Raw genomic sequence first — 223,544 nt, 5'->3', positions numbered from 1 at the left:
GGAACCGGCGACGACTTGCGCCGGCTGCAGCGTCGAACGGGTGATGCGATAGGAGGCGCCCGCCGGTGTCGGGCCGCGGGTCAGCAGGCCGGGTTGGGCACGCGCCGGGAAGTCGCGCGAAAGGCCCCCGGCCAATGCCGGCGGCGCGACCGTATCGAGCACCAGTTCGGCGGGCGCGAGGCCGGGTGCGGACGCCTTGAGGTGGACCTTGCCGGCGCGGGTGCCGGCGCGCAGCAGCACGCGGTTGACGCCGGCCTCCACCGGCAGGTCGGGCGAGAGGATATGATTGCCCTCCCCCTGTGCGATGCCGCCGCGCCATTCGGCGGGGCCTTCGAGGGTGAAGCGGATGCGGTCCTGCGCGGCCGGCACGCGGCGGCCGCGATCGTCGACCACCTCGACATCGACCAGCGCGATATCGGCGCCATCCATTACGAAGCCGCGCGGGGAAGTGTGCGGCTTCAGGCGCAGCGCGACGGGCTTGCCGACGGTCTCAACCTGGTGTTCCGATTTTCGCCCGTCGGCGGACGTCGAAACCGCGCGTAACGTGCCGGGATGCCACGCCACATCCGGCCAGCGGAACAGGAAGCCGAGACTCTTATCCCCCTTCCCCAGCGAGCGGCCGTTGAGGAACAGTTCGACCGCATCGCCGTTCGAGACCACCGCGATCGGCTTGCGCGTGCCGGCCGGGTAGTTCCAGTGGCCGATGATGTGCGTGGCCGGCGTCTCGGGATCGACCCAGCCGTTCCACATCACCTGATGCGCGTAGAAGCCCTGCTTGGGCAGCCGCACCGCATCCACCTCACCCGAGCGGCGGTAATTATTGTCGCCGCGATAATGGGTGTTGCTGTCGGAGAAAATGATGTTGACCCCGCCCGAACTCACCCGCCGGCCGGTGCCGGGGCGGATGCGGTAATAATCCCACCAGCGCTCGACATCCTCGATCGCGTGGCTGTCCTGGTTGCGGTTGTAGCTGGGTGAATCCTTGTGGAAGGGCGGCGTCCAGTCGTCCTGAAAGGCGCGCGCGCCCTCGTCGCGGCTATATTCGGTCGCCCATAGCGGCTTGCCGCCGCTCTTGTTGATGTAGAGCATCTCGCCGCCATATTCGGCGATCTTGCTGTCGAGCATCTCGCGCGATCCGATCGCGCGGCCGCCGTGCGGGTCATAGCGATCGCGGATGGCCTTCATCTCGGCCATGTGCGCTTCGCTGATGCTCTCATTGCCGCTCTCGTAGAACAGGATCGAGGGGTTGTTGCGGTGGTAGACGATCGACGCCGCCATCACCTCCTTGCGCTGGTCCCAGCGGCGGCCGGTGACGTCACGCTCCGAATCGCCCGCCGGCATCGCCTGCGGCAGGCCGACGCGATCGGCGGACTCCACATCCTGCTTCGAGGGCGCGAGGTGCATCCAGCGCACCATGTTGCCGCCGCTTTCCACCATCAGCGCGTTGGAGAAGTCGCTGATCCAGGGCGGGATCGAGACGCCGACCGCGGGCCATTCGTTGGAGGTGCGCTGGGCATAGCCATGGACCTGCATGACCCGGCCGTTGAGCCGGATCATGCCATTGGTGAAGGCGGTCTGGCGGAAGCCGGTGACGGTATCGACGCTGTCGATCGCCTTGCCGCCGTCGATCAGGCTGGTGGTGACGGTGTAAAGCGCGCCATAGCCCCAGCTCCAGAAATCGAGCCCCGCCGCCCGCGTTTCGGCGGCGAGCATCCGCGTCTCGCCCGCGGCGATCGTCACCGCGCCGCCATCGACGCGACCGACGCGCTTGCCGGTGCGATCGAAGATCTCCACGCGCAGCCCCAGCCTGCGCGGCCGATCGCCGGCGTTGCGGACCTGGGTTTCGCCATGGATCGTCGCCGCATGGCGGGTAAGGTCGAACGCGTCCGCCCAGACATATTGGCCAGTGGTGCCGAGACCGTTGAGCAGGGGCAAGGTCTGATAGGCGGACCCGGTCAGGTGCAGCTTCACGTTGCGGGTGATGCCGCCATAATTGACGTTGAAGTTGCGATCGTTCCACTGGAAGCCGCTGCCGGTCGCGCGTTCCTTGTAGCGCCAGTCATTGTCGACCCGGACAGCGATGACATTGTCGCCGGCAACCAGCGCGTCGCCGATGTCGGCCCCGAAAGCGGTCACGCCATTTTCGGAAAGTGCGACGGCGCGGCCATTGACCCACACCTCCGCCGCCTGTCGCACGCCTTCGAACTCGAGGAAGACGCGGCCGCCCGCAGCGCGTTTCGGCAGCGTGACGTGCTTGCGATACCAGGTGATGCCGGTGGAGAGTTCCTTGATGTCGCGCGCGAACGCCTGCTTCTCGTTGAAAGCATTGGGCAAGGTGACACCGGTCCAGCCCTTGTCGTCCAACTCCGCCTGCTCGGCACCGGCGGCGTCGCCTGTAAACTGCAGCCAGCCGGCGTTAAGGTTGAAGGTCTCGCGTTCGGACGGGCGGCGGGTGGAGGCGTCATGCGCCTGAGCCGGCATGACTGGCAATGCCAGAGCGGCGAGCGTCGTCACGAGCCGGAAACCGCATATGTACCTGTGCCTTACCGTCACCCCCCGCTCTCCCTGATCCGATCTTCGACGCTCCGGACCACATTCGGCCTGTCCAATTGGCCTTACTTTTACCTCAGCTTTTGTTCGGCGCAACTATTGGGATCACTCTCCACGACGTGGACCAAGTTGCGCCTTGACAGCGCAGGCCGGCAGCTGTCAGTGCTTTCATCAGATAAATATTGTTGTGACTGGTGAAAATCACGGTCGCATCGGAGGGGGGGGCCGGATGGCATCTGACGCACTGCCTTCCGTTTCGCGTCGAGAGACCTTGACCGGCATGCTGGCGCTCAGCCTGTTGCCGACGCTCGCCGCGCGTAGCGCCCATGCCGCGACCCGCGCCGGCACTGCGGGGGCAACCAAATCGCTGTTGTTCGACGCGCCCGCCACGAAATGGCTCGAGGCGCTGCCGGTCGGCAATGGCCGGCTCGGCGCAATGGTATTCGGCGGCATTGGCACCGAGCGGATCCAGTTGAACCATATCGAACTGTGGGCCGGGCGCACGGTGGAGGACAATCCGGCCACGACGCGCGCCGCCTTGCCCGAAGTTCGCCGCCTGCTGTTCGAAGGCGACCGCGCCGCTGCCGATGCGCTGGCGCAGGCGCAGATGATGGCACCGCTCAAGAAGGAGGATTACGGCAGCTACCAGATGCTGGGCGACCTGACCCTGCGCTTCGCGCATGGCGATCAGGCGACCGACTATCGGCGCGAGCTGGACATGGCGACGGCGCAGACGCGCACCAGCTATGCGATCGGCGGCGCCCGCTACACGCGCACCGTGCTCGCCTCCTTCCCGGACAAGGCGCTGCTGATCCGGCTGGAGACGACCGCGAAGGACGGGCTGTCGCTGGAGATCGAGCTGTCGCGCGGTCAGGACGCTACCGTTTCGCGCGATGGCGACATCATCACGCTCGCGGGCAAGCCGGTGCCTTATGGCGCCGCCTTCTGCGCGCGGCTGGCCTGCGCGATCGAAGGCGGGCGGGCCGAGCCGTCCGGAACCGGGTTCAAGGTGAGCAATGCCAAGGTGGTGATCCTGCGGCTGACCGCGGCGACCGACCTCATCCAAGCAGATCCCGCCGGGCAGAGCCTTGCCGCGCTGAACGCCGTCCGCGCTCGATCATGGCAGCAACTGCTGGACACGCAGCAGCGCGATCATCGCGCGCTGTTCGATGCGATCGAACTGGAGCTGGCGACCGAACCCGCGCCGGCGCTCGTCGCACAGCGCCTCGCCGCCACCAAGGGTCCGGCGCAGGCGGCATTGATCGAGACGCATTTCAACTTCGGCCGCTATCTGCTGATCTCGTCGGCACGGCCCGGATCGCTGCCGCCCAACCTGCAGGGGCTGTGGGCGGACGGCTTCTCGCCGCCGTGGAGCGCCGACTATCATATCAACATCAACATCCAGATGAACTTCTGGCCCGCCGAGCCCTGCGGTCTGGGTGCGTTGCATGCCAGCCTGTTCGACTATGCCGAGCGGCTGAAACCATTCGGCGAAAAAACCGCGCGGATCGCCTATGGCGCGCGCGGTGCGGTGGCGCATTACACGACCAACCCGTGGGGCCACACCGCACTCGACGGGCGCATCCAATATGGTCTGTGGCCCGAGGGGCTGGCGTGGCTCTCTCTGCATTATTGGGAGCATTATCTCTTCTCCGGCGACAAGGCGTTTCTGCGCGACCGCGCCCTGCCCTTCCTCAAATCCTGCGCGGAATTCACGCTCGATTATCTCGTCGAGCATCCGCGCACGGGCAAGCTCGTCTCCGGCCCGGCCGGATCGCCCGAGAACAGCTATGTGCTGCCCGAAGGCGAGACCGGCTTCCTCGATATGGGCTGCACGATGGCGCAATCGATGGCGTTCACCGTGCTGCGCTATACCGCCGATGCCGCGCGCATCCTCGGCACGGAACGGGATTTGGCGCAGCGCTGCGAGGCGGCGATCGCTCGCCTCCAGCGGATGCAGATCGGGGCCGACGGTCGCATCCTCGAATGGAGCGAGCCGTTGGTCGAGGCAGAGCCCGGCCATCGGCACATCTCGCACCTGTTCGGGCTGCACCCCGGCATCGAGATCGACCCACTGGAGACCCCCGATCTCGCCGCGGCGGCGCGCAAGGTGATCGCCGGGCGGCTTGCCAATGGTGGTGGCCATACCGGCTGGAGCGCGGCGTGGCTGACAATCTTTCACGCGCGGCTGGCTGATGGCGATGGTGCGCTGGCAATGTTCACCAAGCTGCTCCAGCATTCGACCGCGGAAAATCTGTTCGACACGCACCCGGCGGGTAAGAGCGCGATCTTCCAGATCGACGGCAATCTCGGCGCCACCGCAGCGACCATCGAGATGCTGATGCAGAGCCATGGCGGCCGCCTGCGATTGCTGCCGGCGCTGCCCGCGGCGTGGGCGAAGGGATCGCTGAAGGGCGTGCGGGCGCGTGGCGGGCTGGTCGTGGATCTTGGCTGGGATGCGGGCAGGCTGAGCGCGCTGACGCTGCGGCCGGAGCGGGATGTAGACTATCGCATCGTGTTGCCGGCGGGATCGGCAGTGACTGGGTTGAAGAGCGGTGGAAAGCGCGTGCCGATCGATGGCGTCATTCGGCTCGAGGCAGGAAAAACCTATACGCTCTAACCGCATTTTCCTCGCCGACGCTGCGCGCAGGGGAGGAAAATTGGCCTTATTCCTTCGTCGTCCCGAACGCCTGCGCCATTTCTTCCGATGACAGCCGCCGCACATCGTTCACCAGACAACGCCGATAGTCCCGTCCACTCGCTTCCGGGACCAGCATGTCGACCGGGCGGCCGGGGCAGACGCGCTCGCCGCCGCGCGGGCGCAGGATGATGCTGGTGGCCCAGTCGACGCTGGGACAGCCGGGTGACAGGCTGAGTTCCCACGCTTGCCGGAAACCCACGCGAACGATCGCGCGATCATCCCCCGCCGGCTGGAACCCGCCGATCTGAGAGGGATAGAAGCATTGCTGGCCGCTGCGGGCGGTGGCGACGGGCGCCTGCGCGGTGCCGCAGGCGGATATAGCGGCCGCTGTCGCCATCAGGATCCAGCCGAGCCGCATATCCACTTTCAATTTTCTGGGGGCGGCGGGAAGGGAGCCGCCGCCCCGGTCCAACATGGAGGCTTAACGCATCAGTTGCCGAACTGGACGCGTACACCCGCCATTACGCGGCGGCCGCCATAGGAGAGACGCATGATACGCGGCGATCCATCACCGAAGGGCACATATTCGCCGGTGGAGACCGTCTGCGATTCCCGGTTCACGTTGCGGCCTTCCAAATAGACCTGGAAGTTGCGGGTGACGTTGTAGGAGATCTTCGCATCGATGAAGGTCGTGCTGTCGGTGAAGCGCGGCACGCCGGGGTTGTAGCCCGGCGCGACCAGGCGGACGTTGGTCCACTGCTCACCCGGATAGTTGATATCGATGTTGTTGCCGCCGCAGGGCGTGATGCAATTGAAGGTCGAGCTGCGCTTCTGATAGGCGACGCGCATGTTGAGCTTGCCGTCGTCATACCAGAGCGACGCGTTCAGATAATGCTTCGACTCGTTGGGCGGCAGCATCACGTCGCCCGTCAGCGGATCACGCTGGCCAGTGGTGGTGGCCGACTGCAGGATCGAGAAGTTTGCGTCCGCGCCGGTATATTTCAGGAACCAGGGCAGGAAGGTGAACGCGGTCTTCGCGCTGAATTCCCAGATGTCGCGCTTGTAGCCCGGGCCATTTTCCCAGGTGGGATAGCTGAACTCATATTCGGACAGCGGCTGGCCGGTCCCCGGATCGATCTGGTCGCTGCCCTCGAACGGCCGCGCCGTTACGGTGGCGGCGATCGGGTTGCCGATCTTCACGTCGAGCTTGCCATAGGCGACCGAGAACAAGGTATCCGCGTTGGGATACCATTCCAGCGCCGCGTTGTAGCTCCACGCGGTGAAGGGCTTGAGCCCTGGATTGCCGACGCGGCCGGTGCAGCCGAAGATGTCGTCGCCCGATGTATCGAGCAATGTGCGCTCGTCGATCGTGCAGGTGCCGCCGGCGATCAGGCGGTCCATGCCAGGACGCGCCACCGTCTTGCCGCCATAGCCGCGCAGCACCAGGGTTTCGTTGAACGCCCAAAGGTTGACGTTGAAGCTCGGCAGCCAATCCGACGTGGTCGAGTTGAGCGTGGTGTTCTGCGCGAAGGTCTGGACGATGATGCCGCCGGGATTGTCGGGATCCGCCGGGTTGTAGTTGGGCGTCGCGCGGATCGAACTCAGCGTCAGCAGCGCCGAGCCGCTGACCTTGGCGAACACGCCGCGCACGCCGGCGTTGCCGTTGAGCAGCAGGCCGAGCGGCAGCGGCTGCTCGAAATCGGCCATCGCATAGACGTTCTTGATCTCCTCGCGGACGCGGGTGACCGGCTGGTCATAGGTCTGGCCGTCGCTGCCGACGCAGCTCTTGAGGCAGTCGAAATTCATGAAATCCGACGCGCCGAGCGCGGCGAAGAGCTGGTCGGTGCGGATGCCCTGCCACGCATCGGGCAGGTTGCCGCGGTTGGGCAAGCCGTTGAAATATTGCGAGTCGCTGTCCTCCAGCGTCTTTTCGAACAGCGCGCGCAGTTCCTCGGGCGTCAGCGTGTCGACGCCGGAGCGAACGTTGAGCGGGTTGGTGCTGGGCACGAAGCCATAGTTGCACGAGAGGCCGCCGGGTGCGGACGAGCCCGCGGTCGGCTGGCAGGCGCGCAACGTGCCGCGAACATTGGCGGTGGGCACGATGACCGCGGGGATATAGCCCGGCTGGCCGAAGGTGCCGACCGCCGAGCTGACGGTGTAGCCACCGCCGCCCCAGCGATCGAGCTTGTTGCGGCGATACATGCCGCCCACCTTCACCCGGCTGATGAACGGGATGATCTCGTCGGTGCGATAGGACAGATCGAGCTTGGCGATCCGTTCGGACGATTCACCCAGCGCCGGCGAGTAGGAGACACCGAAGCTCGGCGTCGTCAGCGGCATCTGCCCGACGGTATAGAGCGGCGTCGCCGGGCCATTGGGCCCTGCCACGACCGCAGTCTGCCCGGTGCAGGTGGGCGCGGTGCCGCCGCCGATGCAGGCCGGGGCATTCAACTGGACGAAGTTCGCCGGGTTGGTTTCGTCATAGCCGGCGGGCACGACGATATCCCACAGCCCGTTGGGCTGCAGCACCATATCGGCATTGCCATAGGCATAGGAGCGCGCGGTGCGCATGTCGCCGCGGCTCGACCGCGCCTCGGTGATGCCCGCCATCGCATCGATTTCGAGCCGCTCGCCGCGATATTCGGCGCCGAACTGGCCATATTTGGTCTTGGTGTCGATCGTGTTCTCGATCTGGTCGATATTCACCGAATTGTTGGTGAGCGTCATTGCGGTGACGTTGTGCGCGTCGTCGACGACGACGCTGCCCGGCACGACGTTCAGCACGTTGCCGAAGGTCGCATTGCCGCCGACGTTATTGAGACCGTCATAGAGATAGTAACCGGCCGGTGCATTGGGAGAAACGGTGCGCTGGCGCGGGTAGCCGGTGGTGGTATCGACGAAGGTGCCATTGATGTTCTGGCCGAACAGGGTCACCGGCGTACGGCTGCGGTTCTGATCGTGGACCTTACGGTTTGCCATCGTGCCCTTCACGAACACGGTGAGATCATCGGTCAGCTTGTAATCGAGCCGCGCGTCAAGAGCGTAACGCTCGTCGGTCTGCGTGTTCATGAAGTTGCGGATCAGCGACGGCGTATAGTCGTTCCACTGGTTCAAACAGCTCTGCTGTTCGAGGATCCGCTGGCCGCGCTGCGCTGCATTGCCGGTCGGGTTGTTCGGGAAGAGGTTGAAGCAATCCGCCTTGGTCTGCGCGCCGGCCGCCTTGGTGATCAGGCTCCGGGGCGTTTCGAGGCTGTTGGCGAAGACGACATCGGCATCGGGCGTGCCCAGCGTGTCGGGATTATATTGGAACGTCTTCTCCGGCGACTGGTCGAAATCGAACAGGCGGGCGTAGCCGCGATTGTTGCTGGTCGTGGTTTCATAGCCATGACCATTGTTCTGCAGCTTCGAATAGGTGCCGCTGACGATGACGCCGAGACGATCGTCGAAGAATTTGCGCGACGCGACCGCGTTGAAATCGGGCGTGATATCCTTGCCCAGGCTGTTCTGGCTGCCACCGGCGCGGAACGAGAAATAGGGCTTCTTGAAGTCGAGGCCGGTGCGGGTCTTGATCTGGACGGTGCCGCCCAGCGACCCTTCCGTCATGTCCGCGGTCGAGCCCTTCACGACGTCGACGCTCTTGACCAGTTCGGCGGGAAGTTCGCGCAGATCGGCGCTGCGGCCGCTGCCGGCGGACAGTGCGAGGCCGGTGGTGCTCTGAACGCCGATGCCGTCGAGTTCGACGCGGGTCAGGTCCGGGCCGTTGCCGCGCACCGCGACGCTGTCACCCTCACCGAACTCGTTGCGGCCCAGTGCAACGCCGGGAATGCGCGAGATCGCTTCGTTGACGTTGCGATCGGGGAATGACCCGATGTCATCCGCAACGATCGAGTCAGTCGCTGTCTTGGCCGTCTTCTTGCGGTTGTTGGCGGATTGCTGGCTGGCGCGCGAGCCGACGACAACGATTTCCTGTTCCGAAGAACTCACGCTGCCGGATGATGTCGAGGATTCGCTGTCTGAAGATTGTGCGAAAGCGCCGTTGCAGGCGATGGCCGATATACCAAGAACGGTCCAGGATGCAGTGACCCTCAACAGCCTACGTGACACAGCTCGACTGTGCATCAGCCTTCCTCTCCCTATTCGTCGTCCGTGATACCGCGGACTGATCTTATGCTGCCCCCGCATTCCGCCTTTCCATCCAATGGCTGCGCCGACCTGCGGCACGATCCATTATGTGGAACTGAGGAACGCCATGTAAAACTAACTGCGAGTCGGACACTGTTCAAGCTGTTTGATCATATAAATGTCTTAATCGTAGCTGACTGTTGAACAGCGGCTACAAACCGCCCTGACATCTGATAGACATAGCTGCACTGGTAGCGCTACAACCGGCGCAATACCGGCAAAGTGGACGATGTCGCGAGGATAGGGTTGAGAGCGCGCGCCCAAGCTCAGGGCGTGCCTGTGAAGTGGCAAGGCCAGATACGAGCCAGGTGATACAGGTTCGACCGAACTTAGGACGCAACGGGAGCAGAGCCGATCAATGCATCGGCAACAGGATCAACGGCCGGGTGATTCGCGGCCGGAAAAGCGTGCGAGGGGTGCCGCACGGCACCCCTGCGTTGATCAGATCAGGATAGTCGAAACGCTTAGGGTTCGGCGCGACGCTGTGCTGCTGCTGCCTTCTTTTCCTCACGCGCCTTGCGCATCAGATCGGCATAGCAGCCCGTCCAGCCACCGGCGCCGGAAGGCGAGCAGCTATCCGTGCCGCTGCGTCCGACATATTCAATGCTGGTCGCCCGCGACGCCCAGCTTGCCGATGCGGGGCTGGGGCTGGGCGAACGCAATTCTTCGGGAATGCGATAGCGCTCGGTCTCGGGCTTGCGCGCGCAGACGACGATTTCCTCGCCGGTACCACTGGTCGGGCAGGCATCGTCGCCATAGACGATGATCACCCGCTCTCCGCTCTGCGCGAGCGCCGGCGGCGCCTGGACCAGCGGGATCGCGACCGCCACGGCCAGCAGGGAAACAAACCGCTTCATGCCCGTCATCGCGCCATCCTTCCGTCGCTACGCTCAGCCTGCCTTAGAACAGATAAAAGCCCGGCGCACGATTCCTATCCCAAGGCGATCAGATTCGTCGCGAAAGCCCGATCGCGACGCGGCATCCCAGCCGGATCGCGGCGCTCATCAGCGGATAGGCGGGCGCACGTTCAGCCCCTTCCGCGATCGCGGTTTCGCGATGCTCGACCTCTTCGGCCTGGAACTCCGAGATCCGATCGGCAAGCTCCGGATCGCTGTCGCCGAGTTGCTTGAGTTGCTCGCCATAATGATGATCGATCTCGGTCTCGATCGCGGCGGTGCAGGCCATCGCCGCTTCGGGCCCGATCGCCGCGGTCACCGCGCCGAGCGCAAAGCCGGCGACGTTCCACAGCGGCTGCAGCAGGGTCGGCCGCACGCCGCGTTCGGCGATCATCCGGTCGAACACGGCGCGATGCCGTTCTTCCTGGGCCGCCATCCGCGCGATTACCCGGCCCGCCGGCGCACGATCGCCCATCATCGCAAGCTGGCCGGCATAGATCCGGGTCGCGCCATATTCGCCCGCCTGATCGACGCGCAGCATCGCCGCCGCACTGTCTCCGCCATCACCCGGACGCTTCATGCGAATCCTCCCTGCTTGCGGCCGAGCAGCCACAGCACCAGCCCGCCCCCGAGAATCGAGAAGATCGCGTTGAACCCGGCCAGCGAGATGCCCGCCAGCGTCCACTGCGCCTGATCGCAGCGGATCAAGGGGGCATCCATTATGGCCTGCAGCCCACCGCCGGTCGACACAGTGGAGCAGGTCGTGAGACCTTCCCACCAATGATATTCGACCCCGGCGTGGAACACGCCAATCGCGCCGCTGGACAGGATCGCGATCGCCGCCACCACCGCCAGCGCGGTGCCTGCCGAACGCCGGCCGAGCAGCAACCCCAGGATCGCCGCACCGATCGCCACCTCATGCGGCCAGCGCTGCCAATAGCACATCTCGCATGGATGAAGGCCGAAGCCATATTGCGAGATCAGCGCGCCGCCGAGCAGCGCCGCCGGGATGATGAGGGCCAGAACACGGCCCGTCTGTCGCGCGCTCACCGGCTGCGCGGCTTCGGGGTGGCAGCGGCCGTGCGGGGGGCGGCCGGCTTCAGCCGCGCGATCGTCTGCAACGCATAATGCAACTGGAAATCCTTGATACCCTGCTTTTCGAGCTGTTCCGATGTCAGGATAAACCGCGGATCATCCTTGGTGTCGGTTTCGAACGCGCTATTGTCGACCTTGGCATCGTTGACGAGGTGGCGGCGCAAATCCGCCTCGCGGAAGCGCGGCCGGGTCTTGTAGTCCGGGTCCGAAAGCTGCGGCACAAGGACGTCGGGCTCGATGCCACCTTCCTGCACCGAGCGCCCCGAGGGAGTGTAATAGCGCGCGGTGGTGAGCCTGAGGGCCGTCGTCTCGGACAGCGGGAGCAGCGTTTGCACCGATCCCTTGCCGAAGCTGCGTTCGCCCATCACCAGCCCGCGATGATGATCCTGCAGTGCGCCGGCGACGATCTCGGCGGCGGAAGCCGATCCCGAATCGACCAGCACAATGATCGGCAGCCCGTGCGTGGCATCGCCTGGTGTCGCATCATAGCGATCGAAATCGCTGCGGCGGCGGCCACGCTGCTCGACGATCTCGCCGCGTTCGAGGAACACGTCCGACACGTCGACCGCCTCGTCGAGCAACCCGCCCGGGTTCGAGCGCAGATCGACGACATAGCCGGTGGGCGCATGGCCCAACGATTTTTCGATGCCGACGATCGCGGCGCGCACCGCCTGGCCGGTGTTCTGCGAGAAGGCGTTGATGTTGATGACGCCGATGCCGTCCTTCACTTCCCACTTCACCGGCTTCAGCTCGATGATCTCGCGGGTCAGCGTCACGTCGAACGGCTGGTCGCGGCCGGGGCGGACGACGGTCAAACGAATGCTGGTTCCGGGGCGGCCGCGCATCTGATCGACCGCATCGTCGAGCGTGCCGCCATAGATCAGCTTGCCGTCGAGATGGGTGATGTAGTCGCCGGCCTTGATGCCGGCGCGGTCGGCGGGCGTATCTTCGGTGGGCGTCACCACCTTGACCGCGCCATCCTCCGCCTGGACGGTGAGGCCGAGGCCGCCATAGCTGCCCTCGGTCTGCGTGCGCATCGTCTGGAAGGCGCGCGCGTCGAGATAGGAGCTGTGCGGATCGAGGCTGGCGAGCATGCCGTCGATCGCGCCCTTCATCAGCTTCTCGTCGTCGACCTTCTCGACATAGGTGCTGCGCACACGCTCGAACACCTCGGTGAACAATTCCAGCTCATGCGCGGACTTGCTTTCAACCGGGGCAATCGCAGCGGTGGTCAGCGGCACCAGCGCAAGCGCGGAAACCAGCGCGACGGCGCGCAGCATCGGCTTGCCGCGCAGCGCGGGACGGCGATCGGACATGGGGTTCGCCTCGTTCATCTCAGCGCCTCCGGCTCGCGGCCGGCGCGGCGCCTGCGGGCGCGCCCAGCCGCTCGAGCGTGCGCAGCGCGTAGCTCATCTGAAAATCGGTGATGCCCTGCTTCTTCAACTCTTCGGGCGTCGCCTTGAAGCGGGGATCGGGATCGGCATCGGATTCGAGAATGTCCTGGTCGACCTTGGCTTCGCGGACGATCTGGCGCCGCAGATCGGCGAAGCGCCCGCCATCCGCCTTTGGCCGATCCGGGTCGGAAAGCTGCGGCACTTCAAGGTCGGGCTCGATCCCTTTCTCGTCCACCGAACGGCCTGAAGGCGTATAGTAGCGCGCGGTGGTGATCCGGATCGATCCGCCCGCATTGAGCGGCACCACGGTCTGGACGCTGCCGAGGCCATAGCTCTGATCGCCCATCACCAGCGCGCGGCCATTATCCTGCAGCGCGCCAGCGACGATCTCCGCCGCGGCGGCGCTGCCCTTATCGATCAGCACGACCAGCGGCAGCCCGTCGGCGACGTCGCCCTTCTTCGCGGCGGAACGGATGACGTCAGTCGGCTCGCGTCCGCGGCGTTCAACGATCTCGCCCTTGTCGAGGAAGGCATCCGCCACCTGCATCGCGACATTCACGTCGCCGCCCGCGGTCGACCGCAGATCGACGACATAGCCGAGCGGCTTGCCGCCCGACTGGCGCTCGATCGCCGCGACCGCGCCCTTCAATTCCGCAGCGGTGCCGGCCGCGAAACCGTTGAGGTCGATCACGCCGACGCCATGTTCGATGCGCCACGCCACCGTGGTGCCGCTGGGCAGCGCCCGCGTCATCGTCACGTCGAAGGGCTTGGTGCGGCCGCGCCGGGCGATGGTGAGCGACACCGAAGACCCTTCGATGCCGCGCAACTTGTCGATCGATTCGGCCAGCGACAGGCCGAAGGCGAGCTCGCCATTGATATGGCTGATGAAATCGCCGGGCTTGAGCCCGGCGCGCTCCGCCGGCGACCCCGAACCGGGCGCGACGACGCGCAGCGCGCCATCCTCCATCGTCACCGTCAGGCCGATGCCGGCAGGGCCGGCGGCGGAACGCGAACCGCTGTCTGCCGCGGTATAGCCGCTCTCCGCATCGAGGCTGGACAGCATGCCGTCGATCGCGCCCTTGATCAGCTGCCTGTCATCGACGGGCACGACATAATCGCCCTTCACCCGTTCGAACACGCTGATGAACCGGTCGATGTCGCGATAGGTATCGGCCCCGACGCTTGCGAGCGCGGCCGCGGCAGGCACCAGCACCGCGGCGCCGATCAGCGCCATTGTACGCGTGGAGGGTTTCTTCATCGCAATCGGGAATCCTGTCGACATGCACGTTGACCTTAGCCCCGCGCGCCACCCTACCACAAGGACGCGCGCGGCTTAACCTCCGCTGACCAACGGCGCGATGTCCACCGGTGCGCCGTCGCGCCGCAATTCCACCGTCACCAGCGCCTGGCCGCCGCCCCCGCGGCCGACCGGCGCGCCGGCCACGAGGTTGTCGCCCACACGCGCGCGCAGCGTTGCGAGATTGGCGAGCAATGTCATCCAGCCGCCGCCATGATCGATGATCAGAATGCCATCGAAGCCGCGATAACGGCCGGCATAGACGACATGGCCCGCCGCCGGCGCCACCACTTGCGCCCCCGGCCGGGTGGCGAAGCTGAGCCCGCGTGACCGCACGCCACCCGCCGACAGATCCCCCAGCCCGGTGACAAGCCGGCCGACCACCGGCAAACGGTAAGCCAGCCGGCCCTGTGCGACGGACGCCGCGGGCGCCGCTGCCGGCAAGGGGACTGCGCCGGGTCGAGCCGGACAGGGCATTGGAGCCGGCAACGCTTCCAGACGTCGCCGTACGAGCGCGTCTTCCTCGATTCGCCGCATGAGATCGACGAGGTCGCGCGCCTTCTCTCCCAGCGCCATCGCACGATCCTGCTCGAGCATCGCGCCGGTTGCGAGCATGCGCGAGCGCAGGCGATGCTGATCGGCGAGCCTGGCAAGCGTGCGCTGCTCTTCTGCGATCCGGGCATGCCCTGCGCGGCGATCGACGGCGGCGCGATCGGCGGCGAGACGGAGGCGCCGCCCGGCGGCGACCTCGGCGCGCAGTCCGCCGGTGCGCTGGCGGACGACCGGCAGCAACGACCCGAGCAGCATCCGGACATGGACGAGATCCGCGGCGGCGCCGGGCTGCGCGAGGGCAAGCGCGGGCGGACGGCGCGCCATCGTCTGCAGCGCCGCGGTCAGTCGCGCGATCGGCGCCTCACGCGCAGCAAGGCGTGTGCGCTGGCGCGCCTGGAGCGTGGCGACGATCGCGATGCGGGCATCGGCCGCGGCGACATCGGCCTCTGCCGCCTGCGCACGCGCAGCCGCGGCGGCTGCCTCCGCATCCGCCTTTGTGGCGGCATCGCTCTCGCCTGCCGCCTGCTGCTGCAGCGATCGTGCGCGCGCAGTCGCCAGCGCCGACTGGCGCTTGGCCTCGGCGACCGCACGCCGCTGTTCGGCGAGATCGGGATTGGCGGCGGCCAGCGCGAAGCCGCAGCCGAGCAGAGCGAACACCACGAACAATGGGACGTGGCGGCGGCCCATGCTCAGCCTTCGCGGTGATAGGGGTGGTTGGCCAATATGCTGGTGGCGCGCCACAACTGCTCGGCGAGCATCGCGCGCGCCATCATGTGCGGCCAGGTCATCCGCCCGAAGGCGATGCTGAATGTCGCCAACCCGCGCTCGGCCTCGGTCAGCCCATCGGCGGCGCCGATCAGGAAGCGCGCCTCGCGCCGGCCGGCATCGCGCCAGCCGCCCAGCTTGTCGGCAAAGGCGCGCGAGCCGAGTTGGTCGCCGGTCTCGTCGAGCGTGACGATCACGCTGTCGCTGTCGATCGGCGGCGCCTTGCCGCCGGTGTCGGGCAGTTCAGTGACGCGCGTCGGCCAGGCGATCCGCTTGAGGTAGCGATCGACGAGCTCGGCCTCGGCCGTGCGGCCGATGCGGCCGCGCGCCACGATGTGGAGCAGCAAGGTGCGCCGGTGCCGGTCGTCAGGCGGCAGGCGTGGGCGGCGTCGGCGCCTCGCCGAAAGCCCACATCCGTTCCAGATTGTAGAAGCTGCGCACTTCCGGGCGGAACAGGTGGACGATCACGTCCCCGGCGTCGATCAGCACCCAGTCGGCGGTCGGCAAGCCTTCGATGCGCGGGTTGCGGCCGAAATCGCTCTTGATCCGATCGGCCAGCTTCTGCGCCATCGAGGCCACCTGACGCGTCGAGCGGCCGCTGGCTATGACCATATGGTCAGCGATGCTGCTCTTGCCGTGAAGCGGGATCGACACCGTATCGAGCGCCTGATCGTCGTCGAGCGACTGGAGGACCAGGCTGTGAAGGGCGGCCACCCGGTCGTCGGCGGCAGTGGCGTCGTCCCTGGTTGCGGTGGTGGAAGAGGGCAATGGGGTTCCTTGAAAAGGGCGTCAGCCGACAGGTCTGCGCGTCACCGCATCATGCGGTGCCGCTCGACCCGAAAAACGGCGATACCAGTGGGGGTCTGCTTCACGCAGACGGGTTGCTGACCTTGGATCGGGGCGAAAGCGCAGCAGCACGAGCGCCGGCGGTCTCCATTTCGTCCACTGTTCTGCGCGGGTCGCGGGGCGGACGAAACGCCGCAACCATCCCATCGCGGTCACCGCGCGAGACGGGTCATCATAACCCGGACGGACGATTACGGCAATCGGCACAAGTCTCGCGATCTTCCGCCAGTCGCGCCAGCGGGGGAACTGGGCGAGATTATCCTGCCCCATCAGCCATACGAAGCGCCGATTGGGGTAGCGCCGGACGAGCTCGGTAAGCGTATCGATGGTGTAGCGCGTGCCCAGTCGCGCCTCGATCGCGGTCGGCCGGATCGGCCCCGGCCGCGCCATTTTCTGCGCCGACCTCAGCCGCGCAGCAAGCGGCGCCATATCGTCCGCGGACTTCAGCGGATTGCCCGGCGACACCAGCCACCACACCTCGTCCAGCCCCAGTGCATCGCGCGCGAACAGGCTGATCGCGCGATGGCCGCCATGCGCAGGATTGAACGAACCGCCGAGAAGACCGGTGAGAATCAAAAACCGCCGTCCCATTCAATGCCGGCACCGCACAAACTGGTCATTCAGCATTGGTCCTACGTCGCACGGGGGTCACGGCCTACTCATTTCAAAACGGTAACGTTGCCCCCGGCAGCCCTCGAAGCCACCCGATCAAGGCCGCGTCTGCCCCGTACCGCGGACCAGCCATTTGTAGGTGGTGAGCCCCTCCAGCGCCACCGGCCCGCGCGCATGGAGCCGGCCGGTCGAGATGCCGATCTCGGCACCCAGCCCGAACTCGCCGCCATCTGCGAACTGGGTGGAGGCATTGTGCATCACAATCGCGCTGTCGACCTCTCCCAGGAACCGGTCGGCCACCGCTGCGTCCTCCGTGACGATCGCGTCGGTGTGGTGCGATCCATGCGCGTCGATATGCGCCAACGCGCCGTCGAGATTGTCGACCAGCGCCATCGAGACGATCGCCTCGAGATATTCGGTGTCCCAATCCTCGTCGCTGGCGGCCAACACCCGCGCATCGAGCGCGCGAACATCGGCATCGCCACGCACCTCGCAGCCGCCCGCGATCAGCGCATCGACCAGTCCCGCCGCCCCGTCATAAGCACGGTCGACCAGCAGCGTCTCCATCGCGCCGCACACGCCGGTGCGGCGCAGCTTGGCGTTGACGACGATCGCGCGCGCTTTCTCAGGATCGGCGCCGGCATGGACGAAGATATGGTTGATGCCGTCGAGATGGGCGAGCACCGGCACCCGCGCCTCATCCTGCACGCGCGCGACCAGCGACTTGCCGCCGCGTGGCACGACCATGTCGATCAGCCCCTGCGCGCGAAGCATCGCGCCGACCGCGGCACGATCGGTGGAGGGGACGAGTTGCATCGCCTCGGCCGGCACGCCGTGCGCCGCCAGCGCCTCGCTCATCGCCGCGTGGATCGCGCGGTTGCTCTCCACCGCTTCCGATCCGCCGCGCAGAATCACCGCATTGCCCGACTTGAGGCAGAGCGCGCCGGCATCCGCGGTCACGTTCGGACGGCTTTCATAGATGATCGCGATCACGCCGAGCGGTACGCGGACACGCTGCAGCAGCATGCCGTTGGGCCGGCTGCTCTCATCGACGACGTGGCCGACGACATCATCGAGCCCTGCGATCGTCTCCACCGCATCGGCGGTCGAGGCCAACCGCCCCTCATCCAGCCGCAAGCGATCGAGCATCGCCGAGGACAGGCCGCCGGCGGTCGCGCGTTCCATGTCGCGGGCGTTGGCGGCGAGGATGTCCGGTGCGCGGTCGCGAATCGCCTGTGCGGCGGCACGCAGCGCCGCTGCCTTGTCGGCGGCGCTGATCCGCGCCATTGCCGCCGCGGCACGCCGCGCCGCCTTCGCCATCCGCGCGATCAGCTCTTCCGCGGTCTCGATTGCAGTCATTTCACCCATCGCCGCCGCCTAGCAAAGCGTGGGCCATCTCGCATCCGCAAAGTGCTGCTGATAGACTGCCGCGATGACGGGGGAAATCGAAGCAGTCGGCGATCTCGCCACCGGCTCGCTGGCCGCGCGCGCGGTCGAGCCGGCGCATGGTCATGCCGAAGCGGGCCATGCCGCGCACGGCCTTTGCCTCAACTGCGGCACGACCTTGCTTGGCCCCCACTGTCACAATTGTGGCCAGGCGGCGCATATCCATCGTTCGCTCGGCGCAATCGGGCATGAACTGGCGCACGGCGTGTTCCACTTCGAAGGCAAGATCTTCCGTACCCTGCCGCTGCTGACCTGGCGGCCGGGCGAACTGACGCGGCGCTACATCGCCGGCGAGCGGGCGCGCTTCGTCTCCCCACTGGCGCTGTTCCTGTTCTCGGTGTTCCTGATGTTTGCGGTGATCAGCGCACTGGGCGCCGGGTTGCACATGCCGGAGGTCAACGCCGAGACGAAGGCGCGCACCGACACCGAGTTCGCCCGCCAGATCGCGAAGGCGGATGCCGAGATCTTCGCCAACCGGGCGGCACGCGCCGAGGCGGATCGCACCGGCAAGCCCGTTGCACCCATCGATGCGCAAGCAAAGGAATTGCGGGACGTCCGCGCTGCCCTCATCACCTCGCGCGACCGGATGACCGAGGGCGACGACGCCTTGTCGCTCAATATCAGGACGGGGTGGAAGAAGCTCGACAAGGGCATCGCCAAGGCATCGGCCAACCCCAACCTGACGCTCTACAAGATCCAGTCGAGTGCCTATAAATTCTCGTGGGCGCTGATCCCGATCTCGGTGCCGTTCCTGGCGTTGCTCTTTCTGTGGCGGCGCGGCCACCACATCTATGATCATGCGATCTTCGTCACCTATTCGCTGTCGTTCATGACCCTGATGGCGATCACGCTGACGCTTGTGGGATCGGTCGCGACCCGCATCGGCCTGGACACCGATCTGATCGAACTCGCCGCCATGCTGATTCCCCCTATCCACATCTATCGCCAGCTCCGCGGCGCCTATCTCCTCCGCCGCTTCAGCGCGATCTGGCGGACGATGGCGTTGACCATCTTCTGCCTGTTCGCCGCGCTTATCTTCGTGCTGCTGTTGCTCGGAATGGGGCTGCTCGGCTGAGCCCCATCCCTCTTTTCATTGACATTTGACCGGTTTCGCTGCTAGCGGGCCCACTTTCCATCCATTTACGAGTCTGGAGCCGCTGATGGCGCGCGTCACCGTCGAAGATTGCGTCGACAAAGTCCCTAACCGGTTCGACCTCGTTCTGTTCGCAGCGCAGCGCGCGCGGCAGATCTCGGGCGGTGCCGATCTGACCCTGGATCGCGATCGTGACAAAAACCCGGTCGTGGCGCTTCGCGAGATCGCGGAAGAAACCGTTCGTCCCGCCGAACTCTCCGACTCGGTGATCAGCTCGCTACAGCGCGTTCAGGTCGACGATGACGATACGCCGGATGAAGTCGGCTCGCTCTCGGCCTCGGCCGAAGCGCTGCGCCTCACCGCCGCCGCGCCGCCGCGCAACCAGAATCTGGGTGCCGATTACGACGGCTGAGTGCCGGCGCCGGCGCAAGCCGGTCTGACATTTTGACCTATTGCGAAGCCCCCGCACCGCTGCCAGGCACGGCAGCATGCGGGGGCTTTCGCTTTTTCGGGGCAGGCGAAGCGGCGCTTCGGCGCTGCTGCTGGTCGCGTGTGCGCTGTTGCTGCGTATCGCGATTCCCGCCGGCTGGATGCCCGCTACGGGCGTGGACGGCCTCGTTCGCATCACCCTGTGCACCGGCCAGGGGCAGATGGAGGCGTGGGTTGACGGCGATGGCCGGATCCACGATCGCAAGCCCGGCAAATCCGAACCCAAGACCGACCATCCCTGCGCCTTTGCCGGGCTGATCGCTCCGGCGCTCGACGCAGCGCCGATCGAACCGCAGCTGCGTTTCGCCCACGCCAACGACACACCGCCCGCCTTCGCCCGCGACATCGTGACGATCGGCCGCGGCCTCGCAGCACCGCCGCCACCACCAACCGGGCCACCCGCCAACCTCTGATCCGCCTGCTTGCGGGGCTGGACGCCCTGCGTCCGACAATCACGAGGTTCCCATCATGAAATTTTCCTGCCGCGCCCTCACGGGCGCTTCGCTAGGCGCATGCGCGCTCGCCGCCCTGCCCGCGCACGCCGAGGACGGCGCCGACCAGCAACCCATCATCGTTACGGCCCAGCAGACGCTCGACAGCGCGGAGGCGGAGATTCGCCGTCGCCCCGGCGGCGTCGATCTGGTGCCCGCCGAGGATTTCGCCAACCGCAGCGCGGTGTCGCTGCGCGACGCGCTCGCATTCTCCCCCGGCGTCTATGCGCAACCCCGCTTCGGCCAAGAGGTGCGGCTGTCGGTGCGCGGATCCGGCATCAGCCGCGGTTTCCACATGCGTGGGCTGACGCTGTTGCAGGATGGCGTGCCGATCAACCTCGCCGACAATAATGGCGACTTCCAGGAGCTAGACCCCGCCGCCTTCCAGCACATCGAGGTCTATCGCGGCGCCAATGCGCTGCAGTTCGGCGGAGCCACATTGGGCGGCGCGATCAACGCGGTGACGCCGACCGGGCGAACCGCGCCGGGCTATGAGCTCCGCATCGACGGTGGCAGTTTCGACACGATCCGCACCAAGGCCGCCGCCGGCTTCGGCAACGCGCGTGGCGACGCCTGGTTCGCGCTGACCACGGATCGCGGCGATGGCGACCGCATGCATGCCCGCCGCGACGCGCTGCGCTTCAACGGCAATGTCGGGCTGCGGCTGACCGACGACGTCGAGACGCGTTTCTACGCGACGCTCAGCCATATCGACCAGGATCTGCCGGGCGCGCTCACCCGCGCGCAGGCGCTAAGCACGCCACGGCTCACGCTCCCCGGCAACATCGCGATGGATCAGGAACGCGATATCGACTCGATCCGGCTGCAGAACCGGACGACGATCGACCTCGGCGCGACGCGGATCGAAGGCGGTCTGTTCGCCAACGCCAAGCAGCTCTTTCATCCGATCTTCCAGGTCATCGACCAGAAGTCGTTCGACTATGGTGGCTATGCCCGCATCAGCCATGACGGACGGGTCGGCGGCCTACCGGTGGCGCTGACCCTGGGCAGCACCATGCGTTTCGGCCATGTCGACGCGCGCCAGTTCGTCAATGTCGGTGGCGAGCGGGGTGCACCGACGCAGCGCGCGCGGCAGGAAGCGCAGACGATCGACAGCTATGGCGAGCTGCGGGTCACGCCACTTGCCGGGCTGAGCCTGATCGCCGGTGGCATCCATACTCATGGCCAGCGCAGCATCGCCAACCGGACGAACCCTGCCCTGTCCGGATCAGTCAGCTTCGATCGCTTCGCGCCGAAGCTGGGGCTGATCTGGTCGCCGGCCGGCCACGACGTGCAGGTCTTCGCCAATTACAGCCGCTCGATCGAGTTGCCCGGCTATTCGGAACTGGCGCAAACCCAGGTCGGCGGGCTCACCGGCTTCGTCGATCTCGATCCGCAGCGCGCCTGGACGGCGGAGATCGGCACGCGCGGCCGCATCGGCATCGCCGCATGGGACGTTGCACTCTATCGCGCCGACATTCGTGGCGAGATGCTGCAATATACGCCCGATGCGACGATGGTACCGCCAATCCCGGCCGCGACCTTCAACGCCGGCCGCACCCGCCATCAGGGGATCGAGGCCGGACTGACACTCGATCTCGCCCGCTTCGCGCGGCTGCGGCAGGTCTATCAGTTCAACGACTTCCGGTTCCGCAACGATCCCGTCTATGGCGACAACCGCCTGCCGGTGATCCCCCGCCACCTCTACCGCGCAGAGCTCCGCCTCGGCACCGAGCGGATCGCATTGACCCCGAATGTGGAATGGCTGCCGCAGGGCGCGTGGGCGGACTATGTCAATTCCAGCCATACGCCGAGCTATGCGCTGATCGGGCTGGGCGCCGAGGCGGCGATCCGCGACGGCATCCGCCTGTTCGTCGATGCCCGCAACCTCACGGGCAAAAAGGCGATCGGCGATATCTCGGCGGTGGTCGCCGCCACCGACGCCGCGGCGATCTATTATCCGGTCGAACGTCGGGCGATCTACGGGGGTGTCAGCGCGCGGTTCTGATCATCGGCGCCGCAGGATTCAGCCGTTCGCCGCCTTGGGGTGGCGGACGGCGGCATCGCCCTGATCGAGTTCGTCGCGGCCGATCCACATCAGATCGTCGAGTACGAGCGGGCGGCCATCCTCCGCGAACACGCGCACCGGCTGGATCGGCCGGCGGTCGCGCTGGTCGACCAGCACCGCGTGCGGTCGAGTGCCGGCGCTGTAGGTTTCACCCCATTGGCGCAACGCGACCAGCGCCGGCAGCAGCGCGGCACCCTTGTCGGTCAGCCGATATTCCACCTTGCGGCGATCCTGCTCCATCGGCACACGGACGAGGATGCCGTGATCGACGAGGCGCCCGAGCCGGTTGGCGAGGATGTTGCGGGCAATGCCCAGCGTCTGCTGGAACTCCTCGAAATGTTTGAGGCCGTTGAACGAGGCCCGCAGGATCATGAACGACCAGCGTTCGCCCATCGCCTCCAACGCCAGAGGAAGGCTGCAATTCTTGAGGAGCGCCGCGAGCGGCTCGTTCAGCTTGCCCATGCCTCCGGCCTTATCGCCCCCCGCCAGTTGCGACAAAGCGAATCGGCGCATGCGGTGTCGATCCCGGGCGAGGTGTGGCCCGATTGCCGCTTTTGCATCCAAATCGGTTTCGTTTCGCCGCCTTCTGCAAGCGTGTGGGGCGCCTTGCGGCTCAGCGCTGCGCCCAATCCTCCATCGCCCACGCCGCGGTCAGCGCGCGCGCGGCATCGAGGTCGGCAGGATAGTCAACCTCCTGCCAGCGATGCCCATGGATGTCGGTGGTGCCGATGACCGTGCTGGCGGCGAGTGCATCGATGACGCTCAGATACCAGACGCGTACCCCATCGGGCGACGCCATTACCCGCTCGACCGCCTCGACGAAGGCGGCACGGCCCGCCCCACGAAACGCGAGCAGGCCGATCGATTCCGCGTTGCATTCGAGCAGCGCCTTGCCGATGCGCAGCAGTCGCCCATCCTCGCGCAGTACCTTCATGTCGTCCGCGTCATAGGCGTCTTTCCGATCGACGGTGACGGCGATCGGCACTTCATTGGCCAGTACCGCAGCGATCAGTTCGGGCGAAACCAGCGTGTCGCCGTTGAGCAACAGCGTATCGCGATCCCAGCGGCCGCGTGCGAGCCATACCGAACCGGTGTTGTCAGCGACCTGGTAGAAGGGATTGAAGATCAGTTCGACCTCGCCCTTCGCCGTGCCGCGCCGGGCGATCACATCGGCGACATGATCATGGCCGAAGCCGGTGACCACCGCCACATCGCGCACGCCGTTTTCCGCCAGCGCATCGAGCTGCCATTCGAGCAAGGTTCGCCCGGACAGTTCGAGTAGACATTTCGGCCGCTCTTCCGTGTGCGGATAGAGGCGCGAGCCCTTGCCGGCACTGAGGATGACGGCGCGTTCGATGGTCATGATGTGCCCATTCCAGTCTGAGACATGCCTGCCCTAGCCCCGTTCAGGTGGCGAAATGATGGCAACCGCAGGATGGCAGCAATATGTTGGCAACCGCGCCTCAGCCCAGCCAGGATCGCACCGGCACGCCGCGCGCGCTGTCTGCAGCGGCCTGGACGAGACGGACGAGGTGGAACAGGCAGGACAGCCCCGTCCACCATGCCACAAGCACCAGGCCGGTATCGGGTCGGCCCACGAGGGTCGCGAAGAACAGGATGATCATGTTCGGGTTGCGGCGTGCGGTGATCAGGCGGAAGTCGCTGTCGATCTTCTTCCACACATGGATGTGGATGCCGTCATACCATTTGATGAAAGCCCCCTCGATCAGGCGCTGGACGACATAGCCGCCCATGATCACGATCATCACCCAGGCGAAGGTCGCATCGGTCAGCGGCCGGCCATAGGCGGCGAGGCCGACGCCCCATGCATACCACCAGAAGGGCGGATGGATGAGGTCCACGCCATGATCGAGGATGTGGCCCCAGGGCGAGGCGGTGATCGTGCAGCGGGCGAGTTTGCCGTCCACGGTGTCGAGCACCATGAACACCAGTCCGGCAGCCATGCCCGCCCAATAATGCCCATACCAGAACAGCATCGTCGCGACGACACACAGCGTCATTCCGGTGATGGTCACCATGTTGGGGGTGATGCCGACCCGCGCGCAGATCCGCGTCAGCACCAGCGCCCATTCCGGCCACAGATATTTGGTCAGCAGATCGGTGACGCCCTTATAGGCGCCGAAATAGCTCGCCCGCTCGGCCTCGCGTAGCGTCGTCTGCGTCAACCGGAGCGCAAAGGGCTGTTCGCGCTTGCGCAGTTCCTCATTGACCATGCCCGCCGCATCCTCATGCGCGGTGATAGCGAAGCCGGCTTCGGGCACCAGCGGCACCTCGGCCTGCATCGCCGAAGCCGCCAGAGCACATTGCGCGGCATCGCGGCAATGGGCGATCACCGGCACGCCGCCTAGTGTCAGCGCCTCACCCGGCCGCTTCGCCATGATCTTCAGCCACGCCGGATCGAACACATGCGCGGCGTTGACGAGCAACGCCGCGCCGCTGGCCGGCGGCTCGTCCGCGAACGACAATTTGTGCATCGCAGCAATGCGCCGCGTGCGCTCGGGCACGGTCATCCCCCAGATCGGGGTCTGATTGCTACCGACAGGGACCACCGTCGGCGATTCGCTCGTCATGCGGGCAAGCCCCCGCGGCTGTTGATGTAACAATGGTTCCGCGTCATCGCCGCGTCATATTCATGGCCTGCATTGACGGCAATCGTCTAGCGACAGATGGAGCACCGGGTTGAACTTGCAACGCGCGAGGCCACATGCCTGCCGCAATGCGGCAATAGCCGCCTGCGGCATGAGAAATGGCGACAGCGCGGTGAGACTATGCCGATGAAGTGGACGGCGATCCTGCTTGCGGGGCAACGCCCTGGCGTTGATCCGCTGGCGCGCGCCTTTGGCGGCGTCGCGAAGGCCGAAGTGCCGGTGCTCGGCCGGCCGATGATCGCCTATGTCGTCGAGACCTTGCTCGCCAGCCCGTCGATCGGCGACGTGGTCGTGCTGACGCAGGATCCCGAGGGGCTGCGATCGGCGGAGTTCCTGGCGCTGCGGGCGAATCCGCGCGTGCGGATGGCGGAGGGCGGCACCGGCATCTCCGCGAGCATCGATGCGGTTGCGGGCGGCGACGCGGCCCCCTTCCCCATCCTCGTCACCACAGCCGATCATCCGTTGCTGACCCCAGACATCGTCGAGGGCTTCATCGCCGGCGTGACGGGCGCAGATCTTGCCGTCGGCATGGTCGAAAGCCGCACGCTGCTCGCCGCCTATCCCGATTCGAAGCGCACCTGGCTGCGCTTCAACGACGGTGCCTGGTCCGGCGCCAACCTGTTCGCGCTGGGCAGCGACCGCGTCCGCCCTGCGCTGGCGCTGTGGCGCCGGGCGGAGGCCGATCGCAAGCAGGCGGTGAGGCTGTTTCTTCATTTCGGCCCGATGCTGGCGCTGCGGGCGATCACGCGTACGATCGGGCTGGCCGATGCGATTGCACGGGTGGGGCGAAAGATGGGGATGACGGCGCGGCTGGTGCCGCTGCCTCAGCCCGAGGCGGCGATCGATGTCGACAAGCTCAGCGACCATCGTCAGGTGGAAGGCATATTGGCGGCGCGCCAAGGTGGAGATGCGGCTGCTTCAGTCGCTGCGGCGCAGGCGAGGCTGGCGGGCATCTCGGTGTTCGACCTCGACAAGACGCTGACCCGCCACCCCACCTATACGCCGCTGCTGATCCATTTCGCACTGGGGCTGGCGCCGTGGCGGCTGCTCGCCGCGCCGGTGGTGGCGGCGGTGATGATCGGCCATGTGCTGAAACTGGTCTCGCGCCGGCGGACCAAGGAATTCCAGCACCGCATGCTGGTGGGCGGTGCGGTCGCCCGCGCCGACGTTACTCGGCTGGCGGAGAGCTTCGCCGCAAAACTCGACGGTCACGGACTGCTCCCCGCCGGACGCGCACGCATCGCCGAGGAACGCGCCGCCGGGCGCCGCATCGTGCTCGCAACCGCGGCCAACCGTTATTACGCCGAGGCGCTCGGCGCATTGCTGGGCGTCGACGATATCATCGCCACCGGCTCGACCTGGGAAGACGACCGGCTGCTGCCCGGGATCACTGGCGAGAATTGCTACGGCCCCGCCAAACGCGAGATGCTGCAGGCCTATGTCGAGACGCTGGGCCTGCGCCGCGCCGACCTGCACGTGCGCTTCTTCTCCGATCATGCGTCGGACCGGCCGGCCTTCGAATGGGCGGACGAGCAGTTCGCGGTGAATCCGTCGCGCAAGTTGCGGAAGCTGGCGGCGCAGAAGGGCTGGCCGGTTCTGGAGTGGCGGTGAGGTCTTAAGCCGCCCCCCTCGGGGGGAGGGTAAACAATCAATGGAAATCCCGGGATTTTGGCAACAGCCGCACGTCGCGTGGATGCCGGTGCATCGGTCCGCGAGGATATTGCGGATGAAGCACCTCGTCCGCGCGGAGCAGTTGCGGGCGCGGATCCTCGGTCTCCGAAAGCCGGTCCAGTTCGGTGGTGCGATCGACGATGCGGGTCGCCATCAAGTGGACTACCCCTTCGGCGCTACGCTGGACCTGCCCCTCGATCAGCATCAGGCGTGACGCCATGATCGGGCGGCGATAGCGCTCGAACAGCCGCGCCCAGATCAGCGCGTTGGTGATGCCGGTCTCATCCTCCAAGGTCACGAAGATCGCATTGCCCTCCCCCGGCCGCTGGCGGACGAGGACGATGCCGGCGGTGCGCACGCGGCGGCCATCCTTCGTGTCCGACGTCTGCTGGCAGGACAGCACACCCTCGCCGCGGAACAGGTCACGCAGGAAGTGCATCGGATGCTGCTTCAGCGACAGGCGGGTCATCTGATAATCGGCGGCGACCTGCTCACTGAGGGGCATTTCCGGCAGGTGCGCATCGGGTTCCTCGCCCAGTTCATGCGCGTCGGCCGCACCGAACAGGGGAAGCTGGGTGGAGGGGGTGCGCCGCACCTCCCACAATGCCGTGCGCCGATCCGCCCCCAGCGAACGGCAGGCGTCGGCGTCGGCGATCAACCGCAATCCGCGCTCGGGCAGTCCGGCGCGGCGCGCCACATCCTCGATCGACACGAACGGGCCAGCTGCGCGCGCATCCGCGATGCTCGTCGCCCACTCCTCCCGAAAGCCGTCGACCTGGCGAAAGCCGATACGCAGTGCGAGGCGGCCATCGTCGCATCGTTCGAGACTATTGTCCCAGAGGCTGTACGACACGTCGATCGGCCTCACCTCGACATCATGCTCGCGTGCATCGCGAACGAGCTGCGCCGGCGCATAGAAGCCCATCGGCTGCGAGTTGAGCAGCGCGCAGGTGAATACCGCCGGATGGTAATGCTTGATCCATGAGGAGACATAGACGAGCCGCGCGAAGGACAAGGCGTGGCTTTCGGGAAAACCATAGCTGCCGAACCCTTCGATCTGGCGATAGCAGCGCTCGGCGAAGTCACGCTCATACCCGCGGCGGACCATGCCGCCGACCAGCTTCTCGCGGAAATCGTCCATGTTGCCGACATTGCGGAAGGTCGCCATCGCACGGCGGAGCTGGTTGGCCTCGGCCGGAGTGAACTCCGCGGCGGTGATCGCGAGGTTCATCGCCTGTTCCTGAAACAGCGGCACGCCCAGCGTCTTGCCGAGGATCTCCTTCAATTCGTTCTGGTTGTAGCCGGGCCCCGGTGAAGGCAGATCAGCTTCCTCCTGCTTGTTCCGCCGCCGCAGATAGGGATGCACCATATCACCCTGGATGGGCCCTGGCCGGACGATGGCAACCTGGATGACAAGATCGTAGAATTCCTTCGGCCGCAGCCGTGGCAGCATGTTGATCTGCGCGCGACTCTCCACCTGGAACACGCCGATGCTGTCGCCCTTCCGGAGCATGGCATAGACATTGTCGTCCTCGGACATCAGGTCGACCTCAAGCGTGTGATCGCCAAGGCCATTGTCCCTCATCAGGTCGAACGCCTTGCGGATGCAGGTGAGCATGCCGAGTGCGAGCACATCGACCTTCATCAGCTTGAGATCGTCGATATCGTCCTTGTCCCACTCGATGAAGCTGCGGTCGTCCATCGCGGCATTGTGGAGCGGCACCGTCTCGTCGAGCCTGTCCTGCGTCAGCACGAAGCCGCCGACATGCTGCGACAAATGGCGCGGAAACGGTGTGGCGAGGAGCTGGCCGACGATCGCCTGCACCCGCGCAATCTCGGGATTGTGGAGGTCGAAGCCGGCCTCGGTGACGCGCTTTTCTTCGAGCTCGCTCGAGAAACTGCCCCACACCGTGCTCGAAATCCGGGTGATCACATCTTCCGACAGGCCCAGCGCCTTGCCGACATCGCGGACAGCGCTGCGCGGGCGATAATGGATGACGGTGGAGGCGATCGCGGCACGGTGGCGGCCATAGCGCCGATAGATATACTGCATCACCTCTTCACGCCGCTCATGCTCGAAATCGACGTCGATGTCGGGCGGCTCGCCGCGATCGGCGGAAATGAAGCGCGAAAAGAGCAGGTCGTTGTGCAGCGGATCGACCGATGTGACGCCGAGCAGGAAACAGACGGTGGAATTGGCCGCAGAGCCGCGCCCCTGGCACAGGATCGGCGGTTCCTGCGCGCGTGCAAAGGCGACGATGTCGTGCACGGTGAGGAAATAGAAGGCGAACTTGTGCTCATGGATGAAGGCCAATTCATCCAGCAGGTTGCGCCGCACTTTCTCAGGGATGGTACGGCTGCCATAACGCTTGCGTGCCTCCCTCACCGTCAGCCGAGCAAGCCAGCCGATCGGCGTGTAACGCGGCGGCACCGGCTCGTGGGGATATTCATAAGCGAGCTGATCGAGACTGAATTCGATCCGGTCGAGAAAATCGATCGTTTCGGTCACCGCCTGCCGGCAATCGGCGAACAGTCGCAGCATCTCGTCCGGCGGCTTGAGATGCCGTTCGGCATTGGCCTCGAGCCGGCGGCCCGCGTCGACGATCGTCGTGCCCACACGCACGCAGCTCAGCACATCGTGCAGCGGGCGCTGGTCGGGGCCCGCATAGAAGGCCTCGTTGAGCGCGATCAGCGGAACGCCCGCGGCAGCCCCGATCCGCATCAGCCGTGCAAGCCGGCGACGATCGCTGCCCTGCCGCAGCATCGTAGCGCCCAGCCAGACCCGCCCCGGCGCCTCGCGCACCAGCCGGCGCAATATGCCTTCCCATGAGGGCGGCACGGTGGGCGGCACCAGCACCAGCCGCTTTTCCGCCTCTGCTGCGGGCGGCGCGATGCCATCATAATCCACCGTCTTGCGGCGCGGGCGCTGCGGCTCTGCAGTGGAGGCGGGCAGCACGATCAGCAGCAGATCCTGCAGATAGGCGAGCAGGTCGGCGAACTCGAGGATGCAGTCGCCCTTCTCCGCGCGAAGATTGCCGGTGGTGAGCAAGCGGGTGAGCCGCCCCCAGCCATGGCGGTTGCGCGGATAGGCGATGATATCCGGCGTGCCGTCGACAAAGACCAGCCGGGCGCCAACCACCAGCCGGAACATGCCGTCGCATTCGAGGCGCTCCGCCTCGGTGAGTATCGGATCACGCCCCTCGGCCTTCTTCATCGCGCTCATGGCGTCGCGGGCCTGCTGGCGCGGCCGTTCGAGCGAGACGTGCGCGCGGACGACGCCCGCTACGGAGTTGCGATCGGCGATGCCGATGCCCGCCAGTCCCAGTGCCATCGCCTGCGCGACCATCTCTGACGGATGGGATGCACCGCGCAGGAAGGAGAAGTGGGAGGCCGCCGCCAGTTCGGCGTAGGCGGCGGCGGTCATGCGAACAGGCCGTGGACGTACCAGTCCGGATTTTCCCGCTCGCTGCCGGCCAGCCCGTGGCGGAACACCCATAGCCGCCGGCCCCGGGCATCCTCGACGCGGTAATAGTCACGGGTCAGCCCGCCCTTGCCGGGCTCATGCCCATCCTTGCGGCGCCACCATTCGGAAGCGATCCGTTCCGGCCCCTCGAAACGGCGGATCTCATGCAGCGCGCGGCGCCAGCGGAAGCGCATCGGCGGACCATCGGGCACTTCGGACAGCACCGCATCGATCCGCTGCGGAGGATCGAACAGATGGATCGGGCGCAACGGCGGCTCATCCGCCTCACCCTGCGGCCATGAAGCCGACATGTCGGCCTCGGCGGCGGGCAGCGGCAGTTGTGCCTGTTCGGGGATGTGGGTGTCGGACGGCACCAGGCGGACGAGGCGGGTGCGACCATGGCGCACGGTCAACCGGTCGACCAGTGCATCGACCTCCGCCGACGCGGTCTCTCCGCCTTCCAGCTTGAGCTGGCCAGAGGCGAGCGGCTCCACCTCGGGAACCGCGAAAGCGATCATGTCGAAGCCGAAGCCCGGATCGATCGGATCGCTCAGCGAATCGACCCGCTCGTTGAACAGCCGCATGATCGCCGCCGGATCGCGCGTCGGCAGCCCGCTCTGCACGAACAATGAGCGGGTCAGCCCGTCGGAGCGGAAAAAGGTGGCGACGAAGCCGCGGCCGCCCTCGCGTCGTTCCTCCAGTGCCTGCGCCGCTTCTCCGGCAAGCGCGCGCAGCACCGCCAGCGCATGCGCGGTGCTGCCCAGCGGTTCGGCGAAGCGTTTCTCGAAACCGAGCGCCGGCATCGCCCGGCGGGGCTTGAGTGGGTTGGCGGATTCGCCGCTCAACCGACGCAGCGCATCGACCGCATCCGCGCCGAAACGCGCCGCGATCGTCGCCATCGGCCGGCGCAGCACCTCGCCCACCGTCTTGAGGCCGGCGCGCTTGAGCGCGGTGATACTGTCCTCATCGATGCGCAGCGCGGCGACCGGCAGCGCGCGCACAGCTTCCGCCTCGTCGGGCGCGGCGCGGGTCTGCCAGCGCGCCAGCGCCTGCGCGGCATCGGGCGAAGCGGCGTAGCCATGGCGCACGACGATGCCGCTGCGATCGAGCCGACGGACGATATCCCCGGCCAGCGCCGCCTCACCGCCGAACAGATGCGCGCAACCGGTGACGTCGAGCGTCAGCCCGTCATGCTCGTCGAGCGCGACCAGCGGCGTATAGCGCAGGCAGCCATCCGCCAGCCGTTCCAGCCAGTCCTGGTCGGCATGCGGATCATGATCGAAGGCGGCCAGTTCGGGAACGCGCGCGCGCGCATCCGCCAAGGTCATGCCCGGCCCGAGCCCCAGCGACAGCGCCTGCGTGTCGAGCGCGGCCAGCCGCAGGCCACCCTTCACCTTCTCGACGAAAGCGAAGGGCAGCCCAAGCGTACCCGCGCGCTGCTCAGGCCGACACAGGCTGAGCCGGTCGGCGCTCAGAAAGGGAAACCACAGCGCCAGGCAGCGCCTCGGTTCGGGCCGCTTCGCGGAAGACACAGGCATTACGATCCCACTCCATGCACCACCGGATGCCAGCCGGCCCGGACCGGCGACGCAACAATTCGACCTCGAAGCGCGGTGCCCCCGGCGCCTGTGCCTCCAATGCAACGGAGGCCGCGGCAGAGACCGACCAGCGCGTTTCCGCCGCACTCGGCACCGGGTCCGCGTCGCTGCGCACCAACAGCGCCGTCACCCCACTCGCCCGCGCCGCCAGCGCCAGCCTCCGGCTCGCGGTGAGATCCAGCGTGCGCATCTTGCCCGGGCATTCGATCACCACCGCCCCCAGAGCCGCGCAGCGCAACGCGTCGGTCGCCGCGCGCAACAGCGCCACCTCGTCGGGCATGCGGCCGAGAATCAGCCGCGCGGGATCGAGCCCGAGTTCCGCCAGCCCCGGTGCATAGACCTGCCCGGTGCGGCGTTCGGCGGCATCGCTGCGCAGCCATATCAGCCGCCGTTCGCGATGCGCCTGCCAAGCCAGCGCCAGCGCGAAGCCGGCGGCGCTGCCGGCATCCTCTGCGCTGCCCGCGAACAGCTCATGCACCGCCCCTTGCGCGAGGCCGCCACCCAGGCTTTGATCAAGCACCGCATGACCGGTCGCGAAGAGGCCGGCCGTCCCCCGTGGTTGCGCGGGCGCGGCGATACGGGCGATTCGGGCCTCAAGGCTGGAAAGGTGCGAAAGACGACTCACTCACTTTATGTTCCTATTACGTTCTTAAAATCATCCCCGCACGTTCCACTGTCAACCCGATTCACCATCGCCGCTTGCAATCCGCCGCCCCGCACGCGAGCTTCCGATGACATCAGTGGAGAATTGGATGGCAACGCGCGGATGGCCTAAACCCGACGAGCCGGTCGCGCGCATCGAGCTGCGCTTCGGCGACCAGCATCATGATATTTTGACCAACGTCTCCGCCGGCACCCGCGTCGGCGACACGATGTTCGTTGCGTCGGACGAGGATGCAATCCTCAACCGTTTCCTCCTGCGCGACGGTATCTGGCAGGAAGACGGCTCCTGCCATCTCGATACCTTGCTGCCGCTCGAATGGAAGGAGGAGGAAGCCGATCTCGAAGGACTCGCGGTCGATGACGGCTGGCTGTGGCTGGTCGGCAGCCATGCCCGCACGCGGCGCAAGCCCGAGAAAGAGGCGGACGATTGCATCGACCTCGACCGGCTTGCCGACCTCAAGGATACCCGGCCGCGCTGCCTGCTCGCACGCGTGCCGATGGTGGAGCGCGCGGACGGCCATGTCCCGGTGGCACGCGACGGTGGTCGCCGCGCGGGCATGCTGCGCCAATCCAAGCATGGCAATGCGTTGGCCAAGGCGCTGCGCAAGGATCCGCTGATCGCGCCCTTCACCAATGTGCCGGCCAAGGAAGGCGGGGTCGATGTAGAGGGCATCGCGGTGTGCGGCGATCGCATCGCCATCGGCATGCGTGGGCCGGTGATTGCGACCCATGCGCTGCTCGTCGAGTTCCGGTTCACCGTGAAGCCTTCGGGACGGTTGGTGATCGAGGGCGCGCCGTTCAACCGGCTGCTGGCAATGGAGGGGCTGGGCATTCGGGATCTCAAGCGCTGCGACGATGATCTGCTGATCCTCGCCGGGCCCACCACCGGGCTCAGCGGCCCCTGCGCGCTCTATCGCTGGAAGGGCTGGGCGAAGGATCCGCCGCGCGACACACACAAGGTGCGGCTGCACCGGCCTGAGCGCATCGTCGAACTTCCGTTCGGCCGTGGCACCGACCATCCCGAGGGCCTGGCACTTTGGGATGCCGATGCGAACGGCCTGCGCCACATTCTCGTGCTCAACGACAGCCCCGGGCCGGAACGCGTCGATCCCGAGCAACGCAGGATCGTCGCCGACCTGTTCGAACTGCCGCGCTGAACAATGGCCTGCGACGATTGGCGTATCGACCATAGCGGCATCGGCGTGGCCGACATTGGCCAGTCGATCGCGTTCTACGATGCCGCCTTGGCCACACTGGGCATGCGGCCATTGATGCGAATCACACCCCAGCGGATGCCCGCAATCGAGGACGGCGCAGCGATCGGCGGCGTCGGCTACGGCAACACCTATCCTATCTTCTGGATCGACATCTTCCATCCGCACGCCACACGTCAGCACACCGCCTTCCGTGCGGTCAGCCGGAGCGAGGTAGATGATTTCCACGCCGCCGCGATCGCTGCGGGCGGCACAGACAACGGCCCGCCGGGTCTGCGTGAAGGTGGCTATCCGCCAGGATATTATGCCGCATTCGTCCTCGATCCCGACGGCAACAATATCGAGGCTGTGTTCCGCGAAGGTTGAGCAGGCGGTGGCCCTACACCCGCTCCGCCGAGCTGATCACATCCGCCGCGCGCAGTGCCGCGATGATGCGCATCAGATGCTGCACGTCATGCACCTCGATATCCACCTGGTTGGTGTGGAACGCGGTGTCGCGGTGGGTGAGCTGGATGTTGAGGATGTTCGCCTTGTGCGCGCCGAGGATGCCCGCCATCACCGCGAGCGAGCCGGGCTCGTTCTTTACGATCACCGAAAGGCGGGCGGTGCCGCCTTCGGTCTTGCTGCCCCAGGCCAGATCCACCCAGTCCGCGTCGGTGCCGTCCGACAGCCGCGGGCAATCGATCGCATGGACGAGCACCGGCTCATTGGGCCGGCGCAGTCCGACGATGCGGTCGCCCGGCACCGGATGGCAGCATTCGGCCAATGCGAAGGCCACGCCCGGGGTCAGCCCCCTGATCGAGATCGCCTCGCGCTGCGGCGGCGGTGAGGGATTGTCGATGTCGCTGCCGGTGGAACCCGGCATCAGCGCCTCCATCACCTGCGCATCGTTGAGCGACTGGCGCCCGATCGCCTCCATCATCGCCGCCTCGTCGGGCAGCTTGAGGCGCTTCAGCGCCTGCGTCATCCCATCCTGGCTGAGCTGCGCGGGCAATCGTTTGATGAGTTCGTCATAAAATTTGCGGCCGAGAGCGATGGTCTCGCCGCGCTCCTTTTGACGAACATAGCGGCGGATCGCCGCGCGCGCCTTGCCGGTGATGACAAAGTTCAGCCAGCCGGGCTCCGGCTCCTGCGCCTTGGACTTCAGGATTTCAACCTGATCGCCATTCTCGATTACGGTGCGCAACGGCACCACCCGGCCATTGACCTTGGCGCCCACCGCCTGATTGCCGAGATTCGTGTGCACGGCATAGGCGAAGTCGACCGTCGTCGCGCCCTTGGGGAGCTGGTAGAGTTCCCCCTTGGGCGTGAAGGCGAAGATCCGATCCTGATACATCGCCATCCGGGTATGCTCGAGCAGCTCTTCCGGCGTGTCGGCATTGTCGAGAATTTCGACGAGGTCGCGGATCCAGCCGGCCTGCGTGTCCGGCGTCGCCGTGGCGGCGCCCTGCTTGTAGGCCCAGTGCGCGGCAAGACCATATTCGGCCTGCGCGTGCATCTCCTGCGTGCGGATCTGGATCTCGATCCGCATATTCTCATTGTGGATCACGCTGGTGTGCAGCGACTTGTAGCCGTTGCGCTTGGGCGTCGAGATATAATCCTTGAAGCGGCCGGGCACCATCGGCCACCGTCGGTGGATCACGCCGAGCGCGCGGTAGCAATCCTCCACCGTCGGCACGATCGCGCGAAACGCCATCACGTCCGAAAGCTGTTCGAAGCTGATGTGGCGTTCCGCCATCTTCTTCCAGATCGAATAGGGATGCTTTTCGCGGCCGGTGACGTCGACATCGAGCCCGGCGCGTGAGAGCAGCAGCTTCAGCCCCGATCCGATCCGCGCGATGCGATCGCCGCCGCCGGCCTGGAGCTGTTCCAGCCGCTTCGAGATCGATTCATAGGCTTCGGGTTCGAGATGCTGGAAGGAGAGCGTCTGCATCTCCTTCATGAACTCGTACATGCCGATCCGCTCAGCGAGCGGCGCGTAGATGTCCATCGTCTCCTTGGCGATGCGCCGGCGCTTCGCCTCGTTGGAGATGAAATGGAGCGTGCGCATGTTGTGCAGCCGGTCCGCCAGCTTCACCAGCAGCACGCGGATGTCGCCCGACATCGCCAGCAGGAACTTGCGCAGATTCTCCGCGGCGCGCTCGCTCTCGGTCTGCGCTTCGATCTTGGACAGCTTGGTGACGCCATCCACCATCCGCGCAACGTTCGCGCCGAACTTCGCCTCGATCTCCTCCTGCGTGGTCAGCGTATCCTCGATCGTGTCGTGGAGGATCGCGGTCGCGATCGTCTCGTCGTCGAGGTGGAGATCGGTGAGGATGCCCGCCACCTCGATCGGGTGGCTGTAATAGGGATCGCCCGAGGCGCGCTTCTGCGTGCCATGTTTCTGCATCGAGAACACATAGGCGCGATTGATCAACGCCTCGTCGGCGTCGGGGTCATAGGCCTTGACCCGTTCCACAAGTTCATACTGTCTCAGCACGCCCCCAATCTGGGGCTTGGTACCAAGTGTTTGCAACCAATGATTGCAGCCGCAAAAGCCGACAGGCGGCAATTGCCGTTACGACTGTGGTGCGCTTGCATCAGGAAGGGCGCTGAAAGGCGCCCCTGGCGGGGTCAGCCCGCGGCCGGCCAGTGCGGCTTGAGCAGCCCGACCAGCGCAGCGATGCCGGCGGCATCGAGCGACACCGCCTCCCCCAGCGCCGGCGCCTTCGGCCAGCCCCGGTCGGGCACCGCGATCCCCGCCGCGGTACGTTCGCCCTCGTACCGCGGGATCACATGATAATGGACGTGGCGATCGACCATCATCAGCATCAGATAGTTGATCTTCGCATAGCCCACCGCCGCGCCAAGCATGGCTTCGATCCCCCGCGTCGCCACCGCGAGATCGGCGAAGGCGGCATCGGGCAGGTCCGAAAGCGCCTCCGCATCCGATTTGGCGGCGAGCACGAGGCTGCCGAGCGTCGGCTGATCCGGCCGCAGCAGGATCACCCAATGGTTGGTTTCCGCAACCAGCGTCTCGGGATGGCCGAACCGGCGGATGGTGTCGTTCATGGCGTGCCTCGTCTCGCTGTGTGCGCTGTCCGATCCCCAACTCATGCTGCGGGCGCAAGTGCCTTTGCGGGTTCGGGATTGGAGAAATCCATCGCCTCGTCGACCGATCCGAAGCGCATCGTCATCAGGTCGAGCAGATAATTCTGGTGGACCTTCCACGGCCGTCGTGAGCCTTGCGCCGGCATCCGGTCCGCCGCGCGCTGCACATAGCCGGAATTGAGCGGCAGGAAAGGCTCGCGCGAGACATCGGCGGGGCCCCGCGGGGTTGCCTGTCGCAGACCGCGACGGCGCATCGTGCGGAGCAGGCGGCAGATGTAGGCGGCGGAGAGGTCCGCCTTCAGCGTCCAGGAATTGCTGGCATAGCCGAAGATGATCGCCAGGTTGGGGACGCCTGCGAACATCACGCCCTTGTAGGCGACCGCCCCCGCCGGATCGAAACGCTCACCATCGACGCTGATCGCTGCGCCGCCGAGCAGCCTGATCTCCAGCCCGGTCGCCGTCACCACCAGATCGGCATCGACGCGCCCGCCCGATGCGAGCACCAGCCCGCCCTCGTCGAACCGCTCGATGCGGTCAGTGACGACCGAAGCGTTGCCATCGCGGATCGCAGCGAAAAGATCGCCGTCGGGCGCGAGGCACAGGCGTTGCGTCCAAGGATCGTAATTGGGGGTGAAGTGCGTCGCGACATCATAGTCGGTGCCCAATTCCTTGCGCGCCATCTCCACCAGATGCGCGCGCACCTTTTCAGGGTGCAGCCGGGAAAGCCGCACGACATAGATGCGCATCAGCAGGTTGCGCCAACGGATCAGCCGAAAAGCAAGACTGGCCGGCAGCAGGCGCCGTGCCCAGCCCTGCCACGGATCGCGGCTGGGCAACGCTGCGACATAGGTCGGCGAGCGCTGCACCATCGTGACATGCGCGGCCTGCTTCGCCATTTCGGGCACCAAGGTCACCGCAGTGGCGCCGCTGCCGATCACGGCGACGCGCTTGCCGGCATAGTCGATATCGTCGGTCCAGAACTGCGGATGGACGATCCGCCCAGCGAACCGCTCCATCCCCACGAACGTCGGCGCATGACCGCGGGCATAGTCATAATAGCCCGCGCACATCGACAGGAAGTTGCAGGTGAAGCGGACCATTTCGCCGTCGCGCTCGACCACAACCGTCCAGCGCGCCTCCGCGTTCGACCAGTCGGCGGAGATGACGCGGTGGCGATAGCGGATGTGCGCATCGACGCCGTATTCGCTGGCGGTTTCCTCCAGATAGGCAAGGATGGTCTCGCCCGGTGCGATCGCATCCTCATGCGTCCAAGGCCGGAAGCCATAGCCCAGCGTGAACATGTCCGAATCCGATCGGATGCCTGGGTAACGGAACAGATCCCAGGTGCCGCCGATGCGGTCGCGCGCCTCGAGCACAATGAAGCTGTGGTCGGGGCAGAGCATCTTGAGATGGCAGCCCAAGCCGATGCCCGAAAGCCCGGCGCCGACCACGATCATATCGACATGCTCGTTCATGCCGCCGGGCATAATGCGCATGGGCCGTGCAGCAAAGCCCGCTCCGGCTACGACGGCAGTTACAGCAAGGTCAGCCTATCCCGGCATTGCGGCGCACAACCTCGGCAATGCTCGCCCAATCGCGTTCTTCGCCGCCACCGGCGATCACCGACAGCAGATGGTCGCGCACGATTCCGAGCACCGGCATCGGCACCTGCGCGCCGTGCGCCGCCGCGGCAACCAATCCCATATCCTTGAGCCCGAGAGGCGCCGGGAACCCGGCCGGCTGGAAGCGATCATTGACGAGGATGTCGCCATAAATCTGGTAGACGGGCGCGCCGAAGATCGTCGACACCAGCACTTCAAGCAGCGCTTCGCGGCCGATGCCGCCCTTCTCCGCGAGCGTCATCGCTTCGGCAAGCCCTTCCACGACCGACATGATCAGGAAATTGCCACACAATTTGACGAGGTTGGCGGCCTGTGGCGCATCGCCGACGCGGAAAAGGCGCTGGCCGACCGCCGAGAACAGCGGCGCGCAGCGATCGATCAGCGCATCCGGGCCAGCGGCCACGACGAACAGTTTCGCCGCTTCCGCCGCGACCGGGCGGCCGAACACCGGCGCCGAGACATAGGCACCGGGCTGCGCGGCGGCGAGCCGCTCGGCCAGCGCGACGCTGATCGTGCTGTGGCCGACATGCAGCGCGGGCGCGCCGAGGATGCCGCCGTCGCCGAACACCACCGCCTCGACCGCGGCATCATCGGCCAGCATGGTCATCACCACCTCGCCCTGCGCCGCTTCGGCAGGGGTCGCGGCCAGCGTGGCGCCCGCCGCGACCAGCGCATCCGCCTTTGCCGGGGAGCGATTCCACACCGTCACTTCATGCCCGGCCTTCATCAGGTTGGCCGCCATCGCGGCGCCCATCTGGCCGAGGCCGACGAATCCGATCTTCACTGCGCAATCTCCTTGCACGCTGCCCGCCCCGTCGCCGGCGCCGATAGCACGCCGGATCAGGCCGCGTCGTGAAAGATGATCCCCAATGTGTAGCGGCGGCCCGAGCGCACGGTGCCGACGCCATGGCGCAGTGCCACGCGATAGTCGCCGCGATTGCCGCGGCGCGGCCGGGCGTTGACCGCGAAGATCACCGCATCACCTTTTTCCAGCGGCACCACCTCGACGCGGGACTGCATGCGCGGGCGCTGTTCGGTGAGAACGAAGTCACCGCCGGTGAACTCGGCCCGCGGAGCCGAGAGCAGGACCGCGACCTGCAACGGGAACACCGCCTCGCCATAGAGGTCCTGATGCAGGCAATTATGGTCGCCGGGCCCGTAGCGCAGCAGCAGCGGTGTCGGCCGGCGCTGCCCGGCGGCGTGGCACTCGGTGAGAAACCCGGCATGATCGGCCGGGAAGCGCGTTTCCAGGCCCATCCGCGCGTGCCACCCGTTGGCGATCGGCGCGAGCCGGGGGTAGAGACCGGCGCGCAACGCCGCGACCGGATCGGGCAACGGATAGGCGAAATAGCGATATTCGCCTTTGCCGAAGCCGTGCCGCGCCATCATGACATGGCTGCGAAACCCATCCGGCCGATCATAGAGCGCGGCGACGGCATCCGCCTCGTCCGCATCGAACAGTCGGGGAAGCATCGCCCATCCTTCCGCATCCAGCGCTTGGCCGATCGCGTCCCAATCATAGCCCGCGACGCGCGAATCCGCGTTGATCATCATCGGATCCCCGCGTCTCAGGCCGCGACTGCCGCGGGGCGGGCACCTTCGCGCTCCAGCAGCAGCCGCTTGCGATCGATACCCCAGCGATAGCCTGAGAGTGAACCATCCTCGCGCACGACGCGGTGGCACGGAATGGCGACGGCAAGCCGGTTGGCCGCGCAGGCACCGGCGACGGCGCGGGTCGCGCGTGGCGCGCCGATCCGTCGGGCGACCTCGGTGTAGGACAGGGTCTGCCCCGCCGGCACATCGCGCAACGCCTTCCACACACGCTGTTGGAACGCGGTACCCCGCACGTCGAGCGGCAAATCGAGGCCGATGTCGGGCGTCTCCACAAAACCGACCACTTGGGCAACGGTGCGCTCATAATCCGGATCCGCGCCAACCAGTCGTGCGCGCGGGAAGGCATCCTGCAGGTCGCGGACCAGCGCATCGGGATCGTCACCCAGCAGGATCGCGGCGACGCCTCGCGCGCTTGAAGCGACGAGGATCGCGCCGAGCGCACTTTCCCCCACCGCGAAGTGCAAGGTCTCGCCCGCGCCGCCATCTCGGTAGCGGCCTGGGGTCATCCCCAGCATCGCATTGCTTTCGGAATAGAAGCGGCCGTTGGAGCCGAACCCGGCATCGTAGATCGCCGCGGTGACGCTGTCGGCGGTCTTCAGCCCGTCCCGCATGCGGCGGGCGCGGTGCGCCGCGGCATAGGCCTTGGGGGTCAGCCCGGTGACCGAACGGAACAGTCGATGGAAATAGCCCGTGCTGAGTTCGGCCGCGTCGGCCAGTTCCTGCAGCGTCGGCGCACGGTCCGCCGCCTCGATCGTGCGGCAGGCGCGCTCGACGATCGCCGCGATCTCGGCATCGAAGGAACTGCCTTCGGGGTTACAGCGCTTGCACGGCCGCGCCCCGCTGGCGCGCGCCGCCGCCAGACTGTCATGGATCAGCACATTTTCGGGCCGCGCGCCGCGCGACGGGCAGGACGGGCGGCAATAGACGCCGGTGGTCACCACCGAATACCAGAACTGGCCGTCCGCAGCCTTGTCTCGCGCGACGATGCGCGCCCAGCGGGGATCGGCTGCGGTGTCGCTGTGTTGGATGTCCGTCATCGTTCGATATCCTTGCTTGATCGCCTGCCCCGATGTGACAGGCGCCAAGCCGCGACGCGCTCCGATCCTTGCTCTCTAATCCCGCTGCACCATTCTGCTAGGCCGCTTCGACCACCTGCTCGATCGTCCCGAAGATCGGGTGGTGACGCTCATCCTCCATCCAGATCCGCACCGTATCGCCATGCTTGAGGAAGGCGGTGGTCGGCATGCCCGCTTCGATCGTCTCCACCGTCCGCACCTCGGCGATGCAACTATAGCCAACACCGCCCGCCGCGATCGGCTTGCCCGGGCCGCCATCGGCGCCGCGGTTCGAAACCGTGCCCGATCCGATGATCGAACCGGCGACGATCGCGCGCGTCTTGGCGAGATGCGCGATCAACGTGCCGAAATCGAAGGTCATGTCGATGCCCGCGTCGGCGCGGCCGAAGGGGGTGCCGTTGAGGTCGACCATCAAGGGCCCGAGCAGCTTGCCGTCCGCCCAGCGATCACCCAGCGAGTCGGGGGTGACGAACACCGGCGAAAAGGCGGAGGCGGGCTTGGACTGGACGAAGCCGAACCCCTTGGCGAGTTCGGCCGGGATCAGGTTGCGCAGCGACACATCATTGGCGAGACCGACCAGCCGGATCGCCGCCAGTGCTTCCTCCCGGCTGGCGCCTTGCGGCACATCCCCCGTCACCACCACCACCTCGGCCTCGAGGTCACAGCCCCATGCCTCGTCGGCGAGCGGAATCGGGTCACGGGGAGCAAGGAATCCGTCCGAGCCGCCCTGGTACATCAGCGGATCCGACCAGAAGCTTTCGGGCATTTCCGCGCCCCGCGCCTGCCGCACCAGCGCGACATGGTTCACATAGGCGGAGCCATCCGCCCACTGATAGGCGCGCGGCAGCGGCGAGGTCGCGTTGCGCTCATGGAAGCGCATCATCGGGATAACTTCGTGCTGAAGATCGGTCGCGAGATTCGCCAGCAACGATTCGGCATGCTCCCAATCGTCGAGCGCGGCCTGCAATGTCGGCGCAATATGGCCCGCGTCCGCGCACCAGGCGAGATCGTCCGACACCACCACCAGCCGTCCATCGCGACCGCCCTTCAGGCTTGCGAGCTTCATGCCGTTCTCTCCTCGTGCTTGTTCTGGGACGCGAGCCTAGCGGGGAAGGCGCGCCTTGGGAAACCCGCCCCATGCCGCATCATAATCGGCCTGCCGCTCCGCGCAGTCGAGCGTGAAGCGTGTCGGGCGATAGGGCCAGCAAGTTTCGATCATGAACGCCATCGTGCCATCGATCCGGTGCGGCGCCAGGTCGGCAGTGCTGGCGGCTTCCCAGCTCGCCACATCCGGCCCGTGGCCTGCCATCAGATTGTGCAGGCTGAGGCCGCCGGGCGCGAAGCCCTCCGCCTTGGCATCATAGGCACCGTGGATCAGCCCCATCGCCTCGCTCATCACGTTGCGGTGGAACCAGGGGGGACGGAACGTGTCTTCCGCCACCATCCAGCGCGGCGGGAACAGCACGAAATCGGCATTGGCGCGGCCCGGCACGTCCGAGGGGCTGGTCAGCATGGTGAAGATCGACGGATCGGGATGATCGAAGCTGATCGTGCCGATCGTATTGAACCGCGCGAGATCATAGCGCCACGGCGCGAGATTGCCGTGCCACGCGACGACGTCGAGCGGGCTATGATCAAGCGCGACCGTCCACAACGATCCGAGATATTTCTGGACGAGTTCCCAGTCGCCCTCCTCATCCTCGAACCAGGCGACCGGCGTTTCAAAATCGCGGGGATTGGCGAGGCCGTTGGCGCCGATCGGTCCGAGATCGGGCAGGCGGAACAGGCTGCCGTGATTCTCGGCGACATAGCCCCGCGCTGCGCCATCTGGCAGCAATGCGCGGAAGCGCACGCCGCGTGGTACCAGCGCGACCTGACCAGGTGCGACGTCGATGCGGCCGAATTCGGTCAGCAAGGTCAGACGGCCCTGCTGCGGGATGAACAGCAATTCGCCGTCGGCATCGACGAAGCAGCGCCGCGCCATATCGGCATTGGCGCGGTAGATGTGGACCGCGACGCCTTCCAGATCGGCCGGATCGCGATTGGCCAGCATCGTCGCCATGCCGTCGATCAGGTCGGTCGGCTCGGTCGGCATCGCCAGCGGATCCCAGCGCAGCCGGTTGGGCGGCAGCGGCTCGTCGACCGTGCCCGGCGCGAACAGCGGCGCGCCCTCATAACGCCGGTAGGGGCCGTGCGCGGCGGAGGGGCGGATGCGGTAGAGCCAGCTCCGGCGATTCTCGTGGCGGGGTGCGGTGAAGGCGGTGCCGGAGAATTGCTCGGCATAGAGGCCGAAGGCCGGCCGCTGGGGCGAGTTGCGCCCCACCGGCAGCGCGCCGGGGATGGCCTCGGTGACGATGTGGTTGGCGAAACCCGGGATGTAGCTCATGGATTGCTGTTCCGCTGCGAGAGCCCCTCCCCTTCAGGGGGGGGGAAAGGGGTGGGGAAGCGGCGGCGGGGGCTCAATGCCCCCGTTGGCGCTGTTTCCGGCGTTGCCGTAAGCTCGCTTCGCTCGCCTCCCCCCAACCCCTGTTCTGAAGAGGAGGAGCTTAGTTTATTCCGCCGGAATCACGCCGCGGCGGATCTGGTCCAGTTCGATGCTCTCGAACAGGGCCTTGAAATTGCCTTCGCCGAAGCCCTGATTGCCCTTACGCTGGATGATCTCGAAGAAGATCGGGCCGACCATATTCTCGGTGAAGATCTGCAGCAGCAGGCCCTCGCCGGTCTCGGGAGAACCGTCGATCAGAATCTTGCGCGCGCGCATTTCGCCGATCGAGTGGCCATGGCCGGGCACGCGCTTGTCGATCGCCTCATAATAGGTGTCCGGCGTGTCCTGGAAGCGGACGCCGTTTGCCTTGAGCGCATCGACGGTCGCGAAGATATCGTCGGTGGTCAGCGCCAGATGCTGGATGCCCTCGCCGCGATAATCCTTGATGAATTCCTCGATCTGGCTGTGCTCGTCCTGGCTCTCGTTGAGCGGAATGCGGATCTTGTCGTCGGGCGCTGTCATCGCGCGGGAGAACAGGCCGGTCGACTTGCCCTCGATGTCGAAGTGGCGAATCTCGCGGAAGTTGAAGATCCGCTCATAATAATTGGCCCAATAGTCCATCCGGCCGCGGCGCAGATTGTGGGTCAGATGGTCGAGCGCGTGCAGGCCGACGCTGTTGTCGTTGGGCGTGGCACCGGGCACCGGCTCGAAATCGATGTCGTAGATCGTCGCCGCTCCTCGCCGGTCGACCAGATAGAGATTGGCGCCGCCGATCCCCTCTATCGCCGGGATGTTGAGTTCGGCGGGGCCGACCCGCCCCTCGACCGGCACCGCGCCGCGCTCCACCGCGATCTTCAGCGCCTGCGCGGCATCGCGCACGCGGAACGCCATCGCATTGGCCGAAGGGCCATGCGCCTCGCGGAAATCCGCGACCTGGCCAAGCGGCTCCATGTTGAGGATGAAGTTGATGTCGCCCTGCGCATAGCGGCGCACCGCTTTGGAACGGTGGGTGCCGACATGGGTGAACCCCATCGTTTCGAACAATCGGGCGAGCGCTTGGGGATCGGGACCGGTGAACTCGACGAACTCGAATCCGTCGAGCCCCATCGGGTTGTCGCGCACGTCCGACATGGCATCCTGCTCCATTGGTTTCATGTGAAACTATATACGCCCAGCAGGTTAAAACGACAAGCAGGCCGGAAAGGATTTCGACGAGCGATGTGCGGATCACGGCGAGGGGTGTCGTCAACCGCTCACGAGGAGGGTGACGCACGGCCGGCGACGCTCCCCCAACCGGATCGACATTTCAGGAATCTTCATGCGCAACCTGCTTGCCTGCACCTGCCTGACGCCGTTGGCGCTGGCCGTCGTGCCCGCCGCGGTCCAGGCCGAGACCGTCGTCGGCACCGCCCGCACCACGCCCATTTCCACCTCGACTGCCAACAACGGCGCGGCGGACAGCATCCGCATCAGCAACCAGGGTTCGGTGAAGCCGACCGGCGGGACCGCCGTCACCGCGGATTCGACGCATGCGGTGACCAACGAGGGCACCATCCAGATCACGGGCGCAAATGATGCCACCGGCATCGGCGCCGCCAACGGCGCCTCGGGCGGCATCACCAATGCCACGGGCGGCAGGATCATCATCGACGAAACCTACAGCGCGCCCGACAGCGATAGCGATGGCGACGCCGATGGTCCGTTCGCGCAGGGCAGCAACCGCGCCGGCATCGGGACCTCTGGTGCGTACACCGGCAACATCGTCAATGCCGGTGAGATCACGATCAAGGGCAACCAGTCGGCCGGCATCGCGCTGGGCGGCAGGCTGACGGGCAATCTCACCAACAGCGGCACCATCTCCGTCGTCGGCAATGACAGCGCCGGCGTCCGCGCCGGCGAGGTGAGCGGTGACGTTCGCTTTACCGGCACGATCACCGCGCAGGGCGCCAACGCGGTCGGTGTCGATCTGGCGGGCGACATCGGCGGCGCGCTGAGCTTCCAGGGCGCGATCACCGCGACCGGCTATCGCTTCCCCACCCCGCCGGCCGATCCGAGCAAGCTGGATGCGGACGATCTGTTGCAGGGCGGCGGCGCGGTGCGCATCGCCGGCAATGTCGGCGGCGGCATCCTGTTCGACGCGGCGCCGAAGGACACCAATCCCAATGATGCCGACGAGGACAAGGATGGCGTTCCTGACGCGTCCGAGGGTTCGGCCAACATCATCTCGGTCGGCTATGCGCCGGCGGTGACGATCGGTGCCACCGATCGCGACATCAGCATCGGCGCGATCGCGGGCAAGGGCGGCCACGGCCTGATCGTAAACGGCACGATCACCGGCAACGGCGCCTATGGCGGCGTCAGCGGCACCGGCATGATGATCGGCGGCAAGGGCGGCCAGGTGAACATCGCCGGCGGCATGACCGTGAATGGAGCGGTCAACGCCAATGCGGTGGGCGCGGAAGCGAACGCGATCCGCATCGCGGCGGGCGCGACCGTGCCAGTGGTCAATGTCACCGGATCGGTCGTCGCCACCGGCGGCGGCTCAGCCCAATCCTTCTCGGGCGCGATCGTGATCGATGCGGGCGCACATGTCTTCACCATCCGCAACAGCGGCCAGATCCGCGCGACGCAGAGCGGCACGGGTTATGCGGGTGCGATCATCGACCGCTCGGGCGAGGTCGACCTCGTCGAGAACAGCGGCCTGATCTCCGCCACCGGCCCGTCGCTGCCCGGCGGCCATGCGATCGCGATCGACCTCAGCAAGAATGATCGCGGCGCGATCGTCCGCCAGACCGTGGCGGCGGCGAACAGCGCAGCGGGCGGAATCGTCGGCGACATCCTGTTCGGTTCGGGCAACGACCTGCTCGACGTTGCGGACGGCACCGTCGTCGGCAATGTCCGCTTCGGCGCGGGCGCCAACCTGATGCAGCTCAGCGGTGATGCCGCCTATGCCGGCTCGGCCGTGTTCGGCAGCGGCAACGACACATTGACGCTTTCGGGCACCAGCCTGTTCGTCGGCAGCGCTGACTTCGGCGGCGGCACGGATACGCTGACGCTGAACGGCACATCGCGCTTCGCCGGCACGCTCATCGGCGGCCAGGGGCTGTCGGTGGCGATCAACGGCGCCACGTTGGCGCTGTCCAACAGCGGCAATGTCGCGCTCGCCGCGCTCACCGTCACCGGCGGCGGCACGATCGGCGTCGATATCGGCGAAAACGGCGTGAAGACGGTCTATCAGGTTGCCGGCACCGCGAACTTCGGGACGGGATCCAAGCTGGCCGTCCGCTTCGACGACATCGCCGACGCCGAGGGCCGCCACGTCTTCCTGCGCGCCGGCACGGTCCAGGGGCTGGGCAATCTCTCGACCACCGAGAACTCCCTCCCCTTCCTGTTCAAGGGCAGCCTCGCCACCACCAACACCGCCGGTGAAGTGGCGCTCGACGTCAGCCGCAAGAACGCGACCGAACTCGGCCTCAACCGGTCGCAGGCGAGCGCCTACAACGCGGTCTATGCCGCACTCTCCGACGATGACGACATCGCCGCATCCTATCTGGGCATCACCGATGGCGACCAGTTCCGGCAGACGCTGTCTCAGATGCTGCCCAACCATGCCGGCGGGCTGTTCGAATCGGTCACGCAGGGGTCTCGCGCCACCGCGCGTTTCCTCGCGGATCCCAACGCCCCTTATGCGGACATGGGCGGGTGGGGTTTCTGGCTGCAGCAGGTCGGCTGGGGCACCTCCAAGAATCTGGGCGACACCGCGGCCTATGACATCACCGGCTGGGGCGCCTCCGCCGGGGCGGACGCCAAGCTGGGCGATGCCGGCAATCTTGGCTTCTCGCTCGCCTATCTCCACGGCAAGGACAGCGACGGCCAGGTCGATAATGAGGTCAATGCCAACCAGTATGAGCTCGCGGTCTACTGGCGCCTTTCGACCGGCCGGCTGCGCGCGCACGCCCGCGGATCCTATGCCTTCATCAAGTTCGACGGCTCACGCAACTTCCTCGGCCAGGCCGACGGCAAGCCGATCGAGCGCCTCGCCGAAGCCGACTGGAACGGCAGCCTGTGGTCCGCTTCGGGCGGCGCATCCTATGAGGTCGGCTCGGGCCGCTTCACGTTGCGGCCCGCCGCGCTCGTCGAATATTATCGGCTGAGCGAGGATGGCTATACCGAAACCGGTGGCGGCAAGGCGTTCGACCTGATCGTCGACGACCGCAAGAGCGATGAACTCGCCATCTCCGGCACAATCGCCGCCGGCCTGAAGTTCGGCGGCAGCGAGGAGGATGAAGGCTGGTTCCGCGCCGAGATCGAAGGCGGCCGTCGCCAGATCGTCGGCGGATCGCTGGGCACGACCACCGCACGCTTCGCTTCGGGCGGCGACGCCTTCACCCTTACCCCCGATGAACGCACCGACGGCTGGCTTGGCCGCGTGCGCCTGATCGGCGGCAACCCCGGCTTCACCATCGGCGGCGACTTCGGCGCCGAGGAGCAGCAGGGCAAGGCTGCCATTTCCATCCGCGCGAGCCTCGGCATCAGGCTCTAGCGGACGGCGGCGCTTTCTCGTCGACCCCCACCCCCCCACACGAGGAAGCGCCGCCACCCCAATCCGGCCCCGTTCCCGGCGAAAGGCCGGAACGGGGCCGCTTTCGTGTAATTTCACGGAAGCCGCTGTTTCCTTCCGGGGCCAATTCGCTCTAAGCGCAGGTGATGCTCAGCGTTTCCGAGGCCCAGTCCCGCGTCACCGATCTCGTCTCCGCCGCGCGCCGTGCGGGCGCGGATGCCGCCGACGCGCTCTATATCTGCGACGCATCCACCGACGTGCGCATACGCCTCGGCCAGCTTGAGGATGTCGGCCGCGCGGAGGGCGAGGAGATCGGGCTCAGGCTGTTCGTCGGCCGCCGTTCCGCCAGCGTATCCTCGTCAGACCTGTCTTCCGCGGCGCTCGCCGCGCTGGTCGACCAGGCCCATGCGATGGCGCGCGAAACCCCCGAAGATCGCTATGCCGGGCTCGCCCCCGAAGAGCGGCTGATGACGGGTCCGATCGCCGACCTCGACCTCGACGATCATGCCGAACCCGAGCCCGCCTCGCTGCGCGAGGCCGCGCTGGCTGCGGAAGATGCGGCGCGCGCGGTAGCGGGCGTCACCAACAGCGAGGGTGCTGGCGCCAGCGCCAGCCGCACGCGCATCGCGCTCGCTACCTCGCACGGTTTCGCCGGCGCCTATGGCGCCAGCGGCTATGGCCTGTCGGCGAGCGTACTGGCGGGCACCGGCGGCGGCATGCAGCGCGATTATGCCTATCATTCGACGCGCCATTTGGCGGATCTCGACGCACCGGCATCGATCGGGACGCTGGCTGGCGAGCGGGCGGTGCGGCGGCTCGATCCCGGCAAGCTGGCCAGCGCGCCGATGCCGGTGGTGTTCGACCCGCGCGTGGCGCCGGGGATGATTGGGCACCTGATCGGCGCGATCACCGGATCCGCGATCAGCCGCAAGACCAGCTTCCTGCTCGACGCGCTCGACACCCAGATATTCGACAGCGCGATCACGATCGTCGACGATCCGCATCGCCGCCGCGGGCTGCGCTCCCGCGCGTTCGATGGCGAGGGGCTGCCGACCGGCGCGCGATCGCTGATTGACCGCGGCGTGCTGACCGGCTGGCTGATGGACAGCGCCTCCGCCCGCCAGCTTGGCCTGGAGCCCACCGGCCATGCGATGCGTGGCACCAGCGGCCCACCGGGGGTCGGCACCAGCAACGTCCACATGCTGGCCGGGTCGCTGACACCGCAGGCGCTGATCGCGGATATCAAGCTGGGCGTCTATGTGACCGAACTGATCGGCATGGGCGTGAACGGGGTGACGGGCGACTATAGCCGCGGCGCTTCGGGCTATCTGATCGAGGATGGTGAGATCACCGGCCCGGTCGCCGAGATCACCATCGCCGGCAATCTGCGCGACATGTTCCGCGCGCTGACTCCGGCCAACGACCTCGTCTTTCGCTACGCGACTAACACGCCCACGCTGCGCATCGACGGGATGACCGTCGCCGGTGGCTGAGACGCTGGCCGATGCCGTAGCCGCGGCCACGGCGGAAGCCGGCCGCATGGTGCATGGCCTTTGGCGCACCGAATTCCGGCGCTGGGAAAAGTCGCCCGGCCATCCGGTCTGCGACGTCGACCTTGCCGCCGATGCGCTGCTGCGGGAACGGCTCACTGCGATCGATCCGGCGGCCGGCTGGCTTTCCGAAGAGACCGTCGACGATCCCGCGCGCCTCGCGCGACGGCGGCTGTGGGTAGTCGATCCGATCGACGGCACCCGCGACTTCCTGCGCGGCCGTCCCGGCTGGGCGGTGTCGGTTGCGCTGATCGAGGATGGCCGGCCGGTGATCGGCGTGCTCGACGCGCCGGCGCGTGACGAACATTGGCGCGCCGAGTATGGTAAAGGCGCGACGCTCAACGGCGAGGCGTTGCGCGCGAGCGCGCGCGAGGTGCTGGTCGGCGCGCGCGTGCCCACGGATGCGTTGCCCAAGGTGGACAGCGATCTGATCGCGGTCGCCAAGCCCAATTCGATCGCGCTGCGCATGGCGATGGTCGCGTCGGGCGAGGCGGATCTGCTCGCCTCGCTGCGCTGGGGCGCCGAGTGGGATATCGCAGCGGCGACGCTGATCGTTGCCGAAGCCGGCGGGATCGTGACCGACGCGCTCGGCGCGCCGTTGTGCTTCAACACCCCCGGCGCGGACATGTTCGGCGTGCTGGCGACCGCGGCAGGCATCCATCACGCGGCAGTGGCGCGACTGGCCGATCGCGCCCGTGTCGCATCCGTGCGCTGATCAGGCGGGTTCGCGCAGCCGCAACCCCTCAAGCGCGGATCGCAGTTCGGGGCTGATCGCGCGATTATGCTCGGCGCCGCTGATCACCAGCGTCGCATCGCATGTGGCGACGCAACTGCCATTCTGGAATGCCGCCGCCAGCAACGACCAACTGCGCTGACCGACCGTACCGACGCCGGTGGATACGATGACATCCGCCGGAAAATGCGCTTCCTCGACATAGTTGATCGCGACCGCCGCGACGAGCCAGCGCTGTCCCGTCACCTTGTGGTGAACGAAGTTGCGGTTGAAGCGGACGCGGCCATTCTCGAAGATCGCGGCCATCGCCACATTGTTGATATGGCCGTGCGGATCGAGATCCTGAAATCGCGTCGTCACCCGCTCGGCAAACGGATAGGTCTCCACGTCCAGCCGCCAGGCTGCGGGCTTCGGCATCCTCTCGCTCCGTTCCTCTCTTACCGGAGGCACTTCGTCTTCGGTTGTCTTGTGTTGCGCAGCATTTGCGGCGGAGCAAGCTGGGAAATATGCCAAGGCCCGGCACGGTTGACGTGCCGGGCCTTTCGATAGGCAATTTGTTTTCGCGCGAGATTCGCGCCGGGGAACGGGGGAGGCGATCAGGCCGTCGCGCGGTCATTCGCGGGCGGCGGCAGGCGACGTCGGAAGCGCAGCGGTATCGATTCCATGTGGATCGGCCGTGCGACTTGCCGGGCGACGACACGCGGCCGCTCCTCACGGGCGGCGAACACGCCGTGCCGTGCGAACCAGTCCCCCATGTCCTGCCGGGAGGTGATCGCGACTACGACCGGCGCCAGAACCAGGCTGACCGCGACTGGGAGAAGCCACATCAACACGGCGCTGTCGGCCATGACCATCATCGTGGTAAAGACCGCACCCAGCACGATCTGCGGGAAATAATCGATGATCGCGCGCCAGATCGAGATGCCATCGGCTTCGCGACGCTGCGGGCGCCAGCCGCTGGCATTGCCGCGCAGGATGTCGATCACCGCCATCGTCTGCGCCAGCATGGTGATCGGCGCCATGATGACCGACAGCGGGATCTCGACCAGCATCGAGCGGACGATGCCGCCGACTCCGCCCAGCGCGGCCTGCCGGCGCGGATCCATCATCAGCCAGGCGAAGGCCATGAACTTCGGTACGAACAGCAGCACCGCGGCGAGCACCAGCGGCCAGCCCGAAGGCGTGAAGGTGGGCGAAGAAAGCCAGCCCATGCCCTGAGCGACCGTCATCAGCAGCAGCACCAGCCACATCGGCGAGGTGAGATAGGCCGAAGCGCCCATGAAGAGGTGCAAGCGGTTGATCCAGTGAAAGCCCTTGGCGTTCAGCAGGCGCATATGCTGCAGGTTGCCCTGCGCCCAGCGCCGGTCGCGGACCGAGAAGTCGCTAAGCGTCGGCGGAAATTCCTCATAGCTGCCCTCGGGCAGCATCGCCATGTGGACGGCCCAGCCCCGCCGGCGCAGCATCGCCGCCTCGACCATGTCGTGGCTCTGGATCGCGCCGCCCAGCGGCTCGCGACCCGGCAACGAGGGCAGGCCGCAGCTTTCGGCGAAGGCGCGGGTGCGGATGATCGCGTTATGGCCCCAGAAGGTCGCTTCCGATCCAGACCACCACATCAGGCCGGCGCTGGCGATCGGGCTGTAGGCAGCGGCGGCAAACTGCTGCCAGCGCGCGAACAATGTACGGCTGTTGATCACCGCCGGTATCGTCTGGATCAGGCCAACGCTGGGGTTGCGCTCCATTGCAGTCGCCAGCCGGATCATCGCCTCGCCCGTCATCAGGCTGTCGGCGTCGAGCACCAGCATATGTTCATAGGCACCGCCGAACCGCCGGATCCATTCGGCGATGTTGCCCGGCTTGCGCGCGATGTTCTTTTCGCGGCGGCGATAATAGATCGGCACCGCGCTGTCGCGCGCCAGACCGCGCCACAGCGCTTCCTCACGCTCGCCCGCGGTGGCGTTGGAGTCGCTCAGCACGAACAGATCGAACTTGTCCGTCGCTCCGGCGCGGTCGAGCATCATCGCCATCTTGCGGATGCGGCCGCCGACCTGCTCGAAATCCTCGTTATAGACCGGCAGCAGGATCGCGGTGCGGCTCTGCGGCAATTCCAGCGCGTGGCCGGCGAAGGGGGAAATCACCCCCTGGCGCCGCGACATCAGCACGACGAAGCCGAACAGCGCGTTGACGAAGCCGAAGGCGATCCAGCAGAACAGGCTGAAGATCAGCACAAACAGCACCACATCGACAGCAGTCGCGCCATCGGGGCCGATCGGACGGACCATCTCGGTAGCGGCGAGCAGGCCGATGATCAATGTGGCGAGAACCACCAGCAGGCGGCGGCCGAGCATACCGCGCTGCGACACGATGCGGCCGCCGGTAGAGGGCCGCTCCGCGAAAGACTGCGTCGGCATGTCCAGCGAGGATTCGGGCGGAAGTGGGCGCGGGCCGAGCGCGCTGACGCGGTCGTGGGCTTCGGCGCCAGTCATGGCTTTTTCGGTCATGGCTTCACTCAAGGCTCGATCCGATCGACTGTTCTCGGGCTGCCCCCGAAGGCATCCTTCCCTAAGATATTGTCGCTATTGGCCATCATGAGATGGCGGCCTACCTAACTGCCGGCGCCGCTGGACCGTTCCACAGCGCTGCTTGCAAATATCGAAACCTTACGCCAGCGTGTAAAGCCAAGTCTCGGTGATCGGCCGGTTTCCGAGGTTCAGGCAGGCGCGGACTTCCACCGCATCGTCGCCGGAACGTTGTATATCCAAGACGAAGCGCCAGATTTTCGTGCGGCCGTCCACCTTGTAGCTGCCGATGTTGACCGCCCTGCCGCCCTTGATCGCCACATCCGGCTTGACCGGCGAGCGATAGGTGAGCCCCGCAATCGCATCGCCCTCGAAATCGACGACGAACTTGTGGATGCCAGGCTCCGGCGGCTTGCCAGGTATATTGCCCTGCCCCCGCCAGAATTCAACCGCACGGGCCACATCCAGCCGTTCGGGCTCGCCGCCGATCCAGCGCAGACGATAATCATAGGAAAGGCGCTGGCCGGCTGTGGGCGCCGCCGCCGGCGTCCAGAACGCGGCGACATTGTCATTATATTCACTGTCGGTTGGGAACTGGAACAGCGTCACCGCGCCACGGCCCCATTTACCGCGCGGTTCGATCCATAGGCTGGGCCGCTTTTCGTAGAACACCGCGTCGTCCTGATAATGGTCGAACGCGCGGTCACGCTGCAGCAGCCCGAAGCCGCGCGGATCCTCGTCGGCGAAGCTGTTGGTCAACGGTCGATCGGGGTTGGCGAGTGGCCGCCACAGCCGCTCGCCCTTTCCGGTGCGGATTGCCAGCCCATCCGAATCATGCACCTCGGGCCGCCAGTCGAGCGCCTTGGCGCGATCGCCCTCTCCGTACCAGAACATGCTGGTCAACGGTGCCACCCCCAACTGGGCGACGCCCCGGCGCATGAACAGCACCGAGCTGACATCCTGCACCATCGCGTCGCTCTCCTTCGCGTTCACGAAGCGATAGGCGCCGGTGACGCTGGGGCTGTCGAGCAGCGCATAGACGGTGAGATGTTCCGGATCGGCGCCGCGTTCAAGCCAGAAGTCGGTGAATTCGGGGAATTCCTCCGGCCGCGATGTGCCGGTATCGATCGCCAGCCCGCGCGCGGACAGGCCATATTGGTGCAGCGGGCCCGCAGTACGGAAGTAGGAGGCGCCCTGGAAAGCGAGCCAGTCTCCGCGACCGCCGGGATTCATCACGCGAAACCCCGAAAAGCCGCCGCGATCGCCGATCGCGGTGAGCGGGTGGCCGCGCGGCACGGTGTAGAGGGAGGGACTATAGGCTATCTTCCGCGCCCGGCCCTTCTCGACCACCGCCATGCCGATCCGCCGCCGCGCGCCGCCGGTGTTGGGGAAGAAGCGAACCCCGGCATCCCCCCACAATGTCTTTTCAGGCCGGTACTGGACCTGGTTGGCGACGTCGTAGACGATCTTTTCAAGCTCGGCCGGCCCCCGCGGCGGCGCCTGCCACGGGCGGCGCGCCAGCGCCTGGGCGCGCTGCTGCAGCAGGTCCCAACTGAACGGTTCTCCACCACCCTGCATTACGGGTTGCGCGCTGGAGCGCCCCGCCATGAGCAGCCCCGCCAGCCCGGCCATCGTCTCGCGTCGTGTCGGCACGCACTCACCTCGTTCTTCACCCGGAACGGGCCTTAAACAATGGGGACGCGGCTTTGCTCCCGCAAGCGTGGTGGTGCGTTGCACGCCGAGCGATTAGGAGAAGCGCATGACCGACGTCCGCCTCGCCCTCGATGCCCGCGCCACCCTCGGTGAAGGCCCCCGCTGGCACGCCGCCGAGCAGCGCCTCTATTGGGTCGACATTGCCCGCAACGAGCTTCACCGCTTCGATCCCGCGACGGGTATCGACGAGATGCGCCGTTTCGACGCACCTGTCGGCTGCTTCGCGTTCCGCCGGGGCGGCGGACTGGTGCTGGCGATGGCCGATGGTTGTGCGACGATCGCCGATTTCGACGCGCCGCCGGTGCCGTTCGGTGATCAGGTACTGAAGGATCTGCCCGACTATCGCTTCAACGACGGGCGCACCGACGCCGCCGGCCGTTTCTGGGCGGGCAGCGTCGACTCCGCCAAGGCAAGCCATGATGCGACGCTCTACCGCATCGATCCGGACGGTCGCATCACCGCGATCGAAGGCGGGATGCTGACCTGCAATGCCGCCGCATTCAGCGCGGATGGGCGGTTGTTCATGCATGCCGACACCCCGACACATGCGCTGCGCGCCTATGATGTGGTCGACGGCGCGCTTACCAACCGCCGGCTCTTCCACCAGTTTCCGATGGGCCAGGGCCGGCCGGACGGCGGCTCTTTCGATGCAGCGGGCTATTATTGGAGCGCTTTGTTCGATGGCGGCCGCGTGGTGCGGCTGTCACCCGCAGGAGAGATTGTCGCTGAGGTGGTGCTGACCGTCAGCCGGCCGACGATGATCGTTTTCGGCGGGCCGGCGTTGAAGACCGCCTATGTCACGACCGCGAGCAGCGGGCTGAGCAACACCGAGCGCGTTGCCCAGCCGGCCGCCGGCGGCATTTTCGCATTCGACGTTGAGGTTCCGGGGTTGCCGGAGCATCCGTTCGGCTGAGATGAGGTCCTCCCCGGCGCAACGCCGGGGAGGACAGGTCGTCAGAACCGGCTGCGCAGCGTCACGCCATAGGTGCGCGGCTCCGCCAGGAAGCTTGAGAAGAGCTGGTTCGCGGTGGTGCCGAAAGCGGCGGTTTGCGCGATCGTGCCGGCGCCCTGGAACGGCGTGTTGAACGCGACCTGCTGATACTTCTCGCTGAAGATGTTCTGGCCCCAGAACTCCAGCGCCCAGATCTCGTCGCGACCGCGCAGACCGATGCGGGCGTTGACCACCACGAAGCCGTCCTGCGCCTTTTCGGGGAACAGGTCCGATCCGGTGTTGTAGCGCGAGCTGTAGCGCCCATCGACATAGACGAGACCGCTGAGGCCGCTGCTGCCGATATCCGGCGTCCAGGCGATCGAGCCGGTCGCGACATGCTTGGGCGCGTTCGAAAGCTGCGCATCGGGCAGCAGGAACAGCGCGTTGCTGAGCGCCTCGCCATCCGAGCTGCCGACCAGGTTCCTGCGATAATGCGTGTCGGAATAGGTGTAGCCTGCCGTCAGCGCGAGACCGCGCATGGGATAGACCGAGGCTTCGAGTTCGACGCCTTGCGAGATCACGCCGGCCTTGGTCTTGCCGGGGCAGGCCCCGGTGGTCGAACTGTTGTCCATGTCGGCGCCGCCCAGATCGTCGTCGCACGACGCGATGTTCTGGACGATGAAGATCGATCCGTTGAACGTGTTGAGCTGGAAGGTCTTGAATTCCTGACGGAAGGCCGCTGCATTCAGGTTGAAGACCCGACCGTTATATTTGAAGCCGATTTCATAGGCATCGACCTTTTCCGGCTCGAAGCGCAGACCCACCGCATCGGCATTGCTGCGCGGGGAGAACACGCCGTTGATCCCGCCCAGGTCGGATCGGTCCAGGTTGTAGCCGCCCGCCTTGTAGCCCTTCGAATAGCTGGCGTAGGTCAGCAGTTGCGGAGTGGGTTTCCACGAGAGTACGGCGGTGCCGGTCCATTCGCTGTCGCTGAAACCGTCTTCGAGATCGAGGCCGTTCAGCGTCACGCTCGAATTGCCGGTGCAGCTCAACGTCACGATGCCGCCCGCGATGGCGCCGAGCTGGGGGTTGGTAAGCAGCGGGCCGAGCGCCGCCTGCTGCGCCGGACAGACCGTGTTGTTGTTGTCGAACGACGCGTCCAGCTCCTTCTTCTCGTGCGTGTAGCGCGCGCCGATCGTGATGCTGACGGTGTCGGTGATGTCGAAGATATTGTGGGTGAAGAATGCGTAATTCTCGCTGAGCTGGTCATAGACCGCGCGCCGGTCACCCATGTCGTTGATCGTGCTGAGACGATCGATACTCCCGAGGATCAGCGGGGCGGCGGGGCCCAGCGCCGCGCCGAGTGCGCCGCGGCCGGTGGGGCTGAGGCAGCCCGGTGCCGCCGGATTGCGCAATGCTGCCAGCGGGTTGATCGTCGCAACGATGCGGCAGGCGGCGAAGGCGCCATATTGCGTGCCGAACTTGAAATTGTCGACGAGCTGCAATTTCTCATGGCCGTAATAGCCTCCGACCAGCCAGTCGAGCTTGTCGTCGAACGCGGTGCCCTGCAGCCGCAATTCCTGCGTGAAGGTGCGGAAGCGGCGATAAGCGTTGCCGTCATCGGCGCGGTAGGCGATGTCGACGTTCGAATAATCGACGTCGCCCGCACCGCCCGACTTGTAGTAGCGGTAGGCGGTGATCGAGGTCAGCGAGGCGCCGCCGAAATCATAGTTCAGTTCGCCCGACAGGCCATAATCGCGGGTGACATTCGAAAACGTCCGCCCCGGCGTCACCGCGACGTCGCGGTCATAGGGATCCTGCGGCGGATAGGTGACGATGCCGCCCAGACTGCGCAGCACGTCGACGATGCGGTTGTTCGGGCTGAGCTGTACCGCGCCATCGGTGTTGAAGCCCGGCGTCGTCGGATTGGCGGTCGGATCGATGCTTTCCTTGGTCGCGACATAGACCGCGCCGCAGCAGCTCTCGTCACGATAGGTATAGTCGCCGATCAGCCGGAAACTCAGCGCATCGGTCGGCTCGAACAGCAATTGGCCGCGCACGAAGATGCGATCGCGATCGTTGACGCGACCTTCGCTACCGCCGCCCTGCGTCACATTCTCGTAGAAGCCGTCGCGCTTGACATAGACCATGTCGAACCGGCCCGCGATGGTTTCGCTCAGCGCGCCGGTAACGCCGGCGGCGAGGCGCAGGAAATCATAGTTGCCGTAGGTCGCCTCGGCCATGCCGCTGGTTTCGAACGACGGCTTCTTGCTGACGATGTTGATGAGACCGGCGGACGCGTTGCGACCGAACAAGGTGCCCTGCGGGCCACGCAGCACCTCGACACGTTCGATCTCGCCCAGTTCGTTGAGGCCGGAACCGGTGCGCGAGCGATAGACGCCGTCGATGAACACCGCGACCGAGCTTTCGAGGCCGGGATTGTCACCCACCGTGCCGATGCCGCGGATTCGTGCCGAGCCATTGGCTTCCGAGCCGGTCGACGACACCAGCAACGAGGGGGCCAACTGATTGAGCGAGCGGATGTCCGACGCGCCCGAATTCTGCAGCGCTTCCGCGGTAACCGCGGAAACCGCGATCGGCACGTCGGCCAGCGCCTCGCTGCGGCGGGTGGCGGTGACGATGATGTCGTTGCCGAATTCCGGCGCTGGCTGGTCGGCCGCAGACGGCTGGGCGGAGCCGGTTTCTTGAGCCAGGGCGGGGGACGCTAGGGCGCACAGGGCTGCTGACAGCAGCCATGCTGTTTTCGGCATCTCTCTCTCCTCACTGTCAACGTCGGTTCATGTCCGATCGTCTGATTTTGTGCGCCGATCATATGGGTTTCCGTTCACGTCATCTAGTCAGGTGAACAGAAAAACTTGAGCATTTCTGCGGGTTCGCGGCATTTCTGCAACAGCCATCCGTCGAACATCGTATCCGCCTTGCGAACGACGTTACGGAAAGCTGTAGTTGCTGCATCGCACATCGAAACGTCATCGGGAGGATCAAGGCAATGGGCGTCACCGGCATTGGCGGGCTGTTCTTCCGATCGCGCAATCCGGACGCGCTCAGCGCCTGGTATCGCACGCATCTTGGCATCGGTGCTGGCTGCGATTCGAGCGGCTTGGGCGAATCATCCCAATGGTATTGGCAGCAGGCGGGTGGCCCCACCGTGTTCGCGCCGTTCAAGGCTGATACGGACTATTTCGCCGCCGACCGCCAGTTCATGATCAACCTGCGTGTCGACGGGCTGGATGCATTGCTCGAAACGCTACGCGGCGCTGACATCGCGATCATCACCAAGCCGGAGTGGGACGATCCTTCGGTCGGTCGCTTCGCGCGGATCCATGATCCCGAAGGCAATGCCATCGAATTGTGGGAGCCGCCGGCCGGGTGACCGATCTCACTGATCCAGCGCGCCGAAACGGGCAAAGCATCGTTGTGATCCTGAAGGAGCCGGGAATGATCGACGACCACCGCCGGATGCGTGCAGCGCTCGACGCGATGCGGATCGAACCGGAAGGCGCACGCATGCGCTTCACCGATCGGCTGGCCCGCGAAAATGGCTGGTCGCGGACATTCGCGGCGGCGGTGATGACCGAATACCGCCGTTTCCTGTTCCTGGCCGCCACCGCCGACCATGCGGTGACCCCGTCCGACGCGGTCGACCAGGCCTGGCATCTCCACCTCGCCTATAGCCGCCACTATTGGAACGAACTGTGCGGGCAGATTTTGGGCAAGCCGCTGCACCATGGGCCCACCGCAGGGGGCAGCGACGAGGATCGTCGCTATCGCGACCAGTACCAGGCAACACTCGATGCCTATCGCACAGCGTTCGGTGACACGCCGCCGCGAGAAATCTGGCCGCCGGTCGAGGAGCGTTTCCGCCCCGCCCGCTTCGAGCGTGTCGATCGATCGCGCCACTGGCTGCTGCCCCGTCGCCCGGCGCAGGCCGCGTTGCTGGTGCCACTGGTCGCGGGTTGCACGCTGATCTCTACCGGTTCAGGCGGACCGGGCCCGTCGATCACCATCAGCCCCTTCCTGTTCGTCATGCTGATCATCGTCGCCGTGTTCATCGCCATCCGCCGATCGGATCGGCACGGACGCCGGCGCCGCCGGGGCGGCTCGGACGATGGCTGCGGATCCGACAGCAGCAGTGACTCGAGCAGCGATGGCGATTCCGGATGCAGCAGCGGCTGCGGCGGCGGAGGGTGCGGCGGCGGCGGGGACTGATCCCGCTCTCGCCTGATCGCCCGCGAGCGGCTATGGCGCCCGCCATGCAGCGCCTCGCCATCTACGACATGGACAAGACGATCACGCGCAAGCCGACGTGGCAACCTTTCCTCAACCACGCTGTCGCGCGCAGCGCGCCGTGGCGTTTCCTGCTCTATCCGCTGCTGCTGGCGCCGCTCGTCGCTTATGCCGCCAAACGGATCGACCGCGGCCGGCTGAAGGAAATATCGCAACGCCTGTTGCTCGGCCCGCACATCAGCGCCGCGCGCGTTGCGCCGTTGGTCGAGGGTTTCGCGCAACGCACCGTCGCAGCGAACATCCACCCGGGCGCGCTGGCGCAGATCGCGGCGGACAAGGCGGCCGGCCATCGGCTGGTACTCGCGACTGCATCCTACCGACTCTATGCCGAACCGATCGCCCGTGAACTGGGCTTCGACGACGTCATCGCAACGGGCACGCTCGCCGGTCTCGACGCGCGCGTCCACGCCCGGATCGACGGCGAGAATTGCTACGGCCCCGCCAAGCTGCGCATGATCGAGGCATGGATGGATGCGGAGAGCATCGCCCGCGCCGACTGCCATGTCCGCTTCTATTCGGATCATGCCTCGGACGCGCCGGTGCTCGAATGGGCCGACGAGCCGTTCGCTGTCAACGCCCATGCCCCGCTGCGCCGGCTCGCCGAGACGCGCGGATGGCCGCTGCTCGCCTGGCACTGAGCCCGCTCAGCGTCTTCGGGCACCCCGTCGCAGCAGGCCGGGCGCCCAGCGCGCCACGAAGCCGAGGCGACGGGCGGTCTTGCCGACCAGCAGATGCACCCTGTTGCCCGCCGCCACGCGCCAAACCGCTTCCGCGACCTGCTGCACAGGGGTGAATTCCAGCCCCTGTGCGCGTACCCTGTCGCGCGCGGTGGCGTTCGAGCCGGCGATGCCGGCATCGAGCAATGGCGTATCGATGAAGCTCGGCATGATCGATCGCACCCTTATGCCGCGCGGCGCCCATTCGAGTTCGAGCGCCTCGGTCAGCCCCCGCACCGCGAATTTGGACGCGGCATAGACCGCCAGCCCCGGCATTCCATAGATGCCCGCTGCCGATCCGGTGTTAACCAGCGCCGAGCCCGGGGTCCCGGCGAGCAACGGCAAACCCGCGCGTGCACCGTAGATCACCCCCAATATGTTGATCTGCACCAGCCGCTCGATCGCCTCCGGGCTGGTCGCGTCTAGCGCGCCACCGAGCGCTAGACCCGCATTGTTGAACAGCAGGTCGAGCCGGCCGCCGGAGGTTGATGCGAAGGTACCGAGCGCTCGGTCCCATTGCCGGGGATCCCGCACGTCCATCGCATGGCAGCTATATGATCCTTCGGGCAGCAGCGCGGCGGTTTCCGCCATGCCCCGTTCGTCGATATCGCCCAGCCCCACCAGCCAGCCACGCGCGGCGAAAAGACGTGCGGTCGCACGGCCGATGCCCGATCCGCCACCGCTGATGAAGATCGCCCTGCGCTCGGTCATTGCCTGCACCCTCCTGACGAAGCCGTTCGATTGCGGCTTTCATGATCGCTGCGGAGCGGGAATAAGGCGCCGATGGCAGAGGCTGCAACCCATGGGCCCGAGGTCGCATTCGATAGCGTCAGCAAGACGTTCGGCGCGACCGTCGCGGTCGACGCCGTCAGCCTGACCATCGCGGCGGGCAGCTTCGTCGCACTGGTTGGCGCTTCCGGATCCGGCAAGTCGACGCTGCTCAAGACGATCAACCGCCTCGCCGAACCCGATCGCGGCACTGTGACGATCGACGGCCGGCCGGTGAACGCCGAACCGACGCACCGGCTGCGGCGGCGGATCGGCTACGTCTTCCAGAATATCGGCCTGTTCCCCCACATGAACGTGGCAGAGAATATCGTGATCGGGCTGCGTATCGAGGGACAAACGGCATCCGACGCGGCGATCGCCGCCGCGCTCGAGCGGGTCGGGCTCGATCCGGCGATGGCCACGCGGATGCCCGATCAGCTCTCGGGCGGCCAGCGCCAACGCGTCGGCGTCGCCCGCGCGCTCGCCATCGAACCTGGGCTGATGCTGATGGACGAGCCGTTCGGCGCACTCGATCCGGTGACGCGCGACCAGCTCGGCACCGTCTATCGCGCGCTGCACGATCGGCTTCGCCTCACCACCATCCTCGTCACGCATGACATGGCGGAAGCATTGCTGCTTGCCGACCGCGTGCTGGTGATGGCTCGCGGACGGATCGTCGCCGATGCGCGGCCGGCCGACCTGCTCGCCGGCCGCGCGGGGGCTGAGGCGGATGCGCTGGTCGCGGTGCCGCGCGCGCAGGCGGAGCGGCTGCACGCGTTACAGGATGAGGGAGCGGGTGCGCGTGGATAGCCAGATGGCGCTTGCACTCAGCCGGTTGCCGCCCTTGCTGGCGGATCATGTGCTGCTGTGCGCGGCCGCGCTCGGGCTCGCCTTGCTGGTCAGCGTGCCGCTCGGCCTTGCCGCCGCAAGCCGGCCGCGCTTCGCCGCCATCCTGCTCGGCATCGCCTCCGTGATCCAGACGATCCCCGGGCTGGCGCTGCTCGCGCTCTTCTATCCGATCCTGCTCGCGCTCTCCTCGGCGGTGGGAGGCGGCATCCCCGCGCTGGGCTTCCTGCCATCGCTGCTCGCACTGTCGCTCTATGCGGTGCTGCCGATGCTGCGCAACATCGTCGCCGGCATCAACGGCATCGATCCCGCGCTGGTCGAGGCGGCCGACGGCGTCGGCATGACCGAACGGCAGAAATTGCTGATCGTCCAGGCCCCGCTCGCGGCGCCGGTGGTGATGGCGGGCATCCGCGTCGCCGCGGTGTGGACGATCGGCGCGGCGACTCTCTCCACCACCGTCGGCCAGCCGAGCCTCGGTGACCTGATCTTTAGCGGGTTGCAGACGCAGGACTGGTCGACCGTCGTCGTCGGCTGCATCGCCGCGGCGCTGCTTGCGCTGCTGGTCGATACGCTGCTCGGGCTGGTCGAACATGCGATCGCGCGGCGGAAGCGCGGCCGGGCGCTGGTCGCGGCAGCTTTGATCCTGGCCGGCATTGCCGGCGCCGCCGCGCCGCTGCTGGTGCCGCGGCAGGACAGTATCGTCGTCGGCGCCAAGAATTTCTCCGAACAGTTCATCCTCGCGCGCCTCATCGGGCAACGGCTGGAGCGCGCGGGTTACCACGTCACCTATCGCGAGGGGCTGGGCTCGGCCGTGGCATTCAGCGCGCTCGCGGCGGGCGATATCGACGTTTATGTCGATTATGGCGGCACGATCTGGACCGGCCCGATGAAGCGCCGCGACAATCCGCCGCGCGCAGCGATGCTGAAGGAGATTGGCCGCTGGAGCCGCGCCGAACATGGCGTCGGCCTCGCCGGCCCGCTGGGGTTCGAAAACGCCTATGCGCTGGCGATGCGGAGCGCCGACGCCCGGCGTCTGGGTCTGGCCAGCATCGTCGATCTTGCCCGCGCCGCGCCCAACCTGACCTTGGGTGCCGATCTCGAATTTCTCGATCGCACCGAATGGCATGCGATCGAGCGCGCCTATGGCCTGCGTTTTCGCGCCCGTCGCGCCTATGCCCCCAGCTTCATGTATCGCGCGTTGGCGAGCCGTCAGGCGGACGTGATCTCAGCCTTCTCGTCGGACGGCCGCATCGCCGCCGACCGTCTCATCGTGCTGACCGACCCGCGCCGCGCGATCCCCAATTACGACGCGGTCATGCTGGTCTCCCCTGCTCATGCCGACGACGCTCGCTTCCTCGCCGCGCTCCGCCCGCTGGTCGGCGCAGTGCCGGTGACGGCGATGCGCGAGGCCAATTATCGCGTCGACCGCGATGCCGGCAAGCAGACGCCAGAGGCCGCGGCGCGGTGGCTGGACGGGGAGATCGGCGGCAAGAAATAGTGATCGGCGCGGGAGGCTCAGGCCCGCCGCAACAGCATCGTCATCCGTGCCGTCGCGATCGGCGCGGCGGGATCATCCTGCCAGGCGCTGACGTCGATATTGGCAATGCGCCGGCCGAGGCGCGAGACACGGCCGAGCGCGTAGGTGATCTTCTCGCGGCCGCCGCGCAGATAATCGACGGTGACATTCACTGGCTTCGCCGTCACCTCCGCCTCGTCCGCGAGCGCTGCATGCAGCGCCGCGAACGCCGCCATCTCCAGCAAGCCGGCGATCGCGCCGCCATGAACGAAGCCGGGCCGGCCGAGCACCGCCTCTCCGAAGGGCATCGCCAGCAGCGGCATGCCATCCCGCAGTTCGGCGATGCTGAGACCCAGCAGGTCGGCATAGGGTGGCAGCGCCTTCATCCCTGATCCTCCAGGAACATGAACGTGCCCACGACATTGGCGATCGGATCGGCGGGATCGCCATCATGCGCCTGGCCGCGCACGAAGGCGATCGAACGGGTGATGCGATAGCATTGGCCGCGGCCGATCACGGTGCAATGCGGCACCGCGGGACGGAGATAATCGACACGCAGGTCGAGCGTCGCCTGCGGAATGAAGCGATCCAGCTTCGCCCAGATCGCCATGCTTGTGGCGGTGTCCATCAAGGTGAGGATCGGCCCCGACGCGATGATCCCCGTGGCCGGATCGCCGACCAGTTCGGGCTTCCAGTCGAAGGCGAGCTGCACCCAATCCGCACCATGCGCGTCGTAGCGGATGCCCACCGTTGCGCCATGACCGTAGCGCCGCGTCATGCGCATGAAGGCCGCCGGATCGAAAGCGGATGGCAACACGCCGCCGGCAGCGGCCTCGGAAGGGTCGGTCATGCCTTCGCCTTAGGCAGAGCCGACCGAAGCTCGCAAGCCTCTCAGCGCATCGCGGCGCTCGATGCATAGCCGGCATCGGCGGCGCGTGCGCCTCGCACGCAGAAGGCGAATTGGGACTTGCCGCGCGCCTTTGCCTGGTAGAGCGCCTCGTCTGCGCAGACCGACAACCCCTCCCAGGCGCTGCCGTGCAACGGAGCGATGGCGATGCCCACGCTGACGCCGATCAGCACCTGCTTCCCCTCGATATCGTAGGGCGCGCTGAGCTGGCGCAGCACGCGGCGCGCGAGTACCTCCGCTTCGTCGACATGATGAATGCGGCTCTGCACGATCACGAACTCGTCGCCCCCGAGCCGGGCCACCGTGTCCGTATCGCGAACCAGCAGACTCAACCGCTCCGCCACCTGCCGCAACAGCGCGTCGCCCGCGGGATGGCCAAACCGGTCGTTGACCGCCTTGAACCCATCCAGATCGAGGAAGTGCAGCGCCAGCAGGCATTTGTGCACAACCACCGCGCGCAGCTCCTCACGGAACCGGTTGCGCAGCAGAAGGCGATTGGGAAGGCCGGTCAAGGCATCCTGCAGCGCCAGCAGCGAGAGTTCGTGCTTTGTGGTGAGGTGTTCGATGGTCGACCGATAGATGTGGGCGATCGACTGCAAGCTGAGCCCCGTGACGATCAGCACCAGCAGGCTTTCGATCGCGAACAGTTCGGGATGCAGCGCGTCGGAATCGGGCAATGTGGCGTGCACGCCGAGTGCAATCGCGATGGGCAGCGTCGCCAGCACCATGCTGGGCACGCAGATCGCCGGCCGGATCGCGATCCGGGAGACGATGCCGGCACCGAAGGTGAACATCAGGCTCACGATGATCATGTGGACGATCGGCGTGTGGAACTGCAGCGCCCACACGCCGAGTGTGCTCAGCAGGGCGGCTGTGATGTGGCTGCCCAGCGCGTAACGCCATTCCCAACGGCGCATCTCCACGATCGGCAGATCGTCGACGGCGTGGCGGTGAAACCGTGCGATCAGCCACAGCCGCCATAGCGTGACCAGCGCGATCGTCACGCCGATCGCGCTGAGGACCGGATCCCGCCAGCTCCATGCCAGCAGCCCGGATACAAGCAGCAGCAACACGCCCAGGCCGGCGATCGGCAGCGCCATTGTGAACAGCATGACGACGAGATCGCGATAAACGGGCTCGGGCAGCGGCGTGGTCGCACGCCACCCGCGCGCGACGAGGTTGCGCCGAAGCCCGGCCTTGGCCCGCCTGATGAGTCCGACCATTGGCTGTGCGTTCTGCCTCACCTTGATCACAACTTTGCAGTGACCGTTCTGCTCCGTGCCGGCGTCTCCGGCAACGCCCGATAGATCCATTTGGGAGCGGGACCGTTACAGCGATGTAACTCACGCCATCCGCCAGACCGCCCATAACTTTGCGATGCCCAGCAAAGGGAGGCAAGCATGAGTGAAACGGTGCAGATCGACCCCGCCGATATCGCTGATCTCGACAGCCGTATCGGTATCCACGGATCGCTGGTGAAGGCGGACGTGATCGACCCGATCTTCAACATCATCGTCGCGACCGGCCACGGCTGCGGCGACGGCAACGACTGATCGGGAGACCGGCGATGGCGGCGTCGACCCAGCCGGCGATCTTCGATGATCGGGTGGCGCTGCTGCAGGCGCGGGAGAGGGCGGCAGACTTCTCCCGCGCCTGGCGCCGGCGGGACGATGTGGGGGCGATCGAGGCGCGGCTGGAGGCCGCCGCAGCATCGGGAGGTGCCGCAGTGCAGGATGTGCTGGTCGCACTGTTCGATGAGGGGGGAGCAAGCGGCGGCTGGCTGCGGCCGATGCTCGGCGCGCTGGTCGGGGGGCTGCGTGCCGATCCGCTGTTCGCGCCTCCGCTGCTGGCGCTGGGCGACGAGATCCAGCGCGGGCTCCTGCTGATCCAGACTCCGGCGGCCTCGATCGCAGTCGCGCGAATCTCCGCGGCAGCACTGGCGCGGCGTGATGACGACGCCTCCCGCGCGGTGGTGTTGTCAGGCGCGCTCGGCGCGCTCCACATCGTCGAGCCCGGTGGAGCGCGGCTACGCTGGTGGCGGGCCGAGGCAACCGGCGCAGGCTTTTCTCAAGCCGCGCCTACATGCCTGCAGAACATGGGCCTCATGCCGCTCAGCGCGGGCCAGACGGTGCGCGTCGACGGCCGCACCCAGGGCTATACGATCGAGCCCCCGGCGCGCGACATGCTTGTCCTGCGCGCCGCGGTGCATCTCGATCGCGCGCCGTTCCAGCGGGAATATGGCACCGTCGACGGCCGGCTGATCGCGGCGAGTGAGACGCGCGACGAAGCCTCACGGATGCGCATGCTCCTGACGATGTTGCGCAGCATCGGCTGCAGCACGGCAAATGCCGCTTTCGAAGCCGCGCTCGACGAGCCCGAATTCGAATTGCGCTGGCATGCCATGCGCGAATGGTTGGTGATCGATCCGGAAGCGGCGTTGCCGCGGCTGGCGCAACTTGCCGCCAACGATCCGCATCCCGAAGTGCGCGCGGCGGCATCGTCTACATTGGGACGGATCAAGCGAAGGAGGGCCGCCTGATGCCTCTCGCCATCGACCCTGGCACCTTGGCTTCCATCACCCTCGAGGATCTGATCGATCGGCTTGAGCAGCCCGATTTCGATCCCCGCGACGAGGATGGATTTGCCAGCTTCGGCCCCTGGCTTGCCGCGCTTGCGCGCAACCGCGGTTTCCTCGGGCAGATGGCGGTCGACGAGATCAAGTCTCGGCTGACCCGCCAGCAGGCGATCAACCGCTATTCCTCGCAGGTGATGATGCTGCACCGGCCCCGCAGCGGCTACTTCATCCGCGCCAATTTCTGGCCTTCCGCCAGCGATGCAGTGGTGCGCGACAGCGGCATCGCGCCTTTCTTCTACGGCGTACCGCACGATCATAATTTCAGCTTCCTGACCGTCGGCTATGCCGGCCCCGGCTATTGGAGCGACTATTACGACTATGATCCGGATAGCGTGATTGGACGCGCCGGGGAGAGCGTGACGTTGCGTTTCGTCGAGCGCTCCCGCCTCGCCGAGGGACGGGTGCTGTTCTATCGCGCGCATCGCGACGTTCACAACCAGGCGCCAGCCGATGCCTTCTCGGTCTCGATCAATATAATGGAGTTGAACGAACGGCAGGTATGGCGGGACCAGTTCCGTTTCGACGTGGTCAACGGCCGGATAGACGGTATCCTGAACACCGCGCCCGCTTCGGCACTGCTCGCACTTGCCGCACATCTCGGCGGCGATGGCCGCGACCTGCTCGATCATGTCGCCGCAACGCATCCGAGTTGCCGAATGCGCGTTGCCGCGATCGAGGCTGTCGCCGCCACCGATGGCGACGCGGTCTGGCAAGGATGGACCGGCGATGCCTCCCGTCTCGTGCGCGAAACCAGCCGTGCGCGTTGCGAGCGGATTGATCCGATACGGTGATAACGCGACTTCGCTCTTTCGGGGGTCGCACCCACCCTGCGCCCGTACAGCGATGGGTGGAGCGCCGCCGGCATGCAGCTTGTGGGTTGGATCGACGGGAGGGTGAGCGCCGATCGCGCCCCCGCCCCGTCGATTCTCCCGGGCGTGCGGCTCGCCCCGTTCGAGGCGGGGGCAGCCGCGCATGCGACGGGGGCGGCGGCGATCCTGCTCGCGGTTGATTCCGCAATGGCGCCGGCGCGCGCTGTGCTCGCCGCGACCATGGGTGACGCGCCACACTGCCCGATCCTGGTGCTGACCCCAACCGAACACGCCGATCTGGAGATCGCCATGCTGCGGAGCGGCGCAGATTGCTGCGCACCGATCACGGCGCCGCCAGACCTGCTCGCGGCCCGCCTCGAAGCCATGTGGCGGCGCTGCACCGATCCCGACCGCGAATTGGTCTGTGCCGACCTGCGCATCGATCTGCTGGCCCGCACTGCGCGGCGCGGTGGCACTGCGATCGAGTTGCTGCCGCGCGAATATGCCTTGCTCGTTCACCTCGCCCGGCTGCGCGGCGCGCCGGCGAACCGGCGGCAATTGCTGTCGGCGGTATGGCATCGCCATTTCGACCCCGGCACCAACGTTGTGGCGGTGCACATGTCGCGTCTTCGCGCCAAGGTGGATCGCGGCTTCGCGCGGCCGCTGATTCGCTGGAGCCGCGGCAAGGGCTATCGACTGTCGCCCGATCCGGACTGAGGCACAGATCCGCCAGTCGACGCGCGATCGATTCGATCGACGCATGGCGGCGCTGCAGCTCAATCGGGACATGATCAGTGACGACGCGGCGCTGCACCGATGGACTCACCGCTGCAGACCGATCCGATCCGGAGGGAATCCCGCTTGCCGCCCCCCTCACTTCATCCGTAAACCATAAGCCAATCAGGCCTGCTTCACCCCACCATCGCCAACCACCAGCCGTGTCGATTCCCCCTCGATCTCGGCGAACAGTGACGCTTCCGTCCCCGTCATCCACACCTGGCCGCCGCCCTCGGCCAGCCGCGCGAACAGTGCGGCCCGGCGGCGCGGATCGAGATGCGCGGCAACTTCGTCAAGCAACAGCAGCGGCCGGCGGCCGACATCCGCGGCGACGAGATCGGCATGCGCCAGCACGATGCCCAGCAGCAATGCCTTCTGCTCGCCGGTGGAACAGAGCGCCGCAGGCTGATCCTTGCCGCGATGGGTAACGACAAGATCGGTGCGGTGCGGGCCTTCGAGCGTGCGGCCTGCAGCGGCATCACGCGCGCGGCCGGCGGCGAGCATTGCGGCCAAATTGCCGACGGGCGCCCATCCTTCAAGTGCCAGCCCTGCCCGCGCGAACGGCCCTTCGGGTTGCGCATCGAGCGTCGCCGCGAGCGCATCGACCAGCGCGGCGCGGGCCTCGGCGATTTCGGCGCCATGCTCCGCCATCTGCGCCTCGAGCGCGTCGAGCCAGGCAGGATCCGCCGGGCGCTCGTCGGCGAGCAGCTTGTTGCGCGATCGCATCGCCGCTTCGTAGCGGCTGGCATGATGCGCGTGGCGCGGACGCAGTGCGAGCACCAGCCGATCAAGGAAGCGCCGTCGCCCGCTCGCCGATTCGACGAACAGGCGGTCCATCGCCGGTGTCAACCATACGATCGACAACCATTCGGAAAGGCTCGTGGCAGCGGCCGCAGCGCCATTGACGCGCACTGCGCGCCGCTCCGGCGACTGCGGATTCGTGCCCGTGCCGATGACGATGCCGTCCCCGGCGGCACCGCCCGCATCGAGCAGCACCGCCGATAGTGCGAACCCACCCGCCCCGTCACGCCGCGCCATCTCCCCCAGCGGCGCCTGACGCAATCCGCGGCCGGGCGCCAACAGCGAAACGGCTTCCAGGATATTGGTCTTACCCGCGCCATTCTCTCCTGTAAGCACGACGAATCCATCACCGGCCTCGATCGAGGCACCGGCATGGTTGCGAAAGTCGGTAAGCGTCAGGCGCGCGAGCGGCATCGGCCCCGCATAGGCGATTGCCGTGCCGACATAAAGAAAGGCCCGCCGCTCCATGTCGGAGCGGCGGGCCCAATCTTCAGATCGAGGTCAGGTCGATCAGTAAGCGACGACCAGCGAACCCATGAAAGTGCGCGGCGCGCCGATCTGGACGAACGGCGCCGAGGTCGCGAGCAGGCCACCATCGAAGCCGCCAACATACAACTCGTCGAACACGTTCGAGACATTGAGCTGCAGGTAGGTCTTGTCGTTGAGCCCAGCGAAGGCAAGGTTCAGACGGGCATCGAGATCGACCAGCGTATAGGCCGGCGCCTTGGCACCGAACACACGATTGCCACCAACCGTAAGCGGCAAGTTCTGGTCGTTGACGTAGCGCGGACCGGTGCGCTTCGCCTGAACGCCAATCTCAACCGGGCCAAGCGTCGCTTGGGCACGGCCACCGAAGGTGTAGACCGGAGCGCCCGATTCACGCTTACCAGCAGTCAGCGCGCAGCCAGCCGGCGCGCTGCCCTCGGTGCTACCGCAATCCACTGCGCCGCCGCCCGAGAGTTGGACGTTATCCTGAATCTCCGACTTCAGGTACGAACCGAAGGCATAGACTTGGAATTCGGGAATGATGCGGTACGAGATGCTGCCATCGATGCCATACTTATCGACCTTGCCCAGGTTCCGGTAAACGGTCCGGTCGATGTCGGGATCGTAGGCCGAAGCCAGACGGTTGCTGTACTTGGTATACCACAGAGACACCTGCGCCTGCAGGCCGCCCGTGCGATAACGCGCACCGAGATCGAAGTTGTCGGTGGTTTCCGGCGACGGATCCGCAGCGTCAGTGCCCGGCGCGAAGAAGAAGGAGTTGTATAGGTTGTCCGTGCCCGGAACCTGGATTCCCTTCGAGTAGTTCGCGAAAGTGCTGAACGCCGGGGTGAAGTTGTAGGTGAGGCCGACGTTAGGGAGCAGCCTGTCATACTTGAACGTACGGCGCTGCGGTCCCTGGACCGTCGGGTTCGCGGCGGCGTAAGCCGCTTGGCCGGCGGCGTTCGTGCCGAAGCAGTTCAGCAGGCCGGTCGCATCCTTGGTGAAGCAGTAGTTGTTCAGCTCACGCTTGAAGAACGGCGCGCGCAAACCGGCGTTCACGACCAGCGCTTCATCAAGGAACTCACCGCGATATTCGCCAGCAATCTGATGCAGGATTGCGTAGGATAGCCGATCACGCTTCTGCAGCACGTTCCCATTGCCATCGACAATCGGGTTGTTGACCGCAAAAACATCGAACGGCTCACCGTTGATGTCGAGGAAACCTGCTTGGCCGGTCTGGCGATGGCGGGCACGATCATAGGAGTAAGCGAGACGCACCGTATGATGTTCGTTGATGTCGTAGCGCAGCGACGAGATCAGACCATAACGGTGTGTTTGGGTCTGACTCGGCGAGAGAACGCGCACGGTGTCGAGCGTGTCGCCGTCACCGTTCAGGTCGACGCCAGCGAAGAACTGGGTCGCCGACGACGAGCTGGCACCTACATAGCCGGTCGTGGGAACGCCGCCGATGGTGGTCCGACCTTCCGAAGCGATCAGCGTGCCGCCGCCATTGGCCTTCACGTACTGATAGCTGGGATCGACCGTGAGGACGAGGCCGTCGCTCAGCGTGAAGCGCGAAGCGCCGCGGATATTGCCGGTGTTTGACGGGTTGTAGCGCTCGTCGAAGCTCGAACCACAGCTGTTGGGGGAGTCGGCAACACCCGCCTGAGGATCGTCGGTCAGACAGCGCGCGATAGTGTAAAACCGCTCATCCTTGGTCAATGGGAAGCGGTTCGGGACTACGCGATTACCGGCCGTATCCGTCCGCAGCGGAATCGACCCGAAGAAGTTGTTGCGGTTCTGGTTGTAGTGACCAGCAAGCGAGATAAAATCGCCATTCGAACCCAGCGGCTGATAAACGCGCGCATTGTACTGCTGCTTATCGATGCGGCCGCGGTTGTTGTAGACGTTGTCATTCTCGGCGTGGCTTGCCGCGAAGAACGCACGGGTACCCCAAGGACCAACTTCGCCGGTGTCAACCGCACCAAAGATGCGGAAGAAGCCATATTCGCCGGCCGCACCGGAGAACATCGCACCGAAATCCTCGTTCGGCAGACGGGTACGATAATTCACAGTCGAACCGGAAGCTGCCGCGGTCGGACTGTCGACATCGGTGGTGCCGAGGTTGACGTTGACCTGCGAGATCAGCTCGGGATCGAGTTGCTGGTTCGAATAAAGCGCATAGCCACCCGAGTCGTTCAGCGGAACGCCGTCAAAAGTCTGGCTGATGCGCGTATCGTCGAAACCGCGGATGGTGAGGGTACCACCACCCGAACCGAACGGGTCGTTGTTCTGGAACGACACGCCGGGGAGTTGGTTGATGATGTCGTTGATCGTCTGGCCGGGGGCTTGGCGACCGATGAATTCCTGGTCTAGGACGGCTTTCGCCTTCGATGTTTCCGGCAGAATAACGCCGCCCACCCCATTGTCAGAACGGCCGGCGGTGACGACGATGTCTTCGCCTTCGAAATCGATCGAGCCGGTCGACTGGGCAAATGCCGCGCCCGGAATCATGAGCGCGGCAAAAGCCACGCTGAACAGATACTGATTTTTCATGTGTGTTCCCCTTGCCGAACCCCCAACACAGGTTCGCTCTTGCGGCGACGCGCGCCGTCCGGTGGACCTGTGATCGCATTATATTGCGGTTGCGTGACACGGAAGTGCCCACGCGGCGGCAAGGGGAAGTGATTTATAGTGCGTTGCAAAAAGGCAACGCATATGCGGAATGAAACCTATTCCCGCAGCATTATAGTCCGGCTTGGTAAACGCGGCGTCGGAGTTGCTTATTTGTGGCGACCACGCCGAGCATAAAGCAGGGCCGCAAGCAGCGCGGCCGAACCGACCCCTATACCGATCCCGATCTGAGTATTGCTGATTCCCGCCAAACGACGCGTTTCCGCCGCCTTGGCCGCCCGCGCTTCCTCGACCGCCTCAGCCGCAAGCGGCGGCACGCCTTCATCAGTGGTCGCGGGGTTCAAGGGAAGATCGGTCTTGCTGTCGGTCACGGTCAAAACACTCCAATGACGATGATGTAGTGCGGATCGTTACGCTTCCAATGCCTGATCGAGCGCACGGTTCCGATTCAGGCGGCGATCCGGAACCGCAGCAGCCGGTCCGAAAGTGGAACCAGCGCCTCGGCGGCGGGGCCGACCGCCCGGAAGATCTCTGGATGGCCGGCATCAAGCCCGCCGGTCAGCGCACCGAAGGCAGGCAGGATCAGTTTGTGGGATGTGGCGACGAAGCAGCGTCGCGAAACCTGGCGACCGCGCAGGCTGATGCGGAACTTGGGATGGAAATGGCCCGAAAGCTCCGGCCGCACTTCGCCTGGCACTGCTTCATGGCGCAGAAGCAGGCCATCGACCTCGGCTTCCGCCAGGATCGCACCGCCGAGCGTCGCGTCGATCCCTGGATCATGGTTGCCGGTGATCCACGTCCAGCGCGTCGCAGTCGTGAGAACGCGGAGATGCTCCCGCGCGGCGGCATCCAGCCGCGTGCAGCCGGCCGAATCGTGAAAGCTGTCGCCCAGACACCAAATCTCGCGCGCGCTGGTCAGGTCTACCAGCGCCCGCAACTCGGTGAGTGTCGCCACGCTGTCATAAGGCGGCAGCATCTGGCCGAAGCGGGCAAACCAGCTTGCCTTTTCGAGGTGCAGGTCCGCCACGAGCAGCGCCTCTCGCGCCGGCCACCACAAGGCGCCCTGACGAAGAGCGGCGAAGGCGTGTCCAGCGAACGAAAAGGGAACCATGACATTTCTATAACCGGATGCGGACTCGCTCGTCGAGGGGTTGCGAACACCGCTCGTCGCGCGTGATATCAGCGGCTCTTCACCAGCGCGGCGTCCATACCCAGCCAGTCCGCAAGCTCCTCGAAGCTGCCGACAATATGGTGCGCGCCAAGCGCGGCAAGGCGATCACGGTGGCCGACGCCGCAATGCGTGCCCGCGCACAGCCCCACCACCTCGGCGCCCGAGGCGACCGCGCCGGTGACGCCCACCGGCGAATCCTCGACGATGACGGTGCGCCGGATATCGACGCCAATCGCTGCGGCGGCATGAAGATAGACGTCCGGCGCGGGCTTGCCGCGCGTCACATGTTCGCGCCCGCTATAGATATGCGGGGCGAACGCCGATCGCAGCCCAAGATGGTCGAGATGCGTGTTGATCCAGCGGGTGCTGCTGGACGAGGCGATCGCCTTGGGCAGATCGGCAGGCAGCGATCCGACGAAGCTCACCGCACCCGCCACCGCAGCGATTCCTTCCGCCAGGACACGCGCATCCTCTTCGGCGCGCAGCGCGTGGAATTCTTCCGGCACCGGCGCGCCGCGCCAGTCGGCGATGGCATCTAGGAAATCCTCGCCCGCCAGCCCCATGAATCGCGCGGCAGCCTCGTCCGGCGTGATGGGGTGGCCAAGCTGGGTCAGCACGTCCGCAAGATGCGCGGTGCCGACAAATTCGCTGTCGACGAGCACGCCGTCGAAATCGAAGATGATACCTTCGAAGCGCATGACGATCCTTTCCTCAGCGCGCACCGAACAAGGCGGTGCCGACGCGGACATGCGTCGCGCCGATCATCACCGCCGTCTCATAATCGCCCGACATGCCCATGCTGAGCCCGGCAAGCCCGTGCGCGCGGGCAAGCTTGGCGAGCAGCGCGAAATAGGGCGCCGCCTCGGTATCCGCCGGCGGCACCGCCATCAGCCCTTCGATCGCCAACCGCTGTTCGGCGGCGTGCGCGAGCAGCCCTGGCAGGTCCGCGATGGCGCAGCCGCCCTTCTGCTCCTCTCCGCCGATATTCACCTGCACGAACAGGCGCGGCATCGCCGCGCCGGCCGCTACCAGCTTGCCCAGCGCATCGACGAGCGAAGGCCGGTCGACCGAATGGATCACATCGAACAACGTAACCGCATCCGCCGCCTTGTTGGATTGGAGCTGGCCCACGAGATGCAGTTCGATATCCGGCGTCGCGGCCTTGAGCGCCGGCCATTTGCCCTGCGCCTCCTGCACGCGATTCTCGCCAAACCGGCGATGGCCGGCATCGATCAGCGGCTGGATGGCCGCGGCGTCATGCGTCTTCGATATGGCGATCAGCGCCACGTCGGCGGGATCGCGCTTCGCCAAACGCGCGGAACGGGCAATGGCGGTCGTCACCTCGGACAACCGCGATGCGGCTTCGGTTTCGGTCATGCGCGCTGCTATAGGCAGGCCGATGCCGCACCGCCACCGCCGATCGGCGCCTCCCCTGCCCCGCCTCTGGCTGATGACCGACGAGCGTGCCGGCGAGTCGTTGTGGATCGCGCTCCAGCGGCTGCCGTGCGGGGCCGGCGTGATCTTCCGTCACCATGCGACGCCCTCCGCGGAGCGGCGGCGGCTGTTCGAGCGCGTTCGCGCCATCGCGCGCCGTCGCGGATTGATGCTGATTCTGGCCGGACGTGCAGAACAGGCCGCGGGGTGGCGGGCCGATGGCGTTCATGGCCGCACGCGCAATTCTGCAGGCCCTTGCCTGATCCGCACCGCCCCCGTGCACAATGCGCGCGAGATCGCGCGCGCAACACGACTCCACGCCGATCTGCTGCTGCTGTCCCCCGTCTTCGCCACCCGCTCGCACATCGGCGCACGGCCGCTGGGACGCTGGCGATTCGCCGCACTGGCAAGGCGCACCCGCATCCCGGTGGTCGCGCTGGGGGGTATGGATGGCCAACGCGCACGCCGGATGGCGGCGCTCGGTGCGTATGGATGGGCCGCGATCGACGCCTTTACGGCGCCGGGCCGGATCAGAACTTGAAGGCGGTACCGATATAGACGGCCTGGCTGTCGCGACGGTCATCAGCCGTCGGCAGCAGGCGATCCCGGTCGCTGCGATAGCGCAGGCCGGCGGTCACATCGAGATTCTTGGTCAGCGAGTAGCTGGTGCCGAGATCGACCGAATAGGATTCGGGCGCAGCGACAAGTGCGGGCTGACCCGCAGTCGGGCGATCCGCGCCCGCCTGGACGCGTGCCGAGAATTTCTTGCCGGTGTAGCTGACGCCGACATCCACCGACTCACGCCCGCCGGGCATTAGGCCAGTATCGACGCGCGACACATCGCCCGACAGAGCAAAACGCTTCCAGCCCACCGCAACGCCCAGATTATAGGCGATCGGGGTGATGCTAACCGCGGTCGGCGCGGCGATCGCGATCTTCTCCGCATCGGCACGGCTGACGCTGGAGCGCGCACGCACCGCCACCGTCACCGGGCGGCTGCGGCCGTCCGCAGCGGACGCCGGGGTGAAGCGGAAGCCGTTGCTCGTCATGCCCGCACGAGCGAAGCTGGCGGCGAGACGCGGATCGGCAGATGCGGGCGTGAAGGAGCCGATTCCACCGCGCGCGTTCAAAGACACCGGTTTCTTCGACGCATATTTCGCGGGAGCTTCCTGGGCCGCGAGCGCCGGATACAGGGCAATGACGGCTACGGCCATCGCCGCTCCGATCCATCCCGCCCTCTTGCGACTCGCGCCAACCACGTTGTTCATCCCCTTCGAACGAGGGATTAGCACGGTTTATCCGCTAGATGCCATCGTCCCCCGACGTTTCGCGGAAGCCTGTGACATGATATCCACATTCGCGCCAGTCCCAAAATGCCCGCATCGCTTGCGGGCGGCGCGGGACAATCTATAGATGGCGCGCGTAACCGTTATTCCAAGGACCATCCGCATGAACCGACCTGCCCGCTTCGCGATCGCGATCGCCCTGATCTCGACGCTTGCCGCGTGCGGCGGCAAGGAGCGGCCGACGGCGGATCTCGCCGCGTCCAAGGTGACGACGATCGGCGTAAATTCCTATCTTTGGCGCGCGACGCTCGACACACTGTCGTTCATGCCGCTGGTCAATGCGGATTCGAACGGTGGCGTGGTGGTGACCGACTGGTATGTGAATCCCAACACCCCCACCGAGCGGATGAAGCTGACCGTGTCGATTCTCGACCAGGATCTGCGGGCGGATGCGGTGCGCGTGGCGGCTTCGCGACAGCTCAACCAGAACGGTGCCTGGGTGGATGCGCCGGTGCAGGCCGCAACCGTTCAGAAGCTTGAGGAGATCATCCTCACCAAGGCGCGCGACCTGCGGCGCAGCGCCTATTCCGGCTAACAAAAGGGTTCCAATATAGTGACTTCGCGCTTCAACCCGCTGACGGCTGACGCGCGCTGGCAGACCGTGTGGGAGGACCGCAAGGTCTTCGCCGCGGATGATTCCAGCGCCAAACCGCGCGCTTATGTTCTTGAGATGTTCCCCTATCCGTCGGGGCGCATCCACATGGGCCACGTCCGCAACTATACGATGGGCGACGTGCTGGCGCGCTTCAAGCGGATGACCGGCCACGAAGTGCTGCATCCGATGGGCTGGGACGCGTTCGGCATGCCCGCCGAAAATGCGGCGATGGAAAAGAAGGTCCATCCCGGCGACTGGACCCGTTCCAACATCGCAGCGATGAAGGCGCAGCTCAAGCGGCTGGGCTTCGCGCTGGACTGGGGCCGCGAACTCGCGACCTGCGAGCCCGAATATTATGGCCAGGAACAGGCATTGTTCCTCGATCTTTATGCGGGTGGCCTCGTCTATCGCAAGGAATCGGCGGTCAACTGGGATCCGGTCGACATGACCGTGCTCGCCAACGAGCAGGTGATCGACGGCAAGGGTTGGCGCTCGGGCGCAACGGTCGAGAAGCGCAAGCTGAGCCAGTGGTTCCTCAAGATCACCGACTTCGCCGACGATCTGCTCGCCGGTCTCGGCACGCTGGAGCATTGGCCGGACAAGGTGCGGCTGATGCAGGAAAATTGGATCGGCAAGAGCCGCGGCGCGCGCCTGCATTTCGACTTCGTCGGCACCGGCTCGGCGCATCGGGGGATCGAGGTGTTCACCACCCGGCCTGACACCTTGTTCGGCGCGAGCTTCATCGCGATCGCCGCCGATCACCCGGTGGCGCAGGAACTGGCAAAGCACAGCCCTGAACTGGCCGCGTTCATCGCTGAATGCCAACAAAGCGGCACCGCCGCCGCCGATATCGAGACCGCCGAGAAAAAGGGCTTCGATACCGGCCTCAGCGTGCAGCATCCGCTGGACGCGAGCTGGCACTTGCCCGTCCATGTCGCGAACTTCGTGCTGATGGATTATGGCACCGGCGCGATCTTCGGCTGCCCGGCGCACGACCAGCGCGACCTCGACTTCGCACGAAAATATAATCTGCCCGTCCAGCGCGTCGTCGCTCCCGAGGGCGCTGAGGATGAGGAGATCGGCGACGAGGCCTACACCGGCCCCGGCCGTCTCGTGAACTCGCGCTTCCTCGACGGTGCCGAGGTCGAAGAGGCCAAGGCGATGGTAATCGCCCGCGCCGAGCATGAAGGCTGGGGCAAGGGCACGACGGTGTGGCGCCTGCGCGACTGGGGCGTCTCGCGCCAGCGTTATTGGGGCACACCGATCCCGATCATCCATTGTGACGCGTGCGGCGTGGTGCCGGTGCCGCGTTCGGCGCTGCCGGTAAAGCTGCCCGAGGATGTCAGTTTCGACGTGCCGGGCAATCCGCTCGACCGTCATCCGACCTGGAAGCATGTCGATTGCCCAAAGTGCGGTTCGGCCGCACGGCGCGAGACCGATACGCTCGACACCTTCGTCGACAGCAGCTGGTATTTCATCCGCTTCGCCAGCCAGCCCGATGACAAGCCGTTCGACAAGGCCGTGGCCGAGCGCTGGCTGCCCGTGGGGCAGTATATCGGCGGTGTCGAGCATGCGATCCTCCACCTGCTCTATGCGCGCTTCTGGACGCGCGCGCTCAAGCATATCGGCAAGCTTGACGTGGCGGAGCCGTTCACCGGCCTGTTCACGCAGGGCATGGTGACGCATGAGACGTATCAGGATCCGCAGGGCCGCTGGCTCTCCCCCGAGGAGGTCCAGCCGGGCGAGAATGGCCTGACGATTATCGCCTCCGGAGATCCGGTGACGCGCGGCCGCATCGAGAAGATGTCGAAGTCGAAGAAGAACACCGTCGACCCGACCGGCATCGTCGATCAATATGGCGCGGACGCGGTGCGCTGGTTCATGCTCTCGGACAGCCCGCCCGAGCGCGACCTGCCATGGAGCGAGGCCGGAATCGAAGGCGCGTGGCGCTTCGTCAACCGGCTGTGGCGCCTGGTGGACGGCATCGATGCTGCGGCCAACGGCGACGACCTCGATCTCGACCGCAAGCTGCACCGCACGATCGCCGGCGTCGCCGCCGACATCGAATCGCTCGGATTCAACAAGGCCGTCGCCAAGCTCTATGAGCTGACTGGCGCGATCGAGAAGGCCAAGCCCAGCGCGTCGCGCACCGCAGCGATCCGCACGCTTGTGGTCCTGGTCTCACCGATGGTGCCGCACCTTGCCGAAGAGGCGTGGGAGGTGCTGGGCGAGCCTGGGTTGGTCGCGGAAGCCGCTTGGCCCACGGTCGACCCGGCGCTCTTGGTCGACGATCAGGTGACGGTGGCCGTTCAGGTCAATGGCAAGCTGCGCGACACGCTGACCGTGCCGAAGGGCGAGAGTCGTGAGGTGCTGGAGAGACTGGCGCTGGCTGCAGGCGGTGTGGTTCGCACGCTTGACGGCGCGACACCGAAAAAGGTGATCGTTGTGCCCGATCGTCTGGTAAACATCGTCGCATGATGCTCCGCGCGCTCCCCCTCGTCGTCCTGCCCCTGCTGCTGTCCGCCTGCGGACTGCAGCCGCTTTACAGTGGCGGCAGCAAGGGGAGCGTTGCGACCGCGCTGGGTGCGGTCGAGGTGGCGCCGATTCAGGGCCGCGCCGGCTGGCTGGTGCGCAACGCGCTCAACGACCGGCTGGGGCCGCACGAAGGCAGCCCCACCTACCGACTGGAAGTCGAACTCGACGACCAGATCACCGGATTCGGCGTGCGTTCGGACGATGCAATCACCCGCGAGCGACGGACCTTGCGTGCGCGCTATCGCCTCGTCGAGGTCGGCCCCAACACGGTGGTGCTCGACGCCACCGCGGGATCGGATGCCGGCATAGATGTGGTCAGCTCCGAATATGCCACGATCGCGGCGGAAAACAGCGCGTTGGAGCGGCTGTCGCAGACGGTGGCGGACCAGATCGTCGCTCGTGTCGCGATCTACAGCCGGCGCAGCGCGCAATCCCCCTCCGGGGAGCCGTGAAGGCCAATCGCGGTCAGATCGAGCGCGCGCTGACCACGCCGCCCGCGGATATCCGCCTCTTCATCCTCTATGGGCCGGATGAATCAGGGTCTCGCGCGCTCGCGCAGCGGCTGGATGGCGCGATGGGCCCCGGCGCCGAACGCATCGATCTGGAGGGCAGCGAGCTCAAGAGCGATCCCGCCCGCCTCGCCGACGAGGCCGCAGCGATCTCGCTGTTCGGCGGCGCGCGTCATATCCGGGTGATGCCCGCGGGTGATGAATGCCTCGCCGCGGTGGATGCGCTGCTCTCCGCCGAACAGGCGGGCAACCCGGTGGTTCTCGTTGCCGGCGCGCTCAAGGGCACGTCGAAGCTGCTGCAGCTAGGGCTCAAATCGCCCGCAGCGATGGCCTTTGCGAGCTATTTGCCCGAAGGCCAGGAAGCGGACCGGTTGGCGATGGCGATCGCGCGGGAGGCCGGTATCCGGCTGGAATCGGGCGTCGCGACGCGGCTGGCGCAAGCCGCGGGCAATGATCGCGCCGTCCTGACCCGGGAGATCGAGAAGCTCGCGCTCTACCTCGACGCCGCCCCCGAGCGCCCCGCCACCGCGGATGAGGATGCGCTCGACGCGATCGGCGCCGATGCCGGCGAGAGCGACCTCTCGCGGCTGGTCGAAGCGATCCTGTCCGGCCGCCCTGATTCCGCCGGCACCGAACTCGGCCGGCTCGCGCAGGAAGGCGTCGAGGGCATCGTCCTGTTGCGCGCACTGCTGCGCCGCCTGCAATTGCTGATTCAACTGCGCGCAGAAGTCGATTCCGGCAGCAGCATCGACGCGGTCATGGCGTCCGCCGGCAAGGCCTTGTTCTGGAAGGAAAAGGACGGCGTCGCACGACAGCTCCGGATGTGGCCCTCCCCCCGCCTCGCTACCGCGCTGGGGCGCGTGCTGGATGCGGAACGACAGGTGAAGTCATCCGGCTCGGCGGGCTCGATGCTGGTCGATGCCGAACTGATCGCAGTCGCAAGAGTCGCGGCACGTCTGCGCTGAGTCCCCGAGGCTCAGCCCCTCGGAAGCAGCGATGTCAGATCCGCTCGCCGCTCAGCCGCTGGCAGATCATGTCGAGCTGATCGAGCGAGGAATAGGCCAGCGTCACCGCGCCGCTGCCATCGCCTTCATGCGCGATCTTCACCTTCAGCCCAAGCAGGTCGCCAAGCTGGCGTTCGAGCGCGAGGATATCGGCATCCCCTGCCCCACCGCCGCCGCGCGACGCCCCTGACTCGCGTGCCTTCGCCGGCTTGGCACCGCGTGCCAGCTTCTCGGTGTCGCGCACCGAAAGTCCGCGATCGATGACCTGCTCGGCCAGCCGCTCGACCTCCGGCGCGCCGATCAGCGCGCGGGCATGGCCCATCGACAGCCGGCCATCGGCGACGGCACCCTGCACCGGATCGGGCAGATCGAGCAGCCGCATCAGATTGGCGACATGGCTGCGCGATTTATGGACGAGGCGGCCAAGCGCTTCCTGGCTGTGGCCGTAATCCGCGATGAGTCGCTTGTAGGCCTGCGCCTCTTCGATCGCGTTGAGATCCTGCCGCTGGATATTCTCAATCAGCGCGACTTCGAGCGTCTCGGCATCGTCGAATGGCTTGACGATGACGGGCACCTGATGGAGCTGCGCCCGCTGCGCCGCGCGCCAGCGGCGCTCGCCGGCGACGATCTGATAGGCGCCATCGAACGGCCGCACGACGATCGGCTGCAGCACACCGCGGTCCCGGATTGATTGCGCCAGCTCCTCCAGCGCATCCTCATCGAAATGCCGCCGCGGCTGCCCCGGATGCGGCCGCATCTCGGTCACCGAGAGCGTCTGCACGCCCGCCGCGCGCGTTGCACCCGGCGCCACCGGTTCCTCACGCTGCACCTCTCCGAGCAGGGCGGAAAGCCCCTTCCCCAACCCGGAAGACCGACGGCGCGGGGCCGCCGCGGGAGTCACCGGCTCATTGCTCATGCTGCTTTCAGACCCTTGGGAAGACGCCCGATCAACTCGCTGGCAAGGCGCACATAGGCCTCTGACCCGGAGCAGCGGATGTCGTAGATCAACGCCGGCACACCATGGCTCGGCGCTTCGGAGAGGCGCACATTACGCGGAATCACCGTCTCGAACACGATCTTGCCGAGCACCGCATGCACATCCTGCGCGACCTGCTCGGTCAGGCGGTTGCGTCGATCATACATCGTCAGCGCGACACCGATGATCGACAGCGACGGGTTGAACCGACCACGGATGCGCTCGACCGTGTTGAGGAGCTGGCTGAGCCCTTCCAGCGCGAAAAACTCGCACTGCAACGGCACCAGCACCTGCCGTGCCGCGACCATCGCGTTGACCGTCAGCATCCCAAGCGAGGGCGGGCAATCGATCAGGCAGATGTCCCACCGTCCCGGCGTCGCTTCATCGAGCGCCTGGTTGAGGCGATGAACCCGGTCTTCCTGGTCGACCAGTTCGACCTCGGCACCTGAAAGATCGACCGTCGCGGGCACGACATCCAGCTTGGGCACCACGCTCGGCACCGCGGCATCGTCGATCCCGCAATCGCCCATCAGCACATGATAGGTGGTGCGCTTGCGCTGGGCATTGCCAATGCCGAGCCCGGTCGACGCGTTGCCCTGCGGATCCGAATCGATCAGCAGCACCCGCCACCCCGTTGCGGCAAGCGCGGTGGCGAGGTTGATCGCCGTCGTCGTCTTGCCAACGCCGCCTTTTTGATTCGCGATCGCGATCCTGATCATTGCCGTCTCCGCTTGACGCCCCGCGCGACGATGATGCCCGCCGCATCGTCGGTGATGCTCGGTTCCACGTGAAACATCATGTGCCACGTCGGCGTCACGGCTTCCAGTTCGGCTTTTGCATTCCGCCCCTTTGGAAGCACCCACTGCGTCTTTTCTGTGGAAAACCTGTGGGCAAGTTCGAGCAGCTTGGGCAGCGGTGCGAACGCCCGGGCCGTAATCGTTGCCGCCGGGAAGCTCTCGACGCGCTCAACCGGAGACAGACGGAGATCGACATTGGCGAGCCCGAGATCGTCCGCGACCGCCTGAAGAAACTCCACTCGACGCCTGCGCGATTCGACCATGACCACCGGCGCTCCGGTAATGAGCGCTATAATAATGCCCGGCAGACCGGCACCCGATCCAAGGTCGAGCCATGTTCCATCGGGTCCATCGGCCAGCGGAATGAGCTGCGCGGAGTCGACGACATGCCGCGCCCAGATTGTCGGAAAGGTCGACTCGGCGATCAGATTCTGCTGCGTCGCCTCGTCCCGAAGCAGATCGAGATAGCGGCCGATGCGATCCATTGTTCCACGTGGAACATCGAGCGTCGCTTCCAGCCAGCCCCGCGCCTCGTCTTCGGTCATGCCGCCTGACGCCGCACCGCAACGAGGATCGCCGCCAGCGCGGATGGTGTGACGCCACGAATGCGGCCAGCCTCGCCCAGCGTTGCCGGCGCCGCTGCTTCGAGACGCTCGACCATCTCTGTGGAAAGACCACCGATGCCGCGATAATCGAAACCTGCGGGGATGCCGACATGATCATTGTGCCGGCGCTCGCGGATCTCCGAATCCTGTCGCGCCACATAAGGCGCATAGCGCGCATCCTCGATCAACTCGTCGAGGAGATCATGCTGCACTGCAGCAAGATGCGGATCGATCTCGATGACACGCGCGCGATCGACCCCCGTGAAGCGCAGCCAATCCCACAAGGATCGACGACCGCCCTCCCCCGTCGCGACGACCCCGGCATAGGTCGGTCCCTGCAGCCGCCCCATCGCCGTCGCACGATCATGCTCGCGCCGTGCCACCCAATCGGCGCGCTCGGCACCGAGGCAGCCGACAGCGATCGCATGCGGCGACAGCCGGGAGTCGGCATTGTTGGCACGGAGCCGCAGCCGATACTCGGCACGAGCGGTCAGCATCCGATAGGGTTCAGTGACGCCCTGCAGCACGAGATCGTCGATCATCACGCCGATATAGCTCGACGCGCGGTCGAGGATCAGCGCCGCCTTGCCGGCAACCGACAGCGCCGCGTTGATGCCGGCGATCAGGCCCTGCGCCGCAGCTTCTTCATAGCCGGTCGTGCCATTGATCTGGCCCGCACAGAACAGACCGGGCATCGCACGCAGTTCGAGCCGATGATCGAGCGCGCGCGGATCGATATGATCATATTCGACCGCATAGCCCGGCTGGACGATTTCGGCGCGTTCAAGCCCTTCCATCGTCCGCACCATCGCGCGCTGCGCATCCACCGGCAACGACGTTGAGATGCCGTTCGGGTAGATCAAAGGATCGTCGAGCCCTTCGGGTTCGAGGAAGATCTGATGACCATCGCGATCGCCGAAGCGCGTGATCTTGTCTTCGATCGACGGGCAATAGCGCGGGCCGCGCGCCGCGATCGCGCCGCTGAACAAAGGCGATTGCGGCAATGCATCGCGAATGACCGCATGCGTTGCCTCGTTCGTCCGCGTGATCGCGCAATGCAGTTGCGGCGCCACACGACCCGGCCCGAGCGCCGACATCGTCCAGTCGCCATCGTCGGACGGCTGCTCTTCCAGCCGCGACCAATCGATCGTGCGGCCATCGAGCCGCGGCGGCGTTCCGGTCTTCAGCCGGGCCATCGGCAAATCGAGCGCACGCAACTGATCGCCCAGCCGCTCGGAAGCGGACTCGCCAGTACGTCCACCCACCATACGCTCCGCTCCGCGGAACAGCCGGCCGTTGAGGAATGTCCCCGTGCACAGCACGACCGCGCCGGCGCCGAGGATGCGGCCATCGGCAAGCTCGAGTCCGCTCACCCGCCCCCCGTCGAGCCGAAGCGCTTGCGCCTCGCCTTCAACGATCGTCAGCGTCGGGTACGCCGCGAGCAGCGCATGGATGGCCTCCCGGTAGCGCTTGCGATCAGCCTGGACACGCGGCCCCTGCACCGCACTGCCCTTGCTCGCGTTGAGCATGCGATAGTGAATCGCGGCATGGTCAGCGGCGCGGCCGATGAGGCCATCGAACGCATCGACCTCGCGCACGAGATGACCTTTGCCCAATCCGCCAATCGCCGGATTGCACGACATCGCGCCGATGGTCGCCTGCTGAAAGCTGATCAGGGCAGCCGACGCGCCCATGCGCGCAGCCGCAGCCGCGGCCTCGCAACCAGCATGTCCGCCCCCGACGACCAGAATATCGAAACGCGCATCCATCATCGCGCGCTAAGCCCTGCACGCGACCAAGTCAAAATTGTTCCACGTGGAACAGATTCACTTGCCGATGCAGAACCGCCCGAACAGCGCATCGAGCATATCCTCGGTCCCCGCCCTTCCGGTCAGTCGATCGAATGCCGTGAGCGCGAAACGCAGGTGCTCCGCAACGAGAAGCCAGTCTGCTTCCGCCCCGGCATGACGCACGGCCTGTGCCGCCTCGGCCACGACCTTGCGCTGCCGCTGGTTCAGCGACAATCCGTCAGGCGGCGGCAGCAGCGATCGCGCTCGCTGCAACACCGCATCGCGCAACGCTTCAATCCCTGACCCCTCATGCGCCGAGACGACCAGCGCACCCTGTACAGGCGCATCGCCGCGAACATCTGCGCGGGCATGGACAAGGATCGTGCGATCGCGATCGGGCACGTCCGCAGCGTCGCCGAACCAAAGGATGATATCCGCACCGGCAATCGTCTGCGCCGCACGATCGATGCCCATCACCTCGACGATCTCGCCCGCATCCGATCGCAGCCCGGCTGTATCGATCAGCAGCAGGGGCACGCCGCCAATTTGCACCGGCGCCTCGATCACATCGCGCGTCGTACCCGCAACGGGAGAAACCAACGCAGCATCGCGCCCGGCGAGGCGGTTGAACAAGGTCGACTTGCCGGCATTGACCGGGCCGCCGAACACCACCCGCACGCCATCGCGCAGCCGTTCCGCCGGCGGGGTCGCTTCGAGCGCGTCGATTGCCGTCGCGACATCCGCCAATTCCTGACGAATGCCCCTCCCCTCATCCTCCTCGCGAACATCATCTTCGTCGGAGAAATCGATCAGCGCCTCGACGTGAGCCGCCAGCATCAGAAGCCTTTGCTGCCAGTCGAGCACAACACGCGAGAGCCCGCCCTCGGCGATGCGCAGCGCCGCAATCCGCGCTGCCTCTGTTTCCGCGGCCAGCAGGTCAGCAAGCCCTTCGGCTTCCGCCAGGTCGATCCGCCCATTCTCGAACGCGCGTCGCGTGAACTCGCCGGGCTCCGCCGGCCGCAAGCCATCGATACTCCCGAGCGCGCCGAGGACGCCGGCGATCACCGCGCGACCGCCATGAAGATGAAGCTCTGCCAGATCCTCACCGGTCACGCTGTTCGACCCCGGGAACCACAGCACCAATGCATCGTCGAGCGGCGCACCGGCAGCATCGCGCAACCGGCGCAGGCTGGCACGCCGGGGCGTCGGCAAGTCACCGACCGCCAATGTCGTCAGTGCGAGGCCGGCCGCCGGCCCGCTGATCCGCACCACGCCGATCCCCGCCGGCGGCGTCCCGCTCGACAGCGCGTAAATTGTCTGGGCGGCGCCAATGCGCGATTCATCCGTCATCGCACCAGCCTGCAGCGTCTCAGCGCTTCGCGCCGCTCATCGTGTCGAACAACTGCTGCCACAGGCGCAGGCCCGATTCACCCATCGGCGTCCAAGCCTTCATCAGCGTTTCCATCGCCTCGGGGGTCAGCCCCTTCTCCATCGTCTGCGTGAGGTTGGCGATATATTTCTCATGGATCGGCGCGAGATCAGGCAAGCCCAGAAAACGACGCGCCTCTTCGGGAGTGCAGTCGACTTCGACATTCATCTTCATCACTCTACTCCCGCTTCAAGCCGGCACGCAGCGCTGCTACTCTGCACCTTGATGGTCTATGCCCTTGAACCCGTCCGTATCGCAACGTCGATCGGTGCGATCCTGATCGAAGGCGATGATGATCGACTGAGCGGCATCCGCATCCTGCCCTTGCGGCACGTATCGCTATCCGCCGCGTCGATGCCCAAGGCGGTTGCCGAGGCCGCGGCCCAGCTTGCCGCCTATTTCGCGAACAGACTGACCGACTTCGATCTGCCGCTCGCCCCCGCCTCCACGCTACGCGGCCTCGCATTGCGCGACGCGATCATCGCCATCCCCTATGGCGAGACGCTGAGCTATGGTGCGCTCGCACGCAGCGCGGGATCAGCGCCACGCGCGATCGGCCAGGCCTGCGCACGCAACCCCTTCCCCATCATCGTCCCCTGCCACCGCGTCCTCGGCAGCGGTGGCCAGCTCGGCACCTATTCCGCCGGTGACGGACCCATCACCAAGCGCTGGCTGCTCGACCATGAATCGCCAGACCCACAAACGAGGATGTTCCAATGAGCCAGACTGCAACGATCACGCCGCTCGATGGTGAAGGTAGCTTCAACGCTTATGTCGCCGAACCCGAGGGCACGCCGCGCGCGGCGATCATCGTGATCCAGGAGATCTTCGGCGTGAACCCTGGCATCCGCCAGAAATGCGACAAGCTTGCCGCCGAAGGCTATCTTGCGGTCGCGCCCGACCTGTTCTGGCGGATCGAGCCGGGCATCGAACTCGATCCCGACGTGCCCGAACAGATGCAGCGCGGTTTCGAATTGTTCGGCCTGTTCGACCAGACCAAGGGCGTCTCGGACATCGAGGCCACGATCCGTTTCGCGCGCAGCGCGAGCGGCGGCAAGAAGGTCGGCTGTGTCGGCTACTGCCTCGGCGGTCGCCTCGCCTATATGACCGCGGCGCGCACCGATATCGAGGCGTCGGTCGGCTATTATGGCGTCGGCATCGATGGCCTGCTCGGCGAGCGCCACGCGATCGCGCATCCGCTCCTGCTCCACGTTGCCGGCGCCGATCGCTTCGTCAACGCGGAGGCGCAGACGGCGATGCGTGACGGCCTCGCGGACCAGCCCAAGGTCGAGATCCTTACCTATGACGGCCTCGATCATGGCTTCGCAACCGAGATGGGCGATCGCCGCGACGAGGCGGCAGCGGAACTGGCGGACAGCCGCTCGGCCGCTTTTTTCGCCGCTAACCTCGGCTGAACGGTCCAATAAGAAAAAGGCCCGGTGCTCATTGCAAGCACCGGGCCTTTTTCTCTGTCTATTCGGTCGATTTACTGATTCATCGAGTCGAAGAAGTCTTCGTTGGTCTTCGAATCCTTCATCTTGTCGAGCAGGAACTCCATCGCATCGATGGTGCCCATCTGCATCAGGATGCGGCGCAGCACCCACATCTTGGAAAGCTTGCCCTTGTCGACGAGCAGCTCTTCCTTGCGCGTGCCGGACTTGCCGACGTCCAGCGCCGGGAAGATGCGCTTATCCGCGACCTTGCGGTCGAGCACGATTTCCGAGTTGCCGGTGCCCTTGAACTCTTCGAAGATCACCTCGTCCATGCGGCTGCCGGTGTCGATCAGCGCGGTGGCGATGATCGAGAGCGAGCCGCCCTCCTCGATGTTGCGCGCGGCGCCGAAGAAGCGCTTGGGGCGCTGCAGCGCGTTGGCGTCGACACCGCCGGTCAGCACCTTGCCCGACGAGGGGACGACGGTGTTGTAGGCGCGGCCGAGGCGGGTGATCGAGTCGAGCAGGATGACGACATCCTTCTTGTGCTCGACGAGGCGCTTGGCCTTCTCGATGACCATCTCGGCGACCTGCACGTGGCGCTGCGCCGGCTCGTCGAAGGTCGAGCTGATCACCTCACCCTTCACCGAACGCTGCATGTCCGTGACTTCTTCCGGGCGCTCGTCGATGAGCAGCACGATCAGGAAGACCTCGGGGTGATTGTCCGTGATCGCCTTGGCGATGTTCTGGAGCAGCACGGTCTTGCCGACGCGGGGCGGTGCGACGATCAGCGCGCGCTGGCCCTTGCCCTGCGGGCTGACGATGTCGATGACGCGTGCCGACTTGTCCTTGACGGTCGGGTCCAGCGTATCAAGCCGGAGCTTCTCTTCCGGATAGAGCGGCGTGAGATTGTCGAAATTGACGCGGTGGCGGACAGCGTCGGGATCGTCGAAATTGACCGAGACGAGGCGCACCAGCGAGAAATAGCGCTCGCCATCCTTGGGCCCGCGGATCTCGCCTTCCACCGTATCGCCAGTGCGCAGGCCGAACTTGCGGACCTGGTTGGGCGAGACATAGATGTCGTCGGGGCCGGCGAGATAGTTCGCCTCGGGGCTGCGCAGGAAGCCGAAGCCATCGGGCAGCACCTCGATGGTGCCAAGGCCCATGATCTGCTCGCCATTCTCGGCCTGCACCTTCAGGATCGCGAACATCAGATCCTGCTTGCGCAGGGTCGATGCGCTTTCGACACCGAGGTCTTCGGCCATCTCGACCAGCTCGGCCGGGGTTTTCTTCTTGAGGTCTTTGAGGTGCATCGGAAAATCTGTCCGTCGGAAGGCGGTCTGTCGATCCAGGGAGCCGCGAGCGCGAATATTGAGGAAAAGCGTCTTTTGCGCGGACGGCAAAGGCTGTCTCGCGCCGTTAGGCCCGCCGTCGTCTCAAGTCAAGCCGACCCGGGTTCAGAAGGGACGAACCACCGCCAGAATGACGATGAGCGTCACCGCCAGTGCCGGCACCTCGTTGAGCATGCGCAGGGTCCGCCCGGCCAGAGTCGGCTTTCCTGCTGCCAGCTTCTTCGAATAGCCCACCGCCCAGCCATGATAGCCTGAGAGCAGGAAGACGAGCAGCAGCTTGGCATGCAGCCAGCCCAACCCCGGCGTGCCGTCAGTGAGGCCGACATTGAGCGCCAGCGCGATCCCGAGCAGCCAGACGATGATCATCGAGGGCGTCAGGATCACCCGGCGCAACCGCGCCTCGCGCTCCACCCACTTGCCCGCCTCGGCCGGCTCGCCCAGCGCTTCCTGATGATGGACCAGATAGCGCGGCAGTATGAACATGCCCGCCATCCAGAAGATCACGAAGATGATATGGGCGGCCTTCACCCAGGGATAAGCGAGCCCAAGAAAGCCGGTCATCAACGCTGCCCCCGAACGATCGTCAGCAATTGCTCGACATGCGCGATCGGCGCGTCGGGCAGGATGCCGTGGCCGAGATTGAAGATGTGGGGGCGGCTGGCGAAGGCGTCAAGGATGCGGTGCGTCGCCCGTTCCAGCACCTCGCCGCCCGTGATCAGTGCTAGCGGATCGAGATTGCCCTGCACCGGCAACCCTTCCGGAAGCACCGCATCCGCCCATTCGGGATCGACCGTCTCGTCGAGCCCGATCGCATCGACGCCGGTCTCGCGGGCATAGGCGGCAAGCTTGCCACCTGCGCCCTTCGGAAAGCCGATGATCGGAACCCGGGGGTGACGCGCCCGCAGCCGGGAAACCAGCGTCGCGGTCGGCGCGATCACCCAGCGCTCAAACTGCGCGGGGGAGAGGCTCCCCGCCCAACTGTCGAACAGCTGCACCGCATCGACGCCCGCATCGATCTGCCCGCTGAGATAGTCGAGAGTCGCCTCGACGATGGCGTCGATGATCGCCTGGAAGGCCAACGGGTCACCATAAGCCAGACGCCTCGCCTCGCCCTGGTCGCGGCTCCCCCGCCCAGCCACCATATAGGTTGAGACCGTCCAGGGGCTGCCGGCAAAGCCCAAGAAGGTGACTCCGGCGGGCAATGCGGCGCGGACGCGCCTCACCGTGCCGTAGACGGGTGCCAGGCGCTCAGGGACGGCCGAGAGCGCCTCCAGCCGGCTATCGACCAGCGGCGGTGCCAGACGGGGCCCCTCGCCGGCCTCGAACCACAGGTCCTGCCCAAGCGCGTGCGGAATCACGAGGATGTCGGAGAACAGGATAGCGCCGTCGAATCCGAAGCGGCGCAACGGCTGCAGCGTGATTTCCGCCGCGGCGTCGCTGTCGCTCATCAGTTCGAGGAACCCGCCCTTCTCGGCCCTCAGAGCGCGATATTCGGGCAGGTAACGCCCGGCCTGGCGCATGAGCCAGAGGGGGGGCGGCGTGCGTCGTTCGCCCCGGAGGACGGCGAGCAGGGGGCGGTCTGTGGACTCGTCGAGCGCGATGATCGGCTCCATCCTTCTTCCTAAGAGTCTCTTTGAGAGAGAAATTGAAGGGGTAGTTGGCGTGGGGTTCGCGGGGTTTATGCGCGATCCGCGATATTGCCAACAGATTGACTCTGGCGGTCACGCTGACTCGCTCAGAGTCGCGATCGCAATCCCCGCAACCCACAGGCTGTGGATGAATCCGGCGCGCTGTTGGCAAGCTGTGGATGGAATCGACAAACACGGGGATGGAATCGGTCGGTCGGCGGCGCACAGCATTTGTCCTTGCCAATCTCCAGCACTTACCCACAGCCTTGCGCACATGACGCGGCTTCACCTCCATCTGCTGTCGGATTCGACCGGCGAGACACTGGAAAACATCGCCAAGGCGGCGCTCGCCCAATTCGACGGCGTCGAGACGATCCGCCATTTCTGGCCGATGGTGCGCTCCGAAGGGCATCTCGAGCGCATCCTCGTCGAGGTCGCGCAGAACCCCGGACTGGTGCTCTACACGCTGGTCAACAGCGACACGCGCCGCAAGCTGGAGACGCGCTGCCGCGCGATGGGGCTGCCGGCGGTGCCCGCGCTCGATCCGGTGATCGATGCGCTGTCGAGCCTGCTGGGGCAGGAGGCGAAGGCGCGGCCGGGCCGCCAGCACACGCTCGATGCCGCCTATTTCGCGCGTGTCGACGCGATCCAGTTCACCATCGCGCACGATGACGGCGTCGGCTGGGAGAATTGGGAGGAGGCCGATATCGTGCTCGCGGGGGTCTCGCGCTGCTCGAAGACCCCGACCTCGATCTACCTCGCCAATCGTGGCTACAAGACCGCCAATATCCCGATCGTCCCCGCCTCTCCGCCGCCGAACCTGCTCTATGTGCTCAAGAACCCGCTGGTTGTCGGGCTCACCACCAGCGCTGACCGGCTGGTGCAGGTGCGGCGCAACCGGCTGCTCTCGCTCAACCAGGCGCCCGAGACAGATTATGTCGATCATGAGGCGGTGCAGCGCGAAGTGGCCTTCGCGCGGCGCATCTATGCCGATAATGGCTGGCCGGTGATCGACGTGACCCGACGTTCGATCGAGGAGACCGCGGCGGCGATCATCAATCTCTACAATGAGCGCACCAGTTCGATGCGCGAAGGAGGACGGACTTGACTCTGGTGCTCGCATCGCAAAGCGCCGGACGGCGCGCGATGCTGGAGGCGGCGGGCGTGCCGCACGAGGCGATGGCGGCGGGCGTCGACGAGGAAACGGCGAAGGATTCGCTGCGCGCCGGGGGCATCGCCCCGCGCGACCTCGCCGATGCGCTGGCCGAGCTGAAGGCGCTCCGGCTGTCGCAGCGGATTCCCGGCGCGCTGGTGCTCGGTTGCGATCAGGTGCTGGCGCTCGACGACGGTAGGATGCTCGACAAGCCGACGGATCGGGATGCGGCGGCGGCGCAGCTCGCCCTTCTTTCGGGCCGCACCCACAGCCTGTTCAGCGCGGCGGTGATCGCGGAGAATGGCCGCGCGGTGTGGCGGTTCGTCGATCGCGCGAAGCTCACCATGCGTCCGCTCGGCCCGATGTCCATCGAGGCCTATCTGGATGCGGAATATGCACATGCAGCCGGGTGTGTCGGTTGTTACCGTATCGAAGGCCGCGGCGTTCAGCTCTTCTCGCGGATCGAGGGCAGCCAGTTCACGATCATCGGAATGCCGCTGTTGCCATTGCTGGATTATCTGAGAACAAGGGGGATCATCGCGACATGACCGTGCACTACGCTGAAGTGATCGGGGACCCGATCGCCCAGTCGAAATCACCGGTCATCCATCGTTACTGGTTGAAGCAGCTCGGCATGGAAGGCGATTATCGCCGGCGCCGGGTCGCGCGCGGTGGACTATCCTCTTATCTGCGCCTGGTTTTCCGGGATCATGCGTGGCTCGGCTGCAACGTCACCATCCCGCACAAGCAGGATATGCTGCGCCTCGTCGATCGCGTCGCGCCATCGGCGGAGGCGGTGGGCGCGGTCAACATCGTCTATCGCGAGGATGGCGCGCTGATCGGCATGAACAGCGACGTCGCCGGCGTGCAGGCGGCGATTGGCCGCACTGCGCGGGAGAAGAGCGTATGCCTGATCGGCGCTGGCGGTGCCGCACGCGCCGCGGTCGCGGTGCTGCGCAACCAGGAGGTTGCCGGCCTGCGCGTGATCGCCCGCGATCGCGCCAAGGCCTCCGAACTGCTGGCGGATTGCGCACTGCCCGCGACGATCCATGATTTTGCCGGCGCCCATGCCGCGCTGGAGGATGTCGCGCTGGTGATCAACGCCAGCCCGCTGGGGATGGCGGGTCAGCCGGCGATGCCGCAGCCGATCCTCCAGGGGCTGGAGGCGACATCGCCCGAGGCGACCGTGTTCGACATGGTCTATGATCCGCTCGATACCGCGCTCCTCGCCAATGCGCGTCGGCACAAGCGCCGCGCGGTCGACGGGCTGGAGATGCTGATCGGGCAGGCGCGGCAGGCGTTCCGCCAGTTTTACGGGTCCGAACCGCCGAACAATGACGAATCGAACCGCACGCTGCGCGCGTTGCTGACGGAGCGCTGATCTTCGGCTAGGCGCCGGTCCATGATCGTGATCGGGCTGACAGGGTCGATCGGCATGGGCAAATCGGCGGTCGCGGCGATCTTCGCCGGGGCCGGCGTGCCGGTGTTCGATGCCGACGCCGAAGTGCACCGGCTGCAGGGCCCGGGCGGGCTGCTGCTGGCCGCCATCGAGTCGCGTTTTCCGGGTACAACGGGCCCGGGCGGGCTCGATAGGCAGGCGATCGGCAAAGCCGTGTTCGGCGATCCGGCGGCGCTGGCGGAGCTGGAGCGGATCGTGCTGCCCGCCGTTGCCGCCGCCCGGCACCGCTTTCTGCGCCGCCACCGCGCCCGGCCGATGGTATTGCTCGATATTCCGCTGCTGTTCGAAAAGCGCGGCGCGGCGCGGGTGGATGCAATTGTCGTCGCCTCCGCGCCGGCGTGGAAACAGCGCCGCCGCGTGCTCGCGCGGCGCGGCATGACGACGGAGAAGTTCAGGCGCATCCTCACGCTGCAACTGCCCGACGCGCAAAAGCGGCGGCGCGCCGATTTCGTGGTCCCGACCGGCGGTACTTTGGATGCTACCCGGGGGGCGGTCCGCCGTGTCATCGCTTGCCTCAAGGCACGGCAGCGACGATAATGTGACCAATGCGTGAAATTGTCTTCGACACCGAAACCACGGGTCTCAATCCCCAGAATGGCGACCGTCTCGTCGAGATCGGCTGCGTGGAACTGATCAACCGGGTCGAGACCGGCCGGGTCTACCACACCTACTGCAACCCCGAACGCTCGATGCCGCCCGAGGCACAGGCGGTCCACGGCCTTTCAGAGGCCTTTCTGGCGGACAAGCCGCTGTTCGAGGATATCTGCGAGGATCTGCTCGACTTCATCGAGGACAGTCCGCTGGTGGCGCACAATGCCGTCTTCGACTTCGCCTTCCTCAACAATGAGCTTGGCAATTGTGGCCGGCTGCACATCGGCAGCTCGCGCATGATCGATACGCTGACGATGGCGCGCACGCGCCATCCCGGCGCCAAGCACAGCCTGGATGCGCTGTGCGTCCGTTTCGGGATCGACCGCAGCCATCGCATCAAGCATGGCGCGCTGCTCGACGCCCAGCTTCTTGCCCAGATCTACGTCGAATTGACCGGGGGCCGCCAGATCGGCCTCATGCTGGCCAGCGACGAGAGCCCGCTCGTGGCGGAGCCGGTGATGCTCCACGAACCCGTCGGAGGACGGCGGCAGCGCGCACCGCGCCCGCATGCTGCGTCCGAAGCGGAACTGGAGCGTCATCGCGCCTTCATCGCGAAACTGACCGATCCGCTCTGGACGGTCACCGGGGCGTCCGGTTGACGCTCCCCCCGGCATACCCATGTGTATGCCGTTAGTAGTGGAGAAGCGAATGGATATCCGTATTTCCGGTCATCAGGTCGAAACTGGCGATGCGCTCAAGTCGCATGTCGGCGATCGCCTGCAGGGAATCGCCGACAAATATTTCGCGCGCGCCATTTCGGCCAACGTGACGTTCGGCAAGGGTCCGCACGACGCCCGCTTCGTCTGTGATATCGTCGCCCATGTGATGCAGGGTGTGATCCTCAAGGCCTCGTCGATGGGCGGTGAGGCGCATCCCGCGTTCGATGGGGCCGCGGACAAGATCGAGACGCAGCTTCGCCGCTATATGCGCCGCCTGAAGGCGCGCAACGGCAGCGCCAGTGCCGGTGAAATCCCGGCGGATGCCGGTTATACGCTGTTCGCCGAAGCGGTAGAGCCCGAAGAAGAGGTGGCTGACAATCCGCCGATCATCGCGGAAACCCGCGTCGACGTCCCCGATGCGAGCGTCTCCGACGCGGTGATGATGCTCGATCTACGCCATACCAATGCATTGCTGTTCAAGAATTCGGGTACCGGCACCTACAATATGGTGTATCGGCGCGGCGACGGCACGATCGGATGGGTCGAGCCGAACCGCGTCGGCTGAATCGGCGCGTCCTGGGGGGGCCTGACTGAGGCGGGTATGCATTGCGTGCCCGCCCAACCGGAACGACGATGACCGATTTCAATGACATGCTCGTGCCGGGTGCGGTTGAGGCCGCGCTCGGGGCGAGCAACAAGAAGAGCTTGTTCCAGCAACTCGGGCAGATTTCCGAACGGGAGTTCGGCATCGAACAGAAGCTGGTGATCGACAGGCTGACCGAGCGGGAGCGACTCGGGTCAACGGGGTTCGGCGACGGCGTCGCCATCCCGCACGGCAAGATTCCCGGTGTCGACCGAGTGGTGGGCGTGTTCGCGCGCCTTGCCGAGCCGATCGAGTTCCAGGCCATCGATGATATGCCCGTCGATCTCATCTTCATGCTTTTATCGCCGCCCGATGCCGGCGTGGACCATCTCAAGGCGCTGGCGCGGGTCAGCCGCCAGCTGCGCGATCGCATCTTCGTCGCCAAGCTGCGCGGTGCCTCGTCTACCGACGCGCTCTATGCGCTGCTGACGGGTGTGGGCACGCGTGACGCTGCCTGAGGCGAATGGCCAGGGCGCCGCGCCGGTCGGGGCCGAGGCGCATTACCGCGCGCTCGAGTCTCTCTATGCGGCGGCGGCGATCAACCAGCTTTTCCCGTCGCGGCTGGAAATAACCGGCACGGGGCTGGCGCGGATCCTGTTCGATATTGATGAGCGTGTGTTCCATGCCGCGGGCGCAGCGCATGGCACCGTTTATTTCAAGATGCTCGACGATGCCGCCTTCTACGCCTGCAACAGCCTGGTTACCGATCGTTTCCTGCTGACAACGCAGTTCAACCTGCTGTTCACGCGGCCGCTGCGCGCCGGGCCGGTGATCGCCGAAGGCCGATGGGTCAGCGGCCGGCGTCGTGTCTATGTCGGCGATGCGCGGCTGATCGATCAGGATGGCGAGGAAGTGGCGCGCGGCACCGGCACCTTCATGCGCTCGCAGATAGCGCTCGCGGCACTCCCCGGCTACGTCCGCGCGGCGCAGCCATGAGCATACGGCTGACCAGCCGGATGCTGGTCAGCGCGCTCGTCCGCCGCGCGCATGCCGAAGGCGGCCATGCGATGGTGCTGCGGCATGGCGATGATGGTGCTGGCACGGTGCTCCTTCAATGCGTCGACCGCGGTCGCTTCGTTGCGCTGATCGAACGGCAACTCGATCATCTCGGCCGCTATCGTTGGGCGCGGTGCGGCCCCGCCGATGATGAAGGCAGCGCGCTGGCCGCCTACATCGATCGCCGCCGCGCGCGCGATCCCGATCTTTGGCTCGTCGAACTGGACATCGTCGAGCCCGAACGCTTTGCCGCTGAAACGATCGGCGAAACTTGACTTGGCGCCATCCGGCGGGGAACCAGACGCGGAGTTAGATAGCGGGGCCGCACAGCCGGGCGAATAAGATCCGGGTGGTTGACGCAGACGGCGAAGCGGGAGGATAGCCCTGTATCGGCATCCGATCGCGCCGCCGCCTTGACGATCGGGGTGCATGACTTTCTCGTTCCAATCCGTCGCGCGGACGATGCTGTTCGCCTGCGCGCTCGTTGCCAGCCTCGCCGGCTTGCCACGCCCCGCCATGGCGGCGGAGGCAGCGGCGACGGAGACCGGCGGATTCGGCATCATGCGAGGGCTTCAGATCGTTGCCCCCTCGCCGCGCATCTTCCTGGGCAACACGATTGCGCCGACCGCCGCATCGCTCGCGGCGCTGGTCGCATCGCATGTGATGCCCTCCGCGCTCGATGCCGAAACCGAATGCCTCGCCGGCGCGGTCTATTTCGAATCGCGCGGTGAGCCGCTCGACGGCCAGCTCGCCGTCGCCGAGGTGATCCGCAACCGCGCCGCCTCCGGCCGCTTCCCGACCTCGCTGTGCGGCGTGGTCTTCCAGCCTTCGCAATTCTCCTTCGTCCGCGGTGGTGCGATGCCGCCGATCCGGCGCGACAGCGAACAGTGGCGTCGGTCGGTCGCCGTCGCGCAGATCGCATTGGGCGGGCAATGGGCCAGCAGTGTTGGCAAGGCGCTGTTCTTCCACGCGAGCCGGATCGCACCGCGCTGGCGCCTCCAGCGCCTTGCGAAGGTCGGCAACCACATCTTCTATCACTGAGCCAGTCGCCGGATCGTGCAGCAAGCGAGTTGCTGCCTCTTGCGGTGTTCCTCCAATGTTCTATTCTGGCGGGATGGCAACCGCCCCCCTCGACACCGCTTCCATCTGCGCCGATCCCGCCAAAGCCGCGATCTGCGCCGCGGACGTCGCGCGCGGCACCTGCCGATTGTTCCACCGGCATGATCTGTTCGCGATTGCCGAAGTGCCGCTGGCAAATGGCCGCCGTGCCGATCTGATGGCGATCGATGGCAAGGGCGGCATCACCATCGTCGAAATCAAGGTTAGCCGTGCCGATCTGCTCGGTGATCTCAAATGGCGTGACTATCTCGACTACTGCGACCGCTTCTTCTGGGCGGTGCCGCCGGGGTTCGATCTCACCCCGTTCGAGACCGAGGCGTTCCTGCCCGCGCAGGCCGGGCTGATCGTCGCGGATCGCTATGACGGTGCGATCCTGCGGGAGGCTGCGACCGTGGCGATGCCACCTGCGCGCCGACGTGCCGAAACCCTGCGCTTCGCCCGGCGCGCTGCACATCGCTGGATGGCAGGGATCGATCCAGAACTGGGGGGATTCGCCTGAAAAGACCGGCCATCTGCCTGATGCCTGGTGTTCGACATCAGGCAGATGGCATCAGAATTTCGGGCCCTGAACCGGCTTGTTCGATTGCGGCTTGGCAGCGTCCAGCTCACGCAGGATGCTGGTCGAACGCTGGTCGCGCTCGGCATATTCGCGCGCCGACATGCCCGCCAGCAGGTCGCGCTGGTTGGGATCGGCACCGGCAGCGATCAAGATGCGCACCATATTGGTGTCGCCGAGCTGGACGGCGCGGATCAGCGGGGTCTCACCGCTGTTGTTCGCGAGATTGACCCGCGCCTTGCGCGCGAGCAGCAGTTGCGCGCCGTCGACATAGCGAAGCTGCGCGGCGGCCATCAGCGGGGTGTTGCCGTCATTGTCCTTGATGTCGGGGCGCGCACCCTTGCCGAGCAGGAAGGACAGCCAGGCATTGTCGCGGCGCTTCACGACCATATGCAGCGCGGTTTCGCCGCTCTCACGGTCGCGCGCATCGATGATGGTGGTGCCCGGCTGCTCGATCAGCTTGGTCGCCTCGGTGCCGTCGCGATCCTTTACGGCCTTGAGGAAGTTGTAGCTGTCGGAAAAACGCTGCGCCGGTGCCGCCGCGGGTGCCACGAACAGCGCCGCGGCCGCGGCCAGCAGGATGGTTCGGCCGGTCGACATGCGTGTCGGCTTCATCTCGTCGGTAGATCCCTGTTTATGGAAGCGGAAGAGGTTATCTTGTCCCAGTCACGATAGCAGAGCATGGCTGGACCGGAAATGAACATTGCCCTTCGAAACCTTCGCGGTCCCGCCGCGGCGCTGGCCCTCGCGCTTGCGCCGCTCATGCTCACCGGATGCGGCCCTTCGTCCGAAGCGCCGCTCGCCGGTGCGCGGATCGGCGGGCCGTTCGCGCTGACCGATCAGAACGGCAAGCGCATGACCGATCAGGCGCTCGCCGGCAAATATCGCATCATGTATTTCGGCTACAGCTATTGCCCCGATGTCTGTCCGACCGATCTGGCGCTGATTACCGCCGGGATGAAGGCGTTCGAGGCCAAGGCGCCGGCATTGGCCGCGAAGGTGCAGCCGGTGTTCGTCACCATCGATCCGGCGCGCGACACGCCGGCCCGACTCAAGACCTATCTGGCCGATTTCTACCCCCGGCTGATCGGGCTGACCGGCAGCGCTGCGGAGATCGCCGCGGTCGCGCGTGCCTATGGCGTGCCCTACAGCCGTGGCGAAGGCGAGGGCGATGCCTATATGATGAACCATGGTAACCAGGTTTATCTCATGGCGCCCGACGGCGCGCCGATCGCGCTGATGCCGACCGAGCCGGGCCGCACGCCGCAGGATTTTGCGGCCGAACTCGCACGCTGGGTGAAATGAGCGCGCCACCACGCCGATTCTGGGAAGAAAAGCCCCTCGCCGCGCTGAGCCGCGACGAGTGGGAGTCGCTGTGCGACGGTTGCGGCAAATGCTGCCTCCACAAGCTGGAGGACGAGGACACGGGGGAACTCTATCCCACCAACGTCGCCTGCCGGCTGCTCGATCGCCGCAACGCGCGCTGCTCGGACTATCGGCGGCGCCATGCCTATGTGCCCGAATGCGTGCGGCTGACGCCGGTCAAGCTGCGCCAGATCGACTGGCTGCCGGCTACCTGCGCTTATCGCCTTATCGATGAGGGCAAGCCCCTGCCCGACTGGCATCATCTGATCAGCGGCGATCCGGAATCGGTGCATCGCGCCGGCATGTCGGTGCGCGGCTGGACGGTGTCCGAGGATGATGTCGGCGACCTCGAAAACCATGTGATCGAGCGGGATCTCTAGGTGCTGCGGCTGTTCGGCCGGGCCCCCGCGGCCGATTCCGCGCTTCCCACCTTCGGCAATCCGCCGCGCCCGTTGACGGTGGTGCGCAACGCGCGCGCGCGGTCGATGAAGCTCAGCGTCGATCCGCGCGACGGAGTGGTGCGGCTGGTGCTGCCGACGCGCGCCGCGCTGGGCCATGCGCTCGGCTGGGTGGAAACCAAGCGCGGCTGGATCGAACGGCAGCTCGGCAAGGTCACCGAAGGCGTACCGATCCTGGCCGGCGGTACGATCCCATGGCGCGGTGGCGATCTGCTGGTCGACTGGACGACGGATCATCCGCGCATGCCGCGGCTGGTGGGCGATCGGCTGCTGGTCGGCGGCCCCGCCGAAACGCTCGAACTGCGGGTGCTGCGCTGGATTCGCGCGGAGGCGAAGCGGTTGCTGGAGGATGAAACGCGCGCGATCGCGGCGCGTGCCGGGGTGACGGTGGCGACGGTCAGCGTCGGCGATGCGCGGTCACGCTGGGGAAGCTGCGCTTCGAACGGCAACATCCGCTATAGCTGGCGCCTGCTGCTCGCGCCCGATTTCGTGTGGAAAGCCACCGTCGCGCATGAGGTCGCGCACCGCGTCCACATGGATCATTCCCGCGCCTTCCACGCATTGGTGGCGTCCTTGTTCGGGGCGGATCCGAAACCCGCGCGCGAATGGCTGCGTCGTCACGGCGCAGCGCTTCACGGGTTGGGCCGGTCCTGAAACCGCGGCGGCGGCGCCCGGGTCGGTGACGGCGCAGGCCGTTCCCGATCCCTCTCCCTGTCTCGATCCCGTTCGCTGTCGCGCTCGGTCGGCCGGCTGCGCGTCATCCGGTCGACCCAGTCGCGGTCGATCCGCTCGGGCGCTTCCTGCCCCTCCTCGGTCTCGTCCGGCATGCCCATGCCGTCGCCCAGCGGTGCCGCGGGGTCACCCGGCATACCATTATCGTCGGCGGGCGCGCCCATGTCCGGATTGCCGAAATAGGCCTCCTCGTCGGGCTCGAGCTGCCATTCGGGCAGCGTCACTTCGGTGTCGAAACGCTCCACCGGCCGGTTGGCGACTGCGACCTTCATGAAATCGCGGAACGCCCCGGCGGGGGCGCGGCCGCCCTGCAGTCCACCGACGGCCTTGGCATCGTCGCGTCCCATCCAGACGCCGGTGGTGATGCCGCTGGAGAAACCCAGAAACCAGCCATCCTTGTTGGAAGAGGTCGTGCCGGTCTTGCCCGCGACCGGCCGACCGATCTGCGCAGCGCGGCCAGTGCCGGTGGCGACGGCGGTCTGCATCAGGTCGGTCATCTGCGCCGCCACGGCAGGCGCCACCAGCACGCGCGAGGTGTCGGTGCGATGCTCGTACAGCACGCTGCGATCGGCGGTGGTCACCTTGGTAATGCCGAACGGGGTTACGGCGACGCCCTTGGCCGAAATCGAGGCAAAGGCGCGCGTCATGTCGATCAGCCGCACGTCGGCAGTGCCGAGCACCATCGACGGCTGGGTGTTGAGTGGTGTGCCGATCCCGAAGCGCCGCGCGACCTCGGCGATCGTCGCGGTGCCCACATCGACGCCGATCTTCGCCGCCACGGTGTTGATCGAATAGGCGAAGGCGGTGCGCAGCGTGATCTTGCCCGAATAGCGGCCGGAACTGTTGCGCGGGCTCCAGCCGTTGATCGTCACCGGCTCGTCCACCACCTCGCTGTCCGGTGTGTAGCCCGCTTCCAGCGCTGCCAGATAGACGAACAGCTTGAACGCCGATCCGGGCTGCCGCTGCGATTGCGTCGCACGGTTGTAGATCGAGTTCACATAATCGGTGCCGCCCACCATCGCGCGGACCGATCCGTCACGGTCGAGCGCGACCAGCGCACCCTGCGCACCGCCCGGCACATTGCCGCGGATCGCGGCGTCGGCGGCGCGCTGCATGCCGAGATCCAGCGTCGTCCACACCTCCAGCGGCTCCTTGCGCTCGCTGATCAGCGTATCGAGCTGCGGCAGCGCCCAGTCGGTGAAATAACGCACACTGTTGGACTTGGGTTCGGGCGCGAACTTGACCGATCCGGGCTGCGCGGCGGCGGCCTGCTCGGCGTTGATCGCTCCGGCATCGCGCATCACGTCCAGCACCACCTCGGCGCGGCCGACCGCGGCCTCGGTATCGGCGGTGGGCGAATAATGCGACGGCGCCTTTACCAGACCGGCGATGATCGCGGCTTCCTCCAGCGACAGCGCGGTTGCCGGATGGCCGAAGAACTTGCGGGAAGCGGCGTCGATGCCATAGGCGCCGCCGCCGAAATAGACCTTGTTCAGATACAGTTCGAGGATCTGGTCCTTGCTGAACTTGCGCTCCATCGCCAGCGCCAGGATCATCTCGCGGCCCTTGCGGCCGAAGGTCTTGGTGTTGTTGAGGAAGACATTGCGAGCGAGCTGCTGGGTGATCGTGGATCCGCCTTGCGCCCAGGCGCCGCGCTGCAGCCGCACATAGGAAGACCGCGCGATACCGATCGGGTCGACGCCCGGATGGCTACGGAAGCGCCGATCTTCCACCGCGACCATGGCATCGATCATCACCGGCGGGATGTCGTCATAGGTCAGCCACTGGCCGAAGCTGGGCCCGAGCGAGACCAGCACGGTGCCGTCGGCGGCGCGGACACGGATCATCTGGCCATTGGGCGACGACTTGAGCTGCGAATAGCTCGGCAATGTCGACATCGCGATGCCGACCGCCACGACCAGCGCCACGAGGCCGACCAGCGCCGCGACCAGTGCGATCTTGAGGAGACGGATAACGCCCGTGCGCCACGGACGTTTCGAAGCGGGTTTGCGCGTGGCTGCCATGGATGGCCGCTGGTTACGCGCTAAGCTGGCGGCTCACAAGCGGTCAGCGACGAACATTGGTGCAGATTCGTTGAAGTTCCTGTGCATGGTGATGGTCGAGGGGACGGCTCGGACTCGATCGTCTCCACCGCCTTGTGCACCCTGGGCTTCTGCGCTCTCCCGTCCCATCCGCTGACGAGGATAATGGATTCTACGCTGCCAGCCTTGTCGCACGGGCGAACAAACCGGCCAGTGCGGGGAGCGCCTCGAGCAACGCGACCCCCGGCACCGCCAATGCCGGTCGTTCGCACAATTGCTTGAGCCATTCGGCCACCGCGAGCGGCCGCCGCAGCGACGCCGCGAAACGCCGCTGATAGGCCACCGCCTCCGCAGCACCGCCCTGCGCCCAGGCCGCCGCGGCAACGCTGCCGCTGGCGAGCGCGATATCGATGCCCTCACCGGCCAGTGAGGGGATCACCGCGGCCTGGTCGCCCAGCCGGAACAGACCGGCGACCCCGAACTGCGCGCGCCAGCCATAGGGCACCGCCGCTACCGCGTCCGGATTGGCGGTGGACGCGCCAGCGATGCGATCGGCTAGTTCGGGCAGTGTCTCGGCGAGATGCGCGAACAGCGCCGCCGGCCCGCCGCCGGCCTCGGCGAGCAGCGACTTGTGCAGCGCCAGGCAGAGGTTGCCGCTGCCATCCTCCTGACGAACGAGCCCGGCATAGCCACGATCGAACAGATGCAGTTCCACCGCATCGCCCACCATTCGTTCCAGCCGCGGGGTAGCGGGCAGCCGGATGCGTAGGCCCAGCCAAGGGTCGTCCGCCGTTCGCGCGTCGCGGCCATGACCGCGCAGCTCATGTTTGCCGGTGGCGAGGAACAGGGAATCGCCCGCGAGCGTCGCGCCGTCAGCCAGCCGTAACGTCCTTCCCGCCGCTTCCCGGATCGCGCAACCCAGTTCCACGCCTGCTCCGGCGCGGCGCGCCTCGGCGAGGAGCGCGGAATCAAGCCGGTGGCGCGACACCCCCATCGCCGCGCCGGGCAGCCGGCTCTCGGCGCTGCGTCCGCCGGCGAACAACCGCACCGACCGGATGGTCGTGCCGCCCAGCGCAGCCGGATCGATGCCCAGCCCGGCCAGCCGGTCGATCGTCCGCCAGCTCAGGAAGCCACCGCACAGCGGATCGCCGGTTTCGCGCTGGCGCTCGATCAGCAGCGGCCGCACGCCGGCACGCGCCAGCGCGATGGCAGCGGCGGTGCCGGCCGGGCCGGCGCCCGCGATTAGTGCAGCCGTTCGACGCACAGCCGGAACGGAAAGGGCTTGAGGATCCGCGCCGTCCCTGGCGCCACGCCGGCTTCCGCCAGCATCGGTGGCCATTCCTCGGGGCGGTAGGATCGCGCGATCGAAAGTTGCCCGTCTGCGCGCACGATCGGGTGCCAGCGCATCAACCGGGCCAGCAGGGGATAGCCGCGATAGGCGAAATTGCTGCGCAGCAAATCGTTGACGAACCAGCCCAACGTGGCGTGGCGCTCCATATGTGCGACGAAGGCGACGAGTTGATCATGCGTCATGTGATGCGCGACGAGGCTTGAGATGATGAAGTCCGCATCCGGTCGGTCGGCATAGTCGCCGGCATGATAGTCGATCGCATAGCCTGCCGATGCCGCCTGCGCGACCGCGACGCTGTTGGTGTTGAGGTCGACGCCGTGCAGCTCCGCTTCTATGCCGCGCTTGCTCGCCCAGCGCGCGATCGTCCGCAGCATGCCGCCATCTCCGAAGCCGACATCCAGCAATGAGAAGCGCCTCAGGCCGCGTGTGGCGCGTGCGAGGAAGGCCAATGTCGGCCGCGCGGTCATGACGACGCGGTTGACCTTGCCCAGGTCGGTCAGCACCGCGGCATAGACCGCCGGATCGAGGTCCGGCGCGTCCATCTGCTCCTCGGCGATGGTGCGCACGGCGAGCCCATTCATCGCGCGCGGCCGAAGCCGAACCCCTCGGCAGCCAACCCAGGCCCGAACGCCATCGCCACGCCGCTCTCGGGCGGCGCCTTTTCGCCCAGCATCCGTGCCAGCACGAACATCAATGTCGCCGAAGACATATTGCCATTGTCGGCCAGCACGCCGCGCGACGCGGCCAGCGCCTCGGGGGCGAGGTCCAGCCCGTTCTCCACCGCGTCGAGGATCGATCGGCCGCCGGCATGCACCGCCCAGCGCTCGATCGCGCCGACATCGCCGCCCGCGGTCACCGCCTGGCGGAAACCGGGATCGCGCAGCGCCTCCTGGATGCGGCTCGGCACTTCGCCCGACAGATGCATGATGAAGCCCTGGTCGCCGATCCACCAGCCGATCAGCCCCTGCGAATCGGGCAATGTGGCGGAAAAGGGCGATCCGATCGCAATGCCCTCGGGCTCGGCGGTCACCAGCGCGGCGGCGGCGCCGTCGCCGAACTGCAGCATCGCGAGCAGCGGCTCGAGCGCGTCATGCGGCTGGAGGTGGAGCGTCGACAGTTCGACGCAGACCACCAGCACGCGCGCATCGGGTTGGGATCGAACGATGTGGCGCGCGGTGCGCAGCGCGGTGATCGCGGCATAGCAGCCCATGAAGCCGATCAGCAGCCGCTCGACGCCGGGATCGAGCCCCAGCCGGCGCGCGATGATCTGGTCGATGCCGGGCGCGACGAAGCCGGTGCAGCTCGCGACGATCAGGTGGCTGATCCGCCCCAGCTTCGCCTGCTCGCCCAGCCGGGCGATCGCGGTGCAGGCGAGTTCGGGCGCCGATTCGCCATAAAGCGACATCCGCTCGGAGGTCGGCGGCAGGGTCGCATGATCATAGAATCCGCCGGGTGCCACCGGCGATCCGCCCTCCGCGGTGCGCGGCAACACCGACCAGCGGTGCGCGATCCCCGAACGGCCGACCATGCGCGAGAACAGCTTGCGCTCGCGCGGATCGCTCAGCCGCGGCGTCGCCCAGTCGACGAAGGCATGATGAATGTCATGGTCGGGCACCGCGGTGCCGATGGCGTTGATGCAGGCGGACGCAGGAGCGGGCACGCGAAGCTTTCATCAGTAAAGGCGGTGCTAGGATGGCGCAGTCGCGTGGCGTTGGGAAGATGCTGCGGCGCGGCGAGGCCAGGCTTGCCGCGCCCGCACCGGTTCAGATGCCCGAAGGATATTTGGGCTGGATGTCCACCGGGATGCCGTTCAGCCCCTCGATCACCGTCTCTGCATCGTCGTCCAGCTTGCCATAGCGGGAGAGGAACGCCTTGGTGCCGGCATAGTCGCCGGTGCCCTGCAGCCGCACAACATCGGCGATCAGCGCGGCAAGGCCGGCGCGCATCTTCGCGTTGTCGATGCGATAGCGGCGCGCTTCCTCATCCCAGACGAACGCGCCCTTTTCCTTGAGATAGCTGTATTGCATCGCCGCGCCCTGCCCATGCGCCTCGTCGATGCCGAACCGCACCGCGCGGAAGATGCCGGCGAAATAGGTCGCCCAGAGCTGCGGCTCCTCGGCGGCGGGCATCTCGCCCTTCTCCATCATGAACAGTATGTTCCACACCCCCATGATGTCGGCCTTGCCTTCTTCCAGCGCCGAATTGAGCTCCTTCAGCTCGGCGTTGACCGTGGTCTTGCGGCCGTCGACGGTGATCGAGCCCGGCCCAAGGCTGTGGGACAGCTCGTGGAACAGCGTCTCCGCTTCCATATATTTCTTCACGACCAGCCCTGCCTGATCGGGCACCAGCACCTTGCCCGCCATCGGCTGCAGGATGCGATCGAACTTGGCGCCCAGCACATTGGCGAGGATCACCTTCTTGGCACCCTTGGCCTCGCGCACCCGCTCGTCATTGGGCAGGTTGAACGCCACCGTCTGCACGCCCGGCACATTGTCGCCGCCGCCACGAATCTGCTCGGCGACGACGATCGGCGAGGCGAAGCCGCGCTGGAAATTCTTGAAGCGCTCCTCCACCGGCAGGTTCGCTTCCATGTCGCGCAGGTAGCGCTTGTACTTGTCCAGCGCCGCGCTCTCTTCCGGATTCTTGATCGTCAGGAAGCTCTCGAACGCGGTCTTCGCGCCATAGAGCTTGTCGGTATAGACTTCGTACGGCCCGATCGCGATCTCGATCGGCGTGCCGCTCAGGTCCATCCACGCCAGCTCGGACTCATAATAATCATTGGTGCCGAACGCCTTGGCGCGCAGGCTCAGGAAGCGCTTGAGGCTGGGATTGGTGGTGGTCGCCGCCGCTTCCTCCAGCAGCTTCGCCGCCGGCTCCAGCCATTCGCGATAGGCCACCGAATAGGGCACAGCGACCAGCCGGTCGCCCTCGCGCTTCACCACCGTATAGGCGTCGGTCAGCGCCGCCTTCTCGTCGGGATGCTTGGCCAGATAGGCGTCGAACTGCGCGCGGGTCAGGTCGGCGGGGTAGAAGCCGGCACCCGCCGGACGCTGCGCGCGGCCGAAAAAGGCGTGATCCTCGGCCAGCGTGTCCCACGGCCCGAAATGCAGGTCGAACATGTCGAGCAGTGCGTCGCGCTTGGGGCCGGCGGGCATCGCCGCGATCTGCGTGCGCACCTCCGGATTGGCGGCATAGGCCTGGCGCAGATAGATCTGGCTCATCAGGTCGGATGCCTTGATGAGCAGGTTGACGACCTTCTTCTCCTCGTCGCTGAGGAAGGCGGTGTCGACGTTCATGTCGATCCGCGCGATCTTCGCGCGCTGCGCAGCGATGTCGTAGCGATCGGTGGGGGTGATGGTCATCGTGTCGGTCTGGTTCGTGTCGCCGCCGCCCGAACAGGCGGCGGTGGTTGCAAGCAGCAGGGCGGCGATCAAGGTCTTGCGCATCGAGTGAGGGGTCTCGGCTGGTGAAGGTGCGGGCTGGGGGCAGCCTAACCGGCTGGTCGGCCAAGGGGAAGCCGCGCTAGTCTGCGCGCATGAACGATCCGGCCGACATGACCTATGCGCGCTACCTCGCGCTCGACACGCTGCTCGATGCGCAGCGCCCGATCTCGTCGGAAGATGATGAGATGCTGTTCATCATCATCCACCAGACCAAGGAGCTATGGCTGAAACAGACCATCGCCGAACTGTGGCGCGCCAAGGCGCTGGTGCGAAAGGGGCTTCTCCACGAAGCCTATAAGAGCCTTGCGCGCGTTTCGCGCATTCAGGCGGTGCTGACGCTGAGCTGGGATGTGCTCGCGACGATGACACCCGCCGATTATACCCGCTTCCGCGGCGTGCTCGGCGGCAGCTCGGGCTTCCAGTCGGACCAGTTCCGCACCGTCGAATTCCTGCTCGGCCTCAAGGATGCGCAGCATCTGCGCTATCAGGAGGATCGGCCGGAGGCACGGGCCGCGCTGGCGGCGGCGCTCGATGTGCCGAGCCTGTGGGACAATGCGATCGCGCAACTCGCCGCACACGGCTTCGCGGTGCCGCCCCATGCGCTGGAGCGTGATTGGCGACAGACTTACCAGCCCGATGAAGAGGTCGAGGCGGCGTGGGCCGCGGTCTATCGCGATCCCGAACGCTGGTGGGATCTCTACCAGCTGGCCGAGAAGCTGGTCGATATCGATGATGCGATGGCGACGTGGCGGCACAAGCATGTGCTCACCGTGGCGCGGGTGATCGGCGGCAAACGCGGCACCGGCGGCACCGCGGGCGTGCCCTATCTCCAGTCGACGCTAACCAAGCGCGCCTTCCCCGAACTCTGGTCGCTCAGGACCTTGCTGTGATCGCCGGCCTGGATCGGCGACAACTGTTGGCGATTGGCGGCTTCGGGCTCGGCACTATTGGCCTGGGCCTGGGGCCGGCGGTGGCTGCGGTGATGACGGTGCGGGGCTTTACCCATGGCGTCGCCAGCGGCGAGCCGGGCGGTGACTCGGTGCTGCTATGGACGCGCCACGTCGGCGACGGCGCGGATTCGACGCTCATTGCCGAAATTGCGCACGATGCCGGCTTCCGCCGCATCCTCGGCAGCGCCAAGGTGCGTACCGGCGCGTGGCGGGACTGGACGGCGAAGGCGACCATCGCCGGATTGCAGCCGGGCACCACCTATCATTATCGCTTCATCGCCGCGGACGGTTCGGTCTCGCCGACGGGGCGGACGCGGACCTTGCCCGCCGACGATGCCCGGCGCGTCACCTTCGCGGTCTTCTCCTGCGCGAATCTGCCGTTCGGCCATTTCAACGCCTATGGCCATGCCGCGGCGCGCACCGACCTCGATTTCGCGCTGCACCTCGGCGACTATTATTATGAGTATCGCCGCGGCTTCTATCCCGATCCCAAGGATGTGCTCCCCGGCCGCGTGCTGGAGCCCGCGGGCGAAGCGATCGCGCTTGCCGATTATCGCCTGCGCCACGCCTGCTACCGCGCCGACCCCGACCTCCAGGCGCTCCACGCCGCGCTGCCGATGATCGCCTCGTGGGACGATCATGAAACAGCCAACGACAGTTGGGAGGGCGGCGCGCAGAATCACGATGCGTCCGAAGGCGATTGGAGCGTGCGCAAGGCGGCGGCGATCCAGGCGTGGCGCGAATGGCTGCCGGTTTCGGAACTGCCTTGGGCCACCTATGATCTCGGCCGGCTCGGCACGCTCTACCGCACCGATACCCGGTTGGCGGCGCGATCACGACCGCCCTCCCCGCCCACCGGTGATGCCCGGGCGCTCGCGGCGTTCCGCGACGGCGCATGGATGGATCCGGCGGCGACGATGATGGGCACCGAACAGGAAGCCTGGCTTGCGGCGCGGATGCGCGGATCGATCGCGGCCGGGCGGCGCTGGCAATTGCTCGGCTCGGGCGCGATCGTCGCCAATCTGCTGATGCCCGCCAATGCCGATGGCTGGCTCGATGCCGATGCCCCTGCCTTCTATCGCGGCTCGATGGCGGCGGGGGTGGCGCTGGGCGCCGCCGGCATGCCGTTCAACATGGATGCCTGGGGTGGCTATCCGCAGGCACGCGCACGCCTGCTCGGCATGGCGCAGGCGCTGGAAGCGGATTTGATCGTGCTGTCGGGGGACAGCCACAATAGTTGGGCGTTCGATCTCGCGCAGCAGGGCAAGCCCGCCGGCGTCGAGTTCGCCGGGCACAGCGTCAGCTCGTCGGGCTATGAGACGGTGACGCGCACGATCGGCCCCGCCACCGTCGCCCGCGGCTTCGCCGGCGCGAGCCCTGAGCTGCGCTGGGCCGACCTCGCGCATCGCGGCTATATGGCGGTCGATCTCACCGCCGACCGCGCATCCTGCACCTGGATCAACATGCGCACCATCGCGGACCGCTCCCAGGCAACTGTGCCGGGCAAGACCCTGTGGGTCTCGCCCGGCCGTCGGCGACTCGAGGGTGTGTAAGGAGCGTTGCCTGAAGAGATCCGATCGGCGGGGATGCCACTTCTAATTTGCAGGCCATAGACTTCTAATCATCATAGATTCGAACTCTAAGCCGATCTCATCGCCTTAGGGCTGAAGCGGTCTCCGCCAAGATAGACACCGGGCCAGGCACGCGCCCGGCCCGGTGCGCTGATCCAGATCAGCCGAACAGCTTCGCCGCGGTCTCGGCGACGCGCTTGCCGAGGTAGCGGGCGCCGCCCAGTTCGTCCTCGCTCGGCTGGCGGCTGCCGTCGCCGCCCGCGAGGGTGGTCGCGCCATAGGGGGCGCCGCCCTTCACCACGTCGACGCCCATCTGCGCCTGATAGCCATAGTCGAGGCCGACGATGGTCATGCCGAAGTGCAGCAGGTTGGTGATGATCGAGAACAGCGTGGTCTCCTGCCCGCCATGCTGGCTGGCAGTAGAGGTGAAGGCCGCGCCGACCTTGCCGTTCAGCGCGCCGCGCGCCCACAGGCCGCCGGCCTGGTCGAGGAACGCTGCCATCTGGCTGGAAATGCGGCCGAAGCGGGTGCCGGTGCCGACGATGATCGCATCATACTGCTCCAGATCGGCGACGGTCGCGATCGGCGCATCCTGATCATATTTGAAATAGTTCGCGCGGGCGAACTCCTCCGGCACGGTCTCGGGAACGCGCTTCACGTCCACCGTGGCGCCGCCGGCGCGGGCGCCCTCGGCGACGGCGTTCGCCATCGTCTCGATATGTCCGTAGGTCGAATAATAGAGCACCAGAACCTTGGCCATCGTCAGTCTCCTGTTTCAATCGGGGTTGATGGGGTGATCGGGGGGCCGCCGCCCGTGGGGGGACGGGCGGCGGCGATCAGGGGCGCCTTTGGGGAGGGGGAGATTCGGCGCCCCGGAAGCTGGGATTGGGTCGGGTTCAGGCCGCATCCACCAGGACAACCTCGGCATCGTCGATGCCCCTGATCTCCAGCGTCGCGACATCGGTGATCGCGGCACCGTCCCGGCCGTCGATCCGCACGCCGTTGACGGTGATGCTGCCCCTGGCCGGTACCAGATACAGATGCCGCTTCGGATCGACCTCGAGCACCGCCTGTTCGCCGGCCTTCAATGTCGCCGCCATCACCCGCGCCTCGGCGCGGATCGGCAGCGCATCCTCATCATTGGCATAGCCGCTGGCGAGGGTGACGAAGCGGCCTGACCGGTCGCCCTTGGGGAAGGGACGTGCGCCCCAGCTCGGCTCGCCGCCACGACCGGCGGGTTCGATCCAGATCTGGAACAGCGTCGTCGTCTCGTCCTCCAGATTATATTCCGCGTGCCGCACGCCAGATCCGGCGGACATCACCTGCACGTCGCCCGCGGCGGTGCGGCCGACATTGCCCATCGAATCCTGATGGGTGATCGCACCCTCGCGGACATAGGTGATGATTTCCATGTCGCTGTGCGGGTGGGGCGGGAAGCCGCTCTTCGCGGCGATGCTGTCGTCGTTCCACACGCGCAACGCGCCCCAGCCCATCCGGCTGGGCTCGTAATAGCCCGCGAAGCTGAAATGGTGCGTGGCATCGAGCCAGCCATGGTCGGCATGGCCGAGGCCGGCAAAGGGTCGACGTTCGATCATGTTTCTGTCTCCTTGGCGGAGTGCGCCTTCGCGCCTTGCCGACGAAGATGGCGCTTGCTCGGTCAATAGAAAATAGAAATGATCGAAACTCATCGTTTCGATATTTGAGGGGTGTCATGCTGCCGGATCTCGAAGCCTGGGCGATCTTCGCGCGTGTGGCCGAAGCCGGGTCGTTCGCGGGCGCCGCGGCACAAACCGGGTTGTCGACCGCCACCGTCTCCAAGGCGGTGGCGCGGCTGGAGCGTCGACTGGGGGAGCGGCTGATCCACCGCACCTCGCGCCGGCTGGCGCTGACCGAGACCGGGCGGGTGCTGGTGGTGCGGGCGCAGCGCATATTGGCTGAGGGCGAGGCGGCCGAGGCCGAGGCATCCGCCGCCTCGCCGATACCGCAGGGGCTGGTCCGCCTTGCCGCGCCGATGAGCTTCGGCCTCGCGCATGTCGCACCCGCGTTGCCGGCGCTGTTCGCGCGTCATCCGTTGATCAGGATCGACCTCAGGCTCGACGACCGGATGATCGATCCCATCGCGGAAGGTGTGGATATTGTTCTGCGAATCGGCCGGCTCGCCGATTCGAGCCTGGTGGCAAGGCGGTTGAGCGACGTGCGCCTGCTGCTCGTCGGCGCGCCTCGCTATTTCGTCGATCATGGCATGCCCGCCCGCCCCGCCGATCTGGCGCAGCACCGCTGCCTGATCTACGCGAACCTGCCGCCGGTGTGGCACTTCACCGACGCGGCGGGACATGGGGAAGAGGTGCGTGTGGAGGGGCCGTTGATCGCCAACAACGCTGATGCGTTCGATTCCGCGCTCGAGGCAGGGCTGGGCCTGTCGCTGCACCCCGATTTCATGATTGGTGACCGACTCGCGCGCGGCGTGCTGGTGGAAGCGATGCCAGGCTGGCAGGGGCCACACTCGGCGCTCCACCTTCTCACCCCGCCCGGCGGGCCGCGTCCGGCGCGCGTGCAGGCGGTGGTCGATCATCTGGTGGCGCAGCTTGGCGGCTGGTCCGCGCGCCGCGCCGGTGCGACGGGGGCGGCATGAGCAAGCCCGCATCCGCCTCCGAACCCGAATCGCCGCTGCTGCGGCTTGCCGACTTCGCCCCCTATCAACTCTCGGTCACCTCCAACGCGGTCAGCCGCACAATCGCGGATAGCTATGAGGCGATGTTCGGGCTCAAGATTCCCGAATGGCGGCTGATGGCGCTGCTCGGCGAACATGGCAGCGCCACCCAGCGCGATCTCTGCCGCCTGTCGGAGATGGACAAGGTCACCGTCAGTCGCGCGGCGCAGGCGCTGGTCACGCGCGGCGTGATCGAGCGGCTGCCAAGCGCGGAGGATCGACGCTCGCACGCGCTGGCGCTGACCCGCGCGGGGCGGCGGCTTTATGCCCGGATCGTGCCCGCAGCACTGGGCATGGAGGCAGAGGTGCTCGCAGTGCTGGAGCCACGTGAAGTGGCGCTGCTCAAGGCGCTGCTCGCTCGCCTGCGCGACCGGGTGGATGCGCTTCGCGTCGATTCGAATCCCGACGCCGCGGACGAGAGCGAAGGATGAGGGCGCCGAATCGGTCGCGGGCGCCTAGCCAGCGGGGACGAGTTCGGTCGTGATCGTGCCGGATGACAGATAGGGCGTGGCGATCGCGTAGATCGACATCGTCAGGATCGTCGCCAGCGTGACTCCCATCCCCACCGCGCGCAGCCGCATCTGCGTCATCTGAGGGCGGTCGGCATCCATGCCATAGGCGTGGGCGATTCGGCCGAGGATGTAGAAGGCGCCGACAAGCCACAGCCAGATATTGGTGCCGCGCGCGAACTCGACCAATGCCAGCAGGATCAGCACCAGCGGTGTGTTCTCGATGAAATTGGCGTGGGCGCGAATCCGCCCCAGCAGCAGCGGATCGCCGCCGTCTCCTACCGAAATCTTGCGTGCGCGGCGGACCATGCTGACCCGCATTGCCAGCCAGATGGTCAGCAGGCCGGCGGCGCCGGCGATCGTCAGGCTGATCGGAAGGATCATTGCATTCCCCTTGGGCGGCCGAGGAGAACTGCCTGCCATGTCCGTCCAAAGCTTGCAACGCGGCGTGAAATCGCTATAGGCGCTCACTCGCTCGCGACGAGTCCGGCCGCCACGGCCTGCGGCCCTATTCCTGCCGCTGTATTCCATGGCGTAAAGGCGTCGTCGCTGGATATTTGCCCTGTTTAAGATGGATAAGGTGCCGAAATGGCGGTCCCGAAGAGAAAAACCTCGCCCTCCAAGCGCAACATGCGCCGCAGCCATGATGCGCTGACGGTCGAGGCGTTTCAGGAATGCCCGAACTGTGGCGAACTGAAGCGTCCGCACAATCTGTGCAACGCATGCGGGCATTATAACGGCCGCGAAGTCGTTTCGGTCGAGGGCTGAGCCGCTCGCAGTCCGTGGTGGAGTGATCGCTGGTGGTTGATTCGCCGCGGATCGCAATCGACGCGATGGGCGGCGATACCGGGCTGGCCGTGATGCTGGCCGGTGCCGAAGTCGCTTTGCGGCAGGATCGCGCGCTTCGCTTCCTGCTCGTCGGCGACGAAACGGCGATTCGCGAAGCTCTCGCGCGTCGTACCGATCTCGCCGCCGCGTCCGAAATCCTCCACGCACCCGATCGAATCACTGGTGAGGATAAGCCGAGCCAGGCGATTCGTCGCGCCAAGACGACGTCGATGGGTCTTGCCATCGACGCGGTGAAGACCGGTCGCGCGGGTGCCGCGGTTTCGGCCGGCAACACCGGTGCGCTCATGGCGATGGCCAAGCTCGCGCTCCGCATGATCAAGGGCATCGACCGCCCGGCGCTCGCCGCGCTGTTGCCGACCCTCGGCAATAACGACGTCGTGATGCTCGATCTCGGTGCCAATACCGAGTGCGATGCGCGCAACCTCATCCAGTTCGCTGTGATGGGGGCCGCTTATGCGCGCTCGGCGCTCGAACTCGAACAGCCGCGTGTCGCGTTGCTCAATATCGGCACCGAGGAGCTCAAGGGCACCGACGAGGTCCGCGATGCTGCAGCGATGCTGCGGCAGGCGGATTATCTGCCGTTGCAGTTCACCGGCTTCATCGAAGGCGATCGCATGTCGCGCGGCGAGGTCGATGTGATCGTGTGCGACGGCTTCTCGGGCAATGTTGCGCTCAAGACGATCGAGGGCACCGCGCGCTTCGTGGCGGATCTGCTGCGTCGCGCCTTCACCAGTTCGCTGCGCTCGAAGATCGGCTTCCTGATCTCGCGTCCCGCCACCGAGTTGCTGCGCCACCATCTCGATCCGAACAATCACAATGGCGCCATCTTCCTCGGCCTCAATGGATTGGTGGTGAAGAGCCATGGCAGCGCCAACGCCAATGGCGTCGCCAACGCGATCAGGCTTGCCGCACGACTGGTGCGCGACGATCTCACCCGCCGGATCAAAGAGGATCTGGCCAATTTCGATACGCACAAAGGCCCAGAGGCATTGACGGCATGACGCGACGCGCGGTGGTTCTGGGTACGGGGTCGGCGCTTCCTGCCCGGCGCATGTCGAACGACGAGGTCGCCCAGATCGTCGACACGTCCGACGAATGGATCGTCGAGCGGACCGGCATCCGCAACCGCCATGTTGCCGGTGAGGGCGAGACCACGGCCACGCTCGCGACCGATGCTGCCCGCCGCGCGATCGAGGCGGCCGGTATCGAACCCACCGATATCGACCTGATCGTGCTCGCGACCGCAACGCCGGACCAGACCTTCCCCGCTTCCGCCACCAAGGTGCAGGCCGCGCTCGGCATCAATGATTGCGTCGCGTTCGACGTGCAGGCGGTCTGCTCGGGCTTCCTCTACGCGCTGTCTGTGGTCGAAAGCATGATCCGCGCCGGATCGGCGCGACGCGCGCTGGTGATCGGCGCAGAAACCTTCAGCCGCATCCTTGACTGGGAAGATCGCGGTACCTGCGTGCTGTTCGGCGACGGCGCCGGCGCGATGGTGCTCGAGGGGCGGGATGAACCCGGTGAGCAGGGCATCATCGCGACCCGGCTACACGCCGATGGCCGCCACAACGGCCTGCTCTATGTCGATGGTGGTCCTTCCACCACCGGCACCGTCGGCAAGCTGCGCATGCAGGGCCCCAAGGTATTCATCCACGCGGTCAAGAATCTGGCGGCGGTGATGACCGAGGTGCTCGAGATCGCCGGTATCGCCGCCGAAGAAGTCGACTGGCTCGTGCCGCACCAGGCCAATGCGCGCATTCTCGTTGCAACCGCCGAGAAACTGGGGCTGCCCGCCGAAAAAGTGGTGATGACGGTGGCCGACCATGCCAACACGTCCGCGGCCTCGGTACCGCTCGCATTCGATGCCGCTGTGCGTGATGGCCGGATCCAGCGCGGACACCTGGTCGTGCTGGAGGCGATGGGCGGTGGCTTCACCTGGGGCGCGTCGGTTCTGCGCTACTGACGCCTTGCGCGCTGGTAACGCGCTCATTCATGCTATGAACTCATACCAGAAATTTCATGAATCCGGCTGTATTGCGCCTGCACAATCCAATGTTGTTACTGATCGGTACAAGTCAGGCAAAAGGCCAGCATGAAGGCCAGCGCCAGGCAAGATCTGTTCAGTCCGGTTTCTGATCGAAACCGTGATTGTCTGGTCGGGAAATGGCTTTCACCCAAGCATTTGACGCGGCTGCGCGACCCTATAATATGTCGTTTTGTTACTGAGTCCTGATTGGGGGGCTGAATGGTCGCGGGAACTTTGACGCGTGCCGATCTCGCTGAAGCGCTTCACCGTGAGGTGGGTCTTTCGAGGACTGAGTCCTCAGCGATCGTCGAGCAGATTCTCTCACACATGATCACCGCGCTGGCGAGCGGCCAGAACGTGAAGATCTCCGGGTTCGGCAGCTTCCTGCTGCGCGACAAGGGCGAACGGATCGGCCGCAATCCCAAGACCGGTGTCGAGGTGCCGATCGCGCCGCGGCGGGTGCTCACCTTCCGTGCCAGTCAGATGATGCGCGACCGGATCGTCGAGACGGGCTGATCGCGGGCATGGCGGTGACGGGCAAGACAGAGGCGGCATTTCGCACGATCGGCGAACTTTCCGCCGAACTGGGCGTACCGCAGCATGTGCTGCGCTATTGGGAAACGCGTTTCCCGCAGCTCCGCCCGCTGCAGCGTTCGGGGCGCCGCCGCTATTACCGGCCGACCGACGTCGCGCTCGTCCGTCGGATACACGCCTTGCTGCAGCAGGAAGGCTATACGATCCGCGGCGTGCAGAAATTGCTCGCCGGCCGGTCGACGCCGGCCCACCCCGAGCCGCCCGAACACGCTGGGCTCCCCGAGCGCGTCGTCGATGCGCGGGCGGCGATGCCTGCGCCGGAGGAGGCGGCGGATCTTCGCCCCGCCTTGATCGGCATTCGTGACCGGCTGGCACGGGCGCTCGCCCGCGATGCGGCCCCGGCTCAGTCCTGATCGGGGCCCAGCGCGGGATCCACGTCGCGCGGGCGGATGAAACGAGTCAGCCTGCCGCTGCGCGCCTTCACCGCCCCCCAGTCGTCGACGTCGAATGCCAGTTCGGCGACGGTCGCGGTTGGGAACTTGGCCTCCAGCACGTCGCGCAGCGGGCCGCCGCTGTCCGCCGGCGTCAACAGCAGCGCCAGATCCTCCAGCCCGGGGTTGTGCCCCACCATCAGCAGGCGCGCGCTGCTCGCCGGCGCATCATGCACCACGTCGAGCAGGGTCATGCATGAAGCGAGGTAGATGCGCTTGTCCCAAACCGGCGACATGGTGGTGCCATAGCCGTCCCAGAATTTTTCGAGTGTTTCCACGCAGCGCGCAGCGGGGGATGCCACGACATGGTCGAACTGCATGGCTTGCGCCTTCAGGTGGCGGCCCATCGTTGCGGCCGCACGCTCGCCCTTGCGGTTGAGCGGCCGGTCGAAGTCCCGCGGCACACTGTCGTCCCAGCTCGATTTGGCATGGCGCAACAGCGTCAGCGTCTTCATCACCCCTCCCCCGCAGCGGACTCGGTCACGCCATGCCCCAAAGGCGTGACGGATGAAAGGCGCGCCGCAACACGGGCGGCCGCTTCGTCGAGCGTCACCCGTGAGATCGGCACCCCGCGCGGGAAGGCAGAGAGCAGGCGGGAGGGCATTGCCGACGACAGCAGCACGAAGGTGCCGCGATCATCGGCGCGGCGGATCAGCCGGCCGAACGCCTGCGCCAGCCGCGCGCGGATCAGCCGGTCGTCGAACGCGCTGCCGCCGCCAGCGGCGCGGCGCGCGGCGTGCAGCACGGTCGGCTTGGGCCAGGGCACGCCTTCCATGATGACCTGCCGCAGCGAATGGCCCGGCACGTCCACGCCGTCGCGCAGCGCGTCGGTGCCCAGCAGCGAGGATCCGGTCTCGTCGCGGAAGATGTCGATCAATGTCGCAGTGTCGATCGGATCGACATGCTGTGCATAAAGCGGCAGCCCGTCCTGCGCGAGCCGGTCGGCGATACGGGCATGGACTGCGCGCAGTCGCCGGATCGCGGTGAACAGCCCAAGGGTGCCGCCGCCCGCCGCCGCGATCAGCTTCGCATAGGCGTGGGCGAGCTGCGCGACGTCGCCGCGCTTGATGTCGGTAACGATCAGCACCTCGGCCATGGCCGGATAGTCGAACGGACTCTCCGCCTCGAAATGCTGCGCGTTCGTTGGCAGATGGATCGCACCAGTGCGGGCGTCGGCGGTGTCCCACCCCTCAGGCCCCTTGAGCGTTGCCGAGGTCACCAGCACGCCGTGCGCGGGCTTGAGCACCAGTTCCGCAACCGGCCGTGTCGGATCGAGCCAGCGGCGGTGGATGCCGATGTCCATCTCCCGCCCCTCGAAGCGGTCGACCGCCAGCCAGTCGACGAAGTCGCGATCGGCGGGTCCGCCGACGCGGGAGAGCAGCGCCAGCCAGCCACCGACCATGTCCTGCCGCCACGTCAGGCTGGCGAGAGCGCCCTCGATGCGCGCGCGCGCCTGCCCGTCCAGCCAGTCCGGCCCCTCCTCGATCACCGCCTCCAGCCGCCGGCCGAGCTTCACGAGCGGGCGCAGCAGGGCGTCCAGCGCCTCGGCGGCGGGCTCGGCGGCGGAAACCAGAGCGCCGTCCAACTCGGCCATCTCGGTCTCGAGCCCATAGCCCGCATCGACGCCGTCGCCGCGCGCGAACACGGTGCCGCGTACTGCGGCGAGCAGATCCTCGACCGGGCCGAAGGGCGCGCCCTCGGCGATCCGCGCCAGCCAGCCATCGCCGGGCAGTGCCTGCGCGGCGCGGCCGGCATCGCTGATCGCCATCGCCCCCTCGGCGTCATAGCTGGCGACGTCGGAAAGGCGCGCGGCAAGCCCGCGCCGCCGCCCCCGCGCGCGTGACTCGGGCCCCAGCACCCAGCGGCGCAGCTCGATCGCCTCCTGCCCGGACAGCGCCGTCGCAAACATCGAATCGGCGGCGTCGAACAGATGATGCCCTTCGTCGAACACGATGCGCTGCGGGCGGTTCGCCGCCTCGCGCCCGCGCGCGGCGTTGACCATCACCAGCGCATGGTTGGCGACGACGATGTCGGCATGCGCGCTGGCCCGTGCGGCATGCTCGATGAAGCATTTCCGGTAATGCGGGCAGCCGGCATAGACGCACTCGCCGCGGCGATCGGTCAGCGCGGTCGATCCCGCGCGGCGGAACAAGGCGGGCAGCCAGCCTGGCAGGTCGCCGCCCACCATGTCGCCATCGCGGGTGAAGGCGGCCCAGCGCGCGACGAGGTGCGCGAGGATCGCCGCACGCCCTTGGAAACCGCCCTGCAGCGCATCCTCCAGATTGAGCAGGCAGAGATAATTCTCGCGTCCCTTGCGCACCACCGCGCGCCGCTTGCGCACAGCCGGGTCGGGGAACAGCCGCACCAGCTCGCGGTCGAGCTGGCGCTGCAGCGCCTTGGTGTAGGTCGAGATCCACACCGGGCCATCCGCCCGCTCCGCCCACAGCGACGCGGGGGCGAGATAGCCCAATGTCTTGCCGATGCCCGTTCCCGCCTCGGCAAGCAGCATATTGGGGGCGTCACGGGTCTGTCGGGGCGCAAAGGCGGTGGTGGCGGCGCGGGCGAAGTCCTGTTGGCCGGATCGTTGCTCGGCGCCGGCGCCGGTCAGCAGAGCCAGCCGTGTTGCGGCATCCTCCGGCTCGACCGCCACAGTGCGCGGCTGCGCGCGGGGGGCGCCCTCCTCCCATTCGGGCAGGCGCGAGAACAGCCAGCGTTCGGCATCTTTCGGGCGTGGGATGCGCGGGGCAAGCGCAGCCGCCCATGGCCAGCGCAGCCGACCCAGTGTCTGCGCGGATGTCCAGGCGCCCTCGCGCTCCGGCCAGTCCTTGCGCTCGACCTGCGCGAACAGGGCTTGCGTGATCGCGATCAAGGTCGCGGCGGCATCGGCATCGCTGGCCGGCGGCTCCACCCCCAGCGCGCGCGCCAAGCCGCGCGGCGTCGGCACCGCGAACCGCGCCGGATACACGAAGGCGAACAGCTCCAGCAGGTCGAGCCCAGACAGGTCGGGATAGCCCAGCCGCTGCCCGATGAGCGGTGCGTTGAGCAGGATCATTGGCGTCTCGGCGGCGCGCGCGATCGCCTCGCCGCGGCCAATGCGCCGGGTGTCGCCCTCCGACGTGGCGATCCAGATGCCGCCATGGCTGGCGTGCAATGCGGCCCAAGGCAGCGTCATGGGCGCGCTTTTGCCCGCCGGATGGGCCGTTTCGGCCGCTCAAACGCTGAAAACCCTCTTGGCATCGCCTCGCTCGCCGCTATCTGAACCAAGCTATAGGTGAACGAGAACAAATGACAAACGATCGCGTGTCCCTCTCTCCCGAACTCCGCGCCGCGGCGCTGGCGTCGAAGGCCTGGCCTTATGAGGAGGCCCGCAAATTGCTGGCGCGCTACCCGAACGGCAAACCCGGCGGCGCCCCGATCCTGTTCGAGACTGGCTATGGCCCGTCGGGTCTGCCGCACATCGGCACCTTCAACGAAGTGCTGCGTACCACGATGGTGCGCCAGGCTTTCCACGCGCTTTCCGACCAGCCCACCCGCCTGATCGCGTTCAGCGACGATATGGACGGGCTCCGCAAGGTGCCGGGCAACGTACCCAATGGTGAGATGCTTGCCGAATATATCGGCAAGCCGCTGACCAAGGTGCCCGATCCGTTCGGCAAGTTCGAAAGCTTCGCGCACCACAACAATGCGATGCTGCGCGATTTCCTCGACCGCTACGGTTTCGATTACGAGTTCCTCTCGGCGACGGACTGCTACACCTCGGGCCGGTTCGACGAGGCGCTGAAGTCCGTCCTGCGCAACTATGACAAGATCATGGGCGTGATGCTGCCGACCTTGCGCGCCGAGCGGCAGGCGACCTATTCGCCGGTGCTGCCGGTCAGCCCCAAGTCTGGCATCGTGCTGCAGGTGCCGGTCGAGGTGGTCGATGCCGAGAAGGGCATCATCCGCTTCGTCGATGATGGCGACACGATCGAACAGTCGATCCTCGGCGGCCAGGCCAAGCTGCAGTGGAAGGTCGACTGGGCGATGCGCTGGGTGGCGCTCGGCGTCGATTACGAGATGGCGGGCAAGGATCTGATCGATTCGGTCGTCCAGTCCGGCAAGATCGCGCGGGTGCTGGGCGCTAAGCCGCCCGAGGGCTTCAACTATGAGATGTTCCTCGACGAGAAGGGCGAGAAGATCTCGAAGACCAAGGGCAACGGCCTCAGCCTCGAACAATGGCTGACCTACGGCCCGCAGGAGAGCCTGGCCTTCTACATCTATCGCGAGCCCAAGAAGGCCAAGTCGCTGCACATGGGCGTGATCCCGCGCGCGATCGACGATTATTGGCAGTTCCGCGGCACCTATCCCGGCCAGCCGATCGAACAGCAGCTCGGCAACCCGCTCCACCACATCCATGATGGCGCGGTGCCGACCGAGGCGCTGCCGGTGACCTTCGGCCTGCTGCTCAACCTCGCCGGCGTGCTCGGCGATGCCAGCCGCGAGCAGATCTGGTCCTATCTTTCAAACTACGTGCCCGATGCGACTCCGGAAAATTATCCGGAGCTCGACCGGCTGGCCGGCTATGCGCTCGCCTACACCCGCGATTTCGTCGCGCCGACGCTCAAGCGCCGCGCGCCAGACGAACGCGAGGCGGCGGCGCTCAAGGATCTCGACGCGGCGCTGGAGAAGCTTGGGCCCGATGCGAGCGCCGAGGACATCCAGAACGAGGTTTATGAGATCGGCAAGGCGCATTTCGGCAAGGAGGCGCTGCGCGACTGGTTCAAGGCGCTCTACGAAACCCTGCTCGGCTCCAGCCAAGGGCCGCGGATGGGCAGCTTTATCGCGCTCTATGGCGTGGACAATTCGCGCGGGCTGATCGCCAAGGCTCTGACGATGCCGGCTGAAGCGCCTAGGGCCTGAACTGACCGATCTCAGGCGACGTTCGATGAACGGTCATGTGGCGTCGGCGAACCGACGCGTCAGAGCGAAACCTTTCGCCGGACCTGGAGGTTCTGCTCTTCGGTCCTGCCCCTTTCGGACCGACGCCGACGGTTTCGGTGTCGGCCGCGCCGGAGCGCACTCGCCGGCGCGGCCCCACCGGGCGGCCGGTCCCCGATTGTGATGGTCAGCGCCGCTTCCGTCATCATCTCCCACATTCAAGCGCATCGATTATCGCATGCCGGATTGCAGGGACCATGCGCCGGCGGAGAGTGTTTCAGCGCGGCGGAAAGCTGACCCGCACGATCGTGCCGCCCTCCGGCGCATCGAGAATGATCACGCTGCCACGATGATGCTCCACCACCTGTCGAACGAGACTCAGGCCGAGCCCGGTTCCCGTCGATCGCGGCCGCAGGCGATAGAATTCGTCGAACACATTGTCCCGTTCCTCGGGCGGAATGCCGGGGCCATCATCCTCGACCTCGAAGGACGCATCCTGAACACGAACGATGACGCGATTGCCGCCATGTTCGACGGCATTCTGCACGAGATTGGTCAGCACGCGCTCGATCGCCCCGACATTGCCCATGATCGGTAACGCATGATCGACCTGCACTTCGATCGATTTGCCCGCCGCGATCAGCAGCGGCGCAAGATCGGCTGCGGTTCGCCGGGCGAAGGCGGCAAGGTCGATCACGTCCTCCGGCGGGTTCTGATCGAGGCGATGGAGGTCAAGCAACTGCTCGGTAAGATTGGCGAGCCGCGCGACCGTTGCTGCCAATTGCCTTCTGGTCGCCGTGCCGGCGGCCTCGATCTTCACCTGCAGCAGCGCGATCGGGGTGCGCAGTTCGTGTGCGGCGGAAGCGATGAAGCGGCGTTGGCGGTGATAATCCTTGTCGAGCCGGCTGAGCGCGTCATTCACCGCGCGGACGAGCGGTTCGATCTCGCGCGGCACTTCCTTCTCCGAAAGGCGGGTGCCGCGGCTGTTGGCATCGATGCCCTCCGCTTCCCTGGCGATCCGGTTCACACCGGCAAGCGCCCGGTTCACGATCAGCGGCGTGGTTACGATTGTCACCAGCGCCAGAACGAGAAAGATCGGAACGACGACGAGATTGGAGAACAACGCCACCGTCAGCGTGATGGTGGTGATCTTGCCATGGCCGATAATCGTCAGCGTACCCGCCGGGCCCTTCTCCCGCCGGATCACCGCCGACAGGTCATAGGGGGCGGAGCCATCGCGCAGATGCGCGTAGGAAATATCGGCGAGGATCGCGCTCGATGCCTTATATTGGCTCGGCACATTGCCGAAGGAAATGAGGCGGCCCTGATCGTCCCGCGCGAGAAACCAGAGATCGGGCGCGGCGCGACGCAATTTCTCGAGTTCGGGCGTCATGCGGACGGTCAGGCTGCCATCGTCGCGGCGGGCGATAGCCTCGGCCACCACTGTCGTCATCTCCTCGTCGACATAATGGCCGCCCGCGTCGATCCGCAGCAACAGCGCCATGAAGATGGTGAAGGTGATCAGCGAGATGACGAGCTGGAACAGCAGCGGCTTGATGATCAGCGGCCGCTTCAGCGATGGTTGCCGCCGGCTCATGCGCGGGCTCTCAACAGATAACCGACGCCCCGGATCGCGTGGATCTCGACCTCGGCGTCGGCTTCGGCGAGTTTGCGACGGAGGCGCGAGATATGGGAGTCCAGCGTGTTCGACTGCACCTCGTCGTCGAAGCCGTAGACTGCCTGCTCGAGCGATTCGCGCAGCACGGTCCGCCCGCGGCGACGCAATAAGGTCGCGAGAACACGCATTTCCCGCCGCGGGAGGTCGAGCCGCCGGCTGTCCACCGACGCCTCGTCGAACGCGAGGTCGAATTTCAGGCGACCGACGCGGACCTCGTCCGGCGTCAGTTCGTTCGGCCGGCGGCGCAACGCGCGGATGCGCGCCAGCAATTCCTCGAATGCGAAAGGCTTGGCGAGATAGTCGTCGGCGCCCTCGTCGAGCCCGGCGACGCGGTCTGACAATTCGCTGCGCGCGCTGAGTATGATGATCGGCACGCCGGGATTGCGCCGTCGCAGCGGGGGGATCAGCGAAAGCCCGTCTCCATCGGGCAGCGTGCGATCGAGGACGACAAGATCATGCACGCCGAACGAGGCCGCTTCCTCGGCAATCGAGAGGCGGTCGGCCCAGTCGACGACGCATTGTTCCTGTTCGAGCAGGCCGCGGATCGTCGCTGCCAGCTCGGCCTCATCCTCGACGAGCAGAATGCGCATCAACTGTCCCTGCTTTCCTGCTGCGGCGGCGCCATCGCGTGGCGATGCAGCCGGTCATTCGCACCGATACCAGCGTCCGTCCGCAGCACGATAGCTGTCGGATCGTCCGTCGTAATTTCCATAGCGATCCTCGCAATAGACGCGACGGTCACGCCCTCCGTCCCCGTCCCGGCCTTTATCCTTGTTCTTCTTACTGGCCGCCGCAGCGATGATCCCGCCGGTGATCGCGGTGCCGACGACGCCCGCGACGATACCGTCGGTCTTTGCATCCTTGCGCCGCTCGCGTTCGCGTTCGCGCCGATTCCGGTCAGGGTCCCAACGGTCCCGGTCGCGCTCGCAGCGTTCGCGGTCGCGGCCGTCGAGGCGCCGGCATGACGAGGATTTGTCCCAGCCCTGCGCATAAGCCGGGGTGGTGACGGGGCCGACCGGAAGCGCAAGTGCCGTCGCAGCCACGATCAACATCCACCAGCCTGTTCGCGAAGCCATGCTTCATACTCCTTACAGCGCATCCGCACCCTGGATGCCCCGCCAAGGGACCATGTGGACATTGCCTCAACATGGCGTCGCGCCGGTCCGGGCCGATCCGGGCCGGCGTCAGGCTGCCGCAATGTTCGTGACCGATTCAGCGCGAACCCAGCGCCGTGCAGGGCGGCCAGAGCGAGAAGGATGTTCGATGAAGATAACCATCAGTGCGGCGAGCGCGCTTGCGATTCCCATCGCTGCCGCGGCGCAGACCCCATCGCCGCCGCTCGACAGCGACACCGCGTTCGCGGCGATGGACGCAAACAAGGATGATCATGTCGATCGCGCCGAATACCGAGCCTATGTGCAGGCCCGTTTCGCGCGGCAGACCGCGGCAATGGAAACCGCCTTCGCCACAATGGACAAGGACGGGAGCGGCCAGGTCAGCAAGGCGGAGGCTGCCATGGTCCCGGTGATCGCCGGAGCGTTCGAAGGGCTCGATGCCGACAGCGATGGTGGCCTGTCCAAGGCCGAACTGCAGGATGCGCTGGTCAAGGCGCAGGCCATCGAAGCCGCACGATAACCCGCTTCCGCCGTCAGCCGCCCCTCCCCCAACCCGGCTGACCGCGGCTTGGCCAGTGCGTGCCGCCCATCACCGAATGGGGCCGCACCGGCCAATGCCGAAGAGGCGCGCACTTCATCCCGAAGCCGGCATGCCGCCGCGTTGCGCTGCAATCCAGTCGTCGATCTTGTGCTCCAGCACCTGCATCGGCAGCGCGCCGCTGCCCAGGATCTGCGCATGGAAGGCGCGTACGTCGAAACGCCCGCCAAGTTCCGCCTTCGCCTTCGCCTTCAGCCGCAAAATCGTCATCTGGCCGATCTTGTAGGCCAGCGCCTGGCCGGGGATGGCGATATAGCGGTCGACCTCGATCGTCGCATCGGTGCGGCCCATGCCCGAATTGGCGAGCATGTAGGTGATCGCCTGGTCGCGGGTCCAGCCCTTCGCATGAATGCCGGTATCCACGACAAGCCGCATCGCGCGCAGCATCTCGTCGTTCAGCCCGCCAAAGCGCTGATAGGGGTCGGTCTCCATCCCCAGTTCAGGCCACAGCGTTTCGGCATAGAGCGCCCAACCCTCGACATAGGCCGTGTTGCCGCCGAAGCGCTGGAAGTTGGGCAGCCGCGGATTTTCCTGCGCGATGCTGATCTGGAAATGATGCCCCGGGATCGCCTCGTGCAGGTACAACGTCTCCATCCCCCAGGTGAAGCGGGATGGCAGGTCGTAGGTGTTGTAATAGAAGGTGCCGGGCCGGCTGCCGTCGATCGACCCTTGCGCATAGGATCCGCCGGCGTCGCTCTGCTCCCGATAGGCCGGCACCGGCTGGACCGACAGCCGCGTGCGCGGGATTGATGAGAATTGCTCGCGCACCTTCGCGTCGACCTTGCGACCGATTTCCTCGTAACGCTCCCGGATCCAGTCGGCGGAGCGCGGCTGGAAGCGCGGGCTGGTGCGCAGGTGATCGAAGAAGGCGGCCAGATTGCCCTTGAACTTCACCTGCCGCCGGATCGCATCCATCTGCCGCCGGATCCGCGCGACCTCGGCGAGCCCCAGCGTGTGGATCTCGTCGGCGGTCATCGGCAGCGTCGTATTCGCCTCGATCAGCCAGCTATAGAGCTGCGTGCCTTCGGGCATCGCCGAAAGCCCCACCTGGGTGCGCGCGGCGGGGCGGTAGGTGGTGCGCAGGAACTGCGCCAGCCGGCGATAGGCTGGGTAGACGTCGTTGCGGATCGATGTGGCAAGCTGGCGGCGGACGAGCAGGACGTCGGCCGGCTTGAAGTCGGCGGGCGGCCGCGCCGCAGGCTGGTAGAAGGGGGATTGTTCCACCGGCTGGGCAAGCTGCGTGTCGAGCTGGCCCAGCACCTTGTCGACGATGAGCCGAGGCTGGACGATCCCCGCTGCCATCCCCTCGCGCAGCCGACGGATGGTGCGGTCGATCTGCCGGCCGAAATCGCGGTTGCGCGCCAGATTGTCGCGATAGTCCGCCATCGTTTCGAACGGCGCGGGGGAGGCGCCGGAGGCGATGTCGGGATACCAGGTCTGGATACCGGTGAAATGATCGATCGGGCGCAGCGCCTGCAGGCGCAGCAGCGCCGGCTCATAGCCTTTCAGCGTCGTTTCCGCCTGCCATTTGAAACTGTCATAGGCGATGCGGTCGGCGGGGGAGAGCGCGCTGCGGTCGATCGCGGCAAGCGCCGCCAGATCATGCCGCACTGCGGCGGCCTCACCCGCGAAATAGGCATCGCTCATGCTGTCGCCCAGCCGGTCGGCGCGACTGGTCACCCCGCGATACAAAGCTGCGATCGGGTTGCGGCGGAGATAATCCGCATCGCTGCGGTCGAACAAGGCGCTCAGTTCGGCTGACGGATCCGGGCGAACGGCAGCGACGGCCGCGGGTCCATGCGCGCCTGTGGCGGCAAGGCAGGTGGCAAGGGCAAGAATCAGCGGCGCGGCGGCCGGCAGGCGAAGCATCGTCCACCGCTACCGGTTCGTCGCACCAACAGCAAGCCGCCCCCGAAGCAGGGAGAACTCCGGGGGCGGCAGGATCGCGGATATTCTATCGCATCACCAATAGAAGCCGCGGATCACATCGAGGACGCGGCCGTTGCGGATGTTGACCAGCAGCACGTCGTCATAGTGGCGGATCCACCGCGTGTTGCGGCCGGCGGCCGGCAGGCGATAGCGGTAGGGATCGTTGATGTAATAGCGCGACGAATAATAGTTCGGCCGCAGCACGACGCCTGTGCGGAACTGCTGGTAGCGGAACGGCGCATTCCAGCGACCACGCGAATAGACGGCACGGTTGCGCTCGCGATAGGCGCGCCAGTCGTCGCGGCGGGCGTTGCGATAGTCGCGGCGGTCTTCATGATAGTCGCGTGCGGCCTCGCGGACGTCGCGGCGCTGCTCGCGGATTTCGCGACGGTCGCCACTGCGATAGGCGTCGCGAAGATCGCGCTGCTCCTGTCGCAGATCGCGTGCGCTGCGCCGGACTTCCCCCGCCGACTGCGCGCTCGCCACCGCGGGCATTCCGGTCGCCGCCGTCGCCGCCATCAAAGCCATGATGATCATCTTACGCATCGGAACTTACTCCTCCTTACGGGTGCGGGGCAAAACACCGCCCTCGCGTCCACAGTTCCCATCTGCCCGATTCGATCTGAACCGGTCGGGAATGCGGCAGAAAGGAGCCAGTCATAATTGTCGCAAGATGTCGCGGAGCGACGATGCTCCTACGTCGGTAACCTCGGTTCAGCGCTTATATTCCGGCAACCAGCGTTCTTCGCGGAACCATTTCGTGATGATGTATTTCACACCGGCCGTCACCGTCATGCCCTGGTGGTGCGTCATCGGGTTGTAGCCGCCATCGGGGTTCATGTTATTCCAGGCCAGCAGCATCCCCGCGCGCGGCTGCACGCGCAGCCCGGCATAGGGGAAATCGGTCTCGCCGCCCCCCTCGGGCGCGTTGAGATAGATCATCGCGGTCCAGCTGCGTTGGCCACCCGCCCACTGGGCATCGGAATAGCCGGGTAGGTCGGGATGCAGGTAATCGCTGTGGACCTTGAACTGTTGGCCGGGTGCGTAACGCTGGCCCTGCACCGTCTCGCCATTTTCGTGCGGCAGGCCGAACATGTCGGAAATACGCGTGTCGATCGCGTGGACCAGCGGGTTCCAGCGATCCAAGTTGCAGCTCTCGCTGTTACGGAATTCTGGATCGCCGGGATCGCCCATCAGCTCGGACGGCACGCGATCGGCCTCGATCATCGCTACGAGCTGCGCGCATTCCTCTTCGGTCAGCCATTGCTCGGCATAATAAAGTTCGATGTGCGGCGAATCTGCCTTGAACACGCCGGGTAAGGCGTCGAGTCGGGTGGCGACGATGCGTCCGATATCGGCCAGGCGCTGCGATGGGCGGCCGGGAGTGAGGTCATGGCTCATCGCCACTTTGTGTGGATTGGGCCGCGCCTGCGCAAGCGATAAAAAGAAAGGCCCCCGGCGTGCCGGGGGCCTCGATCGCTGCCCGAAAGGGGGGCGGATCAGTAGAAGAAGTCGTGGATCACATCGACGACATAGCCGCTGCGCACGTCGATCAGCAGCACGTCGTCATAATAGCGGACCCAGCGATAGGGGCCGTCCGCCGGCGGCAGCCGATACGACCAAGGATCGTTGATCCAATAGCTTGATCCGAACAGCAACGAATTCAGATAGATGCCGGTCGAATAGCGGCGGTAGCCATAGCCCCAGCCACGTGGCGCATAATAGCGCGGCAGCCGGTAATGGTTCGAATAGCGCGACCGATAGTTGCGCCAGTCATAACGCCGGTCGTTGCGCCAGTTGCGGTCCCAGCGTCGATCGTCGCGGCGGTCATTGCGCCAGTCACGGCGGTCGTCACGACGATCGTTGCGCCAGTCACGCTGGTCGTCGCGGCGATCGTTGCGCCAGTCGCGCTGGTCGTCGCGGCGATCGTTGCGCCAGTCGCGCTGACCGTCGCGGCGGTCATTGCGCCAGTCGCGCTGGTCGTTGCGGCGATCGTTGCGCCAGTCACGCTGGTCGTCGCGGCGATCATCGCGCCAGTCGCGCTGGCCGTTGCGACCATCATTACGCCAGTTGCGCTGATCGTTGCCACCGCCATTGCGCCAGTCGCGCTGTTGCTGCTGCTGTTGTTGCTGCGCGACACGCTGCTGGGCTGCGCGCTGCCGGAAATCGGGCTGGTTGCCCTGCGGACGATCTCGCCGGAACGTCTCGCTGCCGTCGCGGCGTTCCGCGCGGATAGTGCGGTCACGCTGCGGCACCGCGCCACGGAACTGGGGTTGCGGGGCCGCGCGGGGCTGCGGTGCGGGGCGCGGCTGGGGCGCGGCACGTTGCGGACGTTCCGAACGGAACCCGCGGTCGCCGCGGTTCGGCGGATCCGCCATCGCCGGCGTTGCCGCCGTCGCGGCCATCAGCACCGCCATCAACAGCTTCTTCATTGTCATTCGACTCCTCGGGTGTCGCGATGCACGAACCGCGACCATGAGCCGCTTTTGTCATGGGTGCGCTGACATCAGTCTGAATTGCGCAGACAGCAGATAGAAAGCTTTTGCGATTCTACTTGGGGGGCGCCACCAGCGCCGGAACCGCGCGCGCCGCATCGGCAGGATCGATGCCGGGCGGCGGGGCTGCGGCGATAACCTCCTCGCCCCGCGCCACGCGCGCAGCGCGCTGCACCGCGCGGACGATCCGGGGATAGGTGCCGCAGCGGCAGAGGTTGGTTATTGCCCTGCGGATATCCTCCTCGCTCGGATCCGGCGTGCGACGGATCAGCACTGCCGCCGCCATCACCATGCCCGGCGTGCAATAGCCGCATTGCGGCACGCTCTCCGCCACGAACGCCTGCTGCACGGGATGGCTGCGGTCGCGCGTCAGTCCCTCGATCGTCGTGACGAACCGGCCTTCGCATGCGGCGATGCTGACTGTGCAGGATCGCACCGCGCGGCCATCGACATCCACCGTGCAGGCGCCGCAATCGCCGGTGCCGCAGCCATATTTGGTGCCGGTGAGGTTGGATGCGTCGCGCAGCGCCCACAGCAGCGGCGTTTCCGGATCCATGCGATATTCGACGGGCTGGTTGTTGACGGTGAAGCGGGTCATGGCCCTGCACCCCTAGAGCAGGCGAAGGCACTTGTCGTCCCGCGCGCCCACGCCGATATCGCAGCCATGAGACTTCCCAGCCTGTTCATCCCGCACGGCGGCGGCCCCTGCTTCTTCATGAACGAGGGCGGCCCGCCCGATCCGATGTGGCAGCCGATGGAGGCCTATCTCAAGACGATCGTCACCGGTCTGCCGGAACGGCCGCGCGCGATCCTGGTGATCTCGGGCCATTGGGAAGAATCGGTGTTCACGGTGCATGACGGCGCGAAGCCCGGCCTGCTGTTCGATTATTATGGCTTTCCGCCGCACACCTACGCGCTGCGCTGGGATGCGCCGGGCGCGCCCGATGTCGCGGCGCGCGCGGCCGAACTGCTGGAAGGCGCCGGCTTCCCCGCCGGGCGTGACGGCGCGCGCGGCTGGGATCATGGCGTGTTCATCCCCCTGAAGGTGGCGCTGCCCGATGCCGACATCCCCGTCGTCCAGCTCAGTCTCCGTCAGGATCTCGATCCCGCCGCCCACATCGCCGCCGGCCGTGCACTGGCGCCACTGCGCGACGAGGGCGTACTGATCGTCGGATCCGGCATGAGCTTCCACAACATGCGCGTGCGCGGGCCGCAAGCAACCGCCCCGTCCGAGCGGTTCGATGCCGCGCTCACCGCTGCGGTCACCGATCCCGATCCGGCAACGCGCGAAGCCAGGCTGGCGGATTGGCGCGCGATGCCCGAGGCCGAATTCTCGCATCCGCGCGAGGAGCATCTGATTCCGCTGATGGTCGCCGCCGGTGCCGGCGCCGACGATGCCGGCAGCCATGCGCATCGCAGCACGGTGATCGGCTGGACCGTTTCCGGATACCGCTTCGGCTGATATAGCCCGCGGCCCAACCAGGAAAGTTATGCCGCCCATGTTCAGGACGCTCGACGACGGCCTTTTCGTCTCGCCGCAGATCACCACCGCCGATGTCGCGGAGGCGGCGCAGCTTGGTGTGAAGCTGATCATCAACAACCGGCCGGAGGGCGAGGAGCCCGGCCAGCCGACCGGGGATGAGATCGCAGCCGCGGCCGCCGAGCATGGCATCGCCTATGTCGCGATTCCGGTGACGCATGCCGGCTTCTCGATGCCGCAGCTCGATGCAACGATCGACGCGATCGCCGCCGCGCAGGGGCCGATCCTCGCCTATTGCCGCTCGGGCACCCGCTCGACCCTGCTTTGGGCGCTGGCGCGCGCCAAGCAGGGCGATACGCCCGATGCCCTCGCCGGCAAAGCGGCCGAGGCGGGCTATGATCTGTCGCCGATCCGGGTGATGCTGGATTCGCTCTCCGCGCGATGATCCTGATCGTGGTGCCGGCGTCGATCGCCGCGGTGGCGCTGGCTTCCGGCGCCGCCGTGCTGGCGATGCGCCGGCGGCGCGGCGATCCGCGCATCGCCGACATCGATGAAGCGCTGGCGATCGCGACCGAGGCGGATGCCGAATTCGAGCCCGCCGAGGCGGTGGTCGATCGCGCCGGTTATGGCGCGCTGGTGCGTGGCGTCGATGGCCGCCACATGCTGATCCGCCCGCGCGGCAACCGCTTCGAGGGCCGCGTGTTGCGCATGCCCTATTTCGCCCGCCTCGACCGCCGCTTCCTCACGCTCGGCCCCTCGCGGCGCAGGTCGGGCCGGATCATCCTCGATCTGGGCGATGCCGCGCCGGTCTGGGCACGCCGCTTGGAAGGGGTCGTCCACCGCCGGCGGCGCTGACGCGCCCTTTTTCCGCGATTCAACCCGGCGCGCGCCTGCAGTAGACCTCGGCGCCAGCGGGGCCTGTCCGGCGTCGATCGATCGGGTCACGACTCCGATTTTCGAGGATCCGGTGACGTGATGAGGCCGAAATCCACTGTAACCACTGTCACTTTCCGGCGCTGCGAGAGGTCATGTGACGGTAACGTGGCGTTTTTTAATGTCCCCGAACTCCGCTCGGGGAGGACATGGATGCATCGACGAAGAATTTCATTCATCTCACCCCCTCTGGCCTTCCGCTCCGCCACAGGAGATGAAACACCGGCGTATCGCGCCCGCAGGAGAGCATGACGGATGGCCATTGCAACGGTGAAAGCCCAGCCGGCGCGTCCCATACCCTGGTGGCAGCATCTCTATCTGCAGGTGCTCGTCGCGATCCTCGCCGGTACCCTGATCGGGCATTTCTGGCCCGATGTCGGTGCCTCTCTCAAGCCGCTCGGCGATGGCTTCATCAAGCTGGTGAAGATGATCATCGCGCCGGTCATCTTCCTCACCGTCGTCACTGGCATCTCGGGCATGAGCGAGATGAAGTCGGTCGGCCGCGTCGCGGGCAAGGCTTTCGCCTATTTCCTCACCTTTTCCACATTGGCGCTGATCGTCGGGCTGGTCGTCGCCAATGTCGTGCGGCCCGGCCACGGCCTCAACATCGATCCGAAGACGCTCGATGCCGGCGCGGTCGCCACCTACAGCCACCAGGCGCACGAAACGTCGCTCACCGGTTTCCTGCTCTCGATCATTCCGGACACGATGGTGTCCGCGCTGACCGGCGGCAACATATTGCAGGTGCTGTTCGTCGCGATCCTGTTCGGCATCGCGCTGTCGCTGATCGGTGAGCCCGCTGCCCCCGTCAGGGATCTGCTCGAGCGTATCTCGCTGGTCGTGTTCCGCGTCGTCGCGATCCTGATGCGGGCGGCGCCGATCGGAGCGTTCGGGGCGATGGCCTTCACCATCGGCAAATATGGCGTCGGCGCGCTGGTCAATCTCGGCGTGCTCGTCGCGACCTTCTACGGCACCTCGCTGATCTTCGTGCTCGGCGTGCTCGGACTGGTCGGGCTGGCGGCGGGGTTCAGCATCTTCCGGCTGATCGCCTATCTGAAGGCCGAACTGCTGCTGGTGCTCGGCACCTCCTCCTCCGAAGCCGCGCTGCCCAGCCTGATCGAAAAGATGGAGGCCGCGGGCTGTTCGCGTCCGGTGGTCGGCCTCGTCGTCCCCACCGGCTATTCGTTCAACCTCGACGGCACCAATATCTATATGACGCTGGCGGCCCTGTTCATCGCGCAGGCGTGCAACGTCCATCTCTCGCTGGGCGATCAGGTCGCGCTGCTGCTGGTGGCGATGGTCAGTTCCAAGGGCGCCGCCGGCGTCACCGGCGCGGGCTTCATCACCTTGGCCGCGACATTGTCGATCGTACCTTCGGTGCCGGTCGCCGGCATGGCGCTGATCCTCGGCGTCGACCGCTTCATGAGCGAGTGCCGCAGCCTTACCAACTTCGTCGGCAATGCGGTGGCGACGATCGTCGTCGCGCGCTGGGAAAATGCGCTCGATCATGATGCGCTGGACGCCGCGCTTGCCGGCCGCAGCACGCCCGTCGCCGCACCCGCCCTTGAAAAGGACAGCGACTGATTGTGCAGCTTTTCTAATTTTTGCAACATGCAGGCGGATTTTATCCGACTTATCCCTAGAAGTGATTCGCCATAGGCTCCTCTCAGCACCGGACGAAACGGTGCAACGCTTCAACAGAGGAAACCGACCGATGACGATCACCGCCACCCCGACCGCCGGCAAGACCCTGCTTTCGCCGGCCGACCACACATTGATCATGATCGATTTCCAGTCGCAGATGGCTTTCGCCACCAAGTCGATCTCTGCCGAACTGCTGCGCAACAATGCCGCGCTCGTCGCCAACGCCGCCGCCGGCTTCGGCGTCTCGACGATCCTGACGACGGTCGCGGAAAAGAGCTTCTCGGGCCCGATGTTCGCCGAGATCACCGATGCCTTCCCCGACCAGAAGATGCTCGACCGCACCTCGATGAACACCTGGGAAGATGCCGGCGTGATCGAGGAGGTCAACCGCATCGGCAAGCCGCGCCTCGTTTTCGCGGGCCTGTGGACCTCGGTCTGCATCGTCGGCCCGGTCGCCTCGGCGGTCGACCAGGGCTTCGAGACCTATGTCATTACCGACGCCTGCGGCGACATTTCCGAGGAAGCGCATGAGCGCGCGGTGGAGCGGATGATCCAGCTCGGCGCCCGCCCGATGACCTCGCTCCAATATCTGCTCGAACTGCAGCGCGATTGGGCCCGTGGGGAGACTTACGACATGACCACCGGCATCGCCCGCAAGTGGGGCGGCGCCTACGGCCTCGGCATCACCTACGCCAAGACCATGTTCAACGCCTCCGAGGCGCACTGAGCCCTAACTCCCCTCCCCTTCAGGGGAGGGGCTGGGGGTGGGGGCTGTCCGATTGGCACCCCACCCCATCGATCCCGCACCCAGCGTCATCCCCCACCCCAACCCCTCCCCTGAAGGGGAGGGGCTTGCCCGAAAAGGATCCCCCATGAGCTTCGTCACCACCGCCGACGGCACCAACATTTTCTACAAGGATTGGGGCGCGAAGGATGCGCAGCCCGTGCTCTTCTCCCACGGCTGGCCGCTCTCGTCCGACGCTTGGGACGGCCAGATGCTGTTCCTCGTCCAGCAGGGCTATCGCGTCATCGCCCATGACCGCCGCGGCCATGGCCGTTCGGACCAGCCGGCGACCGGCAACGACATGGACACCTATGCCGACGATCTGGCGTCGGTGATCGAGGCGCTGGACCTCAAGGATGTCGTGCTCGTCGGCCATTCCACCGGCGGTGGCGAGATCAGCCATTATGTCGGCCGCCACGGCACCGCGCGGGTCGCAAAGATGGTACTGGTCGGCGCGGTGCCGCCGATCATGGCGAAGACCGAAGCCTATCCGGGCGGCCTGCCGATCTCCGTGTTCGACGGCATCCGCAAGGGCGTGGCCGATGACCGCTCGCAATTCTACCTCGATCTCACCCTTCCCTTCTACGGCTTCAACCGCGATGGTGCGAAGGTGAGCGAGGGGCTGCGCCAGTCCTTCTGGGCGCAGGGCATGGCCGGTTCGATGCTCGGCCAATATCTCTGCATCCACGAATTCTCCGAGGTCGACTATACCGATGACCTGAAGGCGATCGACGTGCCGACGCTCGTCATCCACGGCGACGACGACCAGATCGTGCCGATCGGCAATGCCGGCGAACTCTCGTCGAAGATCGTCAAGGATGCCGAGTTCAAGGTCTATGAAGGGGCGCCGCACGGGCTGACCGCGACTCATCAGGATCGGTTCAACGCCGATCTCCTCGCCTTCATCCGCGGCTGACGGACAGGGGGTGCGGACATGAAGCCCTATCTTCTCTCGCTCGCCGCCGGGCTGCTGGTCGGCATCGTCTACAGCCTGATCGGCGTCCGTTCCCCCGCCCCGCCCACCATCGCCCTGATCGGGCTGCTCGGCATCCTGCTGGGCGAGCAGATTGTGCCGGTCGCGAAGCGGCTGGCTGCCGGAACCGAGATCGCCCGCTTCGTGCGCACAGACTGTGCCCGCCACGTGGCCGGACCGCTGCCTTCCAACAAGGATCGCGACGCATGACATCCTTCACCCGCCGCCAGGCGCTCGCTGGCGCCGCCTCCACCGCCCTGCTGACCTCGACGGAGAGTTTCGCGATGACCCCGCCCGCCGACATTCTCATCACCAATGCGAAGATCACCACGCTGGATCGCGAAAATCCGGTGGCCCAGGCGGTCGCCATTCGCGGCGGCAAATTCCTCGCTGTCGGCAGCGAGCAGGAAGCGCGCGCGGCGCTCGGCGCCAATGCCCGCTTGATCGACGCTGGCGGCCGCCGGCTGATCCCGGGGCTGATCGACAGCCACATCCATGTGATCCGCGGCGGGCTGAACTATAATATGGAGCTGCGCTGGGAAGGCGTGCCGACCCTGGCGGACGCGATGGCGATGCTGAAGCGCCGGGCCGAGAACACCCCGCCGCCGCAATGGGTGCGCGTGGTCGGCGGCTTCACCGAGCATCAGTTCGCCGAGAAGCGCCTGCCGACGATCGCGGAGATCAACGCCGCCGCACCCGAAACGCCGGTATTCATCCTCCACCTCTATGATCGCGCGCTGCTCAACGCCGCTGCACTGCGCGCCGTGGGATACACCAAGGATACGCCCAACCCGCCGGGCGGCGAGATCGTCCGCGATGCCGCCGGCAACCCCACCGGCCTGCTGCTCGCGCAGCCCAATGCGACGATCCTCTACGCCACGCTCGCCAAGGGGCCGAAGCTGCCTGAGGAGTATCAACTCAACTCGACCCGCCATTTCATGCGCGAACTCAACGGCCTCGGCGTTACCAGCGTGATCGATGCCGGCGGCGGCTATCAGAATTACCCGGACGATTATGCGATCATCGAGAAGCTGCACCAGGACGGCCAGCTCACCCTGCGCATCGCCTACAACCTGTTCACCCAAAAGCCCAAGGAAGAGCTGAAGGACTTCGCCACCTGGTCGACCAAGGTGAAGCCCGGCGATGGTGACGACACCTATCGCCATAACGGCGCCGGCGAGATGCTGGTCTATTCCGCCGCCGACTTCGAGGATTTCCGCGTCGCCCGGCCGGATATGCCGGCGAACATGGAGAGCGATCTCGAACCCGTGATCCGCCTGCTCGCCGAACGGCGCTGGCCGTGGCGACTACACGCCACCTACGATCAAACCGTTAGCCGCGCGCTCGACGTGTTCGAGAAGGTCAATCGCGACATCCCGCTGAAGGGCCTCAACTGGTTCTTCGACCATGCCGAGACGATCACCGATCGCAACATCGATCGCATTGCGGCACTGGGCGGCGGCATCGCCGTGCAGCACCGCATGGCCTTCCAGGGCGAATATTTCGTTCAGCGCTATGGCGCTCGCGCCGCCGAACGCACCCCGCCGATCAAGCGGATGATGGCCGCCGGCCTGCCGGTCGGCGCCGGCACCGACGCGACCCGCGTCGCCAGCTACAATCCGTGGGTGTCCCTGTCGTGGCTGGTCACCGGCAAGACGGTGGGCGGCCTCGGCCTCTACCCGGTAGCAAACCGGCTCGACCGCGAAACCGCGTTGCGGCTGTGGACGGAGGCGAACACCTGGTTCTCCAACGAGCAGGGCAAGAAGGGGCAGATCAAGGCCGGCCAGCTCGCCGACCTCGCCTTGCTGTCGGACGATTTCTTTGGCGTGCCCGAAAGCGAGATCGCGCAGCTCCGCTCGGTGCTGACGATGCTTGGAGGCAAGATCGTCCATGGCGAGGGCGACTTCGGCCCGCTCGCCCCGGCGCTGCCCAAGGCGATGCCGGACTGGTCGCCGGTTGCGACCTTCGGCGGCCATTATCGCCGGCCGGAAACCGCCGCGAAGCTGGCTTCCGCCTGCGGTTGCCAGTCTGGCTGCGCGGTCCATGGCCATGATCATGCCGCGGCGCTCGGTGCCGCCGTCCCCGCCGCCGACGTCCAGAGCTTCTGGGGCACGCTCGGCTGCGGCTGCTGGGCGGTCTGAGCGATGGCGCCCCGTCCCATCGCTCGCCTGCTCGGCGCCGGCTGGTTCGCCACCGGCGCCATCGCCCTCCTCACATTGCCCTATTGGACCAGCGGCTTCGCCAAGCTGGCCGATCTGAACGGCGCGCTGGGCGAGGCCCGCCATTTCGGCCTCGAACCCGCATGGCTGGTCGTGGTGCTCACCCTTCTCATCCAGCTCGGTGGCTCGCTGCTGCTGATCATCCGCCGCTGGGGATGGCTGGGTGCCGGTGCGCTTGGCGTCTTCACCGCGCTCGCGACCTTGATCGGCCATCCTTTCTGGCAGATCGCCGATCCGGTCGCGCGCTTCCACGACCGCAACAGCTTCCTCGAACATGTCGGGCTTATCGGCGGGCTGATGCTTGCCGCCGTCCTCAGCGAGCGCAGATCATGAACGCCACCACCGCCACCCCCGCGGCCGAGCCCTCGCCGCTCGCCAACCCGATCTTCCGTGCGCTGTGGATCGCCACCGTCGTCTCCAACATCGGGACCTGGATGCATGATGTCGGCGCCGGCTGGCTGATGACCTCGCTGTCGCGTGAGCCGCTGATGGTGGCGTTGGTCCAGGCCGCGACCACCCTGCCGATGTTCCTGCTCGCGCTCCCCGGTGGTGCGCTCGCCGACATCGTCGATCGCCGCCGCCTGCTCATCGGCGCGCAGCTCTTCGGCCTGTCCGCCGCGGCGCTGCTCGCGGTGATGACGATCGGCGGGCTCACCACCCCGGCGCTGCTGCTCGGTTTCACCGCCGCGATCGCGGTCGGTGCGGCGCTTTCCGCCCCCGCCTTCCAGGCGATCGTCCCAGAACTGGTGCCGGCCTCCGGTCTGCAGCAGGCAGTCGCCCTCAACAGCCTGGGCGTCAACATCGCCCGTGCGATCGGCCCGGCGCTGGGCGGGGTGATCATCGCCTTCGCGGGTTCCGGCGCGGTGTTCGCGCTCAACGCGGTCTCGGTGGTCGGCGTGATCGCAGTGCTGGTGCGCTGGCGGCGGACGGCGTCGACCTCGAAACTGCCGGCCGAACATTTCATCGGCGCGATGCGTGCCGGCATGCGCTACGCGATGCGCGCGCCGGATCTGCAGGTGGTGCTGGTACGCAGCACCGGCTTCTTCCTCTTCGCCAGCGGCCTCTGGGCGCTGTTGCCGATCATCGCGCGGCGTGACCTCGGCCTCGGTCCGGCTGGCTATGGTGGGCTGCTGACCTTCATGGGGCTCGGTGCCGTCGCCGGCGCCATGCTGCTCCCGCGCGTGCGCGGCAAGCTGAGCGCCAACCGCATGACGATCGCGGCATCGCTGCTCCTTGCCCTCGCGATGGCCGCGCTGGCGCTGTCGCACAGCTTCGTCCCCGCCGCCGCCGCACTCGCCGTCGCCGGCTTCGCCTGGATTGCGATGATGGCGTCGCTCAACGGCGGTGCGCAGGCCTCCTCGCCGGGCTGGGTCAAGGCGCGTGCGCTGGCGATCTATCTGCTGGTGTTCCAGGGATCGATGACTGCCGGCTCCACGCTCTGGGGTGTGCTCGCCGGCCATATCGGCATCGCCGGCACCTTGCTTGCCGCCGCCGCCGGCCTCGCGCTCGCCACGGTGCTGCTTGCGTGGCGTGTGCCCTTCGGTGCCTCGGCGAAGATCGACCTCACCCCCTCGGGCCACTGGCCGGCGCCGGTCGTCGGCCGCGAGGTCGAACATGACAGCGGCCCGGTGCTGGTGACGATCGAGTATCGCGTCGACCGCGCGACCATGGCCGACTTCGCCGCGACGATGCAGGCGATGCGGCGGGTGCGGCAGCGGGATGGTGCGATCAGTTGGGGGCTCTATGAGGATGCGGCCGAGCCCGGCATCGTCGTCGAGAGCTTCACCGTGGAAAGCTGGCTCGAACATCTCCGCCAGCATGACCGGGTCACCGCCGCCGATCGCGAGCTCCAGCAGGCCGCCCGCGCCTTCCACATCGGAGACGCGCCACCGCTCGTCCGCCACTTCGTGAGCCCGCGATGATCCGGCTGGCCGCACTCGCTGCGCTGGCGCTGCCCACCGTCGCCGCCGCCCAGTCGGCAGCGACGGTCGAGCAGACCAACACGCGCTATGACGAGGACTGGTCGGGCATCGCCGTCACCGCGCCGCGCCGCGATGCCGATTGGTGGAAGGCCGCCAAGCATCGCCCGCTCGACAAGGATGGCACCGTCTATCTGACGACCGGGCTCGAACTGCGCATCCGCCAGGAGGGGTTCGACGACAACAATTGGGGCGATCCGCCCGCCGCGGATGACGGCTATCTGTGGGTCCGGATGATGCCCCACGCCGACCTCCATGTCGGGCCGGCGCGCGCTTTCGTACAGGGTATCGCCGGCTATGCCCGTGGGGTTGGCGCCGGCAAGGGTCCGGCGGACGAGACCGGCATCGACCTGCTGCAGGGCTTTGCCGATGTCCGCCTGCCGCTTACGGAGACTGTAAGCCTCACATTGCGCGGCGGCCGCGAACTGGTCGCGCTCGGCTCCGAACGGCTGGTCGGGCTGCGTTACGGCCCCAACATCCCGCAAGCCTTCGATGGCGGCCGCGCGATCCTCAACGTCGGCAAGGTTCGCATCGATGCGCTGGCGATGCGTCCGGTGGTTGTCGGCCTCGGTGATTTCGACGATCGCCGATCACGCACCCGCCGGCTGTCGGGCGTGTATGCGACGACCATGGTTGCCCCCGACATCGGCCTCGATCTCTACTGGTTGGGCTATCGCAACGAGACTGCCCGTTTCGCGCAGAGCGAAGGCGATGAGCGGCGCGACAGCTATGGCGTGCGCGTGTTCGGCAAGCGTGGTGGCCTCGCCTGGAACTGGGAGGGGGTGCTCCAGCGCGGTTCCTTCGGCGCAGCGCGTATCCGCGCATGGACGGTCGCGACCGAGACCGCCTATCGCTTCGCCGACGTGCCGCTCACGCCACGCATTCGCCTCCGCGCCAACATCGCCAGCGGCGATCGTGATCCTGGCGATGCGAATTTGGGCACCTTCAATGCAATGTTTCCGAAGGGCAAATATTTTGGCGAGCTCTCGCCGATCGGGCCTTACAACATCGCCAATCTCCACCCGAGCGTCGACGTCGACCTGGGTGGCGGGTTCACGCTCGATGTAGCCGGCATCGCCTATTGGCGCGCGAGCCGCGGCGATGGCGTCTACAACGTGCCCGGCCAGCTCATCCGCGCACCCGGCGACGCGCGGTCTCGCTTCATCGGCACGCAGGCCGAGGCGCTGGTTGGCTGGCAGGCGAGCGAGATCCTGTCGTTCGGCGTCTCGCTGTCGCTGTTCCGGCCCGGGGATTTCATCCGGGAGACCGGGCCGGCCCGCACGATCCACATGATCGGATCGGAAGCGATGCTGCGCTTCTGACGCGCGCAACCCGCTCAGGAAGAGGGCGGCGCGCAGCCCGGATCATAGACCTGGCCCGCCACCGAGCCACCGGCATAGATATTGGCGTTGATCGACGCACCGATGCCGGCACCGCCCACGCTCACCTTGGTGCGATCTTCAGCCGGGGCGTGCATGTTGGACCCCACCATCTCATGCTCGACGCGGCCCGAGACATTGTTCGCCTGGCCGTTGACCGAAAGGCCGATGCCCGCGCTCACGCCGGGATCGGGCGCGCTGCGCGTCGCCGAATGCTGCACGCCATGATCGACGCGCGCCGCGGCGCCGATGCCGACGCCCACTTCCATGCCCACGTCGAAGCTCAACGTGCCGGTGGGCGGATCATAGGAGATGCCGAAATTCGCACCGCCGCCGATGCCGCTATAGGCACTGGCGCCGAAGCCGATGCTGAGCGTGGGCATGTCGCACACGAAGCTTTGCGCTGCCGGGGCGGGCGCGACGTCGGCGACCTGGATCGATGGTTGCGCGGCAAGCGCCTCCAGCGCCGTGGGCGTCGCCGCGAACGCCTCCATCGTGGTGGGCGAGGCGGCAAGCGCCTCCATCGTCGAGGTGGCATTGGGAGAGGTCGCGCTGGTTGCGCTGGTGCTGGTCGATTGGCTGTCGACCTGGCTGCCTACACCTGCGCCGCCCAATCCGGCGCCGCCATCCGCGCCACCCGACGAACCCGTTCCGCCGACACCGTCCACCATCGCAACCTCCTTCGTCGTTCGGGTGGCCAAGCATAGGCTGCTGGCCGGCGGAGGCACTAAGCGGATCGATTACGCGCGCTCAGATGTCGCCCATCCCTTCTTCTTCGACATCATTCGCCCCCAAAGCCACGAGTTGGTCGAGCAACCAGGATGCCGCCGGCCCCGGTGGCACGTCCCGCCTCCAGACGCCCGAGAAGCGATAGGTGCCGCCCGGATGGTCGGGCATGCGCAGCCGCACCAATGTGCCCGCGACAAGATCCGCCTCGATCAGTGGCAGCGGCATATTGCCCCAGCCGATGCCCTCGCGCAGCAGCGCGTGCTTGGAGCCAAGATCGGCAAGGCGCCACGTCCGGGGGCTCATCACCGCGAAGTCGCGACCCTCGGTGAAGCGCGACCGGTCGCTGAGTACGAGCTGGACATAGTCTCGCCCCGCCCCCGGCGGAATCCGCGCCATCCGGCCCAGCGGATGATCGGGCGCCGCCACGGGCACCATCGGCACCGATCCCGCCGCGACGCATTCCACGCCCTCCACGCCCGCGGCGAGCGGGCCGGACAGCCCGATCACCGCCTGCCGATCAAGCACCATCGCGGTGATCGCGCCGAGCGCCTCGACATGCAGCTTGAGCGATACGGTAGGGAATTCGGCGGCGAAGGCACGCAGCACCCGACCCAACCGCTCCGCCGGCACCATCACGTCGACCGCGAGGTCGACCTCCGCCTCCAGCCCGTCGAGCAACCCCTTCACCTTGGCGCGCAGGCCGTCGATCCCTTGGCTCACCGCGCGCGCCTCCGCCAGCACGGCGCGGCCGGCGACGGTCAGCTTGGGCTTGCGCGTGCCTTCGCGCTCGAAAAGCACCAGCCCCAGCTGCGTTTCCAGATTGGCGATGCCATAGCTGATCACCGACACCGCGCGATTCAATCGCCGCCCCGCCGCTGCGAAGCTGCCTGTATCGACCACCGCCAGAAAGATGCGGAGCTGGTCGAAGGTCGGCGTGCCGGGGTTGCTCACTTTTCAGATTCCTCGAACATATGCCGAGGTTTTATCGCCCTGATCCTGAAAGCTCGCAATCGCTAAATCGGGTCCAACGCAATTCGGGGCGACGCAGCCGCCGCCCCAAAGCTGGAGACCGACGATGATCGAACTGCGCCCCTTCGCAAGCCTCGGCGGCGAGAATCATGGCTGGCTGGATGCCAAGCATCATTTCTCCTTCGCCGGCTATTATGATGAAGCCCGCACGCACTGGGGCAATCTGCGCGTGTGGAATGACGATACCATCGCGCCGCAGACCGGCTTTCCGCCGCACCCGCACCGCGACATGGAAATCATCACCTATGTCCGTGAGGGCGCGATCACCCATCAGGACAATCTGGGCAACAAGGGCCGCACTGTGGCCGGCGATGTGCAGGTGATGTCCGCGGGCACCGGTATCCGCCATTCGGAATATAATCTTGAGGATGTGACGACCCGGATCTTCCAGATCTGGATCCTGCCGACCCGCGCCGGCGAACAGCCTTCGTGGGGCACCAAGCCCTTCCCGAAGGGTGAGCGCTCGGGCAGCTTTGTCACGCTCGCCTCGGGCTATCAGAACGACAATGACGCGCTGCCGATCCGCACCGATGCGCGGGTGGTGGGCGCAACGTTGAAGGCCGGCGAAACCGCCGAATATCCGATCGGCAAGGACCGCAAGGCCTATCTGGTCCCCGCCACCGGCGCAGTGCGGATCGGTGACGTGACCGTCAACGCCCGCGACGGCGCCGCGATCAGCGACCTCGAAACCATCACGATCACCGCGATCGAGGACAGCGAGATCGTGCTGGTCGACGCCGCCTGAGCGACATGAGGATGGGGTGGGCCTCGGCCCGCCCCATTTTTTTCTGTGAGTGGGCGGCTATTCCTGCCCGCCCAGCGCGCGGTAGCACGCGATCGCCGCGAGCGCCGCTTCTCCCTGCGCCAGCGCCATCCGGTCGCGTGCCGCCAGAAGGGTCCGTTCGGCGTCGATCAGCTCGAACAGGCTGATCTCCCCTACCTTCCACGCGCTGTCGGTCATCGTTCGCGCCTTGCCCGCGGCATCGATCTCGCGCGTGCGCACCTCGACTTCGGCGCGGCGCGCACCGAGCGTGGCATAGCCATTCTCAACCTCCTCCGCCGCGCGCAGCACGGCCTGGCGATAGGCGGCCAGCGCCTCGCGCTCGCGGCCTTCCGCGGCGTCGCGCTCGGCATCGAGTCGCTTGAAGTCGAACAGCCGCCACCGCAGCCCGACCGCGCCCTGAATCACATTGGCGTCTCCGGTGAGCAGCCGCCCCGCTGTCTGCGCTTGGAAGCCGAGCAGGCCGGACAGCGAAATCCGGGGATAATATTCGGCGAGCGCCACGCCGACTCGGGCATGCGATGCCGCGAGTTGGCGTTCGGCCACGACCAGGTCCGGGCGGCGGCGCAGCAGGTCCCCGGGGCTACCGGCGCCGGGCAGCGGCGCGGCCGGAATCGCGGCCTCCGCCTCCAGCCCCATCCGGTCGGCCTGCGGTTCGCGGCCGCCGAGCACCGCCAGCCGGTTGAGCTGCGCCTCGATGCCCGCGCCGATCGGCAACAGGTCGGCCTCGGCGCCAGCGGCGTTGGCCCGCGCCTGCTCCACCGCGCGCGCGGTCGCCTCGCCGAACTGGTGACGCTGCTCGGTCAGCGTCAGGATCCGTCGCGCCGACTCGAGTTGGCCGCGCGCGATGGCGCGGCGCTGCTGCAGCACGCGCAGCCGCACATAGGCATCGGCGACTTCGGCGGCGACGGTGACGCGCATTTGCGCCCCCATCGCCTCGGCGGCTTGTGCCTCCGCGCCCGCCGCCTCGCGGCCGCGGCGCAGTCCCCCGGCCAGGTCGAATTCCCAGCTTGCGCCGGTGCTCAGCTGGTACTGGTTCACCGTGCGCGGAAAGTCCGGCACATATTGCGAGACACGGCCCAATCCGGTCTCGATCGATTGCTGGACGCGCGCCGCCTGCCCGTCGACCGTGCCCGAGGGCAGCAGCGCAGCGCCGGCCGCGGCGGCTGCCGCGCGCGACTGGTCGACCCGCGCCAGCGCCTGCTCGATATCGAGATTCTGCGTAAGCGCGGTCGCGATCAGCCGGTCGAGCACTGAATCGCCGAACGCCTGCCACCAGGGTCCGATCGCCATGACCTCCGCTGACGGCGCCGCGCGCCAGGCCGGGGCGATCGGCATCGTCGGCGGGCGATAGTTGGTGCCCGCGGCACATCCCACGGCCAGCAGTGCGATCCCGGATGCCAGCGACGCGCGGATCATGCCGGTTTCCTTTCGTCGCCGCCAGCCAGCAGCAGATACATCACCGGGGTGGCGATGCGCGACAGCAATGTGGAGGAGACCAGCCCGCCCATGATCGCGATCGCCATCGGCGAGTAGAGCCCGGAATGTTCGAGCGCGAGTGGCAGCAGCCCGCCGATCGCGGTGACCGAGGTCAGCAGCACCGGCAGGAAACGCGCCTCGCCCGCGCGCTCGATCGCCTCGCGCATGCCGACGCCCTCGGCGCGCAGCTGCTCGGTGAAATCGACCAGCAGGATCGAATTCTTGATCTCGATGCCGATCAGCGCCACCAGCCCGATCGTGGCGGTGAAGGACAGCGAATGGCCGGTCACCCACAGCGCCACCACAGCGCCGAACAGGCCGAGCGGGATGATGCCGGCGACCACCGCGGCGGTCCGAAAGCGGCCGAACTCCAGCACCAGCACGGCAAGGATGCCAAGCACCGCGACCAGGATCGCGGCGCCCAGCCCCGCGAAGCTGTTCGCGCGCGCTTCCGCCTCGCCGCCCACCATCAGGCGATAGCCCGGCGGCAGCGATATCTGCGCCTCGATGCGCCGCAGCGCCTCGTCATTGACCTCCGCAGTCAGGAAACCATGCGCGACGTAGGCGGTGACGGTGACGGTGCGGGCCCGGTCAAACCGGTCGATCTGCGCCGGGCCGGAAACCGGCTGCGGATCGGCGATCGCCGAGAAAGGCACCGCGGCGCCATCCAGCGTCGGCGCATAGATCTGCTTCAGCGCGTCGATCTCATTGCGGTCGCCCATCGGCAGGCGGACGCGCACAGGATAGTCGTCGCCATCGGCATCGCGCAGCCGGCCGACCTCCTCGCCGGACAGTGCGAGCCGCGCGGTCTGGCGGACCGCGCCTGCGGGTACGCCAAGGGCCGCCGCCTTGGTCTCGTCCAGCCCCAGCGACAGGTCGGTGCGGTCCAGCCGCAGCGGATTGCCGATGTCGCGCACCCCCGGCGTCGCCTCCAGCACACGCTCGACGCGCTGCGACAGGCGCTTGAGCTGGTCGAGATCCTCGCCGGCGACGCGGATCACGATCGGCGCCTCGATCATAGGCCCCTGCTGGAAATCGAGCACGCTGATCCGTGCGCCGGGATAGCGCGCGAAATCGGCGCGTAGCGAATCGAGCAACGCCTCGCTTCTGCCGGCATGCCAGCCCTTCAGCCCCACCGCGATCTCGGCATAGGCGGGGGCCGGATCGTGCTGCGCGATATTGTAATAGATCTGCGGATTGCCGCGGCCGAGATTCGATGCGGTCCAGGCGATGTCGCCTTCGCGTGCCAGCCGCCGTTCGGCGAAGTTCAGCGCCGCTTCGGTCCGCCGCAGCGCGGTGCCCTCGGGCGATTCGATCCGCACCAGGAATTGCGGGATCTCGGCGGGCGGAAACAAGCTGCTGCCGATCACCCCCAGCAGCGGGATCGCCAGCAGGCAGAGGCCGAGGATCAGCGTCAGCGCCGTCCGTGGCCGTTCGAGGCCGCGATGCAGCACGGGCCGGTAGAAACGATGGATGCCGTTGTTCACCGCTCGCAGCATGCGGTTGCCCTCCGGATGCTCGTTCCTGCCGAGCAGCCGGCTCGCGACGAACGGCGTCACCGTCATCGCGATGAGGAAGGAGGCGCCGACGGTGACGACCACCGTCACCGGCAATGATCGGATGAAGGTGCCCGATCCTTCCGGCAGCGCGAGCAACGGCAGGAAGGCGAGCATGAGACAGCCCGTGCAACCGACCACCGCCAGCGCGATCTGGCCGGTGCCGTTGATCGCCGCGGTGCGCCGGTCCTCCCCCTCGCGCAGCCGCCGCGCGATATTCTCGGTGACGACGATCGAATCGTCGACCAGCAGCCCGAGCGACAGCACGAAGCCGGCGATCGAAAGCTGGTTGAGCCCGAAGCCGAGCAACTGGATGCCCGCAAGCCCCATCAGCAATGACAGCGGGATCGAAACGATCACGACGCCCGCGGCGCGCAGCCCCAGCGGCAGCAAGGTGACCAGCACGATCGCCAGCGCCAGCACGAAATCCCGCGTCAGCCGGTCGAGCCGCAGGCTGACATTGTCGGACTGGAAGAAGGCGCGCTCCAGCTTCACCCCGCCCGGCAGCCGCTGTTCGAACGCGTCGAGCGTGCGGCGGATGTCGGTAGTGATGGTGCCGACATCGCCGCCATTCTTCTGTGTCGCGGTCACCAGCAGCGCGCGCTTTCCGTTGAAGCGGGTCAGATGCTCCGGCTCCACCGTTTCCCAGCCGACCGTGGCGATGTCGCGCACATGGATCACCGAACCGTTGCGGCTGGCGACCGGCACCGCGCCGACTGCGGCGAGATCGGGAAAGGCGCCGCCCAGTCGCACGCTGAAGCGCCGTGCGCCGGCATGGACGGCACCGATCGGCCGTTCGTCCGCCGCACGGTTGAGCGCCGCCGCCACCTCGCTCACCGGCAATCGCAGTTCGGCCAGCCGCGCGAGGTTCACCGCGACGCGCACCTCGGATGCGGGCGCGCCCCAATAGCGCGCCTCGCGCACGCCCGGCACGCGCTGCAGCTCGTCGCGCAGATCGTCCGCCACCTTCTCCAGCCGCCGCATCGGCAGCTGCTCGGCGACCAAGGCGAGTTCGACGATCGAGACCTCGATCGTGCGCGCGCGGTTGACGTCGAGCCGGGTCAGTCCGTCGGGCAACCGCGGCAGCAGCGCGTTCACCTCGCGCACGACCTCGTCATATTTGCGCTCGGGATCCTCGCTCCACTGGAACTCCACCCGCAGCGAGGCGGAACCGTCGATGCTGGTCGAGCGGATCTCCTTCACCTCGTCGAGCGCGTCGATCGCATCCTCGATCGGGCGGACGACGAGCTGCTCCATCTCCAGCGGGGTCGCGCCCGGCATCGCGGTATGGATCAGGATGATCGGCGAGGGGAATTGCGGATCCTCCGCGCGCGGCACCGTCATGAACGCGTTGACGCCGAGCAGCGCGAACAGCGCTGTCAGCACCAGCGTGAATTGCCAGCGCCCGACGAAGAACCGCGCGGGATTGAGGCTCATCGGTTCGAGACCATCACCCGCTGGCCGTCACGCACATAGCCGGCGCCAGCGGTGATCACCGTGGCATTGGCGGGCAGCCCCGCGACGAGCGCGTCGTCGCCGTCATAGCCGATGAAGCGCACGGCCTTGCGCATCGCGCGCGATCGCGGCGCATCGAACAGGAACAGGGTGGCGCGGCCGCCGCCCGCCTCCAGCACCGCTTCCGCCGGCACCCGGATGGTCGCGGCCTCGCCCGCCGCGGCGACGTCGGCGAAGGCGACATCGACAACGGTGCCGCTGGCAAGGCCGTTGCGCTCGGCAAGCGCGACCTCGACGATCACGGTGCCGGTGCGGGCATCGGCCTGGCTGCCGATCCGCAGCACCCGGCCGCTGACGGCGCGCGCGCCGATCGTCACCGTTGCCGGCGTGCCGGCGCGCAGACCCGAAACGTCATGGGCGGGCACCGCGGCGCGGGCGAGCAGCGGGCTCGACAGGTCGGCGACGCGCAGCACCTCCTGCCCCGGCGAGACGACCTCGCCGCGCTGCGCGACCCGCGCCAGCACGATGCCGCCGAAGGGTGCGGTCAGGCGGGTCGATCGATGGTCATAACGGGCCGCGAGCAGCGCCGCTTCGGCCTGCGCCGTCACGGTCTGCTGGTCGCGTGCCTGCGCGGGCGCCATCGCGCCGGTTTCGGCAAGCGCGGCATAGCGCGCAGCGGTGCGCCGCGCGCGCGCGACATCCTCTTTCGCCTGGCGCAACCGGGCGGCGACATCGGTAGCGTCAAGCGCAGCCAGCGTCGCACCCGCACCCACACGGTCGCCGATCTGCGCATTCATCAGCATGATCATGCCGGGCACGCGGAATGACAGAACCGATTCGCGCTCCCACGCGATCGTCCCCGCCGCATGCAGCGCGGCGCCCGACGATGGCGTGACGCGCGCCACTTCTACCGGAAGCGGCGGCGGTGGCGGCGGGGGTTCGCTGGCGGAGCAGCCGGCCAGCGCCACGCCGAGCGCGAGCGCCGCGATTCGTGCCGCCTTGGAAACCGAACCATGCCGCACGAGAATCGTCCTATCAGCGATAGACTATCAATGATAGGTTGCTCTGGGGAGTCAAGCGCGAAGAGATTGCTGATGGGGATCGATCAGAAGGCGAAAACCGGCCGCCGCACTGCCGGGCAGCGGCGCGAGGAGATCATCGCCGCGGCACTCACCTTGTTCACGCGCTATGGCGTGCACAATGTGACGACGCGCCAGATCGCGCGTGCGGTCGGCATCTCGCAGCCGTCGCTCTATGCTCATTTCGCCAGCAGTGCGGAAATCGCCGAAGAGATTTGCGTGCGCGGCTTCAGCGATCTCTCGCGACAGCTTGCCGCCGCCTTCGCCGGCGCGCACAGCCGCAGGGATCGGCTGAAGCAGGCGGCACGCGCCTATATCGGCTTTGGAATCGACAATCCCGATGTGTACCGAATCGCCTTCATGCTCGAGAAGCCCTGGGACGACACCGGCCATGAAGGCGGGCGCGTGATGGAAGCGGGGCTCTGCGCGTTCAACCTGATGGCCGAAACCGTCACGCAGGAAATGGGTGATGGAGGCCGGCTGGCGGCGCAGAGCATCTGGGCGACGCTCCACGGCCTGGTCGCGCTGCTGATCGCTCGGCCGCACTTCCCCTGGGTCGATCGCGATGCGCTGATTGCCGCGCAGGTCGAGCGCGCGGTGCAGGGCTTTTAGGCTAGCGACCCTCCGGCGCGGGCGTCGCCACCTTCTTGCTGCGCCGGAACAGCTTGCGATCCTCGCTGGTGAACCCGGTGAACCAGATCATCGCGCCATAGGCGGCGAAGATCGCCGGCACGCCGAACACCAGTTCGGTCCATTCGGGCGCGAGCGTCGCCAGCCCGCCGACCAGGCCACCCACCGCCGTCGCCCACACCAGCGCCCAGCGCCACGGCGAAACCGGCGCATCGAGCAGGTGCGAGAGCAGTTGGGCCTTGGCAACCGCGGCGAAGGCCAGCGCCAGCGGCAGCGCCAGCGCGGGGCACGCCGCCTGCCAGGTTTCGGGCAGGTTCATCGCCTTCGCGGCGAGGATCAGCGCGAAGCTCAGCACCACCTGCAGCACGATCGTCGCCAGCGAGATCATCAGGTTGCGATGGCGCGCGACATAGACCAGCGCCGATTCGGAGACCACCGCGGTCGCCGCCACCACCTCTGCGAACAGCAGGAAGGCAAGCGCCGCGCTACCCGCAACGAAGGCGGGGCCGCCAAGGCCCATGATCGCCTCACCGGTGATCGACAGCGCCAGCGCGATGCCGGCCTGCGCGGCGATGATCCAGAAACCTACCTGGCGCACCTGCGCGGCGACAGCGGCCTTGTTGCCGGCCTCCAGATTCTGGGTGATCACCGGACCCAGAATGGGATCGAAGCTGGTCTTCAGCTTCTGCGGCAGGGTCGCGATCTGCTGCGCAAACCAGTAGATGCCTACCGTCGCCGGCGGGAAGAAGAGGCCGAGCACGAAACGGTCGACGTTGCGCGTCCCCCATTCGATCGCGTCCGCCATCGCCAGCGGCGTGTTGGCGCGCGCGATCCAGAACAGCTCCACCGGCCGGGGGTGCCAGTCCCGCGGCAGGCCGTAGCTGCGAACGAAGGGAATGATCGATGCGGTCAGCGCCGCCACCATCGACAGCGCATAAGACAGGATCAGCCCGTCGCGCGGCGAATAGAAATAGAAGCCGGCGGCGGCGATGCTGATCGTCCATGGCTCGATCACCGCACGCGCGCGCACCGTTGCCGCGACGTTCAGCCGATAGGCGAGCGCCGCCAGCGACACATCCGACCAGACGATCGCGAACACCAGCAGTGGCAGCAGCCGTTCAAGGCCATACATCTCGCTGGTGGGAAACATGAGCTGGGGGAACGCGAAGAGCGTCGCGGTCGCCACGATCGACGCGACGCCCGCGATCAGCAATCCATCCCACACGACATGCGCGTCAGGGCGTTCATTCTTGCTGAGCTGTTCGGCCAGCCCCCGCTTCAGCCCCAGCGTGGCGAGTTGTGCGGCGAATTCCAGGATCAGGATGGCGAAGGCGAAGCGGCCCAGCGCCTCGGCGCCATAGAGACGGCCGGCGATGAACAGGAAGGGGAGACGCGCGGCCAGCCTCAGCAGAAAGCCGAATATGTTCGTGCGGCCGCCCTTGGCGAGCGCCGCGATATCCTCGTCTTCGGCAGCGGTCACGCAGCTACGCTTCCAGGCTTTGCGATCATTTCGCCGACCATCGCGTCCAGGCGCCGGGTGCGCCTTTATTGCCGATCGGGCGGACAAGGAGGTCGGGGCGCAATGCCACTTCCCAGATCTCGTTTTGCGACGGGGCACCCGAGACGACGAAATGGCGCAACGACGACGATCCGTTCGAAAGCGGAAAGTCTCCCCGTCGAACGCCCTTTTTCGTGTCGCGTCGGTCGTGCACGCGCAGCACCGCCGTCGTGCCCTCAGCGAGATCGGCCGCCGCGTCGCCCGGTGCTGCCACCGCGATCCCGATCACAGCCATGGGTTTGCCGGGCGCCTGCCGGAGAAAAACCAGCTTATCCGCCATGCTGTCACCATCCAGCTTCGCATCGCGCGTCGGGCCGGCGATGTCGCGGACCATCGATAGCAATTCATCCTCGCCCTTCGTAGCCGCCTCGCGCTGGGCGGCGGACAGAGGGCCAGTGGTCAGCGGCGATAGCAGCAGCATTGCCGCGGCCATCCTGCACGCGGCCTTCGATATCGAACCCATAGTCCCCCACTCCCGTCTTAGTGCGCCGCGCCCCAGCTCGGACCTGTGCCGATTTCGACGCCCAGCGGCACGGTGAGCTTCACCAGAGGCTCGGCTGCGGTCGCCATCACATGCTGGATCACGGGCTTCGCGCGGTCCACAAGGCTTTCGGGGAGTTCGAAGACAAGTTCGTCATGCACCTGCAGCAGCATGCGCACATCGGATAGGCCGGCTTCGGCGAGCGCCGGGCCCATGCGCGCCATCGCGCGCTTGATGATGTCGGCGCTGGTGCCCTGGATCGGCGCATTGATCGCCGCGCGCTCCGCCCCCTGGCGCTCATGCTGCACCGAGGATTTGATCCGGGTGAAATGCGTCTTGCGGCCGAACAAGGTGGTGGTGAAGCCGCTCTCGCGCACGCTGGAGAGGGTTTCGGCGATGTAGGTGCGGATGCCGGGGAAACGATCGAAATAACGGTCGATCATCGCCTGAGCCTCGTCCGGTGCGATTTCGAGCCGGCCAGCGAGGCCCCAGCGCGAGATGCCGTAGAGGATGGCGAAGTTGATCGTCTTGGCCCGGCCGCGCGTGTCGCGGTTGACCTCGCCGAACAGCTCCTGCGCGGTCATGCTGTGGATGTCGTCGCCGCGCAGGAAGGCGTCGCGCAGTTGCGGCACGTCCGCCATGTGTGCCGCCAGCCGCAGCTCGATCTGGCTGTAGTCGGCGGACAGGATGACATTGCCCGGCTCCGCCACGAAGGCATCGCGGATCTGCCGCCCGGTTTCGGTACGGACCGGGATGTTCTGCAGATTGGGGTCGTTGGACGAGAGGCGCCCGGTCTGCGCACCCGTGAGGCTGTAGCTGGTGTGGACGCGGCCGGTTTCGGCGTTGATCTCCTGCTGCAGCGAGTCGGTATAGGTCGACTTGAGCTTGCTGAGCTGCCGCCAGTCCAGCACCTTGCGCGCCAGTTCGGCGCCGGGGCCCGCCTCGCGATCGGCGGCGATGCGCTCAAGTTCGTTGACGTCGGTCGAATAGACGCCGGACTTGCCCTTGCGGCCGCCCTTGATGCCCATCTGCTCGAACAGCACGTCGCCCAACTGCTTGGGGCTGCCGATGGTGAAGGGCGTGCCGGCGATCCCGTGGATCTCGCCTTCCAGCGCCGCGATCTGCGTGGCGAACTCGCTCGAAAGGCGCGACAGCGCTTCGCGATCGACCTTGATGCCGGCGCGTTCCATGCCGGACAGCACGGAAACCAGCGGCCGATCGACCATTTCGTAGACGCGGGTCGCCTGCTCCGGCGACAGTCGCGGCTTCAGCCGGCGCCACAGCCGCAACGTGACGTCGGCATCCTCGGCGGCATAGCGCGTCGCTTCGCGCAGGCCGATCTCGTGGAAGCCTTTCTGCGCCTTGCCAGTGCCTACGACATCCTTGAACGCGATGCAGCTGTGAGCGAGGTGTGTCGCCGCCAGCTCGTCCATGCCATGGCCGTGGCGGCCGGCGTCGAGGTTGAAGCTCATCACGATCGTGTCGTCGATCGGCGCGACCGTCACTCCGTGGCGGGCGAGGATCGAGAGATCATATTTGATGTTGTGGCCGATCTTGAGCACCGCCGGATCCGCGAGCATCGGCTTGAGCACCGCGAGCGCCTGATCCAGCGGGATCTGCACCGGCGCTTCGGACAGCAGATCGCCGCCGCGATGGCTGAGCGGCACATAGCAGGCGCGGTTGGGCGCCAGCGCCATGCTGATGCCGACCAGCCCGGCCATCGGCCCCAGCCCGTCGGTTTCGGTGTCGAGCGCGACGAAGCCCTGTTCGCGCGCCGCCACCGCCCAGCGTTCCAGCGCGGCAAGATCGGTCACCGCCTCATAGCCGTCATGGTCGCAGGGCGGATCCTCGGGCAGTTCCACACCAGCCGCCGGCGCGGGTTGCGGCGCATCGGCGACCGCGCCGAGCCGTGCGAGCAGCGAGCGGAAGCCATGATGCTCCAGAAAGGCACGCAACGGCGCCTCCGGGATCCCCTGCAGCGCGAGACCGTCGAGCGGCTCGGGCAACGGCACGTCGCAGGCGAGCGTCACCAGCTTGCGCGAAAGCCGCGCCATCTCGGCATGCTCGATCAGATTTTCGCGCAGCTTGCCCTTCTTCATATCGGGCGCGGCGGCGAGCACCGCTTCGAGGCTGCCATGCTCGGTGATCAGCTTGGACGCGGTCTTGGGGCCGACCCCCGGCACGCCGGGGACGTTGTCGACGCTGTCGCCCATCAGCGCCAGCACTTCGCCAAGCTGCGTCGGCGGCACGCCGAACTTTTCGACGACATGCTCCGCGCCCAGACGGCGGTTGTTCATCGTGTCGTAGAGGTCGAGCCCCGGCTCGATGAGCTGCATCAGATCCTTGTCGGAACTGACGATCGTCACCTGCCAGCCCTGCGCCAGCGCGGCCTTGGCATAGCTGGCGATGAGGTCGTCGGCCTCCCAGCCTTCCTCTTCGATGCAGGGAAGGGAAAAGGCGCGGGTCGCATCGCGGATCATCGGGAACTGGGGGATCAGATCCTCGGGGGGCGGCGGCCGCTGCGCCTTGTATTTGTCGTAGAGTTCGTTGCGGAAAGTGTGGCTCGACTTGTCGAGCACCACCGCCATGTGCGTCGGCCCATCGGCCTTGTGGACTTCGTCCGCGAGCTTCCACAGCATCGCCGTATAGCCATAGACGGCGCCAACCGGCTCATTGTGACGGTTCGTCAGCGGTGGCAGGCGATGATAGGCGCGGAAAATGTAGCCCGAGCCGTCGACGAGATAGAGATGGTTGGAAGCCATGGCGGCGGGATAGCGATTTGCTGGCCGTGCCAAAAGTGTTTTGCCGATCCGCGTGATTTATCCGCGAAACCTGTGGCGGATCCGCCTTTCATCCCGCGTGCGATACGCCCCACCGCACGAAAATGGCCCGGCAAGGGACTTAATTTGACTTTAAGACTCTCGGCCAGCACTGTCTTTGGCACGAGCCGCAGCAGCGGCCGGGGGTTGCGATCATTTTCGGGGGCCTGAGGCCTTGTTCAAGCAAAGCGAACCGGGATTCGGTGGAACCGGCGGCACGGCGATGCTGTCGATGGACGCCGCCATCGTGCCGGCGGAGCCGGCAAAGGCGCTGCGCCAGCCGCTGATGGGCTGGCGCGCCCGTCTCCACGACATCGATCTGGTGCCGGATCTCGGCGCACGCATTGGCTCGCTCGAATGGATGCGCGGCGTCGTCACCTGCGGTGGGCTTTGCGCTGCCGCGATCACCTTGTCGCCCGGTTTCGAACGCCCGCTGCCCGGCGCCGTGCCCGCCCCGCTGCCGCCCGCCGCGTGGGACGAGGTGCGCGCGCAATCTTTCGCCCCGCTCGCGCTTGGCGCAGACAGCGGCCGACGCATGGCCGCGACCGATGCGGTCCGCCCGCTGACCGACACGCCCGAGCGGCCGATGATCGAACTGAGCGCCACATTGGGGCAGGGGGACGGCTTCGCCCGCGTGCTGGAACGCGCCGGCGTCGGCCGCACCGACGCGAAGCTGGTGGCAGACATGGCGTCGGGCGCGGTGACGCTGGGCGGCATCCGGCCGGGGACGCGGATGGACATGGTGCTCGGTCGTCGACCCGCGCGCTCGCAGCCGCGCCCGCTCGACAAGCTCGCCTTCCGCGCCGCGTTCGACCTGCGGCTGGAGTTCGAGCGTGCCGGCGGCCGGCTGGCGATGCGCCGCGTGCCGATCGCGGTCGACGATACGCCGCTGCGCATCCAGGGCCGCGCCGGATCCAGCCTCTATGCCGCCGCGCGCGCCGCCGGCGCCCCAGCCTCTGCGATCGAGGCCTATGTTCGCGAGATCAAGCGCCGCGTGCCGCTCGGCAGCATCGGCGGCAATGCGCAGTTCGACATCATCGTCGCCCACCGTCGCGCGGCGACCGGCGAGACCGAGGTGGGCGAACTGCTGTTCGCCGGGCTCGACCAGGGCAAGCGCAAGACGCAACTCGTCAAATGGACCAGCGGCGGGCGCAGCGAATTCTTCGAGGCCTCCGGCGTCGGTGAGCAGCGCGGGGTGATGGCGCGGCCGGTCAATGGCCGCCAGACCTCCGGATTCGGCATGCGCCGCCATCCGCTGCTCGGCTATTCACGCTTCCACCGCGGCATGGATTTCGGCGCCGCCTATGGAACGCCGATCTATGCGGCGACCGACGGCACCGTCACCTTTGCCGGCCGTCATGGCGGCCATGGCAATTATGTGATGCTGAAACATGGCGGCGGCATCGCCACCGCCTACGCGCATATGAGCCGGATCGGCGTGAAGGGCGGGCAGCGGGTAAATCGTGGGCAGGTGATCGGCTATGTCGGCTCGACCGGCCTCTCGACCGGGCCGCACCTCCATTATGAGGTCTACAAGAACGGCACGCCGATCAACCCGAAGACGATGAGCTTCACCACCCAGGCGCAGCTCGTCGGCCAGGATCTCCGCAACTTCAAGGCGCAGCTCAACACGTTGCTTGCGGTGCGTCCGGGTGTGGCACGCTTGCCCGCAGGCGCGAAGGCGGACGACGACGCGAACTGATCAGGGCACGGCCCAGCCGGCGAGCACGCCGGACCCGCCATCGCCCTCCACCGCCCGCGCATCGATACCGCGGTCGCGCAGCGCGCCGACGACCAGTGCCGTGCGTTCCGCAGAGCCTGTGATGGTGACCGGCAGACCGTTCCGCCGTTCCGCCCAGACCACGAGCTCGATCGCCGCGGGGTTGGGCTTGTCGTCGACAAAGTCGATGATCGGCAGGCGCATCAGGGGCGGCGGCACCAGCTCGATCGTCCAGCCCGAGAAGCCCAGCGCGACGCGGGATTCGAGCGCGCGATAGGTGGACAGCGTGGCATCGGGCAAAGGTGCGGCGCGAACCAGGGCACGGCGGTTCTGGCGGTCGACGGTGACCGTCGCGGGATCGACGCCGGCGACCAGCGCGAGCTTGGCGGCCAGCTCTGCGGCACCCCGCTCCTGCGCCTGCTGACTCTCGCGCGCCGCCTGCACCTGCGCCTGTTCCGCGGTGACGTCCCCCTGGCCGATGATGACCTGATCAAGGGAGAGTTCGACGGGGCGGTCGATCCGGCCGCGCAGCGCCTCGATCGCGGCAGCTTCCGCATCCTTTCGGTAGGTGGGGGTGAACACCACCGCGCTGACGCGCATCGCATCGGCGCCATGCTGGATCTCCAGATCGTCGATGCGCGCGGCGTTGACGAACTGCGCCGCAATTGCATCGCGCGTCTGCCGCGCGGCCACCGCCTCGCGGCCGATCTGGCGCAGGGTCAGCCCCAGCGGCACCGCCAGTGCGAGCAGAGTGGCGATCACCAATGTTGCCTGCAGCCGGGTCTGCTTGGGGCTCAGCGCGGATCCGAAGCCGTAGAACCGCGCCATAACCGATGCGGTAAGCGCAATCGCCATCAGATTGGTGAAGAACAGCAGCAGCGCGCCGCCGAACACCGTCCAGTTGCGCGTGGCGAGACCGAAGCCCACCGTCGCCAGCGGCGGCATCAGCGCGGTGGCGATGGCGACGCCTACGATCGTGCCGTGCCGCTCGCGGATCACCGCATAGGCGCCGGCAACGGCGGAAAGGATCGCGACGATGAGGTCGAACAGGTTGGGCCGCGTCCGCGCCGCGATCTCGGCGGTGACCGTCTGGATCGGGGAAAAGGTGACGATCAGCGCGGCGAACAGAACGGCGATCACCGCGCCTAGCGCCAGCGCCTGCAGCGAATCGCGCATCGCCTTGAAGTCGAACAGCGCCAGGCTGAAGCCGAAGCCGATGATCGGCCCCATAAGCGGCGATAGCAGCATCGCGCCGATCACCACGGCCGGGGAAGACAGCAGCAGCCCCAGCATCGCGATGCCGGCGGCAAGCAGCGTCATCAGCAGGTAGCGCGGGGTCCAGCGCGCATCCTCGTCGACCTGCGCGACCACGTCGACATGGTCGACGCTGCCGATCACGCGCGCGCGCCACCAGCGCCACAGCACATTGGCACGGAAGGCTTCCGGCTGATCTTCAGGCATCGCTTTCCCCGCTTTCGCTTGCGCGGCGGGGTCTAGCCGATAGACGGGGCTCGTCGCCAGCAGGGAGGTATAATGGTCACGGTGCTGCCGCCGCGTCGCGTCACATCCGCACTTCGCGCTTTCCTTCACAGCGGGGCGTCAGGCGGTCTGTTGCTCATGGCAGCGGCGGCGCTGGCGATGATCGTGGCGAACAGCCCGTTCGCAGAGGATTATTTCCACCTGCTCCACGCCGAGACGGGACCGGTGATCAGCGACAAGCTGGGGCCGATGACGGTGCATCTGTGGATCAACGATGCGCTGATGGCGATCTTCTTCCTGCTCGTCGGGCTCGAGATCAAGCGCGAGTTCGTCGACGGCGAACTGGCCAGTCCGGAGAAGCGCCGCCTGCCGGTGCTGGCCGCGGCGGCGGGCATGATCCTGCCGGCGATGGTCTATCTGTTCGTCACCGGGGCCCAGCCGGCGCTGCTGCGTGGCTGGGCAGTGCCGGCGGCGACCGACATCGCGTTCGCCATCGGCGTGCTTGCGCTGCTCGGCAGCCGCGCGCCGGCCTCGCTCAAGCTGTTCCTCACGACGGTGGCGATCGTCGACGACATGGGCGCGGTCGCGATCATCGCGGTCGCCTATACGGCCAGCATCAACGGCGCCGCCCTGTTCGCCGCGATCGCCGTGCTCGCGGGCATGTGGGGGCTGGCGAGGCTCGGCGTCATCCGCATCTGGCCCTATCTGATCGGCTTTGCGCTGCTGTGGTTCGTCGTGCTGATTTCGGGCGTGCACGCGACGATCGCGGGGGTGCTGGCGGCGCTGATGATCCCGTTGCGCCGTACGCCGGGCACGCCGGACGCCGCCGATTCGACGCTTCACCGCCTGGAACATGCGCTGCACGCCCCCGTCTCCTACGTCGTCGTGCCCCTGTTCGGCTTCGCTAACGCGGGCGTCAGCCTGGCCGGCGTCGGCCTCGACGACGTCTTTGCGCCGCTGCCGCTGGGCATCGCGCTTGGGCTGTTCCTGGGCAAGCAGACGGGAATCTTCGCCACCGTCTGGCTGGCCGCGAAGACCGGCCTCGCACCGCGCCCGGCGCGCGCGACTTGGCCGCAGGTCTATGGCGTTGCGCTGTTGTGCGGTATCGGTTTCACCATGAGCCTGTTCATCGGTGGCCTTGCCTTCGCGGATCCAGCGCAGATCGATGCGGTGAAGATTGGCGTGCTGATGGGCTCGATCGTCTCCGCGCTGGCGGGCTTTGCGGTGCTTCGCTTCGCGCCACGCTTCGTGTGTCCGGACGAATGATCCGGGTCTTCGATCCCCGCCAGTCCGCGCATCGCCCGGCGCGCGAGTTTCACAATGGCGGCTGGAGCGACCATGCCGAGGTACCGTCGCGCGCAGCGACGATTCTCGGGGCGGTGGGGGATGCGGCGCCGGCGGTGGACCATGGCCTCGATCCGATCCTCTCGGTCCATGATGCCGGCTATGTCGATTTCCTCCGCACCGCCCACTCGCGTTGGTTGGCGGCGGGGCGCGAAGGCGAAGCGATCGGCTATGTCTGGCCGGTGGCCCATCGCCGGGCACTGACGCTCAACCGCATCGATGCCGAGCTGGGCCGCTATTCGGCGGATGCGGTCACCCCGATCGGCGCCGACACCTGGAATGCGGCCTATTGGGCGGCACAGACCGCGCTGACCGCGCTCGATCCGCTGCTGGCGGGGGAGGCGCACACCAGCTTCGCGCTGTGCCGGCCCCCCGGCCACCATGCCGGTGCCGACTATCTCGGCGGCTATTGCTACCTCAACAACGCCGCCATCGCCGCGCAGGCCGCGCGCGATCATGGTGCCGGCCGCGTCGCGATCCTCGATCTCGACTATCATCACGGCAACGGCACGCAGGATATCTTCTGGACGCGTGGTGACGTGCCCTTCGTCTCGATCCATGCCGATCCCGCGCAGGACTTCCCCTTCTTCTGGGGCCATGCCGACGAGGTGGGCGAAGGCGCCGGCGAGGGCGCCACGCGCAACCTACTGCTGCCGCACGGCACCGGGCTGGACGCCTATCGCCCGGTGCTCGCCGAGGCGGTCGCCGCGGTGCGGGGCTTCGCGCCCGACCTGCTGGTGGTCAGCTTCGGGGCCGACACCTTCGCCGGCGATCCGATCTGCCATTTTCGGCTCGAAACCGCCGATTATGCCGAACTCGGCGGCACCGTCGCGACACTTGGCCTGCCGACACTGGTGGTGATGGAAGGCGGCTATGCGGTCGATGCGCTGGGGGCCAATGTCGCCTCTTTCCTGAACGGGTTCTGAGGCGCAGGGGCCGCGCGATGGACCGCAGCCGGCTCGATTGGGACGATGTCCGCCTGTTCCTCGCTATTGCCCGCGCCGGCACATTGACCGGCGCCGGCGCGGCGCTGAAGCTCAGCCAGCCGACCGCGGGCCGCCGGTTGCGCGCACTCGAGGCGGCGTGCGGAGTCGCGCTGTTCCAGAGGACCGCCGGCGGGCTGCACCTCACCGACGAGGGTGAGGCGATGCTGATCGGTGCCCAGCGCATGGAGGAAGAGGCGCTGGGCTTGCAGCGCCAGTTCGCCGGCAGCGGCGAGGAAGTGGCCGGGGCGCTGCGCCTGTCGTCCTCCGAATGGTTCGCGCACCTTGTGCTGACCCCGCCGGTCACTGCCTTCACCGCGCGGCATCCGGCGGTGACGGTCGAACTCATCGCCGATTTCCGCCTGCTCAGCCTCGACCGACGCGAGGCGGAACTCGTCTTCCGCTTCAAGCCCTTCGATGCGCCGCACATCGTCCAGCGCCGCTTCACCCATATCCGCTACGGCCTGTTCGCGGCGCCCGCCTATGTCGAGGCGCACGGTTTCCCGGCATCAGGGGCGGATGGAGAGGGCCATCGGCTGGTGATGATGGACAGCCAGTTCGATACGCTGGCCGATGTCCTCTGGCTGCGCCGGCGCTTCCCGCGCGCGCAGATCGCGATCAGGAGCAACAGCCGGGAAGTTCAGGCGGCGGCGGCCGCGTGCGGCGCCGGGCTCGCGGTGCTGCCGGTGCTGCTCGGAGAGACTTACGGACTGATCGCCGAAGCCGACGTCGAAGCGCCGCCCGGCCGCGACATCTGGCTGGGCTATCATGCCGATCTCAAGCGACTGCGGCGGCTGCGCGCGCTGGTCGATCATCTCGTCGAATCGGTTGACGATCCGCTGTGAGGCGGGCGGAGCAGTGACGACCCGCCCGCGCCCAGCTCAGGCGACCGGCGCGGCCGCGGCGGCAGCTTCCAGCGCGGCGATGTCGATGCGCTTCATTTCCATCATCGCCTGCATCGCCCGCTGCGCCTTCGCATGGTCGGGATCGGCGAGCAGTTGCACCAGACGCCGCGGGGTGATCTGCCATGACAGGCCATAGCGATCCTTCACCCAGCCGCATTGCTCGGCCTCAGGCACCGCGGACAAAGCCTCGGTCAGCCGATCCGATTCCGCCTGGTCCTCGGTATAGACCTGTAGCGAGATCGCCTCGTTGAACTTGAACAGCGGCCCGCCGTTGAGCCCGAGATAGGAGCGGCCGGCGAGGGTGAACTCGACGGTGAACACCGCGCCCTCCTCTCCCGAGGGGAAGTCGGCCGGCGCGCGATGAACGGCGTCCACCCGGCTGTCGGGGATGAGCGAGGTGTAAAAGTTTGCAGCCTCCTCGGCGACGCCGTCGAACCACAGGCAGATGGCGATCTTGTCGGTCATGACCGGTCTCCCTCAGCTCTTGCGCGGGCCGGAGAGGCCGAACACCGCACCCTGTGGGTCGGTCGCCGCGAAGGCATAGCTGCCGCCGGGGATCTGCATCGGGTCGGTGTGCGGCTTGCCGCCGCCGGCCTTGATCCGCTCGAACGCGACGTCGATGTCGGGCACGACGAAATAATAGAGCCAGGCCGGGCGGCCGTCCGACGCCTGCACCCGCATAACCGCGCCGATCATCCCTTCGCCATGATTGATGAAGCGATATTCGCCCATTTCCCCCATCGGCATCGCATCGCCCTTCACCCAGTTGAACTGGCTGGTGTAGAAGGCGAGCGCCGCTTCCGGATCGCTGGTCGAAAGTTCGTTCCAGCCGCAATGACCGTCCGCCATCGACATGGCGCCGCTGTCTTCATCGCTGGCGCCGCGCATGACATAGAAGACCGAGCCCTGCGGATCGGCGACCATCGACATCCGACCGACGCCCTCGAGGTCCATCGGCGGCATATGAACGGCACCACCTGCCGCCTTGATCGACTCGACCGCGGCATCGACGTCGTCCACGCCGATATAGCTCAGCCACGCCGGCGGCATGGGCGCGCCTTCGGGCAGCTTCATCAGTCCGCCGACACCGCCGCCATCGGGCGCGGTGAGGATGCGATAGTCCATCGGCGCACCATCGGGCCGCGGCGGGGGCGGCGGGGCGTCCTCGCCATCCTTGCAGCCGAACTGGCCGATCTTCCAGCCGACGACGTCGCTGTAGAAGGCCTGCGCCGCATCGGGATCGCTGGTGAGCAGTTCGTACCAGATGGGGGTGCCGTGAGGATTGGTCATCGTCCGTCTCCTTCGGGTGGGGAGCGGGCAGGTGCGCCCGCCCCCGAGATGTTCAGACGTCGAGAATCGGCGTGAATCCGCCGAAGATCATGCGTTGGCCGTCGAACGGCATCTCGCCATCCGGCTTCATCCGCGGATCCTCCATGACCTTCTTCATGCCTTCGTCGCGCGCAGCCTTGGAAGGCCATTCGACCCAGCTGTAGACCACCGACTCGCCATCTTGGGCCTTCACGGCGCCCTTATAGTCGGTGACCTTGCCGTCCGGCAGATCGTCGCCCCAGGCTTCGATCACGCGGGTCGCGCCGTGTTCCTGGAACAGGCCGGCCGCCTTCGCCGCCATCGCGCGATAGGCTTCCTTGTTGCCGGCGGGCACCGCCACGAGATAGCCGTCGGCATAGCCCATCGTGCCGCCCGATGATTCCTCGACGATCGCGTCGAAACCGCCATAGATCATCCGGCTGCCGTCGAACGGCATCGATTTGCCCATCTCCTCCATGCGAGGATCGGACATGATCTTTTCATGGGCTGCATTGCGCACGGCCTTCGAGGGATATTCGAGCCAAGAGAAGACGACGACCTCGCCCTCTTCCGCCTTCACCGCGCCCTTGAAATCGGTGACCTTGCCGTCCGGCACGTCGTCACCCCAATTCTCGACCATCCGGGTCGCGCCGAATTCCTTGAACAGCGGCGCGGCATCGCTGGCATGCTTGATATAGGCATCCTTGTTGGCCGCCGGCACCGCGGCGACGAAACCTTCCACATAGGTCATCTTCTCTCTCCTTGGGTTTTCGTCAGCGAACGATCGGGAACAGCGCCCTCAGCCGCGGATCGCGCAGCCAGAGGCCGCCCCACATGATGACGCCGAGATAGACGCCGAACAGCACATGGCTGAACAGGGGGCTGCCGACCCGGACATGGGTGGCGACGGCACCGCCGAGATAGGCGGTGAGCAACACCGCGCCGAGCACCGCGGTGCGCGGCCAAGCGTAGAGCAGGATCCCGCTTAGCGACAGAAACGCCAGCAGGCGGATCGTGCCGAGATCGGTCGGCCAGCCCAGCGCGGCCATGGTTTCGGGCACCTGCGGCGGCGGCACGATCTTCATGCCGCCATCCATCAGGAAGAACAGGATGGCGAGGGTGCTCAGCACCCGGCCCGTCCAGATCCCGGCGTCGGCCTTCGCGGGGGCAGGCGTTTCGATCGTCGCGCTGGTCATCGGTCGTCTCCCGGGAAGGCGCAGTTCAGGCGGGCTCGGTCTCGCGCGGGGCGAAGGCGGCCATCGCCGCGTCGACATCCATCCACGCCAGCTCGATGATGTGGCCGTCGAGATCCTCGAAGCTGCGGCCGTACATGAAATGTCCCATCTCCTGTGGCGGCGTCGGATCCGCGGTGCCGCCGGCAGCGATCGCCCTGGCAAGCGTCGCATCGACATCGGCGCGGCTGTCCTCGCTGAGCGCGATCAGCACCTCGCTGGACGTGCGGGCATCGACGATCGTCTTGCTGGTAAAATCCGCATAGCGCTTGTGCGTCATCAGCATGAAGTGGATCGTCTCGGAGAATACCACCATCGAGCAATCCTCGGTGCAGAAGCGCGGGTCGCGCGTCGCCCCGATCGCTTCGTAAAAGGCGGTCGCCTGGGGCACGTCGCTCACGGGCAGGTTCACGAAGATCAGCTTGGCCATCGGACTTTTCCTCTCAATCACGTTCGGGTCAGGTCGAATCGGTTGGCTTGATCCTTGTGCCGGCATGAGTTATTAAAAGCAACTATGAAGTTAGAAAAAGTGACTGAAAACGATCGCAAGGCGGAAAAGCGCTGGTATGACGACGCCTGCGGCACTGCGCTGGCGATGGAGCTTGTCGGCGAACGCTGGTCGTTGCTGATCGTGCGGGAGCTGATGTTCGGACCGCGACGTTTCGGTGAACTGCGCGGCGGGTTGCCGGGAATCAGCGCCAATGTGCTGACGCAGCGGCTGGAAGGCATGGAGGAGGTGGGCATCCTCGTCCGCCGTAAGCTGCCGCCGCCCGCCAATGTGCAGGTCTATGAACTGACCACCTGGGGCTATGAGAGCGAGACCGCGATTCAGGAACTCGGCCGCTGGGCGGTGCGATCGCCGCGCCACGATCCCACGCTGCCGCTCTCGGCCGCCTCGATCATGATGTCGTTCCGCACGATGATCGACCGCAACCGCTCGGGCGAGCGCCCGATGCGAGTCGGCTTCGATATCGCGCCCGACGCCTTCGTCGCAGAGATAGACGCGCAGGGCATCGCCGTCCGTCGCGCCCAGCCCGAGTCGGTCGACCTGCGGCTGGTGGCGCAGCCGCCGGTGCTTGCGGCGATCGTCTATGGCGGGCTGCCGGTGGAAGAAGCCGAGCGTGACGGGGTGCTGACGGTGACGGGGGACCGCGCGCTGCTCGCGCATTTCATCACGCTGTTTCCGCTGCCCCCCAAGACGGGCTGAGCCCTTGGCGGCACAAAAAGCGCTTGCGCCCCCTTTCATTTTCCACGTCGCACGCAGAATAGGGCGTCGACACCCGCGTTCCGCGCGTTAGGGGTGCAGGGAAAGACGAAAGAGCCGATCATGACCGACATCCCCAACGTTCAACCCGATAGCCGCGCAGCCACCGTGCTTGACGCGCCCGACCGGCAGGTGAGCGTGCGCGAGCTGTTCGGGATCGATATCGACATGCAGGTGCCGGCGTTCAGCGAGGCGGACGAACGCGTCCCCGATCTGGATCCCACCTATGTGTTCGATCCGGATACGACGCTGGCCGTGCTCGCGGGCTTCGCACACAACCGCCGCGTCATGATCCAGGGCTATCACGGCACCGGCAAGTCGACGCACATCGAACAGGTGGCGGCGCGCCTCAACTGGCCGTGCATCCGCATCAATCTCGATGCGCATATCAGCCGCATCGACCTGATCGGCCGCGACGCGATCGTGCTGCGTGACGGCCAGCAGGTGACGGAATTCCGTGAAGGCCTGCTGCCCTGGGCGCTGCAGACCCCGACCGCGCTCGTCTTCGACGAATATGATGCCGGCCGCCCGGACGTGATGTTCGTGATCCAGCGCGTGCTGGAGACCGAGGGCAAGCTGACCTTGCTCGACCAGAACCGGGTGATCCGCCCGAGCCCCTGGTTCCGCCTGTTCGCCACTGCCAACACTGTGGGCCTGGGCGACACCAGTGGCCTCTATCACGGCACCCAGCAGATCAACCAGGGCCAGATGGACCGCTGGAACATCGTCGTCACCCTCAACTATCTGCCTGCCGAGGTGGAGTCGCGGATCGTGCTCGCCAAGTCCGGCGAATATGATCACGAGGGCGGCAAGAAGGAGGTCGACAATATGGTGAAGGTGGCGGATCTCACCCGCCAGGGCTTCATCAACGGCGATATCTCCACCGTCATGTCTCCGCGCACGGTGATCACCTGGGCGCAGAACACCTTGATCTTCAAGGATATCGGCTTCGCCTTCCGCCTCTCGTTCCTGAACAAGTGCGACGAGGCCGAACGCCCGCTGGTGGCCGAATATTATCAGCGCGTGTTCGGCAAGGATCTGCCGGAAAGCGTCGCCGGCAAGGTCTGATCCTGCGCATGTCCGGCGGCGGTGCGGTGGAACCCGCTGCCGTCGGCCGTGACCCACAGGATGTTACCCCGTCGCCCGACCATGCATAAGGCTTGGTGATCATGGCCGACCGTTCCCCCCTCGATGATTTCAAGGCCGTGCTCGGCGGGGCCGCGCGCGCGATCGCGCGTGAGCCCGAGGTCGAGCTGACCTTCACTGCGGACGCACCGCTGCAATCCGGCCGGCACATGAAGGTGCCGATGCCTAACCGTTCGCTGCCGGCCGAACAGGTCGCCGAGGCGCGCGGCTTCGCCGATGGCTTCGCGCTCAGGCTTCGGCACCATGACGCAGCGCTCCATGCCCGCGGCGCGCCGTCCGAAGCGGTGGCGCGCGCGGTGTTCGATGCGATCGAGACCGCGCGGGTCGAGGCGCTCGGCGCGCGCTCAATGGCGGGCGTCCGCGCCAATCTGGGCCACGCGCTCGATCTCAAGATCCGCACCGACCCCATCACCCGTGCCCGCGCGCGTGACGAAGTGCCGTTGTCGACCGCGTTGCAACTGATCGTGCGTGAGCGGCTGACCGGTGAACTCCCCCCCGCCGCCGCCGAGCCCGGCCTCGCGATGGTCCGGCAATGGATCGAGGACAAGGGCGGGGCGGATCTCGACGCGCTCGGCCTCGTCGCCGACGATCAGGGCGCCTTCGCCCGGCTCGCCACCCGTCTGCTCGAGGATCTCGAACTGGTCGAGGGCGAACTGACCCCGGACGATGACGAAGGCGGCGAGGATCAGGACGGCGGCGAGGAAGACGAGGCCGACGACCAGACCGACGACGCCGACGAGAATGAAGGCGGCGCCGAAGGCGATGTCGAGATGCGCGCCGAGCCGCAGGACGGCGAGCCTCAGGACGGCGAATCGGACAACCAGCAGGACGAGGCCGAAGGCGACAGCGACGCCGAGCTGGCGGATGCCGGCGAAGAGGGCATGATGCCGGTGCGGCCCAACCGGCCGTTGTCCGATCTTCCACCGCAGTTCGACTATCGTCCCTGGACCACCCAGTTCGACGAAGTCGTCGAGGCGACCGACCTGTGCGACCAGGATGAGCTGACGCGCCTGCGCGCCTATCTCGACCAGCAGCTCGTCCATCTGCAGGGTGCGGTCACCAAGCTCGCCAACCGCCTGCAGCGCCGGTTGATGGCGCAACAGAATCGCAGCTGGGATTTCGACCAGGAGGAAGGGCTGCTCGATGCCGCGCGACTCGCGCGAGTCGTCGTCAGCCCCGGCCAGTCGCTCTCCTACAAGGTCGAGCGCGACACCGAGTTCCGCGACACGGTGGTGACCCTGTTGATCGACAATTCCGGGTCGATGCGCGGTCGCCCGATCTCGATCGCGGCGATCAGCGCGGACATTATGGCGCGCACGCTCGAACGCTGTGGCGTGAAGACCGAGATCCTCGGCTTCACCACCCGCGCCTGGAAGGGCGGGCAGAGCCGCGAGGCCTGGCTCGCTGCCGGCCGCCCGCCGACGCCGGGCCGGCTCAACGATCTGCGCCACATCGTCTACAAGAAGGCCGACGAGCCGTGGCGGCGTGCCAAGAAGTCGCTCGGGCTGATGATGCGCGAGGGGCTGCTCAAGGAGAATATCGACGGCGAGGCGTTGCTCTGGGCGCACAACCGGCTGATCGCCCGGCATGAGGAGCGCCGCATCCTGATGGTGATCAGCGATGGCGCGCCGGTCGACGATTCGACCTTGAGCGTGAACAGCGGCGCCTACCTCGAGCGCCACCTGCGCCAGGTGATCAACTGGATCGAAACGCGATCGCCGGTGGAGCTGGTGGCGATCGGCATCGGCCATGATGTGACGCGCTACTATCAGCGCGCGGTGACGATCATGGATGCCGAGCAGCTCGGCGGCACGATGGTGGAACAGCTCGCCGGGCTGTTCGACACCGAAGCCTGAACGCGAAAGGGCCGGGCTCCTTGCGGAGCCCGGCCCTCTTACAGCCCGGATACGCGGGTTACTGCCCAGATACGCGGGCTGACCGTTGAGCTGGCGGCTGGGTCAGCAGCGGCGGCCATCCGAACGGTCGATCGCCCGGCCCGCGAGCGCGCCGACCGCGCCGCCGATGATCGTGCCTTCGGTCTTGTCGCCCCGACGGGCGACTTCATTGCCGAGCAGGCCGCCGGCGATCGCGCCGATGATGGTGCCGCCCGTGCCATTGTCGCAGCGGCGATAACGATCGCCACGATAGCCACGATAACGGTCGCCGCGGTAGTAATCGCCGCGATAGCCGCGATAACGATCGCCACGATAGCGATCACCGCGATAGTCACGGCCATAATAGCCGTAGCGAACCTGATGATAATAACCGTCGCGCGCCATTGCAGGGGCGGCGGGGATGAGCGTGGCGGCACCCATGGCGATCGCCGCGCCCAGCATCGAAAGCTTCTTGAACATGGGAACCTCCTGTCCGTTCATCTCGATCGGCCGGATGATTCGGCCTCCTGATGCTTGTGTTATGCACCCCGTGTCTTGAGATGATGCTGAACGCGCATGTTAGCCATTGTTCAGCTTGGCTCGTGCCCCACCCGGTGTTTCGGAAATAACAGGCGTTCCGCCAAAAAAATCACGCGGCCGCAAATGGCTGACGCCATGCGGGGCGATTCCGCAAGCGCGGCAGTTGGTCTAGAAGCCCGCCGTGCTCCGCCGCCTGATCCCCGCTTCGCTGCTGCTGCCGCTCGTCCTTGCCCGCTCTGCTCCGGGGCCGATGCCGGTGATGCCCGACCAGCCGATTCGTATCCGGGCGACGCCGGTTGCGCTCGATTCGGCGGACCCCGCGCGACGCCACGTCGGCAGTCTTCACTATCTGGGCGGCTGGTCGCTCACCAGCGACGAGCGCTGGCTGGGCGGCGTCTCCGGTGCGGCGATGGCAAAGGGGGAGATCGTCGCGGTCAGCGATGCCGGCGCGCTCTTCCGAATCGGCATCACCGGCGGGAAACCCGATGGCCGCGGGCATATCCTGCCATTGCCGCAGGGCTGCGGAGACGGCGCGCTCAAGCGTGATCGCGATGCCGAGGCGTTGACGGGGGAGCCGGGGACGAATCGGATCTGGATCAGCCTGGAGCGGCGTAACGCGATCTGTCGTCTCAACGGGCTGCGCCACACCGAGGCGGAGGTGTTTCCGCCGGAGATCGCCGACTGGCCCGAGGCGACGGGAGCAGAGGCGCTGCTGCGCACCGCCGATGGCCGCTTCCTCATCTGGTCCGAATCACCGCTCGGCCGTGATCGCAGCTATAAATTGCTGCGCTTCGATCGCGACCCGGCGGCGCCGGGCATGACGGTGGAGGAAATGGGCTGGCGCGCGCCGCAGGGCTATCGCCCGGTGGATGCCGCGGCGTTACCGGATGGGCGAATCATCGTGCTCCATCGCCGCTTCACCTTCTTCGGATGGTTCAGCGGGGTGCTGACGATCGCCGACCCGAATCAGATGGAGGTCGAACGAATCGTCGAACCGCGCGAGATCGCGCGGTTCGAAGGCTCACTGATTCGAGACAATTACGAGGCGCTGGCAGTGAGTCGCGAGGGCGGACGCACGATCATCTGGATCATGTCCGACAATAACTTCCATTTTCTGGAACGCACGCTGCTCCTGAAGTTTGCGCTGACCGAATAGGTCAGCACGTCCGACGACTCAGGCGCACGAAAAGGACGGCGGCCCGCAATGGGCTGCCGTCCTTTCGAATCCAGATCGGGCAAGGGCACCGCCGAAGCGGCGCCCGCGGCTTAGGCCGCCGCCCGCTTCTTGGAAACTTCGCGCTTCAGGCGACGCGCCTTCAGGCTGAGCTGGTCGTCGCGGGTCTTGAGCAGCCAGTTGTCCAGGCCGCCGACATGCTCGACCGAGCGCAGGCCGTGCGTCGAAACGCGCAGCTTCACGCCCTTTTCGAGCGCTTCGGAGATCAAAGTGACGTTCTGCAGGTTCGGCAGAAACGTACGCTTGGTCTTGTTGTTGGCGTGGGAAACATTGTGTCCCACCTGCCGGCCCTTGCCGGTCAGCTCGCAAATACGCGACATGATCTTCGTCCTGAATTCGGGTTGCCCGGAAAGTGGGCGCGGATAACCGCATCCCGCAGATTCGTCAACCGAAAGGGTCGTTGCGGAAATGAAACCGGAGCAGCCCCTGCGCGTTCAACCGCCCGAGATCCCCTATCGGAGACGCATGATGCGTTCGATACTTTCCATCGTGGTGATTGCGCTCATCGCGCTGATCGTTGCCGTCCAGCTTGACTGGATCCGTATCGACCAGACCAAGCAGGCGCAATTGCCCGCATTCAAGGCGGAGACCGCGGACATCGACATCGGCACCGTCAACAAGACGATCGAGGTGCCCAAGGTCGAGGTGACCAAGCCCGAAGACAAGGCGCCCGAATAACATGGCACTGCTGATCAAGATCATCGCGGCGGTGCTGCTGCCGCCGCTGGGCGTATTCCTCACCCGCGGGCTCGGCAGGGACTTCTGGATAGACGTGATCCTGACCCTGCTCGCCTATATCCCGGGCGCGGTCTACGCGCTCTGGGTGATCATCACCGACAACCGACGGCTGCCCGCCACCGCCTGAGCGTGCTTTCGCGCCAGATCATCGCCGGTTATCAGCCGGCGATGGTCTTTCCATTGCCTGCCCCGATGCGCCGCGCGCTCGACCTGGCCGCCGCTGCCGCTGCCGTCGGCGAAGTGCCGGTAGGCGCGGTGGTGACGTTCGAGGGGCGAATCATCGGCGAGGGCGCCAACGCCACCCGCGCCGGCCATGACCCCACCGCACATGCCGAAATCGTCGCGATTCGCGCTGCCGCGACCGCGCTGGGCGTGGAGCGGCTCGGCGGCTGCGATCTTTGGGTGACGCTCGAACCCTGCGCGATGTGCGCTGGCGCCATCGCCCATGCTCGCATCACCCGGCTCTATTATGGCGCGGGCGATCCCAAGGGCGGCGGCGTCGCGCATGGCCCGCGCATCTTCTCGCAACCGACCACGCACCATCGGCCCGAAGTGCATGACGGCTGGGGCGAGGGTGAGGCCGCTCGCCTGCTGGTCGATTTCTTCGCCGCGCGGCGCGGCTGAAGCTCAATCCGTGGTCGGATAGGTCGCGCGCATGTGCGCCACCGATTGCCGCGCGAAATCCGCGAGTCGATCGGCATCGAGGTCGGACAGGCGGTTGACGTAAAGGCAGCCCTTACCCGCCTTGAGCTTGCCCAGCCCAGCCACCAGCGCATCCGCGCCTTCGAAATCGCGCGCAAAATAGAGCACGAGATTGGCCTTGCGCGGGCTGAAGCCGATCATCGCCATGTCGCCCTCATGCCCGCTGTCATAGCAATAATGATAACTGCCGAACCCGATGATCGCCGGCCCCCACATCTTCGCCGCGCATCCCGTCACCTGTTCGAGCAGGGCGCGCAGCGATTCGGCATCCGTTCGCCGGCGTGGATCGGGCACGGCGGCGAGGAACGTATCGACGCTTGCCGCGCTTGCCTGGGTCTTGATCTCGGCCATCACGCGTCTCCAGTTGTAGCGGGGCCCCGCCGATCCTAAGAGGCGCCCGAATCGGAACGATGAGCGGAACAGGCATGAGCGACAAGATCAACAAGGTGGTGCTGGCATTCTCGGGGGGGCTCGACACCAGCGTCATCCTGAAATGGCTGCAGCAGACCTATGGTTGCGAGGTCATCACCTTCACCGCCGATCTGGGCCAGGGTGAGGAGCTGGAACCGGCACGCGCCAAGGCCGAGCTGATGGGCGTGAAGCCCGAGCACATCTTCATCGACGATCTGCGCGAGGAGTTCGTCAGCGACTATGTGTTCCCGATGATGCGCGCCAACGCGCTCTATGAGGGGCTCTACCTGCTCGGCACCTCGATTGCGCGGCCTCTGATCGCCAAGCGCCAGATCGAGATCGCGAAGAAGCTGGGCGCCGACGCGGTGAGCCATGGCGCCACCGGCAAGGGCAACGACCAGGTCCGCTTCGAGCTCGGCTATTATGCGCTGCAGCCCGACATCAAGGTGATCGCGCCGTGGCGTGAATGGGATCTCACCAGCCGCACCGCGCTGATCGCTTTCGCCGAGCAGCACCAGATCCCGGTTCCCAAGGACAAGCGCGGCGAGAGCCCCTTCTCCACCGATGCCAACATGCTCCACACCTCATCCGAGGGTAAGGTGCTGGAAGATCCGTGGGAGGAGGTGCCGGACTATGTCTATTCGCGCACCGTCAATCCGGAAGATGCGCCCGACGTGCCCGAATTCATCACGATCGATTTCGAGCGTGGCGATGGCGTCGCGATCAACGGCGAGGCCATGAGCCCGGCGACCCTGCTCGAAACGCTCAACGACTATGGCCGCAAGCATGGCATTGGCCGGCTCGACCTCGTCGAGAACCGCTTCGTCGGCATGAAGAGCCGCGGCATGTATGAAACGCCGGGCGGCACCATCTATCACCTCGCGCACCGTGGTATCGAGCAGATCACGCTCGACCGTGGCGCCGCGCACCTCAAGGATGAGCTCGCGCCGCGCTATGCCGAGCTGATCTATAACGGCTTCTGGTTCAGCCCGGAGCGCGAGATGCTGCAGGCGGCGATCGATTATAGCCAGACCAAGGTCACCGGCACCGTCCGCCTCAAGCTCTACAAGGGCGGCGTCTATGTCGTCGGCCGCAAGTCGCCGAACACGCTGTATTCGGAGAAGGTCGTGACCTTCGAGGATGATGCCGGCGCCTATGACCAGCGCGACGCCGCGGGCTTTATCAAGCTCAACGCGCTGCGCCTGCGCCTGCTGGGCCGCCGCGACGCGTGATCGTCAAATCCTCTCCCCGGCGCCCCGCGCCGGGGAGAGGCAATTCATCAATGCCGGAAGTGACGCATTCCGGTGAACACCATCGCCAGCCCGGCCGCATCGGCGGCGGCGATGACTTCTTCGTCGCGGATCGAGCCGCCGGGCTGGATCACCGCGGTGGCACCCGCCTCGACCGCCGCCAGCAGACCGTCGGCGAAGGGGAAGAAGGCGTCGGAGGCGACCGCCGAGCCGATCGTGCGTGGTTCAGCCCAGCCGGCCTTGTCGGCGGCATCCTTGGCCTTCCACGCGGCGATACGCGCCGATTCCAGCCGGTTCATCTGGCCCGCGCCAATGCCCGCGGTCGAGCCGCCCTTGGCGTAGACGATCGCGTTGGACTTCACATGCTTGGCGACGGTCCAGGCGAACAGGCTGTCGGTCAGTTCCTGCTCGGTCGGCGCACGCTTGGTGACGACCTTCAGCATCTCCTGCGTCACCCGGCCATTGTCCCGTGACTGGGCGAGATAGCCGCCGGCGATGCTCTTGATCATCAGGCCGGGCCGCGCCGGATCGGGCAGTTCGCCGGTCAGCAGCAGGCGCAAATTCTTCTTCTTCGCGAAGATCGCACGCGCCTCCTCATCGGCGCCGGGCGCCGCGACGACCTCGGTGAAGATGCCGCTGATCGCTTCCGCCGTCGGGCCGTCGAGCGGGCGGTTGACCGCGATGATGCCGCCGAACGCCGAAACGCTGTCGCAAGCGAGCGCCGCCTCATAGGCTTCGACCAGGGTATCGCCGGTGGCGACGCCGCACGGATTGGCGTGCTTCACGATCACCACGGTCGGGGGGCCGTCGCGGAACTCGCTGACCAGCTCCAGCGCCGCATCGGCGTCGTTATAATTGTTGTAGCTCAGCGCCTTGCCCTGAAGCTGCTCGGCCTGCGCGATGCCGCGGACATGCGGGCCGGCGGGCACGTAGAGCGCCGCCTTCTGGTGCGGATTCTCGCCATAGCGCAGCTCGTCACCGCGATTGGCGGTCAGCGCCAGCATGTCCGGGAAGGTCTGGCCCTGGTCGGCGAAGGCGAACCACTGCGAGATCATCGCGTCGTAGGCGGCGGTCGCCGCATAGGCCTTGGCGGCGAGGCGGCGGCGGAACGCCAGGCTGGTGGCGCCGCCGGTTTCGGCCAGCGCCGCGATCAGTTCGGCATAGTCGGCGGGATCGGTGACGATCGCGACATGGGCATGGTTCTTCGCCGCCGAACGAACCATCGATGGTCCGCCGATGTCGATATTCTCGATAATCTCATCGCGCGCAGCGCCCTTCGCCACGGTCTGCGCGAAGGGGTAGAGGTTGACGACGACGAGGTCGATCGCGCCGATCCCATGTTCCGCCATCGAGGCGAGGTGGGCGGGGTCGTCGCGCACCGCCAGCAGTCCGCCATGGACCTTGGGGTGCAGCGTCTTGACGCGGCCGTCCATCATCTCGGGGAAGCCGGTGAGCTCGGAAATGTCCTTAACCGCGAGCCCGGCGTCGCGCAGCGCTTTCGCGGTGCCGCCGGTGGAGACCAGCTCGACGCCATGGCCGGCCAGCGCCTGCCCCAGCTCGACCAATCCGCTCTTGTCGGACACCGAAAGCAGTGCCCGCGCGATCTTCACGTCCGTCATTTGCTTAAAAACCCTGTCTATTGACCTGCACGTTTGAACACCCAGCCGATGGCGGTGCCGCCGGCATGGGCTTCTCCCGAAATCACCAGCTGCCGCGTCCCCCGCGGCCGCGCCTTGCCGTCCACCCACAGGCTTTCTTCGGTGGAGAGCATGCCGCCATTGCAGCGGAACTGCCATACGGGGCCGCCGGGCACGCGCAGCAGCGCGCCCTGCCCGTCCGCCAGCGCAGAGATCTCGATGCCCGGCGCGAGATGGAAACGCAGCGCGAAGGCCACGCCGTCGCGATGCCGCCGCCCGGTGGGTTCGAGGGCATCGCCGCCGGTCAACTCGCGGCCGTCCGCGCTCAGGTTCAGCGTGCGGCGGTGGATCAGGCCGAAGCGTCGGGCATAGCCGTCATGGCTCGCCTCGAGGCGGCTGCCGCCCTCATTTTCCTGTCGGTCGAGCTCGACCTCGCCCACGCCCTTGCCCAGGCTGCCGTCGGGGTGGATCGCGGTCGAATTATGGTCATTGAGGATGAGGGTCGAATGCGCGGCGGTGGTGCGCAGCCCCTCCGCGAGATCGTCGGGCAGCCAGCCGCCACCCATGCCCGCGCCGCCGCAATTGACGACGATGCGGTGCGGCCCGTCCGAAAGCTCGAAGGCCAGGGTCGAGGCGCAGCCGCCGGTCGCGAGGCGTGACACGGGCGGCGGCGCGGCATCCATGATGACCACGCTGTTGCCCGCCGCCAGCCGCTGATAGCCCCAGTCGCGCGCCTGGCGCAGCGGCCGGGCACGTACGCCGGTGGCGGCGATCGCAGCCTCCACGCGCTCGGGGCCCAGCGGCCCCCCCCCCTGCCAGCTCGCCAGCGCGCCATCGCCGTGCAGCATGCCGAGCAGCGCCGGCACCGCATGATCGAGCGCGGCCTGCGCCGGCTGAAACAGCCGCTCGCGACGGCAGGCATAGACCTGGCGCAGCATCGCCAGCAGCTCAATGGTCTCCAGCAATGCGGCGGGTGACCGGCTGATCAGGCCGCCATCGCTGAAAAAGCCGCTGTCGAGCGCGCGGATGAGCCCTGCTTCGCCGAATGCCCGCCGCGGCTGCCCGCCCGGGATCAACAGCCCGGCGGCGACGACGCCCGCCCATGCCGCGATTCGCGCTGCGCCCGGCGGCGCGCGGTCCGCGCCGCGGTCGAGATGGCGTGCAGTGCGGGCGAGGCCGTTGAGCACTGCCGATCGATAGATCAGGTCGCCCGACGAGAGGATCAGCGGGGCATGCGCCGACCACAGCAGGATGCGGCGCGCGCACAGGTCATAATGCCATGCCGGATCGGAAACCGTGTCGCCATGCGCCGCCAGCCATTTGCGCATGATCGATTCGGCAACGGGCACCGCGGCGGCGCGGGTGCCCGCGGTATCGAGGTCGCGCAGCCAGCCGAATCCGTGGAGATACTCCATCAGCGGCGTCGAGACCTTCAGCTTCGCGAAATCGAGTTCGGCGATCGGCAGCGTCTCGCCGCGCCATGCGATCTCGCCCTTGAGCAGCGCGATGCCCACGCGCGCGTCGCCGGGCATCGGATCCTCGGGAACCGCCACCAGCTTCAGCGGAAAGCGACCGCGCAGGCGCAGCGCATGCAGCGGCGTGCGCCAGGTGAAGCGATGAACCTGATTGGCGAACCGCTCGGTCAGCGACAGGCCTTTGTCGCCCCCCACCCGGATCAGCCGCTTGCCTTCCTCGATGCCGTCGGCGTCCGGCTCGATCGGCTCCCGATCGCTCACCCGCCGCGCAGCGCCCGGATGTTGTCGGCATAGGCGTCGGGGCCGCCGCGGAAGGTGGCGGTGCCGGCGACCAGCACGTCGGCACCGGCTGCGATAGCGCGGGGCGCGGTGGCGCGATCGATGCCGCCATCCACCTGCAGCCGGATCGGCTTGCCGGTCTTGTCGATCATCTTGCGGATCGCCTCGATCTTGCGGAGCTGGCTTTCGATGAAGCTCTGCCCGCCGAAGCCGGGATTGACGCTCATCACCAGCACGAGGTCGACCTCTTCGATCAGATAGTCGAGCATCTTCGCGGGCGTGGCGGGGTTGAGCACGACGCCGGCCTGCTTGCCGAGCGCCTTGATCGCCTGCACGCTGCGATGGACGTGCGGGCCCGCTTCGGGATGGACGGTGAGGATATCGGCTCCCGCCTCGGCGAACGCCTCCAGGAAGGCATCGACCGGCGAAATCATCAGATGCACGTCGAGCGGCTTGGTCGTGTGCGGGCGCAGCGCCTTCACCACGCCCGGCCCGATCGTGATGTTGGGCACGAAATGGCCGTCCATCACGTCGACATGAATCCAGTCGGCGCCGGCCGCGTCGATCGCGCGAACCTCCTCACCCAGCCGGGCGAAGTCGGCGGACAGGATCGATGGCGCGATGAGGATGGGGGAACTGGTCATTGGCCGCGTCCCTAGCCCCGCGATTCGGGCGGTTCAAGCAGCACGCCGCATCCGTGCGATGAAGAAACCGTCCAATCCGCCCTGCTGCGCGAGCATGCCCGGCAGGGTGCGGACGGAGCCGTCATCTCGGGGTGCGATGCCGGCGGGCAGCTCGTCGGTGGCGACCGGGTCGATCGCGTAGTCGGGATGTGCCGCAAGGAAGCGTGCGAGCTGATCCTCGCCCTCGGCGGGCTCCAGCGAGCAGGTCGCGTAGACCAGCACGCCGCCCGGCTTCACCCAGTCGGCGACGCGATCGAGCATCGTCGTCTGCACTTCGGCCGCCTGTTTGATCGCCGAAGGCCGTGCGCGGTGGAGCACGTCAGGGTGACGGCGGAAGATGCCGGTCGCGCTGCACGGGGCGTCGAGCAACACGGCATCGGCAGGGGCCGGCGGCGCGAACGCCATGACATCGGCCTCGACCAGATCGGCGGACAGGCCGGTGCGCTCAAGATTCTCACGCAGTCGGCCAAGGCGCGGGCCCGAGGACTCGACCGCGGTGACCGCCCAACCCGCAGCGGCGAGCTGCATCGTCTTGCCGCCCGGCGCGGCGCACAGATCGAGCACCGTCCGCCCCTCGCCGCTGCCCAGCAGGCGGGCGGGAATCGCGGCAGCCAGATCCTGCACCCACCATGCGCCCTCGGCATAGCCCGGCAGTTCGCGCACCGGCGTGCCCGCGGGCAGCCGCAGATGGTTGGGGGCGAGCATCTGCGCCTCAGCGATCTCGGGCGCATCGCCCCGGCCGATGAGAAGGTCGATCGGCGCAGGACGGGCGATCGCCGCCTCCGCCGCCGCGATCATCTCGCCGCCCCATGCGGGGCCCCAGCGCATCGCGACCTGCGGCAGCAATGTCGGCGGCTCGGGCAATGTCGCGTTCCGCCGCATCACCGTGCCGAACACGCCATGGACCAGCCGGCGGGGGCCGCCATCCACCAGCGGCAATGTCGTCGAGATCGCGGCGTGCGGCGGCGTTCCGAGCACCAGCGCCTGCGCGAAGGCGATGCGCAGCACGAACCGGGCCTTGGCGTCGTCGGCCAGGCGCTGGCGCGTCGCCGAATCGATCAGCTCGTCGAGATCGGTCAGCCGGCGAAGCACCGTCGCGGCGATGGCATGCGCCAGCGCGCGATCCGAGTCGTTGCTGATCCCGCGCGTCGCGCCGTCGAGCGCCGCTTCCAGCGGCAGGCCCTGGCGCAATATGGCGTCGAGTAGCCGCAGCGCCGCACGGCGGGCGGGAACCCCCGCCCCTTCTTCTCTGGTGGTCATCGCCGAGCCCATCGGCCCAAAGCGCGGCGGCATAAAGCCCCTTGCAACAAAATTGTCGCCAAGCCGGTGCCGAAGGGGGTCAACGCCGGTGTGGATCGAGGGCCGAACGGCGGCGCGGTGGGGGAGCCCCGTCGCGTCCGGCGATCTCCTGCAGCGCGGCGATGCGGTCCTCGGTCGCGGGATGCGTCGAGAAAAGGCCCGAGAGCGCGGGCACGATATAGAGCTGCGCGGTGGCGGGATTGCGCGCCACCACCGGGCTCGGCACCTGCCGTGCCCCCGCCGCTAGCTTGGCCAGCGCCGAGGCGAGCGCGCGCGGCTTGCCCGAAATCTCGGCACCGCCCCGATCCGCGCCATATTCGCGCGCCCGGCTGATCGCGAGTTGGACAATCATCGCGGCGAACGGCGCGACCAGAACCGCGAGCAAGGTTGCCAGCGCGTTGGTGCGATGGTCGCCTCGGAAGAACAGCCCGAAATTGGCGATCATCGAAATGGCGCCGGCGATCGTTGCAACCATCGTCATCACCAGCGTGTCGCGGCTGCGGACATGCGCCAGTTCATGCGCCATCACGCCCTCGATCTCGTCGCGGTTGAGGAGGCCGAGCAGCCCGGTGGTCGCGGCGACGGCGGCATGCTCCGGATCGCGGCCGGTGGCGAAGGCGTTGGGATGCGGGCTGGCGATCACATAGACGCGCGGATTGGGCAGCCCGGCGCGCCGCGCGAGCCGGTGGACGAGCCCGACCAGCTCGGGGCAGGACCGGATATCGACTTCCTTGGCGTTGTGCATCGAAAGCACGATGCGATCGGCGTTCCAGTAGGTGAACAGGTTCATGCCCCCGGCCACCATCAGCGCCAGCACCGCGCCACGCGGGCCGCCGATGGCCAGGCCGACACCCATGAACAGGGCGGTCAGCGCGGCCAGCAACATGCCCGTCTTCATACCGTTCACTTGGCAAATACCTCCTGACCGACAATGTGGGGATCATTCGACCCGCTTCAATCAGTCAGGAGCTCGCACATGGCCGGCCAGCGCCCCGCCCACCTCAAGCCGCCCGCGCACCTTTCCAAAAGTCCGCCGGTGCCGCAGCCCGATCCCATCGACGCGCCGCCGCGGATCGATCCGGGCGATACGAACAACCCGACGCGCTACGGCGACTGGGTTTCGAAGGGGATCGCGATCGATTTTTGAGGAGCCAGACGGCGATGCCTAGCGCCAGCCCAGGAAATCCAGCTTGCCGAGCGGCACGCCCCGATGGCGGAGCACGTCGTACGCCGTGGTCAGATGGAAATAGAAATTGGGCAGCGCGAAGGTCAGCACATAGGACGTCCCCGTGAAGGCGCGCTCGCCGCCACCCGCCTTGAGCGTCACGGTCTTGTCCTCGCTCGCGTCGATCGCCGCCGCGTCGGCCTGTTCGAGATAGGCGATCGTCGCCTCGATGCGGCTGCGCAGTTCGGCGAAGCTCTGTTCGGTATCGGGCATTGACAGCGCCTCACCCGCGCCCAGCCGGGTGACGAGGAAGCGCGCAGTGTCGCTGGCGCGCTGCACCTGTCCCGAAAACGGCATCATGTCGTCATGCAGCCGGGCCTGAACGAGGTCGTCCTCGGCCAGCCCCTCCTTCGCCAGATGGGATTCGGCGATCGCGATGAACCCCGCCAGGTGGCGAAGGCCTGCGACGAGCGGCGGAATGCTGATCTGATATAGCGTGGGCACGGCGGGTCTCCTGCGAGGAAATCTCGGGTCGATTCCGGTGGCGAAGTGGGGTCATTCTCCCTCGGGCCGCAACGGTCGCGCCAGCAATTGCTCGACGATCGCATCCACCGATGCGCTGCCGTCGAGCAGCGCGCAGACCGCCTCGACCACCGGCATGTCGACCTCGGCCGCATGGGCGGCATCACGGAGCACAGGGGCGGTGAAGGCACCTTCCGCTACGGTGCGACGGTCAGCGAGCAGTGCCGATGCCGGTTGCCCTTGGCCGAGGCCTCGACCCAGCGAGAAGTTGCGCGAGCTGGTTGAGGAGCAGGTGAGCACCAGATCGCCCAGCCCCGCAAGGCCGCCCAGCGTTTCCGGCTTGGCGCCGCGCGCGAGGCCGAAGCGGGTCATCTCGGCGAAGCCGCGGCTGATCAGCGCGGCGCGCGCGTTTTGCCCCAGGCCAGCGCCCTCGACGACGCCGCAGGCGATCGCCAGCACATTCTTGACCGCACCGCCCACCTCGGCGCCGATCACGTCGCGCGAGGCATAGGGGCGGAAGCCGGGGCTGGCGATGCGTTGCGCCAGCGCCGCGCCCAGTTCCTCATCCTTGCAGGCCAAGGTGATCGCGGTCGGCAGCCCCTGTGCCACTTCATGCGCGAAGGTGGGGCCGGACAGCACGGCGATGGGCGCGGCAGGCTGCACCTCGACGGCCACCTCGCTCATCAACATCGCGCTGCCCGCCTCGATGCCCTTGGCGCACAGCACCAGCGGCCGGTCGCCCGCCGGCAGCATGTGCAATATAGTGCGCATGTGCTGCGCGGGGGTGACGACGAGCAGCGCATCGCACTCACCAAGCTCCTCCAGCGCCGTCGTCGCGCGGATGCTGGCGGCGAGCGGGATGCCCGTCAGATAGAGGCGGTTCTCACGATCGGCGTTGATCGCCTCGACCACCTCGGGCTCGCGTGCCCACAGCAATACGGGTTCGCCCTCGCCCGCCACGGTCTGCGCCAACGCCGTGCCCCAGGCGCCTCCTCCGATCACGCCCAGCCGCATCGTCATGCCTTCACTCCCGCGCCACGCGCCTTTTCCGCCGTTGGATCGAGCGGCCAGCGCGGCCGCGCCGGTGCATCGAGCCCGTCGACCAGCCCGGCGGCGAACCGCTCGGCGCCCGCCCAGGCGATCATCGCGCCATTATCGGTGCACAGCCACAAGGGCGGCGCGACGAAGCGCATGCCGTTGCGCGTGGCCAGACCCTCGATCGCGGTGCGGATCGGCGTGTTGGCGGCGACACCGCCCGCCATCACCAAAGCGGTCGCCTGCGGAGCGCGGCCGATGGCGCGCGCGGTGCGATCGATCAGGCAGTCGATCACCGCCTGCTGGAAGGACGCGGCGATATCCTCGGGGCGATAAACGCCGGCGTCGCGCGCGCGCAGCACCGCGCTCTTGAGGCCGGCGAACGAGAAATGCGGCTCGGCCGATCCTGCCAGCGGGCGCGGCAGCGGGACGGCTTTCGGATCGCCGAGCAACGCCGCACGTTCCACCGCGGGCCCGCCGGGAAAGCCGAGGCCGAGCAGCTTGGCGGTCTTGTCGAAAGCCTCGCCTGCGGCATCGTCGATCGTGGTCGCGAGCCGGCGATAGGCGCCGACCCCTTCGACCAGCAGCAACTGGCAATGTCCGCCCGAGACGAGCAGCAGCAGATAGGGAAATGCAAGGTCGGGATCGGCGAGGCGCGGACTCAGCGCATGGCCTTCAAGATGGTTGAGCGCGATCAACGGCTTGCCCGAGGCATGTGCCAGCGCCTTGGCGGTGACGAGCCCCACCATCACGCCGCCGATCAACCCCGGTCCGGCGGTTGCGGCGATCGCATCGACGTCGCTCAGCGAGATGCCCGCTTCCTCAAGGGCTGCCTGGACGAGCGGCGTCATCCGCTCGACATGTGCGCGCGCGGCGATTTCGGGCACGACGCCGCCGAACGGACGATGCGCCTCTTCCTGCCCCGCCAGCTTGTGCGCGAGGATGCGGCGATCGGAGGTGACGAGCGCCGCTGCGGTTTCGTCGCAGCTCGATTCAAGGCCGAGGATCAGGCTCATCGCCCCCATCTAGCCACGCCGGGCGCAAGGGCAAGGCAGGCGGGTGCCGAAAAGCGGCTCCCCCGCCCCGGCGCAATCGTCTAGCACAGCGCGCCATGGCCCAGATTCCTCCCTCTCCATTCCGTCTCGGCACCCGCGGATCGCCGCTCGCGCTGATCCAGGCCAACATGGTGCGCGCCGCCCTGATCGCCGCGCACGGGCTTTCCGATACCGCCATCGAGATCGTGCCGATCCGCACCTCCGGAGACCGTATCCAGGATCGCGCGCTCGCCGAGGTTGGCGGCAAGGCGCTGTGGACCAAGGAACTCGATCGCGCGCTGCTCGCGGGCGAGGTCGACCTCTGCGTGCATTCGATGAAGGATGTCGAGACGATCCGCCCGCCCGAGATCGTCATCGCCGCGATGCTGCCGCGCGCCGACGTGCGCGACCGGCTGATCGGCGCCCCCTCGGTGGAGGCTTTGCCCCGGGACGCGGTGGTCGGCACAAGCTCGCCGCGCCGGGCGGCACAGCTCAAGCGGCTGCGGCCGGATATTTCGACGACTCTGTTCCGCGGCAATGTCGCTACCCGCCTTGCCAAGCTGGATGCCGGCGAGGCGCAGGCGACCTTACTCGCCGCCGCCGGGCTCGACCGGCTGGGCCAGCCCGGCATCGGCGCAACCGTTCCGATCGAGACGATGCTTCCCGCGCCTGCGCAGGGCGCGGTCGGAATCGAGGCGCGCGTCGACGATGCCGCGACGCGCGCCTTGCTCGCGGCGATCGACGACCGCGATACGCATGATTGCGTGCTCGCCGAACGCGCCTTGCTTGCGGCGCTGGCCGCCGACTGCCGCTCGCCGGTCGGCGCTTTGGCGCGGCTGGAGGGCGAAACGATTCTGATCGACGCCGAGATCCTCACCGGCGACGGCAGCGAATCGCGCGCCGGCCAGCTCCGCATCGCGCGTGGCGCGCCCGGTGAAGCGGCGGCGCTGGCAAGGGCGCTGCTCGCGGATGCGCCGCCCGCGCTCGCCGCGCTGTTCGGTGGATGACGGCAAGACTGCTGATCCTGCGGCCGCAACCGGGCGCCGCCGCCACCGCGGTGCGGGCTGAGGCGCTCGGTTTCGGCTGCATCGTCGCTCCCCTGTTTTCCGTTGCGCCGGTGGACTGGGTTGCACCCGATCCGGCGGGGTTCGACGCGGTGATGATGACCAGCGCCAGTGCCGCACGGCTAGGCGGTGTGGCACTGGCAGCCTTCCGCGCACTGCCGCTCTACGCCGTGGGCGCAGCGACTGCAGCGGCAGCGCTCGATGCGGGCTTTGGCGATATCCGGACGGGTGATCGCGACGCGGCGGCATTGATCGAACGCGCGCGGGACGACGGCGCCACCCGCCTGCTGCACCTCGCCGGCGCCGACCATATCGCGCTCGCCGCGCCGGGGCTCACCCGCATCATCGTCTATGCCGCCGTCGAACGCGCCGATCCGTTGGCGGGGGTCCCGATCGAAGACGACATGATCGCGCTGCTCCATTCCCCGCGCGCAGCGGCCCGGCTGGCGGCAGTGTTGCCCGCCGGGGTCCGCGCGCGCCTGCGCATTGCTGCGATCAGCGCTGCCACCGCGCGCGCTGCGGGTGAGGCCTGGCGGGCGGTGGCCGTCGCCGATCTGCCCGCCGATGCCGCCTTGCTGGCGGCTGCTGCCGGCTTGTGCGATGTAAACGCCGACCGCGAATGAACTGAGGAGCCTTGATGACTGCGGAATCGACGGTGCAGCCGGTGATCGGCCGCCCACCCGCCGCCCGCCCCTGGCGCAACACGCTGATCACGGTCGCCATCGCCTTCCTTGCCGGACTGCTGGTGATGGGCTGGGTGATGAACCATTATGGAGATCGCTGGTTCGGGCGCGGTAGCGACGTGGCGCAACCCGCCACGCCGCAAGGCAGCACCGGGCCGGTCGAGGCGCCACCGCCCGCGCCGGTCTATCCGGCAGCACCGCCGCTGACGATCGACACGCGCGTGGCCGATCTCGAATCGCGGCTGTCCAACATCGATGGCCATGCGCGCGAGGCCGCGGGCAATGCGACACGCGCCGAGGGGCTGCTGATTGCCTTCGCCGCGCGGCGCGCGCTCGATCGTGGCATGCAGCTCGGCTATCTCGAGGCGCAGCTGCGTGAGCGGTTCGGCGCCACCCAGCCCCGCGCCGTGGCGCAGATCGTCGCCGCCTCTCGCATGCCGGTGACGATCGACGATCTGCGTGCGGGGCTGGACGATGCCGCGCCCGAACTGCTCGGCGGCGCGTCCGACGAGAGCTGGTGGGATACGTTCCGCCGCGAACTTTCCAACCTGGTGGTCGTGCGGCGCAACGATGCGCCCTCACCTGCCCCCGGCGAGCGACTCGCCCGCGCGAAGCGGCGGCTGGAAGGCGGCCGGGTCGATGCTGCGCTGGCCGAGGTCGCGCGGATGCCGGGCCGGGAAAAAGCGCGTGCATGGATCGCCGCCGCGCGCCGCTATGACGAGGCGCGCCAGGCGCTCGATACGATCGAATCGACTGCGATCACCGAACCGCGTCCCGCGGCGGCGGCCATCTCGCCGGCCGCCGCGATTCCGCCAGTGAACCGGGAGGCGGCCGACACCGAACGCGCCGCGCCGCCGCCCGCAGGCTGATCCCGACCTAAAGCCGATCAGAGCGTGAAACGAAAAAGCCCGCCGGCAGGCGGGCTTTTTACATCGCTTCCCATGCGGGAAACGTGGAGCGGGCGAAGGGATTCGAACCCTCGACCCCGACCTTGGCAAGGTCGTGCTCTACCCCTGAGCTACGCCCGCTCGGCGTTTGCATCCCGCTGTGCATCGGCACCCCGGGAGCGGGTGAGGCGGGGCCACTAGCACCGGCATGGTGAGGTGGCAACCCGATGAATCATCCGCCGGCATCGACTGCCCATCGAAGCGGCACAAAAGAAAAAGGCCCGCCGATGGCGAGCCTTTTTCGTCTTCCCTGAAGACGCTGGAGCGGGCGAAGGGATTCGAACCCTCGACCCCGACCTTGGCAAGGTCGTGCTCTACCCCTGAGCTACGCCCGCTCGGCGCTTGCATCCCGGTGTGCTTCGGCACCCCGGAAGCGGGTGAGGCGCGGCCACTAGCATCGGCCCTTTGGGGTGGCAACCCATCAATGCGATTTTTTCGGGAGAGGACGTGAAAAGGCCTGTCTCCGCGAAAGGGGTTGGCACGGAGCGTCGCCCGCCCCCATATGGTTGCGGCAACTGCAGTCTGGAGCATTATCTTGGCCACTCTCGGCATGAGCGCCGCCGAACGCGAGGCGATCGAGACCTTTAAGCGCGACGTCGTCGAACCCTCGATGACCTCGCTGGTGATCCTCGATTTCTGGGCCGAATGGTGCGGGCCGTGCAAGGCACTGACGCCCGTTCTGGAGAAAGTCGCCGCCAATTACGCCGACAAGGGCGTGAAGCTGGTGAAGATCAACGTCGATGAGCAGAAGTTCATCGCCGCGCAGTTCCAGATCCGCTCGATTCCCACCGTTTATGCGATTTTCCAGGGCCAGCCGGTCGCCGACCTGACCTCTGCGCGCACCGAGTCGCAGCTTGGGCAGACGCTGGATCAGATCCTGCGCCAGCTTCCGATCCAGGGCGAGGCGCAGAGCCTGGCCGCGGACATCGCGCCGCTGATCGAAATGGGCGAGCAGGTGCTGGCAGAGGGCGATGCCGAGCGCGCCTTCGCGATCTTCGGCCAGATCGCCGAGATGGCGCCGGAAGATCCGCAGGTGATCTCCGGTCAGGTCCGCGCACTCGTCGCGCTGGGCGATGTCGCCGAGGCAGAGGCGCTTCTCGCGGCCCTCCCGCCCGAACAGGCGAAGGACGCCGCGATCCAGCGTGCGCAGGCTGCACTGGCGCTCGCCAAGGAGGCCCAGCCGGTCGACGATCTTGCCGGGCTGGTCGCGCGCGTCGCCGCCGATCCCGACGATCATGAGGCGCGCTTCGAGCTTGCCGGCGGCCAGATGGCGGCCGGCGACCGTGACGGCGCGGCCGATTCGCTGCTGGAGATCATCCGCCGCGACCGGGCGTGGAACGACGGTGCGGCCCGCCAGCGGTTGCTCAAGCTGTTCGAGGTGGTCGGGCTCGAGGATCCGTGGGTGAGCGCGCAACGCCGCCGTCTTTCGGCCGTGCTGTTCACCTGATGCCATCCGCCGGCGCCGGCAGCGCGACCGCGCGACTCTCGATCTTCCCGCTCGCCGGCGCGATCCTGTTTCCGCGGATGCAGCTGCCGCTGCACGTCTTCGAGCCGCGCTATCGCGCGCTGGTGAGCGATGCGATGGCGCGCGACCGGCGCATCGCGATGATCCAGCCGCGTGCAGCGGGCGACCCGCCGCCCCTGTTCGCGGTCGGCTGCGTCGGCCACATCGCGCATGTCGAGGCGCTTGAGGAGGGGCGGTTCAACATCATCCTCTCCGGCGTCGCGCGGTTCCGCCTGATCCGCGAACTCGATGTGACGACGCCGTTCCGGCAGGTCGAGGCGGTGCTGGAAGAAGCTGGCGAGCCGGCTGCGCTTGGTATCGCCACGCGGGCCGCGCTGGAAAGCGAGGCACGGCGCTTTGCCGATTCGCAGGGCTATGCGGTAGACTGGGAGTCGGTGGCGAAGCTCGACGACGAATCGCTGGTCAACGGCATCGCCCAGATCGCACCATTCGATGTCGCGGCGAAGCAGGCGCTGCTGGAGGCGCCGTTGCTCAATGACCGCGCCGAACTGGTGATGCAACTCATGCAGTTCTTCGGCCGCCGCGCGGGCGATGACGATGATGAGGTGACGTTGCAGTGAGCGGGCTGGATCCGGAACTGGTGGCGATTCTCGTCTGCCCGGCGACGCGCGGGCCGCTGCGCTACGATGAGGCCGCCGGAGAACTGGTCTCGGAGGCTGCTGGGCTGGCCTATCCTGTGCGCGACGGAATTCCCGTGCTGTTGATCGAGGAAGCGCGGACGGTTTCCGAGCTGTAGATACCCGCCTCCCCCGTTTGCTCCGAGCGATGTCGAGGGTTGCGTCGCCTTACGGATGTCGACTTCGTTCGAGATAAACAGCTGATTTTCAGCCAGCCGAGCTATTCGAGCGCCTTGCCCCCTTCTCGCGCCGATCAAACCGCCATGCCCTGCAGCAGCCGCGGCAATGCGCCGCTTTCGCCGCGGGCTTCCGCCATGAAGCGGCGCTTCAGCGGCGGGATGCGCTGGACGGCCGACAGGCCGAAACGGCGGATCGCGCTAGCGGAGCGACCGGGCATGCCGAACAGGCGAGTGAGGCTGTCGGTGGAGGCCGCAACCATCAATGTGTCGACGCTGCGCCAGCGTTCATAACGTTCGAGCAGCTGCGCATCGCCAAGGTCGAGCCCCAACCGCGCGCCATCGACCAGCACCTCGGCGAGCGCGGCGACGTCGCGGAAACCGAGGTTGAGCCCCTGCCCTGCGATCGGGTGGATGCCGTGCGCGGCGTCGCCGACCAGCGCCAGCCGTTCACCGGTGATCGTCGTCGCGTGGTGGAAGCCCAACGGATAGGAGGAGCGCGGGGTGATCAGCTTGATCGCCCCAAGGAAGCCTCCCATCCGCTTTTCGAGTTCGGCGGTATAGGCGCGCTCGGAAAGCGCGAGGAAACCTTCGGCATCCTTGGTCGCGACCGTCCAGACGATTGCCGATCGCGTGCCCGGCAGCATCGGCAGGATCGCGAACGGCCCCGCCGGATAGAAGATCTCATAGGCGGTGTTGCCGTGCGACTTTTCATGCTCGATGCCGGCGATCATCGCGACATGATCATATTGCCAGCGCGCGATCTTGATCCCCGCGGCGTCGCGGGTGGGCGAACGGCGCCCTTCGGCCCCGATCAGCAGCGCCGCCTTGAGCACGCGGCCGTCCGCCAGGGTCACGGTGGCTTCGGTCGTGTCGCGCTCCACGTGCTGCGGCACCGCCGGCATGAACAGCTCGATCAGCGGCTGTTCGAGCACCGCGGCGCGCAGCGCCACGCGCAGTTCGCGATTCTCGAACATGTGGCCCAGCGGCTCGTCCTCGGGGGCGGGCTGGAAATCGAGACCGCCGCCGCCAAGCCCCTCGCTCACCCGGATGCCGGCGATCGCGCAGCCCGGTCCGAGCCGGTCGGCGACGCCGATCATCTGCAGCATCCGCCAGCTTGAGCTCGACACTGCCGAGGCGCGGCCGTCGAAGGTCGGGGCGAGCACGCTGGCGGGATCGGCGGGATCGACCACGGCAACGCGCAGCCCCCCGGATGCGAGGGCAAGCGCCAGCGTCTGGCCGACAAGGCCGCCGCCGAGGAGGATCACGTCATAGCGGGTCATGCATGCTCTCTAGCGCGGCATAGCGCGGCGGCCAATCCGGCAGACCGATCTGCCGATTCCGCACTTGCCCACACCGGCGCTTGCCGCCAATCATCCCGCCATGTCCGATCTCGATACCTTCATCGCAGGCCTGCCCAAGGCCGAACTGCATATGCATATCGAGGGCAGCCTCGAACCCGAGCTGATGTTCGCGCTGGCCAAGCGCAACGGCGTCGCGATCCCTTACGCCTCCGTGGATGAGGTACGCGCGGCCTACAGCTTCTCGAACCTGCAGGATTTTCTCGACATCTATTATGCCGGCGCCGGCGTGCTGATCACCGCGCAGGATTTCCACGATCTTGCCGCCGCCTATTTCGCACGCGCCGCCGCGGACAATGTGCGGCATACCGAGATCTTCTTCGATCCGCAGACGCACACCGACCGCGGGGTCGCGCTGGCGACGGTGATGGAGGGGCTGCTTTCCGCAATCGACGAAGCGGCGGAGAAGCACGGCATCACCGCGCGGCTGATCCTCTGCTTCCTGCGCCACCTCGACGAGGATGCCGCCTTCGCGACGCTGGAGGCGGCCGAGCCATGGCTCGATCGGATCACCGGCGTCGGCCTCGATTCGTCCGAGGTCGGCCATCCGCCCGCCAAGTTCGCGCGCGTCTTCGCCGCCGCCAAGGCCCGAGGACTGCGCATCGTGGCGCATGCCGGTGAGGAGGGGCCGCCTGAATATGTCCATGAGGCGCTGAACCTGCTGGAAATCGAACGGCTCGACCATGGCAATCGCGCGCTGGAGGATCCGCTGCTTGTCGCGCGGCTGGCACGCAGTGCGATGACCTTCACGGTCTGCCCGCTGTCCAACCTCAAGCTGTGCGTGGTGGACGACATGGCGGATCATCCGCTGCCCCGGATGCTGCGGCAGGGGCTGCGGGTGACGATCAATTCGGACGATCCGGCCTATTTCGGCGGCTATGTGAACGACAATTTTCGCGCGCTTACCGCGGTCGGCGGCATCGACCGCCAGGAAGCGGTGACGCTGGCGCGCAACAGCTTCCTCGGCTCGTTCCTTCCCGACGATGTGCTCGCCTTGCACCTTGCCGCGCTCGACGAGTATGTGGCCGCCCATGCCTGATTTCGCGCCGATCACCCAAGAAACCTTCGTCGCCGACGTGCTGGCGATCGCCGCCACATTGGCCGCCGATGCGTGGAAGCCACACTGGCTGGTCGGCGTCGGCCGCGGTGGGCTCGTGCCCGGTGCCTATCTGAGCCAGGCGACCGGCATCCAGCTGCTCAGCGTCGATGTGTCGAGCAAGCATATCAGCTTCGCCGATGAGCTGCTGGAGAAGCTGGCGGCGGAGACGCGCGCGGGCCAGCGCCTGCTGATCGTCGACGACATCAACGATTCGGGCAAGACGATCAGTTATCTGCGCCGCGCGATCTCGGAAGCGGGCGGTGTGGCCGATCATGTCCGCGTCGCGGTTCTGATCAACAACATCCGCTCCAATGCGCATGTCGAATATCATTCGCGGACGATCGACCGCGCGATCGACAAGCGCTGGTTTGTGTTTCCGTGGGAAGCGCTGGCGCCCGACACCAAGCTGGTGGAAGACGCCGCGGACGTGCCGGAACGGCTGGCTTGACGCGGAGTCCCGGCTCGGCGATTGTCCGAAGCCGGAACATTTGACGCACAAAATCGGGGAAACGCGATGGCGAGCCGTGCGGCGACACCCGCAAAGGCGGGCGCATCCGGCACGACGGGGCCGGACTGGCGCGATGGCGTGAAGCGCCGTGCGGCGCGCAGCGGCGCACTCGCCGGTGCGCTTCTGCTCATATTGGCGACGGTGCTGCTGGTGCTGGCGCTTGCCAGCTATCATCCCAGCGATCCGGCGCTGAACACCGCCGCGGGTGGCCCCGCGCAGAACCTGCTGGCGCTGCCCGGTGCCTATCTGTCCGATCTGCTGCTGGTGCTGTTCGGCCCCGGTACCGGCCTCCTCGCGCCGCTGATGCTGGTGATCGCGGTCAGGCTGTGGCGTGGCGTGCCGACCGGCGGCTGGCGCGGCAAGCTGGTGCGCGCCGCGATCGGCATCGTGCTGATCGGTGCCGGGGTTTCACTGATCAAGCCCGGCTCGATCGCGGGGCTGCCCGCGGGTGCCGGCGGCGTCATCGGCCTCGGGATCGCGCAGGGGGTGGGCTGGGGGCTCGCCTTCATCGGCGACACGCGGATCATCTGGTGGTCGTCGCTGGCCATCGGTGCGGTGGTCGGCATCGGCGGTGTCGCGCTGTGGGCGCGCAGCCTGGGCCTCGACGATGTCGAACGCGCCTGGCTGTTCCGACGCCGCGGCGGTGGATTCCGCCGCGCGCGCGCCGAGGCGGACGCAGACACGGACGACGATGTCATCGAGGACGAGGCCGAGGAGCCGCGCCGCCCGGTACCGGCGATGCGCCGGCCCGAGCGCGTGCGTGAGGACGAGGAGGTCGTGGCCGATCCGGTACCGCGCGCACCGGCGCCCACCGAGGAGCGTCCGCGCCCGGTGATTGCTGATCGCACCGCGCCGCCATCGCAGGCGGCGCAGCGCCCGCCGCGCCAGACCTCGCTCGATCTGCGCGACAATTACACGCTGCCGCCGCTCGAACTGCTCAAGGCGGCGCCGCCCAGCACCGGCCAGCAGGTCGACAAGGCGGGGCTCGAACGTAATGCGCGACTGCTCGAGTCGGTGCTCGACGATTTCCATGTGAAGGGCTCGATCGTCGAGGTGCGCCCGGGCCCGGTCGTCACCATGTATGAGTTGGAGCCGGCTGCCGGCATCAAGGCGAGCCGCGTGATCCAGCTTGCCGACGATATCGCGCGCAACATGTCCGCGCTGTCGGCCCGCGTCGCGACGATCCCCGGCCGCAGCGTGATCGGCATCGAACTGCCCAACCAGAAGCGCGAGATGGTCGTGCTGCATGAGCTGATCGCCTCGCAATCCTTCGAGGATATGTCGGCGCAGCTGCCGATCGTGCTCGGCAAGAACATCGCTGGCGATCCGGTGATCGCCGATCTCGCGCCGATGCCGCACCTGCTCGTCGCCGGCACCACCGGCTCGGGCAAGTCGGTCGGCCTCAACTGCATGATCATGTCGCTGCTCTACCGGCTGACGCCGGACCAGTGCCGGATGATCATGATCGATCCCAAGATGCTCGAACTCAGCATCTATGACGACATCCCCCATCTTCTCTCCCCCGTCGTCACCGAGCCCGCCAAGGCGGTGCGCGCACTGAAATGGGCGGTGGAGCAGATGGAAGACCGCTATCGCATGATGGCGTCGATCGGCGTGCGCGGCCTTGCCAGCTTCAACGAGAAGGTGCGCGGCGCCAAGTCGAAGGGGCAGGATCTCGGCCGCCGCGTCCAGACCGGCTATGATGCAGAGACCGGCCAGCCGATCTACGAGGAAGAGAAGCTCGAATACGAACCGCTGCCGCAGATCGTCGTGATCGTCGACGAGCTGGCCGACCTGATGATGACGGCGGGCAAGGAAGTCGAATTCCTCATCCAGCGGCTGGCGCAGAAGGCGCGTGCGGCGGGCATCCACCTGATCATGGCGACGCAGCGCCCCTCTGTCGACGTCATCACCGGCGTCATCAAGGCGAACCTGCCGACGCGCATCAGCTTCTCGGTGACCAGCAAGATCGATTCGCGCACCATCCTGGGCGAACAGGGCGCCGAGCAGCTACTGGGCAAGGGCGACATGCTCTACATGCCCGGCGGCAAGCAGATCGCGCGTGTCCACGGCCCCTTCGTCAGCGACGAGGAGGTGCGGCTGGTGACCGATCATTGGCGCGCGCAGGGCACGCCCGATTACATCAACGCCGTCACCGAGGAGCCGGAGGACGGCGGCTACAGCATCGACGGTGCGCCCGAGGGGGACGACAGCCCCGAGGAGCAGATGTACCGCAAGGCGGTGCAGCTGGTCGCGGAAAGCCAGAAAGCGTCGACGAGCTGGCTGCAGCGCCAGTTGCGCGTCGGCTACAACAGCGCCGCGCGCCTCATCGAGCGGATGGAGCGCGACGGGCTGGTTTCCCGGCCCGACCATGTCGGCCGCCGCGAGGTGCTGGTCGAGCAGGACGGCTCGCCGCGCTGAGCGGCAGCCGGCGCGCAACCGAAGGGTTCAGGGCGCGTTCAACGCCATCCGGCCAACCCTGTGCCGCATGAATGGAAAGAACATGACCCGATCCTTCCGCTTCGTCCTTGCCCTCGGTTCGGCGGGCGTCGTCCTCGCGCCGCTGGCGTTTTCGACCGGCGCGATCGCGCAGCAGGCACCCGCTGCCGAAGGCATCGCGCAGGTGCAGGCGCACATGAAGGCGGTGCAGACGATGACCGCCGGCTTCTCCCAGACCGATCGCGCCGGCCGCACCGTGACCGGCACGATGACGCTCAAGCGCCCCGGCAAGGTGCGCTTCGCCTATCAGAAGGGCGTCGACACGCTCGTCGTCGCCGATGGCAAATCGCTCTACTTCATCGACTATTCGGTGAAGCAGCTTTCGCGCTGGCCTATCGGCAACTCGCCGCTGGCGGTGCTGCTGAACCCCGACAAGGATCTGACCCGCGTCGCCAAGGTGGTGCCGGGGGTCGATCCGCGGCTGCTCCTGGTCGAGGCGCGCGATCCCAAGCGGCCCGAATTCGGCGCGATCACCCTTGCCTTCGCGCGCAACCCGTCGGCCCCCGCCGGGCTGATGCTGCAGGGCTGGGTGGCGATCGATTCGCAGAACAATCGCACCACGGTTCGGCTGACCGACCAGAAGTTCAACGGGCCGGTGGCCGACAGCGCGTTCAAGTTCAAGGATCCCCGCCCGCAAGGCCCGCGCATGCGGTGACGCCTCTGAAAGCCCCTCCTTGTCAGAGGAGGGTTTGGGTGGCGCAGCGGCGTTGCCGGAAGCTCGCTGCGTTCGCACCCAGGCCAACCCGGTGCCGGGTTGGACAGCCCCTGGCAGTCCAAGGCCAGTCCGGATGACTGGGCGCCCCGGCACTCCCTAAGGGGAGGGGCCCTCAGCTGCCGCCCACATTACATTTTCGTCATTCATCCCTGTGTAAGCTTCGACTCGCTACATAGGTCATGCGGTCGCGGAGCCGGTGGGATTTTCCCCCTGTTGCCTACCTACGCTTCGCGACCTGCCTGCGTGACGAACGCTAGGTCGGCCCCCGCTCCATGCCCCCGGAGCGGGGGTCTTTCCTTTTGGGGCGTTTCTGCGTGGCCGGTTTGGGCGCCGCCGGCGGCGGAAAAGCGATTTCCCCCGAACGGCGCGTGGTTTAGAGCGCCGCAATGAACGACCGCCTCAAGATCGCGTCCTGGAACATCAACTCGGTCCGCGCCCGAATCGACATCGTCGAACGGCTGTTGCGCGAGGAAGAGCCTGACATCCTGTGCCTGCAGGAAACCAAGGTCGTGAACGATATCTTCCCGACCGCGATGTTCCACCAGCTCGGCTACACCCATCAGGTGCTGCACGGCCAGCCGATGCATCACGGCGTCGCGATCCTCAGCCGCGTGCCGATGCGCGAGGATGACCGGCTGGACTGGCAGGCCAATGGCGAGCCCCGCCATGTCGGCGTCCAGCTCGAAAACGGCTTTCGCCTTGAGAATGTCTATGTGCCCGCGGGTGGCGACATCCCCGATCGCACGCTGAACCCGAAGTTCGGCCAGAAGCTGGATTTCGTCGAGCGGATGACGCGCTGGTCCGAGTCGCTGAAGACGCCGACGCTGATCGTCGGCGACTTCAACATCGCGCCGCTGGAAAGCGACGTGTGGAGCCACAAGCAACTGCTCGACGTCGTCAGCCACACGCCGATCGAGGTCGAGGCGCTGGCGGGCATGCAGGCGGCGCATGACTGGGTCGATCTCGGCCGCAAGTTCATCCCCGCGCCGGAACGCTATTATAGCTGGTGGAGCTACCGGGCGAAGGATTGGGCGGCGAGCGATCGTGGCCGCCGGCTCGACCATATGTGGGCAAGCCCGCAACTCGCCGCGCAGGCGACGGCGCACCGCGTGCTCGAACCGTGCCGGAGCTGGACGCGGCCCTCCGACCATGTGCCGCTGATCGTCGAGTTCGAATTTTGAGCGACGCCCGCGCAGCGGCCCGTGCGATCGACGCGCTGCGGCGCGGCTGGCCGGTCACGATCGCTGACGGGGCGGGGGCGATCGACCTGCTCGCGATCGAGGCGGCGGACGATCAGCGCCTCGCCGCCTTCGATCCCGCCGGTGAGGCCGATATATTGATCTCCGCGGCGCGCGCGGCGACGCTCAAGCTCGCCAACCAGCGCGACGCGGCCAAGCCCGGGCTGCCGGTACGCATCGCGCGCACCCCCTGGCTCGATCTTGCCACCGCAACCGCGATCGCCGATCCGGTGCTGGATCTCGCAACGCCGCTGAAGGGGCCGTTCCGCGCAGTTGCGCCCGCGGCGCCCGGCGCGTCCGCGGCGGCGCTCGAACTGGCGCGGATCGCCGGGCTGATGCCCGCCTTCTTCGTGCGTGGCGGTCACGCCGACGATCCCACGCTGATCACCCCGGCGGATATCGCGGCGCATGAGGATGCGACGCGGCTGCGCATCGCCACGCGCGCGCGATTGCCCGTGACCGCGTCCGAGCAGGCCGAGATCGTCGCGTTCCGTAGCCCCGAACATGCCGGGGAGCATGTCGCGCTGATCATCGGCACCCCCAACGGCACCACTCCGCTCGTCCGCCTGCATAGCGAATGCCTGACGGGAGATGTGCTTGGCAGCCTCAAATGCGATTGCGGGCCGCAGCTCGATGCGGCGCTGCACGCGATCGCCGCGGCGGGCTGGGGCATCTTGCTCTATCTGCGGCAGGAAGGGCGCGGCATCGGCCTCGTCAACAAGCTGCGCGCCTATGCGCTGCAAGACCAGGGATTCGACACGGTCGATGCCAATCTGCGGCTGGGCTTCGCCATCGACGCGCGCGATTTCGGCGTGGCCGCGCAGATGCTCAAGCTGCTCGGGCAGACGCGCGTTCGATTGATGACCAACAATCCGGAAAAGGTCGCCGGGCTGGAAGCGGCGGGGATCAATGTGGTGGAGCGGGTGCCGCACGCGCTGCCCGCCAATCCGCACAATGCGCGCTATCTGGAAACCAAGCGCGACCGCACCGGCCACCAGCTTTAGGTTCAGCGGACGGGCTTCGACCCGCCCAGCGCCGCCATCCGCGATCCCGGAGAAGGGCGCGATCCGGTGTCGGGCATGTCGAAGCGCGCCTTCTTGTTGGCGAAGTCCACCGACACGCGGTCGAACAGCGCCAGCGCGTCCATGCCCAGCAGCAGCGCCGGCCGGTCGATCAGGTCGAGGACCTTGAAGCTGTGCAGGTCGGCGAAGGCGACCGGCATATCGTTGAGGATCGCGCTGCCCACACGGATCTTGCGGATCGCGGTATAGTTGGCGGTGAGCTGCCCGCCGGTCACGCTGGTGATCGTGATCGGCACCGCGGCGCGCGTGGTACGGCGCCCGGCCAGCCGGCGTTCCAGCGCGAGATTGCCGACCGAGACCTGCGTGCCGGTATCGAGGATCACCGCCACTTTCTGGCCGTCTACTGCGGCGTCGACGAGGATGAGCTGGCCGTAGCGGCGCTTGGCGCGGACGACGATCACGTCATCGTCCCATTGCTCGACCCGCTTGCGCGCATCACCGATCGTCATCGTCTGCTTGCGGAAATCGATCGTCAGCCGCTTGTTCTCGAGGCTGTCGATGCCGAGGATGCCGTCGGCGCCCAGGAAGCGGATCGGCAGCGCGGGCGCGCGAACATGCGGCATCAGCCCCGAACCATGGTCGAGATCCGTCAGCGACACCGTCGGCACGCGGTCCTCGCCGGTGATGCTGTGCAGCCGCACCGTCCCACTGTCCGGCAGGTCGAGCGTGGCGGCGACCTCGGATGCGATCACCGTGCGCTCTGCCCCGGTATCGATCAGGAAGCGATAGGGGCCACGTCCGCCGACGCTGACAGGAACGGTGATGCGATCATCATCATCGGTCGTGGTGATGTCGCGCGTGCTGTCCGTCTCGACCGCGGCGACCTGTTGCGGCGTCTGCACAGGCTGCGGTTGCGGCGCCTGCTGCGCCATGGCGGGGGCGGCGAGCAACGCCAGCGCCGCTAGCGGGATCATTCTCATGCCCATGTCCCCTGACCTCTCCCGGGGATTGTTATGGGGAAAGGCTATGCCTGTTGCGGCCGGCCGGCAAGCGTCGTTGGTCGAAGGGCGGGGCGATCGGACGAAGACGGATCAATCGGTGCGCATCGCCGCCGCGGCCAGCGATTCGGCCTCGATCAGCAGCTCGTCGTCGGCGGTGCCCTGCGCCACGCTCTCGCGGCCGATCATCACGAGCACCGGCACCGCCAGCGGCGTCACCCTGTCGAGATCGACGTGCAGCATCGTGCCCGCGGCGCGATCGAGCAGGTCGGCAAGGCGGCCGACATCGGTCATCCGCGCGCGCGCGTCCGCCCACGCCGCCTGCAGCAGCAGATGGCCGGGCTCATATTTGCGCAGCACGTCGTAGATGAGGTCGGTGGAGAAGGTGACCTGCTTGCCGGTCTTGCGCTTGCCGGGATGCTGGCGCTCGACCAGCCCGCCGATCACCGCCACCTCGCGAAAGGCGCGCTTGAGCAGCGCCGATCCCTGCACCCATTCGACGAATTCATGTTCGAGGATATCGGCGGAGAACAGTCGTGCCGGATCGGTGATCGGCTTCAGTCCAAAGCAGGCGAGGGCATAATCGTTGGAAACGAAGCCGATCGGGCTCAAACCCAATGTTTCCATGCGCCGGGTGATCAGCATGCCGAGCGACTGGTGCGCGTTCCAGCCCTCGAAGCTGTAGGCGACCATGTAGAAGCGTCCCTCATGCGGGAAGGTCTCGACGAGAAGCTGGCCGGGGGCGGGCATCACCGAGCGCCGGTCCTGCATCTCCAGCCATTCGCGTACGTCGTTCGGGAAGCGCGACCATTGGCTGCGATCGTGGAGAAAGCCGCGCACACGGCGTGCGAGATTGGTCGAAAGCGGCATGCGCGCGCCGACATAGGTGGGGATGCGCGCCGGCCGCGCCGTCGCGCGCACCACGAGGTCCGCGGTGTCGATCCGCTCCACCTCAAGGCTGATGCCGGAAAAGAAGAAGGTGTCGCCGGGTGACAATGTGGAGGCGAAATATTCCTCCACCGTGCCCAGCTTGCGGCCATTCTTGAAGCGCACGTCGAGCGTCGGCGCATCGACGATGATGCCGGCGTTCAGCCGGTGCTGCTTGACGAAATTGGGATGGCTGACCCGCCACATCCCGTCGACGCCATGGGTCAGCCGCTTGAACCGGTCATAGGCGCGCAGCGCATAGCCGCCCGATTCGATGAAGCCCAGCACGCGCATGAAGGTCTCTTCGTCGAGCGCGCTGTAGGGCAGGGCGGAGCGCACCTCCTCCAGAAGGATCTTCGCGTCGAACGGCGCGGCGCAGGCGCAGGCCATCAGGTGCTGTGCGAGCACGTCGAGCGCGCCGGGCCGGAAGATGTCGGGATCGAGTTCATTGGCCTCGACCGCGTCGAGCGCCGCGCGCGCCTCCAGATATTCGAAGCGGTTGCCGGGCACGAGCACCGCTTCCGATGCCTGGTCGAGCCGGTGGTTGGCACGGCCGATCCGCTGCAGCAGCCGCGACGAGCCCTTGGGCGCCCCCATCTGGACGACGAGATCGACATCACCCCAGTCGACGCCGAGGTCGAGGCTGGCGGTGGCGACCAGCGCGCGCAGCCGCCCCGCCGCCATCGCCGCCTCCACCTTGCGCCGCGCCTCGCGATCCAGCGAGCCGTGGTGGATGCCGATCGGCAGCTTCTGGTCATTTTCCTTCCACAATTCCTGGAAGATCAGCTCGGCGAGGCCCCGGGTGTTGCAGAAGACGATGCTGGTCTTGTGCGTCTCGATCTCCGCCATCACCTGCGGTGCGGCATATTTGCCCGAATGGCCGGACCAAGGGACGCGATCCTCCGGCAGCAGGATCGCGATGTCGGCCGGCGCGCCGCGCTCACCGATCACCTTGGTCACCGTGTCGATATCACCATCGGGCGCCAGCCAAGCGCGATAGCCATCGGGGTCGGCGACGGTGGCGGAGAGCGCGACGCGGCGCATAGCGGGGGCGATTGTCTGCAGCCGGCTGAGCGACAGCGCCAGCAGGTCGCCGCGCTTTTGCGTGGCGAAGGCGTGGACCTCGTCGATCACCACCGTCCGCACGCCGGCGAGCAGCGTGAAGCTGTCGGGGTAGGACAACAGCAGGCTGAGGGATTCGGGCGTGGTCAAGAGCATCTGCGGCGGCCGCGCGCGCTGGCGCGCCTTCCGATCGGAGGGCGTGTCGCCGGTGCGCGTCTCGACGCGGATATCGAGCCCCATCTCTCCGATCGGGGTCAGGAGGTTGCGCTGAACGTCGACGGCCAGCGCCTTCAACGGCGAGATGTAGAGCGTGTGGAGATCGTCGGTCGGCTGCTCGATGAGCTCGACGAGGCTGGGCAGGAAGCCGGCCAAGGTCTTGCCCGCGCCCGTAGGCGCGACCAGCAGCGCATGCGCGCCTGCGCGGCCCGCCGCCAGCATCTCAAGCTGATGCCGCCGCGGCGCCCAGCCCTTGGCGGCGAACCACTCGGCGAGGGCCGGGGGGAGGGCGGGATCAGCGGGCATCGGGGTGTGAACGATGGCGCTGGGGTGGCGATCCATGCGGTATAGATCGGGATTGCGGAGGGGGCTGTCCAGCCCAGGGGTGGAACCTTTCCGCTGCGAAACCATATCGAAAGGATGGCCCGGCTCGGATCCTGGATCGAAGCACATCCCGAAGGCATCTATGTGCCCGCGGCGGATGTGTGGATCGACCCCTCGCGTCCCAAACCGCGCGCGCTGGTGACGCATGGCCATGCCGATCATGCCCGCGGCGGCCATGAGGCGGTGTGGGCGACACCCGAGACGCTGGCGATCATGGACGCGCGCTATGGGCGGCAGGCGGGCAATCCGGTCTGCTATGGCGAAACGCTGACCATGGGCGGCGTCGAGATCGGCTTCGTGCCCGCCGGCCATGTGCTCGGCTCGGCGCAGATCATCCTCGATCATGCCGGCGAGCGCGTCGTCGTCTCGGGCGATTACAAGCGACGCGAGGATCCGACCTGCGCCCGTTTCCAGCCGGTCGCCTGCGACATCTTCATCACCGAAGCGACCTTCGGGCTGCCCGTGTTCCGTCATCCCCAAACACATGACGAGATCGACAAACTTCTGTCAGCGCTCGCCGCCAATCCCGATCGCTGCGTGCTGGTCGGCGCCTATGCGTTGGGCAAGGCGCAGCGGGTGATCGCCGAGCTGCGCCGGCTGGGGCATGAGGCGCCGATCTACATTCACGGCGCGCTGGAGCGGCTGTGCGCGCTCTATCAGGAACAGGGCGTTGATCTCGGCACGCTGCGACTCGTCAGCGATGCCGGCAAGGACGAGATGCGCGGTGCGATCGTGATGGCGCCGCCCTCCGCGCTCAACGATCGCTGGTCGCGGCGGTTGCCGGATCCGATCACCGCGATGGCCTCAGGCTGGATGCGCGTGCGCCAGCGCGCGGTGCAGCGCAATGTCGAGCTGCCGCTGATCATCTCCGACCACGCCGACTGGCATGAACTGACCGAAACCTTGCTGGAGATCGCGCCGAAGGAGGTATGGGTCACGCACGGGCGCGAGGATGCGCTGGTGCATTGGTGCATGACCCGGCAGATCAAGGCGTGCGCGCTCGATCTCGTCGGTTATGATGATGAGGATGATTGATGGCGGGATCGTCCCGAAAATGCCGTCATGAAAAATTAGGAGTTGATGGACCAGAACGGCCCATCGCTGAGGACGCTTATGGACGACGCCAAGCTGACGGATGAGAGAGGGAGGCTCGCGGCGCTGGAGCGCGCGAACATCCTCGACACGCCGCCGGAAGAACCCTTCGAGCGAATCACCAGCCTGCTCAAATCGGTGCTCGGCGTGCCGATGACCGCGATCACCCTGCTCGACACCGACCGCCAGTGGCTGAAGTCGGAACGCGGCCTCGGCGTCGACCATACCGCGCGCGACATCAGCTTCTGCACGCACACCATCCAGGGGCGCGAACCCTTCGTCGTGCCTGATGCCAGCCAGGATCCCCGCTTCGCCGGTAACCCGCTGGTCACCGATGCACCGCATATCGCCGCCTATGCCGGCGTGCCGCTGGAAACGGTGGAGGGTTATAATCTCGGTGCGCTCTGCGCGATCGACACCAAGCCGCGCGAGTTCGCACCGCACGAGCTCGATCTGCTCAAAAGCTTTGCGCGGCTGGTGATCGGCGAGATACAGCTTCGCCACATCGCCGACCGCGACCATCTGACCGGCGCCCTGTGCCGGCGCGCCACGCTGGAAATGATGGAGCGCGCGGTCGCCCGTCACGTGCGGCACGGCACACCGGCGGCGCTGATCATGTTCGACGTCGATCATTTCAAGTCGATCAACGACCGTTACGGCCATCCCGGCGGCGATATCGCGCTGCGCGCGGTTTCGGCACGAATCGCCGCGATGTTGCGGCCGGACGATGTGCTGGGCCGGCTGGGCGGCGAGGAGTTCGCAATCCTGCTCAACGACACTGGTCTCGACGATGCGGCCGCTGCAGCGGAGCGTTTCCGCGCGGCGCTGGCGGCGATGATCGTGCCCACCGATCCGCCGTTGCTGCTGACCGCCAGCTTTGGCACCGCGCTCCTGGGGCGGGCGATCGATGGTGTCGATGCCTGGCTCGCCGCGGCGGATGGCGCGCTTTATGCAGCCAAGAACAGCGGCCGCAATCGATGCCGCACAGCGAGTCGCGCGGACGAGGGTGACGTCGCGGCAGCCTGAGCGGCCCGCGCAGCATTGCTTTCCCGCACGAAAGTTTTGGCTGCTGGTATTCTCTAGTCATTGAGTAGAGAAATGGCGTGTCACCGAGGGAGGTGCCAATGCCATGTTCGCTTCTTGCCACTGTCACACGATCGTCCATCGCGTGGTGTAGGGGCTGTGCCTGAGGGCGCAAAAAAAACAGACGCAACCTTTTATCGGAATAGCCGTTTGTGCCGGCGATAGAGCGCCGGGAGGAGTGTCCATGTCCGCAGAAACCGAAGCCGCCCCCGGCGGCCAAACCCGTCGCGACGCCTATCCGGTCTCGTTGCAGCACGCCGCGGCCGCACTGTGGGGCGATGGCTTCTGGGGTCGCGAGGCCCCCGCGCGCGACGAGCGCGCCGATAACCGCAAGCCGGCCCGCCGCTAGGGCCGACGCTGCCCCCCGACCAGCGTTGACAGCGCCCCGCCGGCCCGCGAAGGGCCGATGCCATGCGTTTCTTTTCAGACAATGCCGCCTCGGTCTGCCAGCCCGTACTCGACGCCATGGCGGCGGCGAATCGCGCCGATACCGCTTATGATGGCGACTCGCTATCCGCGAGGCTCGATGCTGTGTTCAGCGCGTTGTTCAGCACACCGGTCACCGCCTTGTGGGTCGCCACAGGCACCGCCGCCAACAGTCTGGCGCTGGCGGCGCTCTGCCCGCCCTATGGCGGCGTCGTCTGCCATCGCGATGCGCATATCCAGAACGACGAATGCGGCGCGCCCGAATTCTTCACGCACGGCGCCAAGCTCCACCTCGCCGACGGCGAAGGCGCCAAGCTGACGCCGGAAAGCGTGACGGCGGTGCTCGATGCGATCGCCAATGACGTCCATCGCGTCCAGCCGCGCGCACTGTCGATCACCAATGCCACCGAGTATGGCCGCGTCTATACGCCGGACGAGGTGGCGGCGCTCGGCCGCCTTGCGCAGGTGCGCGGGCTCGGCTTCCACATGGATGGCGCGCGCTTCGCCAATGCGGTGGCGCATCTCGGTTGCGATCCGGCTGATCTCACCTGGCGCGCCGGCGTCGACGTGCTGAGCTTCGGCTTCACCAAGAATGGCGGCATGTCCGCCGAGGCGCTGGTGTTCTTCGATCGTGCTCGCGCGGAGGGCGTCGCCGAGCGCCGCAAGCGTGCGGGGCACCTGCTCTCGAAGGGCCGCTATCTCGCCGCGCAGATCCATGCGCTGCTCGCCGACGATCTGTGGATCGCCAATGGCCATGCCGCGAATCGCGCTGCGACGGCGCTGGCCGAAGCCGCCGCGGGTCGGCTGATCCACAAGGTCGAGGCCAATGAGCTGTTCCTGCGGATGACCCCCGACGAGGCGGCGGCGCTGCGTGCGCAGGGCTTCGAATTCTATGACTGGGCGGCCGGCGAGATCCGGCTGGTGACGAGTTGGGACCAGCCCGAAGCCGAGGTCGCGGCGCTCGCCGCCGCGCTCCGGGCGCTCTGAGAGGAAAGGCGCGATGGAAGCGCCGCTGACCCCGACGCAGCAGGCGCGCAGCCTGGTGCCGTTCATCACCGTCACCTTGATCTGGAGCTCGACCTGGCTGGTGATCACCGGCCAGCTCGGCACGGTGCCGCCAAGCTGGTCGGTCACCTACCGCTTCCTCGTCGCGGCCGTGGCGATGGTCGCCTATGCGCTGGTCAGGCGCGAGTCGCTGTGGTTGACGCCGCGGCAGATCGGGCTGGCGGCGCTGGTCGGGCTGTTCCACTTCACCATCAATTTCAACACCTTGTATCGTGCCGAGCAATATATTGCATCGGGCTTGGTGGCGCTTCTGTTCGCGCTGCTGATCGTGCCCAACGCGGTGCTCGCGCGCATCTTCCTCAAGCAGCAGGTGTCGCTACGCTTCCTGGTCGGCTCGGTGATCGCGATCGGCGGCGTCGCCATATTGTTCGCGCATGAACTGGCGGCGAGCGGTGCCGGTGCGGCCGCGGTGGCAATCGGCGTCGGGCTGACAAGCATCTCGATCCTCGCCGCCTCGATCTCCAACGTGATGCAGGCGGCGCCGACGGTGCGCGCAGCGCCGCTCGCGCCGATGCTGAGCTGGTCGATGCTGATCGGTGCCGCCGGCAGCGCGGTTTATGCCTGGATCACTGCGGGGCCGCCGGTGATGGACTGGCGACCCTCCTACATCGCCGGCATGCTCTATCTTGGCATCGCCGCCTCGACGCTCACCTTCCCGCTCTATTTCGGGGTGATCCGCGCGATCGGCCCGGCGCGCGCCGCTTATTCCAGCGTGCTGATCCCGATCGTCGCGATGGGGCTGTCGACGATCTTCGAGGATTATCGCTGGTCGCTTCAGTCCGCGATCGGCTGCGCGCTGACGTTGGTCGGGCTGGTCGTGGCGCTGAGGGCGCGCAGCCCCGCCGCATAGTCCCGGTAGCGCGGCGCCCAGCCGAGCAGGCGCCTGGCCTTGCCGTTCGCCACCCGCCGGTTCTCGGCATAGAAGCCGCGCGCCGCCGCCGAGAGCCCGGCCTCGTCGAGCGTCTGCAGCACCGGCCAGGGCAGGCCGAGCAGGTCGCACGCGGCCTCGATCACCGCATTCTGGCCGCAGGGATGATCGTCGGCGAGATTGTAGGCGCCGGGCGGTCCCTCGAAGCCGGCGATCACGCCGCTGACGATGTCGTCGACATGGACGCGGCTGAACACCTGCTGGGGCAGGGCGATGCGATGTGCGCGCCCTTCCGCTACCCGGTCGAGCGCCGAGCGGCCCGGGCCGTAGATGCCGGGCAGGCGAAACACGCGCGCGCCCAGCGCCAGCCATTTGCCATCCGCCGCCGCGCGCGCCGATCGCCGCCCGCGCCCCACCGGCGCGCTCTCGTCCACCCATGCACCGCCGCTGTCGCCATAGACGCCGGTGGAGGAGAGATAGCCGAGCCACGCGCCGCTGCGCACCAGTGCGTGGCGATAGCTGACGAGCACCGGATCCTCATCCCCCGCGGGCGGGATCGACGAGAGAATATGCGTGGCGTGACGGATCGCGGAGGCCGCCGCATCGAACGGCAATGTGCCCGCCCGGCCGTCACGGCTGGTGCCGGTGACCGTCCACCCCCTGGCCTCGACCGCCGCTGCGATGCGCGTGGCGGTGTAGCCGAGGCCGAGGATCAGGAGGTGGGGCATTGCCGGCCGGTTCTCCGTCTCAGCGCGCGCCGAAGCCGTCGTAGAGCGTCCCGAAGAAATCGCCCTTGTTCCAACGCGGCCGCTCCGGCGCATTGGCCAGTTCGCGGGCGATGTTGAGGTTGAGCGACACGAAGCGCGCGCCGGCGTCCCAATTGAACGGCAGGTCGGGCTGGTCGCTCGGTTGGTGATAATCATTCTTCAGGAAGGCGGCATTGGCTTCACCGCCCGGGCCCTTGCTGCCGGTGACGATGAACACCGAAGGCACGCCCTGCTGGACGAAGCGATAATGGTCCGAACGGGTGAAGATCGCCTGGTCGGGCGCGGGATCGGGCGAGACGGCGATGCCCAGCGGCGCCGCGGCCTTGGCCACAGTCGCGCCGATCGACGAGTGATCGGCGCCGAAGGCCACGACATCCTCGAACGCATAGGTGATGATCGGCATGTCGAGATTGACGTCCGCCACCAGCCGGTCCTTCGCGACGGTTGGGTTGCGCGCGAAATAGTCCGCGCCGACCAGCCCCTTCTCCTCGGCGGTGACCGCGAGAAACAGCACCGAGCGGCGCGGCTTCTCACCGCCCTGCACGAAGCCGCGCGCGACCTCGATCATCGAGGCGATGCCGACGGCATTGTCCATCGCGCCGTTGCAGATTTTGTCGCCCTTCACCTCGGGGCAGATGCCGACATGGTCGAGATGGCCGGAGAGCACGACGACTTCCGACTTCAGCGCGGGGTCCGACCCCTCGATCATGCCCGCGACGTTGCTGCTCTCGGCCGGCTTGATCTCGGTTTCGAGCATGACGCTTGCGGTGCTGCCGAGCGCCGCGCCCTTGACGCGGCCCTGCGGCGTCTCCGCCGCGGCCATCACCGCCGCCGCACCGCCCTTGATGCCGGCGAGCAGCTTCTCGGCGCCGGCGAGGCTGACATAGGCGAGGCCCGGCGCGTTGGGCGCAGCGCTGAAGCCGCTGCCGTCGGGCTGGCGCCACACCATCCGCTTGTCGTCCCACGTCTTGGCGGCGCGCTCGAACGGCAGCACCTTGGCGCGGGTCGGCGTTTCGAGCGTGATCACGCCGATCGCGCCATGCTTCTCGGCCTCGATCGCCTTGGTCGTGCCATTGCCGTAATGCGCGCGCTCCTCACCCGGGATCGACTTGGGTGCGCCTGAGAGCAGCACCACGATCTTCCCCTTCACGTCGAGCCCGGCATAATCGTCGCGCTTGAATTCGGGCGCGACTACGCCGAAGCCGACGAACACCAGCGGCGCGTTGAGGCTCAGCCGCGGATCCTTGAGCGACTGGCCGGGCAGATAATCCTCGCCGAAGACGAGCGCGGTCTGCTGGCCGCCACGGGCAAGGGTGATCGCACCATGGCCGGTCGACTGCGCCGAGACCAAAGGCACCTTCTGGATATAGCCGCCATCGTCGCCGGCAGGCTTCAGCCCCAGTTCGGCGAAGCGCGTCGCGACATATTGCGCAGCGATGTCATACTCGGGGCTGCCGGCCTCACGGCCGCGCATCGCGTCGCTTGCGAGGAAGTCGACATGCGCCTTCAGGCTCGCCTGCGAGGGCTGGTAGCCATCCTGCGCAAAGGCGGGCGCGGCCAGCGCGAGGGCGAGCGGAAACAATGTGAGCTTGTTCATGAATTCATCCGGTAACATCGATATGCGACCGGCCTAGGCAGCGCAGGCGTGGCGCGCAACGCTGCTGGTCGAAAAACGCGCCACCGGATGTGCCTGCCGCGCGGCGGAGATATGTGGCGCACCGGCGACAAGCACTATATCCCGAACATCATGCTCGACGTTCAGACCACGCAGCCGCCCCCCGCCCCCACCGTCATCCACCGCGCGGATTATCGGGAGCCGGACTGGATGGTGCCCGACGTGGCACTCGATTTCGCGCTCGATCCGGCGTCGACGCGGATCCGCGCGACGCTCTCAGTCACGCGCAACGGTGATCATGACCGACCGTTGCGGCTGGACGGGGACGGGCTGGTCGCGATCGCGGTCCGCGTCGACGGCGTCGAACTGGCCGCCGACCATTGGCATATGGAGCGCGACACTTTGGTCGTGCCGCTCACCGGGCCTGCTCATGTCGTCGAGACCGAGGTCGAGATTGCGCCCGAGCGCAATACCAAGCTGATGGGGCTCTATGCCTCGGGCGGCTTGCTCTGCACGCAGTGCGAGGCGGAAGGTTTCCGCCGCATCACTTTCTTCCCCGACCGGCCCGACGTGCTCAGCCGCTATGTCGTGCGGATGGAGGCGGACAAGGCACGATTCCCGATCCTGCTCGCCAATGGCGATCGCACCGCCGAAGGCGAAAGCGCGGACGGCCGCCATTGGGCGGAATGGCGCGATCCCTTCCCCAAGCCCTCCTATCTTTTCGCGCTCGTTGCGGGCGATCTCGCCGCCAATCGCGATCGCTTCACGACGATGTCCGGTCGCGACGTCGATCTCGCCATCTGGGTTCGGGCGGAGGATCTGCCCAAGACCGAACATGCAATGGCCGCGCTCAAGACCTCGATGGCGTGGGACGAGACGGTCTATGGCCGCGAATATGATCTCGGCCAGTTCAACATCGTCGCGGTCGCCGATTTCAATTTCGGCGCGATGGAGAACAAGAGCCTCAACATCTTCAATTCACGCTACATCCTGGCCGACCCCGACACCGCGACCGATGCCGATTATGACGCGGTTGCCGGCGTCGTCGCGCATGAATATTTTCACAACTGGTCGGGCAATCGCGTCACCTGCCGGGACTGGTTCCAGCTCAGCCTGAAGGAAGGCTTCACCGTCTTCCGCGACCAGCAATTCTCCGCCGATCAGGGCTCGGCCGCGGTCAAGCGGATCGAGGATGTGCGGATGCTGCGTGCGGCGCAGTTCCCTGAGGATGGCGGGCCGCTGGCGCATCCGATCCGCCCCGATTCCTATTTGGAAATCAGCAATTTCTACACCGCGACGGTCTATAACAAGGGCGCCGAGGTGATCCGCATGCTCCACACCTTGCTGGGGCCCGATCGCTTCCGCGCCGGCAGCGACCTCTATTTCGACCGGCATGATGGTGAGGCGGCGACCTGCGAGGATTTCGTCCGCGCGATGGAGGAGGGCGGCGGCATCGATCTCACCCGCTTCCGCCTGTGGTACCAGCAGGCCGGCACGCCACGGGTGCGCGCGGTGCTGGCGTGGGACGAAGCCGCGCGGCGCGCGACCTTGTCGCTGGAGCAGAATGTGCCGCCGACGCCCGGCCAGCCCGTGAAGCAGCCCATGCCCCTGCCGCTGCGCGTCGCGCTCTATGGCAGCGCCAGCAACGCCGCGCTGGGCGACGAGCGGCTGGTGGTGCTGGACGAGGTGCAGGCGACCGAGACCTTCGAGGGTGTCTCCGAGCGGCCGGTGCTGTCGATCAATCGCGGTTTCTCCGCGCCGGTGGTGCTGGAAACCAACCGCACCGCCGCCGATCTCGCCTTCCTGTCCGCGCATGATGAGGATCCGTTCGCGCGCTACGAGGCGATGCAGCAATTGATGATCGATACGCTGGTGGGCGCGGTTTCCACCGGCCAGGCCGATCATGGCCCGGTGATCGAGGCGGTGCGCGAGACGCTGGTCAACCCCGCGCTCGACTGTGCCTTCATTGCGGAGGCGGTGCTGCTGCCGAGCGAAGCCTTTCTGGGCGATCAGATGCTGGTGGTCGATCCCGATGCGATCTACGCGGCGCGCGAGGCGCTGCGCCGCGATCTCGGCACCGCGATGCAGGCCGAATGGCGCGAAGCCTATGAGGGCGCGCGCGCCAACCGCTTCGAATATAGCCCCGCCGCCAAGGGCGCCCGACGCCTGCGGACGGTGGCACTTGGCTATCTCGCCGCTGCCGGCGCGCCGGACACCGCGGCGCTTGCGCTTCGCCAGTTCGAGGAGGCGGACAATATGACCGATCGGCAGGGCGCGCTCGGCGTGCTTGCCAACGGCACGGCGGCGGAGCGCGATACGGCGCTGGCCGCGTTCTATGATCGCTATCGCACCAATCCGCTGGTGCTCGACAAATGGTTCTCGACGCAGGCGCTGTCGGCGCGCGACGACACGGTGGATGCGGTGGCGGCGCTCTATCGCCATCCGGATTTCACCTTGAGCAATCCGAACCGCGTCCGCTCGCTGTTCGGCGCCTTCTCCGCCAACCAGCGCGCGTTCCACTCGGTCGACGGGCGCGGCTACACGCTGCTGGCGGACATGCTGCTCGCGCTCGACCCGATCAACCCGCAGACCGCTGCCAAGCTCGTACCCCCGCTCGGCCGATGGCGTCGCTTCGGCCCGGCGCGCGCGGCGCTGATGAAGGCGGAACTCGCCCGCATCGTCGCGACGCCGGGGCTGTCGAAGGATGTGTTCGAGCAGGTGTCCAAGAGCCTCGCCGGCTGATGGCGTTCGAGCAGCAGATCATCGCGTCCGAGGCGGACATCGATGAGCATGGCCATGTCAACAATGCCGTGTGGGTGCGCTGGATCCAGGATGTGGCGGTGGCGCATTGGTATGCGCTGGTCACGCCCGAGGAATCCGCCGGGCAGATCTGGGTCGTGATCCGGCATGAGATCGACTATGTCGGCAACCTGCGCGCCGGCGATGCGGTGATGGCGCGGACCTGGGTGCCCGATCCGCCGCGCGGGGCCAAGTTCGATCGCCACATGGTCTTCACTGGCGCCGATGGCCGCGAGAAGGTGCGCGCGATCTCGACCTGGGTGATGCTCGACCGCGCGAGCGGCCGGCCGATGCGGATCCCGGCGGAACTGGCGGCGCGGTTTCTGGAGAATTGAAGCCCTCTCCCGGAGGGGAGAGGGAGACAATCAGGCTGCGCAGCCCTGCTCTTCGCGATGCTCCAGCGCGCCGAACATCGCTTCCAATGCGCTGGTATCGCGGGTGAAGCCGAGGTGGCGACAGTTCACCTCGATTGCATGGTCGCGCTCGCCGGCCTGGCCGCAGGCGCTGGCGGGGGCGATCACGCCATCATGGCTGGACCAGAGCGCGAAGGTGGGAACCGGCGGTTTTTCGGTCAGCACGCAGGGCAGCGGCGGCCGGTCGACCGGATGCCGGGCGATCAGTTCGTAGAGCATCCATGCATGATTGGCGCGCATGTCGCCCGAAAAGGGCGTGCCGAGCGTGATCACGCGATCGATCCGGTCGGGCGCGAACTTGGCATATTCGCGCGCATAGAGGCCGCCGAGGCTCCAACCGATCAGGCTGACCTTGCCGGGGGCGATGCGCGCGATCTCGTCGAGGCGGCGGTCGAGGCGATCGAGCATATCCGCCCTGACGCCGAAGTTGCGCCCCTGCGCCCAGCCGAACGCCCGGTAGTTGGCGGCGCTCAGCGTGCGCCGCAGCGCGCGCGTCGATCCGTCGGACGCGAGGAAGCCCGGCAGCACCAGCACCGGCGCGCCACCGCCATCGCGACCCGTGGCGCAGGGGTGTGCGATCGCACGGCCCCGCGCCAGCTGAGCAAGGCTGCGCGCTTCGGCGAGCAACAGCGAGAGCGAAGGTGGCCGGTCCCCCACATGACCGATTGGCGACAAATTCACGACAGTTTCCATGACACTTTCATGACATGAAACAACGTTTCGCGCTATCGGCGGGTTTCACCACCTAACGCAAATGCGAAAAGGCCGACGGACCCCGGGGGCAGTCCATCGGCCTTCCGACGCCGGAGAGAGGCGAATGAAGCTTAGTTGACGAGAACGGCCTCGACGCGACGGTTGGCACCGGCGCTGGCGAGCTGGCCCGGCAGTGGCCGATCAAAGCCATAGCCTGCCGCCTCGATCCGGTCGGCGGAGACGCCTTCCGCGATCAGCGTCTGCCGCACGGCATAGGCGCGTTCGCGTGAGAGGGTGAGGTTGCTCGCGCGCGAGCCGACCGAGTCGGTGTGGCCTTCGATGCGGACGCGGCGGCCGGCGAGGCGCGGCGACTTCAGCGCGGCGGCGAAGCTCTTCACCTCCATCAATTCGCTGCCGACCAGCATCGACGATCCGGTGGAGAAACCGAGCCGCAGGTCGACGCGGGGCTGCACGGTGCCGCCGCCAGGCGCCATGGTCGGCTTGGGGCGATTGGTCACGACGCGGACCGGCGCGGGTTTGGGCGTCGGGCGGGCGGCCGCGTTGGGATCGACCGGCTTGGCCAGCACGAACCCGCGCGAGTCGCCGGCGACGCGGGCGGCGCGGCCGCCAGTGGTCGTGGTCGCAGCGGGGCCGGGCGCTGCCGGCGCTTCGGCCTCGGCCGCCGGCTCGGCGGCGCAATCCTCACCGGTCAGTTCGCAAACGAAGTCGGAGGGCGATCGCGTCGCCTGCTCCTGCGCCTGGATGGCGGTGACGGGCACGGTGACCAGCGCGATTGCCGACGCCAACAGGGTGAAACGCATGATCAGCTCCAATGCAACGCTTCTCAATCAATGATCTTGTTCTACTCCATATCGTGCGAGTCGCAGGTGATCATCGTCACAAAGCCCCGGTTTTATTGGGCCGCCGGCCGCCGCGTCAGCGCGGCGACGCAGCTCGCACGATCGATGTCGCGGCCATTGGGCTGGCGCGCGTCGACATAGGTGACGACAGGTTCCTGTCCCTTGGCCGGCGGGTATAGATAGGCATCGAGGATGCAGATCGGCCCTGCGAACTGCAGCCGGCGGGCGCCGGGTTCGCGCGTATCCTGATCCGGATTGCCGAACAGCGCCACGAGGTTGCGCGCATCCTTGCCCATCACGCGCTCCAGCCCGATCGGTGCGGGCACCGCCGGCCGCGCAACCGGTGGCGGCGGGGTGACGGCGGGGGGCGGGCCGCCGGTGGTGCAGCCGGCGAGCAGCAATGCGGCGGGCACGCCGGCGATCAGAAGACGGGTCACGCGGTTTCGCTTTCCTTGGTCAGGGCCACCGATCCTGGCGTGGCGCCGCGGCCCATGTGGAACAGGTGCGTCGCCATCGCGGCGCCGAGGATCGGCGCCAGCAGGTTCAACCCGGGAACCATGAAAAGCCCGGTGGCGACAAGCCCCAGCGCCAGCCGCCTGCCGCGCGTCGCGCTCAACCAGCCGCGGAGCGCCGCGCGATCCATGTGGCGGATCGCGACCATCTCACCCAGATCGCGCCCGAGCAGCGGTGCATTCACCGCGATCGCCGCCACGACGGTGCCGATGCCGGTGACCAGCAGGATGATGTAGACCGGCAGCGCCAGCAGGTTGAAGAAGATCGCGCGGCCCGCGGAGAACAGCGCCATCCGCAGCGAAAGCGCCCAGCCCGGCGGCGTGCAGGCGGCCAGCGCCTCCGGATAGTGGCGCCGCTCCACCGCCTCGACGACGCCATCGGCGAAGATGCCCATGATCGCGATCGCGGCGGCGCGGAACAGCAGCCAGCCGAGGATGAAGCTCAGCACTACCGCGATCAGGGCGTCGGCGCGCTCGATCCAATAGGCGTCGGCGCCCGGCCACCAGGTGCGCACCACCCAGTCGGACAGCGCATCCACGCCATACCACAGGCCGACGAAGGCGAGCGCGAAGATCAGGGCGGTCAGTGCCAGCGTTCCGCCAAGCACCTTGAGCACGGCACGATCGGGCAATTGCTCGACGCTCAACCAGAAGGCGCGGATCATGGACATGAGAGTCGCGCGAAGCGGCGCCCGCGTCAACAGCACCGCGTTTCCGCCTGTTCTTGCCTTTATGTGCGGCCGTTCTAAAGGGCGCTGCTTATGGCCGTTGAAACCCCCAACCGCATCCGTGGCACGCAGGACATGCTGGGCGAGGCGCAGGCGCGCTTTGCGCACGTCGTCGCCACCTTCGAACGCGTGCGCCGCCTCTATGGCTTCAGCCAAGTCCAGGTGCCGGTGTTCGAGGCTACCGCGGTGTTCGCGCGCTCGCTGGGCGAAACCACCGATGTCGTTTCCAAGGAGATGTACAGCTTCGAGGATCGCGGGGGCGACAGCCTGACGCTGCGGCCGGAGTTCACCGCCGGCATCTCGCGCGCCTATCTCACCGAGGGCTGGCGTCAGTTCGCGCCGCTCAAGCTGACCACCTGGGGACCGCTGTTCCGCTATGAGCGCCCGCAGAAGGGCCGCTTCCGCCAGTTCCATCAGCTCGACGCCGAGGTGCTGGGCGCGGGTGAGCCCGCCGCGGATGTCGAACTGCTATGCTTCGCGGACCAGTTGCTGCGCGAACTCGGCGTATCCGATGGCGTAACCCTGCAGCTCAACACGCTTGGCGACGCCGCGACCCGCGACGCATGGCGGCAGGCGCTGGTCGATCATTTCGAATCGCACCGCGACAGCCTGTCGGAGGAGAGCGTCGAGCGGCTGGCGAAGAACCCGCTGCGCATCCTCGACAGCAAGGATCCGCGCGACCGGCCGATCGCCGACGCCGCGCCCGAGATCGACGCGTTCCTGACCGCCGAGGCCGCCGATTTCTTCGGTGCGGTCACTGCCGGGCTCGATTCCGCCGGCGTCAACTGGACGCGCAATGCGCGGCTGGTGCGCGGGCTGGATTATTATCGTCACACCGCGTTCGAGTTCGTCACCGACCGGCTCGGTGCGCAGGGTACGGTGCTGGGCGGCGGTCGTTATGATGGGCTGATCGAGGCGCTGGGCGGCCCCGAGACGCCGGCGGTCGGCTGGGCGGCGGGGATCGAGCGGCTGGCGATGCTGATCGATGCGCCGACGCGCGAGACCATCCTCGTTGCGGTCGTGCCGATGGGGGCGGGCGCCGAGCGCGCTGCGACCGGCGTGATCGCGAACCTGCGCCGCGCCGGCATCGCCGCCGACATGGCGTGGCGCGGCAATATGAAGAAGCGGATGCAGAAGGCCGACGCCGCCGGTGCCCGCTTCGCGGTAATCCTCGGCGAGGATGAACTCGCCAAGGGCGTCGCTGCGGTCAAGGATCTGGTCAGCGGGGAGCAGCGCGAGGTTGCGCTCGATGCGCTGGCGGAGACGCTGGCAGCCGCATGACCCGGATCTCGCCGGATCGGATCGCTGCCATCGAGGCCCGCCGCGACGAGTTGCAGGCCGAGATGTCGCGCGGGGATCTGCCCGCCGATCGCTTCGTCGCGCTCTCCAAGGAATTTGCAGAGATCGAACCCGTTGCCCGCGCGGCGGGGGACGTGCGGCGGCTGCGCGCCGAGATCGAGCAGCTCGCCGACATGGAGAAGGAAGAGGATGCCGAGCTGCGCGCGCTGGCGGTCGAGGAGCTGGCCGACGCCAATGCCCGCCTGCCCGACGTCGAACGCGCGCTCGCGCTGAGCCTGCTGCCGCGCGACGCGGCGGATGCGCGCGCGGCGATGCTCGAAATCCGCGCCGGCACCGGCGGCGATGAGGCGGCGCTGTTCGCCGGCGACCTGCTGCGCATGTACCAGCGCTATGCCGAAGGGCAGGGCTGGCGCGTCGAGATCATCTCGGCGAGCGCGGCGGAGCTTGGCGGCTACAAGGAAGTCGTCGCCTCGGTGACGGGGCAGGGCGTGTTCGCCAGGCTGAAGTTCGAAAGCGGCGTGCATCGCGTCCAGCGCGTACCGGTGACCGAGAGCGGCGGGCGCATCCACACTTCCGCGGCGACGGTGGCGGTGCTGCCCGAGGCGGAAGAGGTCGACGTCCAGATCGACGACAAGGATCTGCGGATCGACGTCTATCGTTCGTCCGGACCCGGCGGCCAGTCGGTCAACACCACCGACAGCGCCGTGCGCATCACCCATTTGCCCACCGGGCTGGTGGTGATCCAGCAGGATGAGAAGTCGCAGCACAAGAACAAGGCCAAGGCGCTCAAGGTGCTGCGCACGCGGCTTTACGAGCTGGAGCGCGACCGGCTGGACAGCGAACGCGCCGGCGCGCGGCGCTCGATGGTCGGCTCTGGCGACCGGTCGGAGCGGATCCGCACCTATAATTTCCCGCAGGGGCGGGTGACGGACCATCGCATCAACCTGACCTTGCACCGGTTGCCGGAAATCCTGGAAGGCCAGCTCGATGAGCTGATCGGCGCGCTGATCGCCGAGGACGAAGCGGCGCGGCTGGCGAATCTGGATGGGTGACCTCTTATGTCCTCCCCGAGCTTGCTCGAGGAGGGGGACCGCGCGCGAAGCGCATGGTGGAGGGGCCGGCGCGGACTTGGTCGCGCGAGCCGCAGTGGGATCGGATGCGTCGACGCCGTCCCCACCACCACCGGCTTCGCCGGCGGTCCCCCTCCCCGTCCCGGGGGGGATGGCGTGCTGAACGAAGCCCTCACCGCCGCCACCCAGCGTCTCGCCGCCATCTCCGCCACGCCGCGCCTCGACGCCGAACTCCTCCTCGCCCACGCGCTCGGCATCAGCCGCGAGGATATCCTGCTTGGACGCCACGCCGGCCCGTTGCCGGCCGCTTTCGATGCGCTCGTCGCGCGGCGGGTGGCGGGGGAACCGATCGCCTATATCACCGGCACCCGCGCCTTCTGGACCATCGAGCTCGCGGTCGCGCCCGGCGTGCTGATCCCGCGCCCCGATACCGAGACGCTGATCGACGCCGCGGTCGCGCATTTTCGCGGCCGGTCGCCGCGGCGCATCCTCGATCTCGGCACCGGATCCGGCGCGCTGCTGCTTGCCGCGCTGGACGAATGGCCCGAAGCGACCGGGCTCGGCATCGATCGCAGCGACGATGCGCTGGCGATCGCCGTGGCCAATGCCGAACGGCTGGAACTCGCGACCCGCGCCGCCTTCCGCTTGGGCAACTGGGCGGACGAGGTTTCGGAACGCTTCGATCTGGTGCTGTGCAACCCTCCCTATGTGGAGGCGGATGCCGCGTTGCCACGCGACGTGGCGGAGCATGAACCTCACTCCGCGCTGTTCGCCGGCACCGACGGGCTCGACGATTATCGGCGCCTTGCGCCGGGCTTCGCGCGCCTGCTCCAGTCGGGCGGAATGGCGGCGATCGAGCTGGGTGCGGGGCAGTTTTCGCGCGTCGCACCCTTGTTCGCGGGGCAGGGGCTCACCATATCGCTCCGGCAGGATTTGGCAGGGCATGAGCGCTGCCTCCTGCTCGTGGCGGGACTCGAAAGCGAAACATAAAAGCGCTTGGTTTATCGCTGCGGAGCCGCTAGGAGGCGGCCGGGGACTGGCGCATTTTCAACGAACCGCGTTTGGCGACGCGCCTCTCACCGCACTCCTTTAGTCATGTCCGCTGTGGTCCGGCGGCACGGCAGTCGATGCTCGATCGCTGAGGGGCGGTCTGCATCCGGGAGTCTAGCTATATCCGTTCGATCGGGAGCTGGTGACGTTTCGAAGACGAGGACAGCAAGAAGTTGATCAATAATCGTCAGGCCGGCCGCCGTCGCGGCCGTGGCGGCCAGCGGCCGCAGGGGGGAAGCCCCAATCGCGGTCCCGAAACCGGCAACCGCATAGACAATCGTGCGCGTGGCAATGCTGCGCAGTTGCACGAGAAGTACAAGACCCTGGCGCGCGATGCGCAAACCCAGGGCGATCGTGTGATGTTCGAATATTACTCGCAGTTTGCGGATCATTATTTCCGCGTGCTCAACGAGAACCGTTCGCGCTTCGAAGAGAATCGCCGCCAGCGCGACGATTATGCCGAGGGCGACGAGGGTGACGACGATGGTGCGTCGTTCGAGGCCGAGGGCGAGGATTTCGTCCGCCGCGAACAGCCCGAGCGTCGTGAGCAGCGCCAGCCGTACAACGGCCAGCAGCAGCGCGGTGATCGTGATTCACGTGGCGAACCGCGTGCAGAGCGCGAGCCGCGTGGCGATCGTGAACCCCGTGCGGCGCGTGAGCCGCGCGCCGAGCGCGAACCCCGTGGCGACCGTGAGCCGCGCTTCCAGCGCGAAGATCGCCGGCCGGAACAGGCGCCTGCGCCGATCGCGCCGGAGCCTATCGCAGCTGCGCCTGCCCCGGTTGAGATCGAGCCCAGGGGCGACGAGGAAGAGCGGCCCCGTCCGCGCCGTGGCCGTCCGCCGCGTCGTCGCGATGCGGAAGAGAGCCATGCGATCGACGCCGCGGTGCTGCCGCCGGCCTTCGCCGCTCCCGAGCCGCAGCCGGTTGCAGCCCCCGCCGCCGTCGAACTGCCGCTGAACGGCGGGCATGGCGAAGGCGATGCCGGTGAGGCTCCGGCCGAAGCGCCCAAGCGCCGCCGCGGTCGCCCCCGCAAGAGCGAGAGCGAAGCGCCGGCCGCCTGACCCGGGGCCCCGAAAAGGGGCTTCGCAAAGCGCATCAAAGCGGGCATCACCCTTGGACAAACGAGGGGGGTGCCCGTTGATGCGTAAGCCGTCAGTCGTCGTTGCCGCGTTGATGTTTTCCGTGGCAGGACAGGCCCTTGCCCAGACCGCGGTCACCCCGCCCCCCGCCCCCGACGTGGTCGGCAGCGCGCAGGGCGATGTATCCGTCACCATCTACCAGAATGGTCAGGCGCTGGTGCAGGATGTCCGCCAGCTCGACCTTGCCGCCGGCCGCACCCGCCAGGAATTTCCCGACGTCTCCGCACAGATCCGCGCGGAGACGGTCTCGCTCGCCGGCCCCGGGCTCGGCATCGTCGAACAGAATTTCGACTATGACCTGCTCTCGCCCGACAAGCTGATGGAAAAGGCGGTGGGGTCGGTCGTTACGATCGTCCGCACCAACCCGGCGACCGGCGGCGAGACGCGCGAACAGGCCAAGGTGCTCGCCGCCAACGGCGGCATCGTCCTCCAGATCGGCAACCGCATCGAGGTGCTGCGCGACGACGGGCTGCCGGTGCGCGTGGTGTTCGACAAGGTGCCCGAGAATCTGCGTGCCCGCCCGACCTTGTCAGTGACCCTGCAGGTCGCGCAGGCCGGCCGCATCCCCGCCGCGCTCAGCTATCTGACCCCCGGCCTCGGCTGGACCAGCGACTATGTGATGCTGTTCGATGAGGCCAAGGGCGCGATCGACATGCAGGGCTGGGTCACCCTCACCAACAACACCGGCACCAGCTATCGCAACGCCGATGTGCTGCTGGTCGCGGCCAACCCCAATGCCGGCGGTGGCCGTCGCGGGCTCGGCCAGCTCGGCGACACGACGATCGAGGCGGCCGGCACCGAAACCGGCGAGCGCGAGCGGCTGGGCGATTTCTATCTCTATCCGCTGGCCGAGCGCACCACGATCGCCAACGCGCAGCAGAAGCAGGTCAGCTTCCTAGACGTGAAGGGCGCGCCGGCGCGCAAGGCCTATGAGTGGAACAATCGCTGGATGGGCAGCGATACCGACTTCCGCAGCGCCGCGACCGTTCTCAAATTCTCAACCTCGAAGCAAGGTGGTCTCGGCGATCAACTGCCGCAGGGCACGATCCGCGTCTATATGCGCGATGCGCGCGGTGACCCGCAGTTCATCGGCGAAAGCAGGGTCGATGCCGCGCCGATGGGCTCGCAGATGGCGATCCGCACCGGCGAGGCGTTCGACGTGAAGGGCACCGCGACGGTGGTGAAGCGCGAACGGCTGTCGTCGAAGCGCTGGCGCACCGAGATGCGTTATGAGTTCAGCAATGCCCGCGCCGAACCGGTCACCGTCGAAGCCGGTCAGGACGGGCTGTGGGGCGACGTCCGCATCGTCTCCGCCACGCTCGAGGGGCAGCGTGTTTCCGCCGACCGGATGGAATGGAAGGTGCCGGTGCCCGCCAACGGGAAGGCCGGCTATACGGTGGTGTTCGACACCCGGTACTGACGCGATGGCCCGCGGCCTTGCTATCCTGTTGATCGCGATGATCGTGGCAGCGCCCGCTGCCGCGCAGACCGTCGTCACCTCCAATCATGTGGATGCGGTCTCGGTGACGGTCTATCGCGATCCGGAGGGGGGAGGCGACATCCGTCGGCCGGACTGGCCCGGCGGCTATGCGCTGATCACCGAGACGCGGACGATCCGGCTGCCGGCGGGGCGCTCGGTCATCCGCTTCGAGGGCGTGTCGCAGGGCATGCTGCCCGAAAGTGCGATCGTCACCGGTCTGCCACGGCAGGTCGTCGAGAAGAATCGCGATGCGCGACTATTGTCGCCGGCGGCGCTGGTCGACGCCTATCTCAAGCGAAGCGTGACGATCCGCCGCACCAACCGGGCGACCGGAGCGGTGCGTGAACAGGATGCGGTGATCCAGTCGGGGCCGAACGGCGGCGTGCTGCTGACGACGGCGGAAGGCGTCGAGGCGCTCGGCTGTTCCGGGTTGCCCGAGACGCTGACCTATCCCGGCGTGCCCGCCGATCTTTCCGTGCGCCCGACATTGTCGGTGGTCGCCGACAGCGCCGGCCCCGCGAGCGCGACGATCCAGCTTTCCTATCTGGCCGAAGGGCTCGACTGGTCCGCGAGCTACGTCGCGCGCGTCGCGCCCGATGGCGAAACGCTCGACCTGTTCGCCTGGGCGACGATCGTAAACGGCGGCAGCGAGGGTTTCACTGGCGCGCGCACGCAGACCGTGGCGGGGCTGCCGAACCGCGAGGGTAGGGCGCCGCAGCCGCGCAGTCCGGCGCCGGAACTGCGGCTGCAGTGCTGGCCGATGGACATCACCAGCACCCATCCCCGGCGCGGGCAACCGGTGCCGCCCCCGCCGCCCCCCGCGCCGATGGCGATGGACGCCATGGGCGCGGAGGAGATCGTCGTGACCGCCCAGCGCCGGCAGCGGGGCATGCTGGCCGCGCCGGTGGCGGTGATGGTCGCTGAGCAGGAGGATCTGGGCGACCTCAAGCTGTATCGAATTCCCGAACCGGTGACGGTCGCGGCACAAAGCCGCAAGCAGGTGGCGATGATCGATCGCAAGCGCGTGCGCTTCGAGCGGATCTATGGCGCCGATTTCCAATCATTCGAACTGCTGAACTATACGGATGAGGATCAGCCGGGCCCGGAACCGGCGCTGCTGGTGTTGCGCACTGAAAACAAGACGGGGCAGGGATTGGGGCTGCCGCTGCCGGCCGGCACGGTCTCGATCTTCGAGAACGATGGCGCCCAGTCGCTGTTGGTCGGCGAAAACCGGCTCGACGATCGCGCGATCGGTGATGAAGTCGAACTGGCGATCGGTGATAGTCCCGAGGTGCAGTATCGAATCACCGCGCAGCCGCGGCGTGGCAAGCGCCAGAGCTATGAGGCGACTGTCACCAACGCCAAGTCCGTGCCCATCACCTTCGAACTCGCGATTCCCTATCAGCTTGCCTCGTCCAGCGAAACGCTCGGCCGCCGCAAAGGGCAACCGTCATGGCGCATCTCCGTGCCCGGCAATGGCACGGCGAAGCTGCGCTTCACCTTGAAGCTGGAACGCGAATGATCCGCGGCGCGCGCCTCTGGCTGATGCCGGCGGCGGCGCTGTTCGTCGCTACCCCGGTGGCGGCGCAGACCGTGGTCGAGTCGGATCGGATCGAAAAGGTCGCGGTCACGCTCTATCGTGACCCCCAACCGGTGCCGAATGCCGAAGCTGGTTGGCCGACGGGCTATGCACTGGTCACCGAGACGCGGACGATCCGTGTGCCCGCGGGTCGCGCGGTGATCCGCTTCGAGGGCGTTTCGCAGGGCATGATGCCCGAAACCGCGATCGTCACCGGCCTGCCGCGCGAGGTGAACGAGAAGAATCGCGACGCGCTGCTGCTTTCGCCCGCGGCGCTGATCGACGCGCACCTCAAGCGTCGCGTGCTGCTGCGGCGGACCGACCCGGTGACGGGGCAGCGGCGCGCCGAGCAGGCGGTCGTCGAATCCGGGCCCGCCGGCGGTGTCGTGCTGACCACTCCCAATGGCGTCGAGGCGTTGCGCTGCTCGGGGCTGCCCGAATCGACGGTCTATGCGCGCGTGCCCGAGGGGCTCTCCGCCAAGCCGACCTTGTCGGTGGTCACCGAGAGCCCGAAGGCGGCGACGGTGACGGTGCAACTCTCCTACCTCGCGCAGGGCTTCGACTGGTCGGCGACCTACGTCGCGCGCATCGCCGAGGATGGCGCCAGCCTCGATCTGTTCGCCTGGCTGACGGTGAAGAATGGCGGCAGCACGGGTTTCGCGAAGGCGCAGACGCAGGCGGTGGCAGGTCGACTCAACAAGGAGGCGGCGGCGGCGCTCCCCGTCAGCCCCGATCCGGCGCTGACGATCGAGTGCTGGCCGATGGACGTGACCAGCAGTTTCCCGGCCTGGACGATCGAACGGCTGCAACTGCCGGACGCACCGGCCTATTGGTATGGCGACCGCTACGGCACGATCATTCCACGCAAGCGGCGACGCGGGCGCCTGCCGGAACCGTCGCCGCCGCCGCCGGTGATGGCGATGGCGATGGAATCGCCGCCTCCGCCCCCGCCCCCGCCGCCCGCTCCGGCGATCGTCGCGACGCAGGAGGATCTCGGCGATCTCAAGCTCTACCGCATTCCCGAACCGGTAACCGTTGCCGCGCGCAGCACCAAGCAGGTGGCGATGATCGATCGCCACAAGGTGCGGTTCGAAAAGCTATTCCTCGGCAACGGATCCTATCTGACCAGCGACTCGCTGCCGACCACGGTCGTGCTGCGCACCCGCAACGTGACGGAAGATGGGCTGGGCCTGCCCTTGCCCGCGGGTGCGATGGCACTGTTCGACGCACGCGGCGGCCAGTCCTTGCTCATCGCAGAGGGGCGCTTCGCCGATCGTGCGGTGGGTGAGGAAATTGAGATCGGCGGCGGCGCAAGCAATGATGTTCGCTACCACGTCACCCAGCTCCCGCTGAGCAAAACGCGCGTGCCCTTCAGCGTGAAGGTCACCAATGCGGGCGCGAGCGATGCCGTATTCGAGCTCGCCCTGCCCGCCAATCCGGTCGACGTCAGCGATACGTTGGCCAAGCATGCCGGCGTCGATGTCTGGCGCGTCACTGTACCCGCCAATGGAGAGGCCGAGCTGCGCTACGCGCGCAAGCTCGATTGATCAGGCCGCGGGCAGCGGCCGCGGGCGCATATCCTCGTCGAGCGCGACGAAGGTGAACAATCCGCTGGTGACCTTGATCTGCTCATGCTGGTAGCCGCGCGTCGCGACCACCTCGACGCGGATGCCGACCGAGGTGCGGCCGCGCTTCTCGACCTCCGCATAGACCGAGATCACGTCGCGCAGATGGATCGGTGCAATAAATTGCATCGCGTCGATCGCCACCGTTGCGCACGGGCCCTGGCAGACCGCCGCGGCGACGATGCCGCCGGCGATGTCCATCTGGCTCAGCACCCAGCCGCCGAAGATATGGCCGTTCGAATTGATGTCGGCGGGGCCGGGAACCACGCGCAGGACCGGGTTGCGCAACGTGCTGGTCATTCGATGAGATCCTTGATCGTTTCGTCGACGGCTTTGTCATGGCCGGTGCCCGAACTGAGGAACACGAGCCCCATCAGCGCCGCCATCAGCATCACCGAGAAGAAGATGCCGAGGCATGTGGCAATCAGCATGTGGATCGGAATCGGCCCGACCATGATCCGCAGTGCGCCGAGCCCCACCAGGACGGCGGCAAGCGCGACCGCCGCCATCCAGCGCATCAACCGCCGATAGCGCGCCCACGCGAAGGCGGCATATTCGGGTTCGTCGAGGGGGCTCTTGTGCACGGCCATGCTTTCATTTGAGCGCCGGACATGGGAACATCAAGCCGCGGAGAGTGATGAGCCAATAGGAGGGCCTGAACATGACGATCGCAGCGATCCTGACCGGCAAGGGCAATGAGGTCATCTGCATCGAGACGTCCGCACGCGTCGGCGATGCGGTGCAGCTCCTGGCCGAAAAGCGTATCGGCGCGGTGCCGGTTCTCGAAAACGGCCTCGTTGCAGGCATCTTCTCGGAACGCGATGTGATTGCAGGGCTGTTGCGCGAAGGCGCGGCGGTGCTCGAGCGCACTGTGGCCGAGGTGATGACTGCGCCCGCGATCACCGTCGCCCCCGAACAGAGCGTGCTTGCGGCGCTGTCGCTGATGACACGGCGGCGCATCCGCCATTTGCCGGTGATCGAGGAAGGCCGGCTCGCCGGCTTCGTTTCGATCGGCGATCTGGTGAAGTACCGGATCGACAAGATCGAAGCCGAAGCGATGGCGATGCGGGAATATATTCAGAACGCCTGATCGGCGGGCGTTCGGAACCCGCCAGAATCGGTCGAGCCTGCGGCGATGAGTCGCGATTCGACCGGTTCTCAACGTCTTGCCGCGGCTTTTGCCGCCAGCGACGATCGGCCCCGGTGGGCGTGCAGGTGCGGCAAGCGCCCGTGTTCCGGGCGTTTTCGCGGTCTGTGCAACAAAATTGCAAAAAGGCGTTGACCGGTGGGAACCGTCTCCATATATGCCCTTTCACCGCAGCGGGGCGCCACACTGGCTCCTGCGGCGGTCGCAAAAATCGAGACGCCCGGTCACCCCGGTAAAACGGGGGAAGGTTGGGCGTCTGCGTTTTTCGCTCTTTGACATTGTCGATTTGATGAAGGGACATGTGGGCGGCGGCTCCATGCCCGGGAGCTTCAAGGTCCCGGTGTTATGGTTAAACAAGCCGTTCCTATATGTCCTACACGTTTCCATACGTGAAGAATTGTGCAGGAACGGCTCCTTGAAATGAGCGGGTCTGCCGGGGACATTCCGCCTCGGTGGGTTCGAACATCAAACTTGAGAGTTTGATCCTGGCTCAGAACGAACGCTGGCGGCATGCCTAACACATGCAAGTCGAACGAGACCTTCGGGTCTAGTGGCGCA

At 67.0% G+C, this 223,544-nt stretch carries 213 protein-coding genes, 2 tRNA genes and 1 rRNA gene (1 of these 216 running past the window's edge); 107 read left to right on the top strand and 109 right to left on the bottom strand.

Features of this window, described 5'->3' with window-relative positions:
* On the bottom strand, positions 1–2,481 hold the 5' portion of the coding sequence (locus tag FHS96_RS10170; RefSeq protein ID WP_429590326.1) for a DUF4982 domain-containing protein. It extends 429 nt beyond the left edge of the window; the window shows 2,481 of its 2,910 coding nt (coding positions 1–2,481); the start codon lies at positions 2,479–2,481; its stop codon lies off the left edge, out of view.
* A 298-nt stretch (positions 2,482–2,779) separates the two neighbouring features.
* On the opposite strand from FHS96_RS10170, the gene FHS96_RS10165 reads away from it, so the two are divergent.
* Positions 2,780–5,170 (top strand): glycoside hydrolase family 95 protein, encoded by a 2,391-nt coding sequence (locus FHS96_RS10165; protein WP_429590323.1) that lies wholly within the window; start codon positions 2,780–2,782, stop codon positions 5,168–5,170.
* Between the two features lie 46 nt (positions 5,171–5,216).
* On the opposite strand, the gene FHS96_RS10160 is transcribed toward FHS96_RS10165, so the two are convergent.
* From FHS96_RS10160 to FHS96_RS10105, 12 genes are all read right to left on the bottom strand, one after another.
* Positions 5,217–5,609, bottom strand: coding sequence for a DUF6491 family protein (locus FHS96_RS10160; protein ID WP_429590320.1), 393 nt, complete (start codon positions 5,607–5,609; stop codon positions 5,217–5,219).
* Between the two features lie 71 nt (positions 5,610–5,680).
* Positions 5,681–9,175, bottom strand: a complete 3,495-nt coding sequence (locus FHS96_RS10155) for a TonB-dependent receptor (RefSeq protein WP_429590317.1) — start codon at positions 9,173–9,175, stop codon at positions 5,681–5,683.
* A 662-nt stretch (positions 9,176–9,837) separates the two neighbouring features.
* Positions 9,838–10,239: a hypothetical protein gene (locus FHS96_RS10150; RefSeq protein ID WP_429590314.1), complete on the bottom strand. Its 402-nt coding sequence runs from the start codon at positions 10,237–10,239 to the stop codon at positions 9,838–9,840.
* Between the two features lie 79 nt (positions 10,240–10,318).
* Positions 10,319–10,849, bottom strand: coding sequence for a demethoxyubiquinone hydroxylase family protein (locus tag FHS96_RS10145; RefSeq protein ID WP_429590311.1), 531 nt, complete (start codon positions 10,847–10,849; stop codon positions 10,319–10,321).
* On the bottom strand, positions 10,846–11,319 hold the full coding sequence (locus FHS96_RS10140; protein ID WP_429590308.1) for a disulfide bond formation protein B: 474 nt from the start codon (positions 11,317–11,319) through the stop codon (positions 10,846–10,848). The genes FHS96_RS10145 and FHS96_RS10140 overlap by 4 nt, the downstream gene beginning before the upstream one ends.
* Entirely contained in the window at positions 11,316–12,680 is a 1,365-nt protein-coding gene (locus FHS96_RS10135; RefSeq protein ID WP_429590305.1) for a S41 family peptidase, read from the bottom strand. The genes FHS96_RS10140 and FHS96_RS10135 overlap by 4 nt, the downstream gene beginning before the upstream one ends.
* Positions 12,681–12,699: 19 nt before the next feature.
* Complete coding sequence (locus FHS96_RS10130) at positions 12,700–14,016, bottom strand: S41 family peptidase (RefSeq protein WP_429590302.1); 1,317 nt, start codon at positions 14,014–14,016, stop codon at positions 12,700–12,702.
* A 75-nt stretch (positions 14,017–14,091) separates the two neighbouring features.
* Complete coding sequence (locus FHS96_RS10125) at positions 14,092–15,294, bottom strand: murein hydrolase activator EnvC family protein (RefSeq protein ID WP_429590299.1); 1,203 nt, start codon at positions 15,292–15,294, stop codon at positions 14,092–14,094.
* Positions 15,295–15,296: 2 nt separating this feature from the next.
* Positions 15,297–15,719, bottom strand: coding sequence for a 23S rRNA (pseudouridine(1915)-N(3))-methyltransferase RlmH (locus FHS96_RS10120; RefSeq protein WP_429590296.1), 423 nt, complete (start codon positions 15,717–15,719; stop codon positions 15,297–15,299).
* 19 nt (positions 15,720–15,738) lie between these two features.
* Positions 15,739–16,140 (bottom strand): ribosome silencing factor, encoded by a 402-nt coding sequence (rsfS, locus tag FHS96_RS10115; protein ID WP_429590293.1) that lies wholly within the window; start codon positions 16,138–16,140, stop codon positions 15,739–15,741.
* Between the two features lie 21 nt (positions 16,141–16,161).
* Entirely contained in the window at positions 16,162–16,809 is a 648-nt protein-coding gene (locus FHS96_RS10110) for a nicotinate-nucleotide adenylyltransferase (protein WP_429590290.1), read from the bottom strand.
* Positions 16,810–16,926: 117 nt separating this feature from the next.
* Positions 16,927–18,198 carry a glutamate-5-semialdehyde dehydrogenase gene (locus FHS96_RS10105; protein ID WP_429590287.1) on the bottom strand — a complete coding sequence of 424 codons (1,272 nt, stop codon included), beginning with the start codon at positions 18,196–18,198 and terminating at the stop codon, positions 16,927–16,929.
* Positions 18,199–18,262: 64 nt separating this feature from the next.
* Here FHS96_RS10105 and FHS96_RS10100 point away from each other — a divergent pair, with 64 nt between their 5' ends.
* The 4 genes from FHS96_RS10100 to FHS96_RS10085 all read left to right on the top strand — a co-directional run bounded on the left by FHS96_RS10100 (position 18,263) and on the right by FHS96_RS10085 (position 22,357).
* Complete coding sequence (locus tag FHS96_RS10100) at positions 18,263–19,351, top strand: DUF3667 domain-containing protein (protein WP_429590284.1); 1,089 nt, start codon at positions 18,263–18,265, stop codon at positions 19,349–19,351.
* A gap of 85 nt (positions 19,352–19,436) precedes the next feature.
* A complete protein-coding gene (gene rpoZ, locus FHS96_RS10095; RefSeq protein ID WP_429590281.1) occupies positions 19,437–19,781 on the top strand; it encodes a DNA-directed RNA polymerase subunit omega in 345 nt (114 codons plus the stop codon).
* A gap of 76 nt (positions 19,782–19,857) precedes the next feature.
* The gene (locus FHS96_RS10090; RefSeq protein ID WP_429590278.1) at positions 19,858–20,271 is read left to right on the top strand and encodes a hypothetical protein; all 414 of its coding nucleotides are present in this window, start codon (positions 19,858–19,860) and stop codon (positions 20,269–20,271) included.
* 55 nt (positions 20,272–20,326) lie between these two features.
* Positions 20,327–22,357, top strand: coding sequence for a TonB-dependent receptor family protein (locus FHS96_RS10085; protein WP_429590275.1), 2,031 nt, complete (start codon positions 20,327–20,329; stop codon positions 22,355–22,357).
* An 18-nt stretch (positions 22,358–22,375) separates the two neighbouring features.
* Here the strand turns inward: FHS96_RS10085 and FHS96_RS10080 are convergent, their stop codons facing one another.
* The 3 genes from FHS96_RS10080 to FHS96_RS10070 all read right to left on the bottom strand — a co-directional run bounded on the left by FHS96_RS10080 (position 22,376) and on the right by FHS96_RS10070 (position 25,008).
* Positions 22,376–22,879 (bottom strand): winged helix-turn-helix transcriptional regulator, encoded by a 504-nt coding sequence (locus FHS96_RS10080; RefSeq protein WP_429590272.1) that lies wholly within the window; start codon positions 22,877–22,879, stop codon positions 22,376–22,378.
* Positions 22,880–23,030: 151 nt separating this feature from the next.
* Complete coding sequence (locus tag FHS96_RS10075; RefSeq protein WP_429590269.1) at positions 23,031–23,780, bottom strand: phosphocholine cytidylyltransferase family protein; 750 nt, start codon at positions 23,778–23,780, stop codon at positions 23,031–23,033.
* 100 nt (positions 23,781–23,880) lie between these two features.
* Positions 23,881–25,008: a CDP-alcohol phosphatidyltransferase family protein gene (locus FHS96_RS10070; protein ID WP_429590266.1), complete on the bottom strand. Its 1,128-nt coding sequence runs from the start codon at positions 25,006–25,008 to the stop codon at positions 23,881–23,883.
* Between the two features lie 204 nt (positions 25,009–25,212).
* Between FHS96_RS10070 and FHS96_RS10065 the strand changes: the two genes are divergently transcribed.
* Complete coding sequence (locus FHS96_RS10065; protein WP_429590263.1) at positions 25,213–26,697, top strand: HAD-IB family phosphatase; 1,485 nt, start codon at positions 25,213–25,215, stop codon at positions 26,695–26,697.
* Between the two features lie 37 nt (positions 26,698–26,734).
* On the opposite strand, the gene FHS96_RS10060 is transcribed toward FHS96_RS10065, so the two are convergent.
* The 3 genes from FHS96_RS10060 to FHS96_RS10050 are packed head-to-tail and all read right to left on the bottom strand — an operon-like array spanning position 26,735 to position 32,443.
* The gene (locus FHS96_RS10060; RefSeq protein ID WP_429590260.1) at positions 26,735–30,181 is read right to left on the bottom strand and encodes an error-prone DNA polymerase; all 3,447 of its coding nucleotides are present in this window, start codon (positions 30,179–30,181) and stop codon (positions 26,735–26,737) included.
* Positions 30,178–31,758, bottom strand: coding sequence for a Y-family DNA polymerase (locus FHS96_RS10055; protein WP_429590257.1), 1,581 nt, complete (start codon positions 31,756–31,758; stop codon positions 30,178–30,180). Before FHS96_RS10055 ends, FHS96_RS10060 begins: the two co-directional genes overlap by 4 nt.
* Positions 31,661–32,443, bottom strand: a complete 783-nt coding sequence (locus tag FHS96_RS10050) for an ImuA family protein (RefSeq protein ID WP_429590254.1) — start codon at positions 32,441–32,443, stop codon at positions 31,661–31,663. Before FHS96_RS10050 ends, FHS96_RS10055 begins: the two co-directional genes overlap by 98 nt.
* Before the next feature lie 127 nt (positions 32,444–32,570).
* Here FHS96_RS10050 and FHS96_RS10045 point away from each other — a divergent pair, with 127 nt between their 5' ends.
* Entirely contained in the window at positions 32,571–33,638 is a 1,068-nt protein-coding gene (locus FHS96_RS10045; protein WP_429590251.1) for a DUF3616 domain-containing protein, read from the top strand.
* A 3-nt stretch (positions 33,639–33,641) separates the two neighbouring features.
* Complete coding sequence (locus tag FHS96_RS10040; RefSeq protein WP_429590248.1) at positions 33,642–34,061, top strand: VOC family protein; 420 nt, start codon at positions 33,642–33,644, stop codon at positions 34,059–34,061.
* Positions 34,062–34,074: 13 nt separating this feature from the next.
* On the opposite strand, the gene FHS96_RS10035 is transcribed toward FHS96_RS10040, so the two are convergent.
* The 9 genes from FHS96_RS10035 to hppD all read right to left on the bottom strand — a co-directional run bounded on the left by FHS96_RS10035 (position 34,075) and on the right by hppD (position 44,713).
* Entirely contained in the window at positions 34,075–36,174 is a 2,100-nt protein-coding gene (locus tag FHS96_RS10035; protein WP_429590245.1) for a RelA/SpoT family protein, read from the bottom strand.
* Positions 36,175–36,308: 134 nt separating this feature from the next.
* On the bottom strand, positions 36,309–36,746 hold the full coding sequence (locus FHS96_RS10030) for an HIT family protein (RefSeq protein ID WP_429590242.1): 438 nt from the start codon (positions 36,744–36,746) through the stop codon (positions 36,309–36,311).
* A gap of 41 nt (positions 36,747–36,787) precedes the next feature.
* Positions 36,788–38,281: a flavin-containing monooxygenase gene (locus tag FHS96_RS10025; RefSeq protein ID WP_429590239.1), complete on the bottom strand. Its 1,494-nt coding sequence runs from the start codon at positions 38,279–38,281 to the stop codon at positions 36,788–36,790.
* A gap of 49 nt (positions 38,282–38,330) precedes the next feature.
* Entirely contained in the window at positions 38,331–39,191 is an 861-nt protein-coding gene (locus FHS96_RS10020; RefSeq protein ID WP_429590236.1) for an NAD(P)-dependent oxidoreductase, read from the bottom strand.
* A 56-nt stretch (positions 39,192–39,247) separates the two neighbouring features.
* Complete coding sequence (locus FHS96_RS10015) at positions 39,248–39,958, bottom strand: 2OG-Fe(II) oxygenase (protein WP_429590233.1); 711 nt, start codon at positions 39,956–39,958, stop codon at positions 39,248–39,250.
* Between the two features lie 17 nt (positions 39,959–39,975).
* Positions 39,976–41,058 (bottom strand): bifunctional DNA-binding transcriptional regulator/O6-methylguanine-DNA methyltransferase Ada, encoded by a 1,083-nt coding sequence (gene ada / locus FHS96_RS10010; protein WP_429590230.1) that lies wholly within the window; start codon positions 41,056–41,058, stop codon positions 39,976–39,978.
* A gap of 97 nt (positions 41,059–41,155) precedes the next feature.
* Positions 41,156–42,163, bottom strand: a complete 1,008-nt coding sequence (locus FHS96_RS10005; RefSeq protein ID WP_429590227.1) for a fumarylacetoacetate hydrolase family protein — start codon at positions 42,161–42,163, stop codon at positions 41,156–41,158.
* A gap of 36 nt (positions 42,164–42,199) precedes the next feature.
* Positions 42,200–43,483, bottom strand: coding sequence for a homogentisate 1,2-dioxygenase (hmgA, locus tag FHS96_RS10000; RefSeq protein ID WP_429590224.1), 1,284 nt, complete (start codon positions 43,481–43,483; stop codon positions 42,200–42,202).
* Positions 43,484–43,648: 165 nt separating this feature from the next.
* Positions 43,649–44,713: a 4-hydroxyphenylpyruvate dioxygenase gene (gene hppD / locus FHS96_RS09995; protein ID WP_429590222.1), complete on the bottom strand. Its 1,065-nt coding sequence runs from the start codon at positions 44,711–44,713 to the stop codon at positions 43,649–43,651.
* Between the two features lie 187 nt (positions 44,714–44,900).
* On the opposite strand from hppD, the gene FHS96_RS09990 reads away from it, so the two are divergent.
* The 3 genes from FHS96_RS09990 (at position 44,901) to FHS96_RS09980 (ending at position 50,408) form a co-directional block, all read left to right on the top strand.
* Entirely contained in the window at positions 44,901–48,125 is a 3,225-nt protein-coding gene (locus FHS96_RS09990; protein WP_429590219.1) for an autotransporter outer membrane beta-barrel domain-containing protein, read from the top strand.
* A gap of 164 nt (positions 48,126–48,289) precedes the next feature.
* Positions 48,290–49,636, top strand: coding sequence for a TldD/PmbA family protein (locus FHS96_RS09985; protein ID WP_429590216.1), 1,347 nt, complete (start codon positions 48,290–48,292; stop codon positions 49,634–49,636).
* Positions 49,629–50,408, top strand: a complete 780-nt coding sequence (locus FHS96_RS09980; RefSeq protein WP_429590213.1) for a 3'(2'),5'-bisphosphate nucleotidase CysQ — start codon at positions 49,629–49,631, stop codon at positions 50,406–50,408. The genes FHS96_RS09985 and FHS96_RS09980 overlap by 8 nt, the downstream gene beginning before the upstream one ends.
* On the opposite strand, the gene FHS96_RS09975 is transcribed toward FHS96_RS09980, so the two are convergent.
* From FHS96_RS09975 to FHS96_RS09965, 3 genes are all read right to left on the bottom strand, one after another.
* The gene (locus FHS96_RS09975; protein WP_429590210.1) at positions 50,409–50,843 is read right to left on the bottom strand and encodes an acyl-CoA thioesterase; all 435 of its coding nucleotides are present in this window, start codon (positions 50,841–50,843) and stop codon (positions 50,409–50,411) included.
* Positions 50,844–51,022: 179 nt separating this feature from the next.
* The gene (mdoH, locus tag FHS96_RS09970; RefSeq protein ID WP_429590207.1) at positions 51,023–52,924 is read right to left on the bottom strand and encodes a glucans biosynthesis glucosyltransferase MdoH; all 1,902 of its coding nucleotides are present in this window, start codon (positions 52,922–52,924) and stop codon (positions 51,023–51,025) included.
* 159 nt (positions 52,925–53,083) lie between these two features.
* Positions 53,084–54,595 (bottom strand): OpgD/OpgG family glucan biosynthesis protein, encoded by a 1,512-nt coding sequence (locus FHS96_RS09965; RefSeq protein WP_429590204.1) that lies wholly within the window; start codon positions 54,593–54,595, stop codon positions 53,084–53,086.
* A gap of 106 nt (positions 54,596–54,701) precedes the next feature.
* Between FHS96_RS09965 and FHS96_RS09960 the strand changes: the two genes are divergently transcribed.
* Positions 54,702–55,568: an SMP-30/gluconolactonase/LRE family protein gene (locus FHS96_RS09960; RefSeq protein WP_429590201.1), complete on the top strand. Its 867-nt coding sequence runs from the start codon at positions 54,702–54,704 to the stop codon at positions 55,566–55,568.
* 41 nt (positions 55,569–55,609) lie between these two features.
* Here FHS96_RS09960 and FHS96_RS09955 read toward each other — a convergent pair whose 3' ends face one another.
* The gene (locus FHS96_RS09955) at positions 55,610–58,357 is read right to left on the bottom strand and encodes a TonB-dependent receptor (RefSeq protein ID WP_429590198.1); all 2,748 of its coding nucleotides are present in this window, start codon (positions 58,355–58,357) and stop codon (positions 55,610–55,612) included.
* A 239-nt stretch (positions 58,358–58,596) separates the two neighbouring features.
* Between FHS96_RS09955 and FHS96_RS09950 the strand changes: the two genes are divergently transcribed.
* The 3 genes from FHS96_RS09950 to FHS96_RS09940 all read left to right on the top strand — a co-directional run bounded on the left by FHS96_RS09950 (position 58,597) and on the right by FHS96_RS09940 (position 60,532).
* Positions 58,597–58,980, top strand: a complete 384-nt coding sequence (locus FHS96_RS09950) for a VOC family protein (RefSeq protein WP_429590195.1) — start codon at positions 58,597–58,599, stop codon at positions 58,978–58,980.
* A 65-nt stretch (positions 58,981–59,045) separates the two neighbouring features.
* On the top strand, positions 59,046–59,816 hold the full coding sequence (locus tag FHS96_RS09945) for a glycine-rich domain-containing protein (protein WP_429590192.1): 771 nt from the start codon (positions 59,046–59,048) through the stop codon (positions 59,814–59,816).
* 44 nt (positions 59,817–59,860) lie between these two features.
* Positions 59,861–60,532, top strand: a complete 672-nt coding sequence (locus tag FHS96_RS09940) for an HAD family hydrolase (RefSeq protein ID WP_429590189.1) — start codon at positions 59,861–59,863, stop codon at positions 60,530–60,532.
* Between the two features lie 6 nt (positions 60,533–60,538).
* Here the strand turns inward: FHS96_RS09940 and FHS96_RS09935 are convergent, their stop codons facing one another.
* Complete coding sequence (locus FHS96_RS09935; protein WP_429590186.1) at positions 60,539–61,321, bottom strand: SDR family oxidoreductase; 783 nt, start codon at positions 61,319–61,321, stop codon at positions 60,539–60,541.
* A gap of 72 nt (positions 61,322–61,393) precedes the next feature.
* Here FHS96_RS09935 and FHS96_RS09930 point away from each other — a divergent pair, with 72 nt between their 5' ends.
* On the top strand, positions 61,394–62,188 hold the full coding sequence (locus FHS96_RS09930; RefSeq protein WP_429590183.1) for an ATP-binding cassette domain-containing protein: 795 nt from the start codon (positions 61,394–61,396) through the stop codon (positions 62,186–62,188).
* A gap of 4 nt (positions 62,189–62,192) precedes the next feature.
* Positions 62,193–63,722: an ABC transporter permease/substrate-binding protein gene (locus FHS96_RS09925; protein ID WP_429591746.1), complete on the top strand. Its 1,530-nt coding sequence runs from the start codon at positions 62,193–62,195 to the stop codon at positions 63,720–63,722.
* A gap of 17 nt (positions 63,723–63,739) precedes the next feature.
* Here FHS96_RS09925 and FHS96_RS09920 read toward each other — a convergent pair whose 3' ends face one another.
* Genes FHS96_RS09920 through FHS96_RS09910 form a run of 3 tightly spaced genes read right to left on the bottom strand, consistent with a single transcriptional unit; the run spans position 63,740 to position 65,870 of the window.
* Positions 63,740–64,126: a PaaI family thioesterase gene (locus FHS96_RS09920; RefSeq protein WP_429590180.1), complete on the bottom strand. Its 387-nt coding sequence runs from the start codon at positions 64,124–64,126 to the stop codon at positions 63,740–63,742.
* Positions 64,123–64,590 carry a PaaI family thioesterase gene (locus FHS96_RS09915; protein ID WP_429590177.1) on the bottom strand — a complete coding sequence of 156 codons (468 nt, stop codon included), beginning with the start codon at positions 64,588–64,590 and terminating at the stop codon, positions 64,123–64,125. The genes FHS96_RS09920 and FHS96_RS09915 overlap by 4 nt, the downstream gene beginning before the upstream one ends.
* 41 nt (positions 64,591–64,631) lie before the next feature.
* Positions 64,632–65,870: a diguanylate cyclase domain-containing protein gene (locus FHS96_RS09910; protein WP_429590173.1), complete on the bottom strand. Its 1,239-nt coding sequence runs from the start codon at positions 65,868–65,870 to the stop codon at positions 64,632–64,634.
* 177 nt (positions 65,871–66,047) lie between these two features.
* Here FHS96_RS09910 and FHS96_RS09905 point away from each other — a divergent pair, with 177 nt between their 5' ends.
* The 4 genes from FHS96_RS09905 to FHS96_RS09890 all read left to right on the top strand — a co-directional run bounded on the left by FHS96_RS09905 (position 66,048) and on the right by FHS96_RS09890 (position 68,808).
* On the top strand, positions 66,048–66,200 hold the full coding sequence (locus FHS96_RS09905) for a hypothetical protein (protein ID WP_158014175.1): 153 nt from the start codon (positions 66,048–66,050) through the stop codon (positions 66,198–66,200).
* A 14-nt stretch (positions 66,201–66,214) separates the two neighbouring features.
* Entirely contained in the window at positions 66,215–67,186 is a 972-nt protein-coding gene (locus tag FHS96_RS09900) for a HEAT repeat domain-containing protein (protein WP_429590170.1), read from the top strand.
* Positions 67,186–68,073 (top strand): transposase, encoded by an 888-nt coding sequence (locus tag FHS96_RS09895; protein WP_429590167.1) that lies wholly within the window; start codon positions 67,186–67,188, stop codon positions 68,071–68,073. Before FHS96_RS09900 ends, FHS96_RS09895 begins: the two co-directional genes overlap by 1 nt.
* A gap of 72 nt (positions 68,074–68,145) precedes the next feature.
* On the top strand, positions 68,146–68,808 hold the full coding sequence (locus tag FHS96_RS09890) for a winged helix-turn-helix domain-containing protein (protein WP_429590164.1): 663 nt from the start codon (positions 68,146–68,148) through the stop codon (positions 68,806–68,808).
* Between the two features lie 183 nt (positions 68,809–68,991).
* Here the strand turns inward: FHS96_RS09890 and recF are convergent, their stop codons facing one another.
* The 6 genes from recF to FHS96_RS09860 all read right to left on the bottom strand — a co-directional run bounded on the left by recF (position 68,992) and on the right by FHS96_RS09860 (position 75,337).
* Positions 68,992–70,083, bottom strand: coding sequence for a DNA replication/repair protein RecF (gene recF / locus FHS96_RS09885; protein WP_429591743.1), 1,092 nt, complete (start codon positions 70,081–70,083; stop codon positions 68,992–68,994).
* Positions 70,084–70,179: 96 nt separating this feature from the next.
* Positions 70,180–72,711 carry a TonB-dependent receptor gene (locus FHS96_RS09880; protein WP_429590161.1) on the bottom strand — a complete coding sequence of 844 codons (2,532 nt, stop codon included), beginning with the start codon at positions 72,709–72,711 and terminating at the stop codon, positions 70,180–70,182.
* 227 nt (positions 72,712–72,938) lie between these two features.
* A complete protein-coding gene (locus FHS96_RS09875; RefSeq protein ID WP_429590158.1) occupies positions 72,939–73,160 on the bottom strand; it encodes a hypothetical protein in 222 nt (73 codons plus the stop codon).
* Between the two features lie 77 nt (positions 73,161–73,237).
* Complete coding sequence (pdeM, locus tag FHS96_RS09870; protein WP_429590155.1) at positions 73,238–73,900, bottom strand: ligase-associated DNA damage response endonuclease PdeM; 663 nt, start codon at positions 73,898–73,900, stop codon at positions 73,238–73,240.
* A gap of 68 nt (positions 73,901–73,968) precedes the next feature.
* Positions 73,969–74,658: an HAD family hydrolase gene (locus FHS96_RS09865; protein WP_429590152.1), complete on the bottom strand. Its 690-nt coding sequence runs from the start codon at positions 74,656–74,658 to the stop codon at positions 73,969–73,971.
* Between the two features lie 13 nt (positions 74,659–74,671).
* Positions 74,672–75,337: a YggS family pyridoxal phosphate-dependent enzyme gene (locus tag FHS96_RS09860; protein ID WP_429590149.1), complete on the bottom strand. Its 666-nt coding sequence runs from the start codon at positions 75,335–75,337 to the stop codon at positions 74,672–74,674.
* 73 nt (positions 75,338–75,410) lie between these two features.
* On the opposite strand from FHS96_RS09860, the gene FHS96_RS09855 reads away from it, so the two are divergent.
* Positions 75,411–75,935 (top strand): thiamine phosphate synthase, encoded by a 525-nt coding sequence (locus tag FHS96_RS09855; RefSeq protein WP_429590146.1) that lies wholly within the window; start codon positions 75,411–75,413, stop codon positions 75,933–75,935.
* Here FHS96_RS09855 and FHS96_RS09850 read toward each other — a convergent pair.
* Positions 75,925–76,608 (bottom strand): porin, encoded by a 684-nt coding sequence (locus FHS96_RS09850; protein WP_429590143.1) that lies wholly within the window; start codon positions 76,606–76,608, stop codon positions 75,925–75,927. The two genes, FHS96_RS09855 and FHS96_RS09850, sit on opposite strands and share 11 nt — an antisense overlap.
* Positions 76,609–76,843: 235 nt before the next feature.
* Here FHS96_RS09850 and FHS96_RS09845 point away from each other — a divergent pair, with 235 nt between their 5' ends.
* From FHS96_RS09845 to holA, 4 genes are read left to right on the top strand one after another with little or no spacing between them, the layout of a single operon-like run.
* Positions 76,844–77,275, top strand: coding sequence for a DUF3576 domain-containing protein (locus FHS96_RS09845; protein ID WP_429590140.1), 432 nt, complete (start codon positions 76,844–76,846; stop codon positions 77,273–77,275).
* A gap of 18 nt (positions 77,276–77,293) precedes the next feature.
* Positions 77,294–79,813, top strand: coding sequence for a leucine--tRNA ligase (leuS, locus tag FHS96_RS09840; RefSeq protein WP_429590137.1), 2,520 nt, complete (start codon positions 77,294–77,296; stop codon positions 79,811–79,813).
* The gene (lptE, locus tag FHS96_RS09835) at positions 79,813–80,322 is read left to right on the top strand and encodes an LPS assembly lipoprotein LptE (protein WP_429591741.1); all 510 of its coding nucleotides are present in this window, start codon (positions 79,813–79,815) and stop codon (positions 80,320–80,322) included. Before leuS ends, lptE begins: the two co-directional genes overlap by 1 nt.
* Positions 80,319–81,344: a DNA polymerase III subunit delta gene (gene holA / locus FHS96_RS09830; protein ID WP_429590134.1), complete on the top strand. Its 1,026-nt coding sequence runs from the start codon at positions 80,319–80,321 to the stop codon at positions 81,342–81,344. The genes lptE and holA overlap by 4 nt, the downstream gene beginning before the upstream one ends.
* A 34-nt stretch (positions 81,345–81,378) precedes the next feature.
* Here holA and FHS96_RS09825 read toward each other — a convergent pair whose 3' ends face one another.
* Genes FHS96_RS09825 through FHS96_RS09800 form a run of 6 tightly spaced genes read right to left on the bottom strand, consistent with a single transcriptional unit; the run spans position 81,379 to position 87,154 of the window.
* Complete coding sequence (locus FHS96_RS09825) at positions 81,379–82,299, bottom strand: ParB/RepB/Spo0J family partition protein (protein ID WP_429590131.1); 921 nt, start codon at positions 82,297–82,299, stop codon at positions 81,379–81,381.
* The gene (locus FHS96_RS09820) at positions 82,296–83,078 is read right to left on the bottom strand and encodes a ParA family protein (protein ID WP_429590128.1); all 783 of its coding nucleotides are present in this window, start codon (positions 83,076–83,078) and stop codon (positions 82,296–82,298) included. The genes FHS96_RS09825 and FHS96_RS09820 overlap by 4 nt, the downstream gene beginning before the upstream one ends.
* Positions 83,075–83,701, bottom strand: a complete 627-nt coding sequence (rsmG, locus tag FHS96_RS09815) for a 16S rRNA (guanine(527)-N(7))-methyltransferase RsmG (RefSeq protein WP_429590125.1) — start codon at positions 83,699–83,701, stop codon at positions 83,075–83,077. Before rsmG ends, FHS96_RS09820 begins: the two co-directional genes overlap by 4 nt.
* Positions 83,698–85,530, bottom strand: a complete 1,833-nt coding sequence (mnmG, locus tag FHS96_RS09810) for a tRNA uridine-5-carboxymethylaminomethyl(34) synthesis enzyme MnmG (RefSeq protein ID WP_429591737.1) — start codon at positions 85,528–85,530, stop codon at positions 83,698–83,700. Before mnmG ends, rsmG begins: the two co-directional genes overlap by 4 nt.
* A 57-nt stretch (positions 85,531–85,587) precedes the next feature.
* Positions 85,588–86,901: a tRNA uridine-5-carboxymethylaminomethyl(34) synthesis GTPase MnmE gene (mnmE, locus tag FHS96_RS09805; RefSeq protein ID WP_429590122.1), complete on the bottom strand. Its 1,314-nt coding sequence runs from the start codon at positions 86,899–86,901 to the stop codon at positions 85,588–85,590.
* 19 nt (positions 86,902–86,920) lie between these two features.
* Complete coding sequence (locus FHS96_RS09800; RefSeq protein ID WP_429590119.1) at positions 86,921–87,154, bottom strand: DUF6489 family protein; 234 nt, start codon at positions 87,152–87,154, stop codon at positions 86,921–86,923.
* A 51-nt stretch (positions 87,155–87,205) separates the two neighbouring features.
* Between FHS96_RS09800 and FHS96_RS09795 the strand changes: the two genes are divergently transcribed.
* Both FHS96_RS09795 and FHS96_RS09790 read left to right on the top strand, forming a co-directional pair.
* The gene (locus FHS96_RS09795) at positions 87,206–87,700 is read left to right on the top strand and encodes a methylated-DNA--[protein]-cysteine S-methyltransferase (protein ID WP_429590116.1); all 495 of its coding nucleotides are present in this window, start codon (positions 87,206–87,208) and stop codon (positions 87,698–87,700) included.
* A complete protein-coding gene (locus tag FHS96_RS09790) occupies positions 87,697–88,395 on the top strand; it encodes a dienelactone hydrolase family protein (protein WP_429590113.1) in 699 nt (232 codons plus the stop codon). Before FHS96_RS09795 ends, FHS96_RS09790 begins: the two co-directional genes overlap by 4 nt.
* Before the next feature lie 71 nt (positions 88,396–88,466).
* Here the strand turns inward: FHS96_RS09790 and rho are convergent, their stop codons facing one another.
* From rho to hemE, 3 genes are all read right to left on the bottom strand, one after another.
* Positions 88,467–89,723: a transcription termination factor Rho gene (gene rho / locus FHS96_RS09785; RefSeq protein ID WP_025294790.1), complete on the bottom strand. Its 1,257-nt coding sequence runs from the start codon at positions 89,721–89,723 to the stop codon at positions 88,467–88,469.
* Positions 89,724–89,867: 144 nt separating this feature from the next.
* A complete protein-coding gene (locus FHS96_RS09780) occupies positions 89,868–90,323 on the bottom strand; it encodes a CopD family protein (protein WP_429590110.1) in 456 nt (151 codons plus the stop codon).
* A complete protein-coding gene (gene hemE / locus FHS96_RS09775; RefSeq protein WP_429590107.1) occupies positions 90,323–91,375 on the bottom strand; it encodes a uroporphyrinogen decarboxylase in 1,053 nt (350 codons plus the stop codon). The genes FHS96_RS09780 and hemE overlap by 1 nt, the downstream gene beginning before the upstream one ends.
* A gap of 289 nt (positions 91,376–91,664) precedes the next feature.
* Between hemE and FHS96_RS09770 the strand changes: the two genes are divergently transcribed.
* From FHS96_RS09770 to FHS96_RS09720, 11 genes are all read left to right on the top strand, one after another.
* Entirely contained in the window at positions 91,665–92,498 is an 834-nt protein-coding gene (locus FHS96_RS09770; protein ID WP_429590104.1) for a pyruvate, water dikinase regulatory protein, read from the top strand.
* Positions 92,495–93,091 carry a Maf family protein gene (locus FHS96_RS09765; RefSeq protein ID WP_429590101.1) on the top strand — a complete coding sequence of 199 codons (597 nt, stop codon included), beginning with the start codon at positions 92,495–92,497 and terminating at the stop codon, positions 93,089–93,091. Before FHS96_RS09770 ends, FHS96_RS09765 begins: the two co-directional genes overlap by 4 nt.
* Positions 93,088–93,924 (top strand): shikimate dehydrogenase family protein, encoded by an 837-nt coding sequence (locus tag FHS96_RS09760; protein ID WP_429590098.1) that lies wholly within the window; start codon positions 93,088–93,090, stop codon positions 93,922–93,924. The genes FHS96_RS09765 and FHS96_RS09760 overlap by 4 nt, the downstream gene beginning before the upstream one ends.
* A gap of 21 nt (positions 93,925–93,945) precedes the next feature.
* Positions 93,946–94,539, top strand: coding sequence for a dephospho-CoA kinase (gene coaE / locus FHS96_RS09755; RefSeq protein WP_429590095.1), 594 nt, complete (start codon positions 93,946–93,948; stop codon positions 94,537–94,539).
* Between the two features lie 8 nt (positions 94,540–94,547).
* A complete protein-coding gene (gene dnaQ, locus FHS96_RS09750) occupies positions 94,548–95,252 on the top strand; it encodes a DNA polymerase III subunit epsilon (RefSeq protein ID WP_429590092.1) in 705 nt (234 codons plus the stop codon).
* Between the two features lie 49 nt (positions 95,253–95,301).
* Positions 95,302–95,877: a ribosome hibernation-promoting factor, HPF/YfiA family gene (hpf, locus tag FHS96_RS09745; protein ID WP_429590089.1), complete on the top strand. Its 576-nt coding sequence runs from the start codon at positions 95,302–95,304 to the stop codon at positions 95,875–95,877.
* A gap of 68 nt (positions 95,878–95,945) precedes the next feature.
* Positions 95,946–96,413 carry a PTS sugar transporter subunit IIA gene (locus FHS96_RS09740; protein ID WP_429590086.1) on the top strand — a complete coding sequence of 156 codons (468 nt, stop codon included), beginning with the start codon at positions 95,946–95,948 and terminating at the stop codon, positions 96,411–96,413.
* Positions 96,400–96,891, top strand: a complete 492-nt coding sequence (locus FHS96_RS09735) for a PaaI family thioesterase (protein ID WP_429590083.1) — start codon at positions 96,400–96,402, stop codon at positions 96,889–96,891. The genes FHS96_RS09740 and FHS96_RS09735 overlap by 14 nt, the downstream gene beginning before the upstream one ends.
* The gene (locus FHS96_RS09730; protein WP_429590080.1) at positions 96,888–97,226 is read left to right on the top strand and encodes a DUF1491 family protein; all 339 of its coding nucleotides are present in this window, start codon (positions 96,888–96,890) and stop codon (positions 97,224–97,226) included. The genes FHS96_RS09735 and FHS96_RS09730 overlap by 4 nt, the downstream gene beginning before the upstream one ends.
* Before the next feature lie 154 nt (positions 97,227–97,380).
* On the top strand, positions 97,381–97,992 hold the full coding sequence (locus tag FHS96_RS09725) for a cell wall hydrolase (protein WP_429590077.1): 612 nt from the start codon (positions 97,381–97,383) through the stop codon (positions 97,990–97,992).
* Between the two features lie 73 nt (positions 97,993–98,065).
* Positions 98,066–98,569, top strand: a complete 504-nt coding sequence (locus FHS96_RS09720) for an MmcB family DNA repair protein (RefSeq protein WP_429590074.1) — start codon at positions 98,066–98,068, stop codon at positions 98,567–98,569.
* A 51-nt stretch (positions 98,570–98,620) separates the two neighbouring features.
* Here the strand turns inward: FHS96_RS09720 and FHS96_RS09715 are convergent, their stop codons facing one another.
* Positions 98,621–99,241: an ankyrin repeat domain-containing protein gene (locus FHS96_RS09715; protein ID WP_429590071.1), complete on the bottom strand. Its 621-nt coding sequence runs from the start codon at positions 99,239–99,241 to the stop codon at positions 98,621–98,623.
* Positions 99,242–99,322: 81 nt separating this feature from the next.
* Here FHS96_RS09715 and FHS96_RS09710 point away from each other — a divergent pair, with 81 nt between their 5' ends.
* The 3 genes from FHS96_RS09710 (at position 99,323) to FHS96_RS09700 (ending at position 101,103) form a co-directional block, all read left to right on the top strand.
* Complete coding sequence (locus FHS96_RS09710) at positions 99,323–99,931, top strand: SCO family protein (RefSeq protein ID WP_429590068.1); 609 nt, start codon at positions 99,323–99,325, stop codon at positions 99,929–99,931.
* The gene (locus FHS96_RS09705; RefSeq protein WP_429590065.1) at positions 99,928–100,371 is read left to right on the top strand and encodes a YcgN family cysteine cluster protein; all 444 of its coding nucleotides are present in this window, start codon (positions 99,928–99,930) and stop codon (positions 100,369–100,371) included. Before FHS96_RS09710 ends, FHS96_RS09705 begins: the two co-directional genes overlap by 4 nt.
* Positions 100,372–100,476: 105 nt before the next feature.
* A complete protein-coding gene (locus FHS96_RS09700; RefSeq protein ID WP_429591734.1) occupies positions 100,477–101,103 on the top strand; it encodes a M48 family metallopeptidase in 627 nt (208 codons plus the stop codon).
* Here the strand turns inward: FHS96_RS09700 and FHS96_RS09695 are convergent.
* From FHS96_RS09695 to FHS96_RS09675, 5 genes are all read right to left on the bottom strand, one after another.
* A complete protein-coding gene (locus FHS96_RS09695) occupies positions 101,082–103,205 on the bottom strand; it encodes a transglycosylase domain-containing protein (RefSeq protein WP_429590062.1) in 2,124 nt (707 codons plus the stop codon). The two genes, FHS96_RS09700 and FHS96_RS09695, sit on opposite strands and share 22 nt — an antisense overlap.
* A gap of 190 nt (positions 103,206–103,395) precedes the next feature.
* Positions 103,396–104,487 carry an NAD(P)/FAD-dependent oxidoreductase gene (locus FHS96_RS09690; RefSeq protein WP_429590059.1) on the bottom strand — a complete coding sequence of 364 codons (1,092 nt, stop codon included), beginning with the start codon at positions 104,485–104,487 and terminating at the stop codon, positions 103,396–103,398.
* A complete protein-coding gene (locus FHS96_RS09685) occupies positions 104,466–105,155 on the bottom strand; it encodes a methyltransferase domain-containing protein (RefSeq protein ID WP_429590056.1) in 690 nt (229 codons plus the stop codon). Before FHS96_RS09685 ends, FHS96_RS09690 begins: the two co-directional genes overlap by 22 nt.
* Positions 105,152–106,234, bottom strand: coding sequence for a type III polyketide synthase (locus FHS96_RS09680; protein WP_429590053.1), 1,083 nt, complete (start codon positions 106,232–106,234; stop codon positions 105,152–105,154). Before FHS96_RS09680 ends, FHS96_RS09685 begins: the two co-directional genes overlap by 4 nt.
* A 103-nt stretch (positions 106,235–106,337) precedes the next feature.
* Entirely contained in the window at positions 106,338–108,020 is a 1,683-nt protein-coding gene (locus FHS96_RS09675) for a dipeptidyl-peptidase 3 family protein (protein ID WP_429590049.1), read from the bottom strand.
* A gap of 89 nt (positions 108,021–108,109) precedes the next feature.
* Between FHS96_RS09675 and FHS96_RS09670 the strand changes: the two genes are divergently transcribed.
* Complete coding sequence (locus FHS96_RS09670) at positions 108,110–108,907, top strand: tryptophan 2,3-dioxygenase (protein WP_429590047.1); 798 nt, start codon at positions 108,110–108,112, stop codon at positions 108,905–108,907.
* Complete coding sequence (locus FHS96_RS09665; protein ID WP_429590044.1) at positions 108,904–110,520, top strand: alkaline phosphatase D family protein; 1,617 nt, start codon at positions 108,904–108,906, stop codon at positions 110,518–110,520. Before FHS96_RS09670 ends, FHS96_RS09665 begins: the two co-directional genes overlap by 4 nt.
* 178 nt (positions 110,521–110,698) lie before the next feature.
* Here the strand turns inward: FHS96_RS09665 and wrbA are convergent, their stop codons facing one another.
* Entirely contained in the window at positions 110,699–111,298 is a 600-nt protein-coding gene (gene wrbA / locus FHS96_RS09660) for an NAD(P)H:quinone oxidoreductase (RefSeq protein WP_429590041.1), read from the bottom strand.
* Between the two features lie 136 nt (positions 111,299–111,434).
* The gene (locus FHS96_RS09655; RefSeq protein ID WP_429590038.1) at positions 111,435–112,133 is read right to left on the bottom strand and encodes a pirin family protein; all 699 of its coding nucleotides are present in this window, start codon (positions 112,131–112,133) and stop codon (positions 111,435–111,437) included.
* 116 nt (positions 112,134–112,249) lie between these two features.
* On the opposite strand from FHS96_RS09655, the gene FHS96_RS09650 reads away from it, so the two are divergent.
* Together FHS96_RS09650 and FHS96_RS09645 are read left to right on the top strand one after the other, a co-directional pair.
* Entirely contained in the window at positions 112,250–113,170 is a 921-nt protein-coding gene (locus tag FHS96_RS09650) for a LysR family transcriptional regulator (RefSeq protein WP_429590035.1), read from the top strand.
* The gene (locus FHS96_RS09645) at positions 113,167–113,679 is read left to right on the top strand and encodes a MarR family winged helix-turn-helix transcriptional regulator (protein WP_429590032.1); all 513 of its coding nucleotides are present in this window, start codon (positions 113,167–113,169) and stop codon (positions 113,677–113,679) included. Before FHS96_RS09650 ends, FHS96_RS09645 begins: the two co-directional genes overlap by 4 nt.
* Positions 113,680–113,703: 24 nt before the next feature.
* On the opposite strand, the gene FHS96_RS09640 is transcribed toward FHS96_RS09645, so the two are convergent.
* Positions 113,704–114,141: an MAPEG family protein gene (locus FHS96_RS09640; protein ID WP_429590030.1), complete on the bottom strand. Its 438-nt coding sequence runs from the start codon at positions 114,139–114,141 to the stop codon at positions 113,704–113,706.
* A gap of 204 nt (positions 114,142–114,345) precedes the next feature.
* Between FHS96_RS09640 and rpmF the strand changes: the two genes are divergently transcribed.
* From rpmF to FHS96_RS09615, 5 genes are all read left to right on the top strand, one after another.
* Entirely contained in the window at positions 114,346–114,525 is a 180-nt protein-coding gene (gene rpmF, locus FHS96_RS09635) for a 50S ribosomal protein L32 (protein WP_429590027.1), read from the top strand.
* 32 nt (positions 114,526–114,557) lie between these two features.
* Positions 114,558–115,607, top strand: coding sequence for a phosphate acyltransferase PlsX (gene plsX / locus FHS96_RS09630; protein ID WP_429590024.1), 1,050 nt, complete (start codon positions 114,558–114,560; stop codon positions 115,605–115,607).
* Positions 115,604–116,569: a beta-ketoacyl-ACP synthase III gene (locus FHS96_RS09625; protein ID WP_429590021.1), complete on the top strand. Its 966-nt coding sequence runs from the start codon at positions 115,604–115,606 to the stop codon at positions 116,567–116,569. The genes plsX and FHS96_RS09625 overlap by 4 nt, the downstream gene beginning before the upstream one ends.
* A 282-nt stretch (positions 116,570–116,851) precedes the next feature.
* The gene (locus tag FHS96_RS09620) at positions 116,852–117,148 is read left to right on the top strand and encodes an integration host factor subunit alpha (protein ID WP_429590018.1); all 297 of its coding nucleotides are present in this window, start codon (positions 116,852–116,854) and stop codon (positions 117,146–117,148) included.
* 8 nt (positions 117,149–117,156) lie between these two features.
* Entirely contained in the window at positions 117,157–117,579 is a 423-nt protein-coding gene (locus FHS96_RS09615) for a MerR family transcriptional regulator (protein ID WP_429590015.1), read from the top strand.
* Here FHS96_RS09615 and FHS96_RS09610 read toward each other — a convergent pair.
* Both FHS96_RS09610 and FHS96_RS09605 read right to left on the bottom strand, forming a co-directional pair.
* On the bottom strand, positions 117,570–118,112 hold the full coding sequence (locus tag FHS96_RS09610) for a SixA phosphatase family protein (protein WP_429590012.1): 543 nt from the start codon (positions 118,110–118,112) through the stop codon (positions 117,570–117,572). The genes FHS96_RS09615 and FHS96_RS09610 overlap by 10 nt on opposite strands.
* A complete protein-coding gene (locus FHS96_RS09605) occupies positions 118,112–120,829 on the bottom strand; it encodes an ATP-dependent DNA helicase (RefSeq protein WP_429590010.1) in 2,718 nt (905 codons plus the stop codon). Before FHS96_RS09605 ends, FHS96_RS09610 begins: the two co-directional genes overlap by 1 nt.
* 113 nt (positions 120,830–120,942) lie before the next feature.
* Here FHS96_RS09605 and FHS96_RS09600 point away from each other — a divergent pair, with 113 nt between their 5' ends.
* Complete coding sequence (locus FHS96_RS09600; RefSeq protein ID WP_429590007.1) at positions 120,943–122,556, top strand: lysine--tRNA ligase; 1,614 nt, start codon at positions 120,943–120,945, stop codon at positions 122,554–122,556.
* A 295-nt stretch (positions 122,557–122,851) separates the two neighbouring features.
* On the opposite strand, the gene FHS96_RS09595 is transcribed toward FHS96_RS09600, so the two are convergent.
* From FHS96_RS09595 to FHS96_RS09585, 3 genes are read right to left on the bottom strand one after another with little or no spacing between them, the layout of a single operon-like run.
* Positions 122,852–124,171 (bottom strand): sensor histidine kinase, encoded by a 1,320-nt coding sequence (locus FHS96_RS09595; RefSeq protein ID WP_429590004.1) that lies wholly within the window; start codon positions 124,169–124,171, stop codon positions 122,852–122,854.
* Positions 124,168–124,842, bottom strand: a complete 675-nt coding sequence (locus FHS96_RS09590) for a response regulator (protein ID WP_429590001.1) — start codon at positions 124,840–124,842, stop codon at positions 124,168–124,170. Before FHS96_RS09590 ends, FHS96_RS09595 begins: the two co-directional genes overlap by 4 nt.
* Positions 124,843–124,896: 54 nt before the next feature.
* Positions 124,897–125,328, bottom strand: a complete 432-nt coding sequence (locus FHS96_RS09585) for a hypothetical protein (protein ID WP_429589998.1) — start codon at positions 125,326–125,328, stop codon at positions 124,897–124,899.
* A 187-nt stretch (positions 125,329–125,515) separates the two neighbouring features.
* On the opposite strand from FHS96_RS09585, the gene FHS96_RS09580 reads away from it, so the two are divergent.
* Positions 125,516–125,887: an EF-hand domain-containing protein gene (locus FHS96_RS09580; protein ID WP_429589995.1), complete on the top strand. Its 372-nt coding sequence runs from the start codon at positions 125,516–125,518 to the stop codon at positions 125,885–125,887.
* Positions 125,888–126,001: 114 nt separating this feature from the next.
* Here the strand turns inward: FHS96_RS09580 and FHS96_RS09575 are convergent, their stop codons facing one another.
* The 5 genes from FHS96_RS09575 to FHS96_RS09555 form a co-directional block, all read right to left on the bottom strand.
* Positions 126,002–127,834, bottom strand: coding sequence for a DUF885 domain-containing protein (locus tag FHS96_RS09575; protein ID WP_429589993.1), 1,833 nt, complete (start codon positions 127,832–127,834; stop codon positions 126,002–126,004).
* Positions 127,835–127,927: 93 nt separating this feature from the next.
* Positions 127,928–128,440 (bottom strand): RcnB family protein, encoded by a 513-nt coding sequence (locus tag FHS96_RS09570; protein ID WP_429589990.1) that lies wholly within the window; start codon positions 128,438–128,440, stop codon positions 127,928–127,930.
* 168 nt (positions 128,441–128,608) lie between these two features.
* On the bottom strand, positions 128,609–129,295 hold the full coding sequence (locus tag FHS96_RS09565) for a prolyl hydroxylase family protein (protein WP_429589987.1): 687 nt from the start codon (positions 129,293–129,295) through the stop codon (positions 128,609–128,611).
* Between the two features lie 98 nt (positions 129,296–129,393).
* A complete protein-coding gene (locus FHS96_RS09560; RefSeq protein ID WP_429589984.1) occupies positions 129,394–130,326 on the bottom strand; it encodes an RcnB family protein in 933 nt (310 codons plus the stop codon).
* A gap of 118 nt (positions 130,327–130,444) precedes the next feature.
* On the bottom strand, positions 130,445–130,987 hold the full coding sequence (locus FHS96_RS09555) for a (2Fe-2S)-binding protein (protein ID WP_429589981.1): 543 nt from the start codon (positions 130,985–130,987) through the stop codon (positions 130,445–130,447).
* 66 nt (positions 130,988–131,053) lie between these two features.
* Between FHS96_RS09555 and FHS96_RS09550 the strand changes: the two genes are divergently transcribed.
* From FHS96_RS09550 to FHS96_RS09500, 11 genes are all read left to right on the top strand, one after another.
* Complete coding sequence (locus tag FHS96_RS09550) at positions 131,054–131,851, top strand: DODA-type extradiol aromatic ring-opening family dioxygenase (RefSeq protein WP_429589978.1); 798 nt, start codon at positions 131,054–131,056, stop codon at positions 131,849–131,851.
* Positions 131,852–131,888: 37 nt separating this feature from the next.
* On the top strand, positions 131,889–132,314 hold the full coding sequence (locus FHS96_RS09545) for a protein tyrosine phosphatase family protein (RefSeq protein ID WP_429591731.1): 426 nt from the start codon (positions 131,889–131,891) through the stop codon (positions 132,312–132,314).
* Positions 132,311–132,724: a hypothetical protein gene (locus FHS96_RS09540; protein ID WP_429589975.1), complete on the top strand. Its 414-nt coding sequence runs from the start codon at positions 132,311–132,313 to the stop codon at positions 132,722–132,724. The genes FHS96_RS09545 and FHS96_RS09540 overlap by 4 nt, the downstream gene beginning before the upstream one ends.
* A 333-nt stretch (positions 132,725–133,057) precedes the next feature.
* Positions 133,058–134,386, top strand: coding sequence for a dicarboxylate/amino acid:cation symporter (locus FHS96_RS09535; RefSeq protein ID WP_429589972.1), 1,329 nt, complete (start codon positions 133,058–133,060; stop codon positions 134,384–134,386).
* A gap of 130 nt (positions 134,387–134,516) precedes the next feature.
* Positions 134,517–135,173, top strand: a complete 657-nt coding sequence (locus FHS96_RS09530; RefSeq protein WP_429589969.1) for an isochorismatase family protein — start codon at positions 134,517–134,519, stop codon at positions 135,171–135,173.
* Positions 135,174–135,318: 145 nt separating this feature from the next.
* Positions 135,319–136,146, top strand: coding sequence for an alpha/beta fold hydrolase (locus FHS96_RS09525; protein ID WP_429589966.1), 828 nt, complete (start codon positions 135,319–135,321; stop codon positions 136,144–136,146).
* An 18-nt stretch (positions 136,147–136,164) separates the two neighbouring features.
* On the top strand, positions 136,165–136,413 hold the full coding sequence (locus FHS96_RS09520; RefSeq protein ID WP_429589963.1) for a DUF1427 family protein: 249 nt from the start codon (positions 136,165–136,167) through the stop codon (positions 136,411–136,413).
* Positions 136,410–138,344, top strand: coding sequence for an amidohydrolase (locus FHS96_RS09515; RefSeq protein ID WP_429589960.1), 1,935 nt, complete (start codon positions 136,410–136,412; stop codon positions 138,342–138,344). Before FHS96_RS09520 ends, FHS96_RS09515 begins: the two co-directional genes overlap by 4 nt.
* 3 nt (positions 138,345–138,347) lie before the next feature.
* A complete protein-coding gene (locus FHS96_RS09510; protein WP_429589957.1) occupies positions 138,348–138,755 on the top strand; it encodes a DoxX family protein in 408 nt (135 codons plus the stop codon).
* Positions 138,752–140,344 carry an MFS transporter gene (locus FHS96_RS09505; protein WP_429589954.1) on the top strand — a complete coding sequence of 531 codons (1,593 nt, stop codon included), beginning with the start codon at positions 138,752–138,754 and terminating at the stop codon, positions 140,342–140,344. Before FHS96_RS09510 ends, FHS96_RS09505 begins: the two co-directional genes overlap by 4 nt.
* Positions 140,341–141,723: an alginate export family protein gene (locus tag FHS96_RS09500; protein ID WP_429589952.1), complete on the top strand. Its 1,383-nt coding sequence runs from the start codon at positions 140,341–140,343 to the stop codon at positions 141,721–141,723. Before FHS96_RS09505 ends, FHS96_RS09500 begins: the two co-directional genes overlap by 4 nt.
* A 14-nt stretch (positions 141,724–141,737) precedes the next feature.
* On the opposite strand, the gene FHS96_RS09495 is transcribed toward FHS96_RS09500, so the two are convergent.
* Entirely contained in the window at positions 141,738–142,451 is a 714-nt protein-coding gene (locus FHS96_RS09495) for a hypothetical protein (protein WP_429589949.1), read from the bottom strand.
* A gap of 79 nt (positions 142,452–142,530) precedes the next feature.
* Positions 142,531–143,460 (bottom strand): LysR family transcriptional regulator, encoded by a 930-nt coding sequence (locus tag FHS96_RS09490; protein WP_429589946.1) that lies wholly within the window; start codon positions 143,458–143,460, stop codon positions 142,531–142,533.
* A gap of 124 nt (positions 143,461–143,584) precedes the next feature.
* On the opposite strand from FHS96_RS09490, the gene FHS96_RS09485 reads away from it, so the two are divergent.
* The gene (locus FHS96_RS09485) at positions 143,585–144,283 is read left to right on the top strand and encodes a pirin family protein (RefSeq protein WP_429589943.1); all 699 of its coding nucleotides are present in this window, start codon (positions 143,585–143,587) and stop codon (positions 144,281–144,283) included.
* Between the two features lie 57 nt (positions 144,284–144,340).
* Here the strand turns inward: FHS96_RS09485 and FHS96_RS09480 are convergent, their stop codons facing one another.
* Genes FHS96_RS09480 through FHS96_RS09470 form a run of 3 tightly spaced genes read right to left on the bottom strand, consistent with a single transcriptional unit; the run spans position 144,341 to position 149,831 of the window.
* Entirely contained in the window at positions 144,341–145,738 is a 1,398-nt protein-coding gene (locus FHS96_RS09480) for an efflux transporter outer membrane subunit (RefSeq protein WP_429589940.1), read from the bottom strand.
* Positions 145,735–148,791: an efflux RND transporter permease subunit gene (locus FHS96_RS09475; RefSeq protein ID WP_429589937.1), complete on the bottom strand. Its 3,057-nt coding sequence runs from the start codon at positions 148,789–148,791 to the stop codon at positions 145,735–145,737. The genes FHS96_RS09480 and FHS96_RS09475 overlap by 4 nt, the downstream gene beginning before the upstream one ends.
* Positions 148,788–149,831: an efflux RND transporter periplasmic adaptor subunit gene (locus FHS96_RS09470; protein ID WP_429589934.1), complete on the bottom strand. Its 1,044-nt coding sequence runs from the start codon at positions 149,829–149,831 to the stop codon at positions 148,788–148,790. The genes FHS96_RS09475 and FHS96_RS09470 overlap by 4 nt, the downstream gene beginning before the upstream one ends.
* A 72-nt stretch (positions 149,832–149,903) precedes the next feature.
* Between FHS96_RS09470 and FHS96_RS09465 the strand changes: the two genes are divergently transcribed.
* Positions 149,904–150,500 carry a TetR/AcrR family transcriptional regulator gene (locus FHS96_RS09465; protein ID WP_429589931.1) on the top strand — a complete coding sequence of 199 codons (597 nt, stop codon included), beginning with the start codon at positions 149,904–149,906 and terminating at the stop codon, positions 150,498–150,500.
* 1 nt (position 150,501) lies between these two features.
* Here the strand turns inward: FHS96_RS09465 and FHS96_RS09460 are convergent, their stop codons facing one another.
* Genes FHS96_RS09460 through polA form a run of 3 tightly spaced genes read right to left on the bottom strand, consistent with a single transcriptional unit; the run spans position 150,502 to position 155,319 of the window.
* Positions 150,502–151,998 carry a lipopolysaccharide biosynthesis protein gene (locus FHS96_RS09460; protein ID WP_429589928.1) on the bottom strand — a complete coding sequence of 499 codons (1,497 nt, stop codon included), beginning with the start codon at positions 151,996–151,998 and terminating at the stop codon, positions 150,502–150,504.
* 25 nt (positions 151,999–152,023) lie between these two features.
* Positions 152,024–152,497, bottom strand: coding sequence for a hypothetical protein (locus FHS96_RS09455; protein WP_429589925.1), 474 nt, complete (start codon positions 152,495–152,497; stop codon positions 152,024–152,026).
* Positions 152,498–152,556: 59 nt separating this feature from the next.
* Positions 152,557–155,319, bottom strand: coding sequence for a DNA polymerase I (polA, locus tag FHS96_RS09450; RefSeq protein ID WP_429589922.1), 2,763 nt, complete (start codon positions 155,317–155,319; stop codon positions 152,557–152,559).
* Positions 155,320–155,608: 289 nt separating this feature from the next.
* Here polA and FHS96_RS09445 point away from each other — a divergent pair, with 289 nt between their 5' ends.
* A complete protein-coding gene (locus tag FHS96_RS09445; protein WP_429589919.1) occupies positions 155,609–157,078 on the top strand; it encodes a M23 family metallopeptidase in 1,470 nt (489 codons plus the stop codon).
* On the opposite strand, the gene FHS96_RS09440 is transcribed toward FHS96_RS09445, so the two are convergent.
* Positions 157,079–158,557, bottom strand: coding sequence for a DUF389 domain-containing protein (locus FHS96_RS09440; protein ID WP_429589916.1), 1,479 nt, complete (start codon positions 158,555–158,557; stop codon positions 157,079–157,081).
* Positions 158,558–158,629: 72 nt separating this feature from the next.
* On the opposite strand from FHS96_RS09440, the gene nhaA reads away from it, so the two are divergent.
* From nhaA to FHS96_RS09425, 3 genes are read left to right on the top strand one after another with little or no spacing between them, the layout of a single operon-like run.
* Positions 158,630–159,841 (top strand): Na+/H+ antiporter NhaA, encoded by a 1,212-nt coding sequence (nhaA, locus tag FHS96_RS09435; RefSeq protein ID WP_429589913.1) that lies wholly within the window; start codon positions 158,630–158,632, stop codon positions 159,839–159,841.
* Positions 159,838–160,845, top strand: coding sequence for a histone deacetylase family protein (locus FHS96_RS09430; RefSeq protein WP_429589910.1), 1,008 nt, complete (start codon positions 159,838–159,840; stop codon positions 160,843–160,845). Before nhaA ends, FHS96_RS09430 begins: the two co-directional genes overlap by 4 nt.
* A gap of 17 nt (positions 160,846–160,862) precedes the next feature.
* On the top strand, positions 160,863–161,747 hold the full coding sequence (locus FHS96_RS09425; RefSeq protein WP_429589907.1) for a LysR family transcriptional regulator: 885 nt from the start codon (positions 160,863–160,865) through the stop codon (positions 161,745–161,747).
* A 36-nt stretch (positions 161,748–161,783) separates the two neighbouring features.
* Here the strand turns inward: FHS96_RS09425 and FHS96_RS09420 are convergent, their stop codons facing one another.
* The 5 genes from FHS96_RS09420 to FHS96_RS09400 are packed head-to-tail and all read right to left on the bottom strand — an operon-like array spanning position 161,784 to position 164,777.
* Positions 161,784–162,272: a VOC family protein gene (locus FHS96_RS09420; protein WP_429589904.1), complete on the bottom strand. Its 489-nt coding sequence runs from the start codon at positions 162,270–162,272 to the stop codon at positions 161,784–161,786.
* A 12-nt stretch (positions 162,273–162,284) separates the two neighbouring features.
* Complete coding sequence (locus FHS96_RS09415; RefSeq protein WP_429589901.1) at positions 162,285–163,097, bottom strand: VOC family protein; 813 nt, start codon at positions 163,095–163,097, stop codon at positions 162,285–162,287.
* Positions 163,098–163,149: 52 nt separating this feature from the next.
* Positions 163,150–163,866, bottom strand: coding sequence for a DUF1428 domain-containing protein (locus FHS96_RS09410; protein ID WP_429589898.1), 717 nt, complete (start codon positions 163,864–163,866; stop codon positions 163,150–163,152).
* A gap of 22 nt (positions 163,867–163,888) precedes the next feature.
* Positions 163,889–164,311 (bottom strand): DoxX family protein, encoded by a 423-nt coding sequence (locus FHS96_RS09405; RefSeq protein ID WP_429589895.1) that lies wholly within the window; start codon positions 164,309–164,311, stop codon positions 163,889–163,891.
* A 25-nt stretch (positions 164,312–164,336) separates the two neighbouring features.
* Positions 164,337–164,777 (bottom strand): VOC family protein, encoded by a 441-nt coding sequence (locus tag FHS96_RS09400; protein ID WP_429589892.1) that lies wholly within the window; start codon positions 164,775–164,777, stop codon positions 164,337–164,339.
* Between the two features lie 99 nt (positions 164,778–164,876).
* Between FHS96_RS09400 and FHS96_RS09395 the strand changes: the two genes are divergently transcribed.
* The 3 genes from FHS96_RS09395 (at position 164,877) to cobT (ending at position 168,613) form a co-directional block, all read left to right on the top strand.
* A complete protein-coding gene (locus tag FHS96_RS09395) occupies positions 164,877–165,554 on the top strand; it encodes a winged helix-turn-helix transcriptional regulator (RefSeq protein ID WP_429589890.1) in 678 nt (225 codons plus the stop codon).
* A gap of 120 nt (positions 165,555–165,674) precedes the next feature.
* Complete coding sequence (gene cobS / locus FHS96_RS09390; protein ID WP_429589887.1) at positions 165,675–166,679, top strand: cobaltochelatase subunit CobS; 1,005 nt, start codon at positions 165,675–165,677, stop codon at positions 166,677–166,679.
* Between the two features lie 101 nt (positions 166,680–166,780).
* Positions 166,781–168,613: a cobaltochelatase subunit CobT gene (cobT, locus tag FHS96_RS09385; RefSeq protein WP_429589884.1), complete on the top strand. Its 1,833-nt coding sequence runs from the start codon at positions 166,781–166,783 to the stop codon at positions 168,611–168,613.
* A 102-nt stretch (positions 168,614–168,715) separates the two neighbouring features.
* Here the strand turns inward: cobT and FHS96_RS09380 are convergent, their stop codons facing one another.
* A complete protein-coding gene (locus FHS96_RS09380) occupies positions 168,716–169,111 on the bottom strand; it encodes a glycine zipper 2TM domain-containing protein (RefSeq protein ID WP_429589881.1) in 396 nt (131 codons plus the stop codon).
* Between the two features lie 241 nt (positions 169,112–169,352).
* Here FHS96_RS09380 and FHS96_RS09375 point away from each other — a divergent pair, with 241 nt between their 5' ends.
* Positions 169,353–170,327, top strand: a complete 975-nt coding sequence (locus FHS96_RS09375) for an esterase-like activity of phytase family protein (protein WP_429589878.1) — start codon at positions 169,353–169,355, stop codon at positions 170,325–170,327.
* A gap of 110 nt (positions 170,328–170,437) precedes the next feature.
* On the opposite strand, the gene rpmB is transcribed toward FHS96_RS09375, so the two are convergent.
* Positions 170,438–170,725: a 50S ribosomal protein L28 gene (rpmB, locus tag FHS96_RS09370; protein ID WP_429589875.1), complete on the bottom strand. Its 288-nt coding sequence runs from the start codon at positions 170,723–170,725 to the stop codon at positions 170,438–170,440.
* Between the two features lie 145 nt (positions 170,726–170,870).
* On the opposite strand from rpmB, the gene FHS96_RS09365 reads away from it, so the two are divergent.
* The 3 genes from FHS96_RS09365 to FHS96_RS09355 are packed head-to-tail and all read left to right on the top strand — an operon-like array spanning position 170,871 to position 171,767.
* On the top strand, positions 170,871–171,083 hold the full coding sequence (locus tag FHS96_RS09365; RefSeq protein WP_429589872.1) for a hypothetical protein: 213 nt from the start codon (positions 170,871–170,873) through the stop codon (positions 171,081–171,083).
* 1 nt (position 171,084) lies between these two features.
* Positions 171,085–171,270, top strand: a complete 186-nt coding sequence (locus tag FHS96_RS09360) for a YqaE/Pmp3 family membrane protein (protein ID WP_429589869.1) — start codon at positions 171,085–171,087, stop codon at positions 171,268–171,270.
* A gap of 41 nt (positions 171,271–171,311) precedes the next feature.
* The gene (locus FHS96_RS09355) at positions 171,312–171,767 is read left to right on the top strand and encodes a nucleoside deaminase (RefSeq protein WP_429589867.1); all 456 of its coding nucleotides are present in this window, start codon (positions 171,312–171,314) and stop codon (positions 171,765–171,767) included.
* Positions 171,768–171,770: 3 nt separating this feature from the next.
* Here the strand turns inward: FHS96_RS09355 and FHS96_RS09350 are convergent, their stop codons facing one another.
* Positions 171,771–172,196: a DUF1801 domain-containing protein gene (locus tag FHS96_RS09350; protein WP_429589864.1), complete on the bottom strand. Its 426-nt coding sequence runs from the start codon at positions 172,194–172,196 to the stop codon at positions 171,771–171,773.
* A gap of 74 nt (positions 172,197–172,270) precedes the next feature.
* On the opposite strand from FHS96_RS09350, the gene FHS96_RS09345 reads away from it, so the two are divergent.
* Positions 172,271–173,488, top strand: coding sequence for an argininosuccinate synthase (locus tag FHS96_RS09345; protein WP_429589861.1), 1,218 nt, complete (start codon positions 172,271–172,273; stop codon positions 173,486–173,488).
* Positions 173,489–173,535: 47 nt separating this feature from the next.
* Here FHS96_RS09345 and purH read toward each other — a convergent pair whose 3' ends face one another.
* The 5 genes from purH to FHS96_RS09320 form a co-directional block, all read right to left on the bottom strand.
* Positions 173,536–175,125: a bifunctional phosphoribosylaminoimidazolecarboxamide formyltransferase/IMP cyclohydrolase gene (gene purH / locus FHS96_RS09340; protein WP_429589858.1), complete on the bottom strand. Its 1,590-nt coding sequence runs from the start codon at positions 175,123–175,125 to the stop codon at positions 173,536–173,538.
* A gap of 17 nt (positions 175,126–175,142) precedes the next feature.
* Entirely contained in the window at positions 175,143–176,879 is a 1,737-nt protein-coding gene (locus tag FHS96_RS09335) for a heparinase II/III family protein (RefSeq protein WP_429589855.1), read from the bottom strand.
* On the bottom strand, positions 176,876–177,541 hold the full coding sequence (rpe, locus tag FHS96_RS09330; protein WP_429589852.1) for a ribulose-phosphate 3-epimerase: 666 nt from the start codon (positions 177,539–177,541) through the stop codon (positions 176,876–176,878). The genes FHS96_RS09335 and rpe overlap by 4 nt, the downstream gene beginning before the upstream one ends.
* A gap of 33 nt (positions 177,542–177,574) precedes the next feature.
* The gene (locus tag FHS96_RS09325; protein WP_429589849.1) at positions 177,575–178,840 is read right to left on the bottom strand and encodes an RsmB/NOP family class I SAM-dependent RNA methyltransferase; all 1,266 of its coding nucleotides are present in this window, start codon (positions 178,838–178,840) and stop codon (positions 177,575–177,577) included.
* A 79-nt stretch (positions 178,841–178,919) separates the two neighbouring features.
* Positions 178,920–179,786 (bottom strand): M48 family metalloprotease, encoded by an 867-nt coding sequence (locus FHS96_RS09320; protein ID WP_429589846.1) that lies wholly within the window; start codon positions 179,784–179,786, stop codon positions 178,920–178,922.
* 69 nt (positions 179,787–179,855) lie between these two features.
* Here FHS96_RS09320 and FHS96_RS09315 point away from each other — a divergent pair, with 69 nt between their 5' ends.
* Positions 179,856–180,026, top strand: coding sequence for a DUF1674 domain-containing protein (locus tag FHS96_RS09315; RefSeq protein ID WP_429589843.1), 171 nt, complete (start codon positions 179,856–179,858; stop codon positions 180,024–180,026).
* Positions 180,027–180,044: 18 nt separating this feature from the next.
* On the opposite strand, the gene FHS96_RS09310 is transcribed toward FHS96_RS09315, so the two are convergent.
* From FHS96_RS09310 to tsaD, 3 genes are read right to left on the bottom strand one after another with little or no spacing between them, the layout of a single operon-like run.
* Positions 180,045–180,548, bottom strand: a complete 504-nt coding sequence (locus tag FHS96_RS09310; RefSeq protein WP_429589840.1) for a DUF1993 domain-containing protein — start codon at positions 180,546–180,548, stop codon at positions 180,045–180,047.
* 51 nt (positions 180,549–180,599) lie between these two features.
* Positions 180,600–181,580 carry an NAD(P)H-dependent glycerol-3-phosphate dehydrogenase gene (locus tag FHS96_RS09305; protein WP_429591728.1) on the bottom strand — a complete coding sequence of 327 codons (981 nt, stop codon included), beginning with the start codon at positions 181,578–181,580 and terminating at the stop codon, positions 180,600–180,602.
* Positions 181,581–181,582: 2 nt separating this feature from the next.
* Positions 181,583–182,617: a tRNA (adenosine(37)-N6)-threonylcarbamoyltransferase complex transferase subunit TsaD gene (gene tsaD / locus FHS96_RS09300; protein ID WP_429589837.1), complete on the bottom strand. Its 1,035-nt coding sequence runs from the start codon at positions 182,615–182,617 to the stop codon at positions 181,583–181,585.
* Between the two features lie 95 nt (positions 182,618–182,712).
* On the opposite strand from tsaD, the gene hemC reads away from it, so the two are divergent.
* The 3 genes from hemC to FHS96_RS09285 are packed head-to-tail and all read left to right on the top strand — an operon-like array spanning position 182,713 to position 185,251.
* The gene (hemC, locus tag FHS96_RS09295) at positions 182,713–183,642 is read left to right on the top strand and encodes a hydroxymethylbilane synthase (protein ID WP_429589834.1); all 930 of its coding nucleotides are present in this window, start codon (positions 182,713–182,715) and stop codon (positions 183,640–183,642) included.
* Positions 183,639–184,322, top strand: coding sequence for a uroporphyrinogen-III synthase (locus FHS96_RS09290; RefSeq protein WP_429589831.1), 684 nt, complete (start codon positions 183,639–183,641; stop codon positions 184,320–184,322). The genes hemC and FHS96_RS09290 overlap by 4 nt, the downstream gene beginning before the upstream one ends.
* A 14-nt stretch (positions 184,323–184,336) precedes the next feature.
* The gene (locus FHS96_RS09285; RefSeq protein WP_429589828.1) at positions 184,337–185,251 is read left to right on the top strand and encodes a hypothetical protein; all 915 of its coding nucleotides are present in this window, start codon (positions 184,337–184,339) and stop codon (positions 185,249–185,251) included.
* A gap of 84 nt (positions 185,252–185,335) precedes the next feature.
* On the opposite strand, the gene FHS96_RS09280 is transcribed toward FHS96_RS09285, so the two are convergent.
* Both FHS96_RS09280 and FHS96_RS09275 read right to left on the bottom strand, forming a co-directional pair.
* Positions 185,336–185,410, bottom strand: a tRNA-Gly gene (locus tag FHS96_RS09280).
* 179 nt (positions 185,411–185,589) lie between these two features.
* Positions 185,590–185,664: transfer RNA gene (locus tag FHS96_RS09275), tRNA-Gly, on the bottom strand.
* A gap of 215 nt (positions 185,665–185,879) precedes the next feature.
* Here FHS96_RS09275 and FHS96_RS09270 point away from each other — a divergent pair.
* The 3 genes from FHS96_RS09270 to FHS96_RS09260 are packed head-to-tail and all read left to right on the top strand — an operon-like array spanning position 185,880 to position 187,590.
* On the top strand, positions 185,880–186,776 hold the full coding sequence (locus FHS96_RS09270) for a tetratricopeptide repeat protein (protein ID WP_429591725.1): 897 nt from the start codon (positions 185,880–185,882) through the stop codon (positions 186,774–186,776).
* Positions 186,776–187,414 carry an LON peptidase substrate-binding domain-containing protein gene (locus FHS96_RS09265; protein ID WP_429589825.1) on the top strand — a complete coding sequence of 213 codons (639 nt, stop codon included), beginning with the start codon at positions 186,776–186,778 and terminating at the stop codon, positions 187,412–187,414. Before FHS96_RS09270 ends, FHS96_RS09265 begins: the two co-directional genes overlap by 1 nt.
* A complete protein-coding gene (locus FHS96_RS09260; RefSeq protein WP_429589822.1) occupies positions 187,411–187,590 on the top strand; it encodes a Trm112 family protein in 180 nt (59 codons plus the stop codon). The genes FHS96_RS09265 and FHS96_RS09260 overlap by 4 nt, the downstream gene beginning before the upstream one ends.
* Before the next feature lie 134 nt (positions 187,591–187,724).
* On the opposite strand, the gene FHS96_RS09255 is transcribed toward FHS96_RS09260, so the two are convergent.
* Complete coding sequence (locus FHS96_RS09255) at positions 187,725–188,930, bottom strand: UbiH/UbiF/VisC/COQ6 family ubiquinone biosynthesis hydroxylase (RefSeq protein WP_429589819.1); 1,206 nt, start codon at positions 188,928–188,930, stop codon at positions 187,725–187,727.
* A gap of 100 nt (positions 188,931–189,030) precedes the next feature.
* On the opposite strand from FHS96_RS09255, the gene FHS96_RS09250 reads away from it, so the two are divergent.
* From FHS96_RS09250 to ribA, 6 genes are all read left to right on the top strand, one after another.
* Positions 189,031–190,047: an adenosine deaminase gene (locus FHS96_RS09250; protein ID WP_429589817.1), complete on the top strand. Its 1,017-nt coding sequence runs from the start codon at positions 189,031–189,033 to the stop codon at positions 190,045–190,047.
* On the top strand, positions 190,040–190,555 hold the full coding sequence (locus tag FHS96_RS09245; protein WP_429589814.1) for a phosphoribosyltransferase: 516 nt from the start codon (positions 190,040–190,042) through the stop codon (positions 190,553–190,555). Before FHS96_RS09250 ends, FHS96_RS09245 begins: the two co-directional genes overlap by 8 nt.
* 66 nt (positions 190,556–190,621) lie before the next feature.
* On the top strand, positions 190,622–193,036 hold the full coding sequence (locus tag FHS96_RS09240; protein WP_429589811.1) for a DNA translocase FtsK: 2,415 nt from the start codon (positions 190,622–190,624) through the stop codon (positions 193,034–193,036).
* Positions 193,037–193,118: 82 nt separating this feature from the next.
* The gene (locus tag FHS96_RS09235; protein ID WP_429589808.1) at positions 193,119–193,769 is read left to right on the top strand and encodes a LolA family protein; all 651 of its coding nucleotides are present in this window, start codon (positions 193,119–193,121) and stop codon (positions 193,767–193,769) included.
* Between the two features lie 446 nt (positions 193,770–194,215).
* Positions 194,216–195,010, top strand: coding sequence for an exodeoxyribonuclease III (locus FHS96_RS09230; RefSeq protein ID WP_429589805.1), 795 nt, complete (start codon positions 194,216–194,218; stop codon positions 195,008–195,010).
* Positions 195,007–196,071 (top strand): GTP cyclohydrolase II, encoded by a 1,065-nt coding sequence (gene ribA / locus FHS96_RS09225; protein WP_429589803.1) that lies wholly within the window; start codon positions 195,007–195,009, stop codon positions 196,069–196,071. Before FHS96_RS09230 ends, ribA begins: the two co-directional genes overlap by 4 nt.
* A gap of 2 nt (positions 196,072–196,073) precedes the next feature.
* On the opposite strand, the gene FHS96_RS09220 is transcribed toward ribA, so the two are convergent.
* Both FHS96_RS09220 and FHS96_RS09215 read right to left on the bottom strand, forming a co-directional pair.
* Positions 196,074–197,069, bottom strand: coding sequence for a retroviral-like aspartic protease family protein (locus FHS96_RS09220; protein WP_429589801.1), 996 nt, complete (start codon positions 197,067–197,069; stop codon positions 196,074–196,076).
* A 111-nt stretch (positions 197,070–197,180) separates the two neighbouring features.
* Positions 197,181–199,634, bottom strand: a complete 2,454-nt coding sequence (locus FHS96_RS09215; protein WP_429589798.1) for a ligase-associated DNA damage response DEXH box helicase — start codon at positions 199,632–199,634, stop codon at positions 197,181–197,183.
* A gap of 78 nt (positions 199,635–199,712) precedes the next feature.
* On the opposite strand from FHS96_RS09215, the gene FHS96_RS09210 reads away from it, so the two are divergent.
* The 5 genes from FHS96_RS09210 to FHS96_RS09190 all read left to right on the top strand — a co-directional run bounded on the left by FHS96_RS09210 (position 199,713) and on the right by FHS96_RS09190 (position 204,192).
* Positions 199,713–200,711, top strand: a complete 999-nt coding sequence (locus FHS96_RS09210) for a ligase-associated DNA damage response exonuclease (protein WP_429589795.1) — start codon at positions 199,713–199,715, stop codon at positions 200,709–200,711.
* Positions 200,712–200,756: 45 nt separating this feature from the next.
* Complete coding sequence (locus FHS96_RS09205; protein WP_429589791.1) at positions 200,757–201,794, top strand: sensor domain-containing diguanylate cyclase; 1,038 nt, start codon at positions 200,757–200,759, stop codon at positions 201,792–201,794.
* Between the two features lie 241 nt (positions 201,795–202,035).
* Positions 202,036–202,200 carry a hypothetical protein gene (locus tag FHS96_RS09200; RefSeq protein ID WP_429589788.1) on the top strand — a complete coding sequence of 55 codons (165 nt, stop codon included), beginning with the start codon at positions 202,036–202,038 and terminating at the stop codon, positions 202,198–202,200.
* Positions 202,201–202,262: 62 nt separating this feature from the next.
* Complete coding sequence (locus FHS96_RS09195; protein ID WP_429589785.1) at positions 202,263–203,264, top strand: threonine aldolase family protein; 1,002 nt, start codon at positions 202,263–202,265, stop codon at positions 203,262–203,264.
* Between the two features lie 13 nt (positions 203,265–203,277).
* A complete protein-coding gene (locus FHS96_RS09190) occupies positions 203,278–204,192 on the top strand; it encodes a DMT family transporter (protein ID WP_429589782.1) in 915 nt (304 codons plus the stop codon).
* On the opposite strand, the gene FHS96_RS09185 is transcribed toward FHS96_RS09190, so the two are convergent.
* Both FHS96_RS09185 and FHS96_RS09180 read right to left on the bottom strand, forming a co-directional pair.
* Positions 204,117–204,938, bottom strand: coding sequence for a Rossmann-fold NAD(P)-binding domain-containing protein (locus FHS96_RS09185; protein ID WP_429589779.1), 822 nt, complete (start codon positions 204,936–204,938; stop codon positions 204,117–204,119). The two genes, FHS96_RS09190 and FHS96_RS09185, sit on opposite strands and share 76 nt — an antisense overlap.
* Before the next feature lie 19 nt (positions 204,939–204,957).
* Positions 204,958–206,574 carry a M28 family metallopeptidase gene (locus FHS96_RS09180; RefSeq protein ID WP_429589776.1) on the bottom strand — a complete coding sequence of 539 codons (1,617 nt, stop codon included), beginning with the start codon at positions 206,572–206,574 and terminating at the stop codon, positions 204,958–204,960.
* A gap of 150 nt (positions 206,575–206,724) precedes the next feature.
* On the opposite strand from FHS96_RS09180, the gene pepN reads away from it, so the two are divergent.
* On the top strand, positions 206,725–209,334 hold the full coding sequence (pepN, locus tag FHS96_RS09175) for an aminopeptidase N (RefSeq protein WP_429591722.1): 2,610 nt from the start codon (positions 206,725–206,727) through the stop codon (positions 209,332–209,334).
* Positions 209,334–209,726, top strand: a complete 393-nt coding sequence (locus FHS96_RS09170) for an acyl-CoA thioesterase (RefSeq protein WP_429589773.1) — start codon at positions 209,334–209,336, stop codon at positions 209,724–209,726. Before pepN ends, FHS96_RS09170 begins: the two co-directional genes overlap by 1 nt.
* Before the next feature lie 30 nt (positions 209,727–209,756).
* Here FHS96_RS09170 and FHS96_RS09165 read toward each other — a convergent pair whose 3' ends face one another.
* From FHS96_RS09165 to FHS96_RS09150, 4 genes are all read right to left on the bottom strand, one after another.
* Positions 209,757–210,485 (bottom strand): esterase/lipase family protein, encoded by a 729-nt coding sequence (locus tag FHS96_RS09165; protein WP_429589770.1) that lies wholly within the window; start codon positions 210,483–210,485, stop codon positions 209,757–209,759.
* Between the two features lie 143 nt (positions 210,486–210,628).
* Positions 210,629–211,318 (bottom strand): OmpA family protein, encoded by a 690-nt coding sequence (locus tag FHS96_RS09160; protein ID WP_429589767.1) that lies wholly within the window; start codon positions 211,316–211,318, stop codon positions 210,629–210,631.
* Between the two features lie 92 nt (positions 211,319–211,410).
* Positions 211,411–211,794, bottom strand: coding sequence for a hypothetical protein (locus FHS96_RS09155; protein ID WP_429589764.1), 384 nt, complete (start codon positions 211,792–211,794; stop codon positions 211,411–211,413).
* Positions 211,791–212,540 (bottom strand): EI24 domain-containing protein, encoded by a 750-nt coding sequence (locus tag FHS96_RS09150; protein ID WP_429589761.1) that lies wholly within the window; start codon positions 212,538–212,540, stop codon positions 211,791–211,793. The genes FHS96_RS09155 and FHS96_RS09150 overlap by 4 nt, the downstream gene beginning before the upstream one ends.
* A 90-nt stretch (positions 212,541–212,630) precedes the next feature.
* Here FHS96_RS09150 and hisS point away from each other — a divergent pair, with 90 nt between their 5' ends.
* From hisS to FHS96_RS09115, 7 genes are all read left to right on the top strand, one after another.
* Positions 212,631–213,878: a histidine--tRNA ligase gene (gene hisS, locus FHS96_RS09145; RefSeq protein WP_429589758.1), complete on the top strand. Its 1,248-nt coding sequence runs from the start codon at positions 212,631–212,633 to the stop codon at positions 213,876–213,878.
* On the top strand, positions 213,875–214,948 hold the full coding sequence (gene prfA, locus FHS96_RS09140) for a peptide chain release factor 1 (protein ID WP_429589755.1): 1,074 nt from the start codon (positions 213,875–213,877) through the stop codon (positions 214,946–214,948). Before hisS ends, prfA begins: the two co-directional genes overlap by 4 nt.
* 177 nt (positions 214,949–215,125) lie before the next feature.
* Positions 215,126–215,956, top strand: a complete 831-nt coding sequence (gene prmC, locus FHS96_RS09135) for a peptide chain release factor N(5)-glutamine methyltransferase (RefSeq protein WP_429591719.1) — start codon at positions 215,126–215,128, stop codon at positions 215,954–215,956.
* Between the two features lie 233 nt (positions 215,957–216,189).
* Positions 216,190–217,077 (top strand): DUF4167 domain-containing protein, encoded by an 888-nt coding sequence (locus tag FHS96_RS09130; protein ID WP_429589752.1) that lies wholly within the window; start codon positions 216,190–216,192, stop codon positions 217,075–217,077.
* A 79-nt stretch (positions 217,078–217,156) separates the two neighbouring features.
* Positions 217,157–218,575: a DUF4139 domain-containing protein gene (locus tag FHS96_RS09125; RefSeq protein WP_429589749.1), complete on the top strand. Its 1,419-nt coding sequence runs from the start codon at positions 217,157–217,159 to the stop codon at positions 218,573–218,575.
* A gap of 4 nt (positions 218,576–218,579) precedes the next feature.
* Positions 218,580–220,157 carry a DUF4139 domain-containing protein gene (locus FHS96_RS09120; protein WP_429589747.1) on the top strand — a complete coding sequence of 526 codons (1,578 nt, stop codon included), beginning with the start codon at positions 218,580–218,582 and terminating at the stop codon, positions 220,155–220,157.
* On the top strand, positions 220,154–221,761 hold the full coding sequence (locus tag FHS96_RS09115; RefSeq protein ID WP_429589744.1) for a DUF4139 domain-containing protein: 1,608 nt from the start codon (positions 220,154–220,156) through the stop codon (positions 221,759–221,761). Before FHS96_RS09120 ends, FHS96_RS09115 begins: the two co-directional genes overlap by 4 nt.
* On the opposite strand, the gene FHS96_RS09110 is transcribed toward FHS96_RS09115, so the two are convergent.
* Positions 221,762–222,139: an acyl-CoA thioesterase gene (locus tag FHS96_RS09110; protein ID WP_429589742.1), complete on the bottom strand. Its 378-nt coding sequence runs from the start codon at positions 222,137–222,139 to the stop codon at positions 221,762–221,764. It abuts the gene before it with no gap.
* Positions 222,136–222,423: a hypothetical protein gene (locus tag FHS96_RS09105; protein WP_429589739.1), complete on the bottom strand. Its 288-nt coding sequence runs from the start codon at positions 222,421–222,423 to the stop codon at positions 222,136–222,138. Before FHS96_RS09105 ends, FHS96_RS09110 begins: the two co-directional genes overlap by 4 nt.
* 77 nt (positions 222,424–222,500) lie before the next feature.
* Between FHS96_RS09105 and FHS96_RS09100 the strand changes: the two genes are divergently transcribed.
* Positions 222,501–222,929 carry a CBS domain-containing protein gene (locus FHS96_RS09100; RefSeq protein WP_429589736.1) on the top strand — a complete coding sequence of 143 codons (429 nt, stop codon included), beginning with the start codon at positions 222,501–222,503 and terminating at the stop codon, positions 222,927–222,929.
* Between the two features lie 524 nt (positions 222,930–223,453).
* A 16S ribosomal RNA gene (locus FHS96_RS09095) occupies positions 223,454–223,544 on the top strand; the annotation flags it as partial.

It is taken from the genome of Sphingomonas zeicaulis, from assembly GCF_050433225.1.
Classification (GTDB): domain Bacteria; phylum Pseudomonadota; class Alphaproteobacteria; order Sphingomonadales; family Sphingomonadaceae; genus Sphingomonas_D; species Sphingomonas_D zeicaulis.
The sequence above is the reverse complement of the archived record's forward strand: the minus strand, read 5'-3'. Positions and strand labels throughout refer to the sequence as shown.

What these genes read in the sequence shown, in the direction of transcription:
- FHS96_RS10165 (WP_429590323.1), top strand. Translation starts at nt 2,780, where the DNA reads ATGGCATCTGACGCACTGCCTTCCGTTTCGCGTCGAGAGACCTTGACC.
- FHS96_RS10160 (WP_429590320.1), bottom strand. Translation starts at nt 5,609, where the DNA reads ATGCGGCTCGGCTGGATCCTGATGGCGACAGCGGCCGCTATATCCGCC.
- FHS96_RS10150 (WP_429590314.1), bottom strand. Translation starts at nt 10,239, where the DNA reads ATGACGGGCATGAAGCGGTTTGTTTCCCTGCTGGCCGTGGCGGTCGCG.
- FHS96_RS10145 (WP_429590311.1), bottom strand. Translation starts at nt 10,849, where the DNA reads ATGAAGCGTCCGGGTGATGGCGGAGACAGTGCGGCGGCGATGCTGCGC.
- FHS96_RS10135 (WP_429590305.1), bottom strand. Translation starts at nt 12,680, where the DNA reads ATGTCCGATCGCCGTCCCGCGCTGCGCGGCAAGCCGATGCTGCGCGCC.
- FHS96_RS10130 (WP_429590302.1), bottom strand. Translation starts at nt 14,016, where the DNA reads ATGAAGAAACCCTCCACGCGTACAATGGCGCTGATCGGCGCCGCGGTG.
- FHS96_RS10125 (WP_429590299.1), bottom strand. Translation starts at nt 15,294, where the DNA reads ATGGGCCGCCGCCACGTCCCATTGTTCGTGGTGTTCGCTCTGCTCGGC.
- FHS96_RS10110 (WP_429590290.1), bottom strand. Translation starts at nt 16,809, where the DNA reads ATGGGACGGCGGTTTTTGATTCTCACCGGTCTTCTCGGCGGTTCGTTC.
- FHS96_RS10105 (WP_429590287.1), bottom strand. Translation starts at nt 18,198, where the DNA reads ATGGGTGAAATGACTGCAATCGAGACCGCGGAAGAGCTGATCGCGCGG.
- FHS96_RS10100 (WP_429590284.1), top strand. Translation starts at nt 18,263, where the DNA reads ATGACGGGGGAAATCGAAGCAGTCGGCGATCTCGCCACCGGCTCGCTG.
- rpoZ (WP_429590281.1), top strand. Translation starts at nt 19,437, where the DNA reads ATGGCGCGCGTCACCGTCGAAGATTGCGTCGACAAAGTCCCTAACCGG.
- FHS96_RS10090 (WP_429590278.1), top strand. Translation starts at nt 19,858, where the DNA reads ATGCGGGGGCTTTCGCTTTTTCGGGGCAGGCGAAGCGGCGCTTCGGCG.
- FHS96_RS10085 (WP_429590275.1), top strand. Translation starts at nt 20,327, where the DNA reads ATGAAATTTTCCTGCCGCGCCCTCACGGGCGCTTCGCTAGGCGCATGC.
- FHS96_RS10080 (WP_429590272.1), bottom strand. Translation starts at nt 22,879, where the DNA reads ATGGGCAAGCTGAACGAGCCGCTCGCGGCGCTCCTCAAGAATTGCAGC.
- FHS96_RS10075 (WP_429590269.1), bottom strand. Translation starts at nt 23,780, where the DNA reads ATGACCATCGAACGCGCCGTCATCCTCAGTGCCGGCAAGGGCTCGCGC.
- FHS96_RS10070 (WP_429590266.1), bottom strand. Translation starts at nt 25,008, where the DNA reads ATGACGAGCGAATCGCCGACGGTGGTCCCTGTCGGTAGCAATCAGACC.
- FHS96_RS10065 (WP_429590263.1), top strand. Translation starts at nt 25,213, where the DNA reads ATGAAGTGGACGGCGATCCTGCTTGCGGGGCAACGCCCTGGCGTTGAT.
- FHS96_RS10060 (WP_429590260.1), bottom strand. Translation starts at nt 30,181, where the DNA reads ATGACCGCCGCCGCCTACGCCGAACTGGCGGCGGCCTCCCACTTCTCC.
- FHS96_RS10055 (WP_429590257.1), bottom strand. Translation starts at nt 31,758, where the DNA reads ATGCCTGTGTCTTCCGCGAAGCGGCCCGAACCGAGGCGCTGCCTGGCG.
- FHS96_RS10045 (WP_429590251.1), top strand. Translation starts at nt 32,571, where the DNA reads ATGGCAACGCGCGGATGGCCTAAACCCGACGAGCCGGTCGCGCGCATC.
- FHS96_RS10040 (WP_429590248.1), top strand. Translation starts at nt 33,642, where the DNA reads ATGGCCTGCGACGATTGGCGTATCGACCATAGCGGCATCGGCGTGGCC.
- FHS96_RS10030 (WP_429590242.1), bottom strand. Translation starts at nt 36,746, where the DNA reads ATGAACGACACCATCCGCCGGTTCGGCCATCCCGAGACGCTGGTTGCG.
- FHS96_RS10025 (WP_429590239.1), bottom strand. Translation starts at nt 38,281, where the DNA reads ATGCGCATTATGCCCGGCGGCATGAACGAGCATGTCGATATGATCGTG.
- FHS96_RS10015 (WP_429590233.1), bottom strand. Translation starts at nt 39,958, where the DNA reads ATGATCAACGCGGATTCGCGCGTCGCGGGCTATGATTGGGACGCGATC.
- ada (WP_429590230.1), bottom strand. Translation starts at nt 41,058, where the DNA reads ATGACGGACATCCAACACAGCGACACCGCAGCCGATCCCCGCTGGGCG.
- FHS96_RS10005 (WP_429590227.1), bottom strand. Translation starts at nt 42,163, where the DNA reads ATGAAGCTCGCAAGCCTGAAGGGCGGTCGCGATGGACGGCTGGTGGTG.
- hmgA (WP_429590224.1), bottom strand. Translation starts at nt 43,483, where the DNA reads ATGAGCTACATCCCGGGTTTCGCCAACCACATCGTCACCGAGGCCATC.
- hppD (WP_429590222.1), bottom strand. Translation starts at nt 44,713, where the DNA reads ATGTCGGACGTGCGCGACAACCCGATGGGGCTCGACGGATTCGAGTTC.
- FHS96_RS09990 (WP_429590219.1), top strand. Translation starts at nt 44,901, where the DNA reads ATGCGCAACCTGCTTGCCTGCACCTGCCTGACGCCGTTGGCGCTGGCC.
- FHS96_RS09985 (WP_429590216.1), top strand. Translation starts at nt 48,290, where the DNA reads ATGCTCAGCGTTTCCGAGGCCCAGTCCCGCGTCACCGATCTCGTCTCC.
- FHS96_RS09975 (WP_429590210.1), bottom strand. Translation starts at nt 50,843, where the DNA reads ATGCCGAAGCCCGCAGCCTGGCGGCTGGACGTGGAGACCTATCCGTTT.
- mdoH (WP_429590207.1), bottom strand. Translation starts at nt 52,924, where the DNA reads ATGACCGAAAAAGCCATGACTGGCGCCGAAGCCCACGACCGCGTCAGC.
- FHS96_RS09960 (WP_429590201.1), top strand. Translation starts at nt 54,702, where the DNA reads ATGACCGACGTCCGCCTCGCCCTCGATGCCCGCGCCACCCTCGGTGAA.
- FHS96_RS09955 (WP_429590198.1), bottom strand. Translation starts at nt 58,357, where the DNA reads ATGCCGAAAACAGCATGGCTGCTGTCAGCAGCCCTGTGCGCCCTAGCG.
- FHS96_RS09950 (WP_429590195.1), top strand. Translation starts at nt 58,597, where the DNA reads ATGGGCGTCACCGGCATTGGCGGGCTGTTCTTCCGATCGCGCAATCCG.
- FHS96_RS09945 (WP_429590192.1), top strand. Translation starts at nt 59,046, where the DNA reads ATGATCGACGACCACCGCCGGATGCGTGCAGCGCTCGACGCGATGCGG.
- FHS96_RS09940 (WP_429590189.1), top strand. Translation starts at nt 59,861, where the DNA reads ATGCAGCGCCTCGCCATCTACGACATGGACAAGACGATCACGCGCAAG.
- FHS96_RS09935 (WP_429590186.1), bottom strand. Translation starts at nt 61,321, where the DNA reads ATGACCGAGCGCAGGGCGATCTTCATCAGCGGTGGCGGATCGGGCATC.
- FHS96_RS09930 (WP_429590183.1), top strand. Translation starts at nt 61,394, where the DNA reads ATGGCAGAGGCTGCAACCCATGGGCCCGAGGTCGCATTCGATAGCGTC.
- FHS96_RS09925 (WP_429591746.1), top strand. Translation starts at nt 62,193, where the DNA reads ATGGCGCTTGCACTCAGCCGGTTGCCGCCCTTGCTGGCGGATCATGTG.
- FHS96_RS09920 (WP_429590180.1), bottom strand. Translation starts at nt 64,126, where the DNA reads ATGAAGGCGCTGCCACCCTATGCCGACCTGCTGGGTCTCAGCATCGCC.
- FHS96_RS09915 (WP_429590177.1), bottom strand. Translation starts at nt 64,590, where the DNA reads ATGACCGACCCTTCCGAGGCCGCTGCCGGCGGCGTGTTGCCATCCGCT.
- FHS96_RS09910 (WP_429590173.1), bottom strand. Translation starts at nt 65,870, where the DNA reads ATGGTCGGACTCATCAGGCGGGCCAAGGCCGGGCTTCGGCGCAACCTC.
- FHS96_RS09905 (WP_158014175.1), top strand. Translation starts at nt 66,048, where the DNA reads ATGAGTGAAACGGTGCAGATCGACCCCGCCGATATCGCTGATCTCGAC.
- FHS96_RS09900 (WP_429590170.1), top strand. Translation starts at nt 66,215, where the DNA reads ATGGCGGCGTCGACCCAGCCGGCGATCTTCGATGATCGGGTGGCGCTG.
- FHS96_RS09895 (WP_429590167.1), top strand. Translation starts at nt 67,186, where the DNA reads ATGCCTCTCGCCATCGACCCTGGCACCTTGGCTTCCATCACCCTCGAG.
- FHS96_RS09890 (WP_429590164.1), top strand. Translation starts at nt 68,146, where the DNA reads ATGCAGCTTGTGGGTTGGATCGACGGGAGGGTGAGCGCCGATCGCGCC.
- recF (WP_429591743.1), bottom strand. Translation starts at nt 70,083, where the DNA reads ATGCCGCTCGCGCGCCTGACGCTTACCGACTTTCGCAACCATGCCGGT.
- FHS96_RS09880 (WP_429590161.1), bottom strand. Translation starts at nt 72,711, where the DNA reads ATGAAAAATCAGTATCTGTTCAGCGTGGCTTTTGCCGCGCTCATGATT.
- pdeM (WP_429590155.1), bottom strand. Translation starts at nt 73,900, where the DNA reads ATGGTTCCCTTTTCGTTCGCTGGACACGCCTTCGCCGCTCTTCGTCAG.
- FHS96_RS09865 (WP_429590152.1), bottom strand. Translation starts at nt 74,658, where the DNA reads ATGCGCTTCGAAGGTATCATCTTCGATTTCGACGGCGTGCTCGTCGAC.
- FHS96_RS09860 (WP_429590149.1), bottom strand. Translation starts at nt 75,337, where the DNA reads ATGACCGAAACCGAAGCCGCATCGCGGTTGTCCGAGGTGACGACCGCC.
- FHS96_RS09855 (WP_429590146.1), top strand. Translation starts at nt 75,411, where the DNA reads ATGACCGACGAGCGTGCCGGCGAGTCGTTGTGGATCGCGCTCCAGCGG.
- FHS96_RS09850 (WP_429590143.1), bottom strand. Translation starts at nt 76,608, where the DNA reads ATGGCCGTAGCCGTCATTGCCCTGTATCCGGCGCTCGCGGCCCAGGAA.
- FHS96_RS09845 (WP_429590140.1), top strand. Translation starts at nt 76,844, where the DNA reads ATGAACCGACCTGCCCGCTTCGCGATCGCGATCGCCCTGATCTCGACG.
- lptE (WP_429591741.1), top strand. Translation starts at nt 79,813, where the DNA reads ATGCTCCGCGCGCTCCCCCTCGTCGTCCTGCCCCTGCTGCTGTCCGCC.
- FHS96_RS09825 (WP_429590131.1), bottom strand. Translation starts at nt 82,299, where the DNA reads ATGAGCAATGAGCCGGTGACTCCCGCGGCGGCCCCGCGCCGTCGGTCT.
- FHS96_RS09820 (WP_429590128.1), bottom strand. Translation starts at nt 83,078, where the DNA reads ATGATCAGGATCGCGATCGCGAATCAAAAAGGCGGCGTTGGCAAGACG.
- rsmG (WP_429590125.1), bottom strand. Translation starts at nt 83,701, where the DNA reads ATGACCGAAGACGAGGCGCGGGGCTGGCTGGAAGCGACGCTCGATGTT.
- mnmG (WP_429591737.1), bottom strand. Translation starts at nt 85,530, where the DNA reads ATGGATGCGCGTTTCGATATTCTGGTCGTCGGGGGCGGACATGCTGGT.
- mnmE (WP_429590122.1), bottom strand. Translation starts at nt 86,901, where the DNA reads ATGACGGATGAATCGCGCATTGGCGCCGCCCAGACAATTTACGCGCTG.
- FHS96_RS09800 (WP_429590119.1), bottom strand. Translation starts at nt 87,154, where the DNA reads ATGAAGATGAATGTCGAAGTCGACTGCACTCCCGAAGAGGCGCGTCGT.
- FHS96_RS09795 (WP_429590116.1), top strand. Translation starts at nt 87,206, where the DNA reads ATGGTCTATGCCCTTGAACCCGTCCGTATCGCAACGTCGATCGGTGCG.
- FHS96_RS09790 (WP_429590113.1), top strand. Translation starts at nt 87,697, where the DNA reads ATGAGCCAGACTGCAACGATCACGCCGCTCGATGGTGAAGGTAGCTTC.
- rho (WP_025294790.1), bottom strand. Translation starts at nt 89,723, where the DNA reads ATGCACCTCAAAGACCTCAAGAAGAAAACCCCGGCCGAGCTGGTCGAG.
- FHS96_RS09780 (WP_429590110.1), bottom strand. Translation starts at nt 90,323, where the DNA reads ATGACCGGCTTTCTTGGGCTCGCTTATCCCTGGGTGAAGGCCGCCCAT.
- hemE (WP_429590107.1), bottom strand. Translation starts at nt 91,375, where the DNA reads ATGGAGCCGATCATCGCGCTCGACGAGTCCACAGACCGCCCCCTGCTC.
- FHS96_RS09770 (WP_429590104.1), top strand. Translation starts at nt 91,665, where the DNA reads ATGACGCGGCTTCACCTCCATCTGCTGTCGGATTCGACCGGCGAGACA.
- FHS96_RS09760 (WP_429590098.1), top strand. Translation starts at nt 93,088, where the DNA reads ATGACCGTGCACTACGCTGAAGTGATCGGGGACCCGATCGCCCAGTCG.
- coaE (WP_429590095.1), top strand. Translation starts at nt 93,946, where the DNA reads ATGATCGTGATCGGGCTGACAGGGTCGATCGGCATGGGCAAATCGGCG.
- dnaQ (WP_429590092.1), top strand. Translation starts at nt 94,548, where the DNA reads ATGCGTGAAATTGTCTTCGACACCGAAACCACGGGTCTCAATCCCCAG.
- hpf (WP_429590089.1), top strand. Translation starts at nt 95,302, where the DNA reads ATGGATATCCGTATTTCCGGTCATCAGGTCGAAACTGGCGATGCGCTC.
- FHS96_RS09740 (WP_429590086.1), top strand. Translation starts at nt 95,946, where the DNA reads ATGACCGATTTCAATGACATGCTCGTGCCGGGTGCGGTTGAGGCCGCG.
- FHS96_RS09730 (WP_429590080.1), top strand. Translation starts at nt 96,888, where the DNA reads ATGAGCATACGGCTGACCAGCCGGATGCTGGTCAGCGCGCTCGTCCGC.
- FHS96_RS09725 (WP_429590077.1), top strand. Translation starts at nt 97,381, where the DNA reads ATGACTTTCTCGTTCCAATCCGTCGCGCGGACGATGCTGTTCGCCTGC.
- FHS96_RS09720 (WP_429590074.1), top strand. Translation starts at nt 98,066, where the DNA reads ATGGCAACCGCCCCCCTCGACACCGCTTCCATCTGCGCCGATCCCGCC.
- FHS96_RS09715 (WP_429590071.1), bottom strand. Translation starts at nt 99,241, where the DNA reads ATGAAGCCGACACGCATGTCGACCGGCCGAACCATCCTGCTGGCCGCG.
- FHS96_RS09710 (WP_429590068.1), top strand. Translation starts at nt 99,323, where the DNA reads ATGAACATTGCCCTTCGAAACCTTCGCGGTCCCGCCGCGGCGCTGGCC.
- FHS96_RS09705 (WP_429590065.1), top strand. Translation starts at nt 99,928, where the DNA reads ATGAGCGCGCCACCACGCCGATTCTGGGAAGAAAAGCCCCTCGCCGCG.
- FHS96_RS09700 (WP_429591734.1), top strand. Translation starts at nt 100,477, where the DNA reads ATGAAGCTCAGCGTCGATCCGCGCGACGGAGTGGTGCGGCTGGTGCTG.
- FHS96_RS09695 (WP_429590062.1), bottom strand. Translation starts at nt 103,205, where the DNA reads ATGGCAGCCACGCGCAAACCCGCTTCGAAACGTCCGTGGCGCACGGGC.
- FHS96_RS09685 (WP_429590056.1), bottom strand. Translation starts at nt 105,155, where the DNA reads ATGAATGGGCTCGCCGTGCGCACCATCGCCGAGGAGCAGATGGACGCG.
- FHS96_RS09675 (WP_429590049.1), bottom strand. Translation starts at nt 108,020, where the DNA reads ATGCGCAAGACCTTGATCGCCGCCCTGCTGCTTGCAACCACCGCCGCC.
- FHS96_RS09670 (WP_429590047.1), top strand. Translation starts at nt 108,110, where the DNA reads ATGAACGATCCGGCCGACATGACCTATGCGCGCTACCTCGCGCTCGAC.
- wrbA (WP_429590041.1), bottom strand. Translation starts at nt 111,298, where the DNA reads ATGGCCAAGGTTCTGGTGCTCTATTATTCGACCTACGGACATATCGAG.
- FHS96_RS09655 (WP_429590038.1), bottom strand. Translation starts at nt 112,133, where the DNA reads ATGATCGAACGTCGACCCTTTGCCGGCCTCGGCCATGCCGACCATGGC.
- FHS96_RS09650 (WP_429590035.1), top strand. Translation starts at nt 112,250, where the DNA reads ATGCTGCCGGATCTCGAAGCCTGGGCGATCTTCGCGCGTGTGGCCGAA.
- FHS96_RS09645 (WP_429590032.1), top strand. Translation starts at nt 113,167, where the DNA reads ATGAGCAAGCCCGCATCCGCCTCCGAACCCGAATCGCCGCTGCTGCGG.
- FHS96_RS09640 (WP_429590030.1), bottom strand. Translation starts at nt 114,141, where the DNA reads ATGATCCTTCCGATCAGCCTGACGATCGCCGGCGCCGCCGGCCTGCTG.
- rpmF (WP_429590027.1), top strand. Translation starts at nt 114,346, where the DNA reads ATGGCGGTCCCGAAGAGAAAAACCTCGCCCTCCAAGCGCAACATGCGC.
- FHS96_RS09625 (WP_429590021.1), top strand. Translation starts at nt 115,604, where the DNA reads ATGACGCGACGCGCGGTGGTTCTGGGTACGGGGTCGGCGCTTCCTGCC.
- FHS96_RS09620 (WP_429590018.1), top strand. Translation starts at nt 116,852, where the DNA reads ATGGTCGCGGGAACTTTGACGCGTGCCGATCTCGCTGAAGCGCTTCAC.
- FHS96_RS09615 (WP_429590015.1), top strand. Translation starts at nt 117,157, where the DNA reads ATGGCGGTGACGGGCAAGACAGAGGCGGCATTTCGCACGATCGGCGAA.
- FHS96_RS09610 (WP_429590012.1), bottom strand. Translation starts at nt 118,112, where the DNA reads ATGAAGACGCTGACGCTGTTGCGCCATGCCAAATCGAGCTGGGACGAC.
- FHS96_RS09605 (WP_429590010.1), bottom strand. Translation starts at nt 120,829, where the DNA reads ATGACGCTGCCTTGGGCCGCATTGCACGCCAGCCATGGCGGCATCTGG.
- FHS96_RS09600 (WP_429590007.1), top strand. Translation starts at nt 120,943, where the DNA reads ATGACAAACGATCGCGTGTCCCTCTCTCCCGAACTCCGCGCCGCGGCG.
- FHS96_RS09595 (WP_429590004.1), bottom strand. Translation starts at nt 124,171, where the DNA reads ATGAGCCGGCGGCAACCATCGCTGAAGCGGCCGCTGATCATCAAGCCG.
- FHS96_RS09590 (WP_429590001.1), bottom strand. Translation starts at nt 124,842, where the DNA reads ATGCGCATTCTGCTCGTCGAGGATGAGGCCGAGCTGGCAGCGACGATC.
- FHS96_RS09585 (WP_429589998.1), bottom strand. Translation starts at nt 125,328, where the DNA reads ATGGCTTCGCGAACAGGCTGGTGGATGTTGATCGTGGCTGCGACGGCA.
- FHS96_RS09580 (WP_429589995.1), top strand. Translation starts at nt 125,516, where the DNA reads ATGAAGATAACCATCAGTGCGGCGAGCGCGCTTGCGATTCCCATCGCT.
- FHS96_RS09575 (WP_429589993.1), bottom strand. Translation starts at nt 127,834, where the DNA reads ATGCTTCGCCTGCCGGCCGCCGCGCCGCTGATTCTTGCCCTTGCCACC.
- FHS96_RS09570 (WP_429589990.1), bottom strand. Translation starts at nt 128,440, where the DNA reads ATGCGTAAGATGATCATCATGGCTTTGATGGCGGCGACGGCGGCGACC.
- FHS96_RS09565 (WP_429589987.1), bottom strand. Translation starts at nt 129,295, where the DNA reads ATGAGCCATGACCTCACTCCCGGCCGCCCATCGCAGCGCCTGGCCGAT.
- FHS96_RS09560 (WP_429589984.1), bottom strand. Translation starts at nt 130,326, where the DNA reads ATGAAGAAGCTGTTGATGGCGGTGCTGATGGCCGCGACGGCGGCAACG.
- FHS96_RS09555 (WP_429589981.1), bottom strand. Translation starts at nt 130,987, where the DNA reads ATGACCCGCTTCACCGTCAACAACCAGCCCGTCGAATATCGCATGGAT.
- FHS96_RS09550 (WP_429589978.1), top strand. Translation starts at nt 131,054, where the DNA reads ATGAGACTTCCCAGCCTGTTCATCCCGCACGGCGGCGGCCCCTGCTTC.
- FHS96_RS09545 (WP_429591731.1), top strand. Translation starts at nt 131,889, where the DNA reads ATGTTCAGGACGCTCGACGACGGCCTTTTCGTCTCGCCGCAGATCACC.
- FHS96_RS09540 (WP_429589975.1), top strand. Translation starts at nt 132,311, where the DNA reads ATGATCCTGATCGTGGTGCCGGCGTCGATCGCCGCGGTGGCGCTGGCT.
- FHS96_RS09535 (WP_429589972.1), top strand. Translation starts at nt 133,058, where the DNA reads ATGGCCATTGCAACGGTGAAAGCCCAGCCGGCGCGTCCCATACCCTGG.
- FHS96_RS09530 (WP_429589969.1), top strand. Translation starts at nt 134,517, where the DNA reads ATGACGATCACCGCCACCCCGACCGCCGGCAAGACCCTGCTTTCGCCG.
- FHS96_RS09525 (WP_429589966.1), top strand. Translation starts at nt 135,319, where the DNA reads ATGAGCTTCGTCACCACCGCCGACGGCACCAACATTTTCTACAAGGAT.
- FHS96_RS09520 (WP_429589963.1), top strand. Translation starts at nt 136,165, where the DNA reads ATGAAGCCCTATCTTCTCTCGCTCGCCGCCGGGCTGCTGGTCGGCATC.
- FHS96_RS09515 (WP_429589960.1), top strand. Translation starts at nt 136,410, where the DNA reads ATGACATCCTTCACCCGCCGCCAGGCGCTCGCTGGCGCCGCCTCCACC.
- FHS96_RS09510 (WP_429589957.1), top strand. Translation starts at nt 138,348, where the DNA reads ATGGCGCCCCGTCCCATCGCTCGCCTGCTCGGCGCCGGCTGGTTCGCC.
- FHS96_RS09505 (WP_429589954.1), top strand. Translation starts at nt 138,752, where the DNA reads ATGAACGCCACCACCGCCACCCCCGCGGCCGAGCCCTCGCCGCTCGCC.
- FHS96_RS09500 (WP_429589952.1), top strand. Translation starts at nt 140,341, where the DNA reads ATGATCCGGCTGGCCGCACTCGCTGCGCTGGCGCTGCCCACCGTCGCC.
- FHS96_RS09495 (WP_429589949.1), bottom strand. Translation starts at nt 142,451, where the DNA reads ATGGTGGACGGTGTCGGCGGAACGGGTTCGTCGGGTGGCGCGGATGGC.
- FHS96_RS09485 (WP_429589943.1), top strand. Translation starts at nt 143,585, where the DNA reads ATGATCGAACTGCGCCCCTTCGCAAGCCTCGGCGGCGAGAATCATGGC.
- FHS96_RS09480 (WP_429589940.1), bottom strand. Translation starts at nt 145,738, where the DNA reads ATGATCCGCGCGTCGCTGGCATCCGGGATCGCACTGCTGGCCGTGGGA.
- FHS96_RS09475 (WP_429589937.1), bottom strand. Translation starts at nt 148,791, where the DNA reads ATGAGCCTCAATCCCGCGCGGTTCTTCGTCGGGCGCTGGCAATTCACG.
- FHS96_RS09465 (WP_429589931.1), top strand. Translation starts at nt 149,904, where the DNA reads ATGGGGATCGATCAGAAGGCGAAAACCGGCCGCCGCACTGCCGGGCAG.
- FHS96_RS09455 (WP_429589925.1), bottom strand. Translation starts at nt 152,497, where the DNA reads ATGCTGCTGCTATCGCCGCTGACCACTGGCCCTCTGTCCGCCGCCCAG.
- polA (WP_429589922.1), bottom strand. Translation starts at nt 155,319, where the DNA reads ATGGCTTCCAACCATCTCTATCTCGTCGACGGCTCGGGCTACATTTTC.
- FHS96_RS09445 (WP_429589919.1), top strand. Translation starts at nt 155,609, where the DNA reads ATGGACGCCGCCATCGTGCCGGCGGAGCCGGCAAAGGCGCTGCGCCAG.
- FHS96_RS09440 (WP_429589916.1), bottom strand. Translation starts at nt 158,557, where the DNA reads ATGCCTGAAGATCAGCCGGAAGCCTTCCGTGCCAATGTGCTGTGGCGC.
- nhaA (WP_429589913.1), top strand. Translation starts at nt 158,630, where the DNA reads ATGGTCACGGTGCTGCCGCCGCGTCGCGTCACATCCGCACTTCGCGCT.
- FHS96_RS09430 (WP_429589910.1), top strand. Translation starts at nt 159,838, where the DNA reads ATGATCCGGGTCTTCGATCCCCGCCAGTCCGCGCATCGCCCGGCGCGC.
- FHS96_RS09425 (WP_429589907.1), top strand. Translation starts at nt 160,863, where the DNA reads ATGGACCGCAGCCGGCTCGATTGGGACGATGTCCGCCTGTTCCTCGCT.
- FHS96_RS09420 (WP_429589904.1), bottom strand. Translation starts at nt 162,272, where the DNA reads ATGACCGACAAGATCGCCATCTGCCTGTGGTTCGACGGCGTCGCCGAG.
- FHS96_RS09415 (WP_429589901.1), bottom strand. Translation starts at nt 163,097, where the DNA reads ATGACCAATCCTCACGGCACCCCCATCTGGTACGAACTGCTCACCAGC.
- FHS96_RS09410 (WP_429589898.1), bottom strand. Translation starts at nt 163,866, where the DNA reads ATGACCTATGTGGAAGGTTTCGTCGCCGCGGTGCCGGCGGCCAACAAG.
- FHS96_RS09405 (WP_429589895.1), bottom strand. Translation starts at nt 164,311, where the DNA reads ATGACCAGCGCGACGATCGAAACGCCTGCCCCCGCGAAGGCCGACGCC.
- FHS96_RS09400 (WP_429589892.1), bottom strand. Translation starts at nt 164,777, where the DNA reads ATGGCCAAGCTGATCTTCGTGAACCTGCCCGTGAGCGACGTGCCCCAG.
- cobS (WP_429589887.1), top strand. Translation starts at nt 165,675, where the DNA reads ATGACCGACATCCCCAACGTTCAACCCGATAGCCGCGCAGCCACCGTG.
- cobT (WP_429589884.1), top strand. Translation starts at nt 166,781, where the DNA reads ATGGCCGACCGTTCCCCCCTCGATGATTTCAAGGCCGTGCTCGGCGGG.
- FHS96_RS09380 (WP_429589881.1), bottom strand. Translation starts at nt 169,111, where the DNA reads ATGTTCAAGAAGCTTTCGATGCTGGGCGCGGCGATCGCCATGGGTGCC.
- rpmB (WP_429589875.1), bottom strand. Translation starts at nt 170,725, where the DNA reads ATGTCGCGTATTTGCGAGCTGACCGGCAAGGGCCGGCAGGTGGGACAC.
- FHS96_RS09365 (WP_429589872.1), top strand. Translation starts at nt 170,871, where the DNA reads ATGATGCGTTCGATACTTTCCATCGTGGTGATTGCGCTCATCGCGCTG.
- FHS96_RS09360 (WP_429589869.1), top strand. Translation starts at nt 171,085, where the DNA reads ATGGCACTGCTGATCAAGATCATCGCGGCGGTGCTGCTGCCGCCGCTG.
- FHS96_RS09355 (WP_429589867.1), top strand. Translation starts at nt 171,312, where the DNA reads ATGGTCTTTCCATTGCCTGCCCCGATGCGCCGCGCGCTCGACCTGGCC.
- FHS96_RS09350 (WP_429589864.1), bottom strand. Translation starts at nt 172,196, where the DNA reads ATGGCCGAGATCAAGACCCAGGCAAGCGCGGCAAGCGTCGATACGTTC.
- FHS96_RS09345 (WP_429589861.1), top strand. Translation starts at nt 172,271, where the DNA reads ATGAGCGACAAGATCAACAAGGTGGTGCTGGCATTCTCGGGGGGGCTC.
- purH (WP_429589858.1), bottom strand. Translation starts at nt 175,125, where the DNA reads ATGACGGACGTGAAGATCGCGCGGGCACTGCTTTCGGTGTCCGACAAG.
- rpe (WP_429589852.1), bottom strand. Translation starts at nt 177,541, where the DNA reads ATGACCAGTTCCCCCATCCTCATCGCGCCATCGATCCTGTCCGCCGAC.
- FHS96_RS09325 (WP_429589849.1), bottom strand. Translation starts at nt 178,840, where the DNA reads ATGACCACCAGAGAAGAAGGGGCGGGGGTTCCCGCCCGCCGTGCGGCG.
- FHS96_RS09315 (WP_429589843.1), top strand. Translation starts at nt 179,856, where the DNA reads ATGGCCGGCCAGCGCCCCGCCCACCTCAAGCCGCCCGCGCACCTTTCC.
- FHS96_RS09305 (WP_429591728.1), bottom strand. Translation starts at nt 181,580, where the DNA reads ATGCGGCTGGGCGTGATCGGAGGAGGCGCCTGGGGCACGGCGTTGGCG.
- tsaD (WP_429589837.1), bottom strand. Translation starts at nt 182,617, where the DNA reads ATGAGCCTGATCCTCGGCCTTGAATCGAGCTGCGACGAAACCGCAGCG.
- hemC (WP_429589834.1), top strand. Translation starts at nt 182,713, where the DNA reads ATGGCCCAGATTCCTCCCTCTCCATTCCGTCTCGGCACCCGCGGATCG.
- FHS96_RS09290 (WP_429589831.1), top strand. Translation starts at nt 183,639, where the DNA reads ATGACGGCAAGACTGCTGATCCTGCGGCCGCAACCGGGCGCCGCCGCC.
- FHS96_RS09285 (WP_429589828.1), top strand. Translation starts at nt 184,337, where the DNA reads ATGACTGCGGAATCGACGGTGCAGCCGGTGATCGGCCGCCCACCCGCC.
- FHS96_RS09270 (WP_429591725.1), top strand. Translation starts at nt 185,880, where the DNA reads ATGAGCGCCGCCGAACGCGAGGCGATCGAGACCTTTAAGCGCGACGTC.
- FHS96_RS09265 (WP_429589825.1), top strand. Translation starts at nt 186,776, where the DNA reads ATGCCATCCGCCGGCGCCGGCAGCGCGACCGCGCGACTCTCGATCTTC.
- FHS96_RS09255 (WP_429589819.1), bottom strand. Translation starts at nt 188,930, where the DNA reads ATGACCCGCTATGACGTGATCCTCCTCGGCGGCGGCCTTGTCGGCCAG.
- FHS96_RS09250 (WP_429589817.1), top strand. Translation starts at nt 189,031, where the DNA reads ATGTCCGATCTCGATACCTTCATCGCAGGCCTGCCCAAGGCCGAACTG.
- FHS96_RS09245 (WP_429589814.1), top strand. Translation starts at nt 190,040, where the DNA reads ATGCCTGATTTCGCGCCGATCACCCAAGAAACCTTCGTCGCCGACGTG.
- FHS96_RS09240 (WP_429589811.1), top strand. Translation starts at nt 190,622, where the DNA reads ATGGCGAGCCGTGCGGCGACACCCGCAAAGGCGGGCGCATCCGGCACG.
- FHS96_RS09235 (WP_429589808.1), top strand. Translation starts at nt 193,119, where the DNA reads ATGACCCGATCCTTCCGCTTCGTCCTTGCCCTCGGTTCGGCGGGCGTC.
- FHS96_RS09230 (WP_429589805.1), top strand. Translation starts at nt 194,216, where the DNA reads ATGAACGACCGCCTCAAGATCGCGTCCTGGAACATCAACTCGGTCCGC.
- FHS96_RS09220 (WP_429589801.1), bottom strand. Translation starts at nt 197,069, where the DNA reads ATGAGAATGATCCCGCTAGCGGCGCTGGCGTTGCTCGCCGCCCCCGCC.
- FHS96_RS09215 (WP_429589798.1), bottom strand. Translation starts at nt 199,634, where the DNA reads ATGGATCGCCACCCCAGCGCCATCGTTCACACCCCGATGCCCGCTGAT.
- FHS96_RS09210 (WP_429589795.1), top strand. Translation starts at nt 199,713, where the DNA reads ATGGCCCGGCTCGGATCCTGGATCGAAGCACATCCCGAAGGCATCTAT.
- FHS96_RS09205 (WP_429589791.1), top strand. Translation starts at nt 200,757, where the DNA reads ATGGACCAGAACGGCCCATCGCTGAGGACGCTTATGGACGACGCCAAG.
- FHS96_RS09200 (WP_429589788.1), top strand. Translation starts at nt 202,036, where the DNA reads ATGTCCGCAGAAACCGAAGCCGCCCCCGGCGGCCAAACCCGTCGCGAC.
- FHS96_RS09195 (WP_429589785.1), top strand. Translation starts at nt 202,263, where the DNA reads ATGCGTTTCTTTTCAGACAATGCCGCCTCGGTCTGCCAGCCCGTACTC.
- FHS96_RS09190 (WP_429589782.1), top strand. Translation starts at nt 203,278, where the DNA reads ATGGAAGCGCCGCTGACCCCGACGCAGCAGGCGCGCAGCCTGGTGCCG.
- FHS96_RS09185 (WP_429589779.1), bottom strand. Translation starts at nt 204,938, where the DNA reads ATGCCCCACCTCCTGATCCTCGGCCTCGGCTACACCGCCACGCGCATC.
- FHS96_RS09180 (WP_429589776.1), bottom strand. Translation starts at nt 206,574, where the DNA reads ATGAACAAGCTCACATTGTTTCCGCTCGCCCTCGCGCTGGCCGCGCCC.
- pepN (WP_429591722.1), top strand. Translation starts at nt 206,725, where the DNA reads ATGCTCGACGTTCAGACCACGCAGCCGCCCCCCGCCCCCACCGTCATC.
- FHS96_RS09170 (WP_429589773.1), top strand. Translation starts at nt 209,334, where the DNA reads ATGGCGTTCGAGCAGCAGATCATCGCGTCCGAGGCGGACATCGATGAG.
- FHS96_RS09160 (WP_429589767.1), bottom strand. Translation starts at nt 211,318, where the DNA reads ATGCGTTTCACCCTGTTGGCGTCGGCAATCGCGCTGGTCACCGTGCCC.
- FHS96_RS09150 (WP_429589761.1), bottom strand. Translation starts at nt 212,540, where the DNA reads ATGTCCATGATCCGCGCCTTCTGGTTGAGCGTCGAGCAATTGCCCGAT.
- hisS (WP_429589758.1), top strand. Translation starts at nt 212,631, where the DNA reads ATGGCCGTTGAAACCCCCAACCGCATCCGTGGCACGCAGGACATGCTG.
- prfA (WP_429589755.1), top strand. Translation starts at nt 213,875, where the DNA reads ATGACCCGGATCTCGCCGGATCGGATCGCTGCCATCGAGGCCCGCCGC.
- FHS96_RS09125 (WP_429589749.1), top strand. Translation starts at nt 217,157, where the DNA reads ATGCGTAAGCCGTCAGTCGTCGTTGCCGCGTTGATGTTTTCCGTGGCA.
- FHS96_RS09120 (WP_429589747.1), top strand. Translation starts at nt 218,580, where the DNA reads ATGGCCCGCGGCCTTGCTATCCTGTTGATCGCGATGATCGTGGCAGCG.
- FHS96_RS09115 (WP_429589744.1), top strand. Translation starts at nt 220,154, where the DNA reads ATGATCCGCGGCGCGCGCCTCTGGCTGATGCCGGCGGCGGCGCTGTTC.
- FHS96_RS09110 (WP_429589742.1), bottom strand. Translation starts at nt 222,139, where the DNA reads ATGACCAGCACGTTGCGCAACCCGGTCCTGCGCGTGGTTCCCGGCCCC.
- FHS96_RS09100 (WP_429589736.1), top strand. Translation starts at nt 222,501, where the DNA reads ATGACGATCGCAGCGATCCTGACCGGCAAGGGCAATGAGGTCATCTGC.